General features: G+C 41.1%; 239 protein-coding genes, 1 pseudogene and 3 riboswitches (2 of these 243 running past the window's edge). Of the genes and pseudogenes, 170 read left to right on the plus strand and 70 right to left on the minus strand.

The annotated features are described in order from the left end of the window. Both ABE28_RS02785 and ABE28_RS02790 read left to right on the plus strand, forming a co-directional pair. A protein-coding gene (locus ABE28_RS02785; protein ID WP_064464111.1) for a tRNA dihydrouridine synthase crosses the window boundary here: on the plus strand, nucleotides 1-10 show its 3' portion. It extends 971 nt beyond the left edge of the window; 10 of the gene's 981 nt are visible here — the last part of the coding sequence; the start codon falls outside the window, past its left edge; it ends in the stop codon at nucleotides 8-10. Between the two features lie 106 nt (nucleotides 11-116). Continuing rightward, a complete protein-coding gene (locus ABE28_RS02790; RefSeq protein ID WP_064464109.1) occupies nucleotides 117-632 on the plus strand; it encodes a YehS family protein in 516 nt (171 codons plus the stop codon). A gap of 163 nt (nucleotides 633-795) precedes the next feature. Here the strand turns inward: ABE28_RS02790 and ABE28_RS02795 are convergent, their stop codons facing one another. Then, entirely contained in the window at nucleotides 796-1,692 is an 897-nt protein-coding gene (locus ABE28_RS02795) for a 3-hydroxyacyl-CoA dehydrogenase (RefSeq protein WP_064464107.1), read from the minus strand. 242 nt (nucleotides 1,693-1,934) lie between these two features. On the opposite strand from ABE28_RS02795, the gene ABE28_RS02800 reads away from it, so the two are divergent. The 3 genes from ABE28_RS02800 to ABE28_RS02810 all read left to right on the plus strand — a co-directional run bounded on the left by ABE28_RS02800 (nucleotide 1,935) and on the right by ABE28_RS02810 (nucleotide 5,008). Then, nucleotides 1,935-2,147: a hypothetical protein gene (locus ABE28_RS02800; RefSeq protein WP_257390687.1), complete on the plus strand. Its 213-nt coding sequence runs from the start codon at nucleotides 1,935-1,937 to the stop codon at nucleotides 2,145-2,147. Nucleotides 2,148-2,449: 302 nt separating this feature from the next. Then, nucleotides 2,450-3,850 carry a YfcC family protein gene (locus ABE28_RS02805; RefSeq protein WP_064464103.1) on the plus strand — a complete coding sequence of 467 codons (1,401 nt, stop codon included), beginning with the start codon at nucleotides 2,450-2,452 and terminating at the stop codon, nucleotides 3,848-3,850. Between the two features lie 18 nt (nucleotides 3,851-3,868). Beyond that, nucleotides 3,869-5,008 carry a M20 metallopeptidase family protein gene (locus ABE28_RS02810; protein WP_064464101.1) on the plus strand — a complete coding sequence of 380 codons (1,140 nt, stop codon included), beginning with the start codon at nucleotides 3,869-3,871 and terminating at the stop codon, nucleotides 5,006-5,008. 123 nt (nucleotides 5,009-5,131) lie between these two features. Here ABE28_RS02810 and ABE28_RS02815 read toward each other — a convergent pair whose 3' ends face one another. Continuing rightward, the gene (locus ABE28_RS02815) at nucleotides 5,132-6,670 is read right to left on the minus strand and encodes a methyl-accepting chemotaxis protein (RefSeq protein WP_064464100.1); all 1,539 of its coding nucleotides are present in this window, start codon (nucleotides 6,668-6,670) and stop codon (nucleotides 5,132-5,134) included. Nucleotides 6,671-6,727: 57 nt separating this feature from the next. Further along, nucleotides 6,728-6,809, minus strand: a riboswitch (cyclic di-GMP riboswitch). A 106-nt stretch (nucleotides 6,810-6,915) separates the two neighbouring features. Further along, the gene (locus tag ABE28_RS02820; protein ID WP_257390688.1) at nucleotides 6,916-7,164 is read right to left on the minus strand and encodes a hypothetical protein; all 249 of its coding nucleotides are present in this window, start codon (nucleotides 7,162-7,164) and stop codon (nucleotides 6,916-6,918) included. 291 nt (nucleotides 7,165-7,455) lie between these two features. On the opposite strand from ABE28_RS02820, the gene ABE28_RS02825 reads away from it, so the two are divergent. From ABE28_RS02825 to ABE28_RS02835, 3 genes are read left to right on the plus strand one after another with little or no spacing between them, the layout of a single operon-like run. After that, nucleotides 7,456-8,232, plus strand: coding sequence for a transporter substrate-binding domain-containing protein (locus tag ABE28_RS02825; RefSeq protein ID WP_064464095.1), 777 nt, complete (start codon nucleotides 7,456-7,458; stop codon nucleotides 8,230-8,232). Nucleotides 8,233-8,290: 58 nt separating this feature from the next. Beyond that, nucleotides 8,291-8,935: an amino acid ABC transporter permease gene (locus ABE28_RS02830; protein WP_064464093.1), complete on the plus strand. Its 645-nt coding sequence runs from the start codon at nucleotides 8,291-8,293 to the stop codon at nucleotides 8,933-8,935. Beyond that, nucleotides 8,932-9,666: an amino acid ABC transporter ATP-binding protein gene (locus tag ABE28_RS02835; protein WP_064464091.1), complete on the plus strand. Its 735-nt coding sequence runs from the start codon at nucleotides 8,932-8,934 to the stop codon at nucleotides 9,664-9,666. The genes ABE28_RS02830 and ABE28_RS02835 overlap by 4 nt, the downstream gene beginning before the upstream one ends. A 794-nt stretch (nucleotides 9,667-10,460) precedes the next feature. On the opposite strand, the gene ABE28_RS02840 is transcribed toward ABE28_RS02835, so the two are convergent. Then, nucleotides 10,461-12,965 carry an NEW3 domain-containing protein gene (locus ABE28_RS02840; protein ID WP_064464089.1) on the minus strand — a complete coding sequence of 835 codons (2,505 nt, stop codon included), beginning with the start codon at nucleotides 12,963-12,965 and terminating at the stop codon, nucleotides 10,461-10,463. Between the two features lie 268 nt (nucleotides 12,966-13,233). Between ABE28_RS02840 and ABE28_RS02845 the strand changes: the two genes are divergently transcribed. Genes ABE28_RS02845 through argH form a run of 5 tightly spaced genes read left to right on the plus strand, consistent with a single transcriptional unit; the run spans nucleotide 13,234 to nucleotide 19,845 of the window. Continuing rightward, on the plus strand, nucleotides 13,234-14,454 hold the full coding sequence (locus ABE28_RS02845) for an ROK family transcriptional regulator (RefSeq protein WP_064464087.1): 1,221 nt from the start codon (nucleotides 13,234-13,236) through the stop codon (nucleotides 14,452-14,454). Further along, nucleotides 14,454-15,533, plus strand: a complete 1,080-nt coding sequence (locus ABE28_RS02850; RefSeq protein WP_064464085.1) for an extracellular solute-binding protein — start codon at nucleotides 14,454-14,456, stop codon at nucleotides 15,531-15,533. Before ABE28_RS02845 ends, ABE28_RS02850 begins: the two co-directional genes overlap by 1 nt. 14 nt (nucleotides 15,534-15,547) lie before the next feature. After that, nucleotides 15,548-16,660 (plus strand): ABC transporter ATP-binding protein, encoded by a 1,113-nt coding sequence (locus tag ABE28_RS02855; protein ID WP_064464083.1) that lies wholly within the window; start codon nucleotides 15,548-15,550, stop codon nucleotides 16,658-16,660. Beyond that, nucleotides 16,657-18,345 carry an ABC transporter permease gene (locus ABE28_RS02860; protein ID WP_064464081.1) on the plus strand — a complete coding sequence of 563 codons (1,689 nt, stop codon included), beginning with the start codon at nucleotides 16,657-16,659 and terminating at the stop codon, nucleotides 18,343-18,345. The genes ABE28_RS02855 and ABE28_RS02860 overlap by 4 nt, the downstream gene beginning before the upstream one ends. A gap of 15 nt (nucleotides 18,346-18,360) precedes the next feature. Continuing rightward, a complete protein-coding gene (gene argH, locus ABE28_RS02865; protein WP_064464079.1) occupies nucleotides 18,361-19,845 on the plus strand; it encodes an argininosuccinate lyase in 1,485 nt (494 codons plus the stop codon). A gap of 416 nt (nucleotides 19,846-20,261) precedes the next feature. Here the strand turns inward: argH and ABE28_RS02870 are convergent, their stop codons facing one another. The 3 genes from ABE28_RS02870 to ABE28_RS02880 form a co-directional block, all read right to left on the minus strand. Then, nucleotides 20,262-21,737 (minus strand): sodium:solute symporter family protein, encoded by a 1,476-nt coding sequence (locus tag ABE28_RS02870; protein WP_064464077.1) that lies wholly within the window; start codon nucleotides 21,735-21,737, stop codon nucleotides 20,262-20,264. Next, complete coding sequence (locus ABE28_RS02875; RefSeq protein ID WP_064464075.1) at nucleotides 21,734-21,934, minus strand: DUF3311 domain-containing protein; 201 nt, start codon at nucleotides 21,932-21,934, stop codon at nucleotides 21,734-21,736. The genes ABE28_RS02870 and ABE28_RS02875 overlap by 4 nt, the downstream gene beginning before the upstream one ends. Nucleotides 21,935-22,121: 187 nt before the next feature. After that, nucleotides 22,122-23,459: an amino acid permease gene (locus ABE28_RS02880; protein WP_064464073.1), complete on the minus strand. Its 1,338-nt coding sequence runs from the start codon at nucleotides 23,457-23,459 to the stop codon at nucleotides 22,122-22,124. A gap of 182 nt (nucleotides 23,460-23,641) precedes the next feature. Next, nucleotides 23,642-23,720: riboswitch (glycine riboswitch) on the minus strand. Nucleotides 23,721-24,234: 514 nt separating this feature from the next. Here ABE28_RS02880 and ABE28_RS02885 point away from each other — a divergent pair. The 15 genes from ABE28_RS02885 (at nucleotide 24,235) to modB (ending at nucleotide 38,825) form a co-directional block, all read left to right on the plus strand. Then, nucleotides 24,235-25,608 (plus strand): amino acid permease, encoded by a 1,374-nt coding sequence (locus tag ABE28_RS02885; protein WP_064464071.1) that lies wholly within the window; start codon nucleotides 24,235-24,237, stop codon nucleotides 25,606-25,608. Between the two features lie 492 nt (nucleotides 25,609-26,100). Further along, complete coding sequence (locus ABE28_RS02890; protein WP_064464069.1) at nucleotides 26,101-27,165, plus strand: P-loop NTPase; 1,065 nt, start codon at nucleotides 26,101-26,103, stop codon at nucleotides 27,163-27,165. 58 nt (nucleotides 27,166-27,223) lie between these two features. Further along, the gene (gene fdhD, locus ABE28_RS02895; protein ID WP_064464066.1) at nucleotides 27,224-28,012 is read left to right on the plus strand and encodes a formate dehydrogenase accessory sulfurtransferase FdhD; all 789 of its coding nucleotides are present in this window, start codon (nucleotides 27,224-27,226) and stop codon (nucleotides 28,010-28,012) included. Nucleotides 28,013-28,066: 54 nt separating this feature from the next. Next, on the plus strand, nucleotides 28,067-29,083 hold the full coding sequence (gene moaA / locus ABE28_RS02900) for a GTP 3',8-cyclase MoaA (RefSeq protein WP_064464064.1): 1,017 nt from the start codon (nucleotides 28,067-28,069) through the stop codon (nucleotides 29,081-29,083). A gap of 49 nt (nucleotides 29,084-29,132) precedes the next feature. Then, on the plus strand, nucleotides 29,133-29,618 hold the full coding sequence (gene moaC, locus ABE28_RS02905; protein ID WP_064464062.1) for a cyclic pyranopterin monophosphate synthase MoaC: 486 nt from the start codon (nucleotides 29,133-29,135) through the stop codon (nucleotides 29,616-29,618). A 125-nt stretch (nucleotides 29,619-29,743) separates the two neighbouring features. After that, entirely contained in the window at nucleotides 29,744-30,760 is a 1,017-nt protein-coding gene (locus tag ABE28_RS02910; RefSeq protein ID WP_064464060.1) for a MoeB/ThiF family adenylyltransferase, read from the plus strand. A 17-nt stretch (nucleotides 30,761-30,777) separates the two neighbouring features. Continuing rightward, nucleotides 30,778-32,070, plus strand: coding sequence for a molybdopterin molybdotransferase MoeA (locus tag ABE28_RS02915; protein ID WP_064464058.1), 1,293 nt, complete (start codon nucleotides 30,778-30,780; stop codon nucleotides 32,068-32,070). Between the two features lie 44 nt (nucleotides 32,071-32,114). Then, entirely contained in the window at nucleotides 32,115-32,579 is a 465-nt protein-coding gene (locus ABE28_RS02920; RefSeq protein ID WP_064464056.1) for a molybdenum cofactor biosynthesis protein MoaE, read from the plus strand. A gap of 3 nt (nucleotides 32,580-32,582) precedes the next feature. After that, nucleotides 32,583-32,816, plus strand: coding sequence for a molybdopterin converting factor subunit 1 (gene moaD / locus ABE28_RS02925; protein WP_064464054.1), 234 nt, complete (start codon nucleotides 32,583-32,585; stop codon nucleotides 32,814-32,816). Between the two features lie 263 nt (nucleotides 32,817-33,079). Beyond that, the gene (gene fdhF / locus ABE28_RS02930; protein WP_064464051.1) at nucleotides 33,080-36,034 is read left to right on the plus strand and encodes a formate dehydrogenase subunit alpha; all 2,955 of its coding nucleotides are present in this window, start codon (nucleotides 33,080-33,082) and stop codon (nucleotides 36,032-36,034) included. A gap of 16 nt (nucleotides 36,035-36,050) precedes the next feature. After that, nucleotides 36,051-36,530, plus strand: a complete 480-nt coding sequence (locus ABE28_RS02935; RefSeq protein ID WP_064464049.1) for a helical membrane plugin domain-containing protein — start codon at nucleotides 36,051-36,053, stop codon at nucleotides 36,528-36,530. Nucleotides 36,531-36,902: 372 nt separating this feature from the next. Further along, the gene (locus ABE28_RS02940) at nucleotides 36,903-37,313 is read left to right on the plus strand and encodes a phosphate-starvation-inducible protein PsiE (protein ID WP_064464046.1); all 411 of its coding nucleotides are present in this window, start codon (nucleotides 36,903-36,905) and stop codon (nucleotides 37,311-37,313) included. Between the two features lie 13 nt (nucleotides 37,314-37,326). Continuing rightward, a complete protein-coding gene (locus ABE28_RS02945) occupies nucleotides 37,327-37,668 on the plus strand; it encodes a Na-translocating system protein MpsC family protein (protein WP_064464044.1) in 342 nt (113 codons plus the stop codon). 62 nt (nucleotides 37,669-37,730) lie between these two features. After that, nucleotides 37,731-38,114: a hypothetical protein gene (locus ABE28_RS02950; RefSeq protein ID WP_064464042.1), complete on the plus strand. Its 384-nt coding sequence runs from the start codon at nucleotides 37,731-37,733 to the stop codon at nucleotides 38,112-38,114. Between the two features lie 54 nt (nucleotides 38,115-38,168). After that, nucleotides 38,169-38,825, plus strand: a complete 657-nt coding sequence (gene modB, locus ABE28_RS02955) for a molybdate ABC transporter permease subunit (RefSeq protein WP_064464040.1) — start codon at nucleotides 38,169-38,171, stop codon at nucleotides 38,823-38,825. Between the two features lie 305 nt (nucleotides 38,826-39,130). Here the strand turns inward: modB and ABE28_RS02960 are convergent, their stop codons facing one another. Beyond that, nucleotides 39,131-39,349 carry a PCI domain-containing protein gene (locus ABE28_RS02960; protein WP_064464038.1) on the minus strand — a complete coding sequence of 73 codons (219 nt, stop codon included), beginning with the start codon at nucleotides 39,347-39,349 and terminating at the stop codon, nucleotides 39,131-39,133. A gap of 334 nt (nucleotides 39,350-39,683) precedes the next feature. Between ABE28_RS02960 and fdhF (ABE28_RS02965) the strand changes: the two genes are divergently transcribed. The 15 genes from fdhF (ABE28_RS02965) (at nucleotide 39,684) to ABE28_RS03030 (ending at nucleotide 53,371) form a co-directional block, all read left to right on the plus strand. Further along, nucleotides 39,684-42,671 carry a formate dehydrogenase subunit alpha gene (gene fdhF, locus ABE28_RS02965; RefSeq protein WP_064464036.1) on the plus strand — a complete coding sequence of 996 codons (2,988 nt, stop codon included), beginning with the start codon at nucleotides 39,684-39,686 and terminating at the stop codon, nucleotides 42,669-42,671. Further along, nucleotides 42,646-43,143 (plus strand): helical membrane plugin domain-containing protein, encoded by a 498-nt coding sequence (locus tag ABE28_RS02970; RefSeq protein ID WP_064464035.1) that lies wholly within the window; start codon nucleotides 42,646-42,648, stop codon nucleotides 43,141-43,143. Before fdhF (ABE28_RS02965) ends, ABE28_RS02970 begins: the two co-directional genes overlap by 26 nt. Nucleotides 43,144-43,159: 16 nt before the next feature. Then, nucleotides 43,160-43,372, plus strand: a complete 213-nt coding sequence (locus ABE28_RS02975; RefSeq protein ID WP_156775668.1) for a heavy-metal-associated domain-containing protein — start codon at nucleotides 43,160-43,162, stop codon at nucleotides 43,370-43,372. Between the two features lie 39 nt (nucleotides 43,373-43,411). After that, a complete protein-coding gene (locus ABE28_RS24820) occupies nucleotides 43,412-43,555 on the plus strand; it encodes a hypothetical protein (RefSeq protein WP_156775669.1) in 144 nt (47 codons plus the stop codon). A gap of 644 nt (nucleotides 43,556-44,199) precedes the next feature. Then, complete coding sequence (locus ABE28_RS02980) at nucleotides 44,200-45,114, plus strand: LysR family transcriptional regulator (RefSeq protein WP_064464033.1); 915 nt, start codon at nucleotides 44,200-44,202, stop codon at nucleotides 45,112-45,114. 130 nt (nucleotides 45,115-45,244) lie between these two features. Further along, nucleotides 45,245-46,267 carry an LLM class flavin-dependent oxidoreductase gene (locus ABE28_RS02985; RefSeq protein WP_064464031.1) on the plus strand — a complete coding sequence of 341 codons (1,023 nt, stop codon included), beginning with the start codon at nucleotides 45,245-45,247 and terminating at the stop codon, nucleotides 46,265-46,267. A 57-nt stretch (nucleotides 46,268-46,324) separates the two neighbouring features. Further along, nucleotides 46,325-47,659 carry an LLM class flavin-dependent oxidoreductase gene (locus ABE28_RS02990; protein WP_064464029.1) on the plus strand — a complete coding sequence of 445 codons (1,335 nt, stop codon included), beginning with the start codon at nucleotides 46,325-46,327 and terminating at the stop codon, nucleotides 47,657-47,659. A gap of 18 nt (nucleotides 47,660-47,677) precedes the next feature. Further along, nucleotides 47,678-47,956 (plus strand): glutaredoxin family protein, encoded by a 279-nt coding sequence (locus ABE28_RS02995; protein ID WP_064464027.1) that lies wholly within the window; start codon nucleotides 47,678-47,680, stop codon nucleotides 47,954-47,956. 116 nt (nucleotides 47,957-48,072) lie between these two features. Then, nucleotides 48,073-48,615: a GNAT family N-acetyltransferase gene (locus ABE28_RS03000; protein ID WP_064464026.1), complete on the plus strand. Its 543-nt coding sequence runs from the start codon at nucleotides 48,073-48,075 to the stop codon at nucleotides 48,613-48,615. Between the two features lies 1 nt (nucleotide 48,616). Beyond that, nucleotides 48,617-49,441, plus strand: a complete 825-nt coding sequence (locus ABE28_RS03005; RefSeq protein ID WP_064464024.1) for a transporter substrate-binding domain-containing protein — start codon at nucleotides 48,617-48,619, stop codon at nucleotides 49,439-49,441. Between the two features lie 32 nt (nucleotides 49,442-49,473). After that, entirely contained in the window at nucleotides 49,474-50,181 is a 708-nt protein-coding gene (locus ABE28_RS03010) for an amino acid ABC transporter permease (RefSeq protein WP_064464022.1), read from the plus strand. Between the two features lie 19 nt (nucleotides 50,182-50,200). Beyond that, the gene (locus tag ABE28_RS03015; protein WP_064464020.1) at nucleotides 50,201-50,911 is read left to right on the plus strand and encodes an amino acid ABC transporter permease; all 711 of its coding nucleotides are present in this window, start codon (nucleotides 50,201-50,203) and stop codon (nucleotides 50,909-50,911) included. Beyond that, the gene (locus tag ABE28_RS03020) at nucleotides 50,908-51,678 is read left to right on the plus strand and encodes an amino acid ABC transporter ATP-binding protein (protein WP_064464019.1); all 771 of its coding nucleotides are present in this window, start codon (nucleotides 50,908-50,910) and stop codon (nucleotides 51,676-51,678) included. Before ABE28_RS03015 ends, ABE28_RS03020 begins: the two co-directional genes overlap by 4 nt. A gap of 26 nt (nucleotides 51,679-51,704) precedes the next feature. Further along, nucleotides 51,705-52,214: a GNAT family N-acetyltransferase gene (locus tag ABE28_RS03025; protein ID WP_064464017.1), complete on the plus strand. Its 510-nt coding sequence runs from the start codon at nucleotides 51,705-51,707 to the stop codon at nucleotides 52,212-52,214. 14 nt (nucleotides 52,215-52,228) lie between these two features. Then, on the plus strand, nucleotides 52,229-53,371 hold the full coding sequence (locus ABE28_RS03030) for an amidohydrolase (RefSeq protein ID WP_064464015.1): 1,143 nt from the start codon (nucleotides 52,229-52,231) through the stop codon (nucleotides 53,369-53,371). Nucleotides 53,372-53,580: 209 nt separating this feature from the next. Here ABE28_RS03030 and ABE28_RS03035 read toward each other — a convergent pair whose 3' ends face one another. Together ABE28_RS03035 and ABE28_RS03040 are read right to left on the minus strand one after the other, a co-directional pair. Continuing rightward, nucleotides 53,581-54,366: a glucose-1-dehydrogenase gene (locus ABE28_RS03035; RefSeq protein WP_064464013.1), complete on the minus strand. Its 786-nt coding sequence runs from the start codon at nucleotides 54,364-54,366 to the stop codon at nucleotides 53,581-53,583. Between the two features lie 18 nt (nucleotides 54,367-54,384). Then, nucleotides 54,385-55,236 carry a GRP family sugar transporter gene (locus tag ABE28_RS03040; protein WP_064464011.1) on the minus strand — a complete coding sequence of 284 codons (852 nt, stop codon included), beginning with the start codon at nucleotides 55,234-55,236 and terminating at the stop codon, nucleotides 54,385-54,387. A 229-nt stretch (nucleotides 55,237-55,465) separates the two neighbouring features. Between ABE28_RS03040 and ABE28_RS03045 the strand changes: the two genes are divergently transcribed. After that, nucleotides 55,466-56,029 carry a thioredoxin family protein gene (locus ABE28_RS03045; protein ID WP_064464009.1) on the plus strand — a complete coding sequence of 188 codons (564 nt, stop codon included), beginning with the start codon at nucleotides 55,466-55,468 and terminating at the stop codon, nucleotides 56,027-56,029. A 290-nt stretch (nucleotides 56,030-56,319) separates the two neighbouring features. On the opposite strand, the gene glpT is transcribed toward ABE28_RS03045, so the two are convergent. Beyond that, the gene (glpT, locus tag ABE28_RS03050; RefSeq protein ID WP_064464007.1) at nucleotides 56,320-57,681 is read right to left on the minus strand and encodes a glycerol-3-phosphate transporter; all 1,362 of its coding nucleotides are present in this window, start codon (nucleotides 57,679-57,681) and stop codon (nucleotides 56,320-56,322) included. 562 nt (nucleotides 57,682-58,243) lie between these two features. Between glpT and ABE28_RS03055 the strand changes: the two genes are divergently transcribed. The 3 genes from ABE28_RS03055 (at nucleotide 58,244) to ABE28_RS03065 (ending at nucleotide 62,138) form a co-directional block, all read left to right on the plus strand. Next, nucleotides 58,244-59,434, plus strand: coding sequence for a glycine C-acetyltransferase (locus tag ABE28_RS03055; RefSeq protein ID WP_064464005.1), 1,191 nt, complete (start codon nucleotides 58,244-58,246; stop codon nucleotides 59,432-59,434). A gap of 44 nt (nucleotides 59,435-59,478) precedes the next feature. After that, nucleotides 59,479-60,438, plus strand: coding sequence for an L-threonine 3-dehydrogenase (locus ABE28_RS03060; protein WP_064464003.1), 960 nt, complete (start codon nucleotides 59,479-59,481; stop codon nucleotides 60,436-60,438). Between the two features lie 302 nt (nucleotides 60,439-60,740). Beyond that, entirely contained in the window at nucleotides 60,741-62,138 is a 1,398-nt protein-coding gene (locus tag ABE28_RS03065; RefSeq protein WP_064464001.1) for an amino acid permease, read from the plus strand. A gap of 555 nt (nucleotides 62,139-62,693) precedes the next feature. On the opposite strand, the gene ABE28_RS03075 is transcribed toward ABE28_RS03065, so the two are convergent. From ABE28_RS03075 to ABE28_RS03085, 3 genes are read right to left on the minus strand one after another with little or no spacing between them, the layout of a single operon-like run. Further along, a complete protein-coding gene (locus ABE28_RS03075; protein ID WP_064463997.1) occupies nucleotides 62,694-64,118 on the minus strand; it encodes a recombinase family protein in 1,425 nt (474 codons plus the stop codon). A gap of 25 nt (nucleotides 64,119-64,143) precedes the next feature. Further along, on the minus strand, nucleotides 64,144-64,599 hold the full coding sequence (locus ABE28_RS03080) for an ImmA/IrrE family metallo-endopeptidase (protein WP_064463995.1): 456 nt from the start codon (nucleotides 64,597-64,599) through the stop codon (nucleotides 64,144-64,146). Between the two features lie 30 nt (nucleotides 64,600-64,629). Next, complete coding sequence (locus tag ABE28_RS03085) at nucleotides 64,630-64,986, minus strand: helix-turn-helix domain-containing protein (RefSeq protein ID WP_064463993.1); 357 nt, start codon at nucleotides 64,984-64,986, stop codon at nucleotides 64,630-64,632. A gap of 180 nt (nucleotides 64,987-65,166) precedes the next feature. Here ABE28_RS03085 and ABE28_RS03090 point away from each other — a divergent pair, with 180 nt between their 5' ends. The 18 genes from ABE28_RS03090 (at nucleotide 65,167) to ABE28_RS03155 (ending at nucleotide 75,575) form a co-directional block, all read left to right on the plus strand. Further along, a complete protein-coding gene (locus ABE28_RS03090; protein WP_064463991.1) occupies nucleotides 65,167-65,391 on the plus strand; it encodes a helix-turn-helix domain-containing protein in 225 nt (74 codons plus the stop codon). Nucleotides 65,392-65,638: 247 nt separating this feature from the next. Next, nucleotides 65,639-65,782 (plus strand): hypothetical protein, encoded by a 144-nt coding sequence (locus ABE28_RS24825; RefSeq protein WP_156775671.1) that lies wholly within the window; start codon nucleotides 65,639-65,641, stop codon nucleotides 65,780-65,782. A gap of 67 nt (nucleotides 65,783-65,849) precedes the next feature. Continuing rightward, the gene (locus ABE28_RS03095) at nucleotides 65,850-66,071 is read left to right on the plus strand and encodes a hypothetical protein (RefSeq protein WP_064463989.1); all 222 of its coding nucleotides are present in this window, start codon (nucleotides 65,850-65,852) and stop codon (nucleotides 66,069-66,071) included. After that, nucleotides 66,072-67,589 carry an AAA family ATPase gene (locus tag ABE28_RS03100; protein ID WP_064463987.1) on the plus strand — a complete coding sequence of 506 codons (1,518 nt, stop codon included), beginning with the start codon at nucleotides 66,072-66,074 and terminating at the stop codon, nucleotides 67,587-67,589. It begins immediately after the preceding gene. Then, entirely contained in the window at nucleotides 67,586-67,744 is a 159-nt protein-coding gene (locus tag ABE28_RS25405; protein WP_167353376.1) for a DUF6906 family protein, read from the plus strand. The genes ABE28_RS03100 and ABE28_RS25405 overlap by 4 nt, the downstream gene beginning before the upstream one ends. Then, nucleotides 67,737-67,958, plus strand: coding sequence for a YqaI family protein (locus ABE28_RS03105; RefSeq protein WP_064463985.1), 222 nt, complete (start codon nucleotides 67,737-67,739; stop codon nucleotides 67,956-67,958). Before ABE28_RS25405 ends, ABE28_RS03105 begins: the two co-directional genes overlap by 8 nt. Nucleotides 67,959-67,975: 17 nt before the next feature. Next, the gene (locus ABE28_RS03110) at nucleotides 67,976-68,881 is read left to right on the plus strand and encodes a RecT family recombinase (RefSeq protein WP_064463983.1); all 906 of its coding nucleotides are present in this window, start codon (nucleotides 67,976-67,978) and stop codon (nucleotides 68,879-68,881) included. A 12-nt stretch (nucleotides 68,882-68,893) separates the two neighbouring features. Then, nucleotides 68,894-69,049 carry a hypothetical protein gene (locus ABE28_RS24830; protein ID WP_156775672.1) on the plus strand — a complete coding sequence of 52 codons (156 nt, stop codon included), beginning with the start codon at nucleotides 68,894-68,896 and terminating at the stop codon, nucleotides 69,047-69,049. Continuing rightward, nucleotides 69,046-69,783 carry an MBL fold metallo-hydrolase gene (locus ABE28_RS03115; RefSeq protein ID WP_064463981.1) on the plus strand — a complete coding sequence of 246 codons (738 nt, stop codon included), beginning with the start codon at nucleotides 69,046-69,048 and terminating at the stop codon, nucleotides 69,781-69,783. The genes ABE28_RS24830 and ABE28_RS03115 overlap by 4 nt, the downstream gene beginning before the upstream one ends. A gap of 32 nt (nucleotides 69,784-69,815) precedes the next feature. Next, entirely contained in the window at nucleotides 69,816-70,583 is a 768-nt protein-coding gene (locus ABE28_RS24305; RefSeq protein WP_083231921.1) for a replication protein, read from the plus strand. After that, entirely contained in the window at nucleotides 70,564-71,865 is a 1,302-nt protein-coding gene (locus tag ABE28_RS03125) for a replicative DNA helicase (RefSeq protein ID WP_064463979.1), read from the plus strand. The genes ABE28_RS24305 and ABE28_RS03125 overlap by 20 nt, the downstream gene beginning before the upstream one ends. Nucleotides 71,866-71,976: 111 nt before the next feature. After that, nucleotides 71,977-72,564 (plus strand): hypothetical protein, encoded by a 588-nt coding sequence (locus ABE28_RS03130; protein ID WP_064463977.1) that lies wholly within the window; start codon nucleotides 71,977-71,979, stop codon nucleotides 72,562-72,564. Beyond that, nucleotides 72,561-72,698: a DUF3983 domain-containing protein gene (locus tag ABE28_RS25575; RefSeq protein ID WP_257390689.1), complete on the plus strand. Its 138-nt coding sequence runs from the start codon at nucleotides 72,561-72,563 to the stop codon at nucleotides 72,696-72,698. The genes ABE28_RS03130 and ABE28_RS25575 overlap by 4 nt, the downstream gene beginning before the upstream one ends. Continuing rightward, on the plus strand, nucleotides 72,691-72,912 hold the full coding sequence (locus ABE28_RS03135; protein ID WP_064463975.1) for a hypothetical protein: 222 nt from the start codon (nucleotides 72,691-72,693) through the stop codon (nucleotides 72,910-72,912). Before ABE28_RS25575 ends, ABE28_RS03135 begins: the two co-directional genes overlap by 8 nt. Nucleotides 72,913-73,294: 382 nt before the next feature. Then, nucleotides 73,295-73,573: a hypothetical protein gene (locus tag ABE28_RS03140; RefSeq protein WP_064463973.1), complete on the plus strand. Its 279-nt coding sequence runs from the start codon at nucleotides 73,295-73,297 to the stop codon at nucleotides 73,571-73,573. 93 nt (nucleotides 73,574-73,666) lie between these two features. Then, the gene (locus ABE28_RS03145; protein WP_064463971.1) at nucleotides 73,667-74,200 is read left to right on the plus strand and encodes a hypothetical protein; all 534 of its coding nucleotides are present in this window, start codon (nucleotides 73,667-73,669) and stop codon (nucleotides 74,198-74,200) included. A gap of 101 nt (nucleotides 74,201-74,301) precedes the next feature. Beyond that, nucleotides 74,302-74,679 carry an ArpU family phage packaging/lysis transcriptional regulator gene (locus ABE28_RS03150; protein WP_064463969.1) on the plus strand — a complete coding sequence of 126 codons (378 nt, stop codon included), beginning with the start codon at nucleotides 74,302-74,304 and terminating at the stop codon, nucleotides 74,677-74,679. A 71-nt stretch (nucleotides 74,680-74,750) separates the two neighbouring features. Next, nucleotides 74,751-75,575, plus strand: a complete 825-nt coding sequence (locus ABE28_RS03155; RefSeq protein WP_064463966.1) for a DUF2971 domain-containing protein — start codon at nucleotides 74,751-74,753, stop codon at nucleotides 75,573-75,575. Between the two features lie 508 nt (nucleotides 75,576-76,083). On the opposite strand, the gene ABE28_RS03160 is transcribed toward ABE28_RS03155, so the two are convergent. Further along, nucleotides 76,084-76,515 (minus strand): hypothetical protein, encoded by a 432-nt coding sequence (locus ABE28_RS03160; protein ID WP_064463964.1) that lies wholly within the window; start codon nucleotides 76,513-76,515, stop codon nucleotides 76,084-76,086. A 314-nt stretch (nucleotides 76,516-76,829) separates the two neighbouring features. Here ABE28_RS03160 and ABE28_RS25580 point away from each other — a divergent pair, with 314 nt between their 5' ends. The 26 genes from ABE28_RS25580 (at nucleotide 76,830) to ABE28_RS03275 (ending at nucleotide 101,008) form a co-directional block, all read left to right on the plus strand. Then, nucleotides 76,830-76,952 carry a hypothetical protein gene (locus ABE28_RS25580; protein WP_257390690.1) on the plus strand — a complete coding sequence of 41 codons (123 nt, stop codon included), beginning with the start codon at nucleotides 76,830-76,832 and terminating at the stop codon, nucleotides 76,950-76,952. 141 nt (nucleotides 76,953-77,093) lie between these two features. After that, on the plus strand, nucleotides 77,094-77,285 hold the full coding sequence (locus tag ABE28_RS03165; protein ID WP_064463962.1) for a type II toxin-antitoxin system HicA family toxin: 192 nt from the start codon (nucleotides 77,094-77,096) through the stop codon (nucleotides 77,283-77,285). Nucleotides 77,286-77,312: 27 nt separating this feature from the next. Next, nucleotides 77,313-77,726, plus strand: coding sequence for a type II toxin-antitoxin system HicB family antitoxin (locus ABE28_RS03170; RefSeq protein ID WP_064463960.1), 414 nt, complete (start codon nucleotides 77,313-77,315; stop codon nucleotides 77,724-77,726). Nucleotides 77,727-77,793: 67 nt separating this feature from the next. Then, entirely contained in the window at nucleotides 77,794-78,123 is a 330-nt protein-coding gene (locus tag ABE28_RS03175) for an HNH endonuclease (RefSeq protein ID WP_064463958.1), read from the plus strand. 255 nt (nucleotides 78,124-78,378) lie between these two features. Further along, nucleotides 78,379-78,720 (plus strand): P27 family phage terminase small subunit, encoded by a 342-nt coding sequence (locus ABE28_RS03180; RefSeq protein ID WP_083231922.1) that lies wholly within the window; start codon nucleotides 78,379-78,381, stop codon nucleotides 78,718-78,720. Beyond that, complete coding sequence (locus tag ABE28_RS03185) at nucleotides 78,717-80,369, plus strand: terminase TerL endonuclease subunit (RefSeq protein WP_064463956.1); 1,653 nt, start codon at nucleotides 78,717-78,719, stop codon at nucleotides 80,367-80,369. Before ABE28_RS03180 ends, ABE28_RS03185 begins: the two co-directional genes overlap by 4 nt. 28 nt (nucleotides 80,370-80,397) lie before the next feature. Beyond that, nucleotides 80,398-81,537: a phage portal protein gene (locus tag ABE28_RS03190; RefSeq protein WP_064464212.1), complete on the plus strand. Its 1,140-nt coding sequence runs from the start codon at nucleotides 80,398-80,400 to the stop codon at nucleotides 81,535-81,537. After that, on the plus strand, nucleotides 81,534-82,259 hold the full coding sequence (locus ABE28_RS03195) for a head maturation protease, ClpP-related (protein WP_064463954.1): 726 nt from the start codon (nucleotides 81,534-81,536) through the stop codon (nucleotides 82,257-82,259). The genes ABE28_RS03190 and ABE28_RS03195 overlap by 4 nt, the downstream gene beginning before the upstream one ends. Before the next feature lie 28 nt (nucleotides 82,260-82,287). After that, nucleotides 82,288-83,436, plus strand: a complete 1,149-nt coding sequence (locus tag ABE28_RS03200; RefSeq protein WP_064463952.1) for a phage major capsid protein — start codon at nucleotides 82,288-82,290, stop codon at nucleotides 83,434-83,436. 5 nt (nucleotides 83,437-83,441) lie between these two features. Continuing rightward, a complete protein-coding gene (locus ABE28_RS25410) occupies nucleotides 83,442-83,606 on the plus strand; it encodes a hypothetical protein (protein WP_167353377.1) in 165 nt (54 codons plus the stop codon). Between the two features lie 9 nt (nucleotides 83,607-83,615). Further along, nucleotides 83,616-83,906, plus strand: a complete 291-nt coding sequence (locus ABE28_RS03205) for a hypothetical protein (RefSeq protein WP_064463950.1) — start codon at nucleotides 83,616-83,618, stop codon at nucleotides 83,904-83,906. Beyond that, nucleotides 83,890-84,306, plus strand: coding sequence for a hypothetical protein (locus ABE28_RS03210; protein WP_064463948.1), 417 nt, complete (start codon nucleotides 83,890-83,892; stop codon nucleotides 84,304-84,306). The genes ABE28_RS03205 and ABE28_RS03210 overlap by 17 nt, the downstream gene beginning before the upstream one ends. Then, nucleotides 84,303-84,704 (plus strand): HK97 gp10 family phage protein, encoded by a 402-nt coding sequence (locus tag ABE28_RS03215; RefSeq protein WP_064463946.1) that lies wholly within the window; start codon nucleotides 84,303-84,305, stop codon nucleotides 84,702-84,704. The genes ABE28_RS03210 and ABE28_RS03215 overlap by 4 nt, the downstream gene beginning before the upstream one ends. Then, nucleotides 84,701-85,084 (plus strand): hypothetical protein, encoded by a 384-nt coding sequence (locus tag ABE28_RS03220; RefSeq protein WP_064463944.1) that lies wholly within the window; start codon nucleotides 84,701-84,703, stop codon nucleotides 85,082-85,084. The genes ABE28_RS03215 and ABE28_RS03220 overlap by 4 nt, the downstream gene beginning before the upstream one ends. Beyond that, nucleotides 85,085-85,660: a major tail protein gene (locus ABE28_RS03225; RefSeq protein WP_064463942.1), complete on the plus strand. Its 576-nt coding sequence runs from the start codon at nucleotides 85,085-85,087 to the stop codon at nucleotides 85,658-85,660. A gap of 61 nt (nucleotides 85,661-85,721) precedes the next feature. Next, nucleotides 85,722-86,048 (plus strand): phage tail assembly chaperone G, encoded by a 327-nt coding sequence (gene gpG / locus ABE28_RS03230; RefSeq protein WP_064463941.1) that lies wholly within the window; start codon nucleotides 85,722-85,724, stop codon nucleotides 86,046-86,048. Nucleotides 86,049-86,107: 59 nt separating this feature from the next. Next, nucleotides 86,108-86,230 carry a hypothetical protein gene (locus ABE28_RS25585; protein WP_257390691.1) on the plus strand — a complete coding sequence of 41 codons (123 nt, stop codon included), beginning with the start codon at nucleotides 86,108-86,110 and terminating at the stop codon, nucleotides 86,228-86,230. Nucleotides 86,231-86,246: 16 nt separating this feature from the next. Next, nucleotides 86,247-91,184 (plus strand): phage tail tape measure protein, encoded by a 4,938-nt coding sequence (locus tag ABE28_RS03235; RefSeq protein WP_064463939.1) that lies wholly within the window; start codon nucleotides 86,247-86,249, stop codon nucleotides 91,182-91,184. Further along, complete coding sequence (locus tag ABE28_RS03240) at nucleotides 91,181-92,866, plus strand: distal tail protein Dit (protein WP_064463937.1); 1,686 nt, start codon at nucleotides 91,181-91,183, stop codon at nucleotides 92,864-92,866. Before ABE28_RS03235 ends, ABE28_RS03240 begins: the two co-directional genes overlap by 4 nt. A 13-nt stretch (nucleotides 92,867-92,879) precedes the next feature. Next, nucleotides 92,880-95,216, plus strand: coding sequence for a phage tail spike protein (locus ABE28_RS03245; RefSeq protein WP_064463935.1), 2,337 nt, complete (start codon nucleotides 92,880-92,882; stop codon nucleotides 95,214-95,216). 2 nt (nucleotides 95,217-95,218) lie between these two features. Further along, nucleotides 95,219-95,650, plus strand: a complete 432-nt coding sequence (locus ABE28_RS03250) for a hypothetical protein (RefSeq protein ID WP_064463934.1) — start codon at nucleotides 95,219-95,221, stop codon at nucleotides 95,648-95,650. Nucleotides 95,651-95,785: 135 nt separating this feature from the next. Further along, nucleotides 95,786-96,778, plus strand: a complete 993-nt coding sequence (locus ABE28_RS03255) for a hypothetical protein (protein ID WP_156775673.1) — start codon at nucleotides 95,786-95,788, stop codon at nucleotides 96,776-96,778. A 16-nt stretch (nucleotides 96,779-96,794) separates the two neighbouring features. Further along, nucleotides 96,795-99,164 (plus strand): hypothetical protein, encoded by a 2,370-nt coding sequence (locus ABE28_RS03260; RefSeq protein WP_064463930.1) that lies wholly within the window; start codon nucleotides 96,795-96,797, stop codon nucleotides 99,162-99,164. 167 nt (nucleotides 99,165-99,331) lie between these two features. Next, nucleotides 99,332-99,688: a hypothetical protein gene (locus ABE28_RS03265; RefSeq protein ID WP_064463928.1), complete on the plus strand. Its 357-nt coding sequence runs from the start codon at nucleotides 99,332-99,334 to the stop codon at nucleotides 99,686-99,688. Nucleotides 99,689-99,707: 19 nt separating this feature from the next. Further along, nucleotides 99,708-99,965 (plus strand): holin, encoded by a 258-nt coding sequence (locus ABE28_RS03270; RefSeq protein ID WP_064464210.1) that lies wholly within the window; start codon nucleotides 99,708-99,710, stop codon nucleotides 99,963-99,965. 59 nt (nucleotides 99,966-100,024) lie between these two features. Further along, nucleotides 100,025-101,008 (plus strand): peptidoglycan-binding protein, encoded by a 984-nt coding sequence (locus ABE28_RS03275; protein WP_064463926.1) that lies wholly within the window; start codon nucleotides 100,025-100,027, stop codon nucleotides 101,006-101,008. 115 nt (nucleotides 101,009-101,123) lie between these two features. Here ABE28_RS03275 and ABE28_RS03280 read toward each other — a convergent pair whose 3' ends face one another. Together ABE28_RS03280 and ABE28_RS03285 are read right to left on the minus strand one after the other, a co-directional pair. Further along, complete coding sequence (locus ABE28_RS03280; RefSeq protein WP_064463924.1) at nucleotides 101,124-101,597, minus strand: hypothetical protein; 474 nt, start codon at nucleotides 101,595-101,597, stop codon at nucleotides 101,124-101,126. Between the two features lie 15 nt (nucleotides 101,598-101,612). Further along, nucleotides 101,613-102,059: a hypothetical protein gene (locus ABE28_RS03285; protein ID WP_064463922.1), complete on the minus strand. Its 447-nt coding sequence runs from the start codon at nucleotides 102,057-102,059 to the stop codon at nucleotides 101,613-101,615. Nucleotides 102,060-102,327: 268 nt separating this feature from the next. Here ABE28_RS03285 and ABE28_RS03290 point away from each other — a divergent pair, with 268 nt between their 5' ends. Beyond that, nucleotides 102,328-103,149 carry an Ntn hydrolase family protein gene (locus ABE28_RS03290; RefSeq protein WP_064463920.1) on the plus strand — a complete coding sequence of 274 codons (822 nt, stop codon included), beginning with the start codon at nucleotides 102,328-102,330 and terminating at the stop codon, nucleotides 103,147-103,149. 222 nt (nucleotides 103,150-103,371) lie between these two features. Here the strand turns inward: ABE28_RS03290 and ABE28_RS03295 are convergent, their stop codons facing one another. After that, nucleotides 103,372-103,617 (minus strand): hypothetical protein, encoded by a 246-nt coding sequence (locus ABE28_RS03295; protein ID WP_064463918.1) that lies wholly within the window; start codon nucleotides 103,615-103,617, stop codon nucleotides 103,372-103,374. 4 nt (nucleotides 103,618-103,621) lie between these two features. Further along, nucleotides 103,622-104,509, minus strand: a complete 888-nt coding sequence (locus ABE28_RS03300; RefSeq protein WP_064463916.1) for a hypothetical protein — start codon at nucleotides 104,507-104,509, stop codon at nucleotides 103,622-103,624. A 472-nt stretch (nucleotides 104,510-104,981) separates the two neighbouring features. On the opposite strand from ABE28_RS03300, the gene ABE28_RS03305 reads away from it, so the two are divergent. Next, on the plus strand, nucleotides 104,982-105,623 hold the full coding sequence (locus tag ABE28_RS03305) for a hypothetical protein (protein WP_064463911.1): 642 nt from the start codon (nucleotides 104,982-104,984) through the stop codon (nucleotides 105,621-105,623). Between the two features lie 1,044 nt (nucleotides 105,624-106,667). On the opposite strand, the gene ABE28_RS03315 is transcribed toward ABE28_RS03305, so the two are convergent. Then, nucleotides 106,668-107,507, minus strand: coding sequence for a helix-turn-helix domain-containing protein (locus ABE28_RS03315; protein WP_064463907.1), 840 nt, complete (start codon nucleotides 107,505-107,507; stop codon nucleotides 106,668-106,670). A gap of 107 nt (nucleotides 107,508-107,614) precedes the next feature. Beyond that, nucleotides 107,615-108,982 (minus strand): hypothetical protein, encoded by a 1,368-nt coding sequence (locus ABE28_RS03320; RefSeq protein ID WP_257390692.1) that lies wholly within the window; start codon nucleotides 108,980-108,982, stop codon nucleotides 107,615-107,617. Nucleotides 108,983-109,413: 431 nt separating this feature from the next. Between ABE28_RS03320 and ABE28_RS03325 the strand changes: the two genes are divergently transcribed. Then, entirely contained in the window at nucleotides 109,414-109,755 is a 342-nt protein-coding gene (locus ABE28_RS03325; protein ID WP_064463905.1) for a hypothetical protein, read from the plus strand. 467 nt (nucleotides 109,756-110,222) lie between these two features. Here the strand turns inward: ABE28_RS03325 and ABE28_RS25415 are convergent, their stop codons facing one another. After that, nucleotides 110,223-110,402: a hypothetical protein gene (locus ABE28_RS25415; protein WP_064463903.1), complete on the minus strand. Its 180-nt coding sequence runs from the start codon at nucleotides 110,400-110,402 to the stop codon at nucleotides 110,223-110,225. 45 nt (nucleotides 110,403-110,447) lie between these two features. On the opposite strand from ABE28_RS25415, the gene ABE28_RS26010 reads away from it, so the two are divergent. The 6 genes from ABE28_RS26010 to ABE28_RS03360 all read left to right on the plus strand — a co-directional run bounded on the left by ABE28_RS26010 (nucleotide 110,448) and on the right by ABE28_RS03360 (nucleotide 115,796). Beyond that, nucleotides 110,448-110,843, plus strand: coding sequence for a TetR-like C-terminal domain-containing protein (locus ABE28_RS26010; protein ID WP_373921316.1), 396 nt, complete (start codon nucleotides 110,448-110,450; stop codon nucleotides 110,841-110,843). A 186-nt stretch (nucleotides 110,844-111,029) separates the two neighbouring features. Then, a complete protein-coding gene (locus tag ABE28_RS03340; RefSeq protein WP_064463899.1) occupies nucleotides 111,030-112,094 on the plus strand; it encodes a C45 family autoproteolytic acyltransferase/hydrolase in 1,065 nt (354 codons plus the stop codon). A 195-nt stretch (nucleotides 112,095-112,289) separates the two neighbouring features. Further along, on the plus strand, nucleotides 112,290-112,580 hold the full coding sequence (locus tag ABE28_RS03345; protein ID WP_064463896.1) for a DUF3817 domain-containing protein: 291 nt from the start codon (nucleotides 112,290-112,292) through the stop codon (nucleotides 112,578-112,580). 186 nt (nucleotides 112,581-112,766) lie between these two features. Further along, nucleotides 112,767-113,534: an ABC transporter ATP-binding protein gene (locus tag ABE28_RS03350; RefSeq protein WP_064464208.1), complete on the plus strand. Its 768-nt coding sequence runs from the start codon at nucleotides 112,767-112,769 to the stop codon at nucleotides 113,532-113,534. Further along, nucleotides 113,521-115,431 carry an ABC transporter permease gene (locus ABE28_RS03355; RefSeq protein WP_064463894.1) on the plus strand — a complete coding sequence of 637 codons (1,911 nt, stop codon included), beginning with the start codon at nucleotides 113,521-113,523 and terminating at the stop codon, nucleotides 115,429-115,431. Before ABE28_RS03350 ends, ABE28_RS03355 begins: the two co-directional genes overlap by 14 nt. Nucleotides 115,432-115,436: 5 nt before the next feature. After that, entirely contained in the window at nucleotides 115,437-115,796 is a 360-nt protein-coding gene (locus tag ABE28_RS03360; protein ID WP_064463892.1) for a YxeA family protein, read from the plus strand. Between the two features lie 54 nt (nucleotides 115,797-115,850). On the opposite strand, the gene ABE28_RS03365 is transcribed toward ABE28_RS03360, so the two are convergent. The 8 genes from ABE28_RS03365 to ABE28_RS03400 all read right to left on the minus strand — a co-directional run bounded on the left by ABE28_RS03365 (nucleotide 115,851) and on the right by ABE28_RS03400 (nucleotide 122,481). Next, a complete protein-coding gene (locus ABE28_RS03365; RefSeq protein ID WP_064463884.1) occupies nucleotides 115,851-117,278 on the minus strand; it encodes a sensor histidine kinase in 1,428 nt (475 codons plus the stop codon). Continuing rightward, a complete protein-coding gene (locus tag ABE28_RS03370; protein WP_064463882.1) occupies nucleotides 117,275-117,982 on the minus strand; it encodes a response regulator transcription factor in 708 nt (235 codons plus the stop codon). Before ABE28_RS03370 ends, ABE28_RS03365 begins: the two co-directional genes overlap by 4 nt. Before the next feature lie 251 nt (nucleotides 117,983-118,233). Further along, nucleotides 118,234-118,974 (minus strand): amino acid ABC transporter ATP-binding protein, encoded by a 741-nt coding sequence (locus tag ABE28_RS03375; protein ID WP_064463880.1) that lies wholly within the window; start codon nucleotides 118,972-118,974, stop codon nucleotides 118,234-118,236. Between the two features lie 29 nt (nucleotides 118,975-119,003). Beyond that, nucleotides 119,004-119,708 carry an amino acid ABC transporter permease gene (locus ABE28_RS03380; RefSeq protein ID WP_064463878.1) on the minus strand — a complete coding sequence of 235 codons (705 nt, stop codon included), beginning with the start codon at nucleotides 119,706-119,708 and terminating at the stop codon, nucleotides 119,004-119,006. After that, nucleotides 119,692-120,516, minus strand: a complete 825-nt coding sequence (locus ABE28_RS03385; RefSeq protein ID WP_064463876.1) for an amino acid ABC transporter substrate-binding protein — start codon at nucleotides 120,514-120,516, stop codon at nucleotides 119,692-119,694. The genes ABE28_RS03380 and ABE28_RS03385 overlap by 17 nt, the downstream gene beginning before the upstream one ends. 329 nt (nucleotides 120,517-120,845) lie before the next feature. After that, a complete protein-coding gene (locus ABE28_RS03390; RefSeq protein WP_064463874.1) occupies nucleotides 120,846-121,031 on the minus strand; it encodes a hypothetical protein in 186 nt (61 codons plus the stop codon). Next, complete coding sequence (locus ABE28_RS03395; RefSeq protein ID WP_064463872.1) at nucleotides 121,028-121,612, minus strand: YjgB family protein; 585 nt, start codon at nucleotides 121,610-121,612, stop codon at nucleotides 121,028-121,030. The genes ABE28_RS03390 and ABE28_RS03395 overlap by 4 nt, the downstream gene beginning before the upstream one ends. Nucleotides 121,613-122,070: 458 nt before the next feature. Continuing rightward, complete coding sequence (locus tag ABE28_RS03400) at nucleotides 122,071-122,481, minus strand: GNAT family N-acetyltransferase (protein WP_064463870.1); 411 nt, start codon at nucleotides 122,479-122,481, stop codon at nucleotides 122,071-122,073. Between the two features lie 480 nt (nucleotides 122,482-122,961). Between ABE28_RS03400 and ABE28_RS03405 the strand changes: the two genes are divergently transcribed. Further along, the gene (locus ABE28_RS03405) at nucleotides 122,962-123,867 is read left to right on the plus strand and encodes a TIGR01777 family oxidoreductase (RefSeq protein WP_064463868.1); all 906 of its coding nucleotides are present in this window, start codon (nucleotides 122,962-122,964) and stop codon (nucleotides 123,865-123,867) included. A 237-nt stretch (nucleotides 123,868-124,104) separates the two neighbouring features. Here the strand turns inward: ABE28_RS03405 and ABE28_RS03410 are convergent, their stop codons facing one another. Further along, entirely contained in the window at nucleotides 124,105-125,451 is a 1,347-nt protein-coding gene (locus ABE28_RS03410) for a nucleobase:cation symporter-2 family protein (protein ID WP_064463866.1), read from the minus strand. 245 nt (nucleotides 125,452-125,696) lie between these two features. On the opposite strand from ABE28_RS03410, the gene ABE28_RS03415 reads away from it, so the two are divergent. Next, on the plus strand, nucleotides 125,697-126,881 hold the full coding sequence (locus tag ABE28_RS03415; protein ID WP_064463864.1) for a PucR family transcriptional regulator: 1,185 nt from the start codon (nucleotides 125,697-125,699) through the stop codon (nucleotides 126,879-126,881). Between the two features lie 109 nt (nucleotides 126,882-126,990). On the opposite strand, the gene ABE28_RS03420 is transcribed toward ABE28_RS03415, so the two are convergent. Continuing rightward, nucleotides 126,991-128,181: a PucR family transcriptional regulator gene (locus tag ABE28_RS03420; RefSeq protein ID WP_064463862.1), complete on the minus strand. Its 1,191-nt coding sequence runs from the start codon at nucleotides 128,179-128,181 to the stop codon at nucleotides 126,991-126,993. Nucleotides 128,182-128,397: 216 nt separating this feature from the next. Here ABE28_RS03420 and uraD point away from each other — a divergent pair, with 216 nt between their 5' ends. The 5 genes from uraD (at nucleotide 128,398) to ABE28_RS03445 (ending at nucleotide 131,885) form a co-directional block, all read left to right on the plus strand. Then, complete coding sequence (gene uraD, locus ABE28_RS03425; protein ID WP_257390693.1) at nucleotides 128,398-128,895, plus strand: 2-oxo-4-hydroxy-4-carboxy-5-ureidoimidazoline decarboxylase; 498 nt, start codon at nucleotides 128,398-128,400, stop codon at nucleotides 128,893-128,895. A gap of 13 nt (nucleotides 128,896-128,908) precedes the next feature. Further along, nucleotides 128,909-129,892: a factor-independent urate hydroxylase gene (pucL, locus tag ABE28_RS03430; protein ID WP_064463859.1), complete on the plus strand. Its 984-nt coding sequence runs from the start codon at nucleotides 128,909-128,911 to the stop codon at nucleotides 129,890-129,892. Further along, nucleotides 129,892-130,251, plus strand: coding sequence for a hydroxyisourate hydrolase (uraH, locus tag ABE28_RS03435; RefSeq protein ID WP_064463857.1), 360 nt, complete (start codon nucleotides 129,892-129,894; stop codon nucleotides 130,249-130,251). Before pucL ends, uraH begins: the two co-directional genes overlap by 1 nt. Before the next feature lie 23 nt (nucleotides 130,252-130,274). Further along, complete coding sequence (gene tpx / locus ABE28_RS03440) at nucleotides 130,275-130,814, plus strand: thiol peroxidase (protein ID WP_064463855.1); 540 nt, start codon at nucleotides 130,275-130,277, stop codon at nucleotides 130,812-130,814. 330 nt (nucleotides 130,815-131,144) lie between these two features. Then, entirely contained in the window at nucleotides 131,145-131,885 is a 741-nt protein-coding gene (locus ABE28_RS03445) for a carbonic anhydrase (protein WP_064463853.1), read from the plus strand. Between the two features lie 189 nt (nucleotides 131,886-132,074). Here ABE28_RS03445 and ABE28_RS03450 read toward each other — a convergent pair whose 3' ends face one another. Further along, the gene (locus ABE28_RS03450) at nucleotides 132,075-132,305 is read right to left on the minus strand and encodes a hypothetical protein (RefSeq protein ID WP_064463850.1); all 231 of its coding nucleotides are present in this window, start codon (nucleotides 132,303-132,305) and stop codon (nucleotides 132,075-132,077) included. Nucleotides 132,306-132,966: 661 nt separating this feature from the next. On the opposite strand from ABE28_RS03450, the gene ABE28_RS03455 reads away from it, so the two are divergent. Both ABE28_RS03455 and ABE28_RS03460 read left to right on the plus strand, forming a co-directional pair. After that, complete coding sequence (locus tag ABE28_RS03455) at nucleotides 132,967-133,239, plus strand: phage holin (protein WP_167353378.1); 273 nt, start codon at nucleotides 132,967-132,969, stop codon at nucleotides 133,237-133,239. Between the two features lie 181 nt (nucleotides 133,240-133,420). After that, nucleotides 133,421-133,900, plus strand: a complete 480-nt coding sequence (locus ABE28_RS03460; protein ID WP_064463846.1) for a C40 family peptidase — start codon at nucleotides 133,421-133,423, stop codon at nucleotides 133,898-133,900. Nucleotides 133,901-133,969: 69 nt separating this feature from the next. On the opposite strand, the gene ABE28_RS03465 is transcribed toward ABE28_RS03460, so the two are convergent. After that, nucleotides 133,970-134,506, minus strand: coding sequence for a GDYXXLXY domain-containing protein (locus ABE28_RS03465; RefSeq protein ID WP_064463844.1), 537 nt, complete (start codon nucleotides 134,504-134,506; stop codon nucleotides 133,970-133,972). Continuing rightward, nucleotides 134,499-135,557 (minus strand): DUF2157 domain-containing protein, encoded by a 1,059-nt coding sequence (locus ABE28_RS03470; protein ID WP_064463842.1) that lies wholly within the window; start codon nucleotides 135,555-135,557, stop codon nucleotides 134,499-134,501. Before ABE28_RS03470 ends, ABE28_RS03465 begins: the two co-directional genes overlap by 8 nt. A gap of 231 nt (nucleotides 135,558-135,788) precedes the next feature. Here ABE28_RS03470 and ABE28_RS03475 point away from each other — a divergent pair, with 231 nt between their 5' ends. The 3 genes from ABE28_RS03475 to ABE28_RS03485 are packed head-to-tail and all read left to right on the plus strand — an operon-like array spanning nucleotide 135,789 to nucleotide 137,448. Further along, nucleotides 135,789-136,109 carry a PadR family transcriptional regulator gene (locus ABE28_RS03475; RefSeq protein WP_064463840.1) on the plus strand — a complete coding sequence of 107 codons (321 nt, stop codon included), beginning with the start codon at nucleotides 135,789-135,791 and terminating at the stop codon, nucleotides 136,107-136,109. Then, nucleotides 136,106-136,657, plus strand: a complete 552-nt coding sequence (locus ABE28_RS03480; protein ID WP_064463838.1) for an HAAS signaling domain-containing protein — start codon at nucleotides 136,106-136,108, stop codon at nucleotides 136,655-136,657. Before ABE28_RS03475 ends, ABE28_RS03480 begins: the two co-directional genes overlap by 4 nt. Next, the gene (locus ABE28_RS03485) at nucleotides 136,654-137,448 is read left to right on the plus strand and encodes a DUF4097 family beta strand repeat-containing protein (protein WP_064463836.1); all 795 of its coding nucleotides are present in this window, start codon (nucleotides 136,654-136,656) and stop codon (nucleotides 137,446-137,448) included. The genes ABE28_RS03480 and ABE28_RS03485 overlap by 4 nt, the downstream gene beginning before the upstream one ends. 40 nt (nucleotides 137,449-137,488) lie before the next feature. Here ABE28_RS03485 and ABE28_RS03490 read toward each other — a convergent pair whose 3' ends face one another. Then, the gene (locus ABE28_RS03490; protein ID WP_064463834.1) at nucleotides 137,489-138,457 is read right to left on the minus strand and encodes a bile acid:sodium symporter family protein; all 969 of its coding nucleotides are present in this window, start codon (nucleotides 138,455-138,457) and stop codon (nucleotides 137,489-137,491) included. A 250-nt stretch (nucleotides 138,458-138,707) separates the two neighbouring features. Next, the gene (locus ABE28_RS24835) at nucleotides 138,708-138,881 is read right to left on the minus strand and encodes a hypothetical protein (RefSeq protein ID WP_156775675.1); all 174 of its coding nucleotides are present in this window, start codon (nucleotides 138,879-138,881) and stop codon (nucleotides 138,708-138,710) included. 216 nt (nucleotides 138,882-139,097) lie between these two features. On the opposite strand from ABE28_RS24835, the gene ABE28_RS03495 reads away from it, so the two are divergent. Continuing rightward, the gene (locus ABE28_RS03495; RefSeq protein WP_064463832.1) at nucleotides 139,098-140,291 is read left to right on the plus strand and encodes an MFS transporter; all 1,194 of its coding nucleotides are present in this window, start codon (nucleotides 139,098-139,100) and stop codon (nucleotides 140,289-140,291) included. A gap of 236 nt (nucleotides 140,292-140,527) precedes the next feature. After that, nucleotides 140,528-144,493, plus strand: a complete 3,966-nt coding sequence (locus ABE28_RS03500) for a hypothetical protein (protein ID WP_064463831.1) — start codon at nucleotides 140,528-140,530, stop codon at nucleotides 144,491-144,493. A gap of 464 nt (nucleotides 144,494-144,957) precedes the next feature. Here ABE28_RS03500 and ABE28_RS03510 read toward each other — a convergent pair whose 3' ends face one another. Beyond that, complete coding sequence (locus tag ABE28_RS03510; protein ID WP_156775676.1) at nucleotides 144,958-145,359, minus strand: hypothetical protein; 402 nt, start codon at nucleotides 145,357-145,359, stop codon at nucleotides 144,958-144,960. After that, entirely contained in the window at nucleotides 145,289-146,206 is a 918-nt protein-coding gene (locus ABE28_RS03515; RefSeq protein ID WP_064463827.1) for a glycine-rich domain-containing protein, read from the minus strand. Before ABE28_RS03515 ends, ABE28_RS03510 begins: the two co-directional genes overlap by 71 nt. A gap of 181 nt (nucleotides 146,207-146,387) precedes the next feature. Here ABE28_RS03515 and ABE28_RS03520 point away from each other — a divergent pair, with 181 nt between their 5' ends. The 5 genes from ABE28_RS03520 (at nucleotide 146,388) to ABE28_RS03540 (ending at nucleotide 150,425) form a co-directional block, all read left to right on the plus strand. Then, a complete protein-coding gene (locus tag ABE28_RS03520; protein ID WP_064463825.1) occupies nucleotides 146,388-146,618 on the plus strand; it encodes an excisionase family DNA-binding protein in 231 nt (76 codons plus the stop codon). A 178-nt stretch (nucleotides 146,619-146,796) separates the two neighbouring features. Further along, nucleotides 146,797-147,816, plus strand: coding sequence for an AI-2E family transporter (locus ABE28_RS03525; RefSeq protein WP_064463823.1), 1,020 nt, complete (start codon nucleotides 146,797-146,799; stop codon nucleotides 147,814-147,816). Nucleotides 147,817-148,148: 332 nt separating this feature from the next. Next, nucleotides 148,149-148,970 (plus strand): basic amino acid ABC transporter substrate-binding protein, encoded by an 822-nt coding sequence (locus ABE28_RS03530; RefSeq protein WP_064464204.1) that lies wholly within the window; start codon nucleotides 148,149-148,151, stop codon nucleotides 148,968-148,970. Between the two features lie 79 nt (nucleotides 148,971-149,049). After that, nucleotides 149,050-149,706 carry an amino acid ABC transporter permease gene (locus ABE28_RS03535; protein ID WP_064463820.1) on the plus strand — a complete coding sequence of 219 codons (657 nt, stop codon included), beginning with the start codon at nucleotides 149,050-149,052 and terminating at the stop codon, nucleotides 149,704-149,706. Continuing rightward, nucleotides 149,703-150,425, plus strand: coding sequence for an amino acid ABC transporter ATP-binding protein (locus ABE28_RS03540; RefSeq protein ID WP_064463818.1), 723 nt, complete (start codon nucleotides 149,703-149,705; stop codon nucleotides 150,423-150,425). The genes ABE28_RS03535 and ABE28_RS03540 overlap by 4 nt, the downstream gene beginning before the upstream one ends. A 66-nt stretch (nucleotides 150,426-150,491) precedes the next feature. Here the strand turns inward: ABE28_RS03540 and ABE28_RS03545 are convergent, their stop codons facing one another. From ABE28_RS03545 to ABE28_RS03555, 3 genes are all read right to left on the minus strand, one after another. Beyond that, nucleotides 150,492-150,863, minus strand: coding sequence for a hypothetical protein (locus ABE28_RS03545; protein WP_064463817.1), 372 nt, complete (start codon nucleotides 150,861-150,863; stop codon nucleotides 150,492-150,494). 151 nt (nucleotides 150,864-151,014) lie between these two features. Beyond that, complete coding sequence (gene cidR / locus ABE28_RS03550; protein WP_064463815.1) at nucleotides 151,015-151,911, minus strand: cidABC operon transcriptional activator CidR; 897 nt, start codon at nucleotides 151,909-151,911, stop codon at nucleotides 151,015-151,017. A 126-nt stretch (nucleotides 151,912-152,037) separates the two neighbouring features. After that, a complete protein-coding gene (locus ABE28_RS03555) occupies nucleotides 152,038-152,463 on the minus strand; it encodes a universal stress protein (protein WP_064463812.1) in 426 nt (141 codons plus the stop codon). 165 nt (nucleotides 152,464-152,628) lie between these two features. Here ABE28_RS03555 and ABE28_RS03560 point away from each other — a divergent pair, with 165 nt between their 5' ends. The 5 genes from ABE28_RS03560 to ABE28_RS03580 all read left to right on the plus strand — a co-directional run bounded on the left by ABE28_RS03560 (nucleotide 152,629) and on the right by ABE28_RS03580 (nucleotide 157,985). Beyond that, nucleotides 152,629-153,063 carry a MerR family transcriptional regulator gene (locus ABE28_RS03560; protein WP_064463810.1) on the plus strand — a complete coding sequence of 145 codons (435 nt, stop codon included), beginning with the start codon at nucleotides 152,629-152,631 and terminating at the stop codon, nucleotides 153,061-153,063. A gap of 36 nt (nucleotides 153,064-153,099) precedes the next feature. Further along, nucleotides 153,100-153,867 carry a 3-hydroxyacyl-CoA dehydrogenase gene (locus ABE28_RS03565; protein ID WP_064463808.1) on the plus strand — a complete coding sequence of 256 codons (768 nt, stop codon included), beginning with the start codon at nucleotides 153,100-153,102 and terminating at the stop codon, nucleotides 153,865-153,867. A 99-nt stretch (nucleotides 153,868-153,966) separates the two neighbouring features. Next, entirely contained in the window at nucleotides 153,967-155,112 is a 1,146-nt protein-coding gene (locus tag ABE28_RS03570) for an acyl-CoA dehydrogenase family protein (protein ID WP_064463807.1), read from the plus strand. A 30-nt stretch (nucleotides 155,113-155,142) separates the two neighbouring features. Then, nucleotides 155,143-156,294: a thiolase family protein gene (locus ABE28_RS03575; protein ID WP_064463805.1), complete on the plus strand. Its 1,152-nt coding sequence runs from the start codon at nucleotides 155,143-155,145 to the stop codon at nucleotides 156,292-156,294. Between the two features lie 125 nt (nucleotides 156,295-156,419). After that, nucleotides 156,420-157,985 (plus strand): fatty acid--CoA ligase, encoded by a 1,566-nt coding sequence (locus ABE28_RS03580; protein WP_064463803.1) that lies wholly within the window; start codon nucleotides 156,420-156,422, stop codon nucleotides 157,983-157,985. A 348-nt stretch (nucleotides 157,986-158,333) separates the two neighbouring features. On the opposite strand, the gene ABE28_RS03585 is transcribed toward ABE28_RS03580, so the two are convergent. The 3 genes from ABE28_RS03585 to ABE28_RS03595 all read right to left on the minus strand — a co-directional run bounded on the left by ABE28_RS03585 (nucleotide 158,334) and on the right by ABE28_RS03595 (nucleotide 159,720). Continuing rightward, nucleotides 158,334-158,513 (minus strand): YfhD family protein, encoded by a 180-nt coding sequence (locus ABE28_RS03585; RefSeq protein ID WP_064463800.1) that lies wholly within the window; start codon nucleotides 158,511-158,513, stop codon nucleotides 158,334-158,336. 108 nt (nucleotides 158,514-158,621) lie between these two features. Beyond that, nucleotides 158,622-158,744: a YfhE family protein gene (locus tag ABE28_RS03590; protein ID WP_064505151.1), complete on the minus strand. Its 123-nt coding sequence runs from the start codon at nucleotides 158,742-158,744 to the stop codon at nucleotides 158,622-158,624. Nucleotides 158,745-158,799: 55 nt separating this feature from the next. Beyond that, nucleotides 158,800-159,720, minus strand: a complete 921-nt coding sequence (locus ABE28_RS03595) for a TIGR01777 family oxidoreductase (protein WP_064464202.1) — start codon at nucleotides 159,718-159,720, stop codon at nucleotides 158,800-158,802. 126 nt (nucleotides 159,721-159,846) lie between these two features. Here ABE28_RS03595 and recX point away from each other — a divergent pair, with 126 nt between their 5' ends. Together recX and ABE28_RS03605 are read left to right on the plus strand one after the other, a co-directional pair. After that, complete coding sequence (gene recX, locus ABE28_RS03600; protein WP_064463798.1) at nucleotides 159,847-160,644, plus strand: recombination regulator RecX; 798 nt, start codon at nucleotides 159,847-159,849, stop codon at nucleotides 160,642-160,644. A 74-nt stretch (nucleotides 160,645-160,718) separates the two neighbouring features. Beyond that, nucleotides 160,719-161,030, plus strand: coding sequence for a YfhH family protein (locus ABE28_RS03605; protein WP_064463796.1), 312 nt, complete (start codon nucleotides 160,719-160,721; stop codon nucleotides 161,028-161,030). Between the two features lie 41 nt (nucleotides 161,031-161,071). Here ABE28_RS03605 and ABE28_RS24315 read toward each other — a convergent pair whose 3' ends face one another. Beyond that, nucleotides 161,072-161,227 carry a small, acid-soluble spore protein K gene (locus ABE28_RS24315; protein ID WP_064463794.1) on the minus strand — a complete coding sequence of 52 codons (156 nt, stop codon included), beginning with the start codon at nucleotides 161,225-161,227 and terminating at the stop codon, nucleotides 161,072-161,074. 113 nt (nucleotides 161,228-161,340) lie between these two features. Here ABE28_RS24315 and ABE28_RS03615 point away from each other — a divergent pair, with 113 nt between their 5' ends. Then, nucleotides 161,341-161,607: a YfhJ family protein gene (locus tag ABE28_RS03615; RefSeq protein ID WP_064463792.1), complete on the plus strand. Its 267-nt coding sequence runs from the start codon at nucleotides 161,341-161,343 to the stop codon at nucleotides 161,605-161,607. 64 nt (nucleotides 161,608-161,671) lie between these two features. On the opposite strand, the gene ABE28_RS03620 is transcribed toward ABE28_RS03615, so the two are convergent. Further along, nucleotides 161,672-162,649 carry a metal-dependent hydrolase gene (locus ABE28_RS03620; RefSeq protein WP_064463790.1) on the minus strand — a complete coding sequence of 326 codons (978 nt, stop codon included), beginning with the start codon at nucleotides 162,647-162,649 and terminating at the stop codon, nucleotides 161,672-161,674. 207 nt (nucleotides 162,650-162,856) lie between these two features. Here ABE28_RS03620 and mutY point away from each other — a divergent pair, with 207 nt between their 5' ends. After that, nucleotides 162,857-163,969: an A/G-specific adenine glycosylase gene (mutY, locus tag ABE28_RS03625; RefSeq protein ID WP_064463788.1), complete on the plus strand. Its 1,113-nt coding sequence runs from the start codon at nucleotides 162,857-162,859 to the stop codon at nucleotides 163,967-163,969. Between the two features lie 71 nt (nucleotides 163,970-164,040). Continuing rightward, nucleotides 164,041-164,283 (plus strand): hypothetical protein, encoded by a 243-nt coding sequence (locus ABE28_RS03630; RefSeq protein WP_064463785.1) that lies wholly within the window; start codon nucleotides 164,041-164,043, stop codon nucleotides 164,281-164,283. Between the two features lie 53 nt (nucleotides 164,284-164,336). Here ABE28_RS03630 and ABE28_RS03635 read toward each other — a convergent pair whose 3' ends face one another. Further along, nucleotides 164,337-164,561 (minus strand): hypothetical protein, encoded by a 225-nt coding sequence (locus tag ABE28_RS03635; RefSeq protein WP_064463783.1) that lies wholly within the window; start codon nucleotides 164,559-164,561, stop codon nucleotides 164,337-164,339. A 67-nt stretch (nucleotides 164,562-164,628) separates the two neighbouring features. On the opposite strand from ABE28_RS03635, the gene fabL reads away from it, so the two are divergent. From fabL to ABE28_RS03660, 5 genes are all read left to right on the plus strand, one after another. Next, nucleotides 164,629-165,378: an enoyl-[acyl-carrier-protein] reductase FabL gene (gene fabL / locus ABE28_RS03640; RefSeq protein ID WP_064463781.1), complete on the plus strand. Its 750-nt coding sequence runs from the start codon at nucleotides 164,629-164,631 to the stop codon at nucleotides 165,376-165,378. 81 nt (nucleotides 165,379-165,459) lie between these two features. Beyond that, the gene (locus ABE28_RS03645) at nucleotides 165,460-165,711 is read left to right on the plus strand and encodes a gamma-type small acid-soluble spore protein (protein WP_064463779.1); all 252 of its coding nucleotides are present in this window, start codon (nucleotides 165,460-165,462) and stop codon (nucleotides 165,709-165,711) included. A 331-nt stretch (nucleotides 165,712-166,042) separates the two neighbouring features. Next, nucleotides 166,043-166,297 carry a YgaB family protein gene (locus ABE28_RS03650; RefSeq protein WP_064463777.1) on the plus strand — a complete coding sequence of 85 codons (255 nt, stop codon included), beginning with the start codon at nucleotides 166,043-166,045 and terminating at the stop codon, nucleotides 166,295-166,297. A gap of 233 nt (nucleotides 166,298-166,530) precedes the next feature. Continuing rightward, nucleotides 166,531-167,061: a nucleoside tri-diphosphate phosphatase gene (gene ntdP / locus ABE28_RS03655; protein WP_064463776.1), complete on the plus strand. Its 531-nt coding sequence runs from the start codon at nucleotides 166,531-166,533 to the stop codon at nucleotides 167,059-167,061. Between the two features lie 208 nt (nucleotides 167,062-167,269). Next, nucleotides 167,270-169,018 (plus strand): ABC transporter ATP-binding protein, encoded by a 1,749-nt coding sequence (locus ABE28_RS03660; protein WP_064463774.1) that lies wholly within the window; start codon nucleotides 167,270-167,272, stop codon nucleotides 169,016-169,018. A 194-nt stretch (nucleotides 169,019-169,212) separates the two neighbouring features. On the opposite strand, the gene ABE28_RS03665 is transcribed toward ABE28_RS03660, so the two are convergent. The 5 genes from ABE28_RS03665 to ABE28_RS03685 all read right to left on the minus strand — a co-directional run bounded on the left by ABE28_RS03665 (nucleotide 169,213) and on the right by ABE28_RS03685 (nucleotide 173,635). Further along, nucleotides 169,213-170,133 (minus strand): EamA family transporter, encoded by a 921-nt coding sequence (locus tag ABE28_RS03665; protein WP_064463772.1) that lies wholly within the window; start codon nucleotides 170,131-170,133, stop codon nucleotides 169,213-169,215. Nucleotides 170,134-170,425: 292 nt separating this feature from the next. After that, on the minus strand, nucleotides 170,426-170,776 hold the full coding sequence (locus tag ABE28_RS03670) for a hypothetical protein (protein WP_064463770.1): 351 nt from the start codon (nucleotides 170,774-170,776) through the stop codon (nucleotides 170,426-170,428). Nucleotides 170,777-170,789: 13 nt separating this feature from the next. Continuing rightward, nucleotides 170,790-171,320, minus strand: coding sequence for an NAD(P)H-dependent oxidoreductase (locus ABE28_RS03675; protein ID WP_064463768.1), 531 nt, complete (start codon nucleotides 171,318-171,320; stop codon nucleotides 170,790-170,792). A gap of 18 nt (nucleotides 171,321-171,338) precedes the next feature. Next, complete coding sequence (locus ABE28_RS03680) at nucleotides 171,339-172,943, minus strand: DHA2 family efflux MFS transporter permease subunit (protein ID WP_373921331.1); 1,605 nt, start codon at nucleotides 172,941-172,943, stop codon at nucleotides 171,339-171,341. 53 nt (nucleotides 172,944-172,996) lie between these two features. Next, nucleotides 172,997-173,635 carry a biotin/lipoyl-containing protein gene (locus ABE28_RS03685; RefSeq protein ID WP_064463764.1) on the minus strand — a complete coding sequence of 213 codons (639 nt, stop codon included), beginning with the start codon at nucleotides 173,633-173,635 and terminating at the stop codon, nucleotides 172,997-172,999. A 332-nt stretch (nucleotides 173,636-173,967) separates the two neighbouring features. Between ABE28_RS03685 and ABE28_RS03690 the strand changes: the two genes are divergently transcribed. Beyond that, nucleotides 173,968-174,426: a MarR family winged helix-turn-helix transcriptional regulator gene (locus tag ABE28_RS03690; protein ID WP_083231926.1), complete on the plus strand. Its 459-nt coding sequence runs from the start codon at nucleotides 173,968-173,970 to the stop codon at nucleotides 174,424-174,426. A gap of 61 nt (nucleotides 174,427-174,487) precedes the next feature. On the opposite strand, the gene ABE28_RS03695 is transcribed toward ABE28_RS03690, so the two are convergent. The 4 genes from ABE28_RS03695 to ABE28_RS03710 all read right to left on the minus strand — a co-directional run bounded on the left by ABE28_RS03695 (nucleotide 174,488) and on the right by ABE28_RS03710 (nucleotide 182,465). Next, nucleotides 174,488-175,579 carry an FUSC family protein gene (locus ABE28_RS03695; protein WP_064463762.1) on the minus strand — a complete coding sequence of 364 codons (1,092 nt, stop codon included), beginning with the start codon at nucleotides 175,577-175,579 and terminating at the stop codon, nucleotides 174,488-174,490. A 318-nt stretch (nucleotides 175,580-175,897) separates the two neighbouring features. Further along, complete coding sequence (locus ABE28_RS03700; RefSeq protein WP_064463760.1) at nucleotides 175,898-180,370, minus strand: glutamate synthase-related protein; 4,473 nt, start codon at nucleotides 180,368-180,370, stop codon at nucleotides 175,898-175,900. A 322-nt stretch (nucleotides 180,371-180,692) separates the two neighbouring features. Further along, nucleotides 180,693-182,000, minus strand: a complete 1,308-nt coding sequence (locus tag ABE28_RS03705; protein WP_064463758.1) for a glutamate-1-semialdehyde 2,1-aminomutase — start codon at nucleotides 181,998-182,000, stop codon at nucleotides 180,693-180,695. 144 nt (nucleotides 182,001-182,144) lie between these two features. Continuing rightward, complete coding sequence (locus ABE28_RS03710) at nucleotides 182,145-182,465, minus strand: hypothetical protein (RefSeq protein ID WP_064463756.1); 321 nt, start codon at nucleotides 182,463-182,465, stop codon at nucleotides 182,145-182,147. A gap of 153 nt (nucleotides 182,466-182,618) precedes the next feature. On the opposite strand from ABE28_RS03710, the pseudogene ABE28_RS03715 reads away from it, so the two are divergent. Then, nucleotides 182,619-183,392, plus strand: a pseudogene (locus ABE28_RS03715) (ABC transporter ATP-binding protein); the annotation flags it as partial. Here ABE28_RS03715 and ABE28_RS24320 read toward each other — a convergent pair. The 4 genes from ABE28_RS24320 to ABE28_RS03735 all read right to left on the minus strand — a co-directional run bounded on the left by ABE28_RS24320 (nucleotide 183,325) and on the right by ABE28_RS03735 (nucleotide 185,850). After that, the gene (locus ABE28_RS24320) at nucleotides 183,325-183,966 is read right to left on the minus strand and encodes a hypothetical protein (protein WP_373921317.1); all 642 of its coding nucleotides are present in this window, start codon (nucleotides 183,964-183,966) and stop codon (nucleotides 183,325-183,327) included. The pseudogene ABE28_RS03715 and the gene ABE28_RS24320 overlap by 68 nt on opposite strands. 189 nt (nucleotides 183,967-184,155) lie before the next feature. After that, nucleotides 184,156-184,836: an LbetaH domain-containing protein gene (locus ABE28_RS03725; protein WP_064462064.1), complete on the minus strand. Its 681-nt coding sequence runs from the start codon at nucleotides 184,834-184,836 to the stop codon at nucleotides 184,156-184,158. Nucleotides 184,837-185,145: 309 nt separating this feature from the next. Continuing rightward, nucleotides 185,146-185,340, minus strand: a complete 195-nt coding sequence (locus ABE28_RS03730; RefSeq protein WP_064462063.1) for a hypothetical protein — start codon at nucleotides 185,338-185,340, stop codon at nucleotides 185,146-185,148. A 15-nt stretch (nucleotides 185,341-185,355) separates the two neighbouring features. Continuing rightward, nucleotides 185,356-185,850 (minus strand): tyrosine-type recombinase/integrase, encoded by a 495-nt coding sequence (locus tag ABE28_RS03735; protein WP_083232218.1) that lies wholly within the window; start codon nucleotides 185,848-185,850, stop codon nucleotides 185,356-185,358. Nucleotides 185,851-186,206: 356 nt separating this feature from the next. Between ABE28_RS03735 and ABE28_RS03740 the strand changes: the two genes are divergently transcribed. Next, nucleotides 186,207-186,914, plus strand: coding sequence for a sigma factor (locus tag ABE28_RS03740; RefSeq protein ID WP_064462061.1), 708 nt, complete (start codon nucleotides 186,207-186,209; stop codon nucleotides 186,912-186,914). A gap of 30 nt (nucleotides 186,915-186,944) precedes the next feature. Next, nucleotides 186,945-187,529, plus strand: a complete 585-nt coding sequence (clpP, locus tag ABE28_RS03745) for an ATP-dependent Clp endopeptidase proteolytic subunit ClpP (protein WP_064462060.1) — start codon at nucleotides 186,945-186,947, stop codon at nucleotides 187,527-187,529. A 186-nt stretch (nucleotides 187,530-187,715) separates the two neighbouring features. Here the strand turns inward: clpP and ABE28_RS03750 are convergent, their stop codons facing one another. Continuing rightward, entirely contained in the window at nucleotides 187,716-188,606 is an 891-nt protein-coding gene (locus tag ABE28_RS03750) for a TauD/TfdA dioxygenase family protein (protein ID WP_064462059.1), read from the minus strand. Between the two features lie 26 nt (nucleotides 188,607-188,632). Next, nucleotides 188,633-189,622 carry an ABC transporter substrate-binding protein gene (locus tag ABE28_RS03755; protein ID WP_064462058.1) on the minus strand — a complete coding sequence of 330 codons (990 nt, stop codon included), beginning with the start codon at nucleotides 189,620-189,622 and terminating at the stop codon, nucleotides 188,633-188,635. A gap of 374 nt (nucleotides 189,623-189,996) precedes the next feature. Between ABE28_RS03755 and ABE28_RS03760 the strand changes: the two genes are divergently transcribed. Both ABE28_RS03760 and ABE28_RS03765 read left to right on the plus strand, forming a co-directional pair. After that, nucleotides 189,997-190,764: an ABC transporter ATP-binding protein gene (locus ABE28_RS03760; protein WP_064462057.1), complete on the plus strand. Its 768-nt coding sequence runs from the start codon at nucleotides 189,997-189,999 to the stop codon at nucleotides 190,762-190,764. Between the two features lie 30 nt (nucleotides 190,765-190,794). Further along, a complete protein-coding gene (locus ABE28_RS03765) occupies nucleotides 190,795-191,625 on the plus strand; it encodes an ABC transporter permease (RefSeq protein ID WP_064462056.1) in 831 nt (276 codons plus the stop codon). 47 nt (nucleotides 191,626-191,672) lie between these two features. Here the strand turns inward: ABE28_RS03765 and ABE28_RS03770 are convergent, their stop codons facing one another. Further along, nucleotides 191,673-192,899: a sensor histidine kinase gene (locus tag ABE28_RS03770; RefSeq protein WP_064462055.1), complete on the minus strand. Its 1,227-nt coding sequence runs from the start codon at nucleotides 192,897-192,899 to the stop codon at nucleotides 191,673-191,675. A 225-nt stretch (nucleotides 192,900-193,124) separates the two neighbouring features. Here ABE28_RS03770 and ABE28_RS03775 point away from each other — a divergent pair, with 225 nt between their 5' ends. The 9 genes from ABE28_RS03775 to ABE28_RS03815 all read left to right on the plus strand — a co-directional run bounded on the left by ABE28_RS03775 (nucleotide 193,125) and on the right by ABE28_RS03815 (nucleotide 202,280). Beyond that, on the plus strand, nucleotides 193,125-194,054 hold the full coding sequence (locus ABE28_RS03775; protein WP_156775678.1) for a glycerophosphodiester phosphodiesterase: 930 nt from the start codon (nucleotides 193,125-193,127) through the stop codon (nucleotides 194,052-194,054). A 152-nt stretch (nucleotides 194,055-194,206) separates the two neighbouring features. Beyond that, nucleotides 194,207-195,346 (plus strand): zinc-dependent alcohol dehydrogenase, encoded by a 1,140-nt coding sequence (locus ABE28_RS03780; RefSeq protein ID WP_064462054.1) that lies wholly within the window; start codon nucleotides 194,207-194,209, stop codon nucleotides 195,344-195,346. A 422-nt stretch (nucleotides 195,347-195,768) separates the two neighbouring features. Next, complete coding sequence (locus ABE28_RS03785) at nucleotides 195,769-196,731, plus strand: DUF4822 domain-containing protein (RefSeq protein WP_064462053.1); 963 nt, start codon at nucleotides 195,769-195,771, stop codon at nucleotides 196,729-196,731. A 289-nt stretch (nucleotides 196,732-197,020) separates the two neighbouring features. Continuing rightward, the gene (locus ABE28_RS03790; RefSeq protein WP_064462052.1) at nucleotides 197,021-197,473 is read left to right on the plus strand and encodes a nucleoside deaminase; all 453 of its coding nucleotides are present in this window, start codon (nucleotides 197,021-197,023) and stop codon (nucleotides 197,471-197,473) included. A 282-nt stretch (nucleotides 197,474-197,755) separates the two neighbouring features. Then, nucleotides 197,756-198,214 (plus strand): hypothetical protein, encoded by a 459-nt coding sequence (locus ABE28_RS03795; RefSeq protein WP_064462051.1) that lies wholly within the window; start codon nucleotides 197,756-197,758, stop codon nucleotides 198,212-198,214. A 262-nt stretch (nucleotides 198,215-198,476) separates the two neighbouring features. Further along, nucleotides 198,477-199,010 (plus strand): histidine phosphatase family protein, encoded by a 534-nt coding sequence (locus ABE28_RS03800; RefSeq protein WP_064462050.1) that lies wholly within the window; start codon nucleotides 198,477-198,479, stop codon nucleotides 199,008-199,010. Nucleotides 199,011-199,150: 140 nt separating this feature from the next. Then, nucleotides 199,151-199,939, plus strand: a complete 789-nt coding sequence (locus tag ABE28_RS03805) for an HAD family hydrolase (protein ID WP_064462089.1) — start codon at nucleotides 199,151-199,153, stop codon at nucleotides 199,937-199,939. A gap of 115 nt (nucleotides 199,940-200,054) precedes the next feature. Continuing rightward, nucleotides 200,055-200,171: riboswitch (TPP riboswitch) on the plus strand. Between the two features lie 136 nt (nucleotides 200,172-200,307). Beyond that, entirely contained in the window at nucleotides 200,308-202,089 is a 1,782-nt protein-coding gene (thiC, locus tag ABE28_RS03810; RefSeq protein WP_064462088.1) for a phosphomethylpyrimidine synthase ThiC, read from the plus strand. Next, a complete protein-coding gene (locus ABE28_RS03815) occupies nucleotides 202,086-202,280 on the plus strand; it encodes a hypothetical protein (protein WP_064462049.1) in 195 nt (64 codons plus the stop codon). The genes thiC and ABE28_RS03815 overlap by 4 nt, the downstream gene beginning before the upstream one ends. A gap of 64 nt (nucleotides 202,281-202,344) precedes the next feature. On the opposite strand, the gene ABE28_RS03820 is transcribed toward ABE28_RS03815, so the two are convergent. The 3 genes from ABE28_RS03820 to ABE28_RS03830 form a co-directional block, all read right to left on the minus strand. Beyond that, nucleotides 202,345-202,710 (minus strand): carboxymuconolactone decarboxylase family protein, encoded by a 366-nt coding sequence (locus ABE28_RS03820; RefSeq protein WP_064462048.1) that lies wholly within the window; start codon nucleotides 202,708-202,710, stop codon nucleotides 202,345-202,347. 105 nt (nucleotides 202,711-202,815) lie between these two features. Beyond that, nucleotides 202,816-203,598, minus strand: coding sequence for a cytochrome c oxidase assembly protein (locus tag ABE28_RS03825; RefSeq protein ID WP_064462047.1), 783 nt, complete (start codon nucleotides 203,596-203,598; stop codon nucleotides 202,816-202,818). Further along, a complete protein-coding gene (locus ABE28_RS03830; RefSeq protein WP_064462046.1) occupies nucleotides 203,588-204,106 on the minus strand; it encodes a DUF2243 domain-containing protein in 519 nt (172 codons plus the stop codon). Before ABE28_RS03830 ends, ABE28_RS03825 begins: the two co-directional genes overlap by 11 nt. A 251-nt stretch (nucleotides 204,107-204,357) precedes the next feature. Here ABE28_RS03830 and ABE28_RS03835 point away from each other — a divergent pair, with 251 nt between their 5' ends. The 3 genes from ABE28_RS03835 (at nucleotide 204,358) to ABE28_RS03845 (ending at nucleotide 207,029) form a co-directional block, all read left to right on the plus strand. After that, a complete protein-coding gene (locus ABE28_RS03835; RefSeq protein ID WP_064462045.1) occupies nucleotides 204,358-205,338 on the plus strand; it encodes an NAD(P)H-quinone oxidoreductase in 981 nt (326 codons plus the stop codon). A 144-nt stretch (nucleotides 205,339-205,482) separates the two neighbouring features. Next, nucleotides 205,483-206,250 carry an arylamine N-acetyltransferase family protein gene (locus ABE28_RS03840; RefSeq protein ID WP_064462044.1) on the plus strand — a complete coding sequence of 256 codons (768 nt, stop codon included), beginning with the start codon at nucleotides 205,483-205,485 and terminating at the stop codon, nucleotides 206,248-206,250. 152 nt (nucleotides 206,251-206,402) lie between these two features. Next, on the plus strand, nucleotides 206,403-207,029 hold the full coding sequence (locus ABE28_RS03845; protein ID WP_064462043.1) for a hypothetical protein: 627 nt from the start codon (nucleotides 206,403-206,405) through the stop codon (nucleotides 207,027-207,029). A gap of 472 nt (nucleotides 207,030-207,501) precedes the next feature. On the opposite strand, the gene ABE28_RS03850 is transcribed toward ABE28_RS03845, so the two are convergent. Further along, the gene (locus tag ABE28_RS03850) at nucleotides 207,502-208,038 is read right to left on the minus strand and encodes a hypothetical protein (RefSeq protein ID WP_064462042.1); all 537 of its coding nucleotides are present in this window, start codon (nucleotides 208,036-208,038) and stop codon (nucleotides 207,502-207,504) included. A 322-nt stretch (nucleotides 208,039-208,360) separates the two neighbouring features. Here ABE28_RS03850 and ABE28_RS03855 point away from each other — a divergent pair, with 322 nt between their 5' ends. After that, a complete protein-coding gene (locus ABE28_RS03855; protein WP_064462041.1) occupies nucleotides 208,361-208,933 on the plus strand; it encodes a YdhK family protein in 573 nt (190 codons plus the stop codon). A 192-nt stretch (nucleotides 208,934-209,125) separates the two neighbouring features. Further along, nucleotides 209,126-209,605, plus strand: coding sequence for a GNAT family N-acetyltransferase (locus ABE28_RS03860; protein WP_064462040.1), 480 nt, complete (start codon nucleotides 209,126-209,128; stop codon nucleotides 209,603-209,605). 218 nt (nucleotides 209,606-209,823) lie between these two features. Here ABE28_RS03860 and ABE28_RS03865 read toward each other — a convergent pair whose 3' ends face one another. Further along, on the minus strand, nucleotides 209,824-210,678 hold the full coding sequence (locus ABE28_RS03865) for a DUF4915 domain-containing protein (protein WP_064462039.1): 855 nt from the start codon (nucleotides 210,676-210,678) through the stop codon (nucleotides 209,824-209,826). Between the two features lie 384 nt (nucleotides 210,679-211,062). Between ABE28_RS03865 and ABE28_RS03870 the strand changes: the two genes are divergently transcribed. From ABE28_RS03870 to ABE28_RS03900, 7 genes are all read left to right on the plus strand, one after another. Further along, nucleotides 211,063-212,247 carry a glycosyltransferase family 4 protein gene (locus tag ABE28_RS03870; RefSeq protein ID WP_257390694.1) on the plus strand — a complete coding sequence of 395 codons (1,185 nt, stop codon included), beginning with the start codon at nucleotides 211,063-211,065 and terminating at the stop codon, nucleotides 212,245-212,247. A 17-nt stretch (nucleotides 212,248-212,264) separates the two neighbouring features. Beyond that, the gene (locus ABE28_RS03875) at nucleotides 212,265-212,588 is read left to right on the plus strand and encodes a hypothetical protein (RefSeq protein WP_064462038.1); all 324 of its coding nucleotides are present in this window, start codon (nucleotides 212,265-212,267) and stop codon (nucleotides 212,586-212,588) included. Nucleotides 212,589-212,690: 102 nt separating this feature from the next. Next, nucleotides 212,691-214,421 (plus strand): glycosyltransferase family protein, encoded by a 1,731-nt coding sequence (locus ABE28_RS03880; protein WP_156775679.1) that lies wholly within the window; start codon nucleotides 212,691-212,693, stop codon nucleotides 214,419-214,421. Nucleotides 214,422-214,774: 353 nt separating this feature from the next. Continuing rightward, a complete protein-coding gene (locus ABE28_RS03885) occupies nucleotides 214,775-215,260 on the plus strand; it encodes a PaaI family thioesterase (protein WP_064462036.1) in 486 nt (161 codons plus the stop codon). Between the two features lie 206 nt (nucleotides 215,261-215,466). Then, nucleotides 215,467-215,922: a LytTR family DNA-binding domain-containing protein gene (locus tag ABE28_RS03890; RefSeq protein WP_064462035.1), complete on the plus strand. Its 456-nt coding sequence runs from the start codon at nucleotides 215,467-215,469 to the stop codon at nucleotides 215,920-215,922. Next, complete coding sequence (locus ABE28_RS03895) at nucleotides 215,919-216,338, plus strand: DUF3021 domain-containing protein (RefSeq protein ID WP_167353379.1); 420 nt, start codon at nucleotides 215,919-215,921, stop codon at nucleotides 216,336-216,338. The genes ABE28_RS03890 and ABE28_RS03895 overlap by 4 nt, the downstream gene beginning before the upstream one ends. A gap of 392 nt (nucleotides 216,339-216,730) precedes the next feature. Next, nucleotides 216,731-218,143, plus strand: a complete 1,413-nt coding sequence (locus ABE28_RS03900) for an MFS transporter (RefSeq protein WP_064462034.1) — start codon at nucleotides 216,731-216,733, stop codon at nucleotides 218,141-218,143. 48 nt (nucleotides 218,144-218,191) lie between these two features. On the opposite strand, the gene ABE28_RS03905 is transcribed toward ABE28_RS03900, so the two are convergent. Then, a complete protein-coding gene (locus tag ABE28_RS03905) occupies nucleotides 218,192-219,373 on the minus strand; it encodes an ROK family transcriptional regulator (RefSeq protein WP_064462033.1) in 1,182 nt (393 codons plus the stop codon). Between the two features lie 260 nt (nucleotides 219,374-219,633). Between ABE28_RS03905 and uxaC the strand changes: the two genes are divergently transcribed. The 9 genes from uxaC to ABE28_RS03950 all read left to right on the plus strand — a co-directional run. Next, nucleotides 219,634-221,037: a glucuronate isomerase gene (gene uxaC, locus ABE28_RS03910; protein WP_064462032.1), complete on the plus strand. Its 1,404-nt coding sequence runs from the start codon at nucleotides 219,634-219,636 to the stop codon at nucleotides 221,035-221,037. Nucleotides 221,038-221,101: 64 nt separating this feature from the next. Beyond that, the gene (gene uidA / locus ABE28_RS03915) at nucleotides 221,102-222,886 is read left to right on the plus strand and encodes a beta-glucuronidase (RefSeq protein WP_064462031.1); all 1,785 of its coding nucleotides are present in this window, start codon (nucleotides 221,102-221,104) and stop codon (nucleotides 222,884-222,886) included. Nucleotides 222,887-223,141: 255 nt separating this feature from the next. Beyond that, nucleotides 223,142-224,056: an AraC family transcriptional regulator gene (locus tag ABE28_RS03920; RefSeq protein WP_064462030.1), complete on the plus strand. Its 915-nt coding sequence runs from the start codon at nucleotides 223,142-223,144 to the stop codon at nucleotides 224,054-224,056. A gap of 16 nt (nucleotides 224,057-224,072) precedes the next feature. Beyond that, entirely contained in the window at nucleotides 224,073-224,972 is a 900-nt protein-coding gene (locus ABE28_RS03925) for a sugar phosphate isomerase/epimerase family protein (RefSeq protein ID WP_064462029.1), read from the plus strand. Continuing rightward, the gene (locus tag ABE28_RS03930) at nucleotides 224,960-226,120 is read left to right on the plus strand and encodes a Gfo/Idh/MocA family protein (protein ID WP_064462028.1); all 1,161 of its coding nucleotides are present in this window, start codon (nucleotides 224,960-224,962) and stop codon (nucleotides 226,118-226,120) included. The genes ABE28_RS03925 and ABE28_RS03930 overlap by 13 nt, the downstream gene beginning before the upstream one ends. Nucleotides 226,121-226,193: 73 nt before the next feature. Continuing rightward, a complete protein-coding gene (locus ABE28_RS03935) occupies nucleotides 226,194-227,216 on the plus strand; it encodes a Gfo/Idh/MocA family protein (protein ID WP_064462027.1) in 1,023 nt (340 codons plus the stop codon). After that, on the plus strand, nucleotides 227,203-228,066 hold the full coding sequence (locus ABE28_RS03940) for a sugar phosphate isomerase/epimerase family protein (protein WP_064462026.1): 864 nt from the start codon (nucleotides 227,203-227,205) through the stop codon (nucleotides 228,064-228,066). Before ABE28_RS03935 ends, ABE28_RS03940 begins: the two co-directional genes overlap by 14 nt. A 97-nt stretch (nucleotides 228,067-228,163) precedes the next feature. Next, nucleotides 228,164-228,934 (plus strand): SDR family oxidoreductase, encoded by a 771-nt coding sequence (locus ABE28_RS03945; protein WP_064462025.1) that lies wholly within the window; start codon nucleotides 228,164-228,166, stop codon nucleotides 228,932-228,934. 252 nt (nucleotides 228,935-229,186) lie between these two features. Then, nucleotides 229,187-230,686, plus strand: the 5' portion of a protein-coding gene (locus tag ABE28_RS03950) for a spore germination protein (RefSeq protein WP_083232220.1). 93 nt of this gene lie beyond the right edge of the window; 1,500 of the gene's 1,593 nt are visible here — the first part of the coding sequence; its start codon is at nucleotides 229,187-229,189; its stop codon lies off the right edge, out of view.

A 230,686-nucleotide genomic window follows, 5' to 3' on the forward strand; every position in this document is an offset into this window, starting at 1 on the left:
AATGCTGTAACGCTCAAAAGGTTTGTTGTGACGAAATTGAAAATCCGGGAATCTGCATTGGTTCCCGGATTTTCAGCCGTGTTTATGAAACTTAAAAGAAAACAGGAGGTTAATGAATGCATAATCATGATATATTAATCCGATTAAGGTATGCGCTCGATATAAAAAATAAAGATATGGTAGAGATATTCAAGCTTGGGGATATTGACGTGACAAGGGAAGAAGTCATGCAGATGCTCACAAAACCAAAAGAAGGTTTTGATGATGAATATGAAGATGATGTGGATGAGGATGGCATAAATTGCAATAACACGATGTTAGAATCCTTTTTAAATGGCTTGATCATTTTTAAAAGAGGGAAGCAAGAGCCGAAACCGAATCAGCCCGAAAGTGTGGCATTAGCTCCAAGGAACAAGGAAAGCATGAATAATATACTGCTGAAGAAATTGAAAATTGCCCTGTCGTTAACCAGTGAGGACGTGATTGATATCCTTGATGAAGCTGGAGTCATGATAACTAAAGGGGAATTAAGTGCCATCTTACGAAAAGTTGGGCATAGGAATTATAAAGAGTGCGGCGATAAATACGCGAGGAACTTTTTAAAAGGGTTAGCTTATAAATATAGGGGATAAAAGTGCGGCGACCATAAGGACAAGGTTCTCTTCTATCCTTCATGAAAATCCAGGGCAGGAGCCGTTTTTTCACCGGATGCTGAAAGAGCGCTCGTGCATGTAAAAAGCCTTCTGTATAAAGCAGAAGGCTATTTACAACTTATCCAATACATCCATTTCATTATCACTTTAGAAAATAGGGTTTGGCGAAGCTTGGGTTGGGATACTTGTAGAATCCTTCACCCGTTTCCCTGCCCGTTTTTCCTTGATCGATATATTTCGTTTTCAATAAGTTCGCCAATTTTTCAAACTCTGGTTTTCCTGTCGCATTTGCTTTGGAAAGTGAGATATTATAAGCGGTATTGATTCCGACTACGTCCAATATGGCGAACGGTCCAAGCGGGGCTCCTGTAGCGATCATCCACGTTTTATCTATGGTCTCCGTATCAGCGACTTCCTTTAATAGAAGCATTTGGGCAGCATCCAAAAGCGGAACCAATAAAGAATTCAAAATATAGCCCGGCTGTTCCTTATGTAAAGGCAGGGGAACCATTCCAATCGCCTCTGCAAATTCCAAAACTTCCTCAAACACGCTATTATCCGTTCCAGGATGCTTCATGACCTCCGCCGTATTGTTTTTCCAGATTTCATTTGCGAAGTGCAAGGCGAGGAATTTTGATGGCCGGCCTGTCGCTTCGGCAAATTGGCTTGGCAATAAGGTTGAGGAGTTCGTTGCAAAAATGGTCCTTTCAGGAGCAACCTTCCCTAACTTCGTGTAAAATTCCGTTTTGATTTGTACCACTTCTGGAATCGCTTCAATCACTAGATCAGCTTCAGAAACTGCCGTAGATAATTCACTGCTAAAAGAAATCCGTTCATAAGCAGTACGGAAATCGTCCTCTGTAGCTCCTAGATCCTCCTTGTAGTATGGCTCCAATTTCATGATTCTGTCTTTGGCATGCTCCAATGCTTCATCATTGATATCATATACAAATACCTTGAATCCTTTATAAGCGGTTTGAAAGGCAATTTGACTTCCCAATACGCCGCTGCCGGCAATTGTGATGTTTCGATAATTCATCGTCATACTCCTCTTTTCTTTGAATATCTTTTCAAGTTAATTATGGCACATATCAGGAAAATAGATGAAGGATTTAGGGATATATCCATTATTTAACTGATAAATAATGGATGCATGCGTATGTGAATGGTTAGTATCATCCGCTAATGGAAACAGTAATGAATTTTAATAGTGGTCTTGTCAGATGAATAAAAACATTCTCATTACAGGGGCGGGCAGCGGGCTTGGAAGAGGAGCTGCACTTGGCTTGTAAGGAAGGGGCACGGCGTTATCGCCACAACGGAAATCACTTAGCAGAAAAAGGGTTTAATGAGGGAAGCGCAGGAACAGGGATTGGATATGGAAGTGATCTATATGACTTTGATGCGTTTGTGGCAAATGCTGCGTTCAATGAAGGTGTGCCGCTTGGGGAAATGCCGATGAACCGATTCCAGGCATCACCACCGTTTGGTTGAGTTTCTTGATTTTATAACCAAGGAAAAGTACTTGATCATGAAAAAGGTCTTTTTTGTGTTTTCCAGCTTCCTCCGACTGTATGGACCACCACTTATACTGAATTGTTGAATATAAAAATTCAGAAAAATATTACTATTTAAAAAGAACACTTTAATATCAGTCATTTCTAAAACCTACTAAAAATAGTATATAAAATAGGATTGTATTAATATAGAATTATATGTATAGTTATTTAAAAATAATAATTTGCAGTATGAATGATATAAATGGTAACTACTGGAATAAGGAGTTTTGACAAAAGATGTCTAAAGGGAAAAAGGGTAATGAAAAGAAAACGGGCATTAACGCACATGTGTTAGTCTTCTCGTTAATCGTGATTGCGGCGGTTTTGACATATATTGTCCCAGCGGGTAATTATGACACCGTGGATGTTAACGGACGCAGCGTGATAGATCCTGAAACATTTACATTCATAGAAAGTGATCCAGTGGGATTATTGGAGTTGTTCAGTGATATTCATACAGGTATGGTCAATGGTGCCGGGACGATCTTCTTTGTTTTAATCATTGGCGGGGTATTCGGCATTATTAGCGCAACAGGGGCACTCGATACGTTTATAACGTCTTTTGCCCGAAAGATGGCGAATCGTGAGAAGTTAATCATTCCGGTATTGATGCTGTTTTTCGCAATTTGCGGTGCGACGATGGGAATGTCTGATGAGACGGCAGTTTATGTAGGTTTGCTTGTACCGCTAACGATCGCTTTAGGCTTTGATGCTGTAACGGGCTTTGCGATAGTCGTGGTCGGTGCATCAATGGGCTTCACAGCTGGATTCATGAATCCATTTACAGTGGGAGTTGCACAGGGAATAGCGGAGCTGCCGACCTTTTCGGGCATTGGCTATCGTCTGATCGTTTTCTGTATTTTCTATATAATGGCCGTCATTTTCGTTTATCGTCATGCGATGAAGGTGAAGGAGAATCCGGAGCTTGGGATCTATGGCAAATTCGGGCGTTTAAATCAGGATAGAAAACAACAACCGGCAGTGAATATGACTTTCCGTCATAAAGCCGTACTAGGTGTATTTTTACTTAACTTCATCATTTTGATTTTCGGAGTGATGAAATATGAATGGTATATTACCGAGATTGCCGGTTTGTTTTTGATGTTCGGCATAATCATGGGTGTTATCGGTAAGCTATCACCATCCAGGATTGCCGATAGCTTTGTGAAAGGCGCCGCGGAATTGATCGGGGGTGCCATCATTATCGGTTTGGCACAAGCAGTCCTTGTAATTTTTGAGTCAGGGGGATTGATGGATACAATCCTTTACTATGCTTCTGATTTATTGAATATGGTGCCTTCGGCGTTTACTGCTGTGGGCATGATGATTTTACAAATCATCATTAACTTTTTGGTCCCTTCAGGAAGTGGACAAGCGGCCCTTACAATGCCTTTAATGTCTCCTCTGGCAGACCTTGTAGGAGTGACGAGGCAAACGGCCGTGCTTGCTTTTCAATTCGGTGATGGAATTGCGGCAACCTTATTCCCAACGAATGGTGCGCTCATTGCATCTCTTACGATAGCGGGAATTCCTTGGAACAAATGGGTGAAATGGTATATTCCTTTCTTCATTATCCAATTGATTGTGTGTGCGGTATTATTAGTTGTGGCAGAATGGATGAACTACGGGCCATTTTAAGAAAGGAGATTGTTATCAATGTTTGAAACGTTAGCGAAGCAGGCGGTAGCAGATCGTCGCCATATTCATGAAAATCCAGAGCTTTCTGGAAGCGAGTGGGAAACAACGAAATTCATACGTGAGCGACTTGAATCATTAAATATCGAGATATTGGACTTCGAACCACCAGGTGTCATTGGTTACATTAGAGGAACGAAGGGCGGGAAAACTGTTGCCCTACGTGCAGACATCGATGCATTGCCAATCCTTGAGGAGGGTGATAAACCGTATATCTCCAAGGTAAAGGGCGTATCTCATGCTTGTGGACATGACGGTCATACAGCCATCCTGCTTGCGGCAGCTGAATGGTTCAAGAAACCTGGGAATGAAGTGGAGCCAAACATCCTATTCATCTTCCAATCGGCAGAGGAAATTACGCCAAGTGGTGCTGACCGTCTCATTAAAATGGGTGTGCTGGACGGCGTAGATACGATTTTTGGCATTCATTTGTGGCAAAGCATGGAAAAGGGAAGGATGGGTCTAAAAGCTGGGGCTGCAATGGCGTCTGTAGATGACTTTGAAGTGAGAATTCAAGGATCGGGCGGGCACGGTGCAACCCCCCACGAAACGGTCGACCCTATTTATATCGCTACTCACTTAATTCAAGCGTATCAAGGAATCATTAGTCGAAAGCTCAATCCTGTTCATTCAGGGGTGTTGACGGTAGGGAAAATTGAAGGCGGCAGTACATATAACGTGATTCCAGATACTGCGAAACTGATAGGGACCATCCGCGCATTGTCTGTAGAGTCTGTACAAACAATTCAACAGCAAATGGTGAAAATTACTGAAGGTCTTTGCCAAACCTTTGGTGCAAAAGGGCATATTGATTTCATCGTAGGAACACCTCCGCTTGTGAATGATCCGAAAGAGGCGTCATTTGCTGAAACGGTCATTCGAAAAACATTCGGTGAGGATCGTTTCCAAACAGTTGATGCCTATATGGGCGCCGAAGATTTTTCTTACTACTTGCAGAAGAAGCCAGGGGCGTTCATCTTTGTGGGAATGAACAGTGAAAAGAGTGCATTTCCGCATCACCATCCGAAATTCGATATCGACGAGGATGTCTTCGCCGATGCGATTGAACTTTTTACAGCGATCGTTACAGAATATCGATAATAAGTTGAATGACTCCGGCTAGGCTGCGGAGTCATGTTTTTATATTCATTGAAATGCATGAACGGCATAGTGGAGCTGGACAATAACGAAACCCCGCATTCATGGAAATACGGGGTTTATCGTTTAAGCTGGCGCTTGTTGATTTAGATGGCCAACCAAATCCATGACTTGTTTTGCCTGATCTTCAAGATGGAGGGATTGCTTCAGCAAAGAGTCCATCAAGAATGCCTGTTCACTTGTAGAAGAGGCGATTTGCTGATTAGCTGAACGAGATTCCTGTGAATCATGCAGTAAGGACTCAAATATTTCATGAACGGACCTGTTCGTCTCCGTCAATTGAAATATGCTTGATTCGTAGAGGCGCAATAGCTGGTTCACACCTTCGTTGGACGAATAAATCGATCCGAATACCAGCTGCGATTCATTTGCGATCTTCGCTCCCTTTTCCAAATCCATGATCGAATCTCCCACTTGCTTCTGTATCAATTCCGTTTCGTCTTGGATTTTACTGACCACACGGACAATCTCTTGAGCAGAAGAATCTGACTGTTTAGCGAGGTTCCTGACTTCTTCTGCAACAACAGCAAATCCCTTTCCAGCTTCTCCCGCACGAGCTGCCTCTATGGAAGCATTAAGGGCTAAAAGGTTAGTTTGATCTGAAATACGGTTAATCATGATGGTAAATTGCTCAATATCTTTTATTCGCTGTTTGAAGCCATGAATCGTATTCGCCAAACCGGTAACATGCTCATTGACTGCTTCGAATTGAATATGAAGTTTCTTCATCAGCTGCTGACCTGCATCCACATGAACGCTGGTGGAAACCGAGTTCTCTGAAACCTCATTCGTGCGCTTGCCAAGGTCGAGGACCTGTTCTTCCATGCTCTTCAGCCTGATCATATTGGATTCCGTCAGGTCCTGATTGCGTTCCGTTTTTAGGGCCATGTTTTGGATATTGGCATTAATTTGGGCTGAGGCGCTATTGGTTTCCTGACTCGTTCCTTTAATCTCAGATGAGACGTGCAGCATATCTTGAGACATTAAATCCAATGCGGTCAACAGCTCCGTTGTTTTTTTCTCGATTTTGCTGTTCTGCTCCGATAAGTTTTTTTTCATTGATTCTTTGTGCAATAGCAGAACAATCGTTGCTCCGCTAGTCAAAATTAGGAAGAAAGCGTGTACCAGGAGAAGCGAAAACGCATAATTAGATGTTCCGCAAAGCAGCTCTGGAAATAAGAAGTAGCCTGCCAGATGCTGTATGGCAAAAATCATCGTGCTCAAAAGGACAAGCTGAATGGAATCAAAGAATGCGATTAAAGCAATGACCATAAAAATTGAAAAATGGTATTCAACCAACCCATTCCCTCCAGCTATCATGGATATGGATGAAAACGTGAGGCATAACGTGATAAACCAAGGCAGCAACGGATGATTTCTATTTTTCTTATAGAATAGGCTTGCCAAAATGAAGAATATGATTGGAAGTAGAAACAATATGAAAAGAGAAAATGATAGGTGAGAAGGAAGCTGCGCAATTTCCCTCATAATTAGATAGTCTTCTAAAAAACCCGTGTACCTGTGCAAGAAATGAATGAAGATTCCCATCAAAACCGTACCTGCACTAAACAATAACATTAAATAATTCCCTTTGAATTTATTCATGGTCATACTCCTCAATCAGTTAATAATCCAGATAAAAAAAGCTAACTAAACATTATGTTTAATTAGCCGGTTGCGCTACTGACTCCAAACTATCCAAGCGCCCATATACGGATAGTTCTTCAAAGTCTCAGGATTCATATAACATCTATATCGGTTTGGATCTTGAAATCTTGATGAATTATGATTTGGTAGCATAAAAAATTTCAGGGAGGGAGTGTAATGATTATGTGAGGCGGCGATCCTGATCATTTCTTTTTATTTAGTTTTTCATTCCCATGTTTGAAGTTACCCGTAATTTTGGCGAGAAGTAATTGTACCTCCAATATATTGTTTTCAACGTCTTTAATTTTTTTTAACAGCCGTTCTGCTTCTTTATCCTTTACGACCTTGATTTGTTTATTATGGAAATAAATGATTATGGTTGCTTTTTTTGTGACGATATAAGTGAAGGGTTCTTCCATTAATTTATTCCGTTTATCTAGTTCCCCCATCATAATCTCTCCTTTTTTTTAAAGTGTTCTCCATTTTGATAGTAAAGTTGTTATTTGAATAAAAGCAAATCCCGGGAAACGGTATTGTCAATTTGATAAAAAAATCCCATAGACATAACCTCTCGTTTTTAAATTTTCAATAGTATTAGAGGTTTTAGAAAAAAATCCCATAAATATTATTTAGAGAAAATAATATTTATTCTAAAAATTCATATTATATTACTTTATACTTATGCTATATTATAGGGAGAATAATAAATTATCACGCATAATCAAAGAATTGGAGTGATTTCAATGAAGAAGCTTGGTTTACTTAGTCTGCTTTTGATTTTGACTATCTTTATCTCTGCATGTGGGAGCAATGATGGAAAAAATGCAGGTGAGGAAAAGAAAAATGAAAAAGTATATAAAGTTGGCGTGGATACGACATATCCACCGTTTGAATTCAAAGAAGGAAACGAATATAAAGGCATAGATATTGATTTAATCAATGCAGTAGCGAAAGACCAGAATTTTAAAATCAAATTAACTCCGATGGATTTCGGCGGAATCATTCCGGCGATGCAAGCCAATCAGCTTGATGTGGCCATTGCAGGAATGAGCATTACCGAGGATAGAAAAAAGGTTGTTGATTTCTCAACGCCATATTTCGATGCAGGCTTGACTGTCGTCGTGACGAAAGATAATAAGACGACCAAATCAGTTGCTGACCTTAAAGGGAAGACAGTAGCAGTAAAAAAAGGGACAACCGGTGCTAAATATGCTCAGGATAATGCTAGTGAATTAAAGATTAAAGTGGTTCAGTTCAATGACTCACCAGCGATGTTCCAAGAAGTGTCGAATGGTAACGCCGATGCACTTATAGAAGATTATCCCGTTATCTCCTATGCCATTGCCCAAAAAGACCTTGGCTTGAAAACCGTAGGTGACCGCTTGAATGGCGATCAGTATGGAATTGCTGTATTGAAAGGTGAAAATCAGGATCTTTTGAAGAAAATTAATGATGGTCTTGCCAATCTGAAAAAAGATGGCAAGTATGATGAAATCATAAAAACGTATCTTGGAGAATAGGTTAAAGGCTCAATAAGCGCGCCTAAGGCGCGCTTTCTTTTTCGGAGGGGTGAAAGTAATGGATATTATTGTTGCGGCGTTGCCTATGTTAGTAAAAGGACTTCAGGTGACGCTTTACATCTTTGTGATTGCCATTATCCTAGGTTTTTTGATTGGTTTAGTAGTGGCCTTGCTACGACTTGCCCCTATCAAGATCTTGAACTGGATTGCAAAGGTTTATGTGGATGCGATACGAGGGACACCGTTCATCGTGCAGTTGTTTTTTATTTATTTCGGAGTGAACTCGCTAAATATCATTTCATTGAACAGTACGACAGCTGGAATCATCACGGTTGCGATCAACGCCGGAGCATATTTTGCTGAAATAATAAGAGCCGGGATACAATCGATCGATAAAGGCCAAACGGAAGCGGCAAGATCAATCGGGTTCACTGGGACTCAAGCGATGCGCTATGTCGTGCTGCCACAGGCCTTTAGAAGGATGCTTCCTACAATTACGAACCAATCGATCATTAGCTTGAAAGATACATCTCTCTTATCCGTCATCGGGATTGCCGATTTGACGCAGCAAGGTCAAATTCAAGCCTCGGCAACGTTTGAGGCATTCAAGATTTGGCTGGTTGTCGGTGTGATTTACTTTATCATCATTTATTTGATAACCCTGATTGCCAATTTCATTGAAAGGAGGGTTCAAGTGCGATGAGCATCATTACTGTAAAAAACCTGAGAAAATCATTTGGAGCTGTCGAGGTGTTAAAGGATATTAATGCAGTAGTACAGGAAAAGGAAGTAATTTGTGTAATAGGCCCTTCTGGATCTGGAAAAAGTACATTTCTGCGATGCCTGAACCTTCTTGAAGAGGTAACGGGCGGGGAAGTGGTCGTTAACGGACACAACATAACCGACCCTAAAAGAAAAATCAATATAAACAAAGTGCGGCAAGAGGTAGGAATGGTTTTTCAACATTTCAATCTATTTCCTCACAAGACGGTATTGGAAAACATAACATTGGGCCCGATCAAAATTCGCGCCACCGATAAGGCCGAAGCGGCGAGATTGGCACTTGAGTTATTGGATAAGGTGGGTTTGAGGGAGAAGGCGAGCAGCTATCCAGGAGAACTTTCCGGAGGGCAAAAGCAGCGGGTTGCCATCGCTAGGGCACTGGCAATGAATCCGAAAATCATGCTATTCGACGAGCCGACTTCTGCGCTTGATCCTGAAATGGTCGGAGATGTCTTAGAGGTAATGAAGCAACTGGCTAAAGAAGGCATGACAATGGTCGTCGTCACGCATGAAATGGGCTTTGCCCGCGAAGTCGGTGACCGAGTCATTTTCATGGATGGAGGGTACATCGTTGAAGAAAACGAGCCGAATGCATTATTCGGCAACCCACAGCATGAGAGAACCAAATCCTTCTTGAGTAAGGTGCTATAACAAAAATCATGAGATTGCCGTTCAAATAAGTAAGCCATGGCAGAAGTTGTGCATAAAGTGTGGATAAAGGAATGTGGACATGAGGGACAACCCGATCGCCCATCCCTTTGCCTTCACTTTGTGCATAACTTTTTTTTATAGGGAAAAGAAGCCTGTTGCAGGTATATGCAAATGTCAGATCATTGATATTGAAGGTATCTATAGTTGGTGGTGGTGCACTTAATTCAAGAGTACACAAGAAATTGACGAGAAACGACCCCGATTACGTGTGAAAGGCGTAATTTTTATGAACACCCGCAGCAAATTCAATTCACAGCCCCTCCGAACTCTCGAGTTACTCAATTTGAGTGATATCGAGAATTGAACTCCTGTTGCCCCTCGTACTTCGAACGTTTCATTGCACCCCCTTATGCAGAGGCTGTTTGCCCAGCGCTTTTGCTCCTTTTGGGTCTCACTTGGACAAAATCCTCAAGAATGAGTCCCGTATGTTCGATTCAATCCATTTAAAACCGTTTGTGCCTTCGTGGGTGAGTGGAACGCAATGATTTTTGTTCGTATTCGTACGATCTGATATTCATCTCTTAAGGACTCTGGTTGAGTGATTGAGATAGTCGGAATATTTAAAAGCTGTTGTCGCCGATTGAGCTTGCAATACAGCTAGCTTCTGTAAAGATGACTACGTTGCTACAGTTCCTTCAATTTCAAATGAAAAATCAAAAGGGTTTCGGCATGTTCTCATTCCGAAACCCTTTTGGGCTGCAATGCTGACCTAAGGACTGCATTGGTGTTTTGTTTTACTGTGTTCCATAACAAATCAGGTTCGTCATGATGCGGTATCCGCCTGGGACCTGACCTTGAATTTGGCGGTAGAGGACAAGGTTGGTGTAGAGGTAAGTGCCTTTACCGTAATTAGCCATCAGGATTCCCCCATCGAATGGTGCTTCGTTTGGATCGGCCATGGTAATGAATGTTTCAAAAGAGGCGTCCCACTTCATTGGGAAATATAATCCTCTTTCCTGCACCCAATTTTCCCAGTCATCCGCTGTTATTTTGTTTGGATAGTTGAAAAGGGGTGATTCTGGTTTTAGCACGTTAACCTTGGCTTTTTCATCCGTCACCCTCCATCGAATCGAAGGATTTCCGAGAGTTAGTGGATATGGAGCAGTAGTCATGGGGTCCCAGCCATCACCCGGTTTGTGGTATTGAACGACGAGATGGCCACCATTTTCCACATATTGAAGCAAGCGTGCATTATTGGCCCTTAAATCTTCCCTGGATAAATAGGCACGTATGCCTGTGACGATCGTATCGTATTGGCTCAAATCAGCTTCAGCCAAATCAACTGGAGTCAATTTTGTAATGACAAGCCCTGCATGGTTTAAATAATCTGCCACCTTATCAAATCCACTGTCGATGTAACCGACCTTTAATGAGTCGGGCATTGAAAGCTCAAATGCGGCGGTGTTGATGGCTGCAGGATATTGGTAATAGAACGTTCCAATATGATCATAAGAAATTTCCTGAATGGTCGAGTCAAAATCCTTTCCGTGAACGGTAGCAACTGCCTTGATTTGATAATCACCATTTTGAATCGTTTTAGGTGGTGTGAGGATGAATTTCACTTGTTTTTCTTCTGAATGTTTCCTAAAAGATACAATGGCTTTTTTCGGATGTACCTTCCAGTTCTTTGGAGTATTTAAAGCGACCTTTGCAGATGCTTTTCCTTCTGAATAATTTTTCAGAGATACGGTCACGGGGATTTCTTCTCTTACATCTGCTGTATTAACAACGATATCTTCCGGAGAAAGGGAAAGGGAAACGTCGGGAAGGACTGCAATCGTTCCATCCAATTCTTCCGTAATGGAGGTTTTCGTCGTGCCATACCCATAAGTGATGTTGGCAGCAATCGTTGGGCCCCCATAAGCTTGATAATAGGATGCATCCTCCGGCACTTTAACTTGGTACGTAATGGTTGCCGCTTCATTTGGTGCAAGACTGACACTTTTGGATGGTGTGTTCGTCTTCCATCCTTTAGGCACACTCACTGCAGCCGTGACTTTTTTCAATGTTTGCTTTCCATCATTTTTAAGTGTGATGGTCACCTTCGTTTTTTGGCCCTTCGTTAGGATGTTGGAATCTGCTATAGCTTGAACGTCCAATCCTGAAGAGACATAGCTGACTGCTTGTAATTGCTCTTCCTTTAATGAAACCTTATGAAGCAGGTCATTCGTCAGCGCATGGCTTAGCTTCGCATTTTTTATTTGTATGCTCAGGTTACGCAGATGAGAAAGAGCTGTCTGGGATTTGGAAAAAACACGTTTTTCATTTGGATAGGCTGCAATGACAGCATCCAAATTTCTCTGGATATCGTTCAAGTCTTTCTTCAATTTCCTAGCTGAAGGAGGGAGTTTTTCAGCCCATTCCGTAAAATTGTAAGGTACACCCGCAAAAAGTTCCGACTTATTCATAGTATCGACGGCACTTTGCTTCAAATCAAGATGGATCTGCCGCGGTTCAGCAGGAATATTGGAACCCATGCCCTGACTTTTATGGAGGTAACGGGATTGTTCTCCGAGTTGTGGATAAGTCATGCCGTAGATGGGATCATATTTCCCGATTTCAATGGAGGTGGTGGCTTTGTCTGCCGAGGCAACAGGTAAATACAACTTTTTCACCTGCCATACCGATAGCCCCTGCTTCAATTGATGTGGAAAAATGGTCGGATCTGCCGCATCCTTGAATGCACGCTCACTTAAGATCGTCATCGTGCGGTGATGTCCATGCTGGGTATCATCATTTTGGAAGGATGGCAACAAGATATCGGGCTGGTACGTTCGGATAAAGCGGATAAGCCGCTCGTACGTAAGCTGTTCTCCCCATTTTTCCAATGTTTCTTCAGGCGTTTTCGAGAAGCCGAAATCATAGATGGGATCTGATGTCGTTTCACTTAGATGATATGCCTTCACTCCGGTGATCTTTGCAGCTTCTATCATTTCCCTTGAACGGATGATACCAAGCGCGTTGTCCAGTTCATCACCAATTTCATTTTGCCCGCCTTCACCCCTGTTTGCAATCAAGCTCGATGTCTTCACGCCCAATCCTCTGGAAAGGTAAGCGAGAAAGTCACTGCGTTCATCATCTGGATGGGCACCGCTGTTTAGGAATGTAACGGTTGTCCCGAGAGGCTTGACTGCATTCCATAACGCGACATTTGCTTTCTCCGGATTTGCTGAAACCCCACTCAACGGCAATAGTACAAGCACTAATAAAAGAGAAAAAAATATCCGTATTTTTTCCATTTATTAGTTCAACCCCCTTCTAATTTTTTAAAGCTTTAATGAAGAAAGAAAATATAGGTTAGTACTGCTTTCTAACTAACCAGAAGAAAGATGGTATCTAATGAATATCATTTATGGTTATATTTGTAAATGATTAGAAGTAACTATTATAATCAGTCAATTTAAGCTAGTCAAAAAAACTCCTTGTATGTCATGTCATTTTAAATTTCTGGAAAATTAATTAGTCATATTTACTAACTAAATAAGGTTAGGCCGTGATGAGATGAGTATGAATAAAACACCCCGTCAACAAAAATATGTCAATAAAAAAAGAATCATTCAATGCATCCGAGAGTGTTCCCCGGTTTCAAGAGCTGAAATAGCCGTTAAGCTGCGGCTTAGTAAACCGACTGTTTCGCTTGCCGTCGATGAGCTTTTACAGGAGAAATGGATATTCGAGAAGGGGATAGGCGAATCATCTTCGCAAGGAGGCAGGAGGCCCATTCAGCTCTTTTTCAACGAAAAGGCAGCATATATCATTGGCGTCGATATTGGCGGAACGAAGGTGAAAATCGTGTTATGTGATTTATGCGGCAACATCCAGGCTGAAACTGGATTTTTAACAAGTGATTATTTGCAAACGGGTTTGCTTGAACAGATGGCGCTTGAAATTGAACGATTAATTGCCAGGAGCCCGATTGAGAAAGACAGGATATTGGGGATGGGAGTAGGGATTCCTGGAATTATGCAGACGGCAAGCGGATTGGTTATCGAGGCACCAAGTATAGGTTGGGTACAGTATCCGTTTATAGCGGAAGCGAAACGCTTTTTTAATTTCCCCATTTTTATCGACAATGATGTGAATGCTGCGGTTCTCGGAGAACAGTGGCTCGGAAATGCACTAAATAAGCGGAATGTGCTGTTCATTGCGGTTGGTACGGGGATTGGATGTGGCATGATCTTGAATAATCAGTTATATAGGGGAGCATCCAGCGCAGCTGGGGAAATCGGATACATGGTTACGAACAAAGAGGAGATGCTGCGCGATTTTAAGCCGGCTTTTCATAGATACGGTTATTTGGAAAGTGTTGCAGGGGGGAAAGCGATTGGCGATCATTTCACCGAGGCTGTCAGAAAAAATCCTCATCATTATTTATTCGCCCTGGCCCAGTCTTCACAGCTGTCAGGGGCAGATGCTTTTTCGGCCGCAGCAAGTGGTGACGCGGCAGCAATTGCCGTCATTCATGAAGCGATTGAACATTTGGCTTACGGCATTGTCAATGCATGCAGTTTGCTAAATCCCGAGGTGATCATATTAGGAGGTGGTGTATTACATTCTGCGGCATACATTATACCTCGGATCCAGGAGATTATTGAACGATATCTTCCAAGTCCAGCAGAAATGAAAACAGCAAGACTGGGAGAAAACGCAGGTGCTTTAGGAGCGGTTTCTTTATTTTTAAGGGAGTATGATGGCCTTTTAAATTCACGTGATGAGGAGGATCATTAATGAAATTTAGCAAGAGATTAGATGTTTCCATATGGACCTTGGCGGCGGTGATATTGGTTTCCGGTTGTAACGCAAAAAATGAGGAAGCTGGTGTTTCCGAAGGGAAAAAAGGAGAAATGGAAGATAAAATTGTGGTGTATTCCCCGCATGGAAAGGATATTTTAGCAAAATATGAAAAGCAGTTCGAAGCTAAATATGGGGTTGATGTCGAGTGGCTTGACATGGGTTCGCAGGAGATTCTCGACCGTGTTCGATCAGAGAAAAATAATCCGCAGGCAGACGTATGGTGGGGAGCTCCTTCAACGAATTTCAATCAAGCTAGTGCTGAAGGACTGCTAGCTGCATACAAGCCAACCTATTCAGATCATCTTGATGAAGGATTCCATGATCCGGAGTGGTATTGGACGGGAACGAGCCAGACACCTGAAGTGATCATGTATAACAGCAAGGAGCTATCAAAGGAGGAAGTACCGCAAGATTGGAATGAGCTGCTTGATCCGAAGTGGAAAGACGAAATTATCATCCGCTATCCCTTAGCCTCCGGAACGATGAGAACGATATTTTCTGCGATGATTTATCGTACGTATAAAGATACGAAGGATCCAAAAGATGGATATGAATGGTTAAAGAAGCTCGACCAAAACACGAAGGAATATTCTGCAAATCCGGAATTGATGTATAACAAGATAGCGAAAGGAGAAGGCTCCCTTTCCGTTTGGGCCATGCCGGATGTCGTCATGTTGAAAGAAAATAAAAAGTATCCGTTTGAGTTCGTCATTCCAGAAAGCGGGACGCCAGTATTGACAGAAGGGATTGCCATTGTGGAAGGTGCGAAGCATCCAAAAGCGGCCGAAGCGTTTTATGAGTTTGTCAATACGAAGGAAGCGGCAAAAAATCTAGCCGAAGAATTTTACCGCATTCCGACCAGGAGTGATGTACCGGATTTACCAGAATGGATTACGAGCACAGAAATCAAAGCGATGGATATTGATTGGAATGTTTTTCAAGAAAAAGGCGATGAGTGGATGAAGCATTGGGATGAAAACATTAAAAGTGGCGATAAGGAAATTAAAGAATAAGGAAGTGTCGGAGGATGGCGTCAATAAAAATGGAGAATGTCCAAAAAGCCTTCGGGAAAACGATAGCTGTCGACCATTTGAATCTGGATATTAAAGAAGGGGAGTTTTTTACCTTTCTTGGCCCAAGTGGCTGCGGGAAAACGACGACGCTTCGGATGATTGCCGGCTTTTATTATCCTACCAAAGGCATCGTCCGTTTCAGCGACAAAGATATGACGCGCGTACCGCCGGAAAAAAGAAATACAGGCATGGTATTTCAAAACTATGCCCTTTTTCCGCATATGACCGTTTTTGAAAATGTAGCATTTGGATTGCGCGTTAGAAAAATTCGTTCGTCCGAGTTAAAGAGAAGAGTGCAGGATGCCCTCCAAAAGGTTAGGCTCGAGAGTTACAGAAATCGACAAGTGAGCCAGTTAAGCGGCGGCCAGCAGCAACGGGTGGCCCTTGCGAGAGCACTGGTGATAGAACCGGAAATATTGCTGCTGGATGAACCGTTAAGTAATTTGGATGCCAAGCTTCGAGATGAGATGAGGGTGGAGATCTTAAGGCTGCAGCGTGATTATAAAATTACCACCATTTATGTCACACATGATCAAGCTGAGGCATTATCGATGAGTGATCGCATCGCTGTGTTCAATTACGGCATTTGTCACCAGGTGGGAACTCCGGCAGAAATTTATAATCAACCGGCCAATGATTTTGTTGCAAGCTTTATAGGTGAAATCAATCTTTTGCCCGTTCAAGTGAAAAGCGTGGAACATGAGAATATGGTGGTCGCGCTTGAAAACGGTGAACAACAAATTACGATCGATGTCCCGAAGCAAGCTGGAGAGGGAGATTCCATTTTACGTACAGATAAGGACCTTGCCGTTGCGATACGTCCTGAAGCAATCCGGATTCTGGATGTGGCCGAAGATGGAATCAATATCTTTAAAGGAAAGATCGATTCCGTTCAATTCTTCGGATCTGTTGTGAATGTCATCGTGGATGTCCAAAACGTGTCAATAAGGGTGGACGTCTTAAATACGCAGGAAGTTGGCTACTATTATCAAGGGAAGGACGTGTATGTCGAACTTCCTCCAAACCAGCTTCGCCTTATCCCTGTCATAAGCGGTGATGCCCCATGATTAAAAATCGCGATACGAGATTGACGATTTGGCTGCTTCTCCCAGTTGTATTGGTGCTCGCGGCATATGTTCTTTATCCATCAATGAGGACCTTCATCGAAAGTTTGCAAAAAGACGGATCGATATCCCTCGGAAATTATCAGGACTTCTTCGTACAGGAATCGAAAACGAACCTGGAGGCGCTTTGGAATTCCGTTTATATCTCCGGCTTGAGTGTATTGGTCAGTGCGATGATAGGCATTCCGCTCGCATTCATTTTTAATCGTTATGACTTTCCAGGCAGAAGCTTCTTTTCATCTGCAGCGATATTGCCGATCGTATTGCCATCATTGGTCGGGGTCATGGCCTTTTTGTTTTTATATGGAGAATCGGGATTGATTCCGAATGTCATCAAGGATCTGTTCGGGCTCGAGCAAGTGCCGTTTAAAATCGGCGGGCTTTCGGGAATCTTGATCGTTCATGCCTATACGATGTATGTCTACTTTTATATGACCGTCTCCGCTGCAATCCATAAAATCGATCCGTCATTGGAAGAAGCTGCATATAACCTTGGGGCTGGTAAATTCAAGGTGTTTTGGCAAGTGACATTTCCATTATTGACGCCCGCCATCGTTGCCGCTTCTTTGCTTGTTTTCATGATTTCAATGGCCTCCTTCAGTGCCCCGTTTTTATTGGCTGGAGGATACCGGGTTCTGAGCCTGCAAATCTATTTTTCAAAGATTAATGGTGATATGGAAATTGCCGCAACTCAATCTGTCATTTTATCCATCGTTTCGATTTCCTTCCTGTTGTTCATGAGGTGGTATCAGAATAGGAAGGATTACCGCATTGCCTCGAAAGGTATTGGATCACATAGAAGCGAAGTGAAAAGCCCGCTGATGAAGTGGGCAATGGCCGTAACGGGCATTATCGGCGTGATCATCCTGCTATTACCTCACTTCACGATTTTATTGCTTTCACTTGTGCCGGATGGAACCTGGACATTCCAAACGTACCCAACAGTATTTAATATCGAAAATTACCGGCTATTGTTCGAAGACCCAAATATCTTTAAACCGTTACGGAATAGTTTACTGATGGCGGTTATTGCCACTTTGGCAAATTTAGTGTTCGGTGTGATCACTTCCTATGTGCTTGTCAAACGAAAATTCGTCGGGAAAAGCATGATTGATATTTTGGTCATGATTCCTTGGGCACTGCCGGCAACGGTCATTGGGATGAACTTGATATTCGCCTTTAATGAACCGAGCGTATTTTCTTTTGGGCAAATATTGGTGGGGAGCTTCTGGATTCTGCCGCTTGCCTATTTCATCCGGCATATCCCACTTGTTGTCCGTTCGACTAACGCGGTTTTGGAGCAGCTGGATGACTCGATCGAGGAAGCGGCCAGGAACCTTGGAGCGAAGTGGTTTTATACCTTCAGAAAGGTACTTTTGCCCATTATCATGCCTGGGGTGTTGGCAGGGACATTATTGGCATTCATCGAGTCCGTCGGGGAATTTCCGACATCGGTGCTGTTGTATACGATTTCCAATAGACCGATATCCATTGAAATCATGAATCAGCTTCGGATGTTCAATATGGGGCAGGCAGCTGCATATGGGATGGTTCAAATCACGCTTATTGTTATCGTACTCTTTATTTCAAACAGGTTTTTTGGAATCAAAGCGGAAAAAGCTTTATAAATCGGAGGTTCAAAGATGAGTAAGCTTGATGAATTTATCAAAAATGAAGGCAGTGCTTTTCCAGGGAAAACATATGCAGAGGAGCTTCTGATGCCTGTTTTCAATGATCAAAGAGATTACTTATTTCATGCGATGTTCGATATTAATCGTGCTCATATCATCATGCTTTCGGAGCAAAAGATCATTAAAGAAGCAGAAGCGAAAACCATGCTGGAGGGCATTCGGAAAGTGGCTCGAACAGATATCACCCAACTAGCCTATCAACCTCAATTCGAAGACTTATTCTTCATGATGGAGGCGAAGATTGGCGATGAGATCGGCCATGAGCTAGCGGGTAAAATCCATATCGGCCGCAGTCGCAATGATATGGGGGTCGCGATGTATCGGCTTGTATTGAGAGGCAGCCTTCTTCAATTGATCGATCAAGTAAATCAATTGCGTGAAGCATTCCTCTTGCAGGCAGAGCAGCATCTAGAAACGTATATAACCGGCTATACGCATACTCAACCGGCCCAGCCGACAACATTGGGCCACTACTTCCTGGCCATTCATGATGTTCTTCACAGAGATACAGGCAGGTTATGGGCAGCTTACGAAACAGTGAACCGGTCTCCCCTTGGTGCAGCTGCATTGACCACGACTGGCTTTCCGATTAGCCGGAACCGTACTGCTGAACTGCTTGGGTTCGATTCGGTTATCGAAAATTCCTATGACTCGATTGCCGGTGCCGATTATTTAGTGGAAACCGCCACTGCGATCATGACATGCATGGTCGATGCCGGCAGATGGATTCAAGATTTCCTGCAGCATGTGACAAGGGAGTTTGGCACATTTCATGTGGCGGATCCTTATGTCCAAGTGAGCAGCATCATGCCGCAAAAAAGAAACCCGGTTTCCATTGAACATTCCCGATCAATCGCAAGCAGCGCGTATGGTGATGCCCTTGCTGCCATGAATATGATCCACAATACTCCATTTGGTGATATCGTCGATACGGAAGATGATTTGCAGCCGCATTTATATCGGGCTTTTGCAAACGCAGGCCGTGTCATGAAGCTAATGTATGCCGTCATCGCGACTTTAAAAGTAGATGAAGGACATACAAAGGAAATGGCGGCAAAATCTTGTATTACGGTTACTGAATTGGCTGATACGCTCACAAGGGATCATAAGATATCATTTAGAAAGGCCCACACGATAGCCAGTCATATCGCAAAACGTTCAATAAGTGAAGGAAAAGAGCTATATGATTGGGATACAGATGACATTAACAAGCTTATCCATGAATTCGCTTCAGTGAACATAGCTGAAGGTGAGTGGGAAAAAATCATCTCCCCCGAGTACTTTGTCAAAATAAGAAGCATACAGGGCGGACCGAGCCCGAAAGAAGTCTCGAGGATGATAGTGGATAGAAAACAACAACTGGAGAAGCAAGTTCAGGAATGCAGGAGAAAGGTGAAAGCGTTGAATGACCGAAGGAAGGCTTTAGTGGATCATTGAAGCTGCTAAGCAATGCGTGATAACCGACAAAACCGAGCCCTATTAATCGAGGCGAAGTATAAGGGAGAGCTGATGTGAAAAAATTTGTATGGAAAGGCAATGGCTATGGGCATTGCCACTATCACGGTCACTTTTCCGGCAAAAAGAGGGCGTGGCACTAACATCACCAATATAGGCAACGGCAGTTTTTAAAAACGTGTAGTGTCAGTTGAAAGGAAGGCAACGGAAATTCCTGCGGGAATGAAAATCCAAGGGAGTAACCCTACAGGAGCAAAGCTAAGTGCCTGCAGTGAAAAGGAACGGCCCAAGGTCATCCAGTTTACCAACCTAGTTTTTATAAAGGAGCGTTTACAGTACAGTCCAAGGCCCAGTCATTTTGACTGAGCCTTGGACTGTATAAATTGCTTTTAAAAGCTTCAAATATTGTTAATGGTAGGTTCTGCCTGAGCCGCCCTCTTACTGAAAGCAAGGCTTACCATGAACATCACCAGGAAATTGACCGCCAAGGCGATGATTCCGACATTCAAATCTTTCGCTGCTTGCGGCAGGGATGGAAACAAGGTTCCTATTGTCGAATGACTGACCGTGATGCAGATCACGATGGCCAATCCGCTGATGATGCCTGCGATTGCACCATATTTATTGATCGGATTATGCCTTTTCAAACTAAAGAGAAGGGATGGGAAGAGCTGTGTAATGAGACTGTATCCCATCAGGATCAATGCTGACATCGTATCTCCGCCGTTCAAGGTAAAGTAGACGGCGATAAGGGCGATGATGGGCACAAGCAGCTTTGCCAGCCTTACGATGTGCCTGTCGGATGCTGCTGGTGCCATTTCCTTATAGACGTTTTTTGCAAGCAGCGTAGCGACACTCATCAATAACATTGATCCCGGCACCAAGGCTGTCAGTAATCCAGCGCCCCCAATAATGCCGATGAACCATGGATCGAAGGTCTCGATCGAAAGGCGAAGCAAGGAGAGATCGGCATCTGCGCCGACGAGACCAGGCACTTTCAATATAGCCGTGAACCCCACGAAAAACACGAATAGTAGCATGAGTGTATAAATGGGGCTGATGATGGCATTTTTTCGAAAGACCTTCCCGCTGCGCGCTGAATATACCGCACTGAAAACCTGGGGCCACATATAGAAACCAAACACGAGTAAGGTTACCGTGGAGATGAACCAGGATACGCTGAGACCCTGTTCAGGAAGCTTCAGGAAACCGGGCTTGGCTGCATCGATGGCTTCGAACATCGGTTGAAAACCGCCGAAGTAATGAATGGGCAAATAAATCCCTAAGAAGCCTATGATGGCTATCATCAAGGTATCTTTAATGACTGCCGTCCAAACTGAACCGTGTATTCCTGATATCATCACATAAATGGTTAAGCCGATGGCCCCCATCCATACCGCAGCAGACATGGAAATGACACCATAAGATGCTTCGGATACAATGATCCCCAATCCCTTCAGCTGCACGACGATTACTGGAATCATCGACACTACACCGACAACTGCCGCCAAAATGCCGAGGATAGGGCTTTGATATTTACTAACAAAAAAATCGGATTGGGACATCAGTTTATTTTCTTTGGCATATTTCCATATTTCCGGAAGGAGCCAATAGGATAATACGTAAGACAATGTGATGTAAATGAGAACATATAAGGCAGGTGCCCCTTTGCCATAGGCCCAGCCGCTGCCGCCAAGAAAGGAGAAGGTCGTATAGATTTCACCGGCCATCAGTAAAAAGACGAATATCGCCCCGAACCCACGTCCACCGACGGTCCACTGCTCGAGGTTCATATCCTTCCCTTTGGATGAGCGAATGCCTAAAAATATGGCTAAAAGTAAAAATGCTAAAATAATGATAAGTGCACTGTTCATTCCTGGTCACCTTCGCGATTCCTTGGGTCCAGCTTATACATGATACCCAAAATGACAGAGGTGAGGACCACCCACATCGACATCCAGAACATATTGAAGGGCATCCCCAATACGTATGGCTCTATCCTATTCACAAAGGGCAGAAATCCTAGTATGCCTATAAAAGGAACTAGTGTAAGGATATATATCATCTTCATCAAAAAAACTCCTCCTTTTTATATAAAGTGAAGCGTATGCCATTATTTTTGGATAATCGGCCGATGATATATAGCTTACACTATTTTGATATAAAATTTAATGTGGGTGCTTATATATTTAAGCAGTCCCGGCCATGGGATGGATGAAGCCTTGAATTCTATTGAGTTCAAGGCTTCATCTTATTCGCTATCGGTTTTTATATTTATAAAGCGTCGCCAAGAGTATGAACCAGATCGGCGTCATCATTAGTGATAGTCGTGTAGCTTCAGCAAATAGCATGACCAGCAGGATGAATGCGAATAATCCTAGAATCAAATAATTTATGAAGGGTGTGAAGGGTGCCTTGAAAGTCGATTTGGCCCTTAAGTCAGGGCGCATTTTCGTATATCTGATATGGGAGATCAAGATGATGCTCCAAACCCAGATGAAACAGATGGCGCTGATGGTCGTCACAACTGTAAAGGCCTGATCCGGTATAAGTTTGCTTAACAATGCTCCTATTGATACAACGATAGTTGAAGTAAATAAGGCATTGCTTGGAACAGCCTGTTTATTTAAATGTGCCAGTTTGGCAGAGGCTTCGTCATTCCTGCTTAGCGTATATAGAATGCGGCTTGTTGAAAATAAACCGCTGTTGCATGCGGAAGCGGCCGATGTCAATACAACGAAATTGATGATTCCAGCAGCGACAGGAATGCCGATTAAAGCAAAAACTTCTACAAATGGGCTGCTCGTCGCATCCAGTTGCGTCCAAGGGTTCACAACCAGGATGACGAATAAGGCACCGACATAGAACAGTAAAATCCGGATAGGGATTTTATTGATGGCAGACGGGATGTTTTTTTTGGGGTTTGCCGTTTCTGCTGCAGAAACCCCAACCAATTCGACACCTACAAAGGAGAAGACGACCAATTGCAGAGACAAAAGGAAACCGGATATGCCATGGGGGAACATGCCTCCATGACTCCAAAGATTCGTTAATGAAACCGTTCCTGTGCTTGTTTTGAAGCCGATGATCAATAAAATGATTCCAGCGACGATCATGGCGATGATCGTAATTACCTTAATGATGGCAAACCAAAATTCCAATTCGCCAAATAGCCTGACGGTCAATAGGTTCAATCCTAATAAAATGACAAGACATATGAGAGCCGGAATCCATTGCGGGATATCGAACCAGTATTGCATATAGACACCAACGGCGATGATATCGGCCATTGCGGTCATGATCCAACAGAACCAATAGGTCCATCCTGTCACGAATCCAGCCCACGGTCCGATATATTCGGCTGCGAATTCGGTGAATGACGTATAACCTGCGTTGGATAAGAGCAATTCACCTAGGGCCCTCATGACAAAAAACAAGGCTATCCCTATGATTAGATACGAAAAAATGATGGATGGTCCCGCCAATTGAATGGCTTTTCCGGACCCTAAAAATAAACCGGTACCAATGGTTCCCCCTATCGCAATCAATTGTACATGCCGATTCTGTAGATCTCTTTTTAACTCCTGTTTAGCCATTCGATACGCCCCCGCCTTTTCAAAGTCTAAGTAATGAAAAATTATTTCAAACCGGTACGGTCTTGGAGAGAGGGACGTGAAGCGTCGCCTCGTTTGTTCCGTCTTAACAGAAAAGTGGACAATGAAAAAAGAGATTGGAAAATACCAATCTCTTAAAGGGTTCAGAATAACAATTTATCGTTCGTTACTCTTCTGTCCTTTTGCCTGAGATTGTGAATCCTTCGGCGCTGCATCTTGTACAGTCTCTCCAGAAGCTGCTCCTGCTATAGTGTCATCCATAGCATTCATCGCTTGCTTGTATGCGGTTGTCAATGAACGTCTTTCATGAAAGGCAAGTGGTGCGCTTTCACGATAAAACATTCATTATCCTTATAAAATAATATTCGAATTCTATCATTTATTAATCTATCGGTCAACAAATTATTTCTGGAGGTCGTATAAGCTTGAATCCGGGTTTACGATCTTGATGTGAGGAAGATTTTTGACCGCACACAAACAGGAGCTCCAGCGGAAAAATGGATTTTTTTACAACTTTTGAATAATCACTATTCCTGAATATTGTTCATCATTTTTCTGAAATGATAGTTTCAGGTAAGGATTTTTAAAAAGATAGTTTTTGCCAGCTGTTTTTTTCAAAAATACATTTGTATTTTTACAGAATATTTACTATTATAAGATAAGAAAATGAAATTACAGTACTATACAAAATCAAATGCAAAATTAAATTAATAAAGAGTCGGGTAGAACATAGAATAAGCACCTGGAGGAGTCAAACATGTCAAACAAGGAATTGAAGAGAGGGCTGGAGGCACGACACATACAAATGATAGCCTTGGGCGGAACCATCGGGGTCGGGCTATTCATGGGATCGGCGAGCACGATCAAATGGACCGGGCCATCCGTAATGCTTGCATATGCCATCGCAGGTATTTTTATATTTTTCATCATGCGCTCCATGGGCGAAATGCTTTATTTGGAGCCCACTACAGGTTCTTTCGCAACCTTTGCGAGTAGCTATATCCATCCATTGGCAGGTTATATGACTGCTTGGAGCAACTGGTTTCAATGGGTAATCGTCGGAATGTCCGAAATCATTGCCGTTGGCCTGTATATGCAGTACTGGTTCCCTGAGCTGCCTGCTTGGATTCCAGGTGTCGTCGCCATGATCATTTTGGGGGCGGCCAACCTCATTTCCGTAAAATCTTTCGGTGAATTCGAATTTTGGTTCGCACTCATAAAAATCATCACGATCGTACTGATGATCATTGCCGGTATCGGCCTCATTTTCTTCGGAATAGGAAATGGCGGGGATGCCATTGGGTTATCCAATCTATGGTCAAATGGCGGCTTCTTCACGGGAGGCTGGACAGGGTTCTTTTTTGCGCTGTCCCTTGTCGTAGCTTCCTACCAAGGAGTTGAGCTCATCGGCATTACGGCAGGTGAAGCAAAAGACCCAACGAAGACGGTCACAAAAGCGATCCAATCAATCATATGGCGCATCTTAATTTTTTATATCGGCGCCATATTCGTCATCGTGACGGTCTTTCCTTGGAATCAACTCGATGCGATAGGCAGTCCTTTCGTTTCAACCTTTGCAAAGATAGGAATCACTGCAGCGGCAGGAATCATTAACTTCGTCGTGATCACGGCAGCGATGTCAGGCTGTAACAGCGGGATTTTCAGTGCAGGAAGGATGCTGTACACATTAGCGCAAAACGGCCAAGCGCCAAGAATCTTTGCAAAGGTATCAAAAAGTGGCGTACCGGCCTATTGCACGATCGCTGTACTTTTAGGCTTGGGCATCGGAGTTATCCTGAACTACCTTGCACCGCCGCAAGTGTTCCTTTATGTGTACAGTGCAAGCGTTCTACCTGGGATGATTCCATGGTTTGTCCTGCTCATCAGTGAGCTGAAGTTCAGAAAGGTAAATGCTGCTGAAATGGAGAAACATCCATTCAAAATGCCATTGGCGCCTTTCAGCAACTACGCGACGATTGCCTTTTTACTGATGGTGCTTGTCGGTATGGCGATCAATCCGAGCACCAGGATATCGCTGCTTGTCGGAATCATCTTCCTAGCCTTGGTCGCAGCGAGCTATTACCTGCTGAAAATGGATAAGCGAACGCCTTTAAAGGATGAAGATCTTTAGGATAATTTCAACACCAAGCCCACTCTCTTAAGCGGATGTGCTTGGTTTTTACCTTTCTGAAGCAACAAAAATGTCATTCACGAGTAAAACACGAAAGAGTTGAGCCATATACAAGAAAACAGCTTGCCCTAAGCTGCGTCTCAAAATTAATCTAGATAAGTTATTGAGCTTATAGATCAAAAGTATTATAATGAAATTACAAATTCATTGATATGGGGTAACCGCAAGTTGCCTTTGTATCCTGATTTTTATATTTATTTTACATGATGAGATGGATAACTGGTAGGTAAAGCTGCTTAGTCATTAGCCCATCATAAAATAGGCTGTGTATGTATTTGTACACAATTTATTTTATGATGGGCTTTTTTGTTTCCCTCTTTTGTTGCAACGACTATTTTATTCGATGAAATTCATATACTTGAATCTTTTTCCAAACCGGTTGGCCATAATGAAAGGGAAATGACTTTATTAAATTGAAAAGGAATGATAGGTATGTTGACACACGAAGAAATCATGAAAGCGCTGAAGCACGTCGAGGATCCCGAATTGCATAAAAGTATCGTGGATTTAAATATGGTAAGGAATATTGAAATAGATGGGTCAAATGTCGAACTTGAAGTGGTTTTAACGATTTCCGGATGTCCTTTAAAGGCCAGGATAAAAGAGGATGTCGAAAGTTCCCTTAAAGGGATAGGGGCCTCGAATGTGTCATTGACCTTTGGCTCCATGACAGCGGATGAACGCGCTGCATTAACAAAAACCTTAAAACAAAATGCTACGACAGAAACGGGAATGCCCAACATGCTGCGAACGGATTCAGGAGTCCGATTTATTGCGGTGACGAGTGGAAAAGGAGGGGTGGGGAAATCGACGGTTACTGTGAACCTAGCTACTGCTTTGGCTCGAATGGGTAAAAAGGTAGGCATTTTAGATGCTGATATTTATGGATTTAGTATTCCGGCAATGATGGAAGTGAAACAAAAACCAACCATGATCGATAAAACGGCCATCCCAGTTATTAGTAACGGTGTTAAAATTATGTCGATGGGTTTCTTTACGGAAAATAATAATCCGGTCATGTGGAGAGGGCCGATGTTAAATAAATGGATTCAAAACTTCCTTACAAATACACATTGGGGAGAACTTGATTATCTTCTTCTCGATTTGCCGCCCGGCACGGGAGACGTAGCGATTGATGTAGCCGCCATGATTCCTCAATCAAGGGAAATCATCGTCACGACTCCACATAATGTCGCTTCTTATGTTGCTTCTAGAGCAGGAGCCATGGCTAAACATACTAAACATGAAGTTCTAGGTATCGTGGAGAATATGTCTTATTATGAAGAACAGGATGGTTCAAGAAATTACCTCTTTGGAAAGGGCGGCGGTGATATGCTGGCACATCAGCTAGAGTCTGAAGTCATTGCGAGAATCCCCTTTGCAAAACGAGAGGAAAATAATCATTCAAATGTTTATGATGAAGATTCGCTTACTGGGGAAATGTTTGCGTCGCTAGCTCAAGACCTCGTTCATAGAGAACAAGTATTAAGAAATTGATTCTATGAAAAAGTATAGAACCCTTTAAAAAGAATATAATTTTAAGGATGATCATTATATGAAACCGACGGTGGGGAAAAGGGGAATTCTGAAATATGCGAATGGGCATATTGTAAATGCCGAGGATGTAATTGTTACAGAGTTTCCTGTTACGGTAAAAATCAATGAACAGGAATTCGTTACGATGGTCTGTACACCGGAGTACATTGAAGATATGGTCATCGGCTACTTAGCATCGGAAGGAATCATAAGAAGATACGAGGAGATTAAAAATATTTGGTTTCAAGAAAAAGAAGGGTATGTACATGTGAAAATCGATAAGCTGAATCCTTATTTTCAAAGCTTCCAGAACAAGCGCTACATTACATCTTGCTGCGGGATGAGCAGGCAAGGGTTCGTTTTTGTCAATGATGCTTTGACCGCCAAGAAAATGAATGATATCCGAGTGAAGATTTCCCCGGATGATTGCTTGCGTTTGATGAGGAATTTACAGGAATCAGCTACTATTTTCCAGGATACGGGAGGAGTTCATAATGCTTCCTTATGTGATGTGAAGGATTTCATGCTAAGCCGCATGGATATAGGAAGACATAATGCGTTGGATAAAATATACGGGTACTGCTTGAAAAATGACATTCCGATCGGTGATAAGATCATTGTTTTCAGTGGACGGATATCATCAGAAATTTTATTGAAGGTGGCGAAAATAGGTTGTGAAATAGTTCTGTCGAAATCCGCTCCTACTGAATTGGCGCTAGAGTTAGCGGAAGGGTTGGGAATTACGACAGTAGGTTTTATTCGAAATCAATCTTTTAATATTTATACATGTCCGGAACGAATTCTATGAACGCGGTTGGATAATCGTGTTCGTTTTCATTCTTATGGAAGAGAGTTGAAGGTTATGGAAAAAGTTATCTTTGATACATGGCAACGTCCTTTGAAGGATTTACGTTTATCTGTAACGGATCGTTGTAATTTCCGCTGCCGTTATTGCATGCCTGAGGAAATCTTTGGTCCCGATTATCCCTTTTTAGCTTCTGATAAAATTCTGTCTTTTGATGAAATGGAGCGTTTAACCCGTATATTCGTTTCTTTAGGTGTTACGAAAATACGGATTACAGGAGGAGAGCCACTATTACGCAAGGATCTTCCAGCATTGATCCGCCGTTTGAATTCAATTGCCGGAGTCGGGGATATTGCCATCACGACGAACGGATCTCTTCTTAAAAAATTTGCTCCTCTCTTATTTGATGCTGGGTTAAGAAGGGTGACAGTTAGTCTGGATTCGTTAGATGATGAACGTTTCACCCAGTTGAATGGCAATAGGAGCAAGGTTGAGAGAGTTTTGGAAGGAATCCAGGCAGCTTCTGACGCAGGGTTAGAAGTGAAAGTGAATATGGTTGTTCAAAAAGGGAAAAACGATCAAGATATCGTCCCCATGGCAAGGTACTTTAAAGAAAAAAAACATACACTTCGCTTCATTGAGTATATGGATGTAGGAAATTCAAATGGCTGGAGAATGGCAGAAGTCATGACCAAACAAGACATTTTGAATCGAATTGGAGAAGTGATGCCACTTGAACGAATGAAGCCGAATTATGTAGGGGAAGTGGCAACCAGGTATCGATATATGGATGATGATCAAGAAATCGGCATCATTTCATCCGTCACCGATTCTTTTTGTTCGACCTGTTCTAGGGCCCGGATTTCTGCCGAAGGGAAATTATATACATGTTTATTTGCATCAAGTGGGTATGACCTTCGTCATTTGCTTCGCTCTGAAGAATCGGATGAAGTGATTACCAATGAAATTACGGATATATGGAACCATCGCAGTGATCGTTATTCTGATGAACGTGCAAATGGAAAAAGTCCAAAAAACGGTTCAAAGGTAGAAATGTCTCATATAGGAGGATAAACCTTTTATCCGCTTTTAATAGATTCATAACATGCGAAGGAGGTAAATCATGAGCAATTTTTCACATTGGAATGAAGAAGGAAGACCTAAGATGGTCGATGTTTCCGAAAAAGAAATTACACCGCGGACAGCTATTGCTCAAAGCACGATCGCTTTATCCAATGAACTGTTCGATGCGATTGAAAACAAATTAATCAAAAAAGGCGATCCTCTTCAAGTAGCACAGATTGCCGGAATAATGGCTGCTAAAAAAACGGCTGACATCATTCCAATGTGCCATCCAATCATGCTGCAAGGAAGTAACTTTTCCTTCCATTATCATAAAAGTGACAAGGGCTATGATCTAATCATACGAGCTACGGTGAAATGCAATGAGAAAACGGGAGTTGAAATGGAGGCTTTAACTGCTGTATCTGTTGCTGCTCTTACCTTTTATGATATGTGTAAAGCTGTGGATAAAACCATGGTCATTAAAGAAACATTTTTAGTCCAGAAAACGGGTGGGAAAAGCGGGGACTTTTTTCATGAAAGATGATCATCTACTAGGTTATTAATATTGAAAAATCCTTTAACACCACCAAACTCCGAAGGTGATTAGGTGACGTTACCAATGAAGTTTGGCTAGTGTAAATGATTCTCGTTAGAAAGTAGGAGAGTTCGTTGAATGACCGTTATTCACGGCAACAGCTGTTCAAGCAAATAGGCTTGAAGGGTCAGGAAGAAATCAGAAATAAGCATGTGCTGATTGTTGGAGCTGGGGCATTGGGCAGTGCCGGTGCTGAAGCGTTAGTGCGAGCAGGAATCGGAAAGCTGACAATTATTGATCGAGATTATGTGGAATGGAGCAATTTGCAGCGCCAGCAGTTATATTACGAAAGTGATGCAAAAGGCCAAATTCCAAAAGCGGTAGCTGCGGAAAGGCATTTGATGCAAATTAATTCGGAAGTTGAAATCGAAGCGCTTGTATTGGATGCAAGACCGGAAAATTTGGAAGACTTGTTACGCGGCGTCGATGTCATCATCGATGGTACGGACAATTTTGACATTCGCTTCATTATAAATGATCTTTCACATAAGTTTAACATCCCGTGGATTTATGGCTCATGTGTAGGAAGCTATGGGGCCACGTACACGATTATTCCCGGCAGGACGCCCTGTCTGCATTGCCTCCTAAAGAAAGTTCCGAACGGCGGTGCAACATGTGATACAGCAGGCATTATTAGCCCGGCTGTCCAAATCGTTTCCGCTTATCAAGTGGCGGAAGCGTTCAAAATTCTTGTAGGTAATTGTGCATCGCTGAGAAACGCGTTTTTGACATTTGACGTATGGAGCAATCAACATTACTCCATTAAATTGGATAAAATTAATAAAAAAGGTTGCCCGACCTGTGGGACAGTTAGGACTTATCCTTATTTATCGTATGAAAACCAGACTAAAACAGAAGTATTATGCGGGCGGAATACCGTGCAAATCAGACCTGCCAGAAGGATTGAATATAGCTTTGAACAAATGGAAAAACGATTGAAAGCTCACGGTGCGGTAACGAGAAACCTTTATTTGGTTTCCTGCCAGCTTCAAAATCATCGTTTGGTCATATTTAGGGATGGACGTGTTTTTGTCCATGGAACGAATGATATCCAGCTTGCCAAAAATCTGTATTATCGTCTACTGGGCTAATAGAAGGAGTGAACGTTATGGTAGAAAGACGAACCCCCATCTCTATAGGTGAATGTGTACGTAAAGTAACGCAATACGCGAAGAATGGTAAAAAGGAAACGATATCACTTGAATCGGCCTCTGGACGGTTTTTGGCTGAAGACCTGATAGCCGATCACAATGTGCCTTCCTTTGACCGTTCGCCATATGATGGATTTGCCATTCGATCCGAAGATACTCGAACGGCCACTTCCCATCATCCCGTTTCATTGAAAGTGGCGGGAGAGATAGGTGCTGGTATGGTCTTTGATGGACAGGTCGGAGCCTTTGAAGCCGTTCGAATCATGACCGGTGCTCAAATTCCTGAAGGGTGCAATGCTGTCATCATGCTTGAATTAGTGAATGAATTCACAGAAGCTAACCAAAAATTCATTGAAATTAAACGGTCCCTTAACGAAGGAGATAACATCTCTTTTGAAGGAGAAGATACAACAAAAGGGGCCGTATTGGCAAAACGGGGTACCTATATCAATCCAGGTATAACAGCGTTACTGGCTACGTTTGGATACAGCAACGTACCTGTTGCCAAAAAGCCTATTGTAGGAGTATTGGCTACTGGAAGTGAACTTCTTGAAGTAAGTGAACAGCTTAAACCGGGGAAAATCAGGAATAGCAATGCCTACATGATTCTTTCCCAAATTGAAAGAGCCGGAGGTGAATTCAAATATCTCGGAAAATTAGATGATGATTTCGATAGCTGCTTTATGGCTGTCAAAAACGCTTTGTCCGAAGTGGATATGCTTATTACTACCGGAGGTGTGTCTGTAGGTGATTATGATTATTTGCCTGCCATTTACGATAAATTAGGGGCTGCTGTCCTTTTTAATAAGGTGGCGATGCGGCCTGGAAGTGTAACGACGGTTGCGCAAATGAATGGAAAATTATTATTCGGTTTGTCAGGAAATCCGTCTGCTTGTTACGTTGGATTTGAATTATTTGCCCGCCCTGCGATCCGAATCCAATTATTCAATGATCGGCCACATCTTAAAAGGGAGACTGCATGGTTAGGGGAAGATTTTACAAAACCCAATCCGTTTACACGATTAATAAGGGGGTCACTTTCCTATGATGAAGGAAGGCTACTGGCTTCACCTTCAGGTTTTAATAAATCAGGTGCCGTTTCCTCTTTAGCAACAGCAGATGCCTTTATCGTTCTTCCGGGAGGTACGAGAGGGTATCAAAAGGGAATGGCAGTTGATGTCTTATTATTGGAAGACGTGCAGGGCAGTGAATGGCCTTGGGATAATATCGTTCCATCCTACAGAATGTAGGATTCCAAATTAGCGGCAAAGCATTCGTGGAGGTAGTGAAAAAAATGGTACAAAGCATGTTTAAAATAGTCCGTGAACCCATATCTGTAGAAGAGGTAACAAACCTGGTTTCCAGAAGGGAAGCTGGCGCCATTACAATTTTCATTGGAACCGTGAGGGAATTGACTAAAGGCAAGAAAACGTTGTCCCTTGAATATCAAGCGTACGATTCGATGGCGATAAAAATGTTGAATCTAATAGGGGAAGAAATCGAAAGGGCATGGCCTGATGCATGGGTGGCTATCACCCATAGAGTAGGCAAATTAGAAATAACGGATATAGCCGTTGTAATCGCCGTTTCCTCACCTCATCGTTCAATAGCGTACGAAGCAAATGAGTATGCTATCGAACGAATTAAACAAATCGTTCCCATTTGGAAAAAGGAATTTTGGGAAGACGGGACGATGTGGATTGGAGATCAATTGGAGACTGCTGAATATCCGGAAGGAAGGCCAAGTGAGGAGGGATAAGAAATGATCACAGTGTTATTCTTCGCGGGAATAAGGGAAGTGATTGGATTGGATCGAATAATAATAAAAAAAGATCGGATAACAGTTTTGCAGCTAAAACAATATTTTGAAAGCAAGTATCCGCTTCTATCTTTTGAGCCATTCATGACAGCCATTAACGAAAGCTTTGTAACGGATGAGGCAATGATAAAAGATCAAGACACAGTTGCCTTTATTCCCCCTGTAAGCGGTGGATGATGAATGGCGGGAAATTCTTATTGAGCTTACTTATTTAAAGTATTATAATGAAATATGAAGATACGTATAAGGAAATCATTGATATTAGGTAACGACAACTTGCCGTAATATCCTGTTTTTCTTTTTATATTGTGGTGAGACGGATTACAAGTAGATAAAACTGCTTAGTTATTAGCCCGCCATAAAATAGATGTGCATGATTTTGTGTACACTCTATTTTATGGCGGGCTTTTTTTGATTTTTTTAGAATAGGAGATTTTAAAATGGCAGAAAAAGTCCGAGTGAAAATTAATGGGCAGCAACATGAAGTGAAACAAGGGACTCGAATTCTAGATTATCTTTTGGAACTGGAAATAGATCACCCACATATCTGTTATTCGGAAGTATTAGGTCCCATTCAAACGTGTGATACGTGTATGTGCGAAATTGACGGGAAAATCATGAGAGCCTGTTCCACGGAAATAGAGGCTGGAATGAATATATTGACATCATCAGAATTGGCCAAGGCTTCACAAATGGAAGCAATGGATCGCATTTTGGAGAACCATTTACTGTATTGTACGGTTTGTGATAATAACAACGGGAATTGCCGAGTTCATAACACAGCCGAGTTATTGGAAATTGAACATCAAACCCGCCCATATCGGGAAAAAGGATATGAGGTGGATATGTCACATCCATTTTACCGATACGATCCGGATCAATGTATCCTTTGCGGTCGTTGTGTGGAAGTTTGTCAAGACCTACAGGTCAATGAAACCCTATCCATCGATTGGGAACGTGAGATTCCGCGTGTCGTGTGGGATGATGGCAAATCGATCAATGAATCTTCTTGTGTATCTTGCGGACAGTGTGCCACCGTTTGCCCTTGTAACGCATTGATGGAAAAGTCGATGTTGGGCGAAGCTGGGCTCATGACAGCCATCCCGAAAGATTTGTTAGATCCCATGGTTGATCTGATAAAAGAAGTCGAACCGGATTATAAAACCATTTTTGCTCTATCGGAAGTGGAAGCGGCAATGCGTGATACACGTACAAAAAAAACAAAAACCGTTTGTACCTTTTGTGGCGTAGGATGTTCCTTCGAGGTTTGGACAAAAGGACGTGAAATTTTAAAAGTTGAACCAACTGAAAATAGTCCTGTCAACAGCGTTTCAACCTGTGTGAAAGGGAAATTCGGATGGGACTTCGTAAACAGTGAACAACGTCTTACTACACCTTTAATCCGTAAAGGAGAAGCATTTGTACCTGCCACATGGAATGAAGCTTTAACATTGATTGCAGAAAAAATGGGTTCACTTAAACAAACCTTCGGAGGGCATGCGCTAGGTTTTGTAAGCTCCTCCAAAACAACGAATGAAGACGCCTATCTTATGCAAAAATTAGCCCGCCAAATATTCGAATCGAATAACATTGATAACTGTTCAAGATACTGTCAGTCTCCTGCCACAGATGGATTGCTTTCGACAGTCGGGTATGGAGGAGATTCCGGTACAATCAAAGATATTGCCAGTGCAGGTCTTGTCATCATCATTGGGGCGAATCCAACTGAAGGTCATCCGGTATTGGCAACTCGGGTAAAACGTGCAAAAAAATTACACGGACAAAAATTAATCGTTTCGGACCTTCGCAAACATGAAATGGCTGAGCGCTCAGATTTGTTTCTGCATCCAAAACAAGGAACGGATTATGTCTGGATAACGGCCATTGCCAAGTACATCATCGATCAAGGCTGGCATGATGAAGCATTCATTGAAAAACATGTGAATCAGTATAGTGAATATGCTGAGCTATTAGAAAAATACACACTTGAATATGCAGAAGAAGTGACAGGCCTATCAAAAGCACAGCTTATCGAAACTGCCAAAATGATCCATGAAGCGGATGGAACATGTATTTTATGGGGAATGGGCGTCACTCAAAACGTTTCAGGATCGCATACATCAGCAGCCATCGCGAACCTTCTATTGGTAACAGGAAACTTTGGCCGCCATGGTGCAGGGGCCTATCCTCTTCGTGGCCATAATAATGTGCAAGGATCATGTGACATGGGTACCCTTCCACAGTGGCTTCCAGGAAATCAGCGCCTATCAGATGTCAGGGCGCGAGAAAAGTTTGAACAATCATATGGAGTGAATATTTCTGATAAGCCAGGGCTAACGAACATTGAAATGTTAGAAGCAGTGGAGAATGGTGATTTAAAAGCGATGTATCTAATGGGAGAGGACATGGCCTGGGTGGATTCAAATTCCAATCATGTACATGAAACGCTGAGTAAGTTGGAATTCTTTGTCGTCCAAGATATCTTCTTAACGAAAACGGCTCAATTTGCAGATGTCGTTTTACCGGCAGCTCCTTCATTGGAGAAAGATGGTACATTCACGAATACAGAGAGACGGATTCAACGTCTGTACCGTGTGCTTGATCCTTTAGGTGACTCCAAACCGGATTGGTGGATCCTGCAACAAGTTGCAAAATATATGGGTGCTGATTGGAACTATGAGCATCCAAGTGAAATCATGGATGAGATTGCAAGCCTGTCTCCGCTATTTGAAGGTGTATCGTATGAACGGCTTGAAGGGTGGAAAAGTTTAATGTGGCCAGTGAAAAAAGATGGTACAGATGAGCCTCTTCTTTATACGGACCATTTTAACTTCCCTGATGGAAGAGCTCGCTTTTCTCTAGTGGAATATGTGCCGCCCATTGAGTTTGCACATGAATTTGATCTTACGTTAAATAACGGAAGGCTTTTGGAACATTTCCATGAAGGAAACATGACTAACAAATCTAAGGGCCTTCAGTATAAATTGCCTGAAGTATTCGTAGAGGTTTCACCGGAACTTTCCAAAGAACGCGGTATTAAGGATGGTTCTTTAGTACGTCTTGTGTCACCATATGGTGCCATCAAACTGCGGGCAGTTGTGACGGATCGTGTGCAAGGAAAAGAGTTATATGTACCGATGCATTCAGTAAGCCATGAAAATGCGATTAATTTATTAACTGGAAGCATTGGCGATGTTCGAACGCAAACACCGGCGTATAAACAGACAAAAGTGAAAATGGAAATAATTAATGTCAAGGGCAGCAAACCACTTCCTTTATACAACCCTCGGTATGCTAAGCGAAATCCACAGCTCGGTGTACAGGTTGAACGTAAATGGAATCGTGGAGATTATGAGCCGATTGCAGACCTGAATATAACAGCGGATAGAAAGTGATAGGGGGTAATATGTAATGGCAAAACCAATTACGAAAATAGAAGAACCAGTGCTTACTGAAAAAGAAAAGCAAATCCAGGAGCTTGATGTCGTATTACAGGATATATCACGAAATTCAGATGGGATTAAAGAAACCATCAAACTTCTCCAGGAACTGCATGATAGCGGAATTCTTGGGGCAATCAATAATCTTGTCGAGGCAAAAGAAGATGTAGCTAAAATTGCAGTAGGGCAAATGTTGCGTCCCCCTGTAACTAATGCGCTTAATAATGCCATGGCTGCAGCTGGAGTATTGACAGAATTGGACCCTGAGACAACACAAAAATTAGTGGGAGGCTTATCAAAAGGGCTTCAAAGAGCAGAGGAAGGATTCCAGGCAAACAAAAAAGTAGGTGTTTTTGATTTAGTGAAGCTGCTAAGAGACCCCGATGTGAATCGAGTTATGAGGTTTTCTATCGATCTATTGAAGGGGCTAGGCGAAGGTCTGAATAAATAACTAAATGAGAGTCCCGATCCCTGCCAGTAATTAGTATGCTTTCTCGAGACGAAGTACAGAATGAATGTAAAAGGGTCGATCTTTATTCATGCAAACGGTACAGGATGTAAGGAGCCGGGCATCCATCACTTTTCGATAGCTAAAAATGTTTAGCGTCATTAATGAATGGAAACTGTTTTAGTACATGCTCATGGACTTTTTATTTGGAACTCTTTGGGCATGTTCTTCATCAGTGGTGATGCATTTCGTAACTAGCTTATGGGCAGAAATTATGCAGCTAGTTTTCGGTAGGCAAAACAAAATAAGAAAAATGGAAGTGGATGAACGGGAAAAAATCATGTAGGAGTGGGATAACGAAGATGGAGGATACAGATGGATGAATCAGCTGGAAGATCGTTGATCAAACTTTATCAAATAGTGTTGAATATAGCATTAATCATTCTTAGTTTCATTCTAACTTATTTTCTTTTTAGAGAATTATATTACATTTTAAGTGATATTTTGTTAGAAAATAAAGACGTTCATAGAACGTTCAGTAAAATTTTAGTTTTTTTCTTGTATTTTGGATTCATATCAATGATCTTGACGTATTTCAAAGAAAGTCACCATTTCCCGCTTAGATACCTTTTATATATTGGCATTACAGCGACAATCCGGTTTATTATCGTGAACAATGGAAATTCATTTCAAAATTTATGGCTGTCCCTAGTCATTCTCATGCTTACAATAAGCTATATACTATTGCCTTCACCAGAAGGATCAAAAAATAAAAGAATCAGATAGGAGAAATGGAAACATGGAGCATCAGTTTAATATGTTAATTCGTGAGATACGTAAAGAATATGTAGGTAATGGACCAAAGGAAATTCATACACGCTTTGTAGACAATTGGGCAATTAGTGAGATGAAGGGCAATTTGACCAATGTAGAGAATTTTATGATCAGTTCAAGAGATGGACAAAGGATGGTCCACGAAGCAAGAACCAAATTAGTAAAGCAAATTTATAAAAATCCTGTGGTTTTGAAAAAAATCGAGGATTTGGTGAAGGCAAAAATTGTGAGCATCTTTACAGATATTGACTTGGACATAGATACAGCGATGACAATTTATGTGTTTGATAAGCCTATTCAAGGGTAACTAAAATATCTTTCAATCAATAATGACTCTTGGTTCAACTTACGAATAGAGGAGGAGAGGCAATGGACATTAAAAAAATGATCGAGATGACTGAAATCACTGACTTGGATATAGAGTTGCTTATTTCGAGGGTGAATAGCGACTTTATAAAACTGTATAAAGAAAAAAACATTGAAAGTTACATCGAGACTTTAAACGATATGTTACAGGCAGCAGTTCAGATGGAATTCGATTTTGTTTTGAAGTATTTTGGTGCAGCTCCTATCGTCGCCGCAGATGAAAGAATCCAATTTCAAGAAATATTCAAGTGTATAGGTACGAGAAAAAGTAATAAGGATTGGTTTTTACAGTTATTTTCATTGTTTTTAGGAATAGCTTCCGTTTTTAGGTTGGATAGCAGGGGAATTGAGAGTGAATTCTTTGAAATGAAAAAATCAACTTCTTAAGATGTGCTTGAAGATTTTTAATGAAAATCAAATCATTATTTATTAGGAGGATAAATGATTCAAGAGTTTCTAACGCCCGTACAGTTATCAATTAAAATCACCATCATCTCTGGCGTAGCTGTAATTATTTTAGGAACCATAACCGGTAGATTTCTGTCTCTGAAAAATTTCAAAGGAAAAGTTATAGTAGAGACGATCTTAATGCTTCCATTGGTCTTACCTCCGTCAGTGGTGGGATTCTTATTGCTTACGGTTTTGGGAAAGAAAAGTGTGATGGGGGAAGCCATAGAAATGGTTTTTAGGCAATCGATTCTTTTTACATGGTGGAGCGCTGTTCTCGCATCCATTATTGTCGCATTTCCTCTAATGTACCAGTCAGCCAAGATAGGTTTCCAGGGAATAGATCACGAAATCGAAGATGCCGCGAGAGTGTTTGGCGCAAATGAATGGCAAGTTTTTTTTATGATTTCGATTCCTTTGGCTTCTAGAGCGATCATTTCAGGAGGTGTTTTGAGCATTGCCAGGGGACTTGGGGAATTTGGTGCTACCTTAATGGTTGCCGGAAATATTCCGGGCAAGACGCAAACGGTACCTACAGCGATATATTTGGCCATTGACACTGGAAATATGAAGCTAGCTTGGTTATGGGTTCTTTTAATGGTTATTCTTTCGTTTATCATGTTATGGATTGTCCAAATGAAACAGAAGTGACATTTCGTTTGCTAAGTAATGAGGCAACTGCCGGCTTGGATGGAGAACCTATTAGAAAAACCATTACTGTTACCTTGGCTCCGAGCAACGTTCAACTCCATATTCCGTTTGTACATCAACCGAATGGTTATGGGACCAGGCCAATGCGCCCTCCTGCACCATGAATAAATTGCATCGAACTGCCGCTTCGCTTCAATCCAAAATAAATCCACAACGAATGAAAGCCTCCAAACAAAAAACTCCCTAGATGTTGCGATAGGTTGTAGTATGTATCGCATCCTTTAAATTGTAAACCGCTACCCTATTCAGGGTAATGAATACACTTCGTAATTTGGAGCTTCAGTCAATTTGTCCTTACGCAGCCGCCCTTCGTTTATTAATTCCTGTAACATGTCTTCGATAATATCAGGTTTTACTCCAAATAAGTCAGCGATTTTTACGGTAGAGAGGGCTGAGTATTTAGGCTTTTTAGCTGAAGATATAATCATACTTTGTACACGCTGATATAAAAGTTCTTTTTCCACTGTGAAAACCTACCTTCGTCATGATTACAAAACATAATTCCTTCTAAGATTAACCCTTTCATCGTTTTCTTATGCCTTTACGATGAATAAATCATTATGAAATAGAATGTGATACGGCTGCAAATTGCTTGAATTGGCGGTTTCGTCAGCAAATTAGAAGATAGAAGTGATATAGGGTTTATGCTCATTTTTCTCACATATTGTGGGATTTGTATAAATTATTCCTGCGTTCATTGGAGATGCTAAAAGAGGAATCGGGTTTGTAGGTGAAACTTGAATGCTAAAAGACATGCTAAAAGACTACATATTCATTGAATAATAAGGAGGTAAACATGTGAAAGAATCTACATCCTCATTTTCCTTTCAAATTAATGGAAAGGAATACGTAGCTTATCCAGGACAAACTATATTAGAAGTGGCTCAAGCTCATGAAACATACATCCCAAGTATTTGCTACCATCCAAACTTAGGAACCATCCAAACTTGCGATACTTGCTTTGTCAATGCTGGGGGTGAAATGGTGCGTGCCTGTGCGACGAAAGCAGAACCTGGAATGAACGTCGATACGCTTTCCCAACCTGTGAAGGATGCGCAGTACGAGGCGATGTCTAGAATCTTAAAGAATCATGAACTTTACTGTACAGTCTGTGATAATAACAATGGAAATTGTGTCGTTCACAATACGGCGGAGTATCTGGAAATCGAGCATCAAAAATATAAATTCGAGGCGAAGCCTTATCCTCCAGATCATTCACATCCTTTCTATCGATATGAGCCAGATCAATGCATTTTATGCGGAAGATGTGTGGAAGCTTGTCAAGATCTGCAAGTGAATGAAACATTAACGATTGATTGGGAACGTGAAAAACCTCGTGTAATCTGGGACAACGATGTACCTATAGATGAATCGTCTTGTGTTTCGTGTGGACATTGTGTAACGGTTTGCCCGTGTAATGCTTTAATGGAAAAATCGATGTTGGGAGAAGCCGGTTATTTAACATCCATTCCCCCGAAAGTATTAGCGCCAATGATTGATCTAACCAAGGAAGTCGAACCGGGGTATAAAGAAATTTTCGCGATTTCAGAAGTGGAAGCAGCTATGCGCAAGGCGAGAATCAAACGTACTAAAACGGTTTGTACTTATTGTGGAGTTGGGTGCAGCTTTGAAGTATGGACAAAAGATCGGCAAATCTTGAAAATTGAGCCTCAAGAGCATTCACCTGTAAATGGGATTTCAACTTGTGTGAAAGGCAAATGGGGCTGGGACTATGTAAATAGTGAAGAGCGTCTAACCAAGCCATTGATCCGTCAGGGAGATGAATTCATTGAAGCGACATGGGAGGAGGCACTGACTCTGATCGCTTCGAAGTTAACAGACATCAAGGAGCAGCATGGACCTGATTCGATCGGTTATATTGCCTCATCCAAATGCTCCAATGAGGAGAATTATCTATTCCAAAAATTTGCCCGTGCAATCATGGGAACGAACAATGTCGATAATTGTTCGAGGTATTGTCAGTCACCGGCAACGGCAGGGCTCTTGAGAACAGTAGGAATAGGCGGAGATTCAGGATCCATCAAGGACATTGAGAAATCGGAGTTGGTGATCATAATTGGCGCTAATCCTGCTGAATCCCATCCTGTCCTAGCAACCAGAATTAAACGCGCTCATAAGCTTCATGGGCATAAACTCATCGTTGCGGACTTACGGGAGAATGAATTGGCGGAGCGGGCGAATCTCTTTATTCATCCCAAGCCTAGTACGGACCTTATCTGGTTATCAGCCGTCACCAAATATATGTTGGAGCAGGGCTGGGAAGACAAACAGTTCTTAAAAAATCGAGTGAATGGGCTTGAGAGTTATCTTCATTCTCTTGATAAATTCACATTGGACTATGCGGAAGAAATGACCGGCATTACAAAGGAGGAACTCATTAAGCTGGCAACCATGATTCATGAAGCCAAATCGGCATGCATCTTATGGGCCATGGGTGTCACCCAGCATAAGGGAGCAACGGATACGAGTACGGCAATCTCCAACCTGCTTTTAATCACAGGGAATTATGGCCGTCCAGGAACAGGTGCCTACCCACTTAGAGGACATAATAACGTTCAAGGAGCATGCGATTTCGGTACAATGCCTTCATGGTTCCCTGGCTATGAACCGATTCAAGACGAGCAGGTCAGAAAACGCTATGAAAAGGCATGGGGCGTTTCTTTGCCTAAAGATCCTGGAATGGATAATCATCAAATGCTTGAAGGTGTCAAGAAAGGAAAACTAAAGTCGTTGTACTTATTCGGTGAAGACATGGCATTTGTGGATTCGAACGTGAATTTTGTTGATACTATGCTCGAAGATCTGGAGTTTTTTGTTGTCCAGGATTTATTTTTCAGTAAAACGGCGCAATTCGCCGATGTTATTTTGCCTGCAGCTCCGAGTCTGGAAAAGGACGGTACATTCGTTAATACAGAGCGCCGGATTCAAAGGTTTTATCAAGTGCTTGAGCCACTTGGAGACTCTAAACCGGATTGGCTCATATTCCAAGAGCTTGCTAATCATCTAGGAGCGAACTGGAGTTATCAGCATCCAAGCGAAATCATGGATGAAGCAGCGAGTCTTGCTGGTTATTTTGCCGGGGTGAGCTATGAAAGACTGGAAGGGTTCAATAGTCAAATCTGGCCAGTTGCGAAAGATGGTACGGATACGCCGATCCTTTTCGAAGAAGGGTTCGCGTTTGAAGATGGCAAGGCACGGCTCATTCCGCTTGAATGGACCCCTCCTTTTGAAGCCGGTGATGAATATGATTTACATTTAAATAATGGCCGACTGTTGGAGCATTTCCATGAAGGGAATATGACGTACAAGTCAGAAGGACTGACACATAAGGTTCCCCACCCTTGGCTTGAGGTATCACCGGAGCTTGCTCGGGAACGTGGAATCGAGGATGGCTCTCTCGTTCGTTTAACCTCACCTTATGGTCACGTAAAGGTAAGAGCAATAGTCACAGAGCGTGTAACTGGGAACGAATTATACTTAACGATGAATACACGAGAAGATGAGGAAGCGGTTAACCGTCTGACAAGCAGTTATCATGACACGGTAACCCACACACCGAACTATAAGGAAATGAGTGTGAAAATGGAGGTTCTCGAAGAAAAAGGAGAATCACCTTTACCGAAAGTGAACTACCGATTCGGGAACCGTCTTCCTCAAATCAGTGTGAGAGTGGAAGAAAAATGGAAACGGGAAGACTTTACTCCAATTACAGAGTTATTCGAAATAGGAGGTGATGATATTGGCGAAAGCAATCAAGCAAATTAGAAAAGAAACCGCAGATCCCCAAGAAGAGCAATCAAAAGCGATCACAGACATTGTGGCAGCATTGGCAGAGAACCGAGATGCGATCATGGAGACAATTGGAATCGTAAGGCAACTCCATGATATGGGTGTTTTGAATACGGTGAATGGGCTCCTGGAGAAACGGGTTGATGTAGGGGTGATTGCCGTTCAACAGCTCAATCAGCCTAGTATGCATAATACAATCAAGAATGGCATGAATGCCTTTAACTTCCTTGGCCAATTGAATCCCGATCAGTTACAAACAGTTCTGAATGGAGTAAGTCATGGTATGGATAAATTGGCAGAGAATATAGATAAACACGAAAAAGTGAGCTTATGGCAACTAGGAAATAGTATTCGAAATCCGGAAGTAAGAACCTCCCTGACGACTATGTTGGGCTTTTTAGAAGGAATGGGAGAGGCATTTCAAGGAGATAAGCGAGAGCTGCACTAAAAAGGAGAATGGTAAAGTGGAAAATGGAGTTCTTAAAGTGGAAGGTATGAGAAATGAGAATGATGTTAATAAAGTTCTTCATGCTTTAAACGAAGTCTGGGGAGTAAGTGAAGTTGAAGTTAGCTTGGCAAACAAGCTGGTTACATTTAGCTATGATGAGAAAGCAGCCTCTCAAGTAGATTTTCTTCAGGCTGTGAAAGATACGGGATTCTACATTAAAGAAGTGTAGCCATTTTCATCGAATCTGGTTATTAAGGAGAGATGGACAATGAAAGTATGTGAAGTGTGCGGTGCTGAAGAGGAATTAGATCAAGATGGTAGTGGTCAAGAACAAATGAGGATCCTTCATTTATGTGAAACCTGCAGAACCGAGCGCAGTTTCGCCTCCCAATCCTTTATTCAGCAAATATAATCCAAACCTGAAGACCTTGTCCTGAATTCGCTGACGGATGAGAGAAAATGGAGTTGAATAAGCCATTGATGAATGAGATCGAGATTGAATGGCGGGAAAGAATTTTGGATGAAGCTGAAATTGATTTAATTGATAGGAAAAGGCAGAAATGTTGTTTTAACAGCATTTCTGCCTTTTCAAGCTAATGTTGTTTTAATGAAAACCTATGGTACACATGTATAAAAAAAAAGCTGTTTTCGCTTTGTTGCTATTCACCAAGTCATGCGATGTGGTGTATGTTAGTTAAAATATTTGAATGTTGAAATGATGAAAAAATATGAGATGTTTTAACGCGGCAGGCATCCATAGCTGGAGACAAAATGAAAAAATAAATGGAAGAATACGGAGTGTTTTTTTATTTTATCTAGAACTGTCTGGCAAAAGCGGGAAATCTCTACATGGCGTCTGTCAGCGGTGACGGACCGAATATCCTCTTACCTTCAATTGAATTTTTTGTTAATTCGCACTTTACTAATTTGATTTATAGGATTAAAATCGGATAAACAATGAAAATAAGATGGGCTGATCGGAAAACCGAAAGCTCCTGAACGCGATGAGCGGGCAGGAGCTTTTTGTGTTCATTTCAAAAAAAAGGAGCAGAAGGAATGAATATTGATCATATTGAAGCTTTTATGTATGTGGTTCACTTTAATAGCTTCCATAAAGCCGCAGAGGCGATGTTTTTATCACAACCAACGGTTTCTGCCAGAATCAAGACGCTTGAGGGGGAGCTCGATTCGGAACTGTTCGAAAGGCAAGGGAGGGGGATCATTTTAACCGAGAAAGGGAAAGCCTTCATTCCATTTGCGGAACAGATCATTCGTACCTTTCAACAGGGGAAAAAGCAGCTGAAGGCCGGAAGTGATCTGGAGGAAATAACGATTGGGGCCAATATCATTACATCGCAATACTTTATTCCATTCGCCCTTCCTCTCTGGAAAAAGAACAATCCAGGTTTACGCTTTAAATTCATATCTGCAACAAATGAGGAATTACTGGATAAATTGCTCCGGAAGCAGGTTGATATTGCCTTCATGAAGGAGGTTACACATAGTGGGCTGAGAAATCACAAGACGCTTGATAATTCGATTCGATTAGTCGTATATCCAGGACATCCTTTTCAAGTTCAAACCGAGCTTTCTGTGCAGACCCTGGCAATGGAGCCACTCGTATTTTTTGAGTGCGGTGCATTCGACTGGAATCAGGTTCATAAAATATTTGAAGTCTCTAACGTGGAGCCGCGGATAGAATTTCAAGTTAATCACCTGGAAGTGGCTAAATCATTGATTGTTAGCGGAAGCTGTATCGGGTTTTTACCGTATTTATGCATTAAAAAGGAGTTAGAAGAGGGTACGTTGGTTGAAGTGGACGTGTCACATTTAATCAAGATAAAGCAGCACATCTACCTAACCCACATAAATCAAGGTATGGAGGCTCCTTTATTATGGAATGACATCCTTTTTTCAATACAGGAATTCGGACAAAATCGTCATCCCTCACCGTTACAATCGAATCGATAGATATTTTCTATCAATGCCATATTTTTTTCTATTGGTAAAACCATTGCCATCCGGATGTTCTGGTGATAGGATATATCAAAATCAATTAATCACATAAATTAACTCGGAATTAGAGCGGAGGAGAGAAATTATGAGTTATACGCTTGGCATTTTAGATCAGAGTCCGATATTTCCCGGTTCTACAGCATTTGATGCATTACAGCAAACCATTAAACTGGCTAAATACGCAGAAGAGTGGGGGTATAATCGTTTCTGGGTATCGGAACATCATCATGCCGAAACCTTGGCGGGATCTTCACCGGAGGTATTGATATCGCATCTTTTAGCCCAAACAAACTCGATTCGAGTAGGGTCGGGAGGTGTCATGCTTCAGCATTATAGTCCGTATAAAGTGGCGGAAAACTTTCATGTGTTATCGAATCTTGCACCTGGCAGAGTGGATCTTGGCATCGGAAAGGCACCGGGGGGACTCCCTTTGTCAACGAAGGCGCTGCAGCATGGTACCGTGAATGATGGAAAAGATTTCGAAGAGAGGTTATCTTTCTTGCAAAAGATAATTGAAAATTCGATTAATGATACCCATCCTCTCGCAAGCGTTCAAGCAACACCGCTTCCGTCGATAAAACCAGAAATGTTCCTGCTCGGGGCGAGTGCAGACAGTGCGAGGCTAGCTGCCAATCTTGGTATCGCTTATGTATTTGCCCGGTTCATCAATAGTAATGAGACTGTACTCGATGATGCTGCACGCATTTACAGAAGCAACTTTCCGACTGGGAGCTTTAAGATATCGGTTGCCGTGATTGCCGCTCCTTCACAGCACGAAGCAATCCAGCTAATCGGTGATCAAAAAATAGTGAAAGTCCATCTCAAAAGCGGTCGTTCAGTGACGGTCCAAACACTTGAGCAAGCAGAGATATTTGCGAAGCAGGCTGGGGAAGCATACGAAATTGAAGAACAGGATTCCAATATTATTGCTGGAACCCCCACTTATGTAAAAGAACGGTTAACCAATTTGCATGAAAAATACGGGGTAGATGAGTTCATCTTACATACACCGGTTTTAAAAGAAGCGGAAAGATTACGATCCTTCCAATTATTGAGCCCGCTTCAATCAGCCTTACCTGAAGGGAAACACGTAACGAGCCAAGGGTGATGTCTTCATTCATTTGGGGACTTCCAATACAATAAAAGACTAAAAGGGGGAGTATGGATGTCTGAGCGGGGAAAGTTGAAATTAGGAGCGCTTATTCATGGAGTTGGAGGAAGCATATCTGGTTGGAGGCATCCTGACATACAAGCGGATGCCAGTGTCAGTATCGAATTTTATACGGAGCAGGCCCGGAAGGCCGAAGAGGGAAAATTTGATTTATTATTCATCGCTGACGGTTTATATATCAACGAGAAATCAATTCCCCATTTCTTGAATCGATTTGAGCCACTTACCCTGTTGTCCGCACTTGCAGCCGTGACGACAAGGATAGGGCTTGTCGGTACTGTTTCCACTTCGTATAGTGAACCATTTACTGTAGCCCGGCAATTTGCTTCACTTGATCACATCAGTCATGGACGCGGCGGATGGAACCTTGTTACGACACCTCTTGAAAATACTGCCTTGAACTATAACAAAACCATTGAAGAACATCCCGATCATGCCAAACGCTATCGCATTGCTTCGGAATATATCCAGGTCACGAAAGGATTATGGGATTCATGGGAGGATGATGCGTTTATTCGGGATAAGGAGTCGGGTAAGTTTTTTGAGCCTTCAAAAATGCACCAATTAAATCATAAAGGCGAATTTTTCTCTGTACAGGGACCGCTTAACATTGCTCGATCCAAACAGGGGCGTCCGGTCATTTTCCAAGCTGGTTCATCCGAAGACGGCAAAAATCTTGCTGCTAAAGATGCGGATGCAATTTTTACAGGTCACCCAACATTGGAAGAGGCGCAGAAGTTTTATCAAGATGTTAAAAACAGGGCCAGTGCATTTGGGAGAAACCCCGATGATATCGTCATCCTGCCGGGTATCGCCCCAATCATCGGCGCAACTGATGAAGCGGCAGAGAACAAATATCAAGAACTTGCTAATCTTGTTTCCGTAGAGAAGGCGCTCGATTATTTGGGACGGTACTTTGATCATCATGATTTTACGCAATATGATGTGGATGCCCCTTTCCCGGATCTAGGGGACATCGGAAAAAACAGTTTCCGAAGTACGACCGATCGAATTAAACAGGAGGCCAAGGAGAAACATTTGACGCTCCGTCAAGTGGCCCTTAATGAATCTACACCCCGTACTCCCTTTATAGGAACTCCAGAGAAAGTGGCGGATTTGATGCAGCAATGGTTCGAAGAGAAGGGGGCGGACGGATTCATCTTTGCTTCAAGTGTCCCGAACGCTTTGAATGACTTTGTTCTCCATGTGGTTCCCATCCTACAACAAAGGGGGATATATCGTACTGAATATGAAGCAGATACATTAAGGGGCAACCTGGGGCTGCCGTTTCCGGAAAATCGTTATGCGAAAGAAAAAATCAAACAATAATCGAAGGAGGAAGATGATATGGGAGAACAGCTATCTGTCGTCGTTTGGTCAAAACAAGGCTGCCACTATTGCGAGGATGTTAAACAATACTTAAAGGAAAAGGGCATTGCTTATCAAACGGTGGATGTTACCAACCAGGATGAACGGCGCGATATTTTAGAAATCAAATATGGCGTCCGGTATGTGCCCATTATTGAAATCGGGCGGGGGAACGTCTATGAGGCCGTTACAGAAGTCGGCATCACCCATCTTGAAAAAGCACTTGACCGGTACCATCACAAAAATCCAGCATTTTAACCAAAATTCATGAATCAGCAGCAGATAGAAAGGTCTTGAACAGGTGAATGAATAAATCGCGACATAATTCCGACTATTCTTGTTTGGATAATGAACTATGGAGATGGGGATGAATCATGTCACAGCTAATCCGTCTTGCTACTGTTACGGATGCATCTGAAGTGCTGGGGGTCACGCTTAGGGCGTATGAACCGATTAGGGATTTGAATATTAAATTTTTGGCTGCGACGGCTGATTTGCAGTTAGTGACGAATAATATTCGGCGGAATCTCACTTACGTATTAGAACAGGATGGCCAAATTGTATCGACCGTGACCGTTCGCCATCCATGGAATGATCCCGAGCATTTCAGTCCCTACCCCTTCATTTGGTGGTTTGCGGTAGATCCATTATATAAGCAAAAAGGCATCGGATCGGCTTTGTTAACTTGGGTGGAAGAAAATATGCTTCGGGATCAGGTGAAAGCGCCGGCTGTCTATTTGGCGACAGCCGATCGCCACCCTTGGCTTGTATCCATTTATGAAAGAAGAGGCTATGAGATTTTTGCCGAACGAGTTCACGATGGCGAAAAGATTGTCTACCTACGTAAAATTCTAGATGAAACGCTGTACCGCATCAAGAACCATTGGTTAGTCAATAAAAATGTCGGGGGAAATTGAGATGAAAAAAATATTATTTTTGGTGATGGCACTGCTGCTGACTGTTTTAGGAGCTTGCTCTTCGAAAGAAACATCGAGTACAGCAAAATCAAATACTGGGGATACTGGAAATGAAAAGGTTCAGAAAATCATTGTAGGAACAGGCACGCAATTCCCGAACATTTGCTTTTTGGATAAGAACGGTAAACTGACAGGTTATGATGTCGAGTTGGTTCGCCAAATCGATGAAAAGCTGCCGGAATATGAATTTGAATTTAAAACGATGGATTTTTCCAATCTATTATTAAGTTTAGAAACGAATAAAATCGATTTTGTTGCTCATCAAATGGAAGTGAATGACGAACGAAAAAAGAAATTTCTCTTTAATGAGGAACCATACAATGTCTTTCCCCTTCAAGTTACCGTTCATAAGGACAACAATGACATTCATTCCATTAAAGATCTAAAAGGAAAAAAAGCGATAGTGAGTGCAACGAGCAATTCAGCCGTTTTTCTTGAAAAGTACAATAAAGAAAATAATGCCGGCATTGATATCATCTATTCAGGCCAAGGGGCGGATGATACGAAGAATCAAATCAAAACGGGCCGGGCAGATGCTACCATCACGACACCATTTGCAGTCGACTTCTTGAATGAACAAGCAGATGCACAGCAAAAGGTCGTAGGTGAACCGCTGCTTAATTCAAAGGTATACTTTTTGCTAAGAAAGGATGAAACGCCTTTACAGAAAAGAATTGATGAAGCACTTGTGGAGCTGAAAAAGGAAGGCGCAGTGAGCGAGCTTAGTAAAAAGTGGCTGGGTGCTGATTATTCAGTCGGATTTTAATTGAATTGTCGTAAGCGCGGAGGTGCTAAAGCATGGGGAAATCATTCGATCTTTCTTTAATAGTCGATTTCGTACCGACTTTAATCCATTATTTAGGGGTCACGTTACAGATTCTGGCAGCATCGGTTTCATTAGGGATGATCCTTGGGATAGCGGCTGCCATCCTGAGGGTATTCCGTATCCCGATCTTGAATCAATTTGTCATATTGTATATTTCCTTCATTCGGGGAACCCCCATTTTAATCCAACTATTTCTAGTGTTTTATGGGCTTCCTGCAATCCTTTTATTCATTAACATCGATATTTCAAGAATGGAGGCTCTGTATTTTGTCATTATTACTTACGCACTAAGTAGTGGGGCGCATTTTGCGGAGATTTTTCGAGGGGCGATAAAGGCTGTCGATCATGGGCAAACGGAAGCAGCCTATTCAGTGGGGATGAATAATAGCCAAAGTTTTTTTAGGATCGTGCTTCCACAGGCAATAAGGATCGCTTTTCCGAATATCGCTAACGCCATCATCGGATCATTGAAGGATACCTCTCTTGCCTTCACCATCGGTGTGATGGATATGATGGGGAGAGGGGAGACATTGATTGCTGCTACGGCACATGGTCTCGAAGTCTATCTCTCTTTATCCATCATCTATTATGCAGTCGTACTATTGTTCGAGAAGATATTTAGATTGTATGAAAATCGCATCAACCGGCATCAGGCAATCAATGTGTCTGCTACTGGATAATAAAGGAGGAGGGAAGGGTTTGACGATTGATATTCTATTTATCTGGACTGCATTCAAGGAGATTTTGAAGGCACTTCCCACTACGCTTTTCTTGACGATCATTCCTCTTTTTGCAGGTTTTCTAATCGGTCTCGCCGTTGCCTTGATCAGGATTTATAAAGTGAAATATCTAGCTGGAGTGGCAAATGGATATGTATCTTTCTTTAGAGGAACGCCGATCATCATGCACATCATGCTCATTTATTTCGGTTTTCCCCTATTGATCGATCTAATTTCCGCGAAATTCGATTGGGGCATTCAATCTAATTCCATCCCGATCAGTTTATTCGTCTTGACCGCCTTATCGTTGAGTGCGGGTGCTTATTTATCGGAGATATTCAGGTCGGGAATCATCAGTGTCTCAACTGGACAAATGGAGGCAGCGTACTCTGTGGGCATGAATACATTTCAAGCGATGACACGCATCGTTCTGCCTCAGGCAATGGCTCAATCCATTCCGAATTTCACGAATATTTTCATTGGATTTTTGCATACGTCATCGATCGCTTTCATCGTATCTCAAAAGGAAATGACAGGTGCAGCCAATATAGTTGCATCCACCAATTTGAAATTTTTGGAGTCCTTTATCGCTGCTGGTTTCATTTACTGGGGTCTCACAATCATTGCGGAGGGACTTTCGTTTTTGATTGAGAAAAAAGCCACTGCCTATAATCGAGGAGGAGTACAATGATTAATTTAAAAGATATAAAAAAATCATTTAACCGGCAGCCCGTCTTAAAAGGAATCAATTTGAAAGTAGGCAAGGGTGAAGTAGTGACCATTCTTGGACCAAGCGGATCTGGAAAAACAACCTTGCTTAGGTGCTTGAACTTTCTGGATAAACCAGATGAGGGCATCGTTCAAGTGGGAGATGTACAGGTGAAGTCCAAGAAGGCGACCAAAAGGGAAATCTTGTCTCTTAGAAGACAATCGGCGATGGTTTTTCAGCATTATAATTTATTTGCTCATAAAACCGTTTTGGAAAACGTAATGGAAGGGTTAATTGTTACAAAAAAATATAAGAAAGCGGAAGCAAAACGAGAAAGTGAGCTTCTGCTGGAGAAAGTAGGGTTAGGAGATAAGCATAACCATTTCCCTTCGCAATTGTCAGGAGGTCAACAGCAACGTGTTGGAATTGCCAGGGCCCTTGCTTTAAATCCGGAAGTCATCCTATTCGATGAGCCAACATCGGCATTGGACCCCGAGTTGGTCGGGGAGGTGCTTTCGGTAATAAAAACCATTGCACAGGAAGGCATCACGATGGTGATTGTAACCCATGAAATGAGTTTTGCCAGAGAGGTATCCGATCGAGTTCTCTTCATGGACGGCGGGGTCATCGTGGAAGAAGGGTCACCACTTGAAATTTTCAATGCACCAAAAGAAGAGCGGACACGACAATTCTTGAACAGGATATCAAGGGATACTCCCATATCGTATCTAAAAGAAAAAGCCAATTGAAGTTGAAGGAAGGGGGCCAAGGGAAGATGACTCATCCAATCGTAGTCAATGAATTGATTGAAGAAGACAAAGAGAAGGTCCGCCGTTTATTGGTGGAAAGTTATCAACAGTATGAATTTGAATATTCGAACCCGGAAGCTTGGAGAGGATATTTAAATAATATTCAATCATCCTTGGATAATCCACATGTTGATAAGGTATTGGTTGCAAAGTGCCAAGAAGATATCCTTGGTACATTACAGCTTTTTCGGTCATCTGAAAAGGCATATGAAAAGCCTGAACTTGGAATTTCTTCACCAATCATTCGTTTATTGGCCGTTCATCCCCAGTCAAGGGGGCGCGGTATCGCACAGGAATTATTAAAAGCCAGTGTACATTATGCAAAAGCGCAAGGGGCATCCAGTTTGTATCTGCATTCTACTGATAAGATGCATAAAGCGATTAAACTATATGAATGGTTTGGCTTTATACGGGATCAAACGAAGGAATTCCAAAATCATGATATTTTAGTGAAATGCTATCGCTTGGATTTATAGAAGGAGGCGGCTGTATGGGGCGAGAGTTGGAAAACCGTTTAATAGCGATACGGCGTCATTTACATCAATATCCGGAGTTATCCAATGAAGAATTCGAAACGACCAAGTCGATTCAAAAGTGGCTTAGGGAAAAGGATATAGAAATCCGTCAGACAGGATTGAAAACAGGTGTTTTTGCAGATATAAAGGGTGGAAAGCAAGGACCGACAATTGCAATACGGGCGGATATCGATGCTCTCCCGATCGAGGAGAAAACCGGGCTTCCATTTGCTTCAAAAGTAAAAGGAGTGATGCATGCCTGCGGGCACGACTTCCATACCGCAGCTGTCATTGGCGCTGCTTATTTGTTAAAGGAATGTCAATCGGAGCTGGGTGGAACCGTGCGCTTGCTTTTTCAACAAGCAGAAGAATTAGGTGGCGGTGCTGCGCATGTGATAAAGGATGGTCAAATCGATGATGTGGCTGCCATAATCGGATTGCATAATAAACCGGATTTACCTGTCGGGACCATAGGGATAAAAGAAGGAGCGTTAATGGCGGCAGTTGACCGTTTTCAGATTGTGCTTCAAGGCAAGGGCAGTCACGCAGCGATCCCTCAAAGTGGAAATGATCCAATAGCAGCGAGTGCCCAGCTTATTACGGCATTACAAACCATCGTCAGCAGAAATGTATCCCCACTGGAAAGTGCTGTGGTGAGCGTGACGAGGATAACAGGTGGAAGCACGTGGAATGTAATTCCGGGTGAAGTCACACTTGAAGGAACGATCCGGACTTTTGAGTCTGCAATACGGGAGGAAGTAAAGCATAAATTTCATTCGATCGTAAATAATATCGCGGCTGCTTTTTCACAGGAAGCTGTTATTGACTGGTTTCCAGGGCCACCTGCGCTTCACAACCATCCAGCTATTACAGAGATGGCACGAAGTTCCGCTTTGGGGCAAACTTTAGATGTAATCGATCCAGAACCTTCTATGGGTGGGGAAGATTTCGCTTATTACCTTCAACATATTCCCGGTACTTTTGCCTTTTTTGGTACGAACGGAAACGAAGACTGGCATCACCCTGCTTTTACGATTGATGAAAAAGCGATAATGAAAGCCGCCTATTTTTTATCTGAAAGTGTCAAAGATTTATTGAAAAACCATGATAAGTGGTGAGCATGGAATTTATCCCACCTTAGTTAATGGAATGGAGCTTGCGTTTTTATGGAGAGGGTGTCTTGATGAATGGTACTTTGGATTTGAGAATCGACTATAACAGGGCAAAGGAATGAGAGACAAGGAGAAACCCTGTCTCACTATTCCCGTACATACCTTTTTCAAGAACATGCAAGGGGCATTTTGTAAACTGCCTTACATATAAATGATCAGCCTTTTCCTGCTTGGAATCCAGGATATTTCGTCATTCCGCCATCAGCGTATAAGGTCAAGCCCGTTACGTAACTTGATTCAGCTGAGGCTAGCCAAGCAGCACAAGCGGCAATCTGTTCCGGTTTACCGATATATCCCATTGGAATTAAGTCGATGACCTCTTGTTTCGCTTTTGGGTCATTGAACTTTTCGGCATTGATGGGCGTGTCGATTGCGCCAGGGGATATGTTATTGATGCGAATCCCTTTAGGGGCGTACTCAAGTGCAAGGGTTTCGGTCATCATCTTCACTCCGCCTTTACTAGCTGCATAGTGAACAAAATGAGGCCAAGGGATTCGATCATGAACGGAGGACATGTTTATGATATTCCCCTTAATGTCATGGTCTAGCATATAGCTGATCGCTTCCCTGCTTGCCAGGAACATCCCGGTTAGATTTACATCAATGACCCTCTGCCAATCCTCAAGTGTCAATTTTTCACTTGGCACTTCATTTTCAATCCCGGCATTGTTGATCATGATGTCGACTGTGCCGAACGTATCGACCGCGAATGAAAGCAGTTTCTTAATATCCGCTTCCTTTGAAACGTCGCCTTGGATGGCCGCCGCTTTGCCCCCGGCTGCTTCGATCGTTTTGATGATATCCTTATGATCGTCATTTTCAGTGTGATAGTTCAGCACTACATGTGCCTTTTCCTTACCGAACCTTTCGGCCATGGCTTTTCCTAGCCCTTTTGCCGCTCCGGTGATGACGACCACTTTTTTCTCTAAATCTTTATACATGATATATCACTCCTTCAATCATTTTTTTGTAAAGCCGATCATGACGCCGCCAGCAATGACGAGTACACACCCAATGATGACGAGGGTCATTTGCTTTTTCGATTTCTTTTCACCTAAGAGAAAGATGCCTCCTAAAGTCGAAATGACGATCCCCATTTGGGAAAAGGAGAAGGCAATGGCCACACCGACCTTTGGATTAGCAAGCAGAAGGCCGATATTCCCGACAGCCCACATCAGTCCGGTCAGGATATTTCTTCCTGCATATTTATTGAACGGTTTATGCTTGAGGGAAAGCAGCAGGGCAGCGATGAACATGCCGATTGCTTGCGGCAGGATCGCGGACCATCCGTCCACTTCATTCCATCTGACCACGATGACATATGTAACATAACCAGCCGTTGAAATCGCAAGATAAAAAAGCCCTTTTTTCATGCTCCCTTGTTTTTTTTCAGCACCGTCACCATAGCTTGTCAGCAAGACACCCGTAATCAAGCAGATGATGGCAACGATGCCGATGATGATTGTAAGCTTGTCATTCCATTCCCTGAAAATGATAACGGCGAAAAATGTATTTCCTAAAATTTGCAGACCTGTCGAAATGGGAACGGTTTTAGATACCCCAATTTCTTTGACACTATTAAACTGAAATAACTGCCCGAATGCCCACCCTATTCCGGATATGATGCCGACGATCCAGACTAGACTGCTCCATTCAGGGGGATTGACGAAAGACATCACGATAGCGAACAGTAATGAGCCGACTGTAATGCCAAGTGTTTGATTATAGGAACTGCCTCCAAGTTTTTCGGAAACAAGCACCAAGCTGCCCCATGTCAAAGCGGGGAGTAGTGCCAAGAGAATACCTTCCACGAATTTCAACTCCTAAACTGGATAACCCTTTTTTAAATGAATAGCAGATAGTTAGATAGTAAGCTATTGATTGTATATAAAGTTTTCCCTTTACACGGGAAAGAAAACATGGTTTTGATTTACCAATTTGAACGTATTCATCTTTCACTTGGATAGGTTGTAGAGTGTATGCAATGAAATTATGGGTGATTTATGGTACGTTTAACTTAAAAAAGATGGGAGCAATAAGATGACGACACTGAATGAATGGTTTGGAAAAGGTATTCCTGCGGAAGAATTTATTTCTTCCATGAAGGTCCATAAAGAAAGCTTGCAGTCGATTCAAGAACATTTTTCCATTTCTGTGGAAGATGGGGATTTTTTTGATGAGTTGAAAGCGAAAGAGCTTCGCGCTATTGTCATTACTGAAGATTGGTGCGGAGACGCGATGATGAATATACCGATTTTGTTGAATATTGCGGAAGCGGCGAATATCGAAACCCGCATGATTTTACGAGATGAAAACCTTGATCTGATGGATCAATACTTAACGAACGGTACAGCGCGTTCCATTCCCATCTTTATATTCATTGACAAGCATGGCGAGGAAAGAGCTGTATGGGGACCTCGCGCACCTAAAGTGCAGGACTATGTCATGGAGCTGCGTTCAGTTTTGCCAGCTAAGGAAGATGAACGCTTTGAGGCCGAGCAAAAAGAGGTTTTTAAAAAGATCACAAAGGCGTTTTCTGAGGATGGAAGCCTTTGGTCTGAAGTTTACGGCAGCATCAAGGAGACATTGGGAAAAATTGATTGAATTCTCGCAGTAACGGGAATTTCAGGCTGTAGGCAAACTCGATAGTCATTGAGGATGTCTACGGCTTTTTTGCGAAATTCAACCGTTAAATTCGCCTCCACTAGCCTTAAAACTTCAACAAATTTCCATTTTTACGGAAGGCATCATTCCTGCTTTAAACGTAATGAAAAACCAAAAAGGCTTCGGAATGAAACATTCCGAAGCCTTTTTGTCTGGCTTGCGCCGGTGCTTCCAATGACGTTCTTACTGTCATCCCATCATGCTATCGTACCTGACAGCATAGCCTTACCTTACCCTTTTACTACTTCCTGTCCCCGAACATTCCATGTGATCGCAAATACGACTACTGCAAGAACACAAGAAATTGTTATTAATGTAAAGCCTGCATTCCAACCTGCAAAGTCCACTACATATCCCATCATGGCATTTGCTGCTACAGACCCACCTAAATATCCAAACAAGCCAGTCAATCCTGCTGCAGTACCGGCAGCTTTTTTAGGAACTAGATCAAGGGCCTGTAAACCTATTAACATTACAGGTCCATAAATCAAGAAGCCAATCGCAATCAAGGAAATGATATCGACCATTGGGTTCCCTGCGGGATTAAACCAGTAAACCAGGACAGCGATTAAAACACCTAGCATAAAGACAACACCCGCAGGTCCACGACGGCCTTTAAAAACCTTATCCGATATATATCCACATAGCAAAGTTCCGGGGATGCCAGCCCATTCGTACAAGAAATAAGCCATACTTGATTTATCCATATTGAAGCCTTTTTCTTCGCTTAAATAGGTGGGTGCCCAATCAAGTACGCCATAACGGACGAAATAAACAAAGATGTTTGCAATTGCAATCGCCCAGACCCATTTATTATTCAAAACATATTTGAATAAAATTTCCTTTGTTGTCAATTCCGTTTCAAACATTTTTTTCGTTTTATTAGGATAATCATTGCGATATTCTTCAATTGGAGGTAAGCCAACTGATTGGGGTGTATCACGTATTAAGAGAAATGATATGAGTGCAATGGCAATGGCAACTAAAGCAGGTAGTATGAAAATCCCTTCGTAGCCAGCATAAGAAGAACCCATTGATGTAGCAAAGATGGAAACACCCGCAATGGCCAATGGCGCCATTAAACCGCCGCCAACGTTATGGGCAACATTCCATATCGCCGTTTTCCCCCCTCTTTCACTTACACTGTACCAGTGAACAAGTACTCGTCCAGATGGGGGCCAGCCCATTCCTTGAAACCATCCATTAATGAATAACATGATAAACATAATAGCAACCGATGATGTAAAGAAAGGAACGAATCCCATAAGCAGACTAACGATTCCGGCTAGAATCAAACCTGTCGGCAAGAAGTACCTTGCATTACTCCGGTCTGACACGGTGCCCATTACAAACTTACTTATCCCGTATGAAATGGAAATGGCAGACAATGCCAGACCCAGCTGTCCGGTTGTGAATCCTTCTTCCTTTAAATAGGGCATTGCCATGGAAAAGTTTTTGCGAATTAAATAATACGCTGCATAACCAATGAAGATCCCGATGAAAACTTGGAGCCTGAGTTTTTTGTATTCAGAGTCAATTTTTTCCTCAGGTAACCTTTGCACTGGCGGGGCAGGCTTAAACATTTTGAACATTTCAATCCTCCTTAATGAACTTAAGTTATGAACTTGGTTAAGAAACGGCGATAAAACAAAAAAACCCATACCAAATAGCGTACCCTCATTTTGACAGGTCCTATTAAAGCATGGGTCTCCAAATCTCCACCATCGTTAACTTGTAATAAAAATAATAACTTCATATAAAATCGTTGTCAACGTTTTCAAACGTCCTGGGCCGGATATTGTCAGGCGGTAGAATCATCTAGCATAGGTAATGCTAAAAATTCCATGATTGAAATCCATCAGGTATTCTTGCGAATTCAAAGGTTTTTTTAGGGATTATTTATTGCGAAAATATTAAATTCCGATTTTTTTGTCCACACAATATGGACAACGATAAAATTATCGATTATTATGATGGGTATAACTCCTAATACAAAAGGATTCACGTTGATTCTTATTGTGTTTTTGGAGAAGACACATGTATTTTTGAAAAAAATAGTAAAATTCAATATTCTTAAAGGTCCGTTTTTAGAATAAGAGTAAACCATAAAAAAAATCCGCATTTTTTCCAACCAATACTGAGGGGGTATTTGAAATGACTAGTGAATCATTAAATCAATTTTTAACAGATAATTTGAATGATTTAAAAGATAAAGGTCTTTACAACGTTATTGATCCGGTAGAAGGTCCAAACGGTCCGGTAATCACCATCGCAGGCAGAGAGCTGATCAATTTATCATCCAATAACTATTTAGGTTTAGCCACGGATCGACGATTAATCGATGCTTGCATCGAAGCGACGAAGAAGTATGGTGTCGGAGCTGGGGCGGTTCGGACGATCAATGGAACGTTAGATATCCATGTCAAATTGGAAGAAAAGCTGGCGGAATTTAAGCATACGGAAGCGGCCATTGCTTATCAATCTGGATTTAATTGTAATATGGCAGCGATTTCAGGAGTGATGGATAAGAATGATGCCATCCTTTCAGATGAACTGAACCATGCTTCAATCATTGACGGATGCCGTTTGTCCAAAGCGAAAATCATTCCATTCATCCATTCCGATATGGAGGATTTACGATCAAAGGCACGTCAAGCGAAAGAATCGGGATTGTATAACAAGGTCATGGTCATTACGGATGGTGTGTTCTCCATGGATGGAGATATTGCCAAGCTTCCTGAAATTGTGGAGATTGCCGAAGAGTTCGACTTAATTACGTATGTGGATGATGCCCATGGTTCTGGTGTATTGGGAAATGGTGCAGGGACGGTAAAACATTTCGGTTTATCGGATAAAGTCGATTTCCAGATTGGAACACTATCGAAAGCGATTGGTGTTGTTGGAGGTTATGTAGCAGGGAAGAAAGATTTGATTGATTGGTTGAAGGTTAGAAGCCGGCCATTTTTATTTTCGACAGCTGTCACCCCAGGAGCAGTGGCTTCGAGCATAGAAGCGATCGATATTTTGATGAACAGCTCAGAGCTTCAAAATAAGCTGTGGGAAAATAGCGCTTACTTGAAAAAAGGCCTTAAGGAATTAGGGTTTGATATCGGCGAGAGCGAAACACCGATCACTCCTTGCATCATTGGCGATGAAGCGAAAACACAGCAATTCAGCAAGCGGCTGAATGAGGAAGGTGTGTATGCCAAGTCCATCGTATTCCCAACCGTACCAAGGGGAACAGGAAGGGTAAGGAATATGCCGACTGCTGCCCATACAAAAGAGATGCTCGATCGTGCAATAGCGATTTATGAAAAAGTAGGAAAAGAGATGTCAATTATCTAAGGGGATAATTTGCTTGCTGGGAATACATTGGGGAGGGATTTATGATGAAAAAGGTATTAGTTACAGGTGCTTTAGGTCAAATTGGTTCAGAGCTGACGCTGAAAATGAGAGAGATTTACGGAACCGACAATGTCGTGGCAACGGATATCCGAAAGACGGAGAGCGCTGTTGTCCAATCGGGTCCATTTGAGATTTTGGATGTTACGGATGAAAAAGAGATGGTTAACATTGCCAAGAAGCATGAAGTGGATACGATCATTCATCTTGCTGCTTTATTGTCAGCAACAGCTGAGAAGAAGCCGCTGTTAGCCTGGAATCTGAACATGGGTGGATTGGTGAATGCTTTGGAAGCGGCACGGGAGTTGAACTGCCGATTATTTACACCTAGCTCGATCGGCGCGTTCGGTCCAACCACACCTAAAGATGGCACACCGCAAGACACGATACAACGTCCAAATACCATGTATGGAGTGAACAAAGTATCGGGAGAGTTGCTATGTGATTATTACCATCATAAATTTGGCGTTGATACGAGAGGTCTTCGTTTCCCGGGGCTGATCTCGTATGTCACGCCTCCTGGCGGCGGGACCACCGACTATGCGGTTGAAATTTACTATGAAGCGATTAAAAATAGGAAATACACTTCCTACATCGCTAAAGGAACGTATATGGATATGATGTATATGCCTGACGCCTTGGCTGCCATCATGGCATTAATGGAGGCGGATGCATCCAAGCTGAAGCATCGGAATTCTTTCAATGTATCGGCCATGAGCTTTGCCCCGGAACAAATTGCATCCGAGATTAAAAAGCATATTCCTGACTTTATCATGAACTATGAGGTCGATCCCGCAAGACAATCGATAGCCGACAGCTGGCCGAATAGCATCGATTCGACTTGTGCGATGGAAGAGTGGGGATTCAAAGCGGAATACGATCTGGAGAAAATGACGAAGGATATGTTGGTCAAGCTCGGATTGAAATCCTTTTTAGTTACCGCATAATGAACCGAAGCTGAATAAAAGAGTTGCAAGACTCTTTTATTCAGGTTATTTTATTAAGGTCGTTATTTTTTTTAGCGGTGTATGATGCACCTTTTAAATCAGGAAAAAAGTAAGCGCTTTCCATCGATTTGACGTTTTATGCTGATAAATGCGAAAATTCTCATGAATCTTTCTAACTATCTGGGATGCTTGGATATGAAGTGGAAAATGATTTTGAAGCGTGACGGATGCCCGCTCTATCACTACGGTAACATTAGGTTTTGCAGCGAAATTGACTGATTAGCAGTGTAGGGGGAAATGGAATGGCAAACAAAGATTTGAATAGGGACTTGAAGGGCCGTCATATTCAGATGATCGCTTTGGGCGGAACAATTGGCGTTGGTTTATTCATGGGTTCGGCCAGTGCGATCAAATGGACAGGCCCGTCTGTCATGTTAGCTTATGCAATCTCAGGTTTATTCATCTTCTTGATCATGCGTGCAATGGGGGAAATGCTATATCTAGAGCCAAGTACAGGCTCGTTTGCGACATTCGGTTATAAATATATCCATCCATTGGCAGGATATATGACTGCTTGGAGTAACTGGTTCCAATGGGTTGTTGTCGGGATGGCCGAAATAATTGCAGTAGGGACGTACATGCAGTATTGGTTTCCGGATCTTCCAGCGTGGATACCAGGCTTGATTGCAATGGTTATCCTGGGGGCGGCGAACCTCATTTCCGTTAAATCTTTCGGTGAAATCGAGTTTTGGTTTTCATTGGTTAAAATCGTAACGATCGTCTTGATGATCGTTGCAGGATTTGGACTTATTTTCTTCGGCCTCGGTAATGGCGGAGATGCAATAGGGCTATCGAATCTTTGGGAACATGGTGGATGGTTTACAGGCGGTTGGAAAGGATTCTTCTTTGCACTATCACTGGTAGTGGCTGCATATCAAGGTGTGGAACTGATCGGGATTACAGCTGGCGAAGCGAAGGATCCGCAAAAAACGATCACCAAAGCGATCCAAAGTACAATTTGGCGTATTCTAATCTTCTATATAGGTGCCATCTTCGTTATCGTAACCGTTTATCCTTGGGACCAACTAAGTGCAATTGGCAGTCCATTCGTGGCAACCTTTGCGAAAGTCGGTATCACGGCAGCGGCAGGCATCATTAACTTTGTCGTCATCACAGCGGCCATGTCCGGCTGTAATAGCGGAATTTACAGTGCAGGCCGCATGCTTTATACATTAGGAATGAATGGACAAGCACCTAAATCCTTTGCAAAAGTATCGAAAAGCGGTGTTCCTTTATTCGGTACATTCGGTGTAATCATCGGATTGGCAATTGGAGTCGTGTTAAGTTATATTGCACCAAAAAACCTATTCGTATATGTATACAGTGCAAGCGTACTGCCAGGAATGATTCCTTGGTTTGTCATCCTGATAAGCCAAATTAAATTCAGAAAAATCAAAAGAGCCGAAATGGCCAATCACCCATTCAAAATGCCATTTGCACCTGTAACAAACTACTTGACCATCGCCTACTTGATTATGGTATTGGTGGGCATGTGGTTCAATGATGAAACGCGTATTTCACTTATTGCTGGAATTGTCTTTTTAGCAATCGTAGTCATTAGTTTTTATGCTTTTGGAATGGGCAAGCGAGTACCTGTGGATACTCAAACGGCTGAAGAAGAGGATATTAAAGCAGGTTAAATGTAAATGCATGACATAAGAAAAGGGTGCCGCAGATCAAACTCGATCATGATCGAGTTTGATCTGCGGTTTTTTTGCGATATACGAATAGCTAGAGCATTAATCTCCTCGGCTGTAGAATCAAAGTTGATTTAACTACGGTTAGTGAAAAAGTGATCACCGAAAAAAGGAATATATCGACGAAACCGGCAGTTATATCAGCGAAAAAAGAATATATCGACGAAATCAGCAGTTATATCTCCGAAAAAAGGAATATATCGACGAAATCGGCAATTATATCTCCGGTTGAAATTGAAATAAAAAAGTACCGATTTTTTATTCGGTACTTTTTTAATATGAAAATGGAAATCAAGATGTTGTTCCGTGATTCAAAGCCCATAAATCGGCGCAATCAATTAAATAAGAAACATTGCGACTATGGTTGTGACTGCCAAGCCAATTGCCACCGGCAGCAAATTCCGGCGCGCGAGTTCGAAGGGGCTGACATTACATATTGCAGCGGCTGGGATCAGTGCCCATGGAATCAAGGTGCCTCCGCCGACATAAGACATATTATCATTTTGCGGAAACAATGATAATTTCTCGCGCCTTACCAGTTCCGATTTTATATTCATCTTTTGTATCAATAATTAATTGTGAGAACAATGTAGTCATCATTTGCTTTCTTTCATAATCGTTAGCATATTCCCAAAGTGTGTGTATGTTTTCAGAAATATATTTAATTTCATCTACTTTTGAAGGCCCGACCTTTTTAATTGTCTTAAGTTCAGCTAAGATCCGTTTTTCAATTTCTCTAAGGGAATCCGTTTTTTGAATTAATTCATCTATTTCAATAACATCTGCTTCAAACATAGCTTTTTGTTTTTTTAAGAGCTTTTGATTATTTTTAAGTTCAATTTCTAACTGTTTTATTTTTGCTTCGGGAGCATTCGAAATATTAATGTTTCCCTTAATATTTTCAAATAGACCATTTAGGTTATTTAAAACGGTTTTTACAAGGTTATCTTCCTTTATTATATGGCTAGTACATTGTTTTCCTGCCTTTTTCCCGGAACATCTATACGTTTTCCCATTAGGGCTTTTATGTCCGGACATTGAGTGGCCGCAGCGCCCGCATTTTAGAATGGAGGAAAAATAATAATTACTCGTTTCGCGTTTTCCACCGGAACCTCTTCTTTTGTCCAGTGCATCTTGTAATGCCCAAAAATCATCTCTTGGTATTATTCTTTCATGAACGCCTTCGTAAAGAGTTTGTTCCCTGGGAGGCTTCTTATATTGTTTAGGGTTTTCGTTGAAAGTAAGGTATCCTGCATAAATAGGGTTATTAGCTATATCTCTAACTGTATCAACGTGCCAATCGCTACCTTTTCTTGTGCCATATCCACGGGCACTAAGAGTTTTTGCTATAGTATAAAATCCTGAACTTTTACTAAGCTCAAAAATAGTTTTAACGATTGATTCTTCATCTTTATTAATAACCAGTTCTTTATTAATCACCTTATAGCCATAGGGAGTTATTCCGCCTTTCCACTTACCCAATTTCGTCTTTTTTTCCATACCTAATCTAACTCGTTCAGCAAGATTCTCTCTTTCCCATTGAGCTATAGCGGCGACAAGCGTGATGAATAACCTTCCCATAGCATTAGTTGTATCGTAAACCTCAGTTGCACTTTTGAACATGCAATTGTTTTCATCTAATATTTTAAGTATTTCATAAAGGTCCAGTACAGATCTAGTTAGACGATCTAATCTGTAAACCAGTAAGACATCTATACCGCCTTTTTTTATTTGATCCATCATGAAGGTGAATTTAGGGCGATTTAAATCCTTAGCAGAATATCCTTCATCAACTAGGATATCAATAATCCCCCAACCTTGCGAAATACAATAAGCTTCTAGTTTTTCTATTTGGGAAGCAATTGAATAACCGTGCTTTGCTTGTTCATCGGTTGACACTCGGACGTAGATAATACATTTCATAAGAATATATCCTCCAATTGGGAATCTACGCTAAACCTCTTTTAATTATATTCAAAGGATTTAAATGAATAATAATCTCTTCATGAAAAATATAATCGCCATATTTTTCAATATATCTGTCTAAAGCTTCTTGTAAAAATTCCTCAGTCACATTTAAGTAGTCAGCTACTTCAAATCGATTAGTACAACCATAGTGATATGCTTCAATAAAGCATGAAAGTGGAAGCAATTTATTATGTGCCCAACTTCTCGCAATTTTTTCTTGTTTAACATTAGCAACTTTCCCTTGATCTAAAATATTGCCTACAGTTTTGAAGTGATGGCCTAATTCTTCAGCGAGAATACATCCTTTTTCAATAGTTGACAATCGTTTTTCAATAATGATATTCCCATTCATGTACAATCCTTTAAATCCGAATTCCAGAATCTTTTCTTTAATGGTTACATCACGATAATCCTCAAGTAAATTATTATAGTGCATCGGCTGCACCTCTCTCTCTATCTATAGCTGTTATTTATCATCCTGGAATATAAAGTCTATGTATTTTAAGATATCTTTCATTTTCTCTTCAGTTATTTCTTTTTCGTCAAGGTGAGCTGCAATAGTCTCAATAGCTTTGCTTTTCTTTTTGATATCTCTAGAAGACCCGTCTTCTAATCCCATAATGTAATCAGGCGAAGCATCAAAGAAATCAGCAAAAATACGAACTACATCCATTTTTGGTTCAGCTAAATTATTTTCGTACCTAGAAATCATACTTTTACTTATTTTTGTTTCATATTTGTCATTAATTTGTCTTGCTAACTGATCAATACTTAAATTTTTTGAGGTACGTAAGTTTTTTAGAATAGACCCAAAAGAATACATAAGCTTTTTTCTCCCTTACCATATTATTCATATCTAATATACTATATCATTCGTTCCTTCAATGCAATATAATCTACTGAATTCGTTCCTGAAAAGGAATATAATTTATTGACATCTAAATTTTAATGACCTATACTAAAAATGTTCCTAAAAAGGAACGGTGTGAAGCGAGGTGAAATAATGGCTAACATCAACGAAAGTATTTCTCGTCGCCATCAGCCTTACAGAAAAATTAAGGCTTACTTAGTGGAAAATAACATTTCACAAAAAGATTTGGGCGCAATACTTCAGAAAAGCCAAAGTGCTATAAATCAAAAGCTTAACGGAACCGGAGGTGACTTCTCTTTACAAGAAGCAAGGTTAATGTCCGAAAAATTAGGTATTCCGAGTGCTTATTTTTTTTGAGGTCATTGTTCCTTTATAGGAACAAACGAAAAATTAAAAAGCAGATTTGTCCCACTGTTTTCACAGCATATGCTGTAGAGAGGTGAAATTATATGACGCTAGATAATTTCAAAATAACTAAAGAACAGGTCCTTACATTAAAGCCGATTATTGAAAGTATCCTTTCTAGAAAATATGGGAAGGAGATAAAATTCTCTGATTTAACTATTGGAAAAGTCACGATAGACAATAAAAGGGAGGTTTTTTAATGGGCATAGTCATGGTTTACGGTTTCGTTGAGGCACTGCTGTTTTTAGGTGGATGCATGTGCGGCAGCTCATTGACCGCAGGGAGATTGAAGGGAGGTGAGAAAGATGAAAATCAGATCCAAGGAATGGTTAGCAATGACTGAGTTAGACCGTTACATAGAAATTTATCGGGCTTATGTAAGAAGCCAAAAATAAGAGGAGGTGAAAGCTGTGGAAAGAACAATCAAGTCATTAGAAGTAATTGCTGAAGCAACCAAGCCATTTATTTATACATTCGAAGTCGGCAAAGAATTCGGCGGACAAGCTGTGGATGACATTATCGAGCATGATGGAGTATTTAAATTGTTTAACCGCAAGGACGAGCTTATCACAGAAATACAATTGCCTGTAGTCGGTGTGAAGTACGAATATCCAGTTAGTGAGGTGCTGTAAATGCAAGTAATCTTTAAAACATTAATCCTTAACAATTTTAAATCCCACCGTGATATCACTGTTAACTTTGGCGAGAGAACAGATATCACGGGGGACAATGCAGAGGGGAAGTCCACAATTTGTGAAGCTCCCACATATGTATTGTACGGCACAGATGCTCTAGGTAGCAAATTAGATCCTACACCGATTACTTACGAAGCAGAAGAGATAAAGGTTTCACTTTTGTTAGAAGTTGATGGAAAAGAATTAATGCTAGGGCGCAGCCTTAAGAAAAACAAGACTATCTATTATGTGAATGAAGTTCCTTCAAAGGCTGGGGAGTTCAATGAAGTAGTTGAAAAACTATTTGATAAGGATCTGTTTCTTTCTTTGTTCAATCCGAGTTACTTTCCATCTATGCATTGGGAAAAACAACGTTCCATGCTTTTGCAGTATGTCACTTCTCCAATAAATAAAGATGTTATAAAGCATATGCCGGACGAGCAAAACAAATGCCTAGCTGCCTTATTTAAAAAACATAATTTAGAAGATATTAAAAAAATACATGCAGAAAACAAAAATACATTAGAGAAGAAATATATCGCAGCTCAAAGTAGGACAAAGACTTTGCAGGAGCGGCTTGAACAAATAAATATTTCTAATGTCCCACTAGAGTCTTTAAAAGCAGAACTGGCTCAAATCGACAAGCAAGTTAGGGAGAAAGAAAGTTTGCTAGATAAAGCCTGGGAAAAGAACCAGGCCTATAATTCTCTTCAAGCAAAAATTCGAAACATACAAGATCAGGTCGAAATGTCAAAAGAACATTGGCCGTTACTTAAAAACGAAGAAATTGAAGATAGTTGCAGAACCTGTAAACGGCCATTAGATGAAGAATCCGTAACTACTGTAAAGAAAGATAAAGAAATCCGTATTGAAAATTATAAGGCTAATCATGAAAAGCTACTGAAAGAACGTGCTGGCCTTAAGGCCCAACTTGAAGAAATGGAATTCATTGACGTTACAGAATTACGAAATGAAATTCGTGAACTTGATCCTCAGGGGACACCATTACGAGAAGCGATAAGAATCCATGGTGAATTTGGGCGGCTGCAGGAACAAGTAAAACAGGCACAGACTGATGAAAACGAAACACTTCATTCCCTGAATGAGTCGATTTTCATTCTGGATTGTGTAAAGGCATTCAAGGCCAAGGAGGCCGAACTTCAAGGTGAAAAGGTACAAGCACTTTTCGAAACATTATCCGTCCGTCTCTTTGAAGAACAAAGAAATGGTGAGTTAAAGAACACATTTGAAATTGAGCTTGATAAGAAGCCATATCGCAAGCTTTCAACGGCAGAAGGTATAAGGGCAGGGTTGGAGCTTAGGGATGTTCTTTCCCAGCAAAGTGACCTAATAACACCTGTTTTTGTGGATAACGCTGAATCAATTACAAGCTTTAAGCAGCCTGTTGGCCAGTTGATTGTTTCAAGGGTAGTTGCAGGTCAGAAGTTAAAAATTGAAGGGGTGGATGCTGAATGAAATCAGGTAAAAGACCCACTTTAAACCAACGAAAATCCATGGAATGGGCAGGGGTCAAAGACACTAATCAATGGTTAATCGTAAAGAACCTCCCTGGAGAATTGCACATTGTCCACCGTCTTACAGGTCAAATCAGGGAGTTGCCAAATGGCTGACTTAGAACATCCAATTGTTACCGAAGTCAATAAAACCGGCTATGCAAATCTTGTTGCGCAGCCGGAACACTTCGGCACTGATTATTTTGGAAATGAAGTCCTTATTGGTGACTCAGTTGTCCTTGATCCTAGCAACGGTGAGATGGTTCTGGAAGATAGTTTGGAAGATTATCTAATTGAGGTTAAAGGATTTCAATTTAAAACTGCAGATTAATAGGAGGAACTAAAAACATGGCAAACAATAATTCAATCGTTCAATATACACCGGAAATTAACGAAGCATTCAAACCGGAAGTGCTGCAGGTCATTCGTAATTCAATTGCTCCAACAGCCAATGATCAAGAATTTCTTTTATTCGCTCATAAGGCTGCAAGTTATGGCCTTGATCCATTCAAAAATGAAATCTTTTTCATCAAGTACGGCAATACAGCCCGCATCCAATTTGCTGCCGAAGCGTACCTTTCAAAAGCCAGGGAGCAAGAAGGGTTCCAGCCACCCGATACTCAAATGGTTTGCGAAAATGATGAATTCAAAGTTGCTAAGAATTCCGAAACCAAAGAACTTGAAGTGGTTACTCATGAAATCGGATTTCCTCGCGGGGAAATTATTGGGGCCTACTCAATATCTTACCGTGAAGGGCAACGTCCGGTAACGGTCATTATGGATCGTGCTGAAATTGAGCATATGTTTAAAGGCCAAAATAAAGATAACTGGCAGAAGTGGACAGCTGACATGTTCGGAAAACATGTGCAGCAGCGGGCGTTAAAAAAGCAGTACGGCTTAGAGTTTGGAGACGAGGATATTCCTCAGCCTGCAGGAGATGCGGTCCCTGAATACAAGCCAAAAGAGCGTAAAGACATCACTCCAAACCAGGAAGTTATCGATAATCCCAAAAAACCAAGTAAGCCAAAGAACGAAGATATGGATGCCATCGATGAAGCTAAAACAGAAATGGTAAAGAAGTTTGAAAGGCTCGGTATTCCTAAAGGTAAAGCTCGAACTGAGTACATTGAAAAGAACGCTCGGGACATTAAGGGAGAGCCCACCTTGCCGCAACTTCTCGGATTACTTGAATTAATGGACATGCACATCGATATGCAGGATGCACAGCATGCTGATGCTGACGAATTGGAATGAGGTGCATGGGTAATGAAACCAGATAAATTAGATCAGTTCATGTACGCATTAATGAAAGAGGCTAGAAGGGATTCACTAATGGAACTTCTAGAATCATGGGAAATTAGTGAATCTGAATATGAAGAAATTGAAGAGTGGTTTTGGAAAGAACATAAGGTGAATTTATGAAGGTTGAAATTTTAGCCAGTGGATCAGGCGGCAATGTGATTGCCATCCGGTCCTCTGGAAATACCATCTTAGTAGATGTAGGAATCGCTAAAACAAAGATTGAAAAAAGGCTGCTGGAGGTCGGGATTCGTCCCGACTCCATAGATGCCATTTTAATAACACATGCACATTCAGACCATGTTAAAGGTCTTTCACTGGCAAATAAATATCATATTCCTGTTTTTGCTTCGAAAGGTGAATGGGAAAGCATCAAGGGTGTGGATTCTGGTCTTAAACGAATCATGCCCGGCAATCAAATAATAAGTGATTTTGATGTAACAGCATTCAAAGTTCATCACGATGCTTATGAACCAATAGGATATTCCATTGTGGATAAAGTTGGAGATAAAGTATCAGTTTGCTTGGACACCGGCAAGGTAGATTCAGAAATGATTGAGACTATGAAATATAGCAATTTTTTGATCATAGAGTCTAATCATGAGCCGGCCATGCTTGAACATTCTAATTATCCGAATGCAACAAAGGCGCGTATTCTTTCCGACATTGGACATTTAAGCAATACACAAACTGCCGAGGCCCTAACAAAACTTGTGAAGGGCGTTGGAGAAAAAATTTATCTTACGCACTTATCCAGCAGCAACAACATGACGGAGCTGGCAAAATTAACGACGATTCGAGCACTGAATAGGAAGGGTTTTAAGCCAGGAAAAGACTATGAAATAGAGGTGTTTTGACGCTGAGACAATAAAGAACGGATGAATGCTAAATGGCAAATCCACAAACGGAAAATGGATACACAAGAATTGCTAATGAATTACTCGAACAGATCATGAAACACAGGTTAAACGGCACCCAGTTTCGAATTATATTAGCCGTTTGGAGAAGAACTTATGGATTTCATCATACTACTGCGGAATTACCTATTAGTAAAATCGCTGAAATGATTGGAGCTAATAAGGGCCAAGCTCAAAAAGGATTAGATCAATTAATTGAAAAGAAAATCATAACTGTTTCTGATTTCAATTCTAAGGGAGGAAGAAAATTGGGCGTAAATAAAAATTATGAGGAATGGGAATCGGGTGAGGCTCAAGCAAAAGTTGATCCTAAGCCATTAAAGCCGAAGAAAGTGGCCAAGAAGAGAGTATATGAAGAAGATAACACCTATTATAAAATAGCTGTTTATTTTCATAACCATGTCAAAATTGTCGCTAAAGAGGCCGGTATTGAGCATTTGATTGCCAGAGCAAATTTACAAACATGGGCCGATGATTTTAGGAAGCTGGTGGAACTGGAAGAAATAGAAAAGCACCATGCGAAAGAAGTTATGGATTGGGTTGTAACAGATGAGTTTTGGAGAACGAATATTTTATCTGCTTCAACATTTAGAAAGCAATTTGCCAAACTTGCGGTAAAAATGGCAAGCCAAAAGAAACCTTCTCAGCCTATAAAACAAGCCGACTCTCGAGACAAAGATATTGAGTTCCAACAGTGGGTTGCCGGGGGTGGGGATCCAAATGATTTCAACTGGAACTGAAATGGCTGCTGAGCAATCAGTTTTAGGAGCAGTCTTCCTGGATCCGGATGTTCTTGATGAAATTACATTTTTGGAAGAACGGGATTTTCTTATTCCTAAGCATAAAGAGATTTATAAAGTAATGAGATTCCTAGAAAAACGTGGGAAACCCGTGGATATCATTACGGTGACCGATGCTTACGTTAAATTCGGGAATATCGAAAAAATCGGTGGTGTTCCTTATCTATCTGATTTAGCTGCATCCTGTCCCACCACTGCAAATGTGAAATTCCATGCTGAAATGATTCGTTCTAAAGCAATGGAACGCAGGATTAAAAATACAGCTCAAATCATCGAAGGAATGTCCAGGAGTGATTATGAAACGGACGAAGAATTCTTTTCCTATGTGGAGCAGCTGGTAACCGAATTAAGACCAGTTGATAATGCTAAGATGCTTAGTTTTTCAGAGTCGCGAGAGGAATACTACAAGCATTTAAAAACGCCGGCCGAGTTCATCAAGACGGGATTCTCTGAATATGACAAGTGGGCCCAAGGAATATGGAGGGGCTGGCTTTTCATTAGTGCTGGAAGACCTTCAGTTGGGAAAACGGCTTTAGCTTTGCAAAGGATAAATGGTGTTGCTAAGCAAAAGGAAGGTGTCGTGCTTGTATGGAGTCAAGAAATGAAAAGAGATTCTTTAAAAGACCGGATGATTTCAGCTGAAACAGGTATACCATTCCAAAGAATTAAAATGAAAGACTTGAATCAAAAGGAGCAAAAGCTTGTTGATATGGCGTATGACAATTTCGAATACCTTCCCATCTTTATGCAGGACAGCTCAGGTGTCACAATCGATGAAATCAAGGCTACTGCCAAGCAGTTTAAGAGGAAGCACGGAAAGATAGCCATGATCGTGGTGGACTATTTACAAATCATGAGTATCCCTCAGACCAATGGTGATACCAGGGCACTGGCAATTGGACGAGTCACAGGTCAAGCGAAACAAATAGCCATGGAGCAGAACTGTTGCTTTATGATGTTGTCACAAATGACCAGGGAGTCTGATAAGGGTGGAATTGCTAGAAGACCGGTTTTAGCTGATTTGAAGGAATCAAGTTTCATTGAACAGGATGCCGATGTAGTTGAATTCCTTTGGAGTGAAGGCGAAAGGACTTCCCAAGGAAAGATCATCAATCAGACTTTTGCAAAAGGTCGGGATATTGGCGTTAACGAATTCAAATTACTTTTCCTTAACTGGAAGCAAAAATTCACGGAGTTGCCAAGAGAGGTAAAGCAGGCATGAACTTGACGCTTGCTACCATCCAGCAACTCTATCAAATTGCCATTGATAAGAATAATAGATTAAGGGATCGTTACGCAGCTGCACGGCTGCTGCAAGAGAGGAGAAAAAAGAATGCGCTTTGTAGGAATAGATCCATCAACTAAAACTGGTTTTGTAGCAATGGACCAGGGAGGTATTGTCCTGAGAGGTAAGGAGCTCAAAGGCTTAGGATCCCAGGACCCTAAGAGGATGTCTACACTTATTGATGAAGTGATGGATCATATCCGGAAAGATGACTTCATTTGCATCGAGGGATTTCCTTATGATACTCAGAGAGCCATGTTCGCAGGCGGCCTGCATTGGGGTATTCGTAACGCACTATACAAACGAGGATTTACATACTACGAAGCTGCACCTAATTCGGTAAAGAAGTACGTGAACGTTACTGGCTGGGTAGGAGAAGTTGGCCATAAAAAACGCCATACTGGACCGGAGAAAAAGAAGGTAGTCATGAAGGCGGCGGAAGAACACTTTGGTTTTAGCCATTCAAGCGACAACGTGGTTGATGCTTATATTCTTGCTGAAATTGCAAAAGATCTTTGGACGGTTAAGAGTGGTTTCAATGCAGGATATCTTTCAAGCTATCAAGCTGAGGTAATAGATTCTATCTTAAATCCAGTGGAAAAGCCTAAGAAGAAAAGGAAGGTTGCCAAAGTATGAAACCAAAACGGAAACGTCGATTGAAAAAGTCTTTAGCCAAAAGACGGAAGGATCGTTTGAATCGCGCTTGGAGAAACATTTTTGTTAAGTCAGGTTATTTAAAAAGTAACGAAGGGGCTGATATTCATGGCTAAGGTTCAGCCGGTTGTTATTCGCCGCCAACAAAAACATGAAGCAGAACAGGCTATCGAGGATTTATTAGTGAGGGGATTTGAGATTGTTTCCTCTCTTAAACAGGAAAATCAACAATCTGAAGTTCTTAATATTTATTCTTTTGAACAAAAGCGATTCCAGGTAGAAGACTATTCTTCTCCTTGGATCGCTAAGATGATGAGAGTCGTACAGTAGACACAAACAGTGCCGACTGAAAATTTGTCATATCTACTTATTCAGCATTTTTCTTTTCATAAAAAATCATTGCTATATGGATAATTAAACTTATTGAAAGGGCAATAACAATACTAATATCTAGTGTTCCTGCGTCTTCGGGTTTATTAAAGAATCCGTTAATTGTAGTGAATATTAGAAGAACTAAATAAATATAGATTACATTTTTCGGGAAAAATTTAATTGGGAATACCCCCTTTAAGAGTTGATGTTATCAATTTCCTGTCAGTAACTATTGTATCTAAAAAGACTATTGTATCTAAAAAGAGAGTACCTTGATAGAGGCCTAATGTATTTTTAAGAAAAGTACAGCATAGTTCGAATATACAGGGAGGTACACAAAATGGCTTATTCCCGTGAAGAACAAGAAACTTCTTTGGTTTTTGACAATAGCACAGGCGAGTGGACCGTTTACTCTACGGTTCCAAAACACATTAGAAAACTCAGTAAATTAACAGAGTTATTCGTCCTAGAATCCGAGGATGATAGACCGATAGCTGTTAGGGGAACTTTGACCGAAAAACAGGTTAGCATGAAAAACATACCTAAGAAGCGCGAAATGACCGAAGAACAAAGACAACAAGCAGCTGAAAGATTGTCTAAGGCTAGAAACGCTTTATAAATAAAGGAATACTTTATCTGTTTCTTCATTTGAATACAAACAGCTTACTCATAAATTAATATCATAAAAACCATTACAAAAGGAGCGAATTTTATGCAGGTAACCGTTAAAGCACATTTTAATAAACAAACGAAGGATAGTAAAAAGGAACTTGTTCAGTTCTATGTAAAAGGTGAGGATGAAAAGAAACAAGAATTAAATCAGCTAACACGTGAAGTGGTCGAACTGGAAATTGAAGGCGTGGAGCAAAAACTAAGATGTGAATTTAATAAATCGACTAAAGACAGTAAAAAAACCGTGCTTGAGTTCATTGTAAAAGGCGATGCTTCTGCTGAAAACACTTTTAACTTTTATAAAAAGGCCGGATCTGATGTTACATTGTGTATTGTTGAATCTCAAATGAGCATGGATGATTTTAATGAGGAAACGCATGATGGTATTGAATATGAAATAGGAAAAGACGGGACCGCGAGCGTTTCTCCGAATCAGATGACATTGGACGATGTGGCCCAGGAAGAAGATAGCGAAGGTCAGGGCCAGGGTGAACCTGACAAAAAAGATGAAGATAACGATGATCCTTTTGCTCAATCTGATTTTACGGGTGAAGACGACGATTTATTAGACTAATGGAACTCGAGCAACTGACTGAAAATAAAAAAATGACCAGGATTTCTCCCGGCCATGGTGATTGTATTGGTGTACATATTATACCATGGAGGGGAGAACGAATGGGACAATTATCTTTCTTTCCGGATGTTGATGAAAAAGAGGTTCGTCGGGTTGTTGCCCGGCAACTGAAACAATACAAAGCACTTAAAGTCGCTGTTACAAATAAATCTGAACAGATAGACGAAGGTAAAGAAAATATATTTCCGATTCTAAATAGCGAGCAAAGCGATAAAACAATAATCGTGAGACAAATAGATCGAGCGTTAGAAAATGCCCTTGATGAGGTCGAACGAGAAATTATTAAAAGAAAATACCTGTCTCAATCAAGAATGAAGGACATCACGGTATATTTAGATATGGGGTTAACAAAGGATCAGTATTATAATCAAAAAAGAGAAGCTATCAGACTTATTGCAACAGCACTTGGAATTATCTGAGTGCTGTTTTTAATGTTGAATGCTAATGTTATAATTTAATAAAAAAGTATAACGGATTTTGGAGGATATATATGACTATTACAGATAAACATAGGGCTTATGGCGAAGCAATGAACTTTGAGTCAGTTTATGATTACAGTGAACAATATAAGGTGAATGATAATCCAACGGTTTGGAAATACATGAGCATGGAAAAATTCAAATCTTTATTGGACGAGAAAGCACTTTACTTTTCCAAACCAAGTGGATTTGTCGACCCGCTTGAAGGGAGCTATTCACACTGGGATATAAAGCAAAGGGATACTGGGGGAAATACTAGAGATTATATGAAAAGGATTCAAGAGTTTTCAGCTATTTCTTGTTGGCATATTAACGACCATGAGTCTGCTGCAATGTGGGATTTATATTTGGGTGGAGGTGATGGAATAGCTATAAAAACGACTTATAAAGATCTATACAATTCAATCCATGATCCATACATAATCTTTAGTGGGAAATTGCAATATATAGATTTTTATAAGGACATGACGAGTGAAAATGTCTTTGACACGCTTTTTTATAAACGCAAATCATTTTCTTTTGAGAATGAACTTAGATTGATGATTATCGCGAGCAGAATTGATCATAAAAATCTTACAAAGCAATTTGAAAACGAAGGTATACCAATGCAAGATTGGGATGGGCTTATTGATGATCTTGAAGAAAAGTCTTATGAATTTTCACATCCCAATGGAAATTTAGTATCATGTGATCTAAATAATTTAATTCACTCCATATATGTATCACCAAAGTCACCACCTGAAGTTGTTGATAAAGTTAAGTCAATGGTCAAAGAAATTGGAATGTCTAGCGAAATAATAGTTAAGTCAAATTTATATGAAGATTATATATATTAATTTTCAAAAAGGGCTGTGATCACTTGCGTGGTCATTGCTTTTTTTTTTTGCAACAAAATCACGATAAAACGCTGGATAAAACAACTGACTTTTTATTTTCCTATGAAAGGTAAGATTTTCTTATCGGGTTTTACCTGGTGGGAGACGCATCTTTCCCTTATCAAGCGCGCCTATGCGATGAAATAATTCTTATGGGCCGATGGTGTACTCGATGAAAGTTATGGGTGTTGATGAATGTTTACCAATGGGAGGAGCATTCTGAGCCTGAACGCGCTAGTCTTTGCGACACTTGAATCGGGGAACCTTTGTTAAAGTATTTTGCATTGCGTACTTTGCTTTGTGCAATCTGCTTTACTTAGTTTATCCTCCCAAAGTAAAGCGTGTATTGCAATTATATAGACCTGTTTTTAGAAGCATTTAATTTGAAAAAGCTATTAGCATAATGAGGTGATTTAGAAAAGATAAAAAGAAGGCCTAAGCTGGCCTTCTAAAAATTATTGCGGTTGTTTTATTCATCCATAGTTAAATTACGATAGATTTTTTTGAATAAATTTATGTTATGGCTTTTGATTGTGACTATTTCTTCTTCCGGATAAATATTACCATTCAGATCCATTGCTTTTTCAAGACCTTTGAATAGCCCATCCTTTTCTACTTTTAGTGTCAAACTATCATTTACTTTAATAATTGGGTAACTCGAAGTATCAACGTTGTATGACTTTGTATCAGTATCAACAACTGCGGATGAACCATCCAATGAGGTTACTTCACCCGTAACGTTTGTTGTAAAAGTTTCTGCAAACATTGGGCTAAAGATTAACCAAAAGGTTATAACCCCAGCAACAACAAAAAATAGACTTATTAATCCGGGAATTATGCTTGACTTAAAAAGCCAGAATGAAATTAATAAAATTGCAAACAAAACAATAATATTTAGCAAATTAACACCTCCTTTTAAACAATTATCGGAATAACTATCTTCTTTTAAAGTTATACAAACGAACGTTCCGTACTCCAATTGCAGTACGGAGGGTAGAGTATTCCAGTTGCAGTACGCCAGAGTACTCCAGTTGCAGTACGCTAGAGTACTCCAGTTGCAGTACGCTAGAGTACTCCAGTTGCAGTACGCTGATTTTTTTTCCTTCATTAGAGCGCAAATCCTAAAGAAAAGATTTAAAGAAATATATTAAAGAAACCTAGCAAATGATATTTACTAAGGGTATAAATGATTATAAGAAAAGGAAGGAGGGATACATGGTGAAAGATTCAGGAATATCAGAGGGTTTAAAGCCGGGGAATTTAGGTGCAATAATTTTAGATCCAGGTGATTTGGGTGGAAGTCCATTAAGTTTGGACCCAGGCAACGTTGGAGCATAATAGAACAATTAGAAAGTACTCATTCAATTTGGGTGCTTTTTTTGTTGGGAAAATATATTTAAAAACAGTGGATAATAACAAGATATCTATTTACACGTATCTGAATACGTGTTATAATAAGTATATAGAAAGGAGGTAACAATGAAATCATACTCTTCAAGAGAATTAATCAAGATGATAGAGGATGATGGATGGTACATAGTAAATGTTGTGGGAAGCCATCATCAATACAAACATCCTACTAAAGAAGGAAAAGTCACGATACCACATCCGAAGAAAGACTTTCCTAAAAAAACACAAAAGAATATTCTTAAGCAATCGGGGTTATTATAACCCCTGATTGCAAGGAGGTTAACATATATGAGTTTTGAGAATAAATATTTATTCCCAGCTGTATTTGATTATGCAGATGATGGAATCAGTGTAGAGTTTCCTGATTTACCAGGTTGCTTAACGTGCGGGGATAATGATGCAGAAGCCTTGGAGATGGCCAAGGAAGCAATGGGACTTCACTTGTATGGAATGGAGAAGGACGGGGATAGTATTCCTGAAGCTTCAGCTATACAAGAAATTAAGGTATCCAAGAATCAAGTCATTGTTTTGATTGAAGTATGGATGCCACTTGTTAGGGATCAAATAGAAAATCAAGCAGTAAAGAAGACTCTTACCGTTCCTAAGTGGTTGGATGATTTAGCGAAGGAAAAGAACGTGAACTTCTCCAGAGTTCTTCAAGATGCACTTAAAAGCTTACTTGGCACAGGTGACAAATACTAAAAATAATGAACCATCTCTTTTGAGGTGGTTTTTTATTATGGGGAAAGAAGGTGGATTATAAAAGGATATGGCTGAGTACAAGACCGATGCACAGAAGAAGAAGTTTTATCGCACCAGTGATTGGAACGAGCTAAGGCTTGAAGCTTTAGAGAGGGACAACTACGAGTGCCAACAGTGTAAGCGTGAAGGTCGAGTGCATGTGGACTCAAAGAAGGTTGAAGGAGAACGCAAGACCATTGAACTGAACGTCCATCATAAGTATGAGATTGAAGACTATCCGCAGCTGGCGTTGGTATTGGATAACCTTACTACATTATGTCTAAACTGCCATAACAAGATGCATGACCGTGTGTTTGGTGCGACAAAGCCGAAGAAGTGGGATGATGAAAGGTGGTAAGGGAATGGATAGTGATGGAGATCATATTAGTTGTACCACATGTACCGAACCGATTCTTAAATCTGATAACTATTGTTCTCATTGTGGTAGACAATCAAGTGTTAACTTGAAAGAAAAGATTAAATAACACCCCCCGGTCAAAAACTTTTGCGTTTTTTTTGCAACCCGGGGACCGGGGAGGGGGCCCTGCTGTCCAAAAAAATCGAAAAAATCGCCTGCTATATTAGGGGGGTAAAAAAAGAGAGGGGGGTTGTTGTGAGCGGAACGGTAAAAATATCGAATATGGAAAAACAGTTGATGATGAGAATTAATTGTGACGATTTAATTGAAGTTGATAAAGTTAAGCGTTATATAGCCATTGTTAAGCAAATTAGGAAACTTCAAGTTGTAATCAATAAAGACGGCGTCATGATGACGACCATTAATGCAAGTCAAGAATTCATTAAAACAAATCCTGCATTAAACGAGTTAAATAAGCTCACAAAAACCCTAATTGCTCTTGAAAAATCGATTAAATTTGAAATGATGGATGTCCCAGTTATAACAGAGGATGAAGAGAAGGATAATGACGAACCCAATGTCAGTGATCTATATTGATTAAACAAAAGTATGTCGATGCTTATATTGTGGCATGGCGTGAAGGTCGCGCTATTTTTAATCAAGAACGTATTGAATTAATAAATCAGTTGGAAACCGAAGTGCTTAATCGAGACGATATATATTTCGATGAAAGGCAAATTGATCAATGCATTAATTACATTGAAAAATGGTACTTTAAATTAGAACTTTTTCAAAAGTTTATTATTGCATTCATATTCCTTAAATATAAAGAACGCGACAAACTATTTTATAAAGACATTGTGATTGTTATTGCTCGTGGAAATGGAAAGAATGGTCTGATTTCTGGGCTTGCTGATTACTTCATCAGTCCCGGTCATGGAATAGAAGGATATAACGTAGATGTTGTGGCCAACAGTGAAGATCAAGCCGAAACGTCTGTAAAAGAAATATATAACATGAAAGAGAAGAACAAGAACTTCATGAAGAACTTCTTTTCCTGGACCAAGACAAAGATTACCGGTAAAGCTGCTCTTGCTGAATTCAAGTTCCGGACATCCAATGCTGACACAAAAGATGGTGGCCGCCCTGGGTGTTTGATTTTTGATGAGTGGCATATTTACGAAGATACAAAACTCATAAACACGCTAAGCTCAGGATTAGGGAAAGTAAAACATAGAAGAAGAATTTATATTTCCACCAACGGTCATGTCCGTGGTGGTTTTTTCGATAGATTCATTGAGCAATGTGTTGAAATATTAAAAGGCGGCAGCATGCGTAAGAACCGTTTTGTTTTCATTTGCAAAATGGATAGTAAGGATGAAGTCGAAAATCCGGAGTTGTGGGAAAAGGCTAATCCTATGTTTAGTCAGCCAAGAAGCCCGTATGCTGAAGAACTGTTTGACACCATTATGGATGAATATTTAGATCTGGAAGATGACCCCTCTGGGCGCCCTGAGTTTATGGCAAAAAGGATGAATCTCCCACAACAAGATAATACGGTTAAGGTTGCTTCTTGGGAAGATATTGAAGCAACTAATAGACCTATTCCATACGAAAGATTGCAAAATAAAATGTGTATAGGTGCAATTGATTTTTCTTTTATTAAAGATTTTACAGCATGCGGTGTTTTATTTAAGGATGGCGATAATTATATTTGGGAAAGTCATCAATTTGCAAGGCGTGAATTTATCAAAGAAGCAAATTTAAAACCTCCAATATTTGAGTGGGAGGAACAGGGGTTAATTACGTTATTGGATGAGCCCGTTATTAATATCAGTTATATGGTCAATTACTTTTGTGAAATGAGAGAGAAATATGGGCTGAATACCATTGTTGGGGATACCTTCCGTCTGGATATTGTAAAACAAGCACTAGAACAAGCGGGATTTAAAGTTTTATATATACAAAATCCTCATGCCATCTATGCAAAACTTGCTCCTAGAATTGAAATGCTCTTTGCCCAAAAGCGTATTATTTTTGGTGACAATCCATTGATGAGGTGGAACACAAATAACATTGTTGTAAAAATTAAAAATGATGGTAATAAAGATTTTGTCAAAAAAGATGAAGTGAAGAGAAAGACTGATGGATTTTCAGCTTTTGTATATGCTCTTTGGCAAGCTGATGAACTCGAAGAAATAGATATAGATGGGGCGTTAGATATTTTAGAAAGTTTGAATTTCTAACTTGACCTATAGAGAGGGGGTGAGAATAATCGGATTCTTAGCTGATATTTTTAATCGTAACAGTGAAATCGGATCTTCATTTGATTTTGAATGGATCACGGAAGCATCGAAACGAGTTTATTTAAAGTCCATAGCATTAGAGACTTGTATTAACTTCATCGGACGGACCATTTCTCAGTCAGATTTTCGTATGATGGAAAATAATAAACGGATCCGAGATGATTGGGATTACTTGCTTAATGTAAGACCTAACACCGATCAATCAGCTGCAGATTTCTGGCAGCGATTTATTTATGAGTTGATTCATGAAAATGAGGTTCTTGTAATTTTGTCTGATACAAATGATTTATTAATAGCTGACAGTTTTATCAGAAACGAACTTGCTTTGTATCCTGATACGTTTGAATCGGTGGTGGTTAAAAACTATCAATTTAAACGTTCCTTCAAAATGGATGAAGTGATTTATTTAAATTACAACAATGAGCGTTTGACCAAGTTCTTAGATGGTTTGTTTACTGATTACGGGGAATTATTCGGCCGAATGATGGAGGCCGCCATGCGCGGTTACCAAATCAGAGGGACTGTAGAGGTTGAGACAGTTCAATCATTGGAAGATAAGAAACAAAATAAGCTGCAGGGATACATTGATCGGGTATTTAGTTCAATAAAGAACAATGCAGTGGCCATTATTCCTTTGTTGAAAGGATTTAAGTACAACGAAATTGCAGATGGTGAGGTTGCAGGTCCCTCCATTGACGATTTATCGAAGTTAAAGAAATCTATAACGAATGATGTTGCTGAAATACTTGGTATCCCTACGGCACTTGTTCATGGAGAGATGGCTGATTTAGAAAAGTCGATGAAAGCCTATATAAAGTTTTGCGTTGGCCCATTATTAAAGAAAATTCAAGATGAGTTGAACGCCAAATTAATTACCAAAAAGGATTATCAGGAGGGTAAAAAATTCGATATTAAAGGCATTCAAGAAAAAGCAGTCATTGAGAACGCTGAAGCCGTCGACAAGCTGGTTGCATCAGGCGCGTTCACACGGAATCAAGTACGTGTTCTTTTTGGTGAAGAGCGTTCTGACAATCCGGAATTAGATGAATTTGTTATTACTAAAAACTATCAGGCTGCAGGTACTGTTGAAGGAGGTGAGACTAAGTGACGAAAAAAATTCAAGCAATCCCTTATAAGTTTTTGAATCAAACCAATGGAGAAGAGCATGAAATGATTATTTCAGGTGCCATTGGCAAAAGTGGTTGGTTTTATACGGCTACTAGTGCACAAGATGTTCGTAATGCATTGGCTGAAATTACGGCACCCACAGTGCGAATCAAATTAAATAGCGGTGGTGGCGATGCTGATCAAGGGGTGGAAATCTACAATTACTTAAAAGATCTGGATAAGCATATCGTTGTGGAGGTGACATCGTTGGCCGCATCGGCTGCATCGATAATTGCGATGGGGGCGGATGAGGTGATTATGCGAACTGGATCAAGAATGATGATTCATGAAGCAGCAACCTTTGCATATGGGACTAAGCAAGACATCAAGAAGACTCTTAATGCCCTTGAGACATATGATGAATCGATCATATCCATCTATCAACAAAAGACAGGTAATAGCCGTGAGGAAATAGCTAAATTAATTGAGGCTGAAACCTGGATGACGGCCGAGCAGGCTGTTAAGGATGGCTTTGCTGACAAAGTGGAATATGAACCGAGAGAAAATTCAAAAGAAGGCATCACGGACGAACAACTACAAGAAATCATTAATACTGTTACCAACAATTTAAAACAAAATAATAAACAAAACAATGAACCTCATCCATCTGTCCCAACTGCGCCTGAGCCAGTTATGACAAAACGTAAAGGGTTCATTTTTTAATTAATCGAAAATACAGGAGGAAAAAAGAATGGTCATGAAATTAAATAATCATACAAAAGCCTATGATGAGGCTAAAAAAGCATATGCACAAGTAGTGAAGAATGAGAGCTCAACTCCCGAGCAAATCGAAGCAGTTTGGAACACCATGCAAGATGAGCTCGTAAATTCCTTAACAACACAAATTACCCAAGCTGTCCAAACACAAAATGCAGATCAAACGATCTTAGCGGCTCGTGGTGTAAATGTTCTAACATCTGAGGAAACTAAATTTTTCAATGCTGTCGTGCAATCGGACGGGTTTACAGACGATATTATTTTGCCAGAAACGACGGTTGACCGTATTTTTGAAGATTTAACATCAGATCATCCATTCTTGTCTGAAATCAATCTGCAGAAAAAAGGTCTTGTAACTCGCATTATCAAGTCCGATCCTTCTGGTGCTGCTGTATGGGGTAAGGTCTTTGGTGAAATCAAGGGACAACTTGAAACGGCTTTTAGTGAAGAAAAAGTCACACAATCTAAACTGACGGCATTCGTTGTTCTTCCTAAAGATTTAGACACATTCGGGCCAGCTTGGATTGAGTCTTATGTTCGTACACAAATCTCCGAAACTTTTGCTGTGGCATTGGAAAATGGATTTATTAATGGCGTAGGTCCTGTTAAAGATCAGCCAATTGGTTTAATTCGGGATTTAGACGCAGCGGTAAGCCAAGCAACTGGTCACGCAAAAAAATCAGTTACCGGTACCCTGACATTTGCTGATTCAAAAACAACAGTAAAGGAACTATCGGAAGTCATGAGTTACCTTTCCACCAAAGCGAATGGTAAATCTGTGAAAATCGGGGGGAAAGTTGTTTTACTTGTTAACCCTATCGATTCCTGGGGAGTAAAAGCTCAATATACGTTCTTGAATGCAAATGGAACGTATGTGACAGCCCTACCGTTTAATTTGCGTATTGTAGAATCTGAATTTGTTGAATCCGGGGAGGTCATCGCTTTTGTAAACAACCGATATGATGCTTATACAGCGGGTGGCGTCCAAATTAACAAATTTGATCAAACTCTTGCTTTGGAAGATTGCTATCTTTACACAGCCAAACAATTCGCTTTTGGTAAAGCAGATGATAATAAAGTATCAGCAATTTATACATTATCTATTAATACTCCGGAAGGGTGATTTTGATGGCAAAATATAAAGTGTTAAAAACATTCAAGGATATCCATACCAATGAGGTTTATAATCCTCATCAAGAAATCGAAATGACGGTAAAACGGGCCAAAGAGGTTGAACAAAATCTCGATGATTCTTACTTAAGTAGGGTAGAAGAAAACGAAGATGACAAGTAGGTGATTTGATTGGAAATCACATGCGAATTGCTATTACAGTTCAAAGAACGCATGAAAATTTCCCACACGAAAGAGGACGACAATCTTAAAAAGGTGTTGTCCTTTTCATATGCTGCCATCAAAAGAAAGTGTGGAGTATTTGATATTGAAAAGCATGAAGGCGGAAAAGAACTTGTCTTTGAGCGTGCTCGGTATTCGTATAATGACGCCGTGGAGTATTTCGATGAAAACTTTGCCAGTGAAATAACAGGGTTAGCTCTGGATTTATACGAGGGGGATCCTGATGAAACCAAAGTTTAATCCAAACAAAATTGGCAGCGGTGAGTTAAGGACGCCAGTTTCCTTTTACCAATACGCCCCGAGCAATGGCCCAGAACCAGGAGAAGGAGCATTGGCGCAGGTATATGAGTGTTTTGCAGAAGTGTACAGCGCAAGCATGAAAGATATCGAAATTCTCAATTCTGGCAGGGAACAGCAGCAGCTAAAATTTATGAATACGAAAAATGCCGTAACTATTAATATCCGCGATTCATTCGGTGAGTATTTTCCCGACACTGAACACTACGCAGAGTTAGAGGATGATCGCTATTCAAAAATAATAGATGGCCAGCGCAGCTATATTCGTTTTAACGTGATAGATGTTCGCCCGAACTTAAAAAACAACGATCTTATTACTGTTCTTTTGGCGGTGATTACATGAGTGTGGAATTTAAGGGATTTGAGGACATCTATAAAAACCTGCAGAATCAATTGTCAGAACAGGCTTTAAGCAGAGTGACCAATAAAGCCTTAATCGCTGGGGCAAAAGAGGTTTCAAAAGCCGTCTCCGATGAATTTGATGATTTTAAAGATACAGGGGCGTCTCAGGATGAAATTGTAATAGGTAAAGTAACTAGCAGTAATGGGTATAAATCGGTATTAGTGGGTTGGAATGGACCTAAAGAGCGTTATCGATTGGTCCATCTAAATGAATTTGGATATAACAGAAATGGCATAAAAATAAAACCTAAAGGCTACGGATCTATTCAACGAGCAATCTCGAATAGTGAAGGAGCCTTTTTGCATGCGGTCACCAAGGAGATGAAAAAACAATTATGACAGACGGATTAATGGTGATCTATAACCAACTAAATTCAAATGAAATAATTGTTTCCCATTGTAATGGCCGCATTAAATTTTATGAATATCCCGAAACAGCCGATGCCAGCAAACCTTTCATTGTAATTGATCCGTTGGATGTACCTGGTCCAGCGGTTTTTGCCAGTAATGAAAATCATGCCAATGAGTATTTGTACCAAATTGATGTGGAAGCTTCAAATCGTTTGCTAGTCAAAGAGATTCAACGTGAAATAAAAAATGAACTAAAAAAGATTGGTTTCGGTCAGTTAAAAGATGGTTTAGATGAATATTTCAAAGAAACAAAGCGCTTTGTTGACGCCAGGCGTTATCAAGGACTAATAAAAGAAGAGGTGCTGTAAATGAGTATTAGAGTAGGGTTCAAGCGAGCGACGGTTGGCGTTTTAGATATAAATGGGAAAGTCACAAAAGATGTGTTTGTGATAGAAGGGAAGGCTAATAAGGGTGGTACCAAGGAAGCGACCATTTCCGGCATCTCCCCAGAATCCATAAAATCATTTGCCTCAAATGTAGCGTATTATGTGTCTGCAAAAGGTACGGGAGACATTAAAACGGAACTAAGCATTTTAGACGTACCGGAAGAAATGGTAGTCGCGGTGCTGGGCCGTAAGAAACACACCGATGGCTTTACATTGATTGGCGAACGTACTGAGGCTCCTTATGTTGCCGTATTACTGGAATCGGAAGATGCAACAGGGCAGCCGGTGTTTTTCGCTTTATTGAAAGGCAAAATGTCTGCCGGGGATGTGTCACTAAAAACAAGTGAAAATAAACCTGCAGAGCCAGAAGATGAAAAGCTGACAATGGAATGTGTGGCGAATAATGATGGTGAAACCATTGCTTACGGGATCGGTACGGAACTCGCGGCGAAATTAAAAACCTATGCATTCCCCCCAGCTACACCACCAGCTGGATAATTAGAGGCCTTCCTTGCGGAGGGCTTTTCATTTTTATTAATAAAAATTGGAGGAATGAATCATGTATCAATTAGACTTAACGAATTTAAAAACGAAAGAAGTCAAAACCCTTACGCAAACAAGTGTTAGCGGCAAACAATTAATCACAGCATTGAAGCTGAATAATGCGGTCTATGAGGATGACGTAGAATCAACGATGGCCCTGGTCACTTTCGTTGCTAATTTATTTGGTGTTACAGCAGATGACATTTTAGACGGTATCCAGGCGCATGAATTGATGGAGAAATTGTATGAAGTGTATTACCAAGTTCTTGGTTACAGTGAAAAAAAGAAACAGAAGTTGATTCAGTACATGAAGGACGGAGAAATGGAGCCGGTACTGGATTAACTCCACAAGAAGCCATTGAAAATCTAAATGCATTATTTTTTGATTTAATGCAGCAGGGCATGAGCTATCACGACGTCGTCAATGCGGATTACTATCATTTGATGGAAATATTAAATAATGATGCAAAACCAACAGAAGAAAAGGCCATGGATTTGGCGGACCTTGTAAAAATATTATCGTAGGAAAGGAGGAAACTAATTGATAGGAAAAAATCAGCCACTCGGAAAAATGATCATCGAAATGGATTTATCGTCCGCCAACTTTACCAAATCTTTAACAGCTGTAAATCGGTCGATAAAAAGCGCTGAACGGGAAATGAAAGCGAATATGGCCGTGTTGAATAATGCCGATGATAAGTATGGTGCATTAGGGAAACAGGTTACAGGCTTGAATAAAATCATGTCTTTGAATGAAAAACGCATTCAGCAATTGAATGAGAAACGCAAAAATGAGCTCAAGACAAATGCGGAAAGTTCAAAGGTCATACAAGATTTAAATAAAGAAATTAATACAGCTATTCAGCGACAAAGTGCCTGGCAAAAGCAAGTAAAAGATGCTACCGGCAAAATGCTCGACTACACATCGTCCACGAAAGATTTAGAATCCGAACTGGCCAAACTCAAAAAGAAAACGGACGATCATGTGGAAAGTCAGAAAAAAAGCGGGTTAGCCTTTTCTGCACAAAAAGATAAGCTTAAAGGATTGAGTGACCAGGCGAAGATCCATCAACAAATCGTTGATACCCAAAAGCAAAAGGTGGCGGATTTGACGAGGGAATTTGGCGAGCATGATCGCAGAGTAGATGAGGCAAAAAACAAATACAAGTCCCTTGTAGATGAGCAAGAAAAATTGAATTCATCGTTTAATACATTGAACCGAAAAATTTCTACTGTCCATCCCTCTATTGGTAGATTAGCAGATGATATTGGAAAAGCCGAATCGAAGCTTCGAGGCTTGTCCGATAGCGCCTTGACCACTGGATCAACTTTAAATGATACAGGCCGTTCCATTTCATCTAGCTTTAGCGGCATTACTCTAGCCGGCGGATTAGGGTTAGGTTATACCATCAAACAAGCAGCTGATTTCGAACAAGCTATGGCCGACATTAAGGCACTCATGAGTCCGCAAGAGTGGAAACAATATGGGAAACAGATGAACAAACTTGTGAATGAACTCGGACTGGAAACGAAGTATAGCAATAAAGAAGTAGCCATCGGGATGCAAGAGTTGATTAAAGCTGGTGTTGATCTGGATGCCATCATGAGTGGTGGGTTAAAATCCGCCCTTTCATTAGCCACAGCTGGTGAATTGGAATTAGGCCAAGCAGCTGAAATTGCCTCTACTGTGTTGAATTCCTTTAGAGATGACAATATTGATATGGCAAAAGCAGCCGATTTATTAGCCGGTTCCGCAAATGCTTCCGCCACATCCGTGGAAGAAATGAATTATTCCTTATCCCAAGTTTCAAGTGTGGCAGGCCCCGTTGGTTTTAGCTTTGCTGATACAAACACAGCATTGGCCGTCTTCGCTCAAGCAGGGCTTAAAGGATCCGATGCAGGTACATCCTTAAAAACCATGATAATGCGGTTGTCTCCACAGACTGATGCAGCTGCAACGGCAATGGCTGAATTGGGAATTGCGACAACCAATACAACGGCCGGCTATAAATACTTAGTGGAAAAGGGCATCCAGCCAGCTTCAAGAACCGTTCCAGATTTAGATAAGGCATTCAAAGAATTAGCCAAACAAGAACTTGGTGGGGCAGCAACTAAAGCAAAATTAAGAAAAGAATACGATAGATTGCAAAAGTCAAGTGGGTATCTTTCATCTTCCTTCTTTGATGAGCAAGGTAATGTTAAATCCATGTCTGAAGTTTTTAATATTCTTCAAAAGTCTACAAAGAATCTTTCCAAAGAACAAAAAATCAATGCCTTTAATACCATTTTTGGTTCGGATGCGATTCGAGGTGCCATGATTGCTAGTAAATCAGGGGCTGAAGCGTTTGACGAGATGGGCGTAGCCATTAATAAAATTAGTGCCGATGATGTAGCAAAAACTAAAATGGACACATTAAAAGGCTCTATTGAAAAAATGAAGGGTGAAGCGGAGAGTGCTGCCACGACCTTCGGGACTGCCTTGATTCCGACCATAAAAACGGTGGCTGGGACCATCGAAGATGTAGTCGGATGGTTTAATAAATTAGACCAGGGTACGCAGCATTCCATCGCCAAATGGACAGCCATTGGTGTGGGTGTAGCAGGTGTAGGTGCGGCACTTGGATTTTTAACAATCGGGATTGGTGGTTTAGTTACTGGAGTCGGAAAAATTACACTTGGCGGGGCCGGTCTACTAAAATTTTTATCAAATGGTGTCATTAATTTAGGTAGTTTTACGTCCATGACCAAAGGTAGCACACAATCTTTAAACGCTGAGACAGGTGCCCTTAATACCAACACAACAGCTCTGCAACGCAACAATAACGCTCGCGGCGGCGGGGTAGCAGGTGGCAAGAAGACACCTGCAGGGACCACAGTTGCTCCCTCCATGTCAACAGGTAGTAGAGCGGCGAAGAATGCAGGGAAGGTTGGTAAAGGAGCCAAGGCCTTGAAATATGTAAAAGGGGCCGGCGCAATTGGAACAGTAGTGGGAGTCGGCGCGTTAGGGTATGAATTGGCTACCGGTTCCGGAACAAAAGAATCGATTGGTGGAGGCATTGGCGGCACTTTAGGTGGTATTGGTGGTGGCGCGGCGGCTGGTGCGGTTCTTGGTTCGGTAGTGCCAGGTATTGGCACTGCAATAGGTGGCATTGCTGGTGGGATTATCGGAGGAATTGTCGGAGATAAGGTAGGTTCTTCAATTGGCAAGGTATTTGATAAACAGGATAAGAAGGAAGCTGCCCGTAAAAAAGCGACGAAAATAGCGGAAAACGGAGCTTCACTAAATCTTAAAATCAAGGGTGTTTCAGAATCAACCCGAAAGGCTCTGGGTGAGTATGACAAGCTATATACCGGGGCGAAAACTAAGCTCAACCAACTCATGTTATCCAATACTGTCGTCAATAAAAAGATTAAAGAAGACACCTTCAAACAATATAATTCCATGGCCAAGAGTGTTCTTTCATCCTTAAAAGATCGGCACCAGGAGGAACGTGTCGAAGCGGTAAAGGCTTTGAAATCCAATAAAGAATTATCACAAAAAGATAAGGATGAAGCCCTGAAAAAATTAGATGAAAAGCATAAAGCTGAAATTGAAAAAGTCAAAGGCGACAATGAGCGCGTTAAGCAAATTATGAGTAATGCCTCTAAAGAAAAAAGAGCTCTTACTCAAAGTGAAAAGCTGGCAATAAACCAGATTAATGACCGAATGTATTATACCAAAATTAAAAAGACGGTCAAAAGTGAAGACGAATTAACCAACATAAACAAAAGACGTAGTAAGCAGCGCCATGATATCACGACAAAAGAAATGAATCAAACCATTAAAGCGGCAAAAAAGGAATTTGAAGAAACGAAAACAAACGCTGAGAAAAAACGCGAAAGTAAAGTTAAAAATGCAAAGGTGCAATACGAGAAGTTAGGCGTAATTTCCAAAGACGAATTTGACAAAATTGTTGATAATGCAGACAAAGAAAAAGAAAAAACCATTGAACAAGCTAGAAAGAAAAAAGATGGTGTCATAAAGAATGCAACACGCCAAAAAGAAGAGTCCGTAAAAGCTTCCAAAAAACAAAAAGAGTTAAATATTGAAAATGCTCAAAAAGAAACCAAAGGTGTAGGAAAAGCGTTTGATGGTTTAACCGGTTTCTTGAAAGACACGGTTAGTTGGGTTAAAGGTTTATTTGGTAATAAAGATAAGACCTCTTCCCCTCCTCAATTCAAACCTGGCAGCATTCCTGAAAATGCTAAAGGTACGTTTCAAGGGCCCTTTAAAGGCGGTTTATCTTTTGTGGGTGAAGAAGGTCCAGAACTAGGATACTTACCAGGTCAAGGACTTGGGTTGGTTGGCACAACTGGTACTGAACTGATGCATTTACCAAGAGGTTCAGCTATTCTTCCACACGATAAAACAAAGGCGGTCTTAAGCAACTATAATTTCCCGACTAATTCGATCCCTGGCTTTGCAAAGGGTACGGGTGATGATGATTCGTTTATGGATTACATCATTAATGGATCTAACAAAGTTTTGAACGGCATCGGAACATTGGGCGGTAAGGCTGTAGATGCATTCGATATCATCACAAAAGGCCCTTCTAAGTTATGGAACCAGTTAAAAAATTCCCTAAACTTTAAAGACACATTTCCTACATTTGCGAACAAATGGGCAGGCGGGAATGGTGTTGTGGCGTGGGCGAAAAATAAAGCCATGGATTATTTCGGTTCCTTGTTCGATGGATTCGGCGGCGGAGGCAGTGCGGCTCCTGTGGGTAAAGGCGTGGAAAGATGGCGGAGTACCGTCATACAGGCATTAGGAATGAGTGGCCTACCTACAAGTGCTAATTATGTGAACGCATGGTTAAGGCAAATCAAGTCTGAATCAGGTGGTAATGAAAAGGCTATCCAATCAACAGCTGTAAAGGATATCAATTACTATACGGGGAATTTAGCCCGCGGGCTCGTCCAGGTGATCCCGCCAACATTTCGCAGTTTTGCATTCCCTGGCCATACAAACCAAATGAATGGTTTAGACAGCTTACTGGCAGGGATGAACTACGCTAAATCGCGCTATGGATCTAATATGCTTAAATACATTGGTCATGGACATGGATATGAAAATGGCGGCATCATCACCAAGGAGCATTTAGCCATGGTAGGAGAAGGGAACAAGCCAGAAGCGATTATTCCTTTAAGCCCCAACAAGCGTAGTAGAGCGCTAGAATTACTGGCTGCCGTTTCTAGTAAAATATTTGGTGATCCGACTAAGACTAGCAGCAGCGATAATAGTCTTATTTTTTCTCTATTAAAAAAGCAGGATGCCCAAATCGCATTATTACAACAGCAAAATGGACTTTTATCTAAAATCCTAGCGAAAGACAATAATACTTACCTGGATGGCAAAGCTCTTTATAACAACAACAAGAAATATAGCCAATCTGAAACGAAGATCAGGAACATGGCTAAGGGGGTGAATAGCTTATGAGCGAAGAAATAACCTTTAATTATTGCGGATTTGATTCGAAGAATGACTTATTTTTAATCACAAATGAGATTAACCGGAATATCACGGCTGACATTACGGAAAATGTTCAAGATATCCCAGGCATGGTCGGCCAATTGTTTCAAGGGAATAGTTATGGACAAAAAGTGTTCGATTTGGAGGTAACAATCCAAGCTGACTCTGAAAGGGATCGGGTGCAAAAATTTCATGATTTAGCTACGCTGATTATGCAAACCGGCAATGCTGAATATCCCATGGTTTTTAGCGATGAGGCCGAGTACACCTATTACGGCCATTTTAGTGCTGTTTCCAAACCAGAAAGAATCAGTCAAACCTCTCATTGGGCTAAGTTCACCCTTACTTTTTCTTGTTCTGATCCTAAAGGATATGGGGAATACGAATTGATTAACTTTACTTCCAACCCTATAACCCTTACGCCCAAAGGCACTACTGAGTGTTACCCCGTCTTCACGTGTATGCCAAAGAAAGATGTAAAAAAAATTGCCATTACTGATCAAGATGGGAACTATGTATTTATTGGTGCAGATGTAGACCCAGATACGGGTAATTCGCCTATTAATAGAGAGCCACAAGTTTTAAACGACCCATGTAACACCCTTGCCACTTGGACTAAAATAACCAGTCCAACATTAACTTGGGAATTAGATAACGGTGTTATTGGTGGAGATATGACCACGACTCCTAATGCTATGCGAGTATCTACGACCAGCGATGGATATGCTAATTATGGCAGTCCAGTCAAAGGGAAATGGCACGGGCCAGTTCGTTTACAGTGGTTACCTGGGAGTTACGATGATTACCGTATTCGAGTTAGATTTGTAAACAAGCAGACATATAATAGGGCTCAGGGAAAAGTGGAGATGTACTTATTAGACGCTAATGGTGCTCGTTTAGGTAAACTCATGCTCAAAGACAATGGTACGGAGAGTAAAGTCGTATATGTTGGGTTTAAACTATATAACGGATCTAAAGTCAGAGATTTATACTATGGTCCTGGTACTATCAAAAAGGGAAAAAGTAAAACCATTACACTCAAGATTAAAAACGGTACGAAAACAGTTAAGGAAAAAGGGAAGACGAAGACTGTTCAGCAATGGAAAACAGTTAAGCTTGATGAAGATTCGGACACCAGCACCTTTACCAATTTTTATGGATATTTAGAGTTGGAGAAAATCGGCAATAAATATCGGATAAATATCATGAAGCTCGACGACAATAGCAATCCAGCTTGGAGTAAGCCCATCACTAAAACTTGGACAGATACCAAGAATGAGTTTCCCAAAGACCTCGCAGGTATAGCTTTCTACGCTGCCAAGTACGATATATACGAAGATACGACTCAACCGATCACTCGTTATAGAAATAATGACCTCATGGTGAGTGATGTAAAAGTGTGGAATATCATAGATGGCGGAAATGGTGCATCTTTAACCGAACCTACGGTAATTGCTCACAAAGGCGATGAGGTGAAAATCAATTGTGAAGACCGTACTGTTTATAAAAACGGCGATTACTATATGAAGAAACTTTATATCGGCAGTGACTTTCCTACAATGCAAGGTGGAATTACACAGACCTTTGCATTCGAGCCAGGTTTAGATGAAGCCGACTGGTATTTGGAATATCGACCAACAACCCAATAGGAGGTGATGACTCATGTATACGATTCTAAACCCAGATTTAGATGTGGTAGGAATACTAGATTTAGAGGGTAAGGGGTGTAAGTTTTATAACGATTTGAAATCCACTAAACTCGCTGACGATCAGGGGAAAATTTGGAGTGATACGTTAACTATTTCTGTACCTTATGGATACCGAGAAACAGAGTATATGACGCAAGGTCATCACCTCCTTAAGGAGGCTGGAGACGGGCGTTTTTATTGTTATCGGATATTTGACTGGGAAGATTCAGCGATAGGTCCTGTGCACGTCAAGACTGTACAAGCTATTAATCTTCTAGCTTGGGACTTATCGCACAAAAATGTACCGGCTAGAACATTCTCAGCCGCGACTAGTCGTGATGGATTTGATCATATTCTGAAACAAACTGGTTGGGAAGTAGAGGAAGACGATTTCTTTGGCGGTACTAAAACGCTAGAGATAACCGCCGGTAACAACGGTATGTATTGGGCCGACTATTTGATTCAAGAATTCAACATTGAAATTCGTGCATATGTACAACTATATAACGGAAAAGTCTCAAGAATGTTAATCGATCTTGTTGACGAGTTAGGCGATTCGGATGGCCGGAGGTTCGAATACTCACACGGTTTAGCCGGTGTAAGTCGTAGAGGCAGCGATCAGGAAATGTATACTAAGCTTTTCGTCTATGGTGGGAATAACAAAGACGGCATTCCCGTCTCTATATCAAGCGTTAATAATGGCAGAGATTATATTGTGGACGACGATGCAAATGATCTTTATAACAATGGCGGACCATATCTAGAAGGTTATATCGTTAATGACCAAATCCAAAACCCGAGTGGACTATTGGAATGGGGTAAACGACAACTTGATAATTGGAATCATCCTAAGTTCACATATCAGGTCGATGTCGCTCAACTGGATTTCATACCTAATATTGGAGACCATATGCAAGTCTTAGACTTCTCGATGCAACCCGAAATGACGGTATCGGCTAGAGTAATTCAATTAGATGAAAGTGAAGCTAATCCGATCGACACCAAAGTTATTTTGGGTGAATTTGTTGAAATCGTGACCATTACACCTAGGGATATTTGGGATTTACAAGCCAAAGCCTCACAAGCACAACAAGCTGCAGAAGCGTCTAAAGGATATAGGCTTGAATATTTCACTCCCGACGGTACGGATTTCGCTGATACAACGAGTACTAAAAGAATAGTTATTCGGGTTTATTGGGGAACCCTTAACGTCACGGAAAAAATACAACCTTTCGATTTCAGTTGGCAGAAGATTGATTCGGTTGGGGCTCATGATACTGTATGGGAAGAAGCACATGACGGAGTAGGAAATATCATAGAAGTCGGACCTGAAGTCGTTGGTTGTACCATTCGTTGTCAGGTTAACACGGAAGATCTTGATAGTGCTAAGCCGACTTTATATGCGGAGGAGACCGATGCCGCCTATTTTGCCACTTTACAAATGACTGCTCCGTCTGGTTGGACTGATTTTAATAAGAGTGTGGCCCAATACGCACAAGTCGATTATCCAAGACAAGAAATATATTGGAGTCAGAAATATTACGGTGACAAGAGACATGACGAGGACAATGCGGCAAACCATGAAAGCTACACCATAACAAGAACCGATATGACCGGTGTTATCAAGGATCGAATGTGGTGTATACGAGCCGGCCATGGAGCACAGTTTGGAATCGAATATGTCAGCGGTAAAATGTGGATATGGTCATATTACAAGTATGTTGCTAAAAATGAATGGTATGTTGTCAGATTTCCGTATACTCCAAACAAAATATTGGATTGGGGCGATCCTTCAATTCAGGTTTTAGTAAAAACACCGGTTCCTTATCGAACAAATTTAGACAATCGTAATGGATATGTATTATGTGCGTTTGGTGTAGCTGATCCAGGTATGCATGTGTTTAAGAAAAGTGATATTTTAAAAGGTATTTTGAATCCTGTCTATGCCATGAAAGCTTCGGATATCGACTTTTTTGGGAAAGAGCAAACCTATCAAAGTACTTGTTTAGATTTCCCGTATATTTACTTCACAAGTGGTAGCTTCACTATCGATAAAGACCAAAAATGTCTTTATTGTATCGACGTGCGATCGAAAAGCTTAGTCTATAGAATTGTCTATACGTTCGACAAGGGTACTATTCAAGAAATAAAGGATACACCTTTCCATGAGCCGGAAACAATCAGTGTTTATTATGACGATACCGGTAAAAAATGGCTCATCCAGGGATTCGCTTTCGGAAATGAAATTATAGAGAGTAGTCAAAGAACCAATCAATTATACAGAATCAATGAGCATAAACGAGGTGAGTAATTGTGCCTTTAACGGGTAGCGTAGATATACCATTTACGAATTCAACAAAGGTTGCTAACGATGCGGTGGAGACTGCTGAGAATTCTGAGGTTTTAGCATTTGAAGCCAGGAATAAAGCAGAAGCAGCGCAAGCAGCCGCAAACACAGCCCTTACATCAGCCAATGGTAAAAATACGAATTACTACGATAAATCACCGCCAGAGAATCCGAAAGGCGGTGATTTATGGTTTAAGCCTAGTGATGATGGTTCAGTAACGCCTTTGCAATTTAATGGCACGACATGGCTAAGTGTTACTGATGCAATCGCACAAGCAGCAAAGGATATAGTAGATAGTTGGACGGCACCAGACGGAACTAGCATGAATGGAGCAAAGATTGATGGAGCCTCTATCAGTGAAGAAAAGATGAAATGGTCAACACATTTGATTTTCTAATTTGGGGAGGAAATGAGCATGTTAAAAAAATATATTAAAAGAATCGTATCTGGGGTTATTTCCGATGAGTTTGCAAGTGTTAGAGAGACAATGAATCAAGAGTTTGCCAGCGTATTACATGACGTAACATATCGAATGGGTCAATTAAGGGAACTGGGTGCAGGAGTCGCACTTGATGGACGAAGGATACAAACATCAGATTTGAACTTAGCATCGCACATGATTGATGGTTACACCGTTGCGAACAATAGACCATCGGCTGGATCAGTAGCATGGACAGATATAAATATTGTGTATAAAGGCAATACCTACACATTAGCTAATGGTAACACGAACAAAAAGTACTTATGGTGGAAATTTTCAGCGTCTCCAAACACTGTATTGCAGGTGTCGGATACGAAACCAACGCTCACTAATGATGATGTCTTAGTTGGTATCAATGACGGTGGTACGTTTACAAGCACCATGACTGCAGGTAAGTTAACACCTGGTGGAGCATTAATGGATGGGTCTATTGGTTCCGGAGAATTGGCTACGGGTGCCGTTATCACATCCAAAATCGCCAATGGCGCGATCGGATCAACTCAAATGGGCGATGGAGCAGTAACCGAGGTTAAGCTAGGCGCGGGGGCTGTAACAACCGCAAAAATTGGTTCAGGGGCAGTAGGTAGTGCTCAAATTGGTTCAGGAGCAGTAACGTCCGGTAAAATTGGAGCGAATGCAGTTGGAACGACGGAGATTGCTACAAACGCAGTAACTACAGCTCAGGTTGCGCCGAACGCTATAACAGGAACCGAAATTGCTTCAGGTGGGGTAACGGCAGGCAAGATCGCGGCAAACGCAGTAACAGACACAACAATAGCTACAGGTGCAGTAACTTCAGGTAAGATCGGGACCGGTGCAGTCGGAAGTACAGCGTTGGCTTCAGGTGCAGTAACTTCAGGTAAGATTGCCGGCGGTGTTGTTGGATCAACCGAATTAGCAAATGGAGCTGTAACGTCAGGAAAACTAGGAAGTGGAGCTGTCGGAGCTGGCAATATCGCTAACGGAGCAGTCGGTAGCGCACAACTAGGGGCAGGATCTATCGCTGAGGATAAATTGAACTTGGCTACTCATTTCCTCTTCTAAAAAGGAGTGATACAGCATGAATGTGCTTGATAATAGCCCGTCTACTGGTTATATCTCGTGGACGGGTGTCAATATTAGTTATAAAGGGAAAACCTATAAAATAGCAGATGCCAACACTAATTTAGCTTATATTTATTGGAAATTTAGTGATCCTCTTAGCTTTTATGGTAGCAATACTTATCCGACTCTTGGCGATGACGATCTATTAGTATTCGTTAATAAAAGTGGCACCCATTTGGTAGTCCCTAATACGACTATACTAGATGGGTCTTTATTTGTTCCAGGAAGTATTCTTGCAAATGCTCTAGCTGCAAATTCAGTAACCGCAGATAAAATATTAGCAGGAGCTATTTCAGCTGGTAAGTTATCAGTAAATGCCGTTGGTGCTGACAATATAGCAGCCAATGCTGTTATCACAGACAAATTAGCCGCAGGTGCTGTTGATGTTGGTAAAATAGCAGCCGGTGCCGTAACGTCTAATACCATAGCAGCAAACGCTATCGGAGCCAACCACATAGCAGCAAACGTAATCACCACCAACAAAATGGCTATTGCTGACTTCACAAACTTAGTTCAAGTTGATTCTGAAAGTTTCCCAAATGGTAATCCAACGGTAGACATTAACAATCTTAGATATTTTAAGATTGGACCGTCGGCATATTCTAGACTTCTCCTAGCCCAATCGATAATGCAGGAATTTAAAGTCGGAGATGAGTACTATTTCGGAGGGGTTGGTTATAAGGAAGCTGCTATAACTAATGTGTCTGTAATTATAAGATACTTTTATAGCGACGGAAGTTATGCTAATGCCGGAAGTGCAATCGTACCATTAACGGCTTCTACGGCTAAGTTCGGTATCGGTGTCAAAATAACAACTGATATAGACCCAGTTAAGACTTTAAGTCGTATAGATATATCCTTTGAAAAAGATGCTTCAACAACTGGATATTTCTATATGCGACAGTTAGAAATTCGAAAACGGTATGCCGGTGAACTAATTGTAGATGGATCTATTACGGCTACGCAATTAAAGGTTGATAAGTTATCTGCTCTTGCTTCCGATCTTGGCGATATGAGAGGTGGTACCTTAAACATATCTAATAATAACACTAATTGGATACAAGGCACTACCTTTGTGAGAATGGATAAAGGTCAAATATGGGTAACCGATAAAAATCCGGACGATACTGATCGAAAAAACGCTGATGATTTACACATTGAAGATGGAGCCCTATGGATGACCCGACACGGTAATGACACCTATGGTGAGTTTGGAATGAGTATGGCTCCACACTATTTTTCGTATCATCAGGATGATCCCGTAACTGGTAGAACCGTATATCGAACAACATTAACTGCTGCACTATTTGAAAATCCTGAAATTACTACTGAGACTTTGAACGCGAAATGGGCGAACGTTAATGGTTTATTAGAGATTGTTGGTGCATTGCGAATAGACGGTCCAATCGTTATGTTTGGTACTGGCTTTTTTGACATGAATAATAATCAGCTTCAGAACGTTGACCGAATTACCTTTGCTGATGCTGGAGGCAATGAAGGTCTAGAATGGTTAGGCGGTAACGGTTGGAAAATATTTGAGTCTCCTGATGATGCTTCTAATGCAAAAGGACCACTTCAATTTTTTACAGGTACAGTTAGACGAGCAACCATCGGAGCTACTGGTAACTTTTATATTACAGGTAATCGTTTTCTGATTCAAAATTCCGGTGGTAGTTATGAGGCTGAAGGAACTCTGGTAATGAAAAATGCATCAACGGGAACTGAGTTATCGATTGCTGGTACCTCTGCAAGTCCATATATTATGTCTCCGGCATTATATAGTCGTACGTACTCTGATGCGCCTAATGCGTTCATAACGAGTAACGGTGTACTTGGGCGATCCACATCGGCATCTAAATATAAGATAGGAATAGAAAAGTCGAAATTTGATGCGCACAAGATATTACAACTTAATCCTAAAACATGGTACGACAAATCAGCAACTGAGGCATACGCCGATGCATTGACTGCTGAACTATCTGGAGAAGAAGTAGATTGGGATAAGGTAGATATTCCTGAAGTTAAAAGAGTGCCAGGTCTTATTGCTGAAGACGTCATCGAGGCAGGACTTCCAGAATATGCTTCCTACGGTCCGTATAAAGAAGATGGAACACGCGAAGTAGAAGGGTTAATGTACGACCGCCTTTGGACTTTGCTTATTCCCGTTGTCCGTGAACAAAAAGAAGAAATTGCTTCACTGAAGGATAAAATCAAACAAATAGAAACAGCAACAGAAGAAAAAATAACTACTCAGCAACAAACTATAGAGAATATGGCAGCATTAATGGCAAAAATGGAACAAAGAATAGCTGCATTAGAGAATTAAAGTTTTTTTCAGCAGAATAAAGGTTAGGAAAACAGGTTCATTCACATTAGATATCAGCAATACATCCAAGTCTGCTCTTAATAAGGGAAGGCTTTTTACTATTTATAAATTTCATCCTAGACATATATACAGAGAGAGAATTTTCATGTTAAAGGGGGTCATGAACATTGGAGGAGATGGACATGCCACAAAGATTAGACAATCATGAGCAACGTATATCACAATTAGAAACCAATTATGGCGAGGTCATCAATAAAATTAGCAGCATGGAAAAGGGACAATTGGAGATCCAAAACGTAGTCCTTAAATCCTCGGGCGATCAGAAAGATTTACTTAATAAATTAATCGAGCACAGCCTGGGGATTACTGTTAAGCAAGAAGAAACGAAAGGGGAAGTTTCTAAGTTAAAGATAAGTTCACGAAAGGAAATTGTTTTAGGTTTACTTGGTGGAGGAGGATTCGTAGGAATTCTTACAGCTGTTATTGCATTTTGGGGAGAAATTACAAATACATTTGGAGGTTGATCACATGGATAACGAAGTCATGCAACAGGTTTTAATCTTTACAACGCTCCTGGCACCAATCGTCGCGGGGGCCGTACAGGTGGTAAAACAGACCGTAACCTTACCAAACAACGTACTGCCAATCTTAAGCTTGGTAATTGGTCTTGCGGTAGGATCTGTTGCTTTTCCTTTCACAGATATGGATTTAGTTTTAAGGCTATGGGCCGGAGCTTTTGCAGGATTAGGAGGTACCGGTCTTTATGAGTTAGTTGCTAAAAGAGAAGGATCTTCAAGATAAGCTGCCCATCATCGGGCGGCTTTTTATTACGACTTTAAATTAAAAGGAGACGATGGAAAATGAACTTTACAAACCTTCCACAATTGGTTGATATGAGAGGTAAATTAAAATCAAAGGGTACTTATTCAAAACGCACAAAAGCTATCACTCACCGTGTTTGGCACCATTCTTTAACCAAAAAGAATTTGGCGGGCTCCGATGCTGCAAGCTTTGCTGATTACCATGTGGGTACACTAGGATGGCCTGGATGTGGGTATGCGTTGGTTATTGAGCCTAAGAATTTAATTGATACTCCAAACGGAAAAAGGGCTAGAATTGTATATTCAAACGATATTAACAACCGGACTTATCATGTGGGGGACAGCAATCAATTTTCATTAGGGATCTGCGTTGCTGGTGATTACCGATACGACACCATGGACGAAGCTACCCTTGCAAGTATCGCGGAACTCCACGCTGCGCTTGTTAAAGATGGCATCGGCCAATACGATAAAGCTCATAATGAAATGCCAGGTTATAGCTGGAAAGCCTGCTGTGAGTACAACTACAGAGAAGCATTTGATTGGAAAGGTGCCAAAACACCAACCAAACCAGCGCCTGCTCCAGATGTTTACACCATCCAGGAAGGTGATACCTTATGGAGCATTGCACATAAGGATGGTACTGGAGGCGTACAGGTGGCCGACTTAATTAAAGCAAACCCTGGTATTAATCCAACCAAATTGAAAATTGGTCAGAAAATTAACTTCGGTATTGCAAAAGATTTTGTAGCGAAACCTGGAAATGTCATAAAACCAGATATAAAAGTGGAAGTTACACCGAAGGCGATTGTTCCTTACCCAGGGATTGTATTGAAGGAAGGCGCGAAAGGAATGAAAGAAGTCGATATAAAACGTGTCCAGCGCGCGTCTGGAATGGCTGAAAAGGACGTTGATGGTAAATATGGACCTAAAACTACGAAAGTCGTTAAAGCTTATCAGAAAAGGCATGGTTTAAGCCAGGATGGACGAGTTGGTCCTGACACATGGAACCGTATGTTTTAAATTGAAATAGAGCTTATATAGTACTCCGACTGAGCCCTTACTCGCATTGAGTAGGGGCTTTTTTTTTGCTGTTTTAACTATAGAAAAAGCCACTCTAATGAGTGACTCTATCTTTTTAAGCAAATGCCACAGCCTCTTTTAAATCTTTTTGCAATGAACTAATATAAGCATTTTCATATTCGTGTTTTGCTTTGGTTACTTTAATTTTAATGTTTAACTTGAATTTGAATGGTTTATTTAAGTACCATTGAGAAAGTTCTAACATTAATTCATTGTAAGAAAACGCTCCTGACTTAAACAAAACATAAAATATTTTTAATTTATTACTAATAATTTTTTCAATTTGATGCCTATCTGCTGAAGATAGAGTTCGATCCTTCTTAATACTCTTCATGATTTTATTCTTGCTTTTGTATATTTTGTTTGTTCCTTTAAAAGGCATGATTAAAAATAGATACAAAAAGCTCAATGTTAAAAAGAAGCTAGTAAAAGGATGTTTGCTAAATGAATGAACATTAACAAACGTAAATAATACGAAAAGTAAAACCGCGAATAATAAAGCAATTAATACATTACCTATCAAATACATGTATAATCCCTCCGTTCAAGCTATATTTTCTTTTTCACTTTCCTCTTTATTGGCATTTACTTGAAGGTATACTAAATGGTCAAATAAAATAGTAACCATAAATATTGCTACATAGATTAGTGTGGCAATTAATATATATCTATCATAACCAATTGAGAATGGTACTGGCAATGAATAATCCTTATTAATTACAAAACTCTTTTTTGCATTCATAGTTAATATACCGAAAATACCTAAGATATTTGTTATTAATACTGTACATCCAAGACCATATATAATTCTTACTATCCAATAAACTATATTATCAAACTTCACAAGTAGAAATTTGTGTAGCTCTAGTATGTAAGGAGTAAGGAAAATTGTATGGGTGATAAACAAATTTTTCAAATCCCCAGGGACGCCACCTACATAATTTATAAGAAATAAACTTGCCACTAACACTATGCACTTGATAGACTTCAAAATTTTTGCCTCCACAAAAGTACTATTCTCTTAATATACCATTTCTTTAGGCAAAAGGATATATGGACTTAAATAATACAGAAGCCCTTTTCTTAGTGATAGGTGGCATTTTTAATTCAAGCAATTATATGGTTTCAATATTGTGGAAACTAGGTATTTAAAAGGGGGTATTAACTAATATTTTCCTTTTATAGGTATAAAGAATCTTTCTGGAATGCGAGCAAACCAATACTATAGAATTAGTTTTATTCACTTTTGGAGGGATATAATGACAATCGCATTATCAATAAAAATAAATGATGGAATTGTTTTAGCTGCTGATAGCGCAACTACAATCACTGAGTATCACAATGGGCAGGAATTAAAGAGGGTATACAATAATGCTAATAAAGTGTTACAGTTACACAAAGAAATCCCTGCTGGTTTAATAACTTGGGGTAATGGTAGTATTGGCAAAGAGTCTATAGCTACAATTGTAAAGAATTATCGGGAATTAATAAGTACTGGGGAAGACAAAATAGATAAAAATCATTATACATTAGAGGACCTTGCAAATACTTTTCATTCTTTTATACTTGAAAAGTATAAGAATGAATATTCTCATTTGAAAGGTAATGGACCTTATACGGGTTTTACCATTTCTGGATATTCTGCAAATGCTAGTTATGCGGAAGAATGGAGAGTTGAATTAAACGGCATGATAGAAAATCAGCCATTTTTACTTTCAAGCCAAGATCATACTGGAATGAAATGGGCAGGTCAACCAGAAGCAATATCCAGATTGGTCAATGGGTATTCTATGCAATTACAAAGTGTTCTTTTGTCAACTGGGATTCCTGAGGATCAAGTTGACATTATTATGGCTCAAGTTGGTAACCAGATATCTTCTCCAATTATTAATGCACCTATGCCTATAAAGGATGCAATAGATTTAGCAGATTTCCTTATTGATATGACTGCAAAATTCTCCACATATACTGCAGGTGATCAATCAGTTGGTGGTCCTATTGAAATTGCTTCAATTACCAAACATGAAGGCTTCAAATGGGCTAAAAGGAAATTATATTTTACAAGTGATTATAATTTTTAGGAGATGTTGTTTTGAAAACTTTAAACCCCAAATTAATAAATGCTAATCAAACAAATCAAAGAAATCAACAACAATCAGGCAGTTATATCTATTCTAAAATTAGTGAGATAAACTATAAAAATAATACTAGGTCTAATAATCAAACATGTGCAACCACTTATAGCCAAAAATATAAATAAAAATTAAAAGCCCCTCTCATTTTGAGAAGGGCTTGTTTTTTGATTAAATAGACCTGACTGTCCTAACTAACTCCGTAATGTCATTTTCCCCGTTATAAATTACCTGATCAATTCTAAAGTCCTCGCTAATGGAAAAACTCATTTTAATCTCCCGAATCCATTCATAAGCTGCAATAGCGGCTGCCCAATCCGGATCTTTTTTAAAATCAGAATTCGATACGGGAAAGCTTCCACTTTTTAAGAATTTCGTATTATTTGATTGTAAATAAACCTTGATATTTATATTCATAATATTACTCCGGAAACTGGATCAATTCCTCATAATCTTCTGCAACAATCTTATAATTATGAGAATTGAAATCTTCCCAGTTTATATTTTCAAATGTATTTCTGGTCAGCCTGATTTTTAGTACATTTTGATCTGATGTGTTTCCAGTTGAATCCGTAACAGGGAGTTGCCAAAACAAAACAGCTTCTTCTACATATGTATTTTCAAACAAATTTTGAAATACTACATTGCTATCTTCAAATAATCCATTGGCTGTCATCTTAGCCGTGAGATTTTCACTTCCCAAAAGTGTAAGAATAACAATATTATCGTCTTCCGTATCGGTCCCCATATGTTCATTGACCTCTAAATTGACAATATTAAAATCATTATCTTCGGTAAGTTGATACTCTATATGATATTTTAAGTCCTCTGTAGTGTACTCTTCCGTATCTTCTTCCGTCGATACTTCTGTATCATCCCGAGGTGATAATAGTCCATACTCAAATTTCGTTTCTACTGTTTTATCATAAGTAAAGTCCAATATTACATATGCATCATTTTCAACACCATTTTCACCATCGAAATTATATTCAACAAAATCATCGAATTTATCCTGGCTTTTTTCTTTTCCACCTACGATGGTTTTAACCTCTTCAAGAGTCATACCCTCTTTAATTTTGTTATATTCCCCCTTTGTAATTTTTGCTGTTTTCTCTTCTGGTACTACCGAAGATTCTGCATCTTCAATGGCTACTGCGATAAATGCAACAACAAAAAGTAAAATGAATGACCCGGCCGATGACAATAACATTTTCTTAACTTTCCCTGTTTTTCTAATAGCTGATATGCCTGCGGCAATAATAAAAAATATAGTAGCCACAATACAAAGTAATCCTAAAAACGCCAACATTGCTTTCCCTCCATCTACTTTATCATGTGATCAGTCTTCATTGTCTTCATATAAATCATCGACCTTCACACCTAATAATTTAGCTTGTCTGTAAGCTATTTCAATCCTAGAGGATATTCTCATATTTATCCATATTGAGATTTGTAATGATAAAAATCCTATAACTCCAGTTGCGTACTTACTTTCTAGCTAATATTAAAAGGAGACCTTTGATATTATGGTCTCCTAATTTTATACTATGGAACTAACGCATCCGTTAATTGAAGAAAATCATCATTTTATTGAAAAATTGAAATCAATCCTTTCTTGAAAGGAAAATTATTCGTTTTAAAAACAGATCCAAATAAGTACTAAAATACTATTTTATTGTTAAAATGATTAATTTTATAAAAAATACCAATTTTATGTTATACTGATATATGTGTTTAAATAAACACCAATATTTAAAAATAATAATAAGGTGATGAAAAAGATGAAAAAAACAATTAATCTAGGGGTAGCAACAATGCTAGCTTTAGGAGCCGTAGGCGGAACTTTTGGATCTTTAACAACTACTGCTCATGCAAGTGAAAACTCTTCAAACGAAATTACAGAAGTACCAAATGCCACAGAAGTTGAAGATACTACAACATTAATTTCAGAAATAGAATCTTACATACATAAAGATGCGCAAGGCTTTTTATATGTCGACAGTGACATTCCAATAGATTTATATAATGAATATAAAGTAGATTTATTGGAAGAATATTTTGAAGAAATTAATGAGCAAGTGGCAAATGGGCAAGTGGAAGTAAATGATGATTTATCCATCATCGATAAATCGTTTACAACATTTGCTAGTAAAGGCTACACGTCCAAAAAATTTTGGTGGGGAGAACGCGCGACATATACTAATGCCCAAACAAAAAAAACAGTGGGCCAATTAGAGGATGCAGGAATCGATATCGCTTTTATTGGGGCTGCATACTTATTGCTTCCTCCTATAGCAGGGGGTGTGGGCTTAACGTCAGCCTATTGCGGGAAACTGGCCAAATCAATGAAATCGAAAAACAAAGGAAAAGGTGTTATAGTCGATATGACTTGGGCTTTAGCATATAAAGTTAAATCTAGATAAATGAAGTGGTGTCTATATGATCTTTAATTTGTTTCTATTATTTTTTATTATTTTAAGTTTTATATATATCTATCTATTTTATTCTAAAAAAATAAAATTTAAAAAAAGATATATGGTAGCATATCTTGTTCTACTATTAATTTTTATTTGGTTATTAAAAAAATAAAAGACTCGAATAAAAAGAGGGAATATTTAAATCGAATTCCCTAGTGACGGAGGCTACTCCAGAAAGGGTCCGTATGAATCGCTCCTTCTTACTCTGCTTGTTGTTAGCATCCTTGCTTACAAGCAGAGTAAGAAGGAGAAGGGACCGGACGACGAGTTATGGATAGAGAAAGGGAAACCCCACTTCTAATGGCGGGATTTCCCTTTCTTCATTTTTGACGAGGTGCTTCCCATTCCAGCCGGCTTTGTCTCGTATGAATTCCTTCTTTTCACGCTTGGTTATAAGGAACATATAAAAAAACAGCCAATAGGCTGTTTTTTTTTGTTTACTGTTTATTCGAACTGTGCATCTTTACTTTCGATGGAACTAAAAAACTCCCGAATAGCTTCTTATATAATTTGGTTTGTGTAACTATTCTTGTTCCGCAATAGTTACCTTTTTTGGGATAGGGTTAGGTTTAGGGTCAGTTATTTAATATCCATTTTAATAGTTTTAAAGTGTTAGCCCAGTAGTACTCTGCATTAAACCAAGTAATTAATGGTCCTTATTGATTTTTTTCCAGTCAGTAGCTCTCAAAAAGTTATTTGATGCTTTTATTGAATGGAATTTTGATTTTAGTGAAACTAATCCTCTAGAAGTTTGAATGATCGAGTAACCTAAAGTTTCCGAATACCAAATATCTCCTTGTACAGATCGTTTAATCATTTCCCAAGTTTTCAATTGTATCCCCCTAGGTCCTGTAAAAGATTATATTCAGTTCAGAGCCCTTTAGTTACCGCACAGTTTGCGTCAACTGCGTGATACATCTTAATGAACTATCCTGCCCCGTTAGTTCCATAAGAAATATGATCCATGGCCAGAAAAAACCTTATCTGCAATTAATTGTCTATAAAATCAGCATCAAAGTAAAGATCATTCATAAGCTTGTTCACAATCCCGTTGAAGTAAGCAAATTGTCCTTTACGCATATTCACTCCACTTTTCACCTTCATAGCAAATTCCTTGAACGCTTTAGTGCCGATTTCTATTTCCTGATCCCTTGTGAATGCTCTTTTGTTAGTAGAATAATCAACCACTCTATTACACTGCCTAATTACCTTCCAAAACTCTTGTATAGTTTCAGCTTCTTCGTAGAAAGAACCTACTAGATTACTAAATAGACCCGGAACCCAATGGGCTACAAAATTTGCTTTGTTTAAAGAGTTTTCTAGAGATTTATCCACATGAGAGAATTGAGTAACGGCTTTACGTTTATTGTTTTTAATATTTTGTTTTAAGAAAGATGTAGTTGTTTTAATGGCCGGACACTTCTTGGTCATTTTCACAGGGTTCTTGCCGGTCATTTCATCATTTACAGGCTGAATGATAATAGCATTAGCTGTTTGCATCATATCACTTTTCCTCTTCATAGGTACCTGGCGGATCATGCCGAGTTCTTCAAGTTTCTTCATTAAACGTTGAACAGTTTTATAAGAAATTTCAAGCTTGGCTGCAATTGTATTCTTACACATATAGCTCACACCAAGTTGCTTGCAGCTATGACGCTTCAAAAGCTCCAACAATGCAATTAGTCTGGATTGTACATCTGAACGTTTAATGTCCACACGAATGACGTCCCTGTAAACTCGTACGGTTTTATTTAATTCTTCAATAACTGTGAAAGAAGATAGGTTGTTATATGATTCTTCATTTGATATTACGTCAATACGTTTCTTCATTTTGCAGTCTCCTTAGACAACAAAAAGCAACGGCCCTGGGTGAGCAAACCGTTGCTAAGAAACCCATGATGTAATAAACTACATCTAAGGGTACAGCAAGTGTTTGCCTATCGTGAGTAGGCGGACGGTATAATTAGTGGTCCAACACTATTTATACACGCTGTGCTTTTTTGTGTTTTCCGGTAGACGCAAGGAATGTTTTTAGTCGATGGAGGTGTGCCTCCGCCGACCCAAATCGCAGTGATTTGTCCCAGCGCAGTCAAAGTTGCGGTTCCGCTGCCGATGGCCGTGCCAAATAGTTTGGCAACGGAACCGGCTAAAGAAATGCCAGAGAAGCCCGAACCATCAAGGCCAGTGATGGCACCGATGCCGGTTAATGTTACGGCGGCGATCTCCTTCGTCAGAGGAACAGCGGCCGCTAAGGCGGCACCAAGGTCATTGACGATGCCGAGCGACGTTTTTGGTAAATAATCTCCGATGATTTGATTGAAGCCGGAATCACCTAAATAGAAAAATGCAGCGATCGGGATGACCGGTCCGAATACCTTGAAGCCAAATTGAAAGCCCTGAATCAAATAGGCCGTAGATTTTTCAAGGCCCTGCTGTTTATGCGCAAAAAGAGATAAAATCAGTAAAATGAAAACCGCCGTACCGCCAACCAACGCCGTCGCATCTCCGCCCTGCAGCTTCAAAATCGACAACGCCACCACATCGAGCAGAAATGCAAGTGGAATGAATACGGCAAAAAACTTCTTTTGGACCAGGGTGAGCAGTTCTTCACTTTCTGCTTGATCCTGGACGATGCCCACATTTTCCGTTGCCTTGATTCTTCCAAGTTTCATATCCCGCTTCAAGAGGATAAAAGCGGAGAGGGTAGTGACAACCCCCATCGTAATCACAAGGGGAATGCTGGCGGCGATGACATCACCGACTGGAATCGAAGCTGCATCCGCCGTCAGTTTGGGTGCAGCTTGAATGATGAAATCCCCTGATAGCGCTATACCGTGGCCAAATAGGTTCATGGCCATCGCCACGCCGAGTGCCGGCAAACCTGCTCGTAAAGCTACGGGAAGCAGGACCGCGCCAAGTAAGGCAACCGCCGGTGAGGGCCAGAAAAACCATGATATGATCATCATGATGATTCCAATTATCCAAAAGGCGAGGGCAGGATTCTTAATGAATTTCGCAAAAGGTGCAATCATGACATCATTGATTCCAGACTTGGTCAACACCGTGCTCATGGCGACAATGATGGAAATGATCAATATCGTGGACATTAATTCCGTGATGGCGAAAATGAAGCTGTTGAATATCCCGCTGATGGACGAAGCTAAACTGCCTGTAGCCACCAGCGCCAATAGGAAAATTCCAATGATGCAAATGAGGGTCGTATCCCGACGCTTTACCATAAATCCAATGATCAATGCAATGAATACAACATAAATCCAGTGGAGTGCAGACAACTCCAGTCCCATGATTCGTCCCCCTCATAAATGTGCCTAGTTACAGATTATGAAGGGATATCGCGGTGGTGATTGGTTTGAAGAATTTATGGGTGAACCTTCATTAGTTTAGTTACTATTCCCTTGAAGTTAGCAAATGGCCTTTAAATATGTACTAACCAAAAAATATCACTCCTTTCTCGAAACTGCCAGGTAACAATTAGGAAAGGAACAAGCTCAATAGTCACTATATCATTGGACTTGGACAAAAATGTGTGTGTGATATGGAAAGGAGCTTTCCTTTAGGTTTCTGATTTTGAAAAGTGGTTTTTAACGTAAGTTAAGAGATTGGCTCTAAGTGCTGATTGATATTTGGAAATAAGTTTTTCATTCCCTTTTTTTTGAAAACTTTATGCTCTTTTCCAACGTCTATTAATTAGTACCATTAAAAAGGAGGAGTTAATATGTTAAAAATTTTAGTATCAGGACTAACGGTTTTCACAGTGACTGGAGGCATTATGACAAGTGGAATGTGGGGAGAAGTACCAGAACAGAAGGGTTCAGCTCAAAGCGTAGAGATTGAAGGACAATTAGACTACTATGGTTATAAAGATTTAAAATCTCTAGCTCTAGCTTGGTATGATAATGGCTATACGAACCTTGATAACCCTAAGAAGATTCCCGTCGATAAAATCAACGGGTTACCTATCGGCCTTTCCAAAGATGACTATGTTAAGTTTGTGGTGGAACAATATGGCGAAGAATCGGGGAATTCAGCCTCACAGGTCACCTTTTTACATCAATGATTTAGACTCTTGATAGGGAACCATATATACAGGCTCAATAGCTTTTAAATAGTGCTGATCGTTATAAAGAAATGATGTTAAAAACCATACAAGGAGCGCGACTAACGTTTACGAGTGTTTCAAGTTTGTCTTCAGTCTAGGACCTTCTCCATTTGAATTAAGCTAGCCCTTACTCGCTTGAGTAAGGGCCAGCTTAGTTTTAAAAGAAGGACTAAAAACACCGAAATGACCTTATCAAAGTTTAAGGAAGCTCATGATATTTCTTTTGCTAAGAAGGATGGAAAAGATACTTTCACCAATTGTTTGCTGTTCTCTTGTCATTCTAAATATCCTAAATGTGAAAGGGCTATAAAATAATCCTTGAAATATCTATTTTCCAGGTTGCAAGCTTCTTTTTCATTTCCCATTAAGACAACTAATCTATGGAATAATCTCTCACTGTTTCCGATTGTTTTAAAATCGTTAAATCAGCCAGGTGTAATGTTATCCATTATCCCTGCATTATTTACAAGGATATCCAGTGAATTAAAAGCATCCATTGTCGTATTAATCATGGCATGTTTTGCAACATTCGCAACTACTCCGATTGCTTGTCCACCGTTTTCCTCGATGCTTTCACCCCCAATCGTGCGACTTTTTATGCTCATTATCCGGATAAAGAATCCTCGATTAATGAAATTATCGAAGAAAAGGTGGATGGATTTCTTCTAGCCTTTAGAGAACCGTATAAACAGTTGAGTGATTTAGGAAGGAGGAACTTGCCAATACATGTAATCAAGGTTTTTGATTATATGAAAAATAACTCGGAGATGTTCAGATTATTATTTAGTGATAATGCTTTTCTTGGTTTTCGGGAAAAGCTCTGTGAAGTTGTTGAAAGGGTTGTATTTACGGAATTGAACTTTATAGATTCATCATTTGAAAAAATCGATACATCCATATATGCCCGAACTCAGGCATACTCCTTCATAGGATTGATATCTTATTGGGTTGAGCACAATTTTCACATTCCCTCAACGTACATTGCAGATCAATATCAAAAAATCCATCATTACAGTCCCAAAAATATCAGTAGTAATCCTAGTTAGAATAAATGATGGGTATTGTTTGTTTATATTCCTTTTTTTCATAAGCATTTCGCGAATCATGGATCATGTACCGCTTTTGCAAAGCTTCGGTTGTTACATAAATGTAAAGGCATAACTTCTTTATTTTCAACCATACATCAAGTATTCTTAACTTGAATAGCAACTAATGTAAATGAGGGATAAGCCGTGAAGCAAGTATATAGCGATATCATACAATTTAGGGGAACGCATTATGAGTTTGGATACATGCAGGGGGAGGAGTTCAAGGATTCATTAACGGTAAAGAATCGTGAAGATCAGTGGAAAATCAGGCAGCCGCGATTTACGGTTGAGGAAGGGGAGGTCAAGCGGGCGATTACACAGTTCGCTCCTGGTGTGTGGGAGGAATTGCTTGGGATGCAGGAAGCGCTGAAATGGCCAATGGAGCGTGTGCTCCAAGAATTCGGAGGGTACCGATTGGATTATGTTCGATCTGGATGCTCGATCATGACGGGTGATGATTATCTGATTCGCAATTATGATTACCATCCAAAGACATATGAAGGACGTTATGTGTTATACGAGCCAACCGATCAAGGATATTCAAGCATCGGCCCAAGCCAGAGGGGGACTGGAAGGATGGATGCGATGAATGAAAAGGGCTTGGTGATTGGGTATAACTTCATGAATCGAAAAAATCCTGGAGATGGTTTCATTTGTTGCATGATTGGCAGGCTGATCGTTGAATCATGTGCGAACGTAGAGGAAGCGGTGGCAATGTTGAAGGAAATTCCCCACCGTCATTCTTTCACGTACGTCGTCTATGATCAAAGCGGAAGTACCTATATTGTGGAAACATCTCCGAGAAATGTGGAGGTGCGCACGGCAAATGCCTGTACCAATCACTTTGAGATCATGAAAAATGAAAATCGTCACCATCTGATCGATTCCAAACGCCGATTGGGGATCATTCAAGAACAAGAAGGGAGCCTCACGTCTGCCTACGAGGCATATCGCCTGTTCAATGATTCCAACCAAGGTGTTTTTTCGGATTTATATAGCAGCTGGGCGGGGACGATTCATACGTCCGCTTATTTGCCGAAGGACTTGAAGGCCTGGATTGCTTTAGGGGGCAATCAGGAGCCAACCATCATCGATTTTGCGAAGTGGCTTCAGGGAGAAGATGTTGCGCTGGATCGGATCATGGGTGTAATCGATACGGATATTCCCTTCGTGCATATGGATGAGGGAGCGAATTGGTTCCGGAATTGAGCCATGCTTTTTGTCCTGTGTTGGATCACGTTTATATGTAAAAGGCCCGATCCTTGGATTGGGCCTTTTACATGCATTGATTCTGGCAATCGTTTTTTGTACGAGTTATTGGTGGTTAGTTCAGTAATATTATATGATGATGTTACATATTTTGGATAACAATCGTACTTGAACAATGAATAAGGGGATGAGCGAATGTTTACGACAGCTTTTGGATGGTTCAGATTCATTACAATAGTAGAGGGGATTTCTTATGTTCTCTTGCTGGCTATCGGCATGCCGATTAAGTACATATTGAATATTGGTGAAGCGACTCTCATTTTGGGCAGCATCCATGGTTTCTTATTCATCGTGTTCGGCCTTTTACTTCTTTATGTTAGCATTCGATCAAAGTGGTCCTTTATTAAAATGGCACTGATCTTCATCGTTTCATTTATCCCGTTTGGGAATTTTGTAATCGATCGAAAGGTATTGAAGCAAAGTTAACCACCCCATATGGCGACGCAGGCCTCAATCGTCATTTTTCCTTATAAAGCGATTTCCAGAAGGTGCCTTCCATTCAATGGAAGGCGTTTTTTTATGGATGTAAGCTTGTTGTAAGGTTGGCATAAATGTGCTGTAAGGATGAGCTTATATAGTATGAATATCAACAATCATGATGAGGTGAAAAAAATGGAACCATTACTGAAAGTGGAAAATATCAAAAAGACTTATGGGAAGTCAAGCGCTGCTTACACGGCGCTCGAGAATATATCTTTTGACATTCATGAAGGGGAGTTCGTGGGAATCATGGGGCCATCAGGAGCAGGAAAATCTACCTTGCTTAATATGCTGGCAACGATTGATTCACCGACTGAAGGCAAAATTTATATGAGAGATGTAAGCATTCACGACATGAAGGGGGCCGATTTAACGGATTTCAGACGTGATAATCTTGGATTCATCTTTCAAGATTACAATTTGCTCGATTCATTGACCGTGAAGGAAAATATATTGCTGCCACTGGCTATTGCTAAAATGCCAGCAAAAGAAATCGATATCTCGGTGAACCGCATTGCTAAAGTATTTGGTATTGAAGATTTATTAGCTAAATATCCGTACCAAATCTCCGGTGGACAAAAACAGCGAACAGCCGCAGCGAGGGCGCTTGTAACTGAGCCAGCCTTGATCCTGGCTGATGAACCGACAGGAGCGCTCGACTCGAAATCAGCGACTGATTTACTGGAAAGCTTAAGTGAATTAAATGAGAATAATCAATCCACCATCATGCTGGTGACACATGATGCTTATGCGGCAAGCTTCTGCAGGCGTATCATTTTCATCAAGGATGGTACACTTTCCAAGGAAATTCATCGTCGTGGCCAAACACGTAAAGCGTTCTTCCAAGAAATCATCGATGTCCTTGCAACCATTGGAGGTGAGGTAGATGACGTTATTTAGTCTGGCAAGAAAGAATATTGTCCGAAACCTATCCCAATATTTTTTATATATCGCATCCATGATTTTTAGCATCATCATCTATTTTACATTCGTGACATTGAAATACAGCGATACGATTATGGAAAAAACGGAGTCATCCCAAAATATGCAATCACTAATGAGTGCGGCGGCAGTCATCCTGGTTTTCTTCGTAGCCATTTTCATCGCTTATTCGAATTCGTTTTTCATGAAAAAACGTAAAAAGGAAGTCGCATTATATGCATTGCTTGGCGTGCGTGATCGTCAAATTGGCTTTATGCTCTTTTTTGAAAACTTATTATTAGGCTTGGTTTCATTAGTCGTGGGGATTGTATTGGGTTTTTTATGTTCGAAGGGCTTCATGACGATCTTGATTTATTTAATGGGCTATGATGCCATTGCACCTTTTACATTTTCGGGATCGGCCGCTTTGAACACAGCCATCGTATTCCTCCTTATCTTCTTGGTGACATCATTCCAGGGCTATCGTTTAATTTATCAATTTAAATTGATTGATTTATTCCACGCTTCAAAAAAAGGGGAAGCGGTCCCTAGGCCATCGATGGGTATAGCCATTCTTGGAATCTTGCTGATCGGCAGCGGGTATTGGCTGGCGCTGCAGGACCCTTTCACTTCCAAAGTATGGGAGGAAATCGGCTTTGTAATGACTGTCCTCATTATATTGACCACAGTTATTGTCGGTACGTTTTTATTGTTCCATAGTGTGACAGGTTTTGTGTTGACATTGATCAAGAAAAATGAAAAATGGCTATGGAAAGGTCTTCATATAGTGACAGTTTCACAGCTTCTCTATCGGATTCGGGGCAATGCACGTACACTGACCGTGATTGCTGTGTTAAGTGCTACGACGGTAACGGCAGGCGGTGCGGTATACGGACTTTATTACAACACGAACGATCAGGTTTTGAACGCTGATCCGAATACGTTCATGTATCGGCAAACTGATGCAAACCTTGATAGCAAGGTCAGCGCCATTTTGCCTGATGCAAAGTATGATGAAGCGATCGAAGCACTGTCCGTCACCTTTAATGCGAAAGAATTAAATGACTTGGATGGTTCAGGTCAAAGAATTTACACGGTTATCGACGAAGAAACGTACAACCGGCTGGCGGCAATCCAAGGCAAGGAAGTGCTTCGTGTGATGGATGACCATGCTGTCATTCTCGATATTGGTTTTGACGAAAGGTTCTCTCCCGAATACAAGGGAAAGACCATCACGACAGAAACCAACGAGGCAATCATATTTCAAGGATATAAGACTCAAACGGTTTTAAATGCAGGGACGGCGGGCATCACGGTGGTCGTATCTCGTGATACATTTCAAGCGTTGCAAAAGGCTGGAGAGACGCTAACATATCGTGCCATTGGCATGGACAAGGCTTCTGTAGATATATCTCGGGAAATTTCCAAGGAGATTCCTGAAGAAGCGCTATTTTCCAGTGCTCCCCAAGACTTCCAGAACAGCCTCGAAAGCGTGGGATCATTGCTCTTCATCGGCAGCTTTCTTGGTCTTGTCTTTTTAGCTGCGACAGGAAGCATCATCTACTTTAAAGTTTTGACTGAAGCGGAGGAAGATAAATCACAATACAATATGCTTCACAAAATGGGCGTCAGCTCTATGGATATGCGGAAATCGATTGCCATGCAAGTGGTCGTCATCTTCTTTGTGCCATTGGCAGCAGGATTATGCCACAGTGCTGTCGCTTTAAAAGCATTTTCTAGTTTATTGATGATGGATTTGGCAAAACCTGTGATGATCTGGATGATGGCTTATACAGTCATCTACGGTCTGTATTATATCTTAACGGTAGCTTCTTATAATCGCATCATTACACGAAATAATAAAACAGAAGGGTGATTGAAATGAAAAAATTCTTTACGGTAGCGGGGATCATATTCCTGATAGGGGCGGCTGGTGCCTTCGCGCTAACCAAAATCGACTTTAACCGAATGAATGCAGACCATTATTATGTACAAATTACGGAGGATGGGACAAAGCATGATACCAAATTGGGTGATGGTTCGGTGATGACTTCTTATTCATATAGATTGAAGGCAACAAATGCTGATGGTGAAACGGAGCCGCTTGAATTCACAGCACAAAAAAATCTGCGGAAAGATGCCTACTTGAAAGTGTACGTGAAGGGTGAAGATAAGGTATCTTCCTATGATGAAGTGAAATTCGAGGAGATTCCTAAGAAGGCACAAGAAAAACTCAAATAGGAAAGAAGGGCTGTCCGTAAGTTGTGGACAGCCCTTTCTCTGTAAGATGAATGATTATAAAAGAATCGTAATGGTCGTTCCCTTATTTTCAATGCTGGACAATTCAATATTGCCATGATGGGCAAGGATGATATCCCTTGCTATGGCCATACCTAAACCTGTTCCATGTGTGTTGGAGGTATTCGTTCCTCGGTAGTATCGGTCGAAAACCTGCGCTACATCTTTTGCAGGAATGCCGTATCCATTATCGGCAATGGTAATACTAGTGTGGAAACCTTGAGAAGAGGCCATATTGCTTGACTTCTTTTCATGATCGAGCGATGGATGAAGCGCGTCAATACGGATGGTGACAACGACGTCTTCCTCATTATGCACAAGTGCGTTATAGATGAAGTTAAGGATGGCCCGTTTCATTAATTTTTTATCCACAGGATGCAGGGCTTTATTCACATTTGCCTCTAATTCAATTTGTCGATCTGCGTAGGGTGAATCATTTAGAAACTCAATCATCAGCTCACGAATAAATACGACCAGATCTACCTCTTGGAATTGTAAAGGAAGCTGTTGATTGCGCAGGCGCATCGTCAGATTGAGGTCGTCCAATAAATCCTTCATATAAATGGCCTGTCTATTGATGATGGCTGTATACTCAAATAATTCTTGCGGTGTTAAATTCGCTGCTCCATCTTTCAGCAATTCTGCATAACCATGAATGGAAGCAAGCGGTGTCTTCATATCATGCGATACGTTGCTAATCCATTCCTCACGCATGCGGTCCAGTTTGTCTCGTTCCTTCTCGAATTCATCTAACTTTACCGATAGTTCATTCATATTGTGAAAAACGTCTTCATAGACGCCTTTTGGTATGGCCATCTTCTTAAATCGTCGCTCGCGCAGCTGCTGTATTCCTTCTATTAATATGTGGAGGGGACTCGTTAATTTTTTTCCAAATAAGAATCCAATGACTAAAGCAATCATGATATCCACGGTTAAAAATAGTAAAAGGATGATGTTGAGATACTTTATGATGTGAACGTAATTATAGGAAAATACATATCGTCCTATTCCACGATCTTTAATTCCTACAAAATAGCTGAAATCATGTGCTTCACCTACAAAAACGGTCGTCTCAGCGTCAATTTCCCTATACTTATACATTTGAACTATTTCGGCGGGCGTATACGCAGCTTGCAAACTTTCCGGCGTATGATAGGATGCAACTTGCTCGCCTTTTCCGTTCAAAATTTGTATCCACGCCTTTTTTTTCTCCAGTATTTTCAAACCTTCTTCATTTACGATCGGATTGCCATCTTGTAGTTTTATATATCGTGAAAAGCCCCTGCTAAAGGTTTCCACTGATTCTTCTTGTGTCTTAAAATGATATAAGAGCAAGCATACTAGTATGATGATATTCACAATCCCCACGATCACTACGATTGTCACAACGGATCCCAAAAAACGCCGTGTCAATTTCCACTTCATCTTTGTTTGCCCTTGGTTTGCAATTTATATCCAAGTCCCTTCACGGTTATGATAAAAGCTGGCTTTGAGGGATCTGTCTCAATTTTTTCGCGTAAGCGGCGAATATGGACCATCACGGTATTGTCGGAGCCAAAAAATTCATCGCCCCAAACATGCTCAAAAAGGGTTTCCTTGCTTAAAATCTGATTGGGATGGTGCATGAAGCAGCCCATCAGTCCGGTTTCTTTAGCGGTGAGTTCGATTGTTTGGCCATCCTTTTTCACTTCCGTTTCATTTGCACTAAGCTCAAAAGGACCAACCTGCAAATTCTTAGGGACGTGTTTTTCTTCTGTAAAACCGGCTCGTCTCAATTGAGCCTTCACCCGGTAAGCAACCTCCTTCGGACTGAACGGCTTGGTAATGTAATCATCGCCGCCTATCGCCAGCCCTAAAAGTTTGTCGATTTCCTCATCCTTTGCCGACAAAAATAAAATCGGTACATTGGACACTTCACGAATACGCCTGCATAAATCATACCCTTCGCCATCAGGCAGCATGATATCGAGTAAGACGAGGGCGGGATCAAGTTCTTGGAACCTGGCCCATCCGTCTGCAAGCGTCCCTGCCTTCACAATATTGGCGATGCCTTCTTTATGTAGAACGGTCTCCATGAGACGTGCCAAATCTTCTTCATCGTCGATAATTAAAATCCACTGTTCGGACATGGTTCTCCCTCCTTATCATCTCTCTCCACAGTATAGTGTACCAGCAGTTCGTATTAAAGGTATCTGTAGTGTTTTTTAGTCTGGGACATTGTATGCATGTTCATTATCGGGCGCGGTCCTTCCCATATTGCATTAGTTCTATTTCAGAATTATCATTCCCGGCATAAACAAGTCCAAGCCTCTCTATAATTGCTGAAACGTCAAAATCCCCCATTTAAAGAATGGGGGATTTTGGCGAAATACTCACTATATTACCCTTGAATCAGATTGAGGAATTTACGTGTGCGCGCTTCTTTCGGATTGGTGAAAATTTGGTCGGGTGTTCCTCGTTCCATTATTTTTCCTTCATCCATGAAGATGACTTCGTCCGCAACCTCACGAGCGAAACGCATTTCATGAGTGACAACAATCATTGTCATGCCTTCTTCTTTCGCCAAGTCTTTCATTACCTGCAGCACATCCCCAACTAGCTCGGGATCAAGAGCCGAGGTAGGCTCGTCGAATAGCATGACCTTCGGCTCCATGGCCAAGGCCCTTGCGATGCCGACACGCTGCTGCTGTCCCCCGGACAATTGAAACGGATAAAAATCAATTTTTTCTCCTAAGCCAACCTTTGTAAGCAAGGCAGTTGCCTTTTCTTTCGCTTGGTGTTTCGCTATATTCTTTACAATGACGGGACCTTCCATTACATTTTCCAGAGCTGTTTTGTGAGGGAAGAGATTATAGCTTTGGAAAACCATCCCAGTCAAACTGCGGAAAGAAGTAATCGATTTTTTTCTGACCGGCTTATTGAAGTCCATCACCGTTTTATCAATTTCAATCGTCCCATCCGTAGGCACTTCAAGGAGATTCAAACACCGAAGAAAGGTTGTTTTACCTGAACCCGAAGGACCGATCAATACGATGACTTTCCCTTGCTTCACTTCCAAATCGATGCCCCTTAATACGTCAAGGTCACCAAATGATTTATGAAGATTCTTAATGTTGATCATATTAAAATCTCCTTTAACTGCTGTGGTTCTCATTTTGCTACATAGCGATTAAGCCTGTCCTCGATGCTTCCTTGTATGAAAGATAAGATTGTACAAAAAATCCAATATAAGGCGGCCGCTTCCATGTACAGTAGCAGAAATTCATAGTTTTTTGCTGCGATTTCTTGCGCCTTGCGGAATAATTCCGTAACAAGGATCAGTGATGCAAGCGATGTATCCTTCAAAAGGCTGATGAACGTATTCGAAAGCGGGGGAATGGATACCCGGGCAGCTTGCGGCAAGATGATTCGCTTTAGGGCTTGGGTATATGTCATTCCGATTGAATAGCCAGCCTCCCATTGCCCTTTGGGTGTTGATAAAATCGCAGCCCGGATAATTTCCGAAGCGTATGCTCCAACGCTTAGTGAAAATCCGATTATAGCCGAAATAAAAGGGCTGATGGTTACGCCAAGGTTCGGCAATCCATAAAAGATAATGAATAATTGCACGAGTAATGGTGTCCCCCGGATGATTGACACATATACTCGTGCAATTATTTGAAAGATTTTGATGGAAGATAATCTAGCCAATGCTGTAAGCACAGCGAGAAAAAGGCCAATTACAAATGAAATTAGTGTTAGTGGAATCGTTTTTTGAATAGCTCCCTCTATCATAGGATAGAGGGAGGTTTGGGCGATGGAAACAAGCTGGTTCAAACGCTCAGGGTCATTGAAAATATTACTTAGGAGAAACATCTTCACCGAACCATTTATCTGAGATCTTAGCGTAAGTACCGTCGTCTTTCATCGCTTTTAATGCTTTGTTTACTTCATCCACTAATTTGCCGCTGTCTTTTCTGAACATTAAACCACTTGCAGCTCCATTTTCTTCTTCGTCGGCCACTTTAATTGGCGCATCCGGATGCTGCTTTTTATAATCAAGGAAAGACAATTTGTCATTGATCGTGGCATCTACCCGTTTAGAACCAATAAGCTGAACACTTTGGGAAAACCCTTCGATGCCGGTAACTTTTGCTCCATGAGATTCAGCCAGGTCATTATAGTTGCTCGTTAAAGATTGTGCCGAAGTTTTACCTTTTAAATCATGGAATGATTTAATGTCATTATTATCCTTGTGTACAAGCAGAACGGCACCTGATTGAATATAGGCATCCGAGAAATCATATTTCTTTTGACGGTCATCATTAATGCCCACTTGGTTTGCAATCATATCAAAACGTTTCGCATCCAATCCTGCAAACAGGCCGTCCCATTGTGTTTCCTTGAATTCAGCTTTCACTCCAAGGCGTTTTGCCACTTCTTCAGCAATTTCAACGTCAAAGCCAGTTAATTTGTCTGAATCATCGTGGAAAGTGAAAGGGGGGTATGTACCTTCAGTTCCGACTGTTAATACGCCATCTTTTTTAACTTTATCGTAAAGATTTTCTTGTGAAGAAGATTTATTGTCGGTATTGTTTGCCTCGTTTTTTGTATTTGAACCACAAGCGCTAAGTACAACCGTGAAAGCTAACAATAGCGATAAAAGTGCAACCATTTTTTTCATTTCGGTAGACCTCCTAGTAATCTGATAGGGATTGATACTCTGTGATACTATACAAGAAAAGGAAAAAAGTCAATGAAAATAACTTATATCATTAGTGTGAATGAATCTTGATGAATTATACGGATTTTCACACAGAGGAACGAATTCGTTTTATTGCGTGAAAATCCGTTTAGTTTCTATTATGAAGGAGATTTATCTAACGCAGTGCGCCAAATAATCATATTAACGCAAAACTATTGCGCGATATATTTACACGGTGGCGGATCTGCTTGTCTGGCCCTTGGTTTTGTCGAAAAATCGATATATCTCCGATTTCGTAGATAAATGCATCAATTTTGCAGATAAACCGCCAAATTCGTGGATAAAAGCATCAATATGGCAGATAAACCGCCACATTCGTGGATAAAAGCATCTATTCGCGGTGAATTTTTTTGTTTTTCAATCAATTCAAGAAAAAAGGCTGCCGAGATCCGGCAACCTGCAACTGCTATTCTTTTGTACCTGTCTACGTTCATTTATCTTCCAATAAGTTGACATGATTGACGGTTTGATCTTCGCCAACTATGAATTGAAGTTCATAATCACCCGTCTTGTAAATATAGTTGATTTCATCCGTACTTGAAATATGTCGGATTTGGTCGGCACTGCCGAGTTGTTCACCCAATACTTTAGGAGTGATGCTTCCTAGATTATGATCTCGCTCTACATTTGTCCCAAAGTACCTGATTTGGGAAATGATCTTGTCTTCACTATAAGCGAAGGCGAATCCCGGGTGTCCCATTTCAGCATGATAAAAGTCAAAAGTTTCATCGGCATTTCCTGGTTCTGGAGGAGACCCGAACGTATTGTATACATCTTTCTGGGCATTTTCATTAATTTTTAAGCCTGTGGCAGTATAAGGCATTTCACCTGAAAAGGCCTTATTGTAGATTTCATATAATGTGGTGATGGCGTGTGTCTTCGCTAAGCTGGAGGAGTCCTCCGCCGTTGATGCGGCTTGAACCGGTTCAGTTGAAAAGGATGCACCTGCACCTAATAGGGAACCGGTCAGAATTGCGGCACTAAGCATTCTGGTTACTGGTTTTTTAGATAACATTTCTTATCCCTCCTATATCATCCTTTTCCACCAATATCTATACATGAAACATTTTATCGGCAATCGATGATTGATTCGGTAAGCTTTTCAATGAAGCTTGAACTATCCCTTCGTCGGGCTATATATTCCCAAAACGCTGTCCGATGGCAATTAAGCTTGTTCCGAAATGACCTTACGTACCGGGATATGGGAAATGAACGGGCACAGCTTGTCATTATGATTATGTATGGGAATTTTACGAATCAGCAAGCGTTTACGAATGTACATTCACAGGAAAGATGAAGAGGAACTTCCGTTTAAATCAGCTCCTCTTCATTCACTATCCGGCAGTGAAGCTCATTGAGGGACCTACTTGACAGTAGAACATGAATCCAAACACCGGACCCCTGGAAAAAGCTGCAACTAATACCAATCACGGATTTTAGTAACTCCAGCCATTTTTGAGCAGTCATTAATGTTTAAATGAGTGATTGAATTAGAATATCATCATGATAATTTAAAATGGGCATAAAGCCGAAGTCTTTAAATTTCTGCAAGGCTTCGGGATTTTTTTTGTTTACAAAACCGGACACAACAAGGATGCCTTGCTTTCGAGCATAAGCGACCAATTCTGGTAAAAGGGATTGCATGATGCCCTTTCCTCGATACTTCTGTTCGAGGACGATATAATTTATATGTGCCACTTTATATAGATAAAGGTTATAACAAAGAAAGCCGACGGTTTTTCCTTTTTGATTACAAATTACAAGTACATTATGTGATTTTTCCAAAATCTGATTTACTGTATCAGGAGAAACATGAAAATTCCTTACCGTAATATCTGTTAGTTTCTTCTTATCTTTTTTCGGTATCCAGCTTCGAAAATGCATCTTAACTTCTCCTTCATTAATAGTACATGTCCTTAACATGAGACCCCTTTGGAATTTACCAAAGGGAGTCCATGTTAATCTCCAAAAGCTACAGCTTAACCCTTTCTGAACTTCTTGATTGACTTAGGTTTCTTAATTGAAGTATTTGTATTATTGTTGAATAAATTATTCAAGATTTTTATCAAAGCATCCCTGCTGCTATTTTCAGGACTGGTATTACCACCAGTTTCAGAACCATTAAGTCTTCTTAGTTTCTTGTTTGACAATGCAATCATCCTTTTGTTTTATAATTTTCCACATTACTAAATTATGTGTAATCTTTCCTTTTGCTTGGACAAGTTCATTAAATATATTTGAAGGGTTGGATAGGGGGTTTTAACTACCATATAATGTAATGATGTGATATAATTATGTGAATTAGTTCACAATGATTAATGACACAAGAACATGTAACTTTATAGAAGAAAGCGGGTTGTGTAGATGCTGAAGAAAGTGGTTTTAGCAGGCGGAACTGGTTTTGTCGGGCAATACTTTGAACAACATTTCAGGAATCTTGGATATGAGGTAGTGATCATTTCCCGGCAAACCCCACATATTGGCTGGGATGACAGAAAGGGAATAGAGGAAGCCATCGATAATTCGGATATGCTGATCAACCTTGCAGGAAAAACGGTCAATTGCCGATATAATGAGGAGAACAAAAAAGAAATTTTAGAGTCCCGTACAGATACGACCATAGTGCTCGGACATGCAATTGAACAATGCCAAAATCCGCCTTCCTTATGGATAAACTCCAGTACGGCGACGATATACAGGCATGCTGAGGATAAACCGATGACAGAAGAGGATGGTGAAATCGGTTCAGGATTCTCCGTTGAAGTAGCACAGGCATGGGAGCGTTCACTCTTTACTTTCCAATTACCCCAAACGAGACAAATTGCTTTGCGGATAGCCATTGTTTTGGGAGATGGCGGCGTGATGACTCCTTATAGGAACCTGGTCAAATTCGGCCTGGGTGGCCACCAAGGATCTGGGTTCCAAAAATTCAGTTGGATACATTTGGAAGATTTATTCAATATTGTCCTTTTCCTAAGAAAGAATGAAGGGCTTGAGGGAGTGTTCAATTGTTCCGCGCCTAACCCAGTCACCAATCGTGAGCTGATGGCACAGCTGAGAAAGGCCATGAATAAAAAGATGGGACTGCCGTGCCCCGTACCGATACTTACGATGGGTGCCTTCTTCATGAGGACCGAAACTGAATTGATCTTAAAAAGCCGCTGGGTCTTGCCTGAAAGGTTGGAAAAGGAAGGGTATGCATTTAAATTCAATCATCTGGATCAAGCATTGAAACAGATCATGAAAAGATCAATGATAGTAAACGAATAGAGCGGGAATGTCACAATGATAGAAAACATCGGTAAGGAATATGGCTGCAACAGAAAAAGTCGGAAAGCCATTAGACCTTGCCCGAAAATTGAGTGAAAAAAAGCACCTTGCTTACCTATTGAATAGGCTGTTGCATGATGCTTATATAATTTGTTTGAAAATTGTCTGAATAGGGTTATAATTAAAGGTGTTGGAGATCCTAGCCAACTAGACACCCTTAGAGAATTGCCTTGTCCGCTACTTTCTAAGGGTGGATATTAAATTCTGGCTCATACTTGGTTGAATATCGGGTATGGAATGATGGTGTGTAATAGATGGATTTGATTTTCCATTCAGAAGGGCATTTATCACAACTAGCGTTATTGTACCCATCACTACTCCATTTCCACATATTAATTGGACTGTTTCCGGGAATTTATCGAATGCCTCCGGGACTCCCTTCACTGCTAGACCGACCCCAATTCCAAGTGCAATCGTCAATTGATTGGAAGGCTTGCTTAAATCAGCCTTGGCTACCATCCCCAAAGATGCAGATAGAAGCATTCCAAACATTGGTATCATAGCCCCACCCAGAACGGGTAAAGGGATCATCGTCGTAAGGCCGGCGACCTTAGGCACAAAAGCCAGAACGATTAGGATACAGCCTGCCGTGACTACTACAGAGCGCTGAGTTACCTTTGTCAGCAGGACCAAGCCTACATTTTGCGAGAAGGTAGAATGGTTAAAAGAGTTAAAGATACCACTTATGAAGCTTCCTATTCCTTCTGCACGGAGCCCCTTTTCCACATCTTTTTCAGTTATTTCCTTCCCGCATACTTCCCCAAGTGTCAAAAAGACGCCTATGCTTTCAACAGCAATGATTAAAGATATGATTGTCATGGTGATAATCGATGAAAAGTCGAAGGTAGGTACCCCAAAATAGAATGGTGTCACCATTGTAAACCAGCTGGCCTCTATAAAAGCAGAGGTATCGACCATACCTAAAAAACCAGCCAATATAGTACCAAGGATCATGGCGAACAGAACTGAAACCGCTTTCACGAAACCTTTAGTAAGTGTATTCAATAATAGGAAACTCAGTAGTGTAAAACAAGCCAGCATTAAATTCATAGGGTCTCCAAAGGTAGGGGAACCGACGCCTCCCGCTGCATTTTTCATGGCAACTGGCATTAGCGACACGCCTATAATTAATATGACGGACCCTGCAACAATGGGTGGGAAAAAGGGTATTAATTTACCGATCACTCCAGATAAAAAAGCAACAATTATTCCAGAAACCATAACTGCGCCTAAAACCCCTGTTATACCATGGACGGATCCTATAGCTATTACTGGCTCAACCACGATAAAAGAAACAGCCATTAAAGCCGGTAACCTTATACCAAACCCTTTACCGCCAATAACTTGAAGCAAGGTGACTATCCCGCAGGCCAGTAAATCAAACGAGATCAGGTATATAATCTGTTCTTGTGTCAAGCCGATTGCAGGACCGACAATTAGTGGAACAGCTACCGCTCCTCCATACATTACACAAACATGCTGCAAACCTAACAATAGCGTGCTGATTTTGCTTAATTTTTCCATGTTTGCCCCCTTATAATTAGTAAGCCCTTGTTAATTATGTTAATTTAATGAAATCCCCTCCTTGCCATTTTGTAAGTACTCTCTTGTGATCGGGTTTTTGTTGCTTATTAAGAAACACCATTTACAAAATTGGTGTATTTTTATATTATCACCACAATATTGCTAAATCAAGACTATTTTTTGGAAAAAAATGAATATTCTATCAACGTTATCGGTTTATAATTAGAAAGAATAGGGGGGGCAATATGTATCTAACGGTCGAAAAAGCTTTGAAGCTTCCTGCCCTAAACCAAGTGGAAGTTATTGGAGGGGAGCAGGGTTTAGCTCGAGTAATTAATTCAGTAAGTATAATGGACCATCCGGATATATCATGGATTAAACGAGGGGAACTCCTACTGACAACTGGTTATGTATTTAAGGATGATTCCGATGCGCAAATCAATCTTGTTAGGGAATTGTCGAAAAGAGGAAGTGCTGGATTGGCTATTAAGATTAAGAGGTTTCTTTCTACGATTCCTCCTGAAATGGTAGAGGAGGCGAACAAGTACAAACTCCCATTACTCGAGATTCCTTATGAAATGCCCTTATCCGACTTATTATTCAGCTTTACTCATGAACTTGTTAATAGAGAGAAAGTGAAAAACAATGGAAAAGGAAGTTTTGAAATTTTCAATTCTCTTTTGAGTGGGGAAAGTAGCAGTTCATCTTTCCCCCCCGAATTACAGGAAATCGGCTTTAATCATCGGCCATACATTCTGCTCTTAATAAATATTGAAACGAAAGAAGAAGGGGATTCATTAATTCCAATTGGTAGAATTCTGGAGAATTTAAACCAAACTGAAAAAGTGGATTTTAAGTATTGGCATATCGATTTCAATGGTCACTTGATTATCCTGCAAGGAAAAGGAATGGTGACCGATGAGCACCTACTTTTGCAGGCCGAAAGAATTGCCACCCTTTTAGAAGGTCTTATAATCGAAGGTAACCCCAGCATTTCTCTAACGATGGGATTAAGCAAGGTGAAAAAAGAAATCCACAATATGAAAGAGGGGTTTAGTGAAGCTAAAATGGCCATTCAACTGGGCCCTAAGGTTAAATCGACTAATATCAATGATTACGCAAGCATTGAAGTTGAAGATTTAATTAATCAAATCCCAAAGGATGTACTGGCTCAATACGTGCTATCCATGATTGAACCCATTATTTTGTATGATAAGGAAAATGAGGGGGAGTTGTTAAAAACTTTAGAAACCTATCTATTTTCAAGAGGGAGAATAGAAGATGCGGCAAGGGCCTTGTTTATTCATCGAAATACCGTCAAGTTCCGTTTGTCGAGGATAGAGGACTTACTAGGAGTTGATTTAAAATCGAGCGATCTTGCATTTAAATTGCAGCTTAGTATAAAAGCTGCGAAGTTATTGGATGACTAGGTAAAGGAAGCAGGATTTTAAGCAATCTTGAATCAAGTGCTGCTGAACAAGGAAAACTGCCAGGAGATCGGATAACTCTGGCAGTTTTTCATGTGGAATGGAATATTTCCTATTGATTATCCAATAGACGTTTGGCATATAAGGCAAGTTTTAAAGTAAATAAATCATCATTGCTTAAGTCCGATCCTAATCGTTTTTTTATGCTTTTTATTCGAAAATGGATCGTGTTTCGATGTACCCCCATTTTTCTGGCCGTTTCAGCAGGTCGAAGATTGCATTGCATATATGTCTCCAAAGTTTTGATTAAATCAGACTCGGTTTCATCGTCATGATCCTTTAGCGGTGCTAAATTATCTGTGACAATATCAATAAGTACATTTTTTGGGGCGTACTGCAAAATTTTAAATGTTGCTAAATCTTTGTAGCAGTAAATTTCCTTTCCTGAGTTCAATCGTTTTCCCAGTTCAATAGATTGTAGAGCCTCCTGTAAGCTATTGGCCAGGTTATTTATCCCTTTATGATAGTTACCGATTCCCAGCGTAAGTTCCAGTGGCAGGTGTTTAGATAAAGTGGAGATGATTTGTTGGCTTAAATGGATGACTTGTGAATAAAAGCTGGTACTCCCTAGTGGGAGGGTATCCAGATAAATGATGACTAGACTGAGCTTCATATTCCTAATCAGCTTATCGATTTTATATTGCCCGGTCAAAGTTTCAATTGTCTTGATCAACTGTTTATAAGCAATGGTATCATTCCTATGATTCCATTGCAGCGTTAAAGGTAGAACTGTACATATGAATCCCCCAGTGATTTGATGGAAGCTGGAATTGTCCTCCGTCATTCCTAAAATCCCGTAACTTGAATTTTCGGTACCAACTCCGTCCATATCTTCAATACTATAACTCAACTCTTTATGTTCATTCTGTCTCGTTACAATTTCACGAAGTAGGGGAGACATGATTTCTGATAGCGAAAACTCAGGGGGAATTTTGAGAATAGGCAAATTGGCCATATTGGCAATATTAATGGCGGTTTGTGGAATTTCTTCCAGTTTAATGAACAATCCTGAACAATTCATTTTTGCTAATTCGATCACGAATTGGTCTAATTGTTGCGGATTATCTTGAAATAAGTATCCGGTCGTTAGAATCAATTCATTTGGCTTCAACCAGGAGAGCACATCAGGAGCATCAAAGCTGTTGATGGATTGTATTTCTCTATTAAGGCCCAAAATGCCAGCTACAACTTGGCATTGTTTTATCTGTGGTAATGCTAATGCATCAGTCAACGTTAAATGCATGATAAGTCTCCTTCGCTGTGCCTTTTTTCTCTAATTTAACTAATTTTTTGAACATTGGCAACTGACGCTGGAAATATGGATAGTGCGGTAAGCACAAACGGTTTGGAATAATATTAGCTTTTTCAGCTAATGACCTATAAATAAGTGCATGTATATAATTCTATTAAGTTAAGAATGTTTGGAATTATCAAAATAAAAAGAGAGAGAGGGCCTATATTGATATCAGACCTTAATAGCATAAAAGAGATGAACAGGAAAGAATTCATCCAAAAGTTCGGATGGGTATATGAACATTCCCCATGGATAGCAGAGCGTTCATGGGATTACAAGCCATTCATTTCCTTAGATGACCTAAAACAGAAAATGGAAATAGTTGTCCAGGATGCTTCATTAACGGAACAGCTCCAATTAATCAAGTCTCACCCGGACCTAGCAGCCCGGATTGATATGGCTGAAGCATCAGTTAAAGAACAATCCGCGGCCGGTTTGAATTCTCTTTCTCCGGAGGAATATGAAGAATTTCATGCGTTAAATAATCAGTATAAAGATAAGTTTGGATTTCCGTTCATATTTGCTGTCCGCGGCAGCGATAAAACGGTGATAAAGGCAGAGATGAAAAGAAGGATTGGTTTGGATCAGGCAAATGAACTTAAGGAAGCGATCAAGCAAATCAACTTAATTGCCAGCCACAGGTTATCTGATTTTATTAAATAATGGGAGTGATAATATGACAGTCCAAAATGAAAAAAGAACGATGTATTATGGTAAAGGTGATGTATTTGTATATAGGACTTATGTAAAACCGCTTACAGGCTTAAGGAGAATACCGGAATCACGTTTCATAGAAAGAGATAATACTATTTTTGGATTTAATTGCCAGATTTCTTTGAAAGGTGATGCTTTTTTATCTTCTTTTACGGAAGGAGACAATAGCTTGGTGGTTGCAACGGATTCCATGAAAAACATCATTCATCGCCAGGCCGCCAATTATCAGGGAAATACGGCGGAAGGATTTTTGAAGTTCATATGTGAAGTTTTCCTTGATAAGTATAGCCACATAGATGCAGTAGAACTGACAGCAATTGAAGTCCCCTTCGATCATGTACTCGTTCCAAAAGGGGAAGGACATGTAAATAGTGATGTTGTTTTTCGATGTTCCAGAAATGAAAGGGCTACCACTACAATCGAGGTGAAAAGGACACCTAGCGGAAGCAAAATCGTTAAGCATTCAAGTGGAATAGTGGATGTCCATTTAATCAAGGTTAAAGGAAGCTCTTTTTATGGATTTATTCAAGATGAATACACCACACTGCCGGAGGCTCAAGATCGGCCACTATTTATTTACTTGGATTTCGATTGGGAATACAGCCATTGGGAGGATGCCACTGGCGCGAATCCAGAGAAATATGTAGCAGCAGAACAAATTTGTGATATTGCAAATACAGTGTTCCATGAACTGGATAACCGTTCGATTCAGCAGCTCATTTATCATATCGGTACTAGGATTTTGGAACGGTTCCCGCAGCTTGCGAATGTTCAATTTAAAACGAATAATCGTACCTGGGAAACAGTAGTAGATATCATTCCGAATTCAGAAGGAAGTGTCTATCAGGAACCTCGTCCTCCATTTGGCTTCCAAGGCTTTGTCGTTACGCAAGAAGACGTTAAACAAAAAAAGGCAGCTGAATCAACTGTAGAGGTTTCCCGATAATGGACAGTAAGCTGACCACACATGTTTTAGATTTGTCTAAAGGCCTTCCGGCAAATGGGATGAAGATAGAGCTTTGGGCCATAAAGAATCAGGGAGAACATTCTTTCATTAAAGAGGTCCATACAAATAAAGATGGCAGAGTAAATGATCCGCTACTTCAAGGAGATGATTTCAAACCAGGTGAGTATGAGCTTGTCTTTTATGTTGGGGAGTATTTTAATGATGAAGCGAATGATTCATATTTAATGCCATTTTTAAATAAAATTCCACTTCGTTTTGGAATAGGGAGCAATGAAGAACATTATCATGTTCCACTGCTTGTTGCTCCAGGTGGATATAGCACTTACCGAGGAAGCTAGTGAATCAGGAAGGAGGGGGAAATTTGGCACATGAACGTACGGATGCAGTGACTTTAAACGGTAATCCAGTGACCTTGATTGGTCCTGGACTAAAAGTGGGGGATAAGGCCCCTGACTTTGCACTATTAACAAGTGACCGCCGTAAAGAACATTTGACAGACTATAAAAATAAGACATGCATCATCACAACTGTTCCTTCGCTTGATACGGGTGTATGTGATTTACAAACAAAGCTCTTAAATGAAGAAGCAAGCACAATGGGTGAAGATGTAGCTGTATTGGCTATTAGTGCAGACCTCCCATTTGCGCAAGCCAGGTGGAGTAAAGAAAGTAATGTGGAAGCTATAACCATACTCTCTGACCACTTTGATATGTCATTTGGTACTGCATATGGAACGTACATGAAAGAACATCGACTGGAATGCAGGGCAGTATTTGTAATAAATCAAGAAGGAATCATTAAGTATGTGGAATACGTGCCGGAAGTCACGGATCACCCAGATTATGAATCCGCATTGCAGGTAGTGAAGGAATTGATGAATATAGCTGGTACAGTAAATTAAATATTCCCCTCACGAAGGATAATAAGATTTCCTTCTATTATTTATAAGACTGTCCAATTTACGTAAATTGGACGGTTTTTTTAATGATACATTCTCAATTAAATTAGGGTAGGGTGGTTTTGCAGTGATTTAAGTAAGCACAAAAAGAGTTAAGTACCCGGATCTAACCGATGCATCAAGCAAAGGCAAAGCATTCCCCTAAAACGGAAAGAATAGGATGATGTTTTTTGATGGTTAGTTATATTTGGCCCTGAATTTTTAGATTAAACATATTGTGACACGCACTTTCAAGGAGGATGCCTATATATCTTCTAAGAAAAGAGGCTAAACATGAAATTTATATGGATAAGTTTACTGACATCCTCGCTGTTTATAACAGGATGCAGTAACGCAACTTCCACTGTCAAAAAAGAAGAAAAGACTATTGAAACAGATGAATTGAACTACAAAAATCAAAAAAATTGGAAGTTGGAATCAGGAGATACACAATCACCAATCGACATTGAGACAACCAAGACACAGGAAATGAAAGATAATGGAGCAATTGAACTTAACTATAATAATGCTGTACTTGTTGCTGAAGACAACGGCCACAGTATCCAACTAGACGTTACTGGAACTGCCAAAATCAATGGTCGCCTCTTTGATTTAACACAATTTCATATTCATGCACCAAGTGAACATAAGCTTGATGGTAAGCATTATCCGATTGAAGTTCATTTCGTAAATAAAGCACAAGACGGACGTATAGCTGTTATTGGTGTGTTCTTCAAAGAAGGTGCAGAAAACCATGGATTCAAAAAAGTGATTGATAGCATTAAAAAAGGTGATAAAAACACCTCTGTTGGTGATATCAATATCGCTACTATGCTTCCTGCCAACAAAAGTTATTACCACTATCTTGGTTCATTGACTACTCCACCCCTTTCAGAAAATGTGGAATGGTATATCATGAAAAAACCAGTAGAAGTTTCAAAAGCACAAATAGAAACTTTCCAAAGCTATTACCATAGTAATAATCGTGACATTCAACCATTAAACAAACGGCTAATCTTAAAATACGAAGAATAAATAAGATTCAAACAAAATCCGTATTCCATCGGGGGTGAGGTCTCGCGGCACTATGGATAGCGCTGTTCATGGAAAATCGATTGTAGGAAACGGATTGGGTGATCTGACGAGCATCGTATATCGGAGTGTCGGCGATATACAATCAAAAAGAACGCTCAATCCTTGATTGAGCGTTTTTCTTCTTGAGAGTCAGCTGCTTTTCATCACTCTATTCGAAATGAAATACGACAATATAGCTGAGAGTGCAGCAAGTGTCATGACAGGCAATTGAGATTGCGAAACGATAATGGATGAACCGGCGGTACGAGTTGCCCCTGAAAAGTCAGGTGTGTATGCAGCAGTTAGAATCAGTCCGGATATTACTTGTAATATTGTAAATAACAATAGGAAACTAAATGTAAAGAAAAGATACTTTTTCATGTGTGTCACCTCCTTCCTCTATTACATACGGATGATTTGCAAGGAAGTTCCTTTAATTTACATTTACTTTTTCGCTTATTTATGAAATAAGAACGATTATCATGTCCGCCCATTTGGTTGGCAGAGGCTTGCCCCGAGAATCCACAACAGGGGAGATGGTGTAAAAGAAGGTTTGCGGACGGTGACTGCCAATACACCTATAGCTGCAGAAGCATATTTTCTAAAGAAAGGTATCAGTTAACAATCAAGAATATACGGGGCTAGAGGAAGTTGACTCCTTACTTATTAAAGTAGGTGAGGCTGCAAACAAAAAAACTATCTAAACCTTAAAACAAAGTTTGTTAGAAGTAAAAGGTGCGGGGCCCTACAGGCGCAAAAGCCTAGGTCGGACCGTCTCCGGTAAGCTAAGCGCCTCCAGTGCCATGGAACGGACTTAGTGCAGCTTCTCCAAATTTATCGGCAATTGGGACTCCATCCTCGTTTTCCTGAAGGTTTTAGCGTTTTCCAAATCTGCTTGGGAGTATACTAGAGAGCGAATATGGATGCTAGGGCGATAGATTATTTCATGCATTTCCCGAACGGAAAAAGGACAAGCCGCATACTATATAGCAAGTCCGCATTCAATGAAGCGGGCTTAATATGATAGAAGGGGGGCATGGCAATGATCAACTGGAAAGTGCGCCTTAAGAATCCGACGTTTATATTCACGGTACTCCTTCCTGGGCTTTTGCTATTGGTACAGATGGTTGCGGCGTTCATAAACAATTTCATTCACCCTATTGGCTTTACCATTAGTGATGATGCTTTGAGCGGGGCTTTGGGCATCATTAACTTTATAGCACTTACATTCTTTGGGGTCGGCGGTGTGATTGATCATACCACTAAAGGTCTGAGGGACAGCGAGAATGCTCGAAGTTATGAAGAACCTAAATAATGGTAGAATCCTGCTGAAGAGTTAGAAGAAACCAGATAACACCGTTTAAGTAATACAACGGTAGTATCTGGTTTTTGTTTTTTTTTACGTTGACCGTGAATGCTGGAGGAATTGGAATGAAAGCTAATAATGCCGCATACATTTAAAATCGTGGTTCATTTTAGTTTGGGGAGGAAAAAGAATGAGTTATCGTTTACCAGTTTCAAAATGGCTTGCAGCCATCGTTTTACTTGTGGCTTTGTTGAGCGCATTCGTATTGGGCCCTGCCAATGCTTCAGCATCTATCAATTATGGTGATGAAGTTGCCGCCATGGCAAAGAAGCAGGTGGGGAGCTCTTATAAATACGGGGGGACGACACCAAAAGGGTTCGATGCAAGCGGTCTGACCCAGTATGTATATAAAAATGCCGCAACAGAATTGAAGATTCCGAGAACTAGCGCCGATCAATATAAAACCGGTAAAGCCATACAACAAAAAGACTTACAAGCAGGAGATTTGGTGTTCTATGCGACAGGAAAGAAAGGGCAGGTTAGTTTTGTGGGAATTTATTATGGAAATGGCACATTTATCGGAGCCACCTCCAAAGGAGTCAAGGAGGTCAAAATGACCGATAAGTATTGGAAGGGAAAATATATCGGGGCAAAACGGGTCATTAAGTGACAGTGTAATGATCATGATTCAATCACGACGAGGAAAAGGAGCATCGAAATTCGATGCTCCTTTTCCTCGTCATTCAATGATGATATCGGTTAAGACAACATTGCCATTGCGAACTTTTATTACCGCCATCGAAGGGGCGGTCAATGCATTCGACTCCAGTTCCCTTGCTTTTTCCTCTGAGGTGAAATAATTGTCGAGACCGTATCTGATCTGGATGCTTTTTGGATTTTTCAGTTCATATGGAATTTGCAATTCCCCTTTTAGGTATATGCCTTTGCTTGGTTTCTTTTTCGTTACGGAATCGACCTCATATAATCCGCTGCCGTTTTGTTTCAAGCGTACATAGACCTTTTTATAATCACCCATATTTCTTGTTTTGAACTCGGATTTGATCGAGTCGGCAAGCTGGGAAGGCTGAACCGTTTCAATTTCATAGCTGAGGGCTACATAGCTGCCCCGAAACAAGTCCGTCGGGTCGACAGGGGCCGTTTTGATTTTGATTTCTTCTCCTGTCATTGTTGTCAAAAAAGGAGGAAATGCCAAAATCAAAAGAATCAGGACCGGTATGGAAAAAACGATAAATGGCCGGGATACTGCATCATTCATGGAGATCGCCTCCTTTTTTTCGTTGATTTTCAAAGAAAAAGCCAAACCCGATAAGCATGATGCCGCCGATGATGAATGTAAGCGATTTTGGCAAGAAGTCAAAGGAATCGAGATAGTACCTGAAAATCAACGCACAGATAATCACGATGCTGGTCAAACTGCCTTTTAGAATGAGATATAACAGGAAAACGAAATAAGCTAAAGGAAACCAAATTGAAAACTCGAAGGTAAGGAAGAGTGCTGTAATGCCATGTAAGATGTGCCCTTGGATGTGAATGACGTTTCGTATTCCAGATGTAACCGGGATAAACGCCAGCACGATTCCGAGCACAAACAGGATGGAAAGGACGATCGTATTCGAGCTTTTCAAATCAAGCTTCGGCACGAATTCCATTAGAAGCAAGGCGATGGTATTGATGGCTAATGCGTTAATGAAAAAGGCCGGATACTTAGCGAATTCGAATTTCTTCAATAAGATGTATAAACCAGGTAAAAACAAAATGATGGCTATTGGATAAGATGTTTCATCAAGGAATATACTTCCGTTAATATAAATGAACAGCAGGAACGAAGTAAAAAGGAGGATGAAAACATCCTTTAAGTAATAGCTGATGAATACCGTTCCGATGGCCCATAACAAGAAGGAACTATTGAAATTGATGCTAATGTTGAACATCTGCTCAATAAGGAAAATCCCTGCACCGAATATTAAAATACCGACATAATGCAAGCTTCTTGCTGTTTTGGGAAAGCGCACCTGCCACTTCACACCAGCAAAGTTCACGCCAATCAAGCATGCAAGGATAAGCAGGAGTTTTAAGGCTTTATTTAAATAAAGCCAATTACTCGCTACAAAGGTCAATATGCCCAACCCTAACAGCAGTGCCCCGATGGATAAAAGGATGGTGACGAAGCTCAAATTCCCTTTCACAGCATAGGAAGCTAGCATCCTCTCTTTTTCTTGTTCTGAGATGACTCCTCCTCTTTCAAGATAAGTGAACTCATTCTTTAAAAAATCGAATTGTTTCTTCGATATTTCTTTATTGTACAAAATAACTCCCCCTTCCACATTTTACTATTATACATTGTATTCCCCCTAATCCTTGAATAGATGTTGATCATTTTCTTTTACCCTCATTGAACCGGATATAACAAATTTTTTTAGTACCTTGCAATAAACAGTACCATATGGTAAATTAATTGCATAAGATGTATTGTTTGATGTTCAGTACTGTTTATTGAACTATACCTTAAAATTCCTAAATGAGGGAGTGATGGGTCGATGAATGTACAATTTAAGAAGGGTGTCCTGGAGCTTTGTGTGCTCGTCTTATTGGATAAGCAGGACCGTTATGGCTATGAGCTTGTACAGAAGATTTCAGATCAGATCGAGATATCGGAGGGGTCCGTATACCCGCTATTGAGACGGTTGACAAAGGAAGAATATTTCACGACTTATTTGCAAGAATCAACGGAAGGGCCTCCGCGTAAGTACTATAAGCTAACGGACAAAGGCCGGGATTACCTTCAAGAGTTGCTGACGGAATGGAATGAATTTTCCAAAGGGGTCAATCAATTAATCGAGGAAGGTGTGAGCCAATGAATAAAGAACAGTTTTTAAAGCAATTGAATGACTCTTTAAAAAAGCTTTCTTTAGAGGAACGACAGGATATCCTGCAAGATTACGAAGAGTATTTCGCAATAGGGATGGAACAAGGAAAGACAGATCAGGAAATTTCCACATCGCTTGGGAACCCTAAACAGATTTCCAGGGAACTCCTGGCCACTTATCATCTTGGTCAAGTCGAACAATCGACTTCTGCCGGTAATGTAATGAGGGCCGTTTGGGCCGTAATTGGCCTGGGATTTTTTAATCTGGTGATTGTATTGGGGCCATTCATAGCACTGATTGGAGTAGTCATTGCAGGCTGGGCATCGGCTATAGCATTCATTCTCGCTCCGGTATTCGCACTGCTTAACCTTATGGTGAGCAGCTTTCAATTATTTGATTTGTTCTTCGCATTGGCACTATGCGGGATTGGGATTTTCATGGCCATGGGGATGTTTGTCGCTACCCGCGCATTAACGAAGGGGTTCATTCGTTATTTAAAATTTAACGCATCCCTTGTGAAAGGCGGTTTGAAAAAATGATCAATGTTAAAAAGTTATCCATTGTTGCTCTTGTTTTATTATTGATTGGGGCGATAGGAAGTGCATTTACGTTTTCCCAAGCGACTAATCAGAAGGCGACTACAAAGACAAAGACGATTCCGGATGTCGTGACGGATATAAACATCGGCGCTGATAATGCCACCGTCGATATCATCCGGACGAAGGATCAGGAAACCAGGGTAGAGCTGGTTTCAAAAGGGGTGGAGAACTCCAAGCTGGATTTCACTGCAGATGTGGAAGGTAAGAAGCTGACGGTGAAGCTGAAAAATAAACTTAACTTCAGCTTTGGTTTCCATATTCAATCACTACATCTAAAGGTTTATGTACCTGAAAGAGCGTATAAATCCTTTACGGTCAAATCCGACAATGGTAAGGTGCAAATATCGGATTTGAAAAGCGAACATGTGAAAGTGATATCAGAAAATGGCCGAATCGAATTAAATGAGATACTTGCGAAAAAAGTTGAAGTGAATTCTTCCAATGGAGCGGTGGAGCTCGATCATGTTGAGGGTGAACTGGTTGGTTCCTCGAATAATGGAAAAATCATGCTGATCACAAAAGATTTGGATAGGAAGATCCATCTCGAAAGCGATAACGGTAAAATCATGATTCAAACGGAAAAGGAACCGACGAATACGACTTTCGATGTTTCAGTCGACAATGGAAAAATTGATATTCTTGGCAAGTATGAGGGAAGTACTGTCATTGGCAAGGGTGAAAACCTGGTGAAGTTGGAAACGAATAATGGAAAAATCGAGATAACGAAATAGCATAAATGAAAAAGCCGACCGAATGAAGTCGGCTTTTTTGCTATGCGGCCTGTTTTTCTTTTTGAACGGCGTATGGCTTATGGTAATACCGGTTTAAGAACGAACCAAAGACGGAAGCCAATATTTGCTGAAACAGGGTGCCGAGAATGACGGGAACTGCAACGGCGACCGGAAAATAGGCAACAGCAAGGGCGGCACCTGCAGAGATATTCCGCATGCCTCCCGTATAGGTAACGGTAATGATTTCTTCTTTTTTCCATTTTAAACAATGACCTGCGACCCAGGAAATGAGGTAACCGGAAAAGGCAATCAGTAAGACCATTAGTGCCATCTTGATCAATTTGGCGTCGATATGACTTAAAAATCCTGCGACTTTTGCGCTGTTTAATGCCACACATAATCCAATTGCGATTTTAGAAAAGGGAGCTAAACGCGGTGCGAGCAGCGGTTTAATTTTCCCCTTGGTCAGTTGATTCAGGACCATTCCGATCAATGATGGGATGACAACCATTCCGATCAGTCCCTTCATGATTGCCGATGTATCCATTTCAACGGTTGCGCCGCTGAAAAATGCGACGCTGTAAGGGACAAGGATCGGTGAAAGGAGAGTGTCGATCAAAACGATCGTCAAGGTGAGCAGCGTGCTGCCTTTGTATATGGACACCCAAAGTAAACTGGTGACGCCGGTCGGGATCACCACACCCAATACCAAACCGGTAATGGTCAAAACATCCCCGGGAAACATTAAGTGTCCAAGCAGCCATGCCCATATCGGCATAACAATATGAAGGATGCCAAGCACTACAAAAATCGGGACGGGATTGGAAGCGACCTGCTTCAATGAACTGAAATTGGAACCTAAGCTTCCGGTAAAGGTGATGAAAGCAAATATCCAAGGAACGAGGAACACATAGGAATCTAAATAACCGGCAAGCAATACGCCGATTATGACACCCAGTGGCGTAATGAAGGGCATGGCCTTTTCGAGAAAATGATTTACCTTTAGCATTTGATTTCACTCCTGACGAAATTACGTATAAAAAAGGCAAGCGGCTTACGTCATCATATAGCCCCCAAGGCGGGCTGGGAAATTTCAGGGCTGAACAATCCATTTCCCATATAAATCAACTAAGAGAGAAACAAAAAAAATTTAAACAATAACAGTGGTGCTCATCGTTTTTCCGCTTTTCATTCTATCATAGAAGGGGAAACTCACTAGAGGAGGATTATGGGCCTATTGTTGATACATCCGGACTTCCCTACTTTAATTTCTTCATAATATGATAGATCGTGACTTGCATACCTAAAATACCCATAATCAATAGGATGATTATGATGAACGGTCCCGAATCCTCATCCAAGCCGAATAGTAAGAGGAGGAATAAACCTGTACTTATGCCTAAACCCAGGATCATGTTTAATAGGAGTTTCATGGGTAATCTCCCCTAAAAGCTTTTTCTTACATTATAGAATAGTTTTAAGGCCATTACATAATCATGGTGAACTTCCTGTCATTCAGGGGCAAATAAATGCTAATTGTCATATTGGGTTTATCTTCATATATATTTAGGTACACGAAATAAATCGTTGGCTTCTTGCAACCATTTTTAGTAAACTGGCAAAGACAATTATAGTTAGAAGGTGAAGGAATGAAGGAAACGATAGTAGATGAACGGGTAAGAGGTGCTGAAAAGATCTGGACACGGGACTTTATCATGATCTGTTTGGCAAACCTGTGCATTTTCATGGGGTTTCAAATGACAATGCCTACGCTGCCGCTGTTTGTTGAGCAGCTTGGTGGAGATGATCGCCTTGTGGGGGCTGTGCTTGGCATTTTCACTTTTTCGGCCCTGCTTGTTCGGCCAATCGCAGGGAGGTTATTGGAAACGAAGGGAAGGCGCATCGTTTTTCTTGTTGGTCTAGCCATTTTCGCTTTGTCGGTAGGTTCCTTCGGGTTCATGGGGAGCATAGGCTTATTATTCATGATGCGGATTATACAGGGCGTAGGGTGGGGATTTTCTTCAACGGCCTCAGGAACGATCGCTTCTGATATCATCCCTGCGAAACGACGCGGTGAAGCCATGGGTTATTACGGGTTATCGGGAAATTTAGCATTAGCCTTCGGTCCATCCTTGGGACTTTTCCTTGCTACGGTTTTACCTTTTCAGGAGTTGTTCCTGATCTGTTCATTACTCGGTTTACTTGCCATCGTTACAGCGTCACTTATTCGATATCAAAAAGTTGAAAGAGACCCATCAACGGCAGCCGTGGCCAAAAGGTTTGATGTTTATGAAAAAAGTGCCATCCAGCCTTCCTTGCTCATTTTCTTCATATCCGTCACTTTTGGAGGAATTGCAACCTTCCTTCCGCTTTATACGGCTGAAAAAGGTGTAGATGGAATTCAGTGGTACTTTTTGGTGTATGCAATGGCCCTCATGGTCACAAGATTATTTTCTGGCCGTTTATATGATAGAAGGGGCCATCGGGCCATCTTTTTACCTTCGACAGTGCTCATCATGGCTGGGATGCTGCTGCTGGCTTGGATGCCGGGTGAAGCGATCCTTTACTTAGCGGCAGTCCTTTATGGATTTGGGTTCGGTTCCGTTCAGCCGGCACTGCAGGCATGGTCGATTGAAAAAACGGCACCTAACCGGAAGGCTATGGCAAATGCCACGTACTTTTCCTTTTTTGACCTTGGAGTGGGCATGGGTGCCATCTTATTTGGGCAGATAGGCTTTCTTTTTGGATATAGGAGTATTTATATTACAGCAGCATTTTCGATTTTCATTTCAATGATCGTTTATTTATTTATTATTAAAAGTGAGAATAGGTTGAAATCCTAGGGGAAGCTTGCGGAGAAAGGGAGCGACATTGCAACTTTCAAAAATATGTAGGTGCTCACCATTATTAACGGTTTTTTACATTCTGGGTGACTTCAATTGAAGTCATCTTTTTTGATATCCATTTGTTTAAACAGGCAGCATCCTGAATATTTTAAAAATGGAAAAACTTTGTTATTATCGTAAGGAACATATACATAGGATGATTAAAGGTCTTAATGAAGGAGGGAAAGCTTAGGATGAATGGTTCTTCTAGTGAAGAAGAGACTTTAGAAAAAAGGAAACGCATTTTCCAGGAAGAGCTGGATGCTTTGTGGAAAGGGCGGCTCATCCCCAAATCGGAATATATCAGGATCGAAAGGGCATACGACAGGTATTATCAGCTGGCGCTTCATAAACAAAAACGCTTAAAGCAGGAGCATGATCGATCTCAGGCCGAGCCAGAAAAGATGTTGAATGCTGAACCGATCGAGAAGGTTCAAGAAGGCTTGATTGAAGAAAAGGGATGGGAAATACATGGCGCCGCTGGAGCCTCCGAATCAATATCCAACGAAGGGAAGCAAGAGCAAGTGCAATTGAGTTCCTCTCCCGAAGATAGTCAGAAACGGGCAAATACTCTAGACATGAAGCCGGAAAACAAGCTGGTTGAATCGGTGAAGCCGCTAAAACCGAAAAAAACACCCGAACAAATCAGGGAGCGGAATATTTCGGTCGTCCTGCTCACAGGCGTGATTTTGCTTCTATTAGGCGGAATGATATTGGCAACTTCATCATGGGGAGATCTAAACGCGCTCCTGAAAGTGTTCTTCATTGGAATGGTATCCGTCATTTTTGTGGGAATGGCCTTCATTGCTTCGAAGCTGAAAATTAAACAGACGGCGTTTGCATTCCTGACGTTAGCGAGCCTATTCATTCCGATTACCATTTTATCAGCTTCATATTATCAAATCTTTGGAGAGTATCTTTCACTTCATGGCGGGGGGCCTGCATTGCTGGGGTTTCTTGGAGGGTTACTCTGTTTAGCGATATATGTCAAGATTGCGGATTACTTTAAATCGAAAATATTCATTTTCATTTCGATATTTACCTCTGGCATTACGTCCTACTTCGGTATTGCTTTTGTGACGCCCACCCTTGACTGGATGTTTTTGGCGATTGGCATGACTAATGTAATCCTATTATTGAATGTCCGAAGATTAAATGATGAAGAACATTTAATGTTATTCAAACCATATATTTTTCAATTTCTTCAGTTTAAGGTCATTGTGGAAGCGTTCGTGATTTTGACGTTATTTGCAAGCGGCCTTATATATTCGTTAACGTTGATGGTCTTTTCTGTAACGTTTTTCATTTTTGCCGTCCAATTTCAAAAGAAATATCATGAAATGGCGTTTAGTGCCCTTTTCACGTACGGATATATCCACTTTGTCTATAATTCCTTTTTAAGTGAATACATGGTCATTGCTTTTGCACTTCTACCAATCATTTTTACTGCTTTTGCGAGATATTTGGATAAAGGGGAGCTGAAAAAGCTTTCGAGGACCTTCATGTTTACCAGCCTGATTGAAAGTGCAATGGTTTTCATGTATATAAACGCGTTGGTGTACCAGGAAAATTATGCGCAGCTATTCATCGCGCTCATGATCGTTGCCGTTCAGCTTGCCTATGTATCCCTTCAATCGAGGGATTCACGCTTCACCTACCCGGCTGTCGTGGTCTTCAACTTAGCTTGTGTCTATCTTTTCTTTGCCTGGCCCATTTCATTTTCTACCGTTTTGAATTTGGTTTTTGCTCTTCAGATCATTCAATATCTCGGGCTTTATTTATATAATCATCATCCAAGATACAGTCTGTTTAAAAGGAGCATCGTGTATGTCTCCTCAATGATCATGTTAATGATCCTGACGAATAAATTCAGTGAAATGGATTGGCTTGCCGTCAGCCTGGTACTAGGCATGATATCTGGACTATTTTTCATCACATATATAAAAGGCGATGCCAAGCATATGAAGGAAAACGCCATTTACGGATTTCCAAGTACACTCATCCTGGCTTTCGTTTCTATCTATCCATATTTGCTGGAAAGCGGTGCTTGGATCCGGTCAAATATCCCGGTGAGTCTCTATTTAATGGCGGTTTCACTTATTTCCATCGCCTGCGCCTACACACTTAAGAAGAGGTTTCGTATTTTTTTTCCTGTTTTTTGTTATGGCAGCCAGTTCCTTTCCTTACTTGCCTTCCTGTGGATTCCGTTCGATGCGCTGCAGCCATTGAAGGCAAGCGGCTTGATTGCCTTGGCTGTTGCAATAAACAGTTGGTCGGTCCGAATACATCGGCAACATATTTTCTGGGTGCCTGTCGTTTTTACAAGTGCTGGCTTATATGCATCCCTTTACGATGTGTTTGATTTTAATTCGATGACCATGAAGGTTGCGTTTGTATTGTTCGGCCCGTTTATCTTTTTCCTGATAGGGGAGATGTTAGGGAAATATTCGAAAAATGGGAAACTGTACTTCGTTTACGCCAGCCATCTAGTCAACTTAGTTGCGATTCCTGTTGGATATCTTCTCATCATCCAAACGGAAAGCACGCCGATCGTCTTTGTTACTCAGCTATTGATGTATCTTTTGAGTGCTATGCTCGCAAAAGGGAAGCTGGAAAAATACGTGTATACGTATCTAGGTTTTTCCGTCCTTTTCCTGCAGGTACATTTATTTTTGAAGAACGTGGAGCAAATGGCATTCATCGCCTCGATAGGTATGATGATAACCGGAGCAATCATAACAATCATGTGGGCTGCTTCCAATGAAGGCTGGAAGAGAATCATCGAGTTTTACCTTATTCCGTTCAGCATTTTGACAATGAGCTTATCCATATTGGAAACCGCAATCGGTGATTTTCCGCTTAACTGGGAGGCTGCCTGGGTTGGTTTGGTGACTGTACAGTTCGCGCTAGGCTGTTATCTGCTTATGAAAAGGAAATGGCATAACTATGTTTTGCTTCCTCTAAGCTTGGCATACATCTTCTACAATATGTATGTACACACATTGAATATTGTTATGGCTCTTATCCTCCTGCTTGTATGTACGGCTGTGATGGTGCTTGCCGGCATTCGTCATTTCAAAGGCTTGTTCAATCAAGAGGGAGCCATTGTAAGGATTGATTATTATCGGATTTACGGCTTGTTGTATCTTATTGCCATGAATCTTGAAGTTTTCAGGAGGGACCCGGGGTTTGAGGAATTAGGGATCTTTGTTTCACTTCTTCTGCCAGGCTACGTCCTTTTAATGGGACGGTACACGAAGGGAAAAAAAGAAAGGATCATCCATGTTTGGCTGACGGGAGTTCTTGGTTTGTATCCATATTGGACCATCATCCAATATGCGGATTCGATACAGCCCTTTGTTGGTATAACAGTCCTTTTTGCTTGTTCGGCCTTCATGGTGATACTAAGCCGGAAGTATTTTAAGAGCGTTCTGATTAAGGACGGAGCAGGATTTATTCAATTGGATTTTTATCGGATTTATGGCCTGCTATTTCTTCTAGCCATGAATTTGGATGTTTTGATGGAGGAATCAGAACAGGTCATTTTGGAAATTGTCGCAGCCGTCCTGATTCCGATCTATTTCATCATAATAAGAAGAACGACGACAGGAATCATGGAAAGAAAGATTTCTTTGGCTGCAGCGATATTGTTCAGTCTCTATCCGTATTGGGTCATCACTAATCAATTCACGGTACCCAAGGTCCTTGAAGAAGAGACAGACATTTTGCCGCTCTTCATCGTCAGCACCATCCTGCTGAGGAAAATTTTCGTTAAAGGCAAGATTACGCAATATATCGAGAGTGCCATTGTCTTGCTCTTGTTTTTGGACTTGATTTTTGATGCTATGGCGAGCAACACCTTATATGATGCGCTCATTATTGGAACGGTGTCATTGGCAGCCATGCTCATTGGCTTCATGATGAAATACAAATCTTATTTCATTGCCGGAACCGCCACCATTTTATTCAATATTTATAGCAATACTACTTCGATGTGGAGTGAGATGCCATGGTGGTTGTATTTGATCATTGGCGGAGTCCTCCTTATCGGAATAGCCTCCTTCTTCGAATGGAAAAAGCAAAAAGACAACAGAACATCGAAGGAAGTGCTTGAAAAAAATAAACAAAGAATCAAGAATTGGTTCAACCGCTGGAATTAATGAAGAAAAAGGGGCAAAGCAAAAAGGCTTGGACATTCCAAGCCTTTTTATTTTGGACAATATTTTTGGATGTTTTGTACTTTGTCCGTTTCATTGCACTGCAGGTGCTCGCTATCTCGCACACCGATCCCAATCTAATTTGCGTGAAAACTAAAAAACCGAATGTCCACAGTTTTGAAGGAATTGTACATTGCCGTTTCATTGCACTGCAGATGCTGCCTTATCCAGAGGCGGTCCGAGAGCCTCCTCGGCTTTGAGCCTTCGGTGTCTCACGTAGACGCGCATTTCCCGCAGGAGTGTCGCACCTTCCGTTCCATTCCACTTAGCGTGAAATGAAGTTAGACATCCATTGCTCATAGTTTTTGAGGTTTATATTTTGCCCGTTTCATTCCACTGCAGGTGCTTCCTTATCCAGAGGCGGAGCAACCCTTTGACACGTATTCCTAAAAGAAGTCGCGCATACCTCATTCATCATCTACAAACAGAGAGTGATTAGACCCGCTTCTTACTTCTTCGATTTTGTTTATTTCCTCTTGCCAATCATAAATTTCAATATTCCACTGGTCTATATTAGATTTCAACACATTAATTAAAAATGGAGAAAGGGCATTACTATAATTTTTTAATTCTATAATTAATCTATCTCTATCTTCGGTTACACCTCGTACTAATCTTTTCTTTTTTTCCAAATTTGCATATACAAAAACTGGTCTGAATATCCGTATCTCATTTTCATCCATATCAGAAGTGACTCCTTTAAATAATTCATCTACTACCCACATTAACCTTTTGAGCTTAAGACGAGCAGGAGCTGCATGAAGAGCAGCTGGAGGATGAATCGGAATGGCTGTCATGGCTGCTGCCATGGTCCCAGCTGTGGCCAGAGTGAGTGGAGGCAGTATCATTATCCCCAAAAATGTCTTTATAATCGTGATCAAAATCATTGGTGCTGACATACATGAAATAGGCAGGGGCCGCGTAGTCGGATTCATTGTAGATCTTCCGCCCATTCATTTCTGCCAGGGGCCGATTTATTTTAAATTGGGAGGCGAAATGTTCAAATGTCATTTCGGCTTGGTTACTTGTCGGTTTTCTCATATATTTCGCTTTTAGCTGCTCGAGCTCCATCGTTTCAAAATCATGAAGAAACGATTGCCCTTTACCGTGTTTAAAGAACTTGCCCCATGTTCGAATTGAAATCGAATCCACCGTGAACAACTGTACATAGTAAAAATCAAAAAGAGTCCGTTCCTCGGGCTTGAAAACGGGCTGAAAGTGGGGGTGATGCAAAATGGGCGTGTCGATGAAAGCTTGGCAAAACGAATCATACTCTCGTTTATGGCTCAGCATGATATGCCAAAGCTCATCAATGGCCGAATTAAACATTTCAACCTTTCCAAATACGGCGGCCATAATCAAATAGCGCTTCAGTTCACGCCATGCTTGGTTGACCTTTTCCTGTGAAACACGGGGATGCTTCAGTCTGTATTCATTATTGACCTTTTCCATATAGGCCACATCCAGTGCATTGTTAAGCTTTTCCTGCAATGCATCGGCAACGATTTCGGAAGCGTCTACATCTAACGTTCGCTTATGTAACTGATGGAATTCTCTTTGATAACGTGCCGATTTGGCAGGCTCACTTTGCCGTTTCACGAAATTGACCAGAAACACAGCTAGAATTGCCGCAAGAATGACATAAAAAAAGACCATGTTTTCCACTCCTCTACTATCCATGGATAGATTGCTATATCTTTATCTTACATCGTATTGGAAGGGATTGTAAGGTATTACTGATAATGATCAATGAGATGGTGAAAGGCAGGACCCCTGAATCAAGCACTTCAAATAATGCCCCCAATCTAGTATAGTTAGAAGAAAAAGGGGCGAGGGCATGTACTTGACAGTAAAAGAGACGGCGGAATATTTATCGATGCCGGAATCCTATATCGAAAGCTTAATCGCTCAAAATAAAATTCGCACCGTCCATGACGGTGAGCAGAATTTAATTTTCAAAGAGCAATTCAATACACATCTTGAACAAATGGAGAAATATAAGAAGCAATTGGCTGATTATTATAATGAACCAATTCCAGAAGATATTGATGTGAAGGATGAAGACTAGCATCTGCCGGATTGGCAGGTGTTTTTTTATGAAATCATTGTCCGAATCATAGGACTAACTGATCATTCAAAAAATTTTGTTGTCAATGGAAGGTAATTGTAGTAGTATCCCTTAATTCCGTGTAAAATAAGAGATAGAAGGAATTATCACGGCAGAATGGTAGTTAGGAGATAGGTAAGTGGTAAAAGAGTATTTACAAAGTGAAGGTTTTTCTAGGTTAATTACATTAATTATTTTGGTCCTCTTTTTAGTAAGCATCGGAAGTATGGTTAATATTGTGTTATTTACTTTTGTTTTCACTTTCCTTATGGGGAGGCTGGAGCAATTTATCATGATTCGGCTGAACAAAGTGATGCGTATCAACTCCAAAGTAGTCATAAGTTTCTTATATGCAGTCGTCGTATCATGTTTAGCCATCGTTCTTTATAAATATTTACCGGTCATCACGCTCCAATTCACGGAATTAGTCACGCAGATCGTTTTCTTCTTTCAACATCCACCAGATAATAGGGTCGTTCAATATGCCATTAATACGATGAACGAGCTGGAATCGCCGCTCGATCTTCAAAAACAGATGAATACACTCTATCTTTATATATCCGATTTCGGTAAACTGGCATTTCAAATTTTCATTTCCATGTTGCTTAGCTTATTTTTCTTATTGGAAAAAGATAAAATCATCCGCTTCACTTCTAAATTCAAGCGGGCCAAATTCAAATCGTTCTTCATAAACTTGGGACACTTTGGCGTTAAATTCATTAATTCATTCGGTAAAGTCATTGAGGTACAGTTCTTGATAGCCATTACCAATGCAGTGCTTTCAGTTACCTTTTTATGGATCCTTGGATTTCCGCAGTTGCTGGGCCTGGGGATCATGATATTCTTCCTCGGCTTGGTTCCGGTTGCGGGGGTCATCATTTCCCTCATCCCGCTTAGCATGATTGCCTATAGCATCGGGGGCATGCCAAAGGTGATTGCTGTGTTGATCATGATCGTTGTGATCCATGCGATTGAAAGCTATATTTTAAACCCTAAATTCATGTCGGCAAAGACAAATCTCCCTACGTTTTTCACTTTCATCATCTTGCTGTTTTCCGAGCATTTCTTAGGGATATGGGGTTTGATCATCGGTATACCGATTTTCATCTTCCTGCTGGATATGCTAGATATAGATGAGGGGAATAATCAAATATCATAAAATTATGCAAGCAGCGGCCAGCTATATCAGCCGCTGCTTTTTTTTTCGTTAATCCTTGGCAACGCAGACTATATCTGTTTTTAAAATAATATCCATTCATTCTATATAAAGGGGGAAGTCCAGAGGTTTACCATGTACAGCATAGCCGCGTTTTTGGTTTACCGAGTTAATAGATTAAAATTTTATTTTAGTAAAGTTATTTATCGACTTTTTATTGCATAAAAAAACAAATGAACGTATAATATTTTTAAATGAAAATACTGAATGTTCTCTAAAATTAGATTTATCTGTTTTTTAAAAAAAGAGAGTTTACGAGAGAGAAGGGGATTATGTTGAAGAAGGTTTCTTTTTTTGTGTTTGCCGTGGCAGCTTCTTTGTTACTCGCCCTGACAGGATGCGGGAAGGATAAAGAGGTTTCGACAACTGGTAAAGAAGAAGAGTCAAATGGGAAAACGCTCAGGATCGTGACGGATGCCAATTATGCTCCATTCGAATTCCTTGAAGGCGATAAGGTTGTGGGATTTGATATTGATTTCATCACTGCCGTTGCTAAAGAAGCCGGTTATGAACCAAAAGTCGAAAGTGTTGGCTGGGATCCGATTTTCGTGGAAATCGAATCGAAAAGGGCGGATGTCGCGGTTTCCGCCATTACAGTGAATGACAAAAGAAAACAAACGTATGATTTTTCGGTCCCCTATTTCTTATCAACAAACAAGATTCTCGTCCCAGAGAAAAGTGATATAAAATCAGGCAAAGATCTGAAAGGTAAGGTCATTGCGGTACAGACCGGTACAACTGGTCAGGCAGCAGTGGAAAAGCTCATCGGAGAAAATAATAAGAACATTAAGAAATTCGAAAATAATAATCTGGCCATTCAGGAACTGCTACAAAAAGGAGCGGCAGCCGTCGTAGCTGATAATACGGTTGTTGAGGAATATGTGAAGAATAATCCCGATCAGAAACTTAAGGTCGTCGAAGATAGCTCAGCCTTCAACGAGGAATTCTATGGCCTAATGTTTCCAAAAGGCAGTGAATTGAAAGGCGATTTCGATAAAGCCGTGAATGCCATTTACGAAAACGGGAAATACGCAGAAATCTATAAAGAATGGTTTGGCATTGAACCAGACGTTGAAACATTGAAGGCACAGCAATAAAAATAATAAAAAATGGAAGGATTGCGTAACTTTACGTGTGAAGTTACGCAGTTTTTTTGGGCTTTAGGAGGAGAATGGAATGAGTTTTCGCTGGGATATTATTTTTGAATATGCTCCTTTCTTATTGAAAGGTACCTTGCTGACGATAGGTCTTTCGATTTCATCCATCCTGATCGGAACTTTTTTAGGTTTATTGATCGGGTTAGGGAAGATCATGAGAAACAAAGTGCTAGCTTCGCCCTTTTATTTTTATGTTACGGTTTTTCGCGGAACCCCGCTGTTGGTTCAAATCTTTTTGATTCATTTTGGGATCGTGCCCTTATTTACTGGGGAAACGAATGCTGTGGCCGCAGGTGTCATTGCTTTATCTTTAAATGCAGCGGCATATATAGCGGAAATATTCCGAGCGGGCATTCAATCCATCGATAAGGGTCAAATGGAAGGATCCCGTTCCTTGGGAATGACCCATACCCAAACGATGATTCACGTCGTATTGCCTCAAGCCTTCAAAAGGATGATTCCACCGCTCGGAAATGAGTTCATCGTGTTATTAAAGGATTCCTCCTTATTATGTGTCATCGCAGCTCCAGAGTTAATGTATTGGGGCAAGGCGATGGGTAGCCAGTACTTCAAAGTGTGGGAGCCATATCTAGCATGTGCTTTCATTTATTTATTCCTGACCCTCATTTTAAGCTTCGTATTAAATAGACTCGAAAGAAGGTTGAAAACAGAATGATCAAGATCGAGAATCTTAAGAAATCCTTCGGGGAGAATGAAGTGTTGAAAAATGTCAATGCAATCGTTTCCCCACAGGAAGTGGTTGTGGTAATCGGGCCTTCTGGATCGGGTAAATCAACTTTTCTCCGGTGTATAAATCAATTGGAAACGATTACAGAAGGACATATTTTCATCGAAGGTCTCGATACGACGGACAAAGAGGTCAATATCAATAAAGTCAGAACGGAAGTTGGCATGGTATTTCAGCATTTTAACTTATTTCCTCATAAAACGGTTATTGAGAACATCATGCTGGCACCTGTAAAGGTCCGCAAGGTTTCCAAAGAACAGGCAGCGCAAAGAGGGATGGACCTTCTTAAGAAAGTGGGTCTTGCCGAAAAGGCGAATGCTTACCCCGATTCATTATCAGGGGGACAAAAGCAACGTGTGGCCATTGCCAGGGCGCTGGCAATGGAGCCAAAAATCATGTTATTCGACGAGCCGACCTCTGCTCTTGATCCTGAAATGGTCGGTGAGGTGCTTGAGGTAATGAAGCAGCTGGCAAAGGAAGGGATGACGATGGTGGTTGTAACCCATGAAATGGGATTCGCAAAAGAAGTTGGCGACCGGGTGATTTTCATGGATGAAGGATATATCATCGAAGAAAACATTCCCAGTGAGATTTTCAATCATCCGCAACAGGAGCGAACTAAAGCCTTTTTAAGCAAAGTACTCTAAGTATAAGCAAAGAAAAAACCTTCCATTGAATGGATGGTTTTTTTCGGGAAAACACATATAAGCGCTTCATTTAATGGTCGAAGCGCCTAAAAGCGATTCAGGGCTTTTACCGAGCACGAGCATACTGATTTTGGCGAAGCCTATATTTTTACTTTGCGAGAAAATCTGAAGTAAGATCTGGAAATCAGGATCATTCTTCAACTTTTGAACTTCCTCTATATATAAATTGGAAACGGAGGGTATAACGAATTCAGGGGTGTATTCGTCATGGTTTTCATCCATGAGTATAGTTCCCATGAAATGGTATTTAAATTGCAGTGCCCTTGTTAAGGCAACGATATGGAATAACCTATTAAATAATTCGGGGTATGAATATTTAATTTTCATAAGCGCGGCTTGCGTTGCCCGCAGCTCATCGAAACTAGATAAAGTGATCATGGTTATCTTACTCCTTTCTTGAAGGTATAGTTTACATTGATTAACGGCTTTTGACTCTTATCAAGGATACCCCCCGGTGATAAGCATGTAAAATGGTTAAATGTTATCGTTTCCATAACCTGCATCTATGGTAGTGCTTACATCGAACAACTCACTTAAAGAATGCATTTCGGCTGGTGAGCGCTTCCTTGGTATATTTCAGCCATTCTTTTGCGGCGTATGAAAGGTAATGGTCCTTGCTCCAAATGAAGCCAAGCTTCCAGCTAATGAATGGTTGCTTAACCTTGATCGACCTCACACGTTCATCATGCCGGCACAAGCTTTCAGGTAAAAGAGCAACGCCAAGCTTACAGTAAACCATTTCTTCAATGAAATCCCAACGTGAACTTTCCGTGACGATATGCGGTGAAAAACCGGCTTCACTGCAGGAAGAAATGATTAGATCCCGAAGGACGTAATCTTTGTTGAATAAGATGAAGGATTCGTTTTTCAGCTCGGCCAAATCGATTTCTTCCCGATCCGCAAATGGATGGGAAGGATACACAATCAAGTTGATGTCTTCTTCTAAAAAAGAAAAATGGTGGAAAAGGGCGGTGTTGGTTGGAAGGACGATCACGCCTATATCTATTAGGTCCTTTTGGACTGATTCTTCAATTTTTTTTGAACCATCCTCCACTAACTGAAAGGTTATATTGGGATATTGCTCATGAAACCGGCTAAGAATCCGGGGGAAGAAAGAAGCATCGATGATTGGAGGCAATCCAATGCGAATATGTCCCTTTTTCAAGCCTAGTAAATTATCCACTTCCGTTTCCAGATTACGAAAGGCTTTATCAATCAACTTTGCCTGCTCCAAGACAACCCTGCCAGCATCAGTCAGGATCAATTGCTTCCGCGAACGATCAAAAAGCTCGACGCCAAGCTCGGTCTCAAGGTTTTTAATCATCTTGCTGATGGCTGGCTGGGTAATGAATAAATGATTGGCTGCCCGAGTGAAATTATTAAAATTGCTTACCTCAATAAAGTACTGTAAATGTTTAATATCCATTGCTTCACCTGTAATCCTATTAAAAGTACTTTCATTTTACCTGTAAGCGGAAGGGTTGTAAAACAAGCTAATCAAAAAAGCTGGACTCCAAGAACCCAGCTTCTTACATATATAGAACCACCCTTTTTATTTAACTAATAGGACGGGCACGGGAGAATGCTGAACGATGTAGTGGCTTACACTGCCGAGGAACTCCTTGAATCCGCTTAATCCGCGGCTGCCCATGATGATAAGGTCACAGTTATGGGATTTCGCATGTTCCAATAAAGCCGTGATGGCAGACCCTTCGACGACAAATGTTTGGGAATCGTTTGGAATATCAGATAATAGGGTTTCCGCTTTCCCTATTAATTCATTGCCATATTTACGCATCGATTCTTCTATTTCCTGAAAGGCATTGCCATATATATTAGGTTTGATCGGTAATGTAACAGCGTGAAGTACCTGCACTTCAATGGCTGGATCGAGCTTCGCTAACTCTATCGCTTTTTCTAAAGATTTAAGTGCCAATTCAGACTCATCATAAGCAACTAGTATTTTTGAACAAAGCATGGTTTAATCCTTCCCTTCTATATCATGAATATACCCTTAGTATATCAGGTTGAATCTTCTAAATAGTTTCATATAATATAAATTTTGTGAATATTTGTTGAAGTTTACGTTAACGTCAATGTTAATATATAGGTAAATAATCCCTTTGAAAAGTGTGGTTTTAACATGTACACCATTTCTGAGTTAGCGAATGAATTCGAATTGACGACAAGGACGCTCCGGTATTACGAAGAATTAGGCATGTTAAAGCCAAAGCGTACAGGATCAGGAAAAAGAGTGTATGGAAAGAAAGAGTATGCACAACTGAAAATCATCATGCGTGGGAAGAAATATGGGTTCTCGTTAGTGGAAATAAAGGATATTGTCCTTTTGTTTGATAAGGACAGGACAGGCATCAGGCAATTGGAAAAAACGATTGATACGGCAGCACAGAAATTAAATGAAGTAAATGAGCGCATAAAAGAGTTGAGTGAATTGAAACAGGATTTTGAGCAGATGATTCAAGGCTTCAATAAAAACCTTCATGACCTGAAAATGAATGAAAAACTGGCAAGTGACAAATTTAATATGAATTTAGGTTTTGATGATCGACAAAGATGAATATATATTCTAGACGAAACGAATGAGGTGGGATATTTGGATATTCAAGAAACCATTGCAGCAGTGACAGGAGGAGCTTCAGGTCTGGGAGCGGCGGCGGTAAGGAACATCGTTAAAAAAGGTGGAAGAGCGATCATCCTTGATCTCTCGGAGGCAAATGGAATAAAAATGGAAAAGGAATTGGGGAATTCAGTCTTGTATGTCAAAACCGATGTAACCAGTGAGGAAAGTGTGAGCAGAGCCTTGGAAAGAGGCATTGAAAAATTCGGGAGCATTAATACGGTCATTAATTGTGCTGGTGTTGCAATAGCACGGAAGGTTATCGGCCGGGAAGGTGCACATGAATTGGAAGCGTTCTCAAAAGTGGTGACTATCAATTTGGTCGGTACATTTAATGTTATCCGTCTTGCTTCCCTAAAAATGATCGAAAATGAACCGAACCAAGAAGGAGAGCGCGGGGTGATCATCAATACTGCCTCGGTAGCTGCCTTTGAAGGGCAAATAGGACAAGCCGCCTATAGTGCCTCCAAGGGAGGAGTGGTTGGAATGACCCTGCCGATTGCCAGGGAGCTTGCCACAAAGGGGATCCGTGTCGTAACGATAGCACCTGGCTTGTTCCATACACCAATGTTCGACTCATTGCCTGAAGAAGCGAGGATGTCCCTGGGGAAAACCGTGCCATTTCCTTCGCGGCTCGGATATCCAGAAGAGTATGCGAAACTTACGGAAAGCATCATCACCAATCCGATGCTCAATGGAGAAACGATCAGGCTGGACGGGGCCATCCGGATGTCACCTAAGTAAGTGTTCATCTGTATAGGATGATTACTTATTAATGTTGAAAAAGAGCCTTCTTCTATATGGAAGGGGGAAACCATAAAGCATGCAAAGGGGAAAAAGCAGATGAAGCATCCATATTTGAATGAAGAGCATGATATTTTCCGAAAGTCATTCCGGAGGTTTTTAGAAAAAGAAGCGGTTCCAAACTATGAACGCTGGGAGGAAGAACGAATCATTCCCCGGTCATTTTGGATGAAAATGGGGGAGCAGGGCTTTTTATGTCCGGACCTAGAAGAAGTGTATGGAGGTTCCGGGGTGGATTGGGGCTTTGCGGTCATAATTAACGAAGAGCTAGAAAGGGTAGGTTCTGGTTTTATAGGTTTCGGGCTTCACAGTGACATTACAGTTCCGTATATTACTGCCTTCGGAAATGAATGGCAGAAACAGCGCTGGCTTCCTAAATGTACAACAGGGGAAATCATTACGGCGATCGCCATGACGGAGCCTGGAACAGGTTCTGATTTGGCCAATATTAAAACGACGGCAATTTTGGATGGAGATCATTACATATTGAATGGTCAAAAGACATTCATCACCAATGGCATTCATTCGGATTTGGTTATCGTGGCCTGCAAAACGGATCCCGATGCGGTTCCGAAACACAAAGGTGTAAGCTTGGTAGTGGTTGAAAGGGATACACCAGGTTTTTCAAGAGGAAGAAAACTGAAGAAGCTTGGTTTGCACAGTCAGGATACAGCTGAACTTATTTTTGAGGATTGCCGTGTACCAAAAGAAAATCTGCTTGGTGATGAAGGCAAGGGGTTTACATATTTAATGGAAAAATTGCAGCAGGAACGCCTTGTCGTAGCAATTTGTGCCCAAACGGCATCGGAGGATATGCTTGACGATACGATTGAATATGTAAAAAGCAGGGAAGCCTTCGGAAAATCCGTAAGTCAATTTCAAAATACCCAATTTAAGATCGCCGAAATGGCAACGGAAATTAAAATGGGCCGTGCTTTCCTCGACCAATTGATCTCCAATCATATGGCGGGGGAACAGGTCGTCACAGAGGTGTCGATGGCAAAATGGCGCTTGACGGAGACAGCCAGAAAAATATCCAGTGAATGCATGCAGCTCCACGGCGGCTATGGATATATGGAGGAATACAAAATTGCGAGAAGGTATCGGGATATTCCAGTGGCTAGCATTTATGCGGGAACGAATGAAATCATGAAGAAAATCATCGCTAAAAATCTTGGTCTTTAATAAAAACAGGATGTGAAGGGGAGAGAGTATATGCGAGAAGTGGTTATCGTGGAAGGAATCCGCACTCCAGTCGGCAGGCGGAACGGTGTCTTGAAAGACATTCGCCCGGACGATCTGGCAGGGGAAGTATTAAAGAAGCTAATTGAAAAGGCGGATATAGACCCTACCCTCGTAGATGACGTCATTTTAGGATGCGTTTCACAGTCTAGTGAGCAGGCCGGCGATATAGCCCGGGTAGCTGCATTGATTGCCGGTTATCCGGTTGAGGTGCCAGGAACGACCATTGATCGTCAATGCGGCTCAAGTCAACAGGCCGTCCATTTCGCTTCCCAGGCCATCTTGTCGGGAGATATGGATGTAGTCGTCGCGGGCGGCGTCGAAAACATGTCCCGAGTCCCTATGGGATCGAATTACCAAGGGGCGATAACGAGTCAAAAGTATTTAGACGGCTACGAGGTGATCAACCAAGGTATATCTGCTGAGAGGATCGCAAAGAAGTGGGGGATTACACGGGAGGAATGCGATCAGTTTTCCGTTGAGAGCCATAGCAAGGCGATACGTGCCCAAAAAGAAGGATATTTCGAACGGGAAATCATCTCCGTTATCGGGACAGACAAAGAAGGTAATCATCTGGAGGTTACGGAAGATCAAGGTCCAAGGAGTGGAACCAACCTGGAGGTACTCTCAGGCCTGAAGCCGGTTTTTCAAGAAAATGGATTGATTCACGCTGGCAACTCAAGTCAAATCAGTGACGGTGCTGCTGCTTTATTATTGATGGAGCGCAGCAAAGCCGTAGAACTAGGGTTGAAACCCCGTTTCAAGGTGCATACAAGGGTCGTCGTCGGTTCAGATCCGACGCTGATGCTGACCGGACCGATTCCCGCTACGCAAAAAGCATTGGAAAAAGCGGGGCTATCCATCGATGATATCGATATTTTTGAAGTGAATGAGGCTTTTGCTCCTGTACCGATTGCCTGGCTTAAAGAAACCGGGGCAGATCCGAAGAAGCTGAATCCTAATGGCGGGGCAATTGCCTTAGGACATCCTCTTGGGGGCAGTGGTGCGCGAATCATGGTATCCATGATCCATGAGCTGGAAAGGATAGGCGGACGCTATGGCTTGCAAACAATGTGTGAGGGACATGGGATGGCCAACGCCACCATCATTGAAAGATTGGATTGAAATGAAGTCTGCGGTAACATTGGTCATTTGCACGAAAGGCAAGCTGAAAAGAGATACAGCCGACTATCGCCAGAGTGGTAAGAGCTTGTTCTGTTGAGGGGTGGCTTAATTGAGGAGGAAATGATATGTCAATAACGATTAAAAATATCTTTGATCAGACCGTTCAAGAATTCCCCATTAAAGAGGCTATCTACGATGTGAGAAGAAATATCCGCTACACGTATATCCAATGGAATGACCAGGTTAATCGATTGGCGGCTGCCCTTCAGGCGGAAGGCGTTCGAAAGGGCGACAGAGTCTCTACATACCTATACAACAATGAAGAGCTTGCCACTGCCTTCTTTGCCTGTGCAAAAATCGGCGCAATCTTTAATCCAATCAACTTCCGCCTCATGCCTGAAGAAGTGTCCTTCATTCTAAATGATGCAGCACCAAAGGTCGTTTTATTCGAACGTGAATTGGAATCAGCCATTACGGCCATTGAAAAGCGATTCCCGGAAACTGGTTTCTGGTACATTGATGATGATGTGCCAGGTTATGCGAAAGGTTACCGCCAAAAATTGGCGAGCGTCCTCTCTCAGCCGGCTGAAGTGGAGGTTCATGAGGATGATGTTTATGCCATCATGTATACGAGTGGGACGACAGGGCGTCCGAAAGGGGTCATTCACCTTCATAAAGATATGGTCAAACAAGCAGCCATTTTAAGAGAGGCCCTGAATTATGATCGTTCTGATATCGGTTTGATCACTGCACCGATGTTTCATTGTGCCGAACTGCATTGCTGTTTTTTACCTCGCGTCCAGGTTGGGGCCATGAATGTCATCCTCCACCAGTTCAATCCGAAAAAGGTGATGGAGCTAGTTGAGTCAGAGGGAATCACCAAGTTATTCGCTGTGCCTACGATGTGGAACATGCTCATTCAGGAAAACTTGGACGAGTATAAATTCCAAAGCTTGAAGCTGGGACTATATGGAGCGGCGCCAATGGCTCCATCGCTTGTACGTGCTTGTCAGGAAGAACTAGGCATCCAGTTCATCCAAGCATATGGAATGACTGAAATGGGGCCAGCCATCACACTCTTGCTGGAAGATGATCAAGTAAGGAAGGCGGGATCTGCCGGCAAGGCATGTCCGGAACATGATATCATTATTGTCCGCCCGAATGATGACGGGCCATCGGAGCCAGAAGACATACTGGAGCCAGGGGAAACAGGGGAAATCCTTGTGAAGGGTCCGTGTATCATGAAAGGCTATTTTCAAAAGGATGCAGAGACGGAAAGGGCACTTTATAAAGGCTGGTACCATTCCGGTGATATTGGTTACCTGGATGAAGATGGATATTTGTGGGTCAAGGACCGAGTGGACGACATGATCATTTCCGGAGGTGAAAACGTGTACCCACGGGAAGTGGAAGACACACTTCATGGGCATCCACTTGTATTCGACTGTGCGGTAATTGGTCAACCACATGAAAAATGGGGAGAAACGGTAACGGCGTTCGTGGTCGCTAAAGGCTCTGGGTTAGCCGAACTCGATTTGGAAAACTGGTGTAAGAATAGCGATGCACTAGCTAACTACAAACGACCAAGGAGATATATTTTCTGTGAAGAGTTGCCGCGAAATGCAAGTGGGAAAATACAAAAATTCCTCCTTCGTAAACGGCTCGAAGAAATCGCTCATGACAAGAGGTAGTGAAATTCAATACTGCATACTTTACCGATTTCCCATAAGATAAGGCAAATCAAGGGGACATTCGAAGTGTGGATAGCATTGGGGAATACTAATCTTGTCGATGTATGCAAGGTAAGAAAAAAGTTATCCACATTTAAAATGCTGACAACTCAGAGGAATATTGCCTTTATCCACATAATCCACAGAGTTATCCATAAATAACATTATTTTCATGTTAACTAAGCGAGTCAAAATGCCTACTGTTTATCAGTATTTTCTGAATATATCCACAATATCAACAGTGATGTGGATAAACGGTGTGGATAAAAAACATAGGGGCACAGAAGCAGCCCCTTGTTATTTTATTTATTAGCGATTATGAGCTCGACGATCGGCTGCGTTTGCCCGAGCTTGTGCCTCGATGTCTTCCTGGTCAGCCAGTTCCGAAGAATATTCAACGTCAAGTCCGTCACTCTTCAGGTTTTTAGGAACTTGTGGCAATTTTTGTTTATTTTTATCTCGATTATGATGTATGTTAATGCGTCCCATATTAACGCCCCCTCAAAAAATAAGCTGGAGATGATATTAGAAATTCATCATCTCCAGCTTATTTTGTGTAGAACAATTAATCAAAATGTACGGGAAAATACCCCAAAGTTAACGGCGCGATCTTTTCTCGTTAAAGCCGCCAGCACGATCTGCATTTTTAAATTCCCGTGCATAAAGAATGGCTTGGGTGCTCGTTAAATTACTTTTTTCTTTTTCATTTTTTTTGGACAAGTAAGATCAGCTCCATTTCACCTTAATATCCCTATTTTTTCCTAAAAAGCGGCTTTCATACGTGAGATTCTTTTTTTAAGCTAGCTTGTAAAGCCTCTTTAAGGGATGGAAAGGTAAACGTGAATCCTTGTTCAATCAGTTTTGCGGGAAGGACGTTTTGTCCTTCAAGCACTAAAATGCTCCTTTCACCGAGCACGGATTTCAGGATGAATGGAGGTACAGGAAACCAATGGGGACGGTGCATGACAGCTCCTATCGTTTTACCGAATGCATCCATTTGGACGGGGGCAGGTGCCGTGAAATTGATGGGTCCCTCCATACGCTGTTCATTGATGCAAAAGGATATTGCCCGGACCACATCTTGAACATGAATCCAGGAAAGCCACTGATTTCCCTTGCCAATCTTTCCTCCGCCGAAAAATTTATAGGGCAATACCATCATGGGCAATGCACCTCCGCTTTCGCCCAGAATCACTCCAAATCTTGTAAGGACGAGCCTGTTGCTGTATGGCCGTGATTTAGCTGCTTCCTTTTCCCATAGTTTAACAGTCCTCGCCAGGAAATCATCACCAACCGATTCAGATGTCTCGGTAAAGGTATCTTTATCAGAAATCCCATAATATCCTATCGCACTGGCGTTGATGATGACAGATATCTTATTGGGCAGTGAAGAAAGGATTCTGTTCATCTCCTTGCAAGCATCAACCCTGCTTTCGACAATCCTCCGTTTTCGTTCAGGAGTCCAACGCCCGTCATTTAAAGATTCACCTGCAAGGTTTATAAAAGCATCAAGCCCCGCCAAGTGGTCCTCGGGCTTTGCGTTTTTGGTCAACCAGCGGATATATTGGAGCTTTGGCTGTTTTTTGTATTTTTCTGGATGGCGGGTCAATATATATAAATCGTGATTTTCTTTAAGTAATTCATCAATAAGGGCTGTGCCGACAAAACCGCTTCCACCAGCAATGGCTATTTTCATTAAAACCACTTCCTTTCCCTGTCTTCCCTTCACTTTACCATGCCAATGTTCTTTTTTCATTTTTAGACATGCTTTTATAGAAATGGGGCAAATAAAGGGGTAAAGTAGGTGTTGGGGGTGAGGTTTATGCCAAATATAACAAAGATAACAACCCAAAAAAAACGTAAAGACCGTTATAACATATTCGTTGATGAAAAATATGCCTTCAGCGTGGACGAAGAAGTTTTACTTAAATATCAGTTGAAAAAGGGTACGGAACTGGATGACCTCCTGCTAGCTGAAATACAATTCCATGATGAAATCCAAAAGGCATTTACAGATGCCCTTCATTATTTATCATACCGGATGAGATCGGAATCGGAAATTCGCCTTTATTTGAAAAAGAAGGAAACGGAAGAGCCGATTATCAAAGAAGCGATATATAAGCTGTATAGCTTTAACTATTTGGACGACCTTGAATTTGCCAAGGCCTATGTACGGACACATGTGAATGGCGGCAATAAGGGCCCGACTACCTTAAAGCTTGAGCTAAAGGAAAAAGGAATAAAAGAAAAATTGGTTCTCGAAGCCATGAAGGAATACCCATTAGATTTGCAAATAGAGCATGCAAGAAATCTTGCAGGAAAATCAATAAAAAAGGAAAAGAACATTTCGGAGCGGGCATTAAGGCAAAAGGTTGAACAGACCTTATTAAGAAAAGGTTTCCCCAGAGACGTCATCCTTGAAGCGCTTGAAGATGTGACAGTGGAAAAGGATGAAGATGAACAATGGAGTTCCCTTTGCCATCATGCGCAAAAATTGGAGCGTCGTTATGGAAATCTTGAACGCTTTGAATATGAGCAGAAAATGAAGCAGGCTTTATACCGAAAAGGTTATCCAATCGAATTAATAGATCGGTTTCTTTCCAATTCCGACTTTGATTAAGTACAGCATTAGCCAAAATACGAAATTTTGTTTAATATAGAGGTAAATGACTATTTCATTAAGGAGCACTATATATGAGTGACGTAAGATACAGCAAGTTGTCGGCCTATGAACTACAGCAGGAAATTGCAGCATTGACTGAAAAGGCAAGAAAGGCTGAGCAGTTGGGGATGGTTAATGAATATTCTGTATTGGAACGTAAAGTGACGATGGCCAGGGCTTATTTGCTGAATCCCGATGATTTCAAAAAAGGGGAAATCTATCAGATTGATGGTGATCCAGGTGTCTATTTCAAAATTGATTATATGAATGGGGTATTCGCCTGGGGTTACCGCCTAGGTGGTAGTGGGAAGGAAGAAGCACTCCCGATCTCGATGCTGAAATAAAAGGAAACCGGGAATGATCCCGATTCCTTTTGAAATCACTTTTAATTCGTTCGCTCGTTCGAAGCTTTCATTCGTTCCTGAGGGTGTGTATTTATGCTACCATCTGCACGTTTTGAAGCATATCTTGCCTGGGCACGGGGTTCACCGTGAAATTTATTATTGGTTTGGTTCGGAAATCCTTTTTGTTTATTTCGCAAGTTGTTTTCCTCCAAGCATCAGTTTAAAGAAAGAAGCGTTTCCGCTTACCACTATTATGGGTAATGGACCATATAGTTGATTCTGTAAAAATATTGGCAATGAGGTGTTTCTAATGAATGATTACCATGAAAGATTAACCAAGATACTGCTTGAGAAAAATGACCACATCACGTATGAGCAAGCTTTGACTTGGGTGGAATTATTATGGGAGGATTTCGAAGCGACCTATGCAAAAGCTGGACATGAATATGCCGGGGAAGAAATGACGTTACGTGTCGTAAGAACCTGGATTGATAATTACGGTGAGCAATTCCACGAATTCATTGCAAAAAATCCCAAATATCAACATTTACTAAATCATCAGAATCGGCTGCATTAAAAAAAGCTGATTCCAGGGGTTCTACTCCTGGGATCAGCCTTTTTTCACTGTGCATGGTTCGCAGCTATAAAATGATATTCAATTTCTTTTGCAGCTTTGCTTCGCTAAAGATCCAACCGGTATACGAATTCAAGATATTCAAATCGCTGTCTAGATGAACGACTGCCACAAACGGGTAATATCCATTGCTTCGGTACCTTAGATCAATGAAACGAACTTCATAATATTCTTTTATCTGTTCGATTTCAAAGCGGTAAACCGGAGAAAAGGACAGAAAGGCTGCAAGGTTGATATCTTTTTTAGCGGCCTCAAGAATTTCACTTTCAGGCAATGGCACCCGATCGAATGTATCCAGTATGGTCACATATCCATTATCGGCTCTTGCCACATAATAATTCTTTTCGGTAATCACTGCAATTTTCCAACGGTGAAAACGCATCGTCGGTGATAAAAGGATTTTTCTCGCTCCAGGGATTTGCTGCTTAACGGCCCTTTTAATAAAAGCCTGTTCCCTGAATCGAGAGACATAATAGATGACGAGTATCCCGTAAATGACGAGGAATAAATAGCCTGGGGGAAATCCATAGCCCCACAGTATCAGACCTGCAACGTGGATTCCGAAAATGAATGGATCGAATGTATTGATGACTCCCAAAGCTACCCATTTTGACGAAATCGGCCTAAGGGCCTGTGTCCCATATGCATTGAATATGTCCACGAATACATGAAGGAATACGGCTAAAAAGGTCCAAAGCCAAAGGTGAAGGTAATTGGCTTCAGGTATAATGGCGAAAAGCGCACCGCTGATAATCAATGGCCAAAGTAAAACAGCGGGAATGGAATGCGTGATTCCACGGTGATTACGTATATATACAGCGTTATTTCTTAATTTTAAAACGGTATCGATATCCGGTGCTTGCGATCCCAATATCGTACCTGCTATGACTGCACTTGCAGTGATTGGCTCCTGTGCAATGACAGGATCTAATGTGGCAAGACCTCCAAGAGCAATTCCCATGACAAAGTGAGTACCTGTATCCAAAAATTCAACCTCCCTGCCACAATTTGAAAAAAAATGATCTTCTTTCATCATACCGTATTTATATATTAACCATCAAATGAATATAATTTTGACTTATTTTTATGAGCCTTTACAATTAAATGGATATGAACATGATATTAAAAAAAGAATGCCTACTATAGGTATTCCCAATTTTAATGAGAGTGTAACATCTTTGGAGGAACTGATTTGAAAGAAATAATGATCCCGACAATAGAAAAAATAAATATAGAAGGTTTTCAACGAGATTTAGTTTCCTGGTTCCAGCAAGAACAGCGGGAATTGCCATGGAGGAAAAATAAGGATCCATACCGCGTATGGGTTTCGGAAATCATGCTTCAGCAAACGAGGGTGGATACGGTGATTCCTTATTTCAACCGGTTTATGGAGTGGTTCCCCACACTAGAGGATTTTGCCGATGCCGATGAAGAGAAGATATTGAAGGCGTGGGAAGGGCTTGGATATTATTCGCGTGTAAGGAATCTGCAAAGTGCCGTCCAGGAAGTGAGGGCCTCTTATAATGGAATCGTGCCGGAGAATCCAGAGGAGATATCCAAACTGAAAGGCGTCGGCCCGTATACGGCCGGGGCGATTCTGAGCATTGCTTATGGTAAGCCGGAACCGGCTGTCGATGGTAACGTCATGCGCGTTTTATCCCGTATCCTAATGATATATGAAGACATCGCAAAGCCGAAGACGAGAAAAACATTTGAAGCGGCCGTCAGAAAGCTGATTGATCATGATCATACCTCTTCGTTTAATCAAGCCTTGATGGAGCTTGGCGCATTAATCTGCACGCCTGGCAAGCCTGCATGCCTGCTCTGCCCCGTTCAAAGTCATTGCCTTGCATTCGAATCTGGTGTCCAGTCAGAACTGCCGGTAAAGATCCAAAAGAAAAAATCGCGCGATGTCCCCATTGTGGCAGCCATCTTAACGAATGCAAATGGTGAATTTCTCATACACAAACGACAATCAGCTGGGCTACTCGCAAATCTTTGGGAGTATCCTAACTTCGAGAACCATGCACCCCTTCAGCCCAAGCGGGAGTTTTACAAGGATCGTTTTCAAGAGATATATGGGGTCACACCGGAAATTACGGAACCACTTGTTCGAATAGAACATGTTTTTTCACATCTTGTTTGGAAAGTGGATGCGTATATCGGAGAAATCAAGGAAATGATCGATGAAAACATCTTAAGGGAAAACCAGCTCAAATGGGTGAGTGAGGCTGAGATGGCTGAATTTGCATTTCCAGTCTCCCATCAAAAGATGATGAAGGCCTATAAAGAAAAAATAGAATAAAGACGTTTTTCCCCAACCAATCAATGATATTGTATATAATGGTAATATAAGGATGTAAGGGAGGCTGGATCATGAAAAACGTTATTCAAGTTTTCGCCGTTTCATTCATCATTCATGCTATATATTTTTGCAGTATGATGGTCATTGGATTGTCAAAAACAAGTCAATATAAACCAGACGTCGTTAATGCATGGAATCATGCTGGAGCGCTGCAGAATGAAGTAACATTCGGTCCGGCGGTGTCTCCGCCCGTTTATGCGTTAACATTCTTAGGCACTGGTTTGGTTTTCTCAACCGTGATTTGGTATTTTTAAAAGGATATCTAAAAAAAGAGGATATCGGCAAGGATATCCCCTTTTCTTTAACATCAATCGTAAATCGTTTTCGTTCCATGGGTATAGTCGGCTTCCTGTCTAGTGAGGCCGCCCCTATTTTCAATTTCTTTGACGATTTCGCTATGGACACTCTGTCCTTCTTGGTTTAAATAAGGTACCATTTGTTGTAGGGAATGATGAAAATAGGCAAGCTCACTATTTTCCCATTCCGATTTTTTCATCATCGACAACTCTGTCATATCACGTCCAACATACATAACAGTAACACTCCTTTTAAAATGATTTTTATAATTCGGTGTTTACTCAGAAGGGAAGAATGAACGAATGGAACAAAAAGTAGCACTCGTTACAGGCAGCAGTAAAGGCTTAGGAAGAAGTACGGCAATAAAACTTGCAGAGGAAGGTTACGACCTCGTTATTAATTATGCCCGAAGCAAGTCGAAAGCATTAGAAGTGGCAGCGGAAATTGAAGCACTGGGGCGTAAAGCTCTTGTAGTAAAGGCGAATGTAGGCGACGTGGCAAAGGTGAAAAGCATGTTCGAGGAAATCGATGCGTATTATGGACGCTTGGATATCTTCATTAATAATGCAGCCTCCGGAGTGCAGCGCCCATTGATGGAGCTTGAAGAATCACATTGGGATTGGACGATGGACATCAATACGAAAGCTCTTCTTTTCTGTGCCCAGGAAGCGGCAAAATTGATGGAAAGAAACGGGGGCGGGAAAATTGTCAGCATCAGTTCTCTTGGCTCGATCCGCTATTTGAAGAATTATACGGCTGTGGGTGTTTCCAAAGCGGCGCTTGAAGCATTAACAAGATATTTAGCGGTCGAACTGGCAGCGAAGAACATTTGTGTCAATGCCATATCGGGGGGTGTGATCGATACGGATGCGCTGAAGTCCTTCCCGAATCGCGAAGAACTGCTTGCAGAGGCAGCAGAACAAACTCCGGCAGGCAGGATGGTGGAAGTGGAAGATATGGTGAGCACCATCCTGTTCTTAATTTCCGATGGAGCAAGCATGATCCGTGGACAAACCGTAATCGTTGATGGAGGCATTTCTTTGCTCGTGTAAGGAAACTGGAAAAATTTAAATGTTTTTAGCTGGATAACACTCGGTGATGATGGATATCTTATTATCGTGGAGGTGATATCAATGGCTAAAAACAAAACGCAATCAGGTACTGACATCCAGCATGTGAAGAAACAAAACGGACAAACTCAGCAAGGACAAGGCCAATACGGTACTGAATTTGCTTCTGAAACCAACGTTCAAGAAGTGAAAAAACAAAACCAAGCGTCTCAACAAGGTCAAGGTCAATACGGCACTGAGTTTGCTTCTGAAACTAACGTTCAAGAAGTGAAAAAACAAAACGCAAAATCCCAAAGCAATAAAAGCCAAGGCTAATTGCTGATACAAAGATGAAGCATCCTTCTTTTGAAGGATGCTTCATTTTTAGGTCAAAAAACAAAAGGTATGAGGATCCCGCATAGGAATGCAGATCCAATGGAGACTCTGCATTTGCCAAAGCACAGAGGATGGATCACCTGCAAAGGGATGACGCGTATAAGTGAACTTATTTAAGCCTGAGGCATCCTTCTTTTGTAGGATGCTTTTCTTTTTTCTCCATTTGTTTCGACAAATGTTTCTTCGTGTTTACAATTTATGTCAAAGGAGATGCTTGAGTGAAAATCGAATATACATACTATAGGAAAAAACAGATTAGGAAGGTGCATTCATGGAGGAATTTAACCGGCTTATAAATAACCAGTTGAAAACGATGGATAAGCTTTTACTTTTACAATCCGAAATCGAGAAATGCCAAGATATAGAGAAGCAGCTCCTAGCCCTGCAAGAAGAAAGTGAAGCAATTACCATTCAAGAAGAAATTCAACTGAAGAAGCAGGAATTGAAAAGTATTCATGATCGCTTCGAGAGACAAACGGAAGAAGTCATCCTTTATTTTCAGCAGCAACAGGAGGCTATTCGATGAATAAATGGCTAATTTCTTAGTGATAATGGGTGGATGGTCAGATTTTTTTGACTTTTTTACACATTTCCACCTTGAGATTAGCCACTTTTGTTTTAAATTTAAGAATAAATCGCTATAATATAGGAATATAGGGTAAATGGAAAAAAGTATATATTTTCAATAAACACGACGACTGCATACGGAATAGGGCACAGTACGCTGATAGGGTGTCTACAGAAAGTAGGGAGAGATAAATGGGGATTGTTCCTGCCGAAGGAGGAAAAATCCAAATCCATAGCTATAAACATAATGGACATATCCATCGTATCTGGGAAGAAACAACCGTATTAAAAGGGACCCAAAATCTGATGATAGCCGCGAATGACCGTACTATGGTGACGGAATCAGATGGTAGGACCTGGATTACGCGTGAGCCGGCGATTTGCTATTTTCATTCAAAGTATTGGTTTAATGTTATCGGAATGTTGAGAGAGGACGGGGTTTATTATTATTGCAACATCAGTTCACCGTTCACATACGATTCAGGAGCATTGAAATACATTGATTATGACCTGGACATTAAAGTATTCCCAGATATGACGTTTAATTTGCTGGATGAGGATGAATATGAAAGGCATCGGAAAGAAATGAATTACCCGGATGCCATCGATTCAATATTAAAAATGAACGTAGACTATTTAATTTATATGATACGCCAGCGAAAGGGACCATTCTCCGCAGAGTTCATCGATAGTTGGTACGAACGCTTCTTGACCTATCGATGATAGTAAAGGCCTGCTGCTTGATGAGCAGGCTTTTTCTAGTGTGTACGGTACCGTCGTTCCAAGATTTTCTTTAATCAATTTGAAAGGTATGAAAAATATGAAATCCATTTGATAGTTCACCTTCGAAAAGGAAAATATAATAGAACATGACTGGTCTTTTTTCATGTGCATTCATGGGCGAATGGACCGTAAGAAATGGAGGGATTCAGTGGGGAGCATCAAGAGATATTTACATTTTGTCAAGCCATATAAATGGCAAATAATCGGGACGGTACTAATCGGTCTGTTAAAATTCGCGATTCCGTTGCTGCTTCCACTGCTCAGTAAATATATCGTGGATGACATCATCGGAAATGGCGACTTGTCAAAGGCAGTGAAATCAGAACGCCTTTTATGGGCTATGGGCATCATGTTATTCATTTTTGTTGCGATAAGACCGCCGATCGAGTATTATCGCCAGTATTTCGCACAATGGACAGGAACGAAAATTCTATATGACATCCGAAATGATTTATTTACCCATATACAGAAGCTAAGCTTCAAATATTATTCGAACACAAGAGTGGGAGAGGTCATCTCGAGGATGATCACGGATGTGGAACAAACAAAGAACTTTGTCATCACGGGGTTGATGAACCTTTGGCTTGATATAGCCACCATTATCATCGTAATAGCCATCATGTTCAAGATGGACGTGAAGTTGACGATTGTATCGATCATCATGCTTCCCTTCTATGCATTCTCGATCAAGCATTTCTTCGGCAAGCTCAGAACTTATACAAGGGTCCGCTCCCAAGCGTTAGCGGATGTACAGAGTCACCTTCATGAAAGGGTTTCTGGGATGTCTGTCATTAAAAGCTTTGCAATAGAAGATCGGGAACAAGAACTATTTGCACAACAGAACAAGAATTTTTTGGATAAGGCCCTGAAGCATACAAGCTGGAATGCTAAATCCTTTGCTGTCGTCAATACAATTACGGATATTGCTCCGTTGCTCGTAATAGGGTTTGCAGGTTATCAGGTCATTCATGATCAACTATCATTGGGGACGATGGTTGCGTTCGTCGGCTTCATAGACAGGCTTTATAATCCTCTTAGACGATTGGTCAATTCTTCGACGACCATGACCCAAACTTTGGCGTCGATGGACAGGGTGTTTGAGTTCATCGATGAGAAGTATGATATCGATGATGAGCCGGGAGCGAAAGAGCTGAAACATGTAAATGGCCATATTACATTCGAGGATGTTTCGTTTGCGTATGACGAGAGTGAGGCACCTGTATTAAAGCATATAAATTTGGATGTGTTGCCTGGAGAAACCATTGCATTGGTCGGCATGAGCGGCGGGGGGAAATCCTCGATCGTCAGCTTGATTTCCCGTTTCTATGATGTGACGGAGGGAAGGGTATTATTGGATGGATCCGATATCCGGAACTATAAAGTCCGCAGCCTAAGAGATAAAATCGGCATGGTTCTGCAGGATAATATCTTATTTAGTGAATCGGTCAAGGCCAATATCCTGATGGGCAGGCCCGATGCAAGTGATGAGGAAGTTGTTGAAGCGGCAAAAGCTGCGAATGCCCATGACTTTATCATCGGTCTTAAAGAGGGGTACGAAACGAAGGTAGGGGAGCGGGGCGTGAAATTATCCGGTGGGCAAAAGCAGCGGGTTGCCATCGCGAGAGTCTTTTTGAAAAATCCGCCTATCCTCGTTCTGGACGAAGCCACATCCGCCTTGGACTTAGAGAGTGAACATTATATCCAGGAGGCGCTGGACATTTTGGCCAATAACCGGACCACCATCATCGTGGCTCACCGCTTATCCACGATCACCCATGCCGATCGCATCGTTCATATTGACAATGGAGAAATCACCGAAATTGGAACACACGAAGAACTTATGAAAAAGCAAGGGCATTATTACGGTCTATTTCAAGTGCAACAATTGGATTCCTGAAAAAGGGATTTAACAGGTTCGCCGCTTGTAGACAAAAAGGTTTCGGAAGTCGCATTCCGAAACCTTTTTTTAAATTTATTTTTGCATTGCTTACTGCAGGCAGTGAAATTTCATCTTTGTCTAAGTGAAGTGCTAATGGTAATCAAGCATGTTTTCAGTTTGAGACCATTAAGTGAACTAAAATCCAGTGCCCATCATGGAATTCTATTTTCATGCAGCGCCTTTTTTCTGCCAGGAAGAAATTGTGGAAGATGCTTTATTCCCTCGGGCAGGGCAATGCCGAAAATGATTAAGCACATCCCGAACCATTGCAGCGATGTAACTTGTTCATTCAAGAAGATGACGGAAACGACCATAGCCGAAGGCAGTTCCGCGGCACAAAGTATCGTTCCAAGACCGACTCCCACTTTCGGTAAGCTTACTGAAAAGAAGAAGAAGGGAACAAGGACACCTAATGTGCCAAGCAATAGACCATAGTACCATAAGTTCGTTTGGACAAGGTTCGTAACTAGCGTAACAGGGTTGGTCGTGAATACCGCAGTCAACATTGCACCTGTTGCGATGAAAAACAACCGTTTCATCGAGGATTCCCCAACTGCGAATTGGGAGTTGCAAAACATATAAAGCGCAAAAAGAAGCGCAGATAACAGTCCGAACGATACACCCTTCAAGCTTAATGCTGAAAGAGGCTGCCCAAAAATGGCCCCTGCCAATAATGTGCCGATGAACAGGACGAATATGGCGATGAGTTTATTTTTATCCGGGCGTCTTTTATTTAGGAAGCTTTCAATGAGGACACCTATCCACGTGAATTGAAATAAAAAGACAACGGCAATCGAAGCTGGAAGCTCTGAAACGGAAACGGCGTATGCCTTTCCGACGAAAGTGGACATCATGCCTGTAATCATAAGTAATCCGACGCTTTTCCAAGGCACTTTATATTTAAAAGAAAAAAGGAATAACACGGAAATGATCAGCCATCCTAACAGATATTGACTGCCGACCAGTTCACCAGAAGAATGGCCATCCATGAAACCAAACTTCATCATGGTCGATAATGTACCATATGAAATCGAACCTATTAACACCATTATGGAATACTTCAAAAGTTGCATGTTTTTCACCCCTATAAAAATAAAAATCGCCACCTGCCAAATAGGCAAGTGACGAACGAAAAAAGGAAGTCCTTTTAAAATTCCGTCTCTCAGCAAAAGCCGAGTTTAAAAAAATGTTTGTGTTGCATAGCCTAAGCTTAAGGTCTTTGTGAATAATTGTCAACCAGAAAAATAAGTAAAGGCTGTATGATATTCAGCAGGGAAATGGGGGTGAACAAGGAGGTAGCAATCGCTTTCAACATTGATGAAAAAAAACTCCCCTTAGACAAACATGTCTTTGGGGAGTGGGGGGTCAGTCGTCCTTTTGTTGGAAATTCTTCAACTTACCCCGGTATTCCGAGTCCTTCATCTTGTGAGAGTCAGGTTTATTTTTTTCTTCTGTTAGGTCATCGTTTGGTGTTTGCTTGTGTAGCTTCGAAAGCGCCGAACGGTAATCCTGGTCTTTCATTTTTAATTCATCGTTTACTGCGGGCACGATGATTTCGGTATCAAGCTCATCATCCGAAGGTAATCCCGATTCGGTTGATGGATCAGCATCCTTAACAACCGGCTTCTCTTCTGGTGATAATGCTTTGATATTGAAGGTGATCAAGCCCGTAATCGCTAAAATCGCAACGATGATGATAATAAGAATTAAGCCCATTGAATCAAGCCTCCTAGAGCTCGTTTGTGAATGAACGGGTGACATGGGCTACCCGTTTTCCCAATGCTTCCCCAAGTAGCAAGTCATTTTTGGAGATGTTATCGTCCTTGCCGGGCGGGCAGCTTATCCCGACACCATAGTAAGAACCATATAAGGCGTTTTCAGGAACGGTGCCGGGCAAGCCGACAATGATCATTCCTTGATGAAGCATTGGAGTGATAAGATTGAGCATGGTAGCCTCTAACCCTCCGTGAACGGTTGCCGTCGTGCAGAATACCGCACCCACTTTATTGATGAGCGTCCCTTCTGCCCATAAATATCCAAGTTTGTCAATCCAAGCCTTCAAACTCGAACTGATGGTTCCGAAATGGCCAGGGCAGCCCCAAATGATGGCATCCATATCCTGAAGCTTATAAACATCCGCCTCGTTTACATGGTCAATGAGAACCTCGGCTCCAGGAACCGCAGCGGCTCCCTGAGCTATTGATTCGGCAAGTGCTTTTGTATGGTTGCCTTCACTGTCGTACACAACATAGATTTTCATTCTTATCCCTCCATATGATTAAACCGATTTTTTCACTGGTGAAGGCAGTAAAGGTACATCCAATTTTTCTTCTTTGGCTTGTTGGATTACTTTATCCTTACGGACATCACGTAAAAACAGTGAGAGTACGATTCCGACAACCGCGAAGCCTGTTGCCCAAAAGAATGCATCATTGATACCCATTACATTAGCTTGCCCCTGGATTTGGGTAGAAATCAATGACATTGCTGTTTCCCTTGCTTGCTCGCTCGTTTGATTCATGGTGCTCATGATGGATTGGACGATCGCTTGGAAATTCTGAACAAAACCGGGATCACTCGTACTCATATCCATTCCTAAGGAAGTTCCATGGAAAGTAGCGCGATTGGTATAGATGGTCGTGACAAAGCTGGTACCGATGGCCCCGGTCACTTGTTTAAGCGTATTGCTCATCGCCGTTCCATGGGTATTCAAGTACTTCGGCAGCTGATTCATCCCGGCTGTCATGATCGGCATCATCAGCATGGACATTCCAAGGGCACGAATGGCGTAGATGATGACCAAGGTCGAATACGTGGTCTCCGTAGTCAATTTAGCGAATTCATAGGTTGTGACCGCGGTTATCGCTAACCCAATCAATGCTAGTGGACGTGGCCCCACTTTGTCGAATAGCGCTCCAGAAATGGGTGACATCACCATCATTACAAGGGCTCCCGGCAGCATCAACAGTCCGGATTGAACAGGTGTAAATCCTCTTAACGTCTGTAAATAAATAGGCAATAAGAAAATGCCTGTAAACATGGCAACTGTAACGATGGCCGAAATGATATTCGATAATACGAACATGTCATATTTAAATACACGGAAGTCGAGCATTGGTGTATCCGATTTTAGCTGTTGAACCACAAATAGGGTCAGCAGGATGAGTCCGATGATGATCGTTCCGAGAACGAGGGAATCCGTCCAGCCTTTGGAACCTGCTTCACTGACACCGTATAAGAGTGAGGCGACACCGATCAAGGATAGTGATGCACCCAATAAGTCCAATTTGATCTTCTTGGGCTCCGCAACATTCCGCATACTTAAGAAGGCTAGAATCATGATGATCATGCCTAATGGGACCATTGCGTAGAACATGACCCGCCAGCTATATTCCTGTATGACCCAACCTGATAAAGTCGGTCCGATGGCAGGGGCAAACATGATGGCCAACCCGAAGATTCCCATCCCTTTTCCGCGCATTTCCGGCGGGAAGATAAAAAGGATGATCGTCATGACCAATGGCTGCAGGATTCCTCCGCCGGCAGCCTGAATCAACCGGCCTGTGAGGATGACTGGGAAATTTGGCGCTATGCCGCAGATAAGGGTTCCGACCGTAAATAGAAACATGGCAGCCAAAAATAGAATTCGCGTGCCGAATCGTTCTATCAGGAAGGCGGACAGTGGGATCAATGCCCCGTTCACAAGCATGAAACCAGTTGATAACCACTGAATCGTCGTCGCAGCTACATTGAATTCGGCCATCATCCTCGGCATGGCGACACTAAGCAGGGTTTGGTTCAAAATGACCATGAACAAACCCAGCATTAAGATAATTAACATCGGGGCAAACTGTTTCATGCCCTTGTTTTCGTTTATTGAGATTGTTTGAGAAGCCATTTAAGGAAAGCCTCCTTTCTATATAACTGTGTAGCCAATTAATTTGTTGAGATTTTCACTTCTGCATTCATACCAGGCAGAACTTTATCGGATGGTGCTTTAATGGAAATTTTAACTGGTACCTTTTGCGTGACTTTCGTATAGTTTCCGCTGCTGTTTTGGTTGCCCATCACGGAAAAGACGGAAGTTGTAGCATAACCGATTTGTTCCAATGTACCTTCGAAGACAGTACCGGAATCGCCATCGATGATGATATCGACACTGTCACCTTTTTCAATATCTTTCAATTTGTTTTCTTCAATATTGGCTGTGATGGATAAATCATCCATATCAATGGTTTGAGCCAGTGTTTGACCTGCTTGGACTAGCTGTTCATCATGTACCTGAGTTTTAACGACAGTACCTTGTGCGGCTGTTTTTACCGTTTCTTTTCCTTCTGCACTGGTTACGTTCGCCACTTTAGCATTTTTGCTGACACTGTCACCTTCTTCTAAGTCCCAATCCGCTAGTTTACCGGCAGCAGGTGCAACGATCGTATATAAATCTCCTGTCACTTTTGCTTCATCCGTTTTAATGAAATTCGTGCTTTCATAATAGTAATAAGCCCCACCGGCTACAACCGCTAATATAATAACCAAACCAATGACATTGATTAAAACTAAACGTCCTCTATTCACTTGTTTCGCCTCCAAAAAATATTGTTGATTGATACATATAACTTAAATAGCTTCGCTTGACCTGATTTATCTAATACCTGCCTCCTATATAACATGTTTATTATTAATTTTAATAAATATTAATTTTTATAAGTATTAACATTAATAAGTAAAGAGTTTACCAGTTTAATTAATTTTTGTCATGTATTTTATTCCGAAAAATAGTGGGAAATAAATACAAATTTTTGGGATTAATTTAAAATTTTTAAAGTTTTAAGGATATATGGGAAGGAAGGTTGACAATGTAATGGCGTTTAATTAAATTTAAGAGGTAGGATTGTCCTATATAAGGAGTGAGAAGGCTGGATTTTAAATGGGAAGTAACGAATAGTATAGAAATGCAGATTTTTCGGATTAGGAAGAAACTTCGTGCCATCGTGGCGAAAAACCTTCAGCCTTATGGATTAACGTCGCCTCAATTTTTCATATTATTGATATTAAAAAAAGAGGGATCGATTAAATCGACAGATCTGGCTGACTTCTTGACCGTAAAGCCAAGTGCGATCACCGTATTTGTAGATAAGCTGGTCGAAATGGATTATGTGAAGCGCCAGCCCTCTGAAAAGGACCGCAGGGTCATTAACCTTGAATTGAAAGAGGCGGGAAAAGAGATTTTGGGAAAAGTGCTTGCGGAGCATAACCGTTCGATAGGGAAGAACTTCAATTCATTCACGGAAGAAGAACTGCAGGATCTTATGGGTAAATTGGAAACGATTGAAAAGGCGGCAGATCAAAACCTTTTGGATGATTGAACGTACAGGCATCCTCAAAATAGAGACAAAAAAAGACGGTTCCGAGGAGAACCGTCTTTTTTTAATCTTCTTCATATTGAACAGAAATTTCGTTTTCTTCCTTATGGAAGGACTGAAAGCTGACAATCAGCTTTTCAAGATGCTCCAATTGTTCGTCATATTCGATGACGGAAGAAATCAATGGAACAAGGCGGGCAGAAAGGTGGCCAAGATCATCATGCATTTCATCCACATGATTTTGCTGTTCGAAAAAGTGGGCTAGCAGTTCTTTCCGACTTAAACAATCCTGGTCCCAATCCTCAATCTCCCCGATTGATTTGATTTTTTCAATATGCAATAAAATCAACTGCTCATGCTTCCGGATCAAGGAATCGAGCTGGTGTAGGATACTCCGCTGGAAACCTTCAGGCATTTGATAGATCTCATTCTCGAATTTATGGATTCGCTTCAAGGTTTCAAACGCTTTTTTCGTTGTAATGATCATCTGCCGGTAAATGACAAGCTTCCTAGCTTTAGCTAAACTGTTCTTCTTGAAATATTCCCGTTCCTCTTTGTACATGGAATAGATATGTTCCAAATCGAGCAATTCCGCTTTCAGGCGGCTGATGTCTTTCTTCAATAAAGTGTGTTCTGTAGCATGCCTTGTGCTGATCCTGATCCATTTCAAGATATCTTCCGTCACATCGGTAATCCGTGTATACAGCTTTGCTTCATACTTGGGAGGAATGAATACGAGATTCACGACAAAAGATGAAACGATACCAAGCAAAACGGAGGAGAGACGTATAAAGGCAAAATTCAGGAATTCCCCGTCCTGGCTTTCCATGATGGCAATGACCGTCACGATGGACAGGACAATCGTTTTATCCATTTTCAATTTTAAATTGATGGTTATGACAACCATGACGGCAAGGCCGATTATAAAAATATCATTTCCGAACAGCAAAACGAAGGAGACAGCAACCAACGCACCAATGATATTTCCTTGTATTTGCTCCAGCACCGTTTGGTATGAACGGTAAATGGTCGGCTGTATGGCAAAAATTGCAGCAATCCCAGAAAGGACAGGAGCAGGCAGGTTAAGCAGTTCCGAAAGATAAAGCGCTAAAACGATTGCTATTCCTGTTTTGAGAATGCGGGCACCAAACTTCATATATAGGATAATCCTTTCTTTGTAATTTATATGGCACTAATTATATATAGGCTTTTGCTTAAAGTTGTATTCTACCTTATTTGTTAGTACTTTACACTAAAATGATGGGATGTAAACAAAAAGTAATCCTCAAATTATCCTTACAAATACAAGAGGCAAATTCCAGTTTAATATATAAAGAAAATATAGGCAATTTAATGATTGTATTAAATGGTTATTTTTTCTGCTGCTCACTACTGATCCAAGCCTAATATGACTGGAAAAAACTGATGCTGGGGTTACTTAGCATCAGTTTTATGGATGAATGGTTGTTGTACATCATTCCGTGGAAACGGCTGGATCGGCCTGTTCCTTAACTGGAACGACCTGAAGGAAATGCTTTTCGGGATTATGAAGCAGGGCTTCCAAGGAAGTTGCTTCTTCCGTTTGGCCTTGTTCTTTCAATAGAACCGTATAGCTGCCAAGAAGTTCCGTAACGTCCTGTATGCCTCGGGAAGAGAGGGGCTCTATCGAAATCTTTGCCCCTTTGGCAACCCGTTTCTTAATCACGTCTTTCGTTAAACCACTTTCAGGCTGTTGGCGTAAATAAACGACACCGCCGGTCATGCCTGCACAAATCCAAGGACCGGGATCGCCTAGAACCAGCCCTCTCCCATTTGTCATATATTCAAACGCGAAGCCTTTAATATTGGAAGTTATGGCTATATTGCCGGTTTCTCTTTCCGGAAGGGGTTGTTTCAACAATCCGCCAATGATCATATCGGCTCCTGAAAGCCGGATTCCCGCCCTGGAATCGGCATCGCCTTGGGCAATGAGAAGACCGTGCTGTGCGCCGTACCCGAAGCCCTTGCCGACGGAACCATTGTAGAACTTCCCATCTTTTCCGGGAGATTTAAAGATGGCGATATTCCCGCCAATCGAGGTTTTGCCAATTCCATCCTGGGCACCGCCATTCACGCTGATCGAAATTCCCTCCGTATTATAAGCTCCAAGTCCATTGCCTGGTATGGAACCATTTTGGTAGGAGAGATGGACAGGAGGGAGTTTTTTGTAAGATCCATCAAGTCTGCCCCTAACCCGGTGACACGAGACCCTGCTGCCGAGTACACGCTGCTCGGAAGTGATCGAGTTGTAGCTGCGGGATTGCTGTAGGTCATCCACATGTGAATCCAGATATTCGGCACCAACTGCAACTTGCATCGAGCTTTCATTCAAATATGCCTCTTTTTCCTGCTGGGAGAATGGCGTAATATCCAGATTTTTTAATAGATAGGTTAAATCCAATGAATGCTGTCCCTTAACTTGCTGCAGCAAATCGGACCGGCCGACGATGTCCTGAAGATTTTTCACGCCAAGCGACCCGGTCAATAGTTTAAGTTCATTGGCGAATGCACCATACATATTCATTAAGCCTTGAACGGCCAAATCGAATTTTCGCGGGACGAAACGTCGCAGCCCGTGCTCCTTCGCTTGTGCTTCCGATTCGATCTGGGTGGCGATGCCGACATGACATGTATCAAGGTGACATCCTCGGCATGTCGTACAGCCGACCGCAATCATCGAAAGGGTGCCAAATCCAACCCGGTTTGCCCCAAGCAGCATCACTTTCATGATATCCATTGAGCTTTTTAAACCGCCGTCAGCCCAAATTTCAACGCTTTGGCGTATGCCTGCCTCAAGAAGCGCATTATGGGCCGCCTTCACTCCAATCTCGACTGGAAGACCGACATGTGCAAGTGCATGGATCCTGGCTGCTCCCGTTCCGCCATCAAAACCGGAAAGCGTAATGATATCGGCCCCTGCCTTGGCTATCCCGACTGCAATCGTACCTATGTTGGGAACGACAGGTACTTTCACGGCCACTTTCGCTTTATCGTTCGCCGTTTTCAACTCATGGATCATTTGGGCCAAATCTTCAATTGAATAAATATCATGGTTATTGGAAGGGGAGATCAAATCGGAACCGATCGTTGCATTTCTGGCTTCTGCAATCTTCGCTGTAACCTTGGAGCCGGGAAGGTGCCCCCCCTCACCAGGCTTTGCGCCTTGCCCAATTTTTATTTCCAATAGATTCGAAGAATTCAAGAGTTCTGCATTGACACCGAAACGTCCTGAAGCGATTTGCTGTCCGCGTGATTTCGGATATTTGCCAAGCATATCCTTGATTTCCCCGCCTTCACCATTCATGCTGATCATGCCTAGCCGTTCGGCAGCCTCAGCATACGCACGGAAAGCAATCTCGTTTTGAGACCCAAAGGACATGGAGGCTATAACGAAAGGGAGGTCCTGTTCACCGATCGAGAGACTGACTTTTTCAGATGATATCTGGGCATCTGAATTTTTTAAAGATGTTAAATGGCGGATCGCCGTAGGATTGGACTCTTCCTGCTCGGTGATCTTCTCGCGATAAGCGTCATAGTCCCCGGTCGAAGCCACTTCACCGATCGACTTCCAAATTCTAGGGAATAGGTGAAAGGTCTTTCCCATGCGTTCTTTATCGTTTTTGTAATCTTCCGCACGATTGATGGCATCAGCTTTGATTTTATCGAAATTATAGTCCAGATCATCTGACCCAAAGAAGTTAGCCACATTTAAATATGCCGCGATTTCCTCATGTAAGCCGATGCTCGAGAAAAGCCTTCCATAACCGCGGAGCTCATGAATTCCGATGGTGGAAATAACCTTCTCGAGCCCCTTCGTTAAGGAGTTATATAGATTGGTAACACCCTTTATATCATCAGAAGATAAGGAAAGGAACATATAATACGGACTGATCAAGTTTGCTCCAAAACCATAAGAAACGATGATATCATGCAATGACCTTAGTGATGCGGAACGTAAAAGGATGGAGCAATCCCGGCGCTTGCCCGTGTTTACCAAAGCCTGATCGACAGCTGAGGTGACAAGATGGGGATCAAGCAGCAAGTGACCATTTTGATGGGCGAGTGCATCATCCAAAATGAGCAGCGTTTTGCCGCTGTCCACAGCAGCGATAGCCTCATGGGTAATCCTGGTCAGGGCATTTGTAATGCTTTCGTTCTCCTTGAAGGTGCTTGAAAGGAAATGCACAAGCTTTTGGTCCTCGTTATTTTTGATGAATTGATCATAGCTTGGCTGTGAAAGGATGGAAGAACATTCATAGCCGGTCAAGCCTTCAATCAATAAGGGAGACAGCAGCTCGTAAACTTTGCCTGCCTTTTTCGCTTCGAATAGGGAAGGACGTTTTCCGATGATGGTCCTCGTCGAGAAATGCTCTGTTTCCCGATCCCGGTCGATGGCTGGGTTGGTTACGACCGCTACGCTTTCCTTAATGAAGTCTGCAATATTGGTCCGTTGCGGATTGAGTGCAGCGAGTGGTGCATCATGACCAAGGGAACGAATGGGCTCAGCGCCTTTCTCGGCCATCTGTTCCACTAATTGAACATGCTCCCTCTCCCAGCCAAAGGCTTTATACTGACCATTATGAATGGCTTGCGTGTTTGTCATGGAGACAATTTTTTCAAAAGCATGCGGCTGCAAGCGGACGCGATCATTCGCAAGAATGAATCGATTGCTGAATAAGTTGAATACTTTTTCCTGATAATCCTTGTAGGTGTACAATTCAATGGAGTCGCCGTTCCATTTCAAGCCCACTTTCTCTCCAGGACCCATCGGTTTAGGATCACCGGTAAATACACTGGAAGGGATGATCCCAGGTTCTGAAGTGAACATATAGGACGATTCCGTTTCAATATTCCATAGCGGACGCAAACCTAAAGAGTCGACAGAGAACACGGCTTCGTCGCCGAAGCGGGAAATGATTCCTGCCGGGCCCTGTGCGAAATGGCCCCATGCTTCCCGTAAATACGTATATAAGTCTTGTAAGTGATCGGGGTATTCCTTGATTTCATTGATGATTGGCGGGAACATAAGGTCGACGGCTTCAAACAAGGAGTAGCCATGCCGGCATATGAAGGTTTCGATCGTCTTATTTAAATCCTGTGAGTCGCTTCCATCCTTTGCGATGGGAACGCCGATCATTTTCGCTTCATCACGTAATTTGGCGATCGTATTGATTTCACCATTATGGCCAAGCACGCTGAAAGGCTGGACCCGAAAGAAGCTTGAAAGGGTATTGGTCGAAAAGCGATTATGTCCAAGTGTCATCGAGGAGGCTGCTATTGGGTCGGCAAGATCAAGGTAATAGGCAGGGAGCGTATCACCGGCACCCATCACTTTGTAGACCGCATGATGCTGGCTTAAGGATGCAACATGGATGAAATTACTTTTTTCGATGTCTGAGGTCAGCTCAAAAAGGACATTTGAAAGCTCTTCACTGTTGACGGTGGGGGCAGAACAGGCAAACTGCCAAAACACAGGGTCTTCTTGAATGGCAATTGGCCCCAGGGCTTCGGAACGGTATGCTTTATCCGTCTCGAAGATCAAGGAAAGCCCATGTTGAAGCAGCTTTTCTTTGACTTCGATTTTTAAGTCGTCAGCGGCTGCTTTTTTGCTTAAAAATAAGTGGCCGACTATGAAGCCATCTTGATCGACGGAGCCTGGATCGACATTGGCCGCTTCCAGCTTCTTTTTCCATAGAGCCCGCGGAATATCGATATGGATTCCGGCGCCATCTCCTTCTCCATTGATGAAGCCGCAGCGGTGATTCATTTTAACGAGGGCATCGATGCAGGCAAAGATGTTTTCGTTTGTAGCGATTTTCTTTTTTTCGATGCAGGCAACGATTCCGCAGGCATCATGTTCTTGCTTGTGAAACTCATTGAATGTAGCGGGTGTCCATTGATGGGTCATATATGCGGCTTGAATAAGGTTACCCTTATTTTCTGCCTTTCACCTCCTGTAGCATTTGATTTAATGGGGGATATTAATGAACCCGAACGATAGTCCAAGTTCTTGATAGATTGAAAGTAAGGATATAAATGTATATAAATGTAATTATATCATATCATTTAAATATTCAGAAATCAATTTTTTATACAATGAGATGGATGTGCGTGTGGAGGCGATTTCCCTATGCGAAGGGGAAGGAAGGTTGATTTAAAAGAGTATTTTGCCTGTGGATAAGAAAACCCCAAGAATGAAGAATATCCTGGGGTGTATAAAAAATGTATAATTATGCTGTTGTCGTTTCTTGAATCAGGTTTTTGAATGCATGTTCAACCGCTTTAAGAGTGTAAGCGATATCGTTCTCCGAATGTGCAATCGTCAGGAACCATGCCTCGTATTTGGAAGGAGCCAAATTGATGCCCTGGTTGAGCATCAATTTGAAGAACTTGGCGAACATTTCGCCATCCGTATTTTCCGCCTGCTCATAGTTTTCAATTTTTTCCGTAGTGAAATAAATCGTCAAGGCTCCTTTAAGGCGGTTGATCGTGATCGGGACATTATATTGACCGGCGGCTTGTAGGATACCTTCTTCAAGGATTTTTCCTAAACGGTCAAGCTTGTCGTATAGACCTTCCTCTTTAAGCACCTCTAAGCAAGCGATTCCGGAAAGCATGGAAGCCGGATTTCCTGCCATTGTACCCGCTTGGTAGGCAGGCCCGAGGGGAGCGACCGTCTCCATGATTTCTTTTTTGCCGCCATAGGCACCGATCGGAAGTCCGCCGCCGATGATTTTGCCAAGTGCGGTCAAGTCGGGTTGTATTCCCAAGAAGTCCTGGGCTCCCCCATACATGAACCGGAAAGCGGTGATGACTTCATCGAAAATGACTAATGATCCTGCCTCATGGGATAAGGAAATGACTTCTTCAAGGAAACCGGGGCTTGGCTCGACAATCCCAAAGTTGCCGACGATCGGTTCAACGAGTACGCCAGCGATTTCGTTACCCCATTTATTCAATGCCTCCTTAAAAGGCTCGATATCATTGAAAGGCACCGTGATGACTTCTTGTGCGATGCTTTTTGGAACTCCAGCAGAATCGGGTGTTCCGAGTGTGGACGGACCTGAGCCAGCGGCTACAAGAACAAGATCGGAGTGACCATGATAACATCCGGCAAACTTGATGATCTTATCGCGTCCGGTATAAGCGCGGGCGACACGAATGGTCGACATGACTGCCTCTGTGCCTGAATTGGTGAAGCGAACTTTATCAAGGGACGGTATGGCCTCTTTCAGCATTTTGGCGAATTTGACCTCATGCTTTGTTGGAGTTCCATATAAAATACCTGTTTCTGCTGCTTTAACGATTGCCTCCGTAATATGTGGATGTGCATGCCCTGTGATGATCGGGCCATATGCAGCCAAGTAATCGATGTATTTATTGCCGTCGACATCCCAAAAATATGCCCCTTTAGCATGATCCATGGCAACCGGTGAACCGCCGCCTACCGCTTTGTATGAACGCGAAGGGCTGTTGACCCCTCCGACGATATGTTCCAATGCCTCTTTATGTAAAAGCTCCGATTTACTAAAATCCAATCTTAAAACCTCCTAAAAGTACGAACGTATTCCTCTTAATCATAGCACTTTTTCGTCCGGAAATCTGGGGGAGGAGGCCAAGGAATGTAATCCTCCCCTGAAAATCTTGCTGAAGCTTATAAAAAGAAGCTGAACCTTTGTCCGTCATTTTTTGCTGGAAATAGAATCAGGTCCCAAAATTCCAGTCAGGAAGGTCAGGATATCGACAATGGTGGCCGGATTTTCGATGTCGAAGGATTGGCGGTTCATTTCTCCTTCGGCTTGGTAGTAGATAAGGCGGCCAGTGCCTTTTTCTTCATTAATTTGAATTTGGAAACTTAAGGGGGTGCTTTCTATCGATCCAACGGAATCCCTTTGAATGACCTGGCATAATAATTGGCCAAATTCATCATCATAAAGGAAGTCATAACGAAGGCTAATGACGACTTTTTCGATTTGGGATAATAATAATTCTTTTATGTTCATGACATACTTGTCTCCTTTATATATGTATCTCTTACAACGTCAGGATTATCCTGAAAAAAATGGGTGTGGAACAGCAGGCATTTTTATTGTCTAAAAAGCCGAGGTTGGATAAACTAATGCATTAGGACAAGAGATTACGGAGGATGTAACAGGATGAGTGATGCTATACAAGTGAAACAGCTGCGGAAGGAATTCAAGTCGGCATCAAGCCGTTCAGGTTTAAAAGGGGCCTTCCGGGATTTGCTTACAAGAAATTATAAGATCGTCCCTGCTGTCAATGATATCAATTTTACTGTAAAAAAGGGTGAAATGGTAGCTTATATCGGGGAAAATGGTGCCGGGAAATCGACCACGATCAAAATGCTCACGGGCATTTTGGAGCCTACGACAGGTGAAATCACGGTCAATGGCATGAACCCCCATAGGGAAAGGGAAAAATTCACCCAGACTATCGGAGTCGTATTTGGGCAGCGCTCACAGCTTTGGTGGGATATTGCCGTTCAAGAGTCCTTCAGGCTGTTAAAAAAGGTCTATAAAGTAACGGATGAACAATATAACGAACATATGGAACATGTCATCAAGACGCTCGATATCGGTCCTTTGCTCGACAAGCCGGTCCGGAAACTCTCACTAGGTCAGCGCATGCGCTGTGAGCTTGCGGCAGCATTGATACATAATCCTCCATTGCTGTTCCTGGATGAACCGACCATTGGGCTTGATGTACTCGTGAAGCTGAAGATTCGTGAGTTCCTGAAAGAAATCAATGAGAAATATAATACGACCATTCTTTTGACCACTCATGACTTAGGTGATATTGAGGCTCTTTGCGAGCGCGTAATCATGCTTGATGAAGGCAGGATCATTTATGATGGGGAATTGCAGAGTCTGAAGGATAACTGGGCTGAGGAAAAACAGATTCATTTTCAGAATCCCAAACGATGAATGTGTTGAGTGGGGTAATTCCCCCTGCCCAAATTCCAATATTCTGGTCAGTATTATCTTCCCTTATCAATAATATGGGCAGCCCGAATTGAAAGGCCATCGAGGGCTCAATTTGCAAAAAAGTCGAGCCTTCCCAGAACGGAGTGGATGATGAAGGTTGCCCTACATTAGTATCAGTAACCTCAACGAGGAATCGACGAAAGTTGATTGCCAACATTCCATAGCTTGATGAAACCAACCGGCGGATACTTGTTAAAATGGCTTCTGGATATTGTTCGCTTATTGGCAATGTACGAGGAAAAAGCAGTGCGTTTTCAATCTCTGAAATAAGACGGGTTTGAAACTGTTGTTGTATGGGGTTTAATGTATTCGTTGTGCTTAAAAATATGGGAATACGAAAGGCACGATCGACGCATTCCTCGTATTTGAATGATGGAGATACTTTATCCTGTGAAGGTTCAATTTTAGAATTTCTTGAGGAATCTGTACCTTTATCTTTCATTTTATTTTTCAGCTTCACTTTAATTTTATTTTTATCTTTATCTTTATTGCTGCTCACTTTCCTCATCTCCCTTTTTATTTACTATATGGGGAAGGGCTAGGTCTGTTTGGACAGAAAACCTGATATTTGGTTAAAGTTTAATGCTTATTTTTGAACAATTAAAAGAGACCACTTCAATTGTGGTCTTCTTTAGGGAATTTCATTGAACTAGTTCATCCGTTACTTTGAGTGTAACTCCACGTTCAATTATTCGTCATAGGCATATCCACAGGAGCAACGTTTTTTTCCGAATAACAGATGATAAGATGCGGGGAATTCCTGATTGACTCGTTGGACTTCCTTAGCAAATTCCTTATCATCCTTCGGTACTGGTGAGAGTGCATCCGCTTTTTCTTGAGAATCGATATTGGCTCCAGGTGGTACGAACCTATTAGGTGCAATCCGAACGCCATTTGTAACCACGGCATTATAAGAAATGAATGCGCCTTTCCCTATGATTGCTGTATATACAATGGAATTAAATCCGATAAAAACATTGTCTGCGATATAACAAGGGCCATGGATAAGAGCACCATGAGCAATTGTCACTTCATTTCCAATGAATATGGAATATCTTTTTCTTCTATATGAAATCCTTATATTTATTAAACCATGTAAAATTACTCCATCCTGGATATTTGTATTGGAACTGATATAAAAAGGGGTTCCTTCATCCGCTCGTATGCTTACATTAGGAGCAACATAAACATTGTTTCTAATGGTGACATCACCTATGACACTTGAAAACTGACTTATAAAAGCTGTGTTATCAATTTTAGGAAAGCGCTGAACAGGATTAAAGGAAGTAATGGGGTTTGGGCTTATAAATGGTTTAAAACAGTGAGAATGGTTATTAGAATAGGGGACTAATCCTTTTTCTTCACCCAAGTAATTACCTCCTTCGGAATCTATTGGGGTAAATCATTTTATGCAAGAAGATGGGTCTAGATCACCAATAGCTTCAACTGCCTCACTTATAGGATAATTCTAGTACTAGCACAGGTTGGTTAAATTATTTGGTGAAATGCTGCGATCCTTTTTTAAGTAAAATTCGGAATAGAAAGGTAGCAATTGAGAATGGTAGGGGGCGTGTTTTTTTTTGTCTTTAATTTTTTGCAAAAACCAAGAGGTGGTACGCGAAGGAGACAATAATCATATAAAAAACCCCGCTAAAAAAAGCATGGGTCCTCGTCTCGATTATAACAGGCTGGATAGAAGAGATATTTTTTTATACAAAGCATGTGCTTCTTTATTACGATGTTCCCCGATATCATTTCGTAGATGGCCTTCCATATCGGACATCAAGTCAGCCAATTTCAATGCTTTTTGCCTGTCGGAAATATTGCTGCGTATGATGTATTCGTATTTTGCATTGTATTCAGTCAGTGACATTAGTCTTCCGTCCTCCTATAGGGCATAGTCGTTTAAGCTGTTCCCTGTTCCTTCATCTGTAATTCCAATGTACTTTAATGTTGCTTCAGGGTGTGAATGGTTAAGGATTTTTTGTAATGCGGCTATATCCATACTTTGTTTATAGAACCAGTACCCGTACGTCTTGCGCATGGTATGGGTGCCTACGCTCTCAATGTCCACCATGTCTGCGGCTTTCTTAAGCTGTCTATAGGCCTGTATCTTGCTTATGGGCTTATCGCCTTTTCGTGAAGGGAATAGCCATACGCTCTCGATGACCTCTATATAAGCTGCCACTTCAGGGAATACCTCATCAAGCGGTATTATTCGCGGCTTCTTTTTCCTGCCTTCCTTCATGGTCACCTTCGTCTTGCCTTTAATGTCCTTTACCTTCAATGATAAAAGATCGGATACACGTAAGCCGGTATGGATGCCTAACAAGAACAATATGTAGTCCCTCTCGCTGCAATGTCGTTTCAATGACCATTTCATATCATTTAATTTTTCCAATGATCTGATTGGCTGAACGTCAATTAAATGTTCTTTTGGCAAATGTGATCACCCTTATTTCAGGTTAATGAAATCAGTATTTTGAATGTATACTTTTTCGTTAATTTAAGATTAACACTTCAAAAGGTTAGAAGTCAATTTGGCGTGGCCAATCGCTCTTGACTGCTGTCATTGTCCAGGGTGAATCATGATCAAACAGGTTTTATAGTATGAAAGGATATCCACTGGAAAAAATGGAATAGAATATACAGAAGGATGATGGAAAATTTTTTCGCCCCCGTATCTTTTTCTCTTTCTGTAACGTTTAGAGGATAGAGGGTGTTAAAGGAGTGAGAAAAATGATAAAAAAGTTGAGGGAAGAAATTCATGAAATAAAGGATAACGACATGGCATTAGATAAGGTTTATCCAGAATTGCGTCGGTTTTGCCAATTCCTGACCCAAAATAATTGGGATGGTGATGATCTGGCACACGATACGATCATGAAGGCCATGCGGAGTTATGGGAAGAAGACGGAGCTAACACCTGCTTTATTAAAGACGATAGCCCGCCATTCATGGATTGATACGATACGAAAAAGAAAAAAGGAAGCTTTAGGCGATCTGCAGGATAACGATCTGCAAGGATCAAAGGGGGGAAATCCGTTTGAAACGGTGGAATTCATAATAAAATCGCTTACCCCTAAGCAAGCTGTCGTGTTTCTATTGAAGGAAGGGTTTCTCTATCGCTCCAAAGAAATCTCCGATTATTTGAACACGACAGAATCGGCGGTAAAGGCGATCCTGAACCGTGTCAAAAATCGTTTTGACAATAATGCCGAGGAGCGTAAGCTGTCCGTCGTGGAAGATTGGCAAGATGAGGAGGAGAAAAGGCTGATATCGCTGATGACACAGGCTTTGCAGGCACAAAATCCCGATGTCCTGATTAGAAGCATCCCATCTTTCAAATCGCTGAATAGTGAATCGATGATTGCTAAAACAATGAATCGCTCGCTGCAACCCAAAGCATGCTTCACTCCTTCAAACACACTCTCAATGGCTGCATAGCCGATCAATTTGTTAGGAGGAAAAATAGATATGACTACCATTCCATATGTAATTGAGCAATCCGGTAAGGGTGAACGCTCGTACGATATTTATTCCCGGCTGTTAAAAGACCGCATCATCATGATTGGGGAAGAAATCACCGATCATTTAGCCAATAGTGTCGTCGCTCAATTGTTATTTTTGGCGGCTGACTCTCCAGATAAAGAAATCACGATTTTCATCAATAGTCCCGGGGGATCCACTAGTGCCGGTTTTGCCATTTATGATACGATGCAATATATTAAGCCTGATATCCGGACTGTATGTACGGGAATGGCGGCATCATTCGGCGCCATGCTTTTACTGGCCGGTACGAAAGGCAAGAGGTGTGCATTGCCAAATAGTGAAATCATGCTTCATCAGCCACTTGGAGGGGCGAGGGGGCAAGCGACGGAAATTGAAATTTCGGCCCGAAGGATTTTGAAGTTAAAGGACCATATCAATCAGATCATTTCGGAAAGGACGGGGCAGCCTATCGATAAGGTGTCGAAGGATACAGATCGTGATTACTTCTTAAGCGCAAATGAGGCGAAGGAATACGGGATTATCGATGAAATAATCGTTCAGGATCATTAAACTGGAAAAAGGGTTTCGGGGCGCTTCCATTCCGAAACTCTTTTTCCTTACGTATTTATGCAAAATGGAGTGGAATGAAGGGATTGGACAAAACCTTGAAAGCAGAAAAAAAACACTTTAAGCCTCCTGTAGTAAGTGAGTTACTCAGAAGGTTTAGAAGTGTTTTCCTTTTTATTAGATAGGGGGTTATTTCTTATTAAGCAGTCTGCTTGATTCGTTTTCCGTATTTATCGGGATTTCTTTTCCGACTGTGACCCGGCGAACGACACGGTGCTGGTCGTAGTCGGCGATGGCATAATGCTGTGTGGCTAGGTTGTCCCAAATGGCCACGTCTCCTTCATTCCATTGCCAGCGCACGGTATTTTCCAAACGGGTCACGTATGAATCAAAGATACTTAGTAATCTTTCGGATTCGCTTGTTGTATAGCCCTCCACTCTTCCGGCAAAACCACCTAATAATAAATGCCTTTTTCCGGTTTCTGCGTGCACGTGGACGACTGGGTGCCGCGTTTTATAAATGGTCGATTCGAATATTTCCCGGTATTTCTTTTTAACCTCGTCCGTTGTGTTTTCGACTTGCTTGAATTGGGCATAATCATATTCATTAGTATGGATGGCCCATAGTTCGTCGGCTAAGTGCCTCAATCCATCCGGCAGGTCTTCATAGGCCGTATTTGTATTGGCCCATACTGTATCTCCGCCAACCTTTGGAATGGTTACACCTCTTAAGATGGAGTATTTAGGAACTGCGGGGACGAAAGTGACATCAGTATGCCATTGGTTCGCCTTAGCTCCCTGAGCGGAATCAAGTTCGAAAATATAGCTTGTATCGTTTTTGACTGGTACTGTTGGATGTGCATAAGGCTCACCGAGAAGCTTGGCGAATGCTTCTTGATTGGCATCGTCCAAATGATTTTGTCCTTTGAAGAAAACGACTTTATGTTCGTTGAGCGCTTGCTTGATTTCGCTGAAAATGTTAAAGTCCAAGTCACCGCTTAATTGCACTCCATGAATTTCCGCGCCAATCCTGCCTGCTACAGGTACCACTTTTATTTGTTGTGTTTTAGTTTCCGTCATAATCGATTTCCTCCCATATTCTGATTTTATTTGTTGAACGCTGCATCGATGTATTCATTGTGAATTTCTTTTTGAAAATCAAATGATTTCTTAATGTAGCCCACACTGGCCAATGTATCGATTGATTCTTGCTGTGCCTTGATGGCATCTTCGGTAAAGAAGATATTTGGTTCTTCGGACGTTATTATTTTCTTGACTGTGTCGGCAGGCATTTTAGTTTCCTTGGCATATATTTCAGATGCCTCATCTGGATGGTCGATTTGCCAATCGGCCGCTTTTTTATAAACCCTTAAATAAGCCTCGACAATTTCAGGGTGCTCTTTGGCAAATCCTGTCCGGGCGATGTTTGCACCAGGAGCCAATATTTTTCCTTTTACATTCAATGCGACAGCATTTCCTTTTTCAATATTATTAAGGTAATAAGGGTTCCATGTCGCCCATGCGTCCAATTGTTTCGTTTCGAAGGCGGACTGGGCATCATCTGGTTGTAAATTAATGAGCTTAATATCATCCGTCGTTAATCCATAGGCCTTCAAGGCCTTGATTAAATACACATGACCTGTTGTTCCGGAGGCAACTCCGACCGTTTTCCCTTTTAAATCTTCAACCTTCTTAATTTTACCGTCGGTTTGAGTGATGATTCGAACGGAGGAGCCACCTTGTCCGGTTTGGGCAATCACTTCGAATGGAAGCTTCTTATCAATACCGGCAATCAGCGCACCATCTCCTAAAAAAGACAAATCAACACGGTTGGAAGCTAGGGATTCCAAAAGCGGCGGTCCGCTTGGGAATTCACTCCACGAGATTTTTGCGCCCAGTTTCGAAAATTCATCATCGAACAATCCCTTTTCCTTTGCAATGACAAGTGGCCCCATCTTGCCATTCAAGGCAATACTCACTTTAACTGGCTCACTCTCCCCGGAAGCTTTGCCGGCATCGGAATTACAGCCAGTCAATGCCGTAGTACAGATGATGGCAAGCAGCAGCCCAGTTAAAAGGTTATGATTTTTCCTCATGAATTCCCTCCCTAATTTTTTATTACACTTACCTCATAAGAATAGTCAGGATAAGGACGAAAAAGAGATTCAACGAAGAGTAAACGGGGATACTCTTCATTGAATCTCCAGTAGTCCAGTGGATTCACATGACCTTTATGAATATGGATTTGTGTATGAATGCATCTTACCAGCTGTTAGAATTATCTGTCAATTATTTTTTATTATTAATCCGATAAAATAATTAGGTATTAACTGTTGATTCTCAATAATCGATAAGTTAATATAAAATGAAATATTGAAGTAATCGACTAGTTAACTAGAGATTCAGCAAATGGCCATGATATGCCCATTGCTGGGACTCTAGTTTTTTTATTCGAGAAGGGGTGAGGAAATTGGAATCCACGTTAGAAATCAATCACGTAAGTAAAACCTTCAAGAATGATCAGGAAAGCATACTTGTTTTGAAAGATTTGTATATGACCGTCAATAATGGTGAATTCGTTACCATCATCGGACCTAGCGGCTGCGGGAAGAGCACGTTATTAAAATTGATTGCAGGTCTTGATTTAGACTTTGATGGCACGATCATTGTGGGGAAAAATCCGGTTAGCGGCCCTTCCAAAAACCGTGGATTCATTTTTCAGGAGCATCGGTTATTTCCATGGCTTAACGTGGAGAAGAATATTTCAGGTAACCTTTCATTAAAGAATCCGGAGATACGCAAAAGGGTGGACGATTTAATATCGCTTGTTAAGCTTAAAGGATTTGAACGGGTGTATCCGCGCCAATTATCCGGCGGGATGTCCCAGCGTGTGGCCATTGCCAGGGCACTGTTGCGCAATCCCGAAGTTTTGTTGCTGGATGAGCCATTCGGTGCATTGGATGCATTCACCCGAACACATCTTCAGGAAGCCTTACTAGAGATATGGGAAAGGAACAAGACGACGATGGTGCTCGTCACCCATGATATAGATGAATCGCTTTTTTTATCGAATAAGGTAGTCGTCATGGACGCCAAGCCAGGCAGGATCAAGGCAATCGTTCCCATTGATTTACCATATCCAAGATCGAGAACCAGCAAGTCTTTTCAGGAATTGAGGTCCCATATTTTAAACCTTCTGGATCATCATCCTCAAGATAAGGAAGATTGGTGCTTTTAATTAATTTTGGAAAAAGGAAGGATGATGGAAATGTCTACATCTACACAGACCATGGCTCAAAACAAACAGCTTGTCATGAGGGAAAAGAATAAACAATCCAAAATCGCCAAATCTGCAGTACGGGGTTCAACCCTGCCCTTAGTAGTATTGATAGCCTGGCAAACATTAGGTTCAGCTGGAATCCTGCCAGCACAATTATTCTCATCACCATCCTTGATCGTCACGGCTTTCATTGATCTCGTCCGATCAGGGGAAATGGCGAGCCATTTACAAATCAGCTTAATCCGGGCGCTTCTTGGCTTTGCATTAGGTGGTTTTCTAGGGCTGCTCATCGGTGTCATTGTTGGCATGCAAAAAAAATCCGAGGAATATTTAAACCCAAGCATTCAAATGTTGCGAACGGTTCCTTTACTTGCAATCACACCTTTATTCATCATGTGGTTCGGATTTGGTGAACTATCCAAAGTACTGCTTATTGCATTAGGCGCTTTTTTCCCTTTATATCTACAAACTTTTTTAGGTCTGCGGAATGTGGATAAAAAGCTATATGATGTGGCACGAATCATGGAGTATAGCCGTTTGGAACAGATAACGAAGCTCATGATCCCGGCAGCCTTACCCAATATATTGCTAGGGGTTCGCTTAGCATTAAGCTCCGCATGGATGTGCTTGGTCGTCGCTGAATTATTGGGAGCGGACAGAGGAGTGGGCTTCATGATCCAGGATGCCCGCTCATTCATGCAAACCGACATTGTATTCGTCGGCATCATCATTTTTGCCCTGGCTGGTAAAATCTCAGACTCACTTGTTCGCTTTTTGGAAAATCATTTACTGAAATGGCAGGATAGCTTCAAAGCATAAATGAAAAGGATGCCCCCTGGCATAGGGGGCATCCTTCTTTAGTATGTTCAGTTGGTGTCGCCATAAAAAGGCAAAGAGATCGTGAAGGAAGTCCCTTTGTGCAATTCGCTTTGGACGGCGATTTTCCCTTTGTATTTTTGAACGATTGAATAACAAACGGTCAACCCGATGCCGGTTCCCCTATCTTTAAGTGAATAAAACGGAGTCCCGAGTGCTTCCAGCTGATCTTTGGAAAGACCGACGCCTGTATCCGTTATTCGTATTTTTGCCATATTGCGTTCCTGCTCTGTTTCGACAATGATGTATCCGGGATCGTTCATTGATTCAATTCCGTTTTTTATGATATTGACCAATATTTGTTTAAGCTCGATCTGATTCATATGTAATTGCAGGTCACAATGAAAATCAAGCCGGAAGCCTATATTTCGATTATTGGCAAAACTGGTTAATAGTTCGGCCACCTTTTGGATTTCACCATTTAAGCTAATGACCTGTAGATCACCCGTATGGGGCTTTGCCAAGGATAAATAGTCATTGATGATCACCTGTGTATATTCAAGTTCAGTAAGCATGGTTTGAACATAGAATTTTTCCGTTTCATTCAGTTCCTTCTCTTGATCCAATAATTGGGCAAATCCTTTCACGACTGTTATGGGATTTCTAATCTCATGCGCAATGGTCGCAGCAAGCTGGCCAACTGAACTTAATTGCTTGGCCTGCTGAATTTCCTTCTGAAAGGCATTTGCCGATTCCATTCGATTATAGGCTCCTATGAATACAAATACCAATATGATTTGGATGGCGGTGAAATTCAATATATTTCCAAAGCTATCCAAAGCGACATATTCATAAGTATATTGAAGATCTGTATGCGAAATGATCAGGATGGAAGCAGGACCTAATATGATATTTAACGTTGCGACAATATAAAACCCGATTTTATCGAAGAGAAAGATCGGGATCAAGGGCGCTAATGCAAATAATGCTAGCATGATTGCCGTATCCGGGAATACCCAGAATTTACTATATAAATAAACGGTGATTAAGGAAATGAATAAGCTTTTATAGAAGTTGCCCTCCGTTTTAATGAAAAATAGCAAAGAAATGATCATTCCCGATATAAGAATGACCTGGAAAGTCATTTCGTAAGGATTATCCCTCCAACTGATTGGTGATACGGATATGCCTACCAAAAGTAAGAAGGATATCATGCCCATGAATGCCCTCATGATCAATTGGTGTTTGTTTTGATAATATTGGTAGTTTTTTAGCATAATTCCCCTTAATATTAATGTTCTGTTTGTTTAATAGTAAGCTGATACGTGTTTTTTGTAAATCGGATAAAGTTGAAATTTTCCATAAAATGTTCCTTTGCACGCTCTGTCCAAGTAGGCCATTTTATTCATTTTACCAAATATATGGTTTATTTACATGATATTTGCTGTAGCTTTACATTTCCCTTCTAAACTGATGGTAATAACGGAAGGGAGAGAGAGAAAATGAAAAAGAGCATGAAAAGAGCAGGTTTAAGTATGATAGGTGCAGCCTTTATATTGCAGGCTGTTTCTATGAGTGCTTCGGCCGCACATGAAAATCATTCAAATTCACCTATTTATGAGAAGAAAATTGTGAATATTGCACATCGGGGAGCCTCTGGTTATGCCCCTGAACATACGATATCCGCCTACCAATTAGGAGAAGGAATGAAGGGTGATTACATAGAAATCGATCTTCAGATGACAAAGGATGGAAGATTGATAGCGATGCATGATGAACGGGTGGATCGCACGACGAATGGTACTGGCCTTGTAAAGGATTTAACGCTGGGAGAAATCAAAAAACTGGATGCGGGTTCATGGTTTAATGAAAAATATCCACAATTGGCAAAAAAGAAATATGAAGGGTTGGTGGTTCCCACTCTGGAAGAAGTCTTTAAGAAATTCGGCAGACAGTCCAATTACTATATTGAAACAAAGTCCCCAGAAGTATATCCGGGAATGGAAGAAGCACTCCTGAAGGTTTTGAAAGATTATAAAATGGTAGATTCAAAGGGCTATACCAAAAATGTCCTCATCCAATCGTTCAGCAGGGATAGTCTTTTAAAGGTTCATGACCTGAATCCAAAGTTACCTCTAGTGCAGCTTTTTTCTTATAAGAATCAAGCGACCATTACTGAAAATGAATTGCAATCCATTAAGCGATATGCCGTTGGAGTGGGTCCAAACTTCAATATGGTTGATAGGAAATATGTGAAAATGGTCAGAACTCATGGCCTGCAATTTCATCCTTATACAGTCAATGAAAGGGCTGATATGAAGAAAGCATTGGAGTGGGGGGCAACTGGGGTATTTACGAATTATCCGGATGTGTTTAACGAGGTCTTAAGAGAGTATAAACATAATCATGGCCTTAACAAGGAGCTGCGATGAGCCGCATGGAAGATTTTCATTGGTGAGTCCCAGGTATCTGGGGCTTTTTTTTGTTATTCTGCTTGTTTATGGGGAAAAATCAGGCTTGAAAAGATTGGCAATTTTTTTGGTGGGTATAGTAGGAGTATTAAGTGATTTCTAGGAGGATGATTATGAAGGCGGTTACTTTTCAAGGGGCAAAAGATATACAGGTAAAGAAAGTTGAGGATCCAAAGCTTCAGCAGAAGGATGATATCGTCGTAAGAGTTACTTCAACGGCAATCTGCGGTTCCGATCTCCATATCTATCAGGGTGCTTTGCCGACGCATAAAGATTATGTCATTGGTCATGAGCCGATGGGCATCGTCGAAGAAGTGGGACCCGAAGTAACGAAGGTGAAAAAAGGGGATAGAGTTGTCCTGCCTTTCAATATTTCATGTGGGCATTGTTATTATTGTGAGCATGATATGGAGAGTCAATGTGATAATTCCAATCCAAATGAAGCGGTGGATACAGGGGGATACTTTGGTTTTACTGAACGTTATGGAAACTATCCTGGTGGGCAGGCGGAATATTTAAGGGTTCCATATGGAAACTTCATGCCTTTTGTAATCCCTGAGTCTTGTGAGCTGGAAGATGAGGCGCTTCTGTTCATGTCCGATGTCCTGCCGACCGCATATTGGAGTGTAGAGAATGCCGGCGTGAAAAAAGGGGATACGGTAGCGATACTCGGATGTGGGCCGATTGGCTTGATGGCCCAGAAGTTCGCCTGGATGAAAGGCGCAAAGCGAGTCATTGCCATCGACAATCTTCCTTATAGGCTCAATAGGGCCAAACAGATGAATAAGGTGGAGATATATAACTTCGATGAATATAACGATATGGGCGGCTATATTAAGGAAATCACTTCAGGCGGGGCCGATGTCGTCATTGATTGTGTCGGGATGGATGGTAAGAAATCGACGATTGAGGCAATCGAACAAAAGCTGAAGCTCCAAGGGGGAACGCTGAGTGCAATCGAGATTGCGATTAAAGCTGTTCGCAAATTCGGCACGCTACAGCTGACTGGAGTGTATGGATCGAAGTACAATATGTTCCCACTAGGCGATTTATTTGAACGGAATATTAACATTAAAATGGGACAAGCACCGGTCATTCATTATATGCCGATGCTTTTTGAAAAAATTACGGCTGGAGAGTTTGACCCTACTGAAATCATATCCCATCGAGTTCCTCTCGAAAAAGCGGGAGAAGCTTATCAAATCTTTAACGATCATGAAGACGAGTGCATTAAAGTGGTGTTAAAGCCATAATGATAGCTGATATAAAAAAACCAATGCATCTAATGCATTGGTTTTTTTTCGTTGGCGTCACATCGGAAGACATTTGAGTAAGTGTCATGATAGTCAATCTGCTGGAACAGAAAGCGAAGTTTATCTTTAGGAAGATCCGTTTACGACACACAAATAAGTTTTAAGAATAAGTTTATCTTTTTTTAAGAATTTATTTAGAGGGAGTTTATAACTTGGGACTATCATGATGGAAGTAGTAACTGCCTTCACGTTTCAGTGTCCCTATCAATTCAAGCTGTAGAAAAGAAGGAGGAACAGATGTCGTTAACTCAGGGAAATAGTCAGTTTTTAAAAGCTTCCATGTAAAATCAGTAATGGATCAATGTTCAAATGGTTGGACATTTAATATATATATACGACATTAAAGAAATGAGGAGAACGAAATGAACAATTATGCAAAAGCAATAACATCAATAATGCTAGGATTCACATTATTCTTAACAGGCTGTAACACCAACACTAAAGAAAATGATAGTGAACAGAAGCAAGAACAAGCTGATAAGAAGACTAACAAGGAAGATAAGGTAACGGAAGGTCAGGAAATGGCTAACATTCTTAGCAACACAAATTGGCAGGGTACAAAAGTGTATGATAAAGATAATCATGATTTAACAAAAGAAAATGCAAACTTCATTGGGCTTGCAAAATATGATGCGAAGTCAGGAAGATATGAATTTTTTGATGCAAAGACAGGGGAGAGTCGTGGCGATAAAGGAACATTCTTCATCACCAATGATGGAAAGAAGAGAATATTAATTTCAGAATCAATGAATTATCAAGCAGTTGTCGACATGGAAAAAATAAATAAAGATGTGTTCACTTATAAAAGAATGGGGAAAGATGCTGATGGCAAAGATGTAGAGGTATTCGTTGAACATATTCCGTATAAAGAAAAAGAGCTGTCTTTCACTGACCCTGACAAGCAGCTGGACACTACTACAGGGGATATTGTTAAAGACGTTGATGGGGATAAGATTTTAGGTAGCACTCTTTGGCACGGAACTAAGGTGTTGGATGAAGAAGGTAACGATGTTACGAAGGCCAATTCCAATTTTATAAGCTTGGCAAAATTTAATGACAAGACTAATGAATATGAGTTTTTCAATGCTGAGACAGGAGAAAGCCGCGGGGATTATGGCTACTTTGCTATTGTACACGACAATAAAATAAGAGCCCATGTTTCAATTGGAGATAATAAATATGGCGCCGCTCTTGAGCTTACCGAACTTAATAATAAAAAATTCACCTATAAAAGAACGGGTAAAGACAATGATGGCAAGGACATGACTGTATTCGTTGAACATGAACCTTATAAAGGCGATCTTGAACCAAAATTCACTAAATGAAGTAAGAATGGCATCTAATCAAAAAGGGAATGGATTTCTCCGTTTCCTTTTTGTTTTGATTCGAGAATAATGGGAATAAAAGACTAACTGAACTTTTGCCCATGCCATTTTCTAAATCATAGATTACAGTGGTTCTATTATTCGCCAATGCCTTTGTCAATGTCCTATGATTAATTTACCTATCTTTTAATTGGAGGCTCTTTTCGTAAAGGCTGTTGTTTTTAAAGTGGGACTATTAAGTTGATAGGAGCGGAAATCAGCTAACTAAAACATCGATGGAGGTCTTGAAATGGATAAATTCATGGAACGAGCAGTAGAATTAGCGGTGGAAAATGTTCGTGAAGGTGGTCAACCCTTCGGTGCAGTACTTGTGAGGGATAACAAGTGTGTAGCTGAAGGCGTTAATGAACTGCACAAAAGGTATGATAGTAGTGGTCATGCGGAATTACTGGCTATCCGGCGCGCGCAAGAGCAATTCCAAACGAACGATCTATCCGGTTATACCATGTATGCAAGTGGGGAGCCTTGTCCGATGTGTCTGACAGCAATGTACTTTGCTGGAATCAATAAGGTTTTTTATTGTGCTTCAGTTGAGAATGCGGAAGAAGTGGGTTTAGGGAAATCTAAAAGTATATATGAGGATTTGCAAAAGACAAAGGCAGAACGCTCACTTAAGATGATACAAATGCCTTTAACTGAAGGTCAATGCAATCCAATGAAGCTTTGGAAGGAGAAATCGTAGTATTTGGAGACCGTTGGTCAATACTTAAGGAAACAAATCCATAGGAACGATAAAAGTCCAAATTCTCAATTTTAGTCCTGGGAATTTGGTCTTTTTATTTGTATTTACAGCAAATACTTCCTGCCTTTTCCATATCGTGGTTTTGTTAATTTGAAGATGAGGCGCTAATAGCGGAAAAAAAACTGGCAGCAAAGGAAGTCATATGAGCTTGGATAAGAGTTTTTGGTAAGGAAATGAAGTGGATATATTATATAATGTTAGTGATAAAAGGAGGGTATTTAGATGGTATATAATTCGGCAGCGGAACTTTGTGAGGGTTTTGAGCAAGTGTATCCTCCAATTCACGTTCAATTGACGATGGAAATCGTCGATAAGAGATTGGGACCTGTAAAAGCGGAGGCAGAGATTGCCATCAAGCCCGTTAAGTCGAAGGGGTATCTTGAAGTGCTGGTGGAAGAGCTGGAATCGGAGCATATCTTTGCTGATGAAACTGGAAGTATTTATGGCAGCTTTGGCATTGATCAAAGCATCGAGATCTATGATGAAGTACTGGCTGTCATCCCGTTCGATGAGGTAATCGGCAAGGAGAATTGGCATGAGATAGTGGATGCCTCGATAACGGTGGAGAAGCTTAAGGAGCAGCTCGGAAAAGCCCTCAATGATTATCAATTCAGTGATTTAAGCGGGAAATATAAATTCAGGAAAAGATGTACGATCACCGAACTTCAATTCATGGGTTAATAGATTGATGGAGAAGGCAAATGCTTTCTCTTTTTTCCATTAGACGATGATATATCTCGTTCACTTGCTGTTTGCCACCCGGTGATGCTTCCTCCTTGTTAGGTAACGTGAAGAAATGGGTACCAAATAAGAGAACAGAGGGATAAAGTATTGTAATGCTAACGCTTTTATTCAATGAATGGTTCCTTATAGAGTATAAGGTATTACATATTGATTTAATGGTAGAGAGAAAAAAAGAATTTGCATGTGAAGAGGAGTACTTATGAAAATTGGATTGGTAAGGCATTTTAAGGTGTCACATGAATTCCCGACCGGGAGATCTGTGTCGGGGGATGACATGAAGCAGTGGTTTCTCGATTACGATGCTGCGGATATCATTTATGGATCGACTCCATTAGGTAAGACGGAATGGGAGGAATGCTATTGCAGTGATATGCCGAGGGCAGTCAAGACTGCGGAACATATTTATCCTGGCACGATTCACTTTATGGAGGAGCTGCGGGAAATCCCTTCCCCGCCCCTGAAAGGGAAGGTGAAGCTGCCCTTCATCCTTTGGGCCATCTGGATTCGCTGCTGCTCAGTCATGAACAAGCAAACAAGAATGGAAATTAAGATTGCAAAGCGGAGAATCAATAAAGTATTGGACGAGATATTTGCAAAGGGGGAAAGAGATATCTTGATCGTGTGTCATGCCGCACTTATGGTCTATTTAAGGAAAGAGCTGATAAGGCGGGGGTTTGGAGGTCCGAAATTCAAGCTTGCGAGCAATGGAAGGCTATATATTTTCGAAAGGTGATGAAGTATCTCCGCAAGATGATGGATTAAAGAAAGGTCCAGTCATTTTCCGAATAGTTATTCATTTTCCCATGGTTGTAGTTTATTATTGTACTAATGTAATTTTAACGAATTCCATAATGGGGAAAGAGGTTGGATGATTTGGTTAAGGCAGTATTTTTTGATTTGGATGATACGTTACTTTGGGATCAGAAAAGTGTGAAAGAGGCTTTTGTCGCCACATGTGAAGCGGCTAGTGAGAAATATGATTTACATGTCGGCGAGTTTGAGGAAGCTGTCCGAAAGGAAGCACGTGAGCTTTACTCTTCTTACGATACATATGCATTTACGCAGATGATCGGAATCAACCCTTTTGAAGGATTATGGGGTGATTTTAACGACGATCATGACGAATTCAGGAAGATGGCGGAAATTGTACCGGCTTACCGAAATGAAGCTTGGACGAGGGGCTTGAAGGCCTTGGGAATCGATGACCCTGAATTCGGGCTTGAGCTGGCAGAGCGTTTTCCTGCCGAAAGGCGTAAGAAACCGTTTATCTACGAAGAGTCCTTCCAAGTACTGGATGAATTGAAAGGGAAGTACAAATTGCTTTTGCTGACGAACGGCTCTCCAGAACTGCAAAATACGAAGCTTGAAATTACACCTGAACTGGTTCCATATTTTGATAGGATCGTCATTTCAGGAGCGTTCGGGTGCGGTAAACCGGATGCGTCCATTTTTGAGCATGCTTTGGAAATCATGGATTTGGATAAAGATGAAGTATTGATGGTCGGAGATAATTTAATGACCGATATCCTCGGGGCATCAAGAGTGGGTATAAAGTCGGTCTGGATAAACCGCGAGGATAAGGAACGGACTGAGGTGCATCCAACCTATGAAATCAGGCATTTGGCGGAGTTATTCCCCATTCTTGCGAGCTTGGAGGATTGAATTTTTGATCTCGATTGCATAATGAAGCATGGTGCTGATGCTGGAAATATTAGGACTTTGAAATGATTTACAGAATGAAACGGGTGAGATATAGTTACCCTGTATTCGATTATATTGTTCAGACTAGGGGTGTCCAATAAACGTTGGGCTGAGAGAGAAGCGCGTTAAAGCTTCTTAACCCTCAGGACCTGATCTGGTTCATACCAGCGTGGGGAAGTTAGAATCTACTAAGCATTGACGATTAAGTTGGTCAGTCCTGTAGTCATACTAACGTTAGCCAGGTCTTAAATTGGAGATCTGGCTTTTTCGTGCGAAAAATGGATTGGATTTTGTCCTTTTTAAATCAATTGAAAAGGAGAAATGAAATCATGATGGGTAATTCAGTAAACGATTTGAACGTTTCGATTATGTCCAGTTTTGCAGGAAGTAAAAAGGTGTATGTAGAGGGATCTAGACTTGATATTAAAGTTCCTATGCGCGAAATTAAGCTAAGTCCGACTACCGGGACCTTCGGTGAGGAGGAGAATCCGCCTTTACGGGTTTATGACACGAGCGGCCCCTATACGGATACAGGATATCCGGTGGATATTCATAAAGGACTCGACCCGATTAGACGCAGCTGGGTCCTGGAGCGTGAAGACGTTGAGGCATATGAAGGACGGGAAATAAAACCCGAGGATAACGGATACAAAAAAACAGGGTCAAAGTCCAATGCGGATATCTTTCCGGGATTGAAAAGGAAACCGTTACGGGCGAGGGAGGGTAGAAATGTAACCCAGCTTCATTATGCACGAAAAGGACTGATCACCCCTGAAATGGAGTTCATTTCAATTAGGGAAAATGTCGATCCCGAGTTCGTGAGAGAAGAGGTAGCGAGCGGAAGGGCGATCATTCCGGCAAATATTAACCATCCTGAAAGTGAGCCGATGATCATCGGGCGTAATTTTCACGTGAAAATAAATGCGAATATTGGAAACTCGGCCGTCAGTTCATCGATTGAAGCCGAGGTGGAGAAAATGACTTGGGCTACACGGTGGGGAGCAGACAACATCATGGACCTTTCCACAGGTAAGAATATCCATACGACACGGGAATGGATAATCAGGAATTCCCCTGTGCCAGTTGGAACGGTCCCGATTTATCAAGCTTTGGAAAAAGTGAATGGAATTGCAGAAGATTTAAATTGGGAGGTCTTTCGGGACACGTTAATCGAGCAGGCTGAGCAGGGTGTCGATTACTTCACGATACATGCTGGTGTGCTTTTGCGGTATATCCCCCTCACAGCAAAGCGGGTTACGGGAATCGTATCCAGGGGAGGGTCGATCATGGCTCAATGGTGTCTGGCCCATCACACAGAAAGCTTCCTCTATACCCATTTTGAAGAGATTTGTAAAATCATGAAGACATATGATATTTCTTTCTCATTAGGAGACGGGCTTCGTCCCGGATCGATTGCAGATGCGAATGATGAAGCACAATTCGCAGAATTGGAAACATTGGGCGAGTTGACGAAGCTTGCTTGGAAGCATGATGTTCAAGTCATGGTGGAAGGTCCTGGACATGTGCCGATGCATTTGATCAAGGAAAACATGGATAAGCAGCTGGAAGTGTGTCAAGAAGCCCCATTCTATACTTTAGGACCTTTGACAACAGACATAGCTCCTGGCTACGATCACATTACTTCGGCGATTGGTGCGGCGATGATTGGCTGGTTTGGAACGGCCATGCTCTGTTACGTAACACCGAAAGAGCATCTCGGCCTTCCGAACAAGGAAGATGTTCGAATCGGTGTCATTACCTACAAAATTGCCGCTCACGCAGCTGATCTTGCAAAAGGCCATCCGCATGCACGAAAACGTGATGATGCCCTCTCCAAGGCTAGATTCGAATTTCGGTGGAGAGATCAATTCAACCTTTCCCTCGACCCTGAAAGAGCTGTCGAATATCATGATGAAACTCTGCCGGCCGAAGGCGCCAAAACGGCACATTTCTGCTCCATGTGCGGACCTAAATTCTGCAGTATGAGAATTTCTCAGGACATACGTGATTTAGCGAAAGAAAAGGGACTCGGTTTTGAGACCGTAATCGGAGAGGGACTAAAAGAAAAAGCGAATGAGTTCAGGAAAACGGATGGAACCATCTATCAATGATTTATGAGAGAAAAAGTTCGTTGAATCGGGTCATCCAAATAAAGGTTGAAATGAAAGAGCTGGAAGCACAATTGGAGCAACTGAAGAAAGAGCTGAACATCCTTCGGGAAAGTTGCACTCATGAATTTGAAAAAAAAGATTATGTACAAAAATGCATGAAGTGTCACTTAATCGAAAGCCTGCAATGGTAGAGCCCTCTTTCCTGATTTTTCATGGATAAGGAAAAGGGATAGGACCAGTCCTATCCCTTCTTTATTATTGTTTCATCTGATTGATTTCCTGTATGCACTCCTGGATGAGGGTCACTGCCTGGCTCATGGTCGCGCCTCCTCCGAATGCCGCTGTCACCCCAATGGCTTCAAGGATTTCCTGTTCCGAACAGCCTTGATCCAGGCATCCTTTAGTATGGTAGATGATGCAGTATTCGTCTTGTGAGTAAAGACTGATTCCCAATGCAATAAGCTGTTTTTCCTTCTTGGTCAATTGACCTTCTTTAAAGCACTCTTCCGTAAAGGAATTGAATTTCTCGGCAAGATCGGGCATTTTCTCCGTAAAAACACCAATTCCAGCCTTATAATCATGAAGAGCATTTTCAGTAGAATTCCTTGCTTCAAATTCCATTTTCCATTCAGCTCCATCCTAAGTTTTATTCATCAAAAATTAGTATGAGCTAAATGAAGCCTGATTAATCAAGAAACATCGGAGTTTATTATTGACTTGCTTTCACTAAACGGCAAGTGATTCCCTCGGACGGGTGGCTTTGAACCATTGGTAGCAAAGGATGAGGATAAGTACTAGGTCAACGGCATCACCAGCATAGTACATTAACATTCCGCCACTCTCCGCCTGTTCCTTCAAGACTCCGCTTGGTGGATGGGCATATATGTATTTAGAAAGGATATCATGTCCTGCCAATGAAAGGGCGAACACGATCATCCTGAACTTGAAGCTGAGCGGGTGAGGCACAGGATCGATGTAAATCATCGAGGCAGTGAATAGATACCCTGCTGCGAATACATGAAAATGCACCAATGCATGTAAAATGATGTGGTGCTGCATTGCTCCATACAGTCCGGTTGCATAGAGAACCCATAGCCCGCCAATATTGAGAATGGAGGCAGAGATGGGATTGCTTAAAATCCGCAATGGCCAGCTTTTCAAAATTCCCGATAGGCGGCGGGCTGATTGGACATCAAGCGTCCTCAGGGCAAGGGTGATGGGGGCTGCTAGTACCAAGAAAATGGGTGCGATCATTCCAAGCAATAAATGGCCGACCATGTGTACCGTAAAGTCCATATGCGCCCGGTCGGCTATGGGGCCGACTAATGCTGAGGCTCCGCTCATGACGCCAAGAATCCAGAATAACGTGCGGGATGCGGGCCATTTTTTAAATCGGCGTCCCGAATATGCAGCAGCTCCTATATATATTACGATAAAAAACGCGATGGATACCAATAACATCGGCTCAAACCACGTACCACCATCATGAAGATGTCCATCACTGTGCATGACGGTTGTCTGCTTTCACATTAAGTATGCTGCGCCGTGTTTGGATGATCAAGACAATGCCGATCAATATCATGGTAGCTGCTGTAATGTTCCAAATCAAGTCATATGGACGTATATCGACATTGTAACGAATTTGATGGAGACCCATGAGCTTGTGCTGGACGATGCCGTCATACAATTGAAAGAAGCCTGCCCCAAGCAATACGCCCCCAGTCCACCTCTTCAGCCAAAATCCTTTTCGCCGGCGGAGATCGGCAAACATGAACAAAGACCCTACCGTTGCGAACCAACTGAGGGCATGAAATAAACCATCCGAGATCAACCCGATATTGGAAGTGGATTTGTCATAGAAGTGATGCCAATGTAATAGTTGGTGGAAGATGGCTTCATCGATGAAGGCAATCAGCCCGATGCCAAAAAGAATACCGGACCATAAATTGCGGGCCGAATAAGCATAGCGTTTTTCGGTAATGGAAAGATCCTTGTGATTTCTCGGTTTAAACTCCATTTTTATCCTCCTTCTATCGTGACTGGATTTCCTGAATATGGTTCTTATACTTTACCCTGTTTTGTAAGTTATAGACAGGTAAATGGACCTTTTATAGGGCCTTATTTATTGAGCCGTTAGATCCATATATATATACTTGGACAGGACCGAATCATTTGCGTATGGATATATTTTGGAGTAGCATAGTTTCCATCTACAAGACTAATCATTTTAATGGACGACAGCAATATAATCATAAAGGAGTGGGATGCATGAAAGCTGTAGTGGTAAAAAAACCGGGTGGTCCAGAGCAATTACAGTTTCAGGATTTTTCTATGCCTAAGCTCGAAAACGGAGAAATCTTAATAAAGGTGAAGGCTTCTGCAATCAATAGGACCGATATAGTGTCACGGGAAGGTAAATCGGGTTACACGGCCAATCCAATATTAGGGATTGAGGTTTCTGGAGAAGTAGTTGAAAAAGCGGCTGGTGCAAACATAGATATAGGGTCAAGGGTAATGGGTCTTGTGAATGGCGGCGGTTATGCGGAATATGCTGTGATGCCTGCAGACAGGGCAATGAAGATACCGGATAACCTGTCATTTGAAGAGGCGGCAGCTATACCGGAAGTATTCTTGACCGCGTACCAAACTTTATTTTGGTTAGGCGGATTAACGGATAAAGAAACCGTATTGATTCATGCAGGCGGAAGCGGTGTCGGCACGGCAGCTATCCAGCTGGCTAAGAAATTGACAAAAGCAAAGATCATCACAACAGCAGGGTCAAAGGAAAAATTGGATTTCTGTCGCTCTCTGGGAGCCGATGTTTGCATCAATTATAAAGAACAATCTTTCGATGAGGAAGTATTGAGTGCCACCAATAATCTAGGAGTGGATGTCATCCTTGATTTCATCGGTGCTTCTTATTGGGAGAAAAATCTTAACAGCATAAAAACAGATGGGCGCTGGGTATTGATCGGTATCCTTGGTGGAACCATTGTCGAAAAAGTGAACCTTATGGAACTGCTCTTGAAAAGGGTGCAATTAAAAGGCACCTTATTGACTCCCCGAAGTGATACGTATAAAAAAGAGTTGACGGAGGAGTTCGTTTCAAAAGTGATGCCGCTGTTCCTCAAAAATGAAATGAAGGCAATCGTGGACCGTGTCTTCCCTTTTACAGAAATCCAAAGGGCCCATGAACATATGGAGGCCAATAAGAACTTAGGTAAAATCATTTTGAAGGTGAATGAGTGACTTTAAGAAATGGCGGTGTTTACCTGGCCTTTACGGAAGGTTCCCTTTTTACTTTATTGCAGAAAGAATGAAATGAGGTCAGAGCTAATAAATATGTACAAAGTCGAAGCGCTTAAGCGATGCTGACTTAAGGGAGGAACTGGCATGAATGATCTGAATGCATTATTCAGGAAAAGAATAGGCATGAAGGAAGGGGAGAAACTGACGTTTGAAGATTTGGATGATATTCTAGAAAGGACAGGGAAAGCGATTCCTTTCGAAAACTTGGCGATCATCTCCTCCGAGCTTAGCGACATCAACAAAGAGAATATCATTGATAAGGTGCTTGTAAGAAATGAAGGGGGAGTATGCTATGAATTGAATGCGGCCCTTTATTTCTTCTTGGAGGAAAATGACTTTGAAGTGTCCTTGATCAGGGGTGTCATCTACAATCAGGGGTGGATGACAATCGGAAGGACACATGTCGCCATTCTCTTGAAACATGACGGACAAACGTATTTAGTCGATACTGGTTTCGGAGGGAATCTGCCATTAAAGCCTGTTCCGTTGAATGGGGACACCATCATATCCCGAAATGGTGAATTCAGGATCAAAAAGGAAAACACCGAACATGGAGATCACATTCTTGAATTAAAGCTTAAATATAAAGATGCTGACTGGAAAATAGGGTATGCTTTCGATTCCTCCAATCTGGTTGGAAATGTAAGCGAACTGAATGAGGTTCAAACGATCATCAAGGAAGATCCCCAATCTCCTTTTAACAAGCATCCATTAATCACTCGCCTGACAAATGGCGGGAACATCACTTTAACCGACACATCCTTTACACAATGGGACGATGGGAAAGTGAAGAAGGAAGAAATAGATAACGAACGCTTTAAAGAGCTGATGAAACAACATTTTGACAGATAAGCAAATGAATGCAGGAGGTGATCCGCGGTCTTTCCGTGGGTGATTATTCCATCAGCTTGTTCTTAGGAAATCTACTTGAAACAGATGAGTTAGAGTCAATAAGGCGTTTTTAATAGATGGATGGGTAGGAATGAAGGAATGGGGGGGAATTTATGGAAAGAAACAATAGGCTAGTATTTTCCAGATCGAATGCTGGCATGAAACGAAAATTTGATGAAGCAATCACGATTTTGGAATATAGCGTAATGCTGGTTGAACTCTTTGAAATGGAAGAATTCAATAATGTAATTGCCGGACAGCTTAAACTTTTGCTAGGTGAAACGAAGCATACGCGAATAAAAAGGGAGAAAGTCACAATAGATCAATCCTTAATAAAGAAAATCAATCCTCATCCAAAATTATATCCCTTGCAGGGCTGCATAGAAATCGGTAAAACGGGCGCTGCGGAACTTCCAGAAGAACTCTTCGACTACTCTAAACAGAGAATTGACTTAGTGTCCTGGAGAAACCAAGTCATCTTTAAAACCAGCATGGAAGGCAAACCTCTTGAAATGACCATCGTCGACTTCATTAAAGAAGCGGCTGATAAAATCGGCGGGGCTCAAGCTGATTCAAGACTTCCATATAAATCAATGATTGCACAAGAGCATATCAAAATTTTATTGATGGGCCTATCGAAAGGGTTATTCAAGTCGATTGGCAGGGATTATAAACAGCATTTGTCCATGAATCTTGCGCATATCGCCAAAAAGATCGAGCAAGTGCAAGCCTCTGAATAGACATTCCCAATCATCCATGTGGCCCTGGTGATAAGGAACCAATACAGCCACATCACTATGAGAATTTGACGGCACTTTTATCGGTTTAGGACAAGGTTGCCTCAACTTTGTATAGTACTTCTTGCTTCAATTGGAGTCAAAAGGGGTTCGGAATTATAAAATTTCGAACCCCTTTTGAAATTCCCTTCGAATGATTGCCTGAAATTTTGGCTTTGAACCCCCTATGTTAGCCATTCTCGAGGACCGCTTCTGGATAAGCTCTCGTTACAACAGCATCCATATTAATTATTCCGGAAGAATGGGAATTCCCCATTTCTATCCGAATATCGTTTCTTAAACATTTGGCTATCTTAAAGATTAGTGTTGTTTATTTAGCCTCGTTAATTAGGTGACCTTATTAGGTGGAAGAAAAGCAAAAAAGACAGATTTCCCTGTCTCTTAACAATCTCCATATGCAACAATGGCATTGATCTTAGTTAACACTTGAATCATCAAACCGAATTTCAGCAACCTGACCACTATCGATACACCAAAACTCTAAAGTTAACTTTTTCTTGTGATCGATATATCCGATAATATCAGCTCCTTGTTCATGACTTTTGTAATATTTGTTTCCATACAAAGAAAGAACTTTTTCTTTTGTATCTCCCAATTTAACTCCTTTTGCGGTGTGAAGAGGATTATCAAAGTCTTTTTTATCCGTACCAGTTATTATTACCCGCATTATAGAACCTTCATCTTTACCAGAATTAATAGAAGCCGTTTCTAATCCGCCTTTCCAATGGTAATAGTCATATTCATCATTATCTTCTTTAGTCAATCGTTTGTCATACTGTGTTATAAAACGCCGATCATCTATGCTTTCGTGGATTTTCACTCCTCCAATGGACTCGTTGGATAGGTTTGTGGATTTCGTCAATTTCGCTGAATATGCTGAAAAATAATTAAAAACAACTAACACTCCAATTAATAAAATGCTGGTACTTAAAGTCCTTCGTTTTTTACTCATATTTCACCTGCTTTAATAATCATTAGGCACTGGTTCAATTCGTTTATATGGATAATCTTGGAATATCACAATTTGCATATCTGTAGAGCAAATTAGCAAGATTGACGTATAGACAGAGAGACGATTTTTTCCATTGTAAAATAGGAAATGCGTCTGTATCCATATGTATTTTAAAAGACATACGTCTGGGAATATACATATAAGGGAAGGACTAGATGCGTAACAAGCACGCTTGGCTTGATTTCCTCAACACGTGTGCACTCCATAAATTCTGCATATTTAACTGATACGATTCGATGTAAATATTTAAGGAGGTTTTATCATGCAAAATGCAAAAACAAAAATGCCAATCGTTTTAGCCTTATTAGCAGCCTTGATCTTAGTCCTTGGCGCATGTTCCAACAGCGAAAATAAAGACAAGGAACATAAAGCAGAAAATGATCACAGTGAAATGGATATGGATCATTCTGGCTCAGGCGAGGTTCCTGAAGGATTAACAGCTGCAGAAAATCCAACCTATGAAGTTGGAAGTCAAGTGATAATCAATTCAGGTCATATGGAAAGCATGAAGGGTGCAAAAGCAACAATAGTTGGCGCTTATGATACGACGGCTTACTCTATTTCGTATACACCTACAACCGGAGGGGAAAAGATCGAAAACCATAAATGGATCATTCAAGAAGAGATAAAAGATGCAGGAGAGAAAACGTATGAACCAGGAGCGGAGGTCAAAATAAATTCTTCCCATATGAAAGGGATGAATGGCGCGGTCGCCAATATCGAGACGGCAGAAAAGACGACAGTGTACATGGTTGATTTCACGCCTACTTCTGGAGGAGAGAAAGTAAAGAATCATAAATGGGTAACGGAAGGTGAATTATCAGCTGCTGAGTGATTTGCAGCAGTTCATAAAGAAGAGGAGTGGCGATTAAGCCATTCCTCTATTAAATTGTAAGTAAACTCGCAGGAGTATTCCATAGACTTAGACCGTTCCTTTCCGATATAGGGATTTGATTCATATCTTTAAGGGAATAGGTAGTAGCTATTTAGAATTGTCATTAGTAAATACGGAAGTGGCGGTGAGGGCATGGGTACTGAATTAGTGATAAGGCCTTTCATGGATAAGGATTATGCAGCGCTGAACGATTATTGTTTACCTACGGAACAAGCAATTTATACTTCGTTGCCTCTGAAAATCATTGAAGACTTCAGGAGGGATGAATATAATCTTCCCATGATGATAATAGTTAACGAGGATTTAGTAGGCTGTTTTGCTCTATATACCGATAAATCAGGAAATAAATATACAAGCAATGAGAACGCCATCCTTTTTAAGTCATTCTCCGTGGATTCACGCCATCAGAAGAAGGGGCTTGCTTTTAAAGCTTTGAAAAAATTGCCTCAGTTAATCAAACGGAATTATCCGGATAAAGATGAAATCATTCTCACGGTGCATCATACGAATAATCAAGCGATCAATTTATATGAAAAAGCTGGCTTCGTTGATAATGGCTATAGATTTATAGGAAAAGAAGAGGAGGAGTTGGTATTCCATTATATACTGTAATAAGCCAGCATCAGTTAATTTTCGAAATGAATAGAGGTGTAGTTCCAGGCATGCCATCTTTAATGGATTGTCATGAAATAGGCTTGTTTTTGCTAAAGCTCATGAACCGCCTCTCGATAGGCGAGTGCACCATTCGAATTATATAATCCCTCAAAAGAAATGTAGATAACTTCTATTTTCATTGAAAGCTTCTAATAAGCTAACGCAACTTATATTATTCAGATAACTAATATTCCATAAATTTCTTCAGACGGAATATGAATAAACGATGAAAGCTTCGTAGAGATGTCATGAACATAAATCCCGCAATCCAGCAATACGTTCGTATGTTTCTTTAATAAAGTTTCTATATGTCTGCTCTCACTTTGGCCAATAAACATCGTTTGATTCTTGACTGCCAAACCGCGAGTATAACCAAGGCATTTAAAAATATCTTCTTCATTTCTTTTTACTAGGAACTCACCTGAAACGCAATAAAACAGATTATTATCGTGATGCAGTACACTGTGAGGTTGATATAATTTATCATGACAAATCTTAATGATGTTTCTTTCCTGTAAAGAGTATTCCAGGATAACACCTCGGGCGATTGGTTTATAAGGGAAATAGCTTGAGAAAGAGGACAAACTTTTCCTAAGTGGATTTGAGAACATGGATAAATATAACGTATCATTTACGATATATAAATCGTTGACGTGGGAAACATCGAAATTTTCTGGTGAAATTCTGATTTCATCCATTCTCTTTAAATCGTTTTTTAAATGATAAATGCCAATTGAGTTAGTTTTGGTTTCAACAATATAAGCTTTATCGTTGTCTATTGCTAAACCATGCAAATCTAACTCTGTTGATAAAGGTTTATTTTTTATAACCTTTAAGTTTTCATCCAAAATAAAGATTCCATGAGAATTTGAAATTACGACGAAAGAGCTGCCGTATCTTGCCATACCTGTGCAGCCAACATTTAATATCTTTTTCATTTCATATTGTTGATGTTGTATCTGGACTGAATAAAGACCGCCTTTATGATTGCAGCATGAAACTAATAACTTACAATCGTCAATGGGTATCATGTAAGGTCAAACCTCCTTTATGGACATTCCTCTTTAATATAATATGAAATTTTATTGTAAAGGTATGGACTACCCATGTAGGAAATTGGTGGATTTTTTAGATCAGTTTATAAAGCCTGTTCAGGACACATAAAATACAATAGCTTATATGTACAAGGACGGTTCCGCTAATATGGGCCGTCCTTTGTTTTATATTAGTTTGTTTCATGAAAACTTTACTTTTATTTACATAATCCTTATATGGGTGTCAATATTCAGCAATGCATGTTTGGTATAATCGGTTGACGGTTTTAATAGTGAGTGGAATAGGTTGTAAAAACCTTCATTTACAGATAAGTAGCAGGCTGATTGAAGTTTGACTGAAAATAGTGGGAGTGATCAGGGATGGAGCAATCCATAAACATGAATGAGCTAACATTTAGCGAAAAAGATAGATATGTAATCATTACGAATGCCTATCCACATGAAAAGCAATTATATCGGAATGGATTTATCCACCGAAGAGTCAAAGCTTATCAGGCAGAGGGTTTAAGGATCGATGTCTTTGTTTTACATCCTGCTTATAAAAAAGCGGAAAAGTACATCTATGAGGATGTGCCCGTTTATCGAGGAACTGAACAGCATCTGCGCATGTTCTTAAATCATAATGTACATAAAAAAGTGCTCATTCATTTTGTCAATTCCACGATGGTGCAAGCAATAAAAGAAACTAACAAAGATTTACCGATTATTACATGGATACATGGATTTGAAACGGAGGCTTGGCATAGAAGGTGGTTTAATTTTCTTGAAAGCGCTGAAAGCTTACGGAAGATCCTTGAAATGGCGGACGACTATTATGTAGCACAGCTCTCTTTTATGAATTGGTTTTATCAAACCAATGAATTGGATACAACTTTCGTTCATATTTCCAAGTGGTTCAAAGAACATATAGCGGAATGTGATGCGAGAACGAAATCGGAAAATTCAGTAATCATTCCCAATGTAATAGATGACATGCTGTTTACCTTTATGGAAAAGCCAGTGGAAATGAGGGCAAAAGTCCTTTCGATCAGACCTTACGCTTCTCGAAAATATGCCAATGACTTAGCGGTGAAAGCAGTACTGGAACTTTCAAAAAGACCATACTTCAATAAATTGGAATTTGCGTTTTATGGTGATGGACAGCTATTCGATCGAACAGTAGAACCAATCTGTAATTTTGAGAATGTAACCATTCATAAAGGCTTCATATCTCAAGAACAAATCGCGGCATTACATAAGGAGTATGGGATATTCCTTTGCCCAACCCGTTTGGATTCTCAAGGAGTTTCAATGTGTGAGGCCATGTCCAGCGGACTAGTGCCGATCTCGACGGATATCACGGCAATCCCGGAATTTGTCGAACATGATGTTTCTGGCCTTCTTACCAAACCTGAATCTCCTATAGAAATTGCGGATGCAATAGAACGCTTATATTATAATCCGGACGTATTCTTAAGGGTATCAAAACAGGCATCGCAATCGATTCAAGACAAATGTGCCGTTGATGTTGTTATTAAAAGAGAATTGGAGATTATCGTAGGTTAATGGAGGAGGTGGGCAATATGGGCGAACGAAATGAATATTGGCAAACGATGTATGAGGAATTGGAATTACAAATGAAAGCCATGATGTCCATGACATTGGAGCTCATAGAGAGCAATGACGCTGAAAAACAAAAAATAATCGAGAACATTACAAAAGAAAATAATATGCTGCGAGAAGCATATAAAAAAAGTAAGGTGGCCGAAAAAGAAAATATCAAGCTTAACAAAGAAATACGAAGACTTAAGTTATTAGAACATAAATTCAACGTTACATATGCAGGTAAATTCACGTTAAAATATCTTGCGCTTAAATCGTCTATTAAAAAACAAATAAAAAGTTAACATATTCATATCAGATTTCAGTCATTGGAGTGAATGCTTTTGAGTTGTCATGAATTAGTGCAAAACAGGAAGATGAAGGTACTTCTATTTGGCTTTATCGACATGAATTCAATGGATGGTTCTGCAGTATTTTTATCTTCCTTAGCCTCGACTCTTTCGTTAGACCCCGATATCCAGATAGATTTACTTTTAGCTAGTCCAGTTAAGCGAGATATATTGATTCGACCTCTTGAGAAATGTGACAATATCAAAATTCTTAATCCTTTTGTCGACCCTTTTTTTTATGCCACCGATGAGGAATGGGTGAAAAAGGGAGTGATTGATTTTGATATTGCTGAAATGCTCATTTCACATTATTGGGGTGAAAATGAATATGATTGGCTATTCGTAAGAAGTATTGAGACTGTTGAAAAGATAGTAAAGTATAAGCATATCATAAGAAAGTCATTAGTGTATGCGACAGGATTGACTCATTTAGGACAGGCCGTTCATGATGAAAAGTTTAGGAGCATAAAAAATATATACAATCAATGTGCCTATTTCTTATGTCAAACAGAAGAGATGTGCGAATTTGTCATTGATATTCTTAATTTGGATAAAGAAAAAAACAAAGTTTCCCTGCTTACTCCGATGATACCGGACATTGAATCAGCGGGAGGGGACGCCAAGGTAAAACAGAAACTCGTATATACAGGGAAGTTTGATCCTGATTGGAAGACGATTCCTATCATTACGGCTTTTAAAGAATTAAAACGCGAGATTCCTAAGCTTTCACTCCATGTTGCCGGGGATAAGTTCAAGTGGGGTAACGGTGATTCTACGTTTAAGGAAGAAGCTAAATATCTCCTGGAAAATACAGAAGGGCTTGAATGGTACGGGGCAATGACCAGGGAGAATGCACAGCAACTAATCGTGAACAGTGATATTGGGATAACTTGGAGAAGTAGGGAAATGGACAGCAGTCTGGAACTGTCCACGAAGCTATTGGAATACGGAATGTTAAGGAAGGCCGTAATAATGAATCCAACCAAAATGCATGTCAAGCTTTTTGGTGAAGATTACCCTTTATATGCAGCTACAGAGAAGGATTTCCGTGATTCAGTCAGGTTAGCTTTAAGCGATAAGGTTATATATGAGTTTGCAGCTAACCGAATGCATCAAGTTAGCAGGCAGTTTATGTTTTCGGAAGCAATAAAAAAACTGCAAGGATTATTATGGAGCAGACATATTTCTGATTATTTGGATGAACGTGGAGACGTGTATTATATGGATGAAGATGATTTTGGTGTTCTGAAACAGCATGTACGAACACATCAGGTGAAAATAATGCCAACAGATAATATGAATGTCGAAGACGTTTTTAGCTATATTTTTAATAACATACCTGAAGATGTAAAAAAAGTAGAAAAAGTAGTCAAACTATCTGGGGTTGGCCAGATCATTCAAGCAGAAAAAGCAGGATGCTTCACTTTCCTACAAATTCATAAAAGTGATCAAAGTTTTGAACAAAACGTTCAAAATAACTTGCCCTATCTAAATACTATAGGATTTAAGACAAATAGCGGTCCGAAATTAAGACCAAAAGACATCGAAATTCCAGTGAAAGAAAGGATAATTGTCGATAATAACACGAATGAAATAAAAGTTAAAAATAAAGAATTGCTTAATGAAGTAAAGCAATTAAAAAAGCTGAACGCCGTGCAGCTTAAACAAATGACCAAGTTAGAAAAACAAAATTTGGCGCTTGGCCGTAAATACGATTCACTTTCGAAGTCGAAATTGGGTAAGGTGACATTTAAATATTGGGATCTAAGAAAAAGGCTTAACTTTTAGCAAGAAGGGCGGGACGTTAAAATCGATATCATCTCTTTTTCGATTGTCCAAGTCCAATTTGTTCAGCAGGATATATCACTCAAGAAATAGAATATAGTGGAGTTGGGTTACGAAAATCAAAAAAGCAAAGATTGAGGAAACCATAACGGAAACCTTGTATTCCTCAATCGCCGCTAAACGGAGACTTTTCAAGAATATGATCTATAAAGCAATAAAACGATTAGCGGCAGGGAATATGATTGAGTATTGGATATGAGACTGGTGCTTTTATGCTGATTCACTAAGAAGTTCAAGAAATATTGTCAACGGATTACTGAATTACCGAATACTACAATAATGAAGGGGGAGAGATGATGGAAGAGAATGTGCAAAAAGCGATCCAAGATGAATATCCTGATGAATTTGCCTGGTGCTATGGATGCGGTCGTTTAAATGAAGCTGGCCATCATTTTCGGACAGGCTGGCATGGAGACAAAACAAGGACGATATACAGACCGCTTCCGGAACATATGGCCATTCCCGGGTTTGTATACGGTGGCTTGATTGCTTCGCTAATTGACTGCCATGGAACTGGTTCAGCTGCTTTGGCCCTGCATCGGAAAAATGGACATGAAGTAGGGGACGGGGCGGAGCCGCCAAGATTCGTGACCGCTTCATTAAATGTGGATTTCGTGAGGCCGACTCCGAATGATGTGGCATTAATCGCCGTTGGCACCATTCATGAGGTACACCCGAAGAAGTGGAAAATCGAAACGGAAGTATTTGCAAACGATACTTTATGTGCACGTGGTGAGGTTGTCGCAGTCGTAATGCCAAGCACTTTTACGACTAAAGGGTAACGTGAATTGAGAATTCCGGTTCATGCATATAGACTTTTATATGGAAGAATACGGGACCGTCCAGTTTTTTTGGACGGTCATTTCGTGTATCTAAGTGTTCATTTCAAGCAGGTTAAGGCTTAAATATGACCTGTGACTGGAATTAATAAACTAACTTTTCAATTTCTTAATATACTTAAACTATAAGTAAAAGGGAGGCAGCACATATGAAAATAAAGGTAGAGATAGATGAGGAGGTCAAGGCGATAGAAGTGCTAATCCGCAACAATGCTTGGAATGAGGAAGTGGAGCAACTGATGGAGCGCTTAAAAGAAAGGAAAAGACCATATTTTGTTGGAAGGAAGGAAGACATGCAGCATGTTTTCCGGGCAGAGGATATCATCTGCGTGTTTACCGAGCAAGATACGATAATGGTGCGGACGAATCAAGGGAATTTCGAAATGAGAGAAAGATTATATGAGCTTGAAAGAGACCTTCCAGGTAACCAGTTTGTGAGATTGTCCAAGTCAGTCATTGCCAACCTGGATGAGTTAAGCAGATTTGAGGCGTATTTTAATGGAACCTTATGTGTGTACTTCCGGTCAGGGGAGAAGGAATATGTTTCACGGCACTATGTACAAGGAATCAAGAAGGCATTTCAATGGAAAAGGAAGGGATTATGATGAAAAGACTTTTAGTCCGCAGCTTTGTTGGGATTTGCTTTGGAGCGCTCGTCATGGTGCTGACATGCTTTGGCGTCATCGGCATAGGCGGGGTTCAAGGATTGGACAGTGAAATCTTCGTGAAAAATGCAATGGGCTGTCTATTATGTGGCTGGTTTTTCAGCACGGCAACCATCTTATTTGAAATCGAAAAATGGAGCTTATTATTTCAGACCACCATGCACTTCCTCACTGTAACGATCCTTTACTTCCTGCTCTCGTTCTTTGTCGGCTGGATCCCTTTCACTATTAGAGGGTTAATGACTGGAATAGCGATTTTCCTGCCTTTTTATGCAATCATCTGGCTGAGTTTCTATATTTATTTTCGCTATCAAGTGAAAATTTTGAATGATGGATTAGATAATAGAGAGAAATGAAGGAAGAAAATGCTAGAACCACCAAGGTGAGCTGCTTTTACAGCGGCTCTTTTTTGGAGGATTTTATGATCCTTGATGTACGGGTCCTTGCTGTTGATTGGCGAATTTTCACTTCGCTGCATAGTAGGTGATTTTAATAAAATTTATTATTCAATTTTTATTGTTAACGCTTTCAAAAGTTATTGACGAAAGAAAAGGCAGGTGATATTCTAATTATAGAAATATTTGGTTAGTTTACTAAACTAATTAAAAAAACTAGTTCCGAGTTATTTGAAAGGGCTTTCAAAAGGAAAGTGGCAATGTGATTTATCCGGTTACACCATACGACATTATTGCTTCTAAGATTAGGATCTGATAAATCAGTCGATTTCTAAAGGTATGGGGGGATGGAAATGAGTCAGTTAGAAAAGTTGGAGTCAGTTGAAAAAGGTGCTGCGCCTGGTGGAGTCAGAAAATTCGGAATGGTCGATAAGGTAGGCTATTTATTCGGGGATTTTGGGAATGACTTTTTCTTTATTTTAGTAAGCTCCTTCTTAATGGTTTATTATACTGATATCTTTCATATCAGTGCAGCGACGGTAGGAATCCTCTTTTTGATAGCCCGTTTATGGGATGCAGTTGCGGACGTTACTTGGGGGCGTTTCATTGATACAAGAAAGCCAGGCAAGCATGGGAAATTCAAACCTTGGATTTTTCGGATGTCCTTCCCTTTAGTCGTATCCGGCATACTGATGTTTGTTAAGATTCCAGGTATGTCCGATGGTTTTTATATGGCTTGGGCCTTTGTCACTTACATTGTTTGGGGAACTTTGTATAGTACGGTTAACATTCCATACGGTTCTATGGCTTCCGTCATAACAAGCGACCCTGTTGAACGTACATCATTATCCACTTTCAGGACAATGGGTGCGATGCTTGCCAGTTTAATCATTAACGTAGCGGGCCCATTGATTCTTTTCGTTGATAATAAGGCAGATCCTAACCGCTTTCTGCTGGGAGCCGTCATTTTTGGCATTCTTTCCATCTCTTGTTATATCGCCTGCTATAAATTATCGACTGAGCGGGTCAGTGCCCCAATCAATCAAACGCAAAAAACTTCTTTGAAAAAGTCCGTAAAAGGGGTAGTCAAAAATAGGCCTTTATTGTCCATCCTTGGTGCATCCTTGATTTTCATGATCTGTACGATGCTGATAGGTGCCATTAATGTTTATTTATTTAAAGATTATTTCAGCAATGCATCAGCCCTGAGCATTATAGGTTTCGTTCAAACGGCTGCAGTATTCGTCGCCATGCCGATAGCGAAACCATGCGTGGCTAAGTTCGGTAAAAAAGAAACGGCTTCCATAGGAATGCTGCTTGCTGGAGGAGTGTATGGTCTTTTGTACTTCATGCCGAACCTATCTGCGATGCAGTTCATCATCATATCAGCGATAGGGATGTTTGGATTTGGATTCTTTAATATCGTTGTATGGGCATTTGTAACGGATGTAATCGATTATCATGAATACTTGACGGGGCTTCGCGAAGATGGAACCGTATATTCAATCTATTCCTTCGCTCGTAAAGTAGGGCAGGCGATTGCAGGTGGAATCGGGGGTTTTGCGATTGCGATGGTTGGTTACGATGCAACACGCGAAGCACAAACAACGCAAGCTCTTGAGGGAATTCATGCGTTGGCAACATTGGTTCCCGCAGTGATCTACATCGTCGTTTTCTTGATATTGGCCTTCCTTTATCCATTGAACAAGAAAAGGACCCTCCAATTGGCTGAAGACTTGGCTGAGAGAAGAAGCCGTATGGAATAATGAAAAACCCCCTTTCATGTAACTTGGAAAGGGGGTTTCTTTAATCATTCAGTTCTTTTTCTGAAGGTTAATTTCATAAGAAAGATTCAGGATCGGAACATCAAGGAAATTTTTAATTGCCAAGGCACATGCTCCCATGACACAGGATTTTTTGCCCATTGCCGATAAAGTGATTTCACGGTAATGGCTAATGGAGGAGGTAAGATTATTGCTGATTTTGCTTATTGAATCAGGATATATACGAAGCAGCTCACTGTCCAATACGAGTACATCTGGATTGAACATGTTGATGAGGTTATTTAATCCAATGGATAAATAGTAAATGAATCGATCCATGGCCGTATGTACCGTTTCATCTTCTTCATCGATCATTTGTCGAACTTGGTCATATGTTAATTGGGGGAGCTGTTTTTCTTTTGATAAATATTCAAAAAAACTTGATTCCGATGCATACTTCTCCCAGCAGCCTTTATTGCCGCACGTACACTTCTTTCCGTCCGGAACCACGATCATATGTCCAATTTCCCCTGCAAATCCATCATGTCCACAAAAAAAGTCATCCTTCATCATCATTCCAAGGCCAATTCCAGAATGAAATGTTGCGCTTAGCAGGTCATTCGCTTCGTGATGTACGAATATGCGCTCGGCATAGGCACTTAGATTGGCATTGTTCTCAAGATGAACATCAATTTGACATTCTTTTTCAATGGCACTTTTCAAATCGATATCATGCCATTTGAATCGCGGCACAAAGTGGATGATTTCATCTTTTCCTACAAGGCCGTGAATGGCAATGACAACCCCCACGATGCCATATCGACTGTCAGCGTACTTGGCTTTGAGCTGTTTAATCGTCCTTATCACCAGCTGGAGTACCTCCGAGTAGTCCGTAGACGATAATTCTAGGGTGGAGGAGGTGATGGATTCGCCTAGAAGATCGCTTAAAGTGAATGATACCCGTCCGTAGTCAATGTCAATCCCAAGAGCATAACCTGCTTGTCCGTTTAAGGAGAGCATGATGGGCTTACGGCCTACACTGCTATGTTCCAGTTGCGTTTCCACAATTAAATCTTCTGCCAATAAATCCGCAACCTGTGCTGAAATGGTAGCTCTGGTTAAATCGGTTACCTTGGACAGATCAGCCCTTGATATCATGCCTTCCTTTATTATTTCTTTAATAATCAATGCGCGGTTAATCTTTTTGATATATGCAGCATCACCGGTTATCATTAAAATCCTCCCATTTTGGCAACAACTTTTTCGATATACAACCATTATAACAGTTTCACGAGGGTCATTAATGATTAGATTATCGCCGATTCAGAAAGAGGCAATTGACGGAAAAGTAAAAAAATGATAAATTATTCATATATTTAATTAGTTTAGTAAACGAATTAAATAATCAAAAGCGACTTTTAAAATCCGGAAATGAAAGGGCTTACAGGTAGATGGATGCTTAAACACCTATAAACTGATCAGGAGGGAAATACATGAAATCCTTTTTGGATGAACATTTCTTGTTAAATACGGACACAGCCATTGAATTATACGAAAATGCTGGTGGAGATTTGCCTATATTTGATTTTCACTGTCACCTGTCCCCACAAGAGGTATGGGAAAATAAACCGTATGAAAGCATTACGCATTTGTGGCTTGGGGGAGACCATTATAAATGGCGGGCGATGCGCATGCATGGAATAGGCGAGCGATATATCACGGGTGATTGCTCGGATTGGGAAAAGTTTACTGCATGGGCTGAAACGATGCCTCACTTAATTGGGAATCCGCTTTATCATTGGGCCCATATGGAGTTGAAAATGTTTTTTGGCATTGAAAAGATCCTGAGTCCCAAAACTGCGCGTGAAATCTACGATGAGTGTAATGAAAAGCTTGCCAAACAAGAGTTCAGGCCTAGATCATTTATTGAAAAATCATACGTTACATTCATTGGGACGACAGATGATCCCGTTTCGGAACTTGAATTTCATCAGTTATTGAAAAAGGATGAATCCTTTCATGCAACCATTGCTCCAACTTTCCGTCCTGATGGGGCCCTATTCGTGGAACGACCTGATTTTATCAGCTGGTTACAGAAACTGGAAAAAGTAACGAGCATTGAAGTGAATTCAATAGAAAACCTCATAAATGCCCTTAAACATCGAGTCAACTATTTTCATGAAAACGGTGGAAGGGGTTCCGATCATGATATTCAGAAAATGGTCTATATGAATACCACTAAAGAAGAAGCGGATATCATCCTCAACAAAAGGTTGAAGGGCCAACAGCTATCCGTTGAAGAGATGGATGCATACCGATCGTTCTTAATGAAGGAGCTCGGGAAAATGTATGCGGAAAAGCAGTGGGTCATGCAGCTGCATATGGGTGCCATGCGGAATAACAACACTAAGATGAAAGAACTTATTGGTACTGACTGTGGATTCGACTCTGTTGGCGAAACCAATGTAGCAGAAGGTTTATCCTATTTTCTGGATGCGCTTGATCAAGAGGAAGCACTGCCAAGAACCGTATTATTCAACTTAAACCCAAAAGATAATCCGATTCTCGCAGGAATGGTCGGGAACTTCTGTGAAGAAGGAATTGCTGGAAAGGTTCAATTTGGGTCAGGCTGGTGGTTTAATGACCACATTGATGGAATGGAGAAACAAATGAAGGAACTGGCGAATGTCGGACTTTTAAGCCACTTTATCGGAATGCTGACAGATTCCCGAAGCTTCCTTTCTTATGCCCGCCATGATTATTTCCGGAGGATTCTTTGCAACATCCTCGGAGATTGGACGGAGCAAGGACTAATGCCGGATGATATAGAGTTGCGTGAGCAAATGGTCAGGAATATCGGTTATTATAATGCCGAAAAATATTTTACGAAACGATAAAAAGGTAACGAAGTTTTTCCTCATGGCGTGAGTTCAAGAATACTATGATAAAGGAGTGTTGGAAATGTTATACCCAATCGTAACTGAAACGAGAAACCTCATCGACCTTAATGGAATTTGGAACTTTAAATTGGACCCTGGATTCCATGAAGATTGGAAAGACGAAAAATTATTGGGTACAATGACGATGGCCGTCCCTGCTTCCTTCAATGATGTAGGCGCTACAAGTGAAATCCGTAATCATGTTGGCTGGGTATGGTATGAACGTGAATTCACCTTACCGGTTTCCCTTGCGTCGGAGCGTATTATATTAAGGTTCGGTTCGGCAACGCACGTTGCAAAGGTATATGTAAATGGAGAGCTGGCAGTTGAGCATAAAGGCGGATTCCTTCCGTTTGAAGCAGAAATCAATTCCTTTTTAATCCGTGGGAAAAACAGGCTGACGGTCGCAGTAAACAATGTTGTCGACCATACCACACTGCCGGTCGGAACATATTCGGAAAAAGAAGTTGCCGGCATCGGAAAAGTAATCCGCAACTTGCCTAATTTCGACTTTTTCAACTATGCTGGCCTACAACGTCCGGTAAAGATCTATACAACACCTCGCACGTACATTAAAGATGTAACGATAGTGACAGAACTGAATGGAAAAGTAAGCTACACAATTAAGTCAGCAGGGAAATCAGAAATTAACGTCAGCGTGATGGATGAGTCAGGTGAAGTTGTTGCCAAGGCAACAGGTGCCTCAGGTGCAATCATGATCGAGGATGCGAAGCTTTGGGAGCCGCTGCATGCCTATTTATATACGTTGAACATACAACTATCCGAAAATGGAGAAATGGTAGATCAATATGAACAGCCCTTTGGAATCAGGACAGTTGAGGTGCAAAATGGGAAATTCCTCATTAACGATAAGCCCTTTTATTTTAAAGGCTTTGGTAAGCATGAAGATACACCGATCCATGGCAGGGGATTCAATGAAGCAGGAAATGTAATGGATTTCAAGCTGATGAAATGGATGGGCGCCAATTCTTTCCGGACCTCCCATTACCCTTATTCTGAAGAATTGATGCGTCTTGCAGACCGTGAAGGCATAGTTGTCATTGATGAATCGACGGCCGTTGGTGTCCATTTGAACTTTATGGCAGTACTGAACGGACAAACAAATAAGGAAAGCACATGGCAAGGAATCAAAACGTTTGAGCATCATCAAGATGTTATGAGAGAGCTGATAGAACGGGATAAGAATCATCCTTCAGTCGTGATGTGGAGTATCGCGAATGAACCTGCTTCAGAGGAAGAGGGGGCATATGAATATTTTAAACCGTTAGTGGAATTAACGAAGGAGCTGGATCCGCAAAAAAGGCCAGTTACCATCGTGACTCATCTAGGTGCAACGCCTAAAACCGATAAAGTTGCTGAATTGATCGATGTCCTTGCATTAAATCGCTATTACGGCTGGTATATTGACGGTGGGGACCTTGATTCGGCAAAAGCGAAGCTGCGTGAGGAATTTAACGGCTGGAATGAAAGATGTCCCGAAAAGCCAATTATGATGACGGAGTATGGAGCGGATACAGTGGCAGGTCTCCATGATGTAGATCCGGTCATGTTTACCGAAGAATACCAGGTGGAATATTTAAAAGCCAATCATGAGGTTTTTGATGAATTCAATACCTTTATCGGCGAACAAGTTTGGAATTTCGCGGACTTCGCAACGAGCCAAGGAATCATGCGTGTCCAAGGCAATAAAAAAGGAGTCTTTACCCGTGAGCGGAAACCGAAGCACGCTGCTCATGAGTTACGCAGGCGCTGGACGGAAATTCCTGATTACTACTATAAGAAATAAGGTGAGCCCACTTCCGAAGTTGTCTGGAAAATAAGGCAGTCTTCAAGAGTGAAACCGGAAGCACCAGGATATGCCCTGGTGCTTTTATGTAAGAATATAGCATTTACCTGATAATAGGTAGCAAAAAGCAATACCAGTCAAAAATAAAGAATTATTCAGCTTTTTAGGAGAATGCTTTTTAAATATGGGTCCGATAAAATAGACGTAGGGAAATGCAATGAATTGATAGCGCTTACTTTCGGAGGTGTTAGTGTAATGAATGATCATATACCAACTTCTTATCCTGAGCAGCCTATGGGGGATTGGATCAATTCCTTTTACCGAGTGCATGGGGTGGAGGCGCGACCATTCAACTTTCACTCGCATCATGAGTATGAAATCTACTTTTTTCATTCAGGGGATTGCAGGTATTTAATCAACAATCGAATCTATGATCTTCAGCCGGGGGATATCATTCTCTTGGATGGCATGACTTTGCATAAACCTAATCCACAGCCAGGAAGTACTTACATAAGAAGCATGATTCACTTTTCACCAATATGGCTGAAAGAGTTGTTGGTTATCCTTGGTACCCCTAATTTGCTTGACCCCTTTCAAAAGCTTAACAATTGCTTGCTGCGGACAGGATATGATGAAGCGGGGATTTGTGTGGACGAAGGAATAAAAAGAATCAGCACCCTTATTGCTAATCAAGCGGCAGAGCTGCAGCAAAAAGGTGAAAAAAGTGACACGAGTGAAGCCGAAATAAAGCTGGAGCTAGTTCAATTATTGGTGAAAATCTATAAAATGAGCCATAAAGAATTAGCTCAACATTCCAATAAAAGGACCGAAAAGGAGCATCATGCCGAGGGAATTGCCTCTTGGATCAATGGTCACTATACCGAAAAAGTAAGTTTGGATCGACTTGCCCATGAAATGAATCTTAGTAAGTATTACGCCTCCCATGTTTTCAAGGAGGTAACTGGATTTACCGTCATGGAATATGTGATGGGCTGCCGGTTTAATCAGGTGAAGTATCTGCTTGAAATGGAACCTGAACAAACACTTGGGGATGTATCCCGGGCATCGGGTTTTGAAAGTATCGCGCACTTCAGCAGGTTTTTCAAGGAGAAAGCTGGTATAACGCCATCTCAGTATCGGAAGAAAAGACTGAAGATTGGGATATCTTGATGGAAGGGGAATTTAAATGAACTCAAATCTACTTATATCAGGTTTTTCCGATGAAATTTCATCGGATTTTGATATCCAGCTTGATACTGTTGCAAAGCTTGGAATGAATTATATTTCTTTGCGCGGCATTGATGGGAGAAATATAGGTGATTTTACAGTCGAAGACATAAGAAGGACGGTACTCCCCAAACTCCAAAAAGCAGGAATTGGCATTTCTTCAATCGGATCACCTATCGGGAAGATCTTTATAAATGATGAAGCCGGGTTTTTGGAACAAAAGCGAATGCTGGAGGTTATCTGTAAGATTAGTATTCTGCTTGACTGTAAATATATCCGCATATTCAGCTTTTATATTCCGAAAGGGGAAGATCCTGACCCATTTGGAGATGCTGTGATTAAGAAATTGAAAGAATTTACTGCAATAGCGGAAAAATACGATGTTGTTTTATTGCACGAAAACGAAAAGGATATATACGGGGATATTGGCCGAAGATGCTTGGAAATATTGAAGAAGGTCGATTCCGGGAATTTCAAGGCAATCTTTGATTTTGCCAACTTTGTCCAGTGTGGTGAAAACACCCAGCATTGCTACAACTTGCTGAAGGATGAGGTGATGTACATCCATATTAAGGATGCCATAACTGAAAGGAATCAAAATGTTTTGTGCGGAACGGGGGACGGCAGAATACAGGAAATCCTCTCTCAACTGATAAATGAAGGCTACAAAGGTTTCTTGACACTTGAGCCCCATCTTGCTGAGTTTGATTCATTAAAGGATCTGGAACTGGAAGATGCTATGTGGTTTATCGAGAATAAGGGGCTTGATGGAAAAAGCGGCTATAAGCTTCAATACGAGGCACTCTTAAAGATTCTGGAGAAAATTGATAATGAGGAGAGATTAGCATGGAAAAAGTGAGATTGGGGATAGTTGGGCTAGGTGCACAAGGCGGTCTATATGCTGGATTTCTGGCTGATGGAAAAGTGGAAAACATGGTGATCGGGGCCATTTGTGATATTGACCCCGCAAAGAAGGAATGGGCCGCGGAAAAATATCCAGATGTCCCTTTTTATGAGGATTATAGGGATATGCTCGATAGTGGAGATGTGGATGCTGTCGTTACTTGCGTACCACATTATCTGCATCCGGAAATAGGTGTGGAAGCATTAAAGAGGGAGATTCATGCTTTGGTCGAAAAGCCAGCTGGCGTATATACAAAGCAGGTAAGAGAGCTGAATGATTATGCAGCCAAAAAACCACATTTGACATTCGGCATCGTGTTCAATCAACGGACGAATCCGCTGTATCAAAAGGTGAAGGAAATCATTGATAATGGGGAGGTTGGCCAAATCCGCAGAACAAACTGGATGATCACAACCTGGTGGAGACCACAGGGTTACTACGATTCAAGTGCATGGAGAGCAACATGGGGGGAAGAAGGCGGCGGAGTTCTCGTGAATCAGGCTCCACATCAGCTTGACCTGCTTCAATGGATATGCGGAATGCCAGAAAAGGTATACTCCAATGTGAAATATGGATATCAGCGGAATATTGCAGTCGAGGATGAAGTGACGGCTCTCCTTGATTACGGAAATGGAGCAACGGGCGTGTTCATTACCTGTACCCATGATGTCATTGGCACAGATCGGTTTGAAATCTTGGGCGATAAAGGGAAAATCGTTGTCGATGACAGCAAGAAAGTGACAATCAAAAGACTTTTGAAGCCAGAATCGGAATTGAGTGACAGCATGAGTATGCAGGATGTCATGAAAATATTCATGGGTGGTAATCAATCTGATATTTACACGGAGGAAGTGCTGGAATTCGAAAGTGAATGGGGAGCACAGCATATAGCCGTATTGGAGAACTTCACTGCAGCGATTGTGGAAGGGACCCCATTATTAGCTCCAGGCAGCGATGGGATACATGGAGTTACTTTAGCGAATGCGATCCATCTATCAAGCTGGTTGGATAAAGAAATCGAAATCGCATTTGATGAAGAACTTTACTTAGCAGAATTGAATAAGCGAATTGATGAAGAAAAGACTGCGCCTGTCACTTTTTAATGCGGACTCATGATAGATACAGGGGAATTGGGATCTTACTGGTAAGAAATCCGTTGGAGAAGGAGCATGGCTTATGTTGAAAACAGCAGTTATCGGGCTAGGGGATATATCATCCATACACATTCTTGCCATACAAGCCAACCCGTTTGTTGAACTGTGTGCTGTTTGTGATGTCGAAGAAGGTTTAAAGGATTCTGTACCTGGCGCCAAATTCTATAAGTATTACCAAGAGATGATCGAAGCGGAGGCAGTCGATTGTGTCCACATTTGCCTGCCTCACCATCTTCACTATCCAGTGGCAAAATATTGTATCGAACAAGGGGTACATGTATTTCAGGAAAAACCTTTGGGCTTGAATACTGAAGAAGGACTGGCACTGGTGAAACTAGAGGAAGACAACAAGCATATACGGTTATGTGTGTGTTTACAGAATCGTTTCAATGAATCGTTTGAAAAACTTCAAAAGCTTATAGACAGCGGCGAATATGGCAAGGTAATTGGTGTTAAGGGATTAGTGACCTGGAGCAGACCGTCATCTTATTATGAGATGAAGCAATGGCGCGGTAAAATGGCCCATGCCGGGGGCGGGGTCATGATCAATCAAGCTCTTCATACACTGGATTTAATGCAGCTGATCGGTGGGGAAATGGTTTCGTTAAAAGGAGAGGTTTCCCGGCTGTTGGACTATGAGATTGAAGTGGAAGATACAGCCATAGCAAATATTACGTTTGAAAGCGGGGCACGTGGGCTGTTTTTCGCTACGATTGCCAATGCTGATAATGACAGTGTGGAGTTACAGGTGCTTTTGGAGAATGGGAAGCTTACGATTAAAGATAGTATTCTCTTTTGCATAGATGAAGCGGGAAAAATGGAAAGATTAGCGGAAGACGCCAAGCTTCCCGGCTCGAAGTTCTATTATGGTGCCAGCCATGCCAAATTAATCAATGCCTTTTATGAAAGTATTGCCTCTGACACGCAAGCTTACGTTCATGCCAGAGATGCCGTTCCATCGCTCAAAATGATTGAAGCCATTCAAAAATCATCACAAAGAAACAAAGCGATATTCATGGAGGGACAATATAATGGGAAAAGCTAAGATTGGTGTACAAATGATGATGCTTAAAGGGAAGGTCGAGGAATTGGGCGTCTATGAAACAATGAGAAAGATCAATGAGCTCGGTTTTCATGCTGTGGAAGTTTCACAAATCCCGATGACAGCTGAAAATGTTGCCGAGTTAAAAAGAGCCAGCCAAGATTTCGATATAGAAATCGCGGCTCTATCAGCTGCGTTAGAGCCGATGCTGCCAGGAATGGCAGGAGAGACATTGACGAATGATTTCGAAAAAATCATAAACGATTGCAAAGCATTGGAATGCCATTTTTTACGAATCGGGATGCTTCCCTTCACGACTATAGGAGATAAAGATAAAATCCTTGATTTCGTAAAAAAAGCGGAGGAAGCAGCAGGAAGATTGGCAGAGGATGGTATAGAATTGTATTACCATAATCACCATATAGAATTCCAAAAATACGATGGTGAATATTTATTGGATATCATCAAGAATAACACGCGGAAGATAGGCTTTGAATTGGACGTTCACTGGATTCAGCGAGGTGGATTGGATCCTGTTGAGGTAATCAATAAATTCGAAGGAAGAATCGCTTTAATTCATTTAAAGGACTATCGCATCGGCCAAATGGATATGAGCTGTTTTGAAAACGATTTCGACCAAGCGAAGTTTTTCCAAGCATTCAACAATGTGATCCAATTCGCAGAGCTTGGAGAAGGAAGCCTTGATCTCGAGGCGATCATCGAAGCTGGCTTGAAAAGCGGTTCACAGTACTTCCTCATTGAGCAAGATGATGTATACGGCCGCGATCCATTCGATTGCCTCGAAACATCTGCGGAGCATTTAAGGAGCCTAGGATATTCTGATTGGTTCTAATCGGTTCATCTAAATTTGATATCATCAATGGAATCAAGAATGGCGGATATGCCAGCATGCCCTCCAATTGATTTCCTTGCAGGATAGGAGAAGTGAAATGACAAACTTGTTCGATTTAACTGGAAAAACCGCCGTTGCCATTGGCGGAAATAGTGTATTAGGTTCTGCCATCTCAAAAGGGTTTGCCGCACAGGGTGCTAAGGTGGCGATAGTCGGACGAAACCTGGAGAAAGCAAAAGAAGTTGTTAAGGAAATTGAAGACGGCGGTGGAAGTGCAGAAGCTTTTCAGGCTGATGTATGCTCCCGTGATTCTTTATTGGAAGCGGCAGATCAAATTCAACAGTGGTCCGGCGGTTGGGATATCCTTCTGAATGCGCCTGGGAAAAATAGTTCAACACCGTTTTTTGAACTGGAAATGGATGAATGGGATGACATTATGGATGTCAATTTGAAGGGCATCGTGTTAACCTGCCAGATTTTTGCGCAGAAAATGATCGATCAGGAAAGAAGAGGCAGTATCATTAATATTTCTTCCGTTTCGTCAACGACCCCCTTATCGAAGGTATTTACATATTCTGTTTCAAAGGCAGGACTTAACAGCGTGACCCAGTTTTTGGCGCGTGAATTCGCCCCGAGCGGTATCCGTGTCAATGCGATCATCCCAGGTTTCTTTCCTGCTGAACAAAATAAAAAAATCTTGAGCGCTGATCGGATCGAGTCGATCATGGAGCATACACCCATGAACCGGTTTGGCACTCCAGATGAATTGCAAGGTGCAGCAGTGTGGCTCGCCTCTGAAAAAGCCTCAAGCTTTGTCACTGGGACACTCATTCGAGTGGATGGTGGATTTGGCAGCATGACAATTTGAGAGATAAAAGCTAACCAAAATAAAAATGACTAGAGGTAAAGCAGCCAACATGGGGCTTTATCTCTTTACTTTGTGTGTTTATCACCATTTTCAGTTTTCTTACTTCCCGTTTGACCTCCCCTATTATCGTCCCATAATTCTCATTCATGAAATGGTATTAGATCAAACCGTGTTTGTGATTTCCAGGATATTTTGCATAAAATCCCCTTAATGAAGAAACATAAAAAAAAGAGTTTGAGCGACCTGCAAAAAATGGGGGTAACCGGCTTGATTCGTAATGTAGGCAAATTATTGGATAAAAGAAAACAAAAAAAACCGGATACACGGCAACATGACCAGGATTCGAAGCCTGAGGATCGTCTAAATGTGAGTTTCAGCCGAAATGTGGAGACATTTCGCTCCATTTATGATAATTGTTCGGATGTCATGTTCCGCCCGTTCTTACTTTTCGGTAAGACACAGGCCATGATTATCTATATCGATGGACTTTCGGATATCGGGGGAATGGAAGAAAATGTACTATCTCCACTCATGCAGGAAATGACCGTTGCTACACAACCATTGCATGAGTTCCTGGAGCATAAGCTTCCCGTTTCCAAAATGAAAAGAGTGAAAACGATAGCGGATTGCATTGAGTCGATTTCCACTGGAAATCCGCTCCTTTTGTATGATGGCGAAGGTGACGGATTTTCTCTGGGATTGTCCAAATGGGAAAAGCGGGCAATTGAGGAACCCGCCGCGGAGGGAGGAATCAGGGGTTCGCGAGAGGGGTTCAATGAATCTATCGGCATTAATACGTCTCAGCTAAGAAGGATCATAAAAAGCCCTGCACTTAAAATACAGTCCATGAAATTAGGTGATTATACCAAAACGACAGTCGCGATTGCCTATATCGATGGACTGGTGGATATATCCTTGATCACTGAAATTACAGCTCGTTTGGAACGAATCAAGATGGATGGCATTTTAGAAAGCGGGTACATCGAGGAAATGATCGAGGACAATCCTTATTCACCTTTTCCGCAAATCATGTCGACTGAACGTCCGGATGTCGCTAGTTCTTCCCTGTTGGAGGGCCGTGCCCTCATTCTTGTCGATGGAACTCCGTTCACATTGATTGCCCCGATTTCCTTTTTTTCATTGATTCAATCCCAAGAGGATTATTATCAACGATTCATGGTAGGAACGGTCATTAGATGGCTGCGTTATGTGTTCATGGTTTTATCTCTTTTATTGCCTTCGCTGTACGTCGCTATACTGACGTTCCATGCCGAAGCGGTACCGACAGAATTATTGCTAAGCATGGCAGCGTCAAGGGAAGCGGTTCCATTTCCTGCCATCGTGGAAGCGCTCATTATGGAAATAACATTTGAGGCTCTAAGGGAGGCAGGTGTCCGTTTGCCAAAGCAAATAGGGTCTGCAGTAAGTATCGTGGGAGCACTTGTCATCGGGCAGGCCTCCGTTCAAGCGGGATTGGTATCAGCACCGATGGTCATCGTCGTGGCCATCACGGGGATCTCTTCTTTCATGATGCCGCGCTATATTGCCGGAATCGCCATCAGGATGCTGCGGTTCCCAATGATGCTGCTTGCCGGAACGTTAGGACTGCTTGGCATCATGATGGGCGTCATTGCCATTGCCATTCATCTATGCAATCTCCGTTCTTTCGGGGTTCCTTACTTATCCCCGCTAGCCCCTATGAAAAGCCAGGAGCTGAAAGATGTGCTGTGGAGGGCTCCTTGGTGGATGATG

The sequence above is a fragment of the Peribacillus muralis genome (assembly GCF_001645685.2).
In the GTDB taxonomy this organism is placed as follows: Bacteria; Bacillota; Bacilli; order Bacillales; family DSM-1321; genus Peribacillus; species Peribacillus muralis_A.

Excerpts from the sequence above, each read along its gene's own strand:
- ABE28_RS02790 (WP_064464109.1), top strand. The coding sequence starts at position 117 with ATGCATAATCATGATATATTAATCCGATTAAGGTATGCGCTCGATATA.
- ABE28_RS02795 (WP_064464107.1), bottom strand. The coding sequence starts at position 1,692 with ATGAATTATCGAAACATCACAATTGCCGGCAGCGGCGTATTGGGAAGT.
- ABE28_RS02805 (WP_064464103.1), top strand. The coding sequence starts at position 2,450 with ATGTCTAAAGGGAAAAAGGGTAATGAAAAGAAAACGGGCATTAACGCA.
- ABE28_RS02810 (WP_064464101.1), top strand. The coding sequence starts at position 3,869 with ATGTTTGAAACGTTAGCGAAGCAGGCGGTAGCAGATCGTCGCCATATT.
- ABE28_RS02815 (WP_064464100.1), bottom strand. The coding sequence starts at position 6,670 with ATGAATAAATTCAAAGGGAATTATTTAATGTTATTGTTTAGTGCAGGT.
- ABE28_RS02820 (WP_257390688.1), bottom strand. The coding sequence starts at position 7,164 with ATGATGGGGGAACTAGATAAACGGAATAAATTAATGGAAGAACCCTTC.
- ABE28_RS02825 (WP_064464095.1), top strand. The coding sequence starts at position 7,456 with ATGAAGAAGCTTGGTTTACTTAGTCTGCTTTTGATTTTGACTATCTTT.
- ABE28_RS02830 (WP_064464093.1), top strand. The coding sequence starts at position 8,291 with ATGGATATTATTGTTGCGGCGTTGCCTATGTTAGTAAAAGGACTTCAG.
- ABE28_RS02835 (WP_064464091.1), top strand. The coding sequence starts at position 8,932 with ATGAGCATCATTACTGTAAAAAACCTGAGAAAATCATTTGGAGCTGTC.
- ABE28_RS02840 (WP_064464089.1), bottom strand. The coding sequence starts at position 12,965 with ATGGAAAAAATACGGATATTTTTTTCTCTTTTATTAGTGCTTGTACTA.
- ABE28_RS02845 (WP_064464087.1), top strand. The coding sequence starts at position 13,234 with ATGAATAAAACACCCCGTCAACAAAAATATGTCAATAAAAAAAGAATC.
- ABE28_RS02850 (WP_064464085.1), top strand. The coding sequence starts at position 14,454 with ATGAAATTTAGCAAGAGATTAGATGTTTCCATATGGACCTTGGCGGCG.
- ABE28_RS02855 (WP_064464083.1), top strand. The coding sequence starts at position 15,548 with ATGGCGTCAATAAAAATGGAGAATGTCCAAAAAGCCTTCGGGAAAACG.
- ABE28_RS02860 (WP_064464081.1), top strand. The coding sequence starts at position 16,657 with ATGATTAAAAATCGCGATACGAGATTGACGATTTGGCTGCTTCTCCCA.
- argH (WP_064464079.1), top strand. The coding sequence starts at position 18,361 with ATGAGTAAGCTTGATGAATTTATCAAAAATGAAGGCAGTGCTTTTCCA.
- ABE28_RS02870 (WP_064464077.1), bottom strand. The coding sequence starts at position 21,737 with ATGAACAGTGCACTTATCATTATTTTAGCATTTTTACTTTTAGCCATA.
- ABE28_RS02875 (WP_064464075.1), bottom strand. The coding sequence starts at position 21,934 with ATGAAGATGATATATATCCTTACACTAGTTCCTTTTATAGGCATACTA.
- ABE28_RS02880 (WP_064464073.1), bottom strand. The coding sequence starts at position 23,459 with ATGGCTAAACAGGAGTTAAAAAGAGATCTACAGAATCGGCATGTACAA.
- ABE28_RS02885 (WP_064464071.1), top strand. The coding sequence starts at position 24,235 with ATGTCAAACAAGGAATTGAAGAGAGGGCTGGAGGCACGACACATACAA.
- ABE28_RS02890 (WP_064464069.1), top strand. The coding sequence starts at position 26,101 with ATGTTGACACACGAAGAAATCATGAAAGCGCTGAAGCACGTCGAGGAT.
- fdhD (WP_064464066.1), top strand. The coding sequence starts at position 27,224 with ATGAAACCGACGGTGGGGAAAAGGGGAATTCTGAAATATGCGAATGGG.
- moaA (WP_064464064.1), top strand. The coding sequence starts at position 28,067 with ATGGAAAAAGTTATCTTTGATACATGGCAACGTCCTTTGAAGGATTTA.
- moaC (WP_064464062.1), top strand. The coding sequence starts at position 29,133 with ATGAGCAATTTTTCACATTGGAATGAAGAAGGAAGACCTAAGATGGTC.
- ABE28_RS02915 (WP_064464058.1), top strand. The coding sequence starts at position 30,778 with ATGGTAGAAAGACGAACCCCCATCTCTATAGGTGAATGTGTACGTAAA.
- ABE28_RS02920 (WP_064464056.1), top strand. The coding sequence starts at position 32,115 with ATGGTACAAAGCATGTTTAAAATAGTCCGTGAACCCATATCTGTAGAA.
- moaD (WP_064464054.1), top strand. The coding sequence starts at position 32,583 with ATGATCACAGTGTTATTCTTCGCGGGAATAAGGGAAGTGATTGGATTG.
- fdhF (WP_064464051.1), top strand. The coding sequence starts at position 33,080 with ATGGCAGAAAAAGTCCGAGTGAAAATTAATGGGCAGCAACATGAAGTG.
- ABE28_RS02935 (WP_064464049.1), top strand. The coding sequence starts at position 36,051 with ATGGCAAAACCAATTACGAAAATAGAAGAACCAGTGCTTACTGAAAAA.
- ABE28_RS02940 (WP_064464046.1), top strand. The coding sequence starts at position 36,903 with ATGGATGAATCAGCTGGAAGATCGTTGATCAAACTTTATCAAATAGTG.
- ABE28_RS02945 (WP_064464044.1), top strand. The coding sequence starts at position 37,327 with ATGGAGCATCAGTTTAATATGTTAATTCGTGAGATACGTAAAGAATAT.
- ABE28_RS02950 (WP_064464042.1), top strand. The coding sequence starts at position 37,731 with ATGGACATTAAAAAAATGATCGAGATGACTGAAATCACTGACTTGGAT.
- modB (WP_064464040.1), top strand. The coding sequence starts at position 38,169 with ATGATTCAAGAGTTTCTAACGCCCGTACAGTTATCAATTAAAATCACC.
- ABE28_RS24820 (WP_156775669.1), top strand. The coding sequence starts at position 43,412 with ATGAAAGTATGTGAAGTGTGCGGTGCTGAAGAGGAATTAGATCAAGAT.
- ABE28_RS02980 (WP_064464033.1), top strand. The coding sequence starts at position 44,200 with ATGAATATTGATCATATTGAAGCTTTTATGTATGTGGTTCACTTTAAT.
- ABE28_RS02985 (WP_064464031.1), top strand. The coding sequence starts at position 45,245 with ATGAGTTATACGCTTGGCATTTTAGATCAGAGTCCGATATTTCCCGGT.
- ABE28_RS02990 (WP_064464029.1), top strand. The coding sequence starts at position 46,325 with ATGTCTGAGCGGGGAAAGTTGAAATTAGGAGCGCTTATTCATGGAGTT.
- ABE28_RS02995 (WP_064464027.1), top strand. The coding sequence starts at position 47,678 with ATGGGAGAACAGCTATCTGTCGTCGTTTGGTCAAAACAAGGCTGCCAC.
- ABE28_RS03000 (WP_064464026.1), top strand. The coding sequence starts at position 48,073 with ATGTCACAGCTAATCCGTCTTGCTACTGTTACGGATGCATCTGAAGTG.
- ABE28_RS03005 (WP_064464024.1), top strand. The coding sequence starts at position 48,617 with ATGAAAAAAATATTATTTTTGGTGATGGCACTGCTGCTGACTGTTTTA.
- ABE28_RS03010 (WP_064464022.1), top strand. The coding sequence starts at position 49,474 with ATGGGGAAATCATTCGATCTTTCTTTAATAGTCGATTTCGTACCGACT.
- ABE28_RS03020 (WP_064464019.1), top strand. The coding sequence starts at position 50,908 with ATGATTAATTTAAAAGATATAAAAAAATCATTTAACCGGCAGCCCGTC.
- ABE28_RS03025 (WP_064464017.1), top strand. The coding sequence starts at position 51,705 with ATGACTCATCCAATCGTAGTCAATGAATTGATTGAAGAAGACAAAGAG.
- ABE28_RS03030 (WP_064464015.1), top strand. The coding sequence starts at position 52,229 with ATGGGGCGAGAGTTGGAAAACCGTTTAATAGCGATACGGCGTCATTTA.
- ABE28_RS03035 (WP_064464013.1), bottom strand. The coding sequence starts at position 54,366 with ATGTATAAAGATTTAGAGAAAAAAGTGGTCGTCATCACCGGAGCGGCA.
- ABE28_RS03045 (WP_064464009.1), top strand. The coding sequence starts at position 55,466 with ATGACGACACTGAATGAATGGTTTGGAAAAGGTATTCCTGCGGAAGAA.
- glpT (WP_064464007.1), bottom strand. The coding sequence starts at position 57,681 with ATGTTCAAAATGTTTAAGCCTGCCCCGCCAGTGCAAAGGTTACCTGAG.
- ABE28_RS03055 (WP_064464005.1), top strand. The coding sequence starts at position 58,244 with ATGACTAGTGAATCATTAAATCAATTTTTAACAGATAATTTGAATGAT.
- ABE28_RS03060 (WP_064464003.1), top strand. The coding sequence starts at position 59,479 with ATGAAAAAGGTATTAGTTACAGGTGCTTTAGGTCAAATTGGTTCAGAG.
- ABE28_RS03065 (WP_064464001.1), top strand. The coding sequence starts at position 60,741 with ATGGCAAACAAAGATTTGAATAGGGACTTGAAGGGCCGTCATATTCAG.
- ABE28_RS03075 (WP_064463997.1), bottom strand. The coding sequence starts at position 64,118 with ATGAAATGTATTATCTACGTCCGAGTGTCAACCGATGAACAAGCAAAG.
- ABE28_RS03080 (WP_064463995.1), bottom strand. The coding sequence starts at position 64,599 with ATGCACTATAATAATTTACTTGAGGATTATCGTGATGTAACCATTAAA.
- ABE28_RS03085 (WP_064463993.1), bottom strand. The coding sequence starts at position 64,986 with ATGTATTCTTTTGGGTCTATTCTAAAAAACTTACGTACCTCAAAAAAT.
- ABE28_RS03090 (WP_064463991.1), top strand. The coding sequence starts at position 65,167 with ATGGCTAACATCAACGAAAGTATTTCTCGTCGCCATCAGCCTTACAGA.
- ABE28_RS24825 (WP_156775671.1), top strand. The coding sequence starts at position 65,639 with ATGGGCATAGTCATGGTTTACGGTTTCGTTGAGGCACTGCTGTTTTTA.
- ABE28_RS03100 (WP_064463987.1), top strand. The coding sequence starts at position 66,072 with ATGCAAGTAATCTTTAAAACATTAATCCTTAACAATTTTAAATCCCAC.
- ABE28_RS25405 (WP_167353376.1), top strand. The coding sequence starts at position 67,586 with ATGAAATCAGGTAAAAGACCCACTTTAAACCAACGAAAATCCATGGAA.
- ABE28_RS03105 (WP_064463985.1), top strand. The coding sequence starts at position 67,737 with ATGGCTGACTTAGAACATCCAATTGTTACCGAAGTCAATAAAACCGGC.
- ABE28_RS03110 (WP_064463983.1), top strand. The coding sequence starts at position 67,976 with ATGGCAAACAATAATTCAATCGTTCAATATACACCGGAAATTAACGAA.
- ABE28_RS24830 (WP_156775672.1), top strand. The coding sequence starts at position 68,894 with ATGAAACCAGATAAATTAGATCAGTTCATGTACGCATTAATGAAAGAG.
- ABE28_RS03115 (WP_064463981.1), top strand. The coding sequence starts at position 69,046 with ATGAAGGTTGAAATTTTAGCCAGTGGATCAGGCGGCAATGTGATTGCC.
- ABE28_RS24305 (WP_083231921.1), top strand. The coding sequence starts at position 69,816 with ATGGCAAATCCACAAACGGAAAATGGATACACAAGAATTGCTAATGAA.
- ABE28_RS03125 (WP_064463979.1), top strand. The coding sequence starts at position 70,564 with ATGATTTCAACTGGAACTGAAATGGCTGCTGAGCAATCAGTTTTAGGA.
- ABE28_RS03130 (WP_064463977.1), top strand. The coding sequence starts at position 71,977 with ATGCGCTTTGTAGGAATAGATCCATCAACTAAAACTGGTTTTGTAGCA.
- ABE28_RS25575 (WP_257390689.1), top strand. The coding sequence starts at position 72,561 with ATGAAACCAAAACGGAAACGTCGATTGAAAAAGTCTTTAGCCAAAAGA.
- ABE28_RS03135 (WP_064463975.1), top strand. The coding sequence starts at position 72,691 with ATGGCTAAGGTTCAGCCGGTTGTTATTCGCCGCCAACAAAAACATGAA.
- ABE28_RS03140 (WP_064463973.1), top strand. The coding sequence starts at position 73,295 with ATGGCTTATTCCCGTGAAGAACAAGAAACTTCTTTGGTTTTTGACAAT.
- ABE28_RS03145 (WP_064463971.1), top strand. The coding sequence starts at position 73,667 with ATGCAGGTAACCGTTAAAGCACATTTTAATAAACAAACGAAGGATAGT.
- ABE28_RS03150 (WP_064463969.1), top strand. The coding sequence starts at position 74,302 with ATGGGACAATTATCTTTCTTTCCGGATGTTGATGAAAAAGAGGTTCGT.
- ABE28_RS03155 (WP_064463966.1), top strand. The coding sequence starts at position 74,751 with ATGACTATTACAGATAAACATAGGGCTTATGGCGAAGCAATGAACTTT.
- ABE28_RS25580 (WP_257390690.1), top strand. The coding sequence starts at position 76,830 with ATGGTGAAAGATTCAGGAATATCAGAGGGTTTAAAGCCGGGGAATTTA.
- ABE28_RS03165 (WP_064463962.1), top strand. The coding sequence starts at position 77,094 with ATGAAATCATACTCTTCAAGAGAATTAATCAAGATGATAGAGGATGAT.
- ABE28_RS03170 (WP_064463960.1), top strand. The coding sequence starts at position 77,313 with ATGAGTTTTGAGAATAAATATTTATTCCCAGCTGTATTTGATTATGCA.
- ABE28_RS03175 (WP_064463958.1), top strand. The coding sequence starts at position 77,794 with ATGGCTGAGTACAAGACCGATGCACAGAAGAAGAAGTTTTATCGCACC.
- ABE28_RS03200 (WP_064463952.1), top strand. The coding sequence starts at position 82,288 with ATGGTCATGAAATTAAATAATCATACAAAAGCCTATGATGAGGCTAAA.
- ABE28_RS25410 (WP_167353377.1), top strand. The coding sequence starts at position 83,442 with ATGGCAAAATATAAAGTGTTAAAAACATTCAAGGATATCCATACCAAT.
- ABE28_RS03210 (WP_064463948.1), top strand. The coding sequence starts at position 83,890 with ATGAAACCAAAGTTTAATCCAAACAAAATTGGCAGCGGTGAGTTAAGG.
- ABE28_RS03215 (WP_064463946.1), top strand. The coding sequence starts at position 84,303 with ATGAGTGTGGAATTTAAGGGATTTGAGGACATCTATAAAAACCTGCAG.
- ABE28_RS03220 (WP_064463944.1), top strand. The coding sequence starts at position 84,701 with ATGACAGACGGATTAATGGTGATCTATAACCAACTAAATTCAAATGAA.
- ABE28_RS03225 (WP_064463942.1), top strand. The coding sequence starts at position 85,085 with ATGAGTATTAGAGTAGGGTTCAAGCGAGCGACGGTTGGCGTTTTAGAT.
- gpG (WP_064463941.1), top strand. The coding sequence starts at position 85,722 with ATGTATCAATTAGACTTAACGAATTTAAAAACGAAAGAAGTCAAAACC.
- ABE28_RS25585 (WP_257390691.1), top strand. The coding sequence starts at position 86,108 with ATGAGCTATCACGACGTCGTCAATGCGGATTACTATCATTTGATGGAA.
- ABE28_RS03240 (WP_064463937.1), top strand. The coding sequence starts at position 91,181 with ATGAGCGAAGAAATAACCTTTAATTATTGCGGATTTGATTCGAAGAAT.
- ABE28_RS03245 (WP_064463935.1), top strand. The coding sequence starts at position 92,880 with ATGTATACGATTCTAAACCCAGATTTAGATGTGGTAGGAATACTAGAT.
- ABE28_RS03255 (WP_156775673.1), top strand. The coding sequence starts at position 95,786 with ATGGGTCAATTAAGGGAACTGGGTGCAGGAGTCGCACTTGATGGACGA.
- ABE28_RS03260 (WP_064463930.1), top strand. The coding sequence starts at position 96,795 with ATGAATGTGCTTGATAATAGCCCGTCTACTGGTTATATCTCGTGGACG.
- ABE28_RS03270 (WP_064464210.1), top strand. The coding sequence starts at position 99,708 with ATGCAACAGGTTTTAATCTTTACAACGCTCCTGGCACCAATCGTCGCG.
- ABE28_RS03275 (WP_064463926.1), top strand. The coding sequence starts at position 100,025 with ATGAACTTTACAAACCTTCCACAATTGGTTGATATGAGAGGTAAATTA.
- ABE28_RS03280 (WP_064463924.1), bottom strand. The coding sequence starts at position 101,597 with ATGTATTTGATAGGTAATGTATTAATTGCTTTATTATTCGCGGTTTTA.
- ABE28_RS03290 (WP_064463920.1), top strand. The coding sequence starts at position 102,328 with ATGACAATCGCATTATCAATAAAAATAAATGATGGAATTGTTTTAGCT.
- ABE28_RS03295 (WP_064463918.1), bottom strand. The coding sequence starts at position 103,617 with ATGAATATAAATATCAAGGTTTATTTACAATCAAATAATACGAAATTC.
- ABE28_RS03300 (WP_064463916.1), bottom strand. The coding sequence starts at position 104,509 with ATGTTGGCGTTTTTAGGATTACTTTGTATTGTGGCTACTATATTTTTT.
- ABE28_RS03305 (WP_064463911.1), top strand. The coding sequence starts at position 104,982 with ATGAAAAAAACAATTAATCTAGGGGTAGCAACAATGCTAGCTTTAGGA.
- ABE28_RS03315 (WP_064463907.1), bottom strand. The coding sequence starts at position 107,507 with ATGAAGAAACGTATTGACGTAATATCAAATGAAGAATCATATAACAAC.
- ABE28_RS03320 (WP_257390692.1), bottom strand. The coding sequence starts at position 108,982 with ATGGGACTGGAGTTGTCTGCACTCCACTGGATTTATGTTGTATTCATT.
- ABE28_RS03325 (WP_064463905.1), top strand. The coding sequence starts at position 109,414 with ATGTTAAAAATTTTAGTATCAGGACTAACGGTTTTCACAGTGACTGGA.
- ABE28_RS25415 (WP_064463903.1), bottom strand. The coding sequence starts at position 110,402 with ATGAGCATAAAAAGTCGCACGATTGGGGGTGAAAGCATCGAGGAAAAC.
- ABE28_RS03345 (WP_064463896.1), top strand. The coding sequence starts at position 112,290 with ATGTTTACGACAGCTTTTGGATGGTTCAGATTCATTACAATAGTAGAG.
- ABE28_RS03350 (WP_064464208.1), top strand. The coding sequence starts at position 112,767 with ATGGAACCATTACTGAAAGTGGAAAATATCAAAAAGACTTATGGGAAG.
- ABE28_RS03355 (WP_064463894.1), top strand. The coding sequence starts at position 113,521 with ATGACGTTATTTAGTCTGGCAAGAAAGAATATTGTCCGAAACCTATCC.
- ABE28_RS03360 (WP_064463892.1), top strand. The coding sequence starts at position 115,437 with ATGAAAAAATTCTTTACGGTAGCGGGGATCATATTCCTGATAGGGGCG.
- ABE28_RS03365 (WP_064463884.1), bottom strand. The coding sequence starts at position 117,278 with ATGAAGTGGAAATTGACACGGCGTTTTTTGGGATCCGTTGTGACAATC.
- ABE28_RS03370 (WP_064463882.1), bottom strand. The coding sequence starts at position 117,982 with ATGTCCGAACAGTGGATTTTAATTATCGACGATGAAGAAGATTTGGCA.
- ABE28_RS03375 (WP_064463880.1), bottom strand. The coding sequence starts at position 118,974 with ATGATCAACATTAAGAATCTTCATAAATCATTTGGTGACCTTGACGTA.
- ABE28_RS03380 (WP_064463878.1), bottom strand. The coding sequence starts at position 119,708 with ATGTTTCTCCTAAGTAATATTTTCAATGACCCTGAGCGTTTGAACCAG.
- ABE28_RS03385 (WP_064463876.1), bottom strand. The coding sequence starts at position 120,516 with ATGAAAAAAATGGTTGCACTTTTATCGCTATTGTTAGCTTTCACGGTT.
- ABE28_RS03390 (WP_064463874.1), bottom strand. The coding sequence starts at position 121,031 with ATGAACGTAGACAGGTACAAAAGAATAGCAGTTGCAGGTTGCCGGATC.
- ABE28_RS03395 (WP_064463872.1), bottom strand. The coding sequence starts at position 121,612 with ATGTTATCTAAAAAACCAGTAACCAGAATGCTTAGTGCCGCAATTCTG.
- ABE28_RS03400 (WP_064463870.1), bottom strand. The coding sequence starts at position 122,481 with ATGCATTTTCGAAGCTGGATACCGAAAAAAGATAAGAAGAAACTAACA.
- ABE28_RS03405 (WP_064463868.1), top strand. The coding sequence starts at position 122,962 with ATGCTGAAGAAAGTGGTTTTAGCAGGCGGAACTGGTTTTGTCGGGCAA.
- ABE28_RS03410 (WP_064463866.1), bottom strand. The coding sequence starts at position 125,451 with ATGGAAAAATTAAGCAAAATCAGCACGCTATTGTTAGGTTTGCAGCAT.
- ABE28_RS03415 (WP_064463864.1), top strand. The coding sequence starts at position 125,697 with ATGTATCTAACGGTCGAAAAAGCTTTGAAGCTTCCTGCCCTAAACCAA.
- ABE28_RS03420 (WP_064463862.1), bottom strand. The coding sequence starts at position 128,181 with ATGCATTTAACGTTGACTGATGCATTAGCATTACCACAGATAAAACAA.
- pucL (WP_064463859.1), top strand. The coding sequence starts at position 128,909 with ATGACAGTCCAAAATGAAAAAAGAACGATGTATTATGGTAAAGGTGAT.
- uraH (WP_064463857.1), top strand. The coding sequence starts at position 129,892 with ATGGACAGTAAGCTGACCACACATGTTTTAGATTTGTCTAAAGGCCTT.
- ABE28_RS03445 (WP_064463853.1), top strand. The coding sequence starts at position 131,145 with ATGAAATTTATATGGATAAGTTTACTGACATCCTCGCTGTTTATAACA.
- ABE28_RS03450 (WP_064463850.1), bottom strand. The coding sequence starts at position 132,305 with ATGAAAAAGTATCTTTTCTTTACATTTAGTTTCCTATTGTTATTTACA.
- ABE28_RS03455 (WP_167353378.1), top strand. The coding sequence starts at position 132,967 with ATGATCAACTGGAAAGTGCGCCTTAAGAATCCGACGTTTATATTCACG.
- ABE28_RS03460 (WP_064463846.1), top strand. The coding sequence starts at position 133,421 with ATGAGTTATCGTTTACCAGTTTCAAAATGGCTTGCAGCCATCGTTTTA.
- ABE28_RS03465 (WP_064463844.1), bottom strand. The coding sequence starts at position 134,506 with ATGAATGATGCAGTATCCCGGCCATTTATCGTTTTTTCCATACCGGTC.
- ABE28_RS03475 (WP_064463840.1), top strand. The coding sequence starts at position 135,789 with ATGAATGTACAATTTAAGAAGGGTGTCCTGGAGCTTTGTGTGCTCGTC.
- ABE28_RS03480 (WP_064463838.1), top strand. The coding sequence starts at position 136,106 with ATGAATAAAGAACAGTTTTTAAAGCAATTGAATGACTCTTTAAAAAAG.
- ABE28_RS03485 (WP_064463836.1), top strand. The coding sequence starts at position 136,654 with ATGATCAATGTTAAAAAGTTATCCATTGTTGCTCTTGTTTTATTATTG.
- ABE28_RS03490 (WP_064463834.1), bottom strand. The coding sequence starts at position 138,457 with ATGCTAAAGGTAAATCATTTTCTCGAAAAGGCCATGCCCTTCATTACG.
- ABE28_RS24835 (WP_156775675.1), bottom strand. The coding sequence starts at position 138,881 with ATGAAACTCCTATTAAACATGATCCTGGGTTTAGGCATAAGTACAGGT.
- ABE28_RS03495 (WP_064463832.1), top strand. The coding sequence starts at position 139,098 with ATGAAGGAAACGATAGTAGATGAACGGGTAAGAGGTGCTGAAAAGATC.
- ABE28_RS03500 (WP_064463831.1), top strand. The coding sequence starts at position 140,528 with ATGAATGGTTCTTCTAGTGAAGAAGAGACTTTAGAAAAAAGGAAACGC.
- ABE28_RS03510 (WP_156775676.1), bottom strand. The coding sequence starts at position 145,359 with ATGGCAGCAGCCATGACAGCCATTCCGATTCATCCTCCAGCTGCTCTT.
- ABE28_RS03515 (WP_064463827.1), bottom strand. The coding sequence starts at position 146,206 with ATGGTCTTTTTTTATGTCATTCTTGCGGCAATTCTAGCTGTGTTTCTG.
- ABE28_RS03520 (WP_064463825.1), top strand. The coding sequence starts at position 146,388 with ATGTACTTGACAGTAAAAGAGACGGCGGAATATTTATCGATGCCGGAA.
- ABE28_RS03535 (WP_064463820.1), top strand. The coding sequence starts at position 149,050 with ATGAGTTTTCGCTGGGATATTATTTTTGAATATGCTCCTTTCTTATTG.
- ABE28_RS03540 (WP_064463818.1), top strand. The coding sequence starts at position 149,703 with ATGATCAAGATCGAGAATCTTAAGAAATCCTTCGGGGAGAATGAAGTG.
- ABE28_RS03545 (WP_064463817.1), bottom strand. The coding sequence starts at position 150,863 with ATGATCACTTTATCTAGTTTCGATGAGCTGCGGGCAACGCAAGCCGCG.
- cidR (WP_064463815.1), bottom strand. The coding sequence starts at position 151,911 with ATGGATATTAAACATTTACAGTACTTTATTGAGGTAAGCAATTTTAAT.
- ABE28_RS03555 (WP_064463812.1), bottom strand. The coding sequence starts at position 152,463 with ATGCTTTGTTCAAAAATACTAGTTGCTTATGATGAGTCTGAATTGGCA.
- ABE28_RS03560 (WP_064463810.1), top strand. The coding sequence starts at position 152,629 with ATGTACACCATTTCTGAGTTAGCGAATGAATTCGAATTGACGACAAGG.
- ABE28_RS03570 (WP_064463807.1), top strand. The coding sequence starts at position 153,967 with ATGAAGCATCCATATTTGAATGAAGAGCATGATATTTTCCGAAAGTCA.
- ABE28_RS03575 (WP_064463805.1), top strand. The coding sequence starts at position 155,143 with ATGCGAGAAGTGGTTATCGTGGAAGGAATCCGCACTCCAGTCGGCAGG.
- ABE28_RS03580 (WP_064463803.1), top strand. The coding sequence starts at position 156,420 with ATGTCAATAACGATTAAAAATATCTTTGATCAGACCGTTCAAGAATTC.
- ABE28_RS03585 (WP_064463800.1), bottom strand. The coding sequence starts at position 158,513 with ATGGGACGCATTAACATACATCATAATCGAGATAAAAATAAACAAAAA.
- ABE28_RS03595 (WP_064464202.1), bottom strand. The coding sequence starts at position 159,720 with ATGAAAATAGCCATTGCTGGTGGAAGCGGTTTTGTCGGCACAGCCCTT.
- recX (WP_064463798.1), top strand. The coding sequence starts at position 159,847 with ATGCCAAATATAACAAAGATAACAACCCAAAAAAAACGTAAAGACCGT.
- ABE28_RS03605 (WP_064463796.1), top strand. The coding sequence starts at position 160,719 with ATGAGTGACGTAAGATACAGCAAGTTGTCGGCCTATGAACTACAGCAG.
- ABE28_RS03615 (WP_064463792.1), top strand. The coding sequence starts at position 161,341 with ATGAATGATTACCATGAAAGATTAACCAAGATACTGCTTGAGAAAAAT.
- ABE28_RS03630 (WP_064463785.1), top strand. The coding sequence starts at position 164,041 with ATGAAAAACGTTATTCAAGTTTTCGCCGTTTCATTCATCATTCATGCT.
- ABE28_RS03635 (WP_064463783.1), bottom strand. The coding sequence starts at position 164,561 with ATGTATGTTGGACGTGATATGACAGAGTTGTCGATGATGAAAAAATCG.
- fabL (WP_064463781.1), top strand. The coding sequence starts at position 164,629 with ATGGAACAAAAAGTAGCACTCGTTACAGGCAGCAGTAAAGGCTTAGGA.
- ABE28_RS03645 (WP_064463779.1), top strand. The coding sequence starts at position 165,460 with ATGGCTAAAAACAAAACGCAATCAGGTACTGACATCCAGCATGTGAAG.
- ABE28_RS03650 (WP_064463777.1), top strand. The coding sequence starts at position 166,043 with ATGGAGGAATTTAACCGGCTTATAAATAACCAGTTGAAAACGATGGAT.
- ntdP (WP_064463776.1), top strand. The coding sequence starts at position 166,531 with ATGGGGATTGTTCCTGCCGAAGGAGGAAAAATCCAAATCCATAGCTAT.
- ABE28_RS03665 (WP_064463772.1), bottom strand. The coding sequence starts at position 170,133 with ATGCAACTTTTGAAGTATTCCATAATGGTGTTAATAGGTTCGATTTCA.
- ABE28_RS03670 (WP_064463770.1), bottom strand. The coding sequence starts at position 170,776 with ATGGGCTTAATTCTTATTATCATCATCGTTGCGATTTTAGCGATTACG.
- ABE28_RS03675 (WP_064463768.1), bottom strand. The coding sequence starts at position 171,320 with ATGAAAATCTATGTTGTGTACGACAGTGAAGGCAACCATACAAAAGCA.
- ABE28_RS03695 (WP_064463762.1), bottom strand. The coding sequence starts at position 175,579 with ATGAAGTTTGGTGCCCGCATTCTCAAAACAGGAATAGCAATCGTTTTA.
- ABE28_RS03700 (WP_064463760.1), bottom strand. The coding sequence starts at position 180,370 with ATGACCCATCAATGGACACCCGCTACATTCAATGAGTTTCACAAGCAA.
- ABE28_RS03710 (WP_064463756.1), bottom strand. The coding sequence starts at position 182,465 with ATGAACATAAAAGAATTATTATTATCCCAAATCGAAAAAGTCGTCATT.
- ABE28_RS03730 (WP_064462063.1), bottom strand. The coding sequence starts at position 185,340 with ATGTCACTGACTGAATACAATGCAAAATACGAATACATCATACGCAGC.
- ABE28_RS03735 (WP_083232218.1), bottom strand. The coding sequence starts at position 185,850 with ATGAAATGGTCATTGAAACGACATTGCAGCGAGAGGGACTACATATTG.
- ABE28_RS03740 (WP_064462061.1), top strand. The coding sequence starts at position 186,207 with ATGATAAAAAAGTTGAGGGAAGAAATTCATGAAATAAAGGATAACGAC.
- clpP (WP_064462060.1), top strand. The coding sequence starts at position 186,945 with ATGACTACCATTCCATATGTAATTGAGCAATCCGGTAAGGGTGAACGC.
- ABE28_RS03750 (WP_064462059.1), bottom strand. The coding sequence starts at position 188,606 with ATGACGGAAACTAAAACACAACAAATAAAAGTGGTACCTGTAGCAGGC.
- ABE28_RS03755 (WP_064462058.1), bottom strand. The coding sequence starts at position 189,622 with ATGAGGAAAAATCATAACCTTTTAACTGGGCTGCTGCTTGCCATCATC.
- ABE28_RS03765 (WP_064462056.1), top strand. The coding sequence starts at position 190,795 with ATGTCTACATCTACACAGACCATGGCTCAAAACAAACAGCTTGTCATG.
- ABE28_RS03770 (WP_064462055.1), bottom strand. The coding sequence starts at position 192,899 with ATGCTAAAAAACTACCAATATTATCAAAACAAACACCAATTGATCATG.
- ABE28_RS03775 (WP_156775678.1), top strand. The coding sequence starts at position 193,125 with ATGAAAAAGAGCATGAAAAGAGCAGGTTTAAGTATGATAGGTGCAGCC.
- ABE28_RS03780 (WP_064462054.1), top strand. The coding sequence starts at position 194,207 with ATGAAGGCGGTTACTTTTCAAGGGGCAAAAGATATACAGGTAAAGAAA.
- ABE28_RS03785 (WP_064462053.1), top strand. The coding sequence starts at position 195,769 with ATGAACAATTATGCAAAAGCAATAACATCAATAATGCTAGGATTCACA.
- ABE28_RS03790 (WP_064462052.1), top strand. The coding sequence starts at position 197,021 with ATGGATAAATTCATGGAACGAGCAGTAGAATTAGCGGTGGAAAATGTT.
- ABE28_RS03795 (WP_064462051.1), top strand. The coding sequence starts at position 197,756 with ATGGTATATAATTCGGCAGCGGAACTTTGTGAGGGTTTTGAGCAAGTG.
- ABE28_RS03800 (WP_064462050.1), top strand. The coding sequence starts at position 198,477 with ATGAAAATTGGATTGGTAAGGCATTTTAAGGTGTCACATGAATTCCCG.
- thiC (WP_064462088.1), top strand. The coding sequence starts at position 200,308 with ATGATGGGTAATTCAGTAAACGATTTGAACGTTTCGATTATGTCCAGT.
- ABE28_RS03815 (WP_064462049.1), top strand. The coding sequence starts at position 202,086 with ATGATTTATGAGAGAAAAAGTTCGTTGAATCGGGTCATCCAAATAAAG.
- ABE28_RS03820 (WP_064462048.1), bottom strand. The coding sequence starts at position 202,710 with ATGGAATTTGAAGCAAGGAATTCTACTGAAAATGCTCTTCATGATTAT.
- ABE28_RS03825 (WP_064462047.1), bottom strand. The coding sequence starts at position 203,598 with ATGCACAGTGATGGACATCTTCATGATGGTGGTACGTGGTTTGAGCCG.
- ABE28_RS03830 (WP_064462046.1), bottom strand. The coding sequence starts at position 204,106 with ATGGAGTTTAAACCGAGAAATCACAAGGATCTTTCCATTACCGAAAAA.
- ABE28_RS03835 (WP_064462045.1), top strand. The coding sequence starts at position 204,358 with ATGAAAGCTGTAGTGGTAAAAAAACCGGGTGGTCCAGAGCAATTACAG.
- ABE28_RS03840 (WP_064462044.1), top strand. The coding sequence starts at position 205,483 with ATGAATGATCTGAATGCATTATTCAGGAAAAGAATAGGCATGAAGGAA.
- ABE28_RS03845 (WP_064462043.1), top strand. The coding sequence starts at position 206,403 with ATGGAAAGAAACAATAGGCTAGTATTTTCCAGATCGAATGCTGGCATG.
- ABE28_RS03850 (WP_064462042.1), bottom strand. The coding sequence starts at position 208,038 with ATGAGTAAAAAACGAAGGACTTTAAGTACCAGCATTTTATTAATTGGA.
- ABE28_RS03855 (WP_064462041.1), top strand. The coding sequence starts at position 208,361 with ATGCAAAATGCAAAAACAAAAATGCCAATCGTTTTAGCCTTATTAGCA.
- ABE28_RS03860 (WP_064462040.1), top strand. The coding sequence starts at position 209,126 with ATGGGTACTGAATTAGTGATAAGGCCTTTCATGGATAAGGATTATGCA.
- ABE28_RS03865 (WP_064462039.1), bottom strand. The coding sequence starts at position 210,678 with ATGATACCCATTGACGATTGTAAGTTATTAGTTTCATGCTGCAATCAT.
- ABE28_RS03870 (WP_257390694.1), top strand. The coding sequence starts at position 211,063 with ATGGAGCAATCCATAAACATGAATGAGCTAACATTTAGCGAAAAAGAT.
- ABE28_RS03875 (WP_064462038.1), top strand. The coding sequence starts at position 212,265 with ATGGGCGAACGAAATGAATATTGGCAAACGATGTATGAGGAATTGGAA.
- ABE28_RS03880 (WP_156775679.1), top strand. The coding sequence starts at position 212,691 with ATGAATTCAATGGATGGTTCTGCAGTATTTTTATCTTCCTTAGCCTCG.
- ABE28_RS03885 (WP_064462036.1), top strand. The coding sequence starts at position 214,775 with ATGGAAGAGAATGTGCAAAAAGCGATCCAAGATGAATATCCTGATGAA.
- ABE28_RS03890 (WP_064462035.1), top strand. The coding sequence starts at position 215,467 with ATGAAAATAAAGGTAGAGATAGATGAGGAGGTCAAGGCGATAGAAGTG.
- ABE28_RS03895 (WP_167353379.1), top strand. The coding sequence starts at position 215,919 with ATGATGAAAAGACTTTTAGTCCGCAGCTTTGTTGGGATTTGCTTTGGA.
- ABE28_RS03900 (WP_064462034.1), top strand. The coding sequence starts at position 216,731 with ATGAGTCAGTTAGAAAAGTTGGAGTCAGTTGAAAAAGGTGCTGCGCCT.
- ABE28_RS03905 (WP_064462033.1), bottom strand. The coding sequence starts at position 219,373 with ATGATAACCGGTGATGCTGCATATATCAAAAAGATTAACCGCGCATTG.
- uxaC (WP_064462032.1), top strand. The coding sequence starts at position 219,634 with ATGAAATCCTTTTTGGATGAACATTTCTTGTTAAATACGGACACAGCC.
- uidA (WP_064462031.1), top strand. The coding sequence starts at position 221,102 with ATGTTATACCCAATCGTAACTGAAACGAGAAACCTCATCGACCTTAAT.
- ABE28_RS03920 (WP_064462030.1), top strand. The coding sequence starts at position 223,142 with ATGAATGATCATATACCAACTTCTTATCCTGAGCAGCCTATGGGGGAT.
- ABE28_RS03925 (WP_064462029.1), top strand. The coding sequence starts at position 224,073 with ATGAACTCAAATCTACTTATATCAGGTTTTTCCGATGAAATTTCATCG.
- ABE28_RS03930 (WP_064462028.1), top strand. The coding sequence starts at position 224,960 with ATGGAAAAAGTGAGATTGGGGATAGTTGGGCTAGGTGCACAAGGCGGT.
- ABE28_RS03935 (WP_064462027.1), top strand. The coding sequence starts at position 226,194 with ATGTTGAAAACAGCAGTTATCGGGCTAGGGGATATATCATCCATACAC.
- ABE28_RS03940 (WP_064462026.1), top strand. The coding sequence starts at position 227,203 with ATGGGAAAAGCTAAGATTGGTGTACAAATGATGATGCTTAAAGGGAAG.
- ABE28_RS03945 (WP_064462025.1), top strand. The coding sequence starts at position 228,164 with ATGACAAACTTGTTCGATTTAACTGGAAAAACCGCCGTTGCCATTGGC.